This window comes from Psychrobacter sp. PL19 (assembly GCF_017875835.1).
Taxonomy (GTDB): Bacteria; Pseudomonadota; Gammaproteobacteria; order Pseudomonadales; family Moraxellaceae; genus Psychrobacter.
Genome location: NZ_JAGING010000001.1, coordinates 461,371 through 692,056, shown reverse-complemented (window position 1 = coordinate 692,056; position 230,686 = coordinate 461,371). Strand labels below are relative to the sequence as shown.

Sequence of the window (230,686 nt, the reverse complement as noted above, 5' to 3'; positions counted from 1 at the left end):
AACCGTAATAAAACGCATAAAACTCATGCCAATGTAATAGACCATAAATTTATGCAATCAGCGCCTAATCAAGTCTGAACAGGAGATCTGACGTATATCCGCAATAGAGGCGACTGGTGTTGCTTATAGCCATCGTTTTAGATTTATGTGCTAGATGTATTGTTAGCTTTACCGTATCAGGCTCGTCCGAGAGCAGCCTGGTCGGTACAGCACTTTACGTGACATATCATACAAGATTGAGCCCAAGTGACGTGTTGTTTCATTCAAATCAGGGCACGCATTACAGCGACACCGTCTTCGCTGATAATATTGATGGATGCAGCAACGTGTCACACAGTATGAGCCGTCATGACGATAACTACGGGCACAGCCTTCCACTTTGCACCTGAGATCACTCAAGATCCTCGCTCTTATGAGATAATGCACCCACTAAATGAAAGATTCTTTAGAAGACTTGAAATGGAATGGATGCCGAAGGGTGGCTATGAGGATATATTTGAAGCTAAGCAGGCTATCAATGATTACGTCTGGGGCTATTATCAAAGCATCAGATCACATACCTTCAAAGATTATTTAAACTCCAGTAGAAAGAAGTACCATTATTTCAGCAAACACCTCTTATAAATTATCTAAATATAGTTGGCCACTACAGGATTAAACTTTTCTCTCCCTGAGCTAGACCCCAACTAAAGTCTTCTCTATCCCATCGATACTAGATATTGACCTAGGGACTGATAGTTCAAGCGAAGACACCTATCTACCGACACAATCTCGCGCTGCGGTCACTGTCCTGCTAGACGGACTGCAGGCTCATAAGTAAAGAGTAGTGGGTTGTTGGTATTCCCAGACAAAGAAAAGCCCCCAACGAATTAACGTTGGGGGCTTTACTAGAATAGAGAGCTGACGATGACCTACTCTCACATGGACGAATCCACACTACCATTGGCGCGATGATGTTTCACTTCTGAGTTCGGTAAGGGATCAGGTGGTTCCATCATGCTATTGTCGTCAGCAAAGGGGGTTAGATATGAGTCTGTTGTTGTTATTGACTTAAGTATTAGCTTAAAGCCTGTCAACATAAACCTAACTGAATCAAGGTTTAAGGTGATATCGAAATGTATTTATATTCTATAGCATTTTAGCTATACAAGATAGATTAATTAGAGCTCTCATACAAACCACTTGGGTGTTGTATGGTCAAGCCAAACGAGCAATTAGTACAGGTTAGCTACACACATCGCTGTGCTTCCACACCCTGCCTATCAACGTCGTAGTCTTCAACGGCTCTTTAGGGAAATCTTATCTTGAGGTGGGCTTCCCGCTTAGATGCTTTCAGCGGTTATCCCATCCGAACGTAGCTACCGGGCAATGCCACTGGCGTGACAACCCGAACACCAGAGGTTCGTCCACTCTGGTCCTCTCGTACTAGGAGCAGATCCTCTCAAATTTCCAACGCCCACGGTAGATAGGGACCGAACTGTCTCACGACGTTCTAAACCCAGCTCGCGTACCTCTTTAAATGGCGAACAGCCATACCCTTAGGACCTGCTTCAGCCCTAGGATGAGATGAGCCGACATCGAGGTGCCAAACACCGCCGTCGATATGAACTCTTGGGCGGTATCAGCCTGTTATCCCCAGAGTACCTTTTATCCGTTGAGCGATGGCCCTTCCATACAGAACCACCGGATCACTAAGACCTACTTTCGTACCTGCTCGACTTGTGGGTCTCGCAGTTAAGCGCGCTTTTGCCTTTATACTCTATGAACGATTTCCGACCGTTCTGAGCGCACCTTCGTACTCCTCCGTTACTCTTTAGGAGGAGACCGCCCCAGTCAAACTACCCACCATACATTGTCCTCGGTATTGTTATACCTGAGTTAGAACCCCGACATGACCAGGGTGGTATTTCAAGATTGGCTCCACCAAGACTAGCGTCTCGGCTTCAAAGCCTCCCACCTATCCTGCACAAGTCAGGTCAAAGTTCAATGTAAAGCTGTAGTAAAGGTTCACGGGGTCTTTCCGTCTAGCCGCGGGTACACAGCATCTTCACTGCGATTTCGATTTCACTGAGTCTCTGCTGGAGACAGCGCTGCCGTCATTATGCCATTCGTGCAGGTCAGAACTTACCTGACAAGGAATTTCGCTACCTTAGGACCGTTATAGTTACGGCCGCCGTTTACTGGGGCTTCGATCAAGAGCTTCGCTTACGCTAACCCCATCAATTAACCTTCCAGCACCGGGCAGGCATCACACCCTATACGTCCACTTTCGTGTTTGCAGAGTGCTGTGTTTTTAATAAACAGTTGCAGCAGCCTGGTATCTGCGACTGCTAATAGCTTACGGAGCAAGTCCTTCACCATCAGCAGCGTACCTTCTCCCGAAGTTACGGTACCATTTTGCCTAGTTCCTTCAGCAGAGTTCTCTCAAGCGCCTTGGTATTCTCTACCTGATCACCTGTGTCGGTTTAGGGTACGATTCGTTTATAACTATTGCTTAGAAGCTTTTCCTGGAAGCATGGTATTTGCCACTTCGCTGTACAAGTACAGCTTGCTATCAGATCTCGGTATTAACAGTCCGGATTTGCCTAAACTGTCTACCTACATCCTTTCACCTGGACAACCGTCGCCAGGCTGGCATAACCTTCTCCGTCCCTCCATCGCATTATAAACAAGTATCAGAATATTAACTGATTTCCCATCGACTACGCCTTTCGGCCTCGCCTTAGGGGTCGACTCACCCAGCCCCGATTAACGTTGGACTGGAACCCTTGATCTTCCGGCGTGCGAGCTTTTCACTCGCATTATCGTTACTCACGTCAGCATTCGCTCTTGTGATACCTCCAGCATGCCTTACGACACACCTTCACAGGCTTACACAACGCTCCCCTACCACTTGAAAACAAATTCAAATCCGCAGCTTCGGCTCCTAGTTTGAGCCCCGTTACATCTTCCGCGCGGGCCGACTCGACTAGTGAGCTATTACGCTTTCTTTAAAGGATGGCTGCTTCTAAGCCAACCTCCTAGCTGTCTATGCCTTCCCACCTCGTTTCCCACTTAACTAGGAATTTGGGGCCTTAGCTGGCGGTCTGGGTTGTTTCCCTCTCCACAATGGACGTTAGCACCCACTGTGTGTCTCCCGGATATCACTCATCGGTATTCGGAGTTTGCATCGGTTTGGTAAGTCGGTATGACCCCCTAGCCGAAACAGTGCTCTACCCCCAATGGTGTTCGTCCGAGGCGCTACCTAAATAGCTTTCGGGGAGAACCAGCTATCACCGAGTTTGATTAGCCTTTCACCCCTATCCACAAGTCATCCCCTAGCTTTTCAACGATAGTGGGTTCGGTCCTCCGGTGCCTGTTACGGCACTTTCAACCTGCTCATGGATAGATCACTCGGTTTCGGGTCTATGCCCTGCAACTATTCGCCCTATTAAGACTCGGTTTCCCTACGGCTCCCCTAAATGGTTAACCTCGCTACAGAACATAAGTCGCTGACCCATTATACAAAAGGTACGCGGTCACCCCAATAAATTGAGGCTCCCACTGCTTGTACGCACACGGTTTCAGGTTCTATTTCACTCCCCTCACAGGGGTTCTTTTCGCCTTTCCCTCACGGTACTGGTTCACTATCGGTCAGTCAGGAGTATTTAGCCTTGGAGGATGGTCCCCCCATCTTCAAACAGGATTTCTCGTGTCCCGCCCTACTTAATATGTTAACTCTAATGTTTCGAATACAGGACTATCACCTACTACGGTCAGCTTTCCCACGCTGTTCTTCTACATTAGAATTAATCGGCTTCTCCCCGTTCGCTCGCCGCTACTTGGGGAATCTCATTTGATGTCTTTTCCTAAGGGTACTGAGATGTTTCACTTCCCCTCGTTCGCTTCTCGTACAAGTACGAGATACCTACCTTATGGTAAGTGGGTTTCCCCATTCAGAAATCTCCGGATCACAGGATATTGCCGCCTCCCCGAAGCTTATCGCAGGCTGTCACGTCTTTCATCGCCTCTGACTGCCAAGGCATCCACCATGTGCGCTTCATTACTTGACCATACAACCCCAAGTAGTCTTTCAACTATCTAAGTGTTATATGAGTCTAATTATGATAACGATATCACCTAATTTTATACGCTTGATTCAGTTCTCTTTATTATTTGATAATCAATCCTCTGGGATAACAACTGATGTCGTTAAGAGAATCGATTATCAGGTTAGAAACAACACGTGAACATGTTGTTCTAACCCAGACTCATATCTATGTTTTTAAATAGTTCCTGTATTCTCGTCGAATTACAGGTTCTGTATAAAACAGAAAGAAGTAATCTTAAGATATATTTCGCTATATCTAAATCACTTGTTTCTATGTTATTCGCACTCTAAGCTTACTCTGTGTTTATGATGGTGGAGCCAAACGGAGTCGAACCGTTGACCTCCTGCGTGCAAGGCAGGCGCTCTACCAGCTGAGCTATGGCCCCATATAAAATGGTGGGTCTAAGTGGACTTGAACCACTGACCCCCGCGTTATCAACACGGTGCTCTAACCAGCTGAGCTACAGACCCATATACGTTTATGCAATAAACGTAAGCTTAAACTAAAGAACAACTTGTTGTGAATTCTTGCTGACCGAATGCGTCTATAAGGAGGTGATCCAGCCGCAGGTTCCCCTACGGCTACCTTGTTACGACTTCACCCCAGTCGCCAACCACACCGTGGTGAACGCCATCCCTAAGGTTAGGCTATCCACTTCTGGTGCAATCAACTCCCATGGTGTGACGGGCGGTGTGTACAAGGCCCGGGAACGTATTCACCGCGGCATTCTGATCCGCGATTACTAGCGATTCCTACTTCATGGAGTCGAGTTGCAGACTCCAATCTGGACTACGATAGGCTTTTTGAGATTCGCATCACATCGCTGTGTAGCTGCCCTCTGTACCTACCATTGTAGCACGTGTGTAGCCCTGGTCGTAAGGGCCATGATGACTTGACGTCGTCCCCGCCTTCCTCCAGTTTGTCACTGGCAGTATCCTTAGAGTTCCCGGCTTAACCCGCTGGTAACTAAGGACAAGGGTTGCGCTCGTTGCGGGACTTAACCCAACATCTCACGACACGAGCTGACGACAGCCATGCAGCACCTGTATTCTAATTCCCGAAGGCACTCCCGCATCTCTGCAGGATTCTAGATATGTCAAGACCAGGTAAGGTTCTTCGCGTTGCATCGAATTAAACCACATGCTCCACCGCTTGTGCGGGCCCCCGTCAATTCATTTGAGTTTTAACCTTGCGGCCGTACTCCCCAGGCGGTCTACTTATTGCGTTAGCTGCGTCACTAAGTCCTCAAGGGACCCAACGACTAGTAGACATCGTTTACGGCGTGGACTACCAGGGTATCTAATCCTGTTTGCTACCCACGCTTTCGAGCCTCAGTGTCAGTATGATGCCAGAAGGCTGCCTTCGCCATCGGTATTCCTCCAGATCTCTACGCATTTCACCGCTACACCTGGAATTCTACCTTCCTCTCACCTACTCTAGCCTAACAGTTTCAGATGCAGTTCCCAGGTTAAGCCCGGGGATTTCACATCTGACTTATCAAGCCACCTACGCTCGCTTTACGCCCAGTAATTCCGATTAACGCTTGCACCCTCTGTATTACCGCGGCTGCTGGCACAGAGTTAGCCGGTGCTTATTCTGCAGCTAATGTCATCGTCCATGGGTATTAACCATGGAGTCTTCTTCACTGCTTAAAGTGCTTTACAACCAAAAGGCCTTCTTCACACACGCGGCATGGCTGGATCAGGCTTTCGCCCATTGTCCAATATTCCCCACTGCTGCCTCCCGTAGGAGTCCGGGCCGTGTCTCAGTCCCGGTGTGGCTGATCATCCTCTCAGACCAGCTACAGATCGTCGCCATGGTAGGCCTTTACCCCACCATCTAGCTAATCCGACTTAGGCTCATCTAATAGCGAGAGCAGTAAACTGCCCCCTTTCTCCCGTAGGTCGTATGCGGTATTAATTCGAGTTTCCCCGAGCTATCCCCCACTACTAGGTAGATTCCTAAGTATTACTCACCCGTCCGCCGCTCGACGCCTGGTAGCAAGCTACCATCGTTTCCGCTCGACTTGCATGTGTTAAGCCTGCCGCCAGCGTTCAATCTGAGCCATGATCAAACTCTTCAGTTTAATCTTGCTATGTAACCCTTTAAAGAGGTTACTAAACTTGGCTCATCTAATCTGGCAATTACGCTCTTCGTATGTTTTCATTTAAATGAATTAACTTTGAGTTTTCTTGCTGTCTTAAATGATAATTTTTATAGTTAATAGACTTCCCGAAAAGAGAAGACAGTCAACTTTATTTTTTAGCATTCTGAATCAGCAAAAATCCACACAAGTTGTTCTTTAGTTATGCTTTTAAATAGTGTTATTCACTGTCGTCCAGTAAATAATGTTTTCTCTAATTAAGGTAAGCTATTTAGCTTATCTCGTTTAGCGATCTGACTAGTATATCATGTTGAAATAACCTGTCAAGCCTTTGTTTTAATTCGTTTCAGTAGGTTAGCTTGGTAGTCATTAAGTAATGAATTACCCTTAAACTTGCTAGCTTCCTTTGCTGAGGGGCGTATTATAGACGCTTTTAATACGGTGTCAAGAAGTTATTTTAAACTATTTGTATTTAGTTGCTAATGACCTTATATAATGACCCTGCATAAGGTTACTTATAAAGCTTACACACACTTGTATATAGAGATGATAATATTAAATTATTTGCTAGCTTTAGTCAATCTAACAGCTTGCTTATGATTATACTCCACACCATAGTTTTTCATTAATTCGTCCAACTATCTATCTATCTATCTATCTATCTATCTATCTATCTATCTATCTATCTATACATAATATACAAAATCTGGCTAATATAAAAGACATAGTATTATTTTTTCGCCTATACGACTACTACTCACCACACAGGCCTCTACAGGCCTCTACAGGCCTCTATTAGGTAGCGGAATATAATGGCACGGTTAACTCAAGCGTTATTTAACTCACTTATTATATAATTAATGTCTTATCAACATTAACTCTCGCCTTCTCCTGTCCCAGTTCTCCACTTTGGATAAGGTCTCCCCTTACTATCTAGTGTTTGTAGACAGTATTTGCTATAATGTCTGCTTTTATAGCATGACTTACCGACGCTGTCATTTAACTGTATTTAAAGGGCAAACTGTCGTGTCTGATACTATGATAATGGTTCATAGTTGAGACAAGTGATTAACGATATTAGTTAAGCAACCTTAATGCATGCTATTAAGTCACAACATGCCGCAATGAGTGGTTATAACTTATGTGGTCTTACGGTCATATGATTGATGGTTGCAATCATCACTGCCAACAGACTCAAAACAGGTGAACAGATTATGGTAGCAATTACTTTACCCGATGGTAGCGTGAAAAACTTTGAAGGCAACACCTCTGTTATGGAAGTGGCGCAAAGTATTGGGACAGGTCTTGCTAAGGCGACGGTTGCTGGGCGTGTAGACGGTCAGCTAGTTGATGCTTATGATCCTATCATTGCCGATGCTAAGGTCGAAATCGTTACTGCAAAAGATGATGATGGGGTCGATATTATTCGTCACTCCTGCGCGCATTTACTCGGTCATGCAGTCAAGCAGCTGTGTCCTGATGTAAAAATGGTCATCGGGCCAGTGATTGATGATGGTTTTTACTATGATATCTTTAGTGAAACACCGTTTACACCTGAGCACATGGAAAAAATTGAAAAACGCATGATGGAACTGATTAAGCAGGACTATGATGTTATTAAGAAAATGACCCCACGCGATGAAGTGATTGAGATATTCAAATCACGCGGCGAAGATTATAAGCTCAAACTTATTAATGATATGCCAGGCGAAGATGCTTTTGGCTTATATCATCATCAAGAATACGTTGATATGTGCCGTGGCCCGCACGTTCCTAACACTCGTTTTTTGAAAGTCTTTAAATTAACTAAAATGAGCGGTGCTTATTGGCGTGGCGATGCTAAAAATGAGCAGCTGCAACGTATTTACGGCACAGCTTGGGCAGATAAAAAACAGCTAAAGGCTTATATCCAACGTATTGAAGAAGCCGAAAAGCGTGATCACCGTAAAATCGGCAAAGCGTTAAACCTATTCCATATGCAAGAGCAGGCGCCAGGAATGGTGTTCTGGCATCCAAACGGCTGGACCATTTATCAAGTACTTGAGCAGTATATGCGTAAAGTACAAAATGATAACGGCTATGAAGAAATTAAAACGCCGCAAATTGTTGATCGTAGCTTGTGGGAGCGTTCTGGTCACTGGGGTAACTATGCGACCAATATGTTCACCACTTCTAGTGAAAGCCGTGATTATGCGGTGAAACCGATGAACTGCCCTTGTCACGTACAGGTATTTAACCAAGGTTTGAAATCTTATCGGGATCTACCACTCCGCATGGCTGAATTTGGCTCATGTCACCGTAACGAACCGTCAGGCTCATTGCATGGCTTGATGCGGGTACGTGGTTTTACTCAAGATGATGCCCATATCTTTTGTACTCAAGCGCAAATTCAGCAGGAAGTGGCGGACTTTATTCAGCTGACGCTGGATGTCTATGATGATTTTGGTTTTAAAGACATCATTATGAAACTGTCTACTCGTCCAGAGAAGCGCGTTGGTAGTGAAGAAGCGTGGGACTTTGCCGAAAAAGCGTTGGCTGAGGCCCTTGATAATTCAGGTCTGGACTGGGAATATTTACCTGGCGAAGGCGCGTTTTATGGTCCTAAAATTGAATTTAGTCTTAAAGACTGTTTAGGTCGTGTCTGGCAATGCGGTACTATTCAGGTCGATCCTAATATGCCTGAGCGCCTTGATGCCGAGTTTGTTAACGAACATGGCGAGCGTGAAGTACCGATTATGTTGCACCGCGCCATCTTAGGTTCATTTGAGCGCTTTATTGGTATGCTTATCGAACATTACGCGGGTTGGATGCCAGTTTGGTTGGCACCGCAACAAGTAGTGGTGATGAATATCACTGATAAACAAGCTGAAAGCTGCGAAAATGTGGTTAAAGAGTTGAAAAATGCAGGTCTACGCGCCATTAGTGACTTGCGTAACGAAAAAATTGGATTTAAGATACGAGAGAAAACACTAGAACGTATTCCCTATATGCTAGTATTAGGGGATAAAGAAGTTGAATCAGGCACCGTCAACGTCCGAACCCGCGAAGGTGAAAACCTAGGCGTGATGAGTGCCGCTGAATTTATTACATTAGTGCAGACAGCTGTCGCCGAAAAAGGCCGACAGAATCCAAAAACAGATCAGGAGTAATACCTATTAAACAGTCAAACCGTTTGAACATCAACGAAGATATTAACGTTAAAGAAGTCCGTCTAGTTAAAGAAGACGGCGAGCAAATGGGTGTGGTCGATATCGATACCGCGATGAAAACAGCACGTGAGGACAATCTAGATTTAGTTGAGCTAGTCCCTGATGCCAAGCCACCAGTATGTAAAATCATGGATTATAAACATTTTCTCTATGATCAAAAGCAAAAGGCTAAAGAAGCTAAAAAGAACCAAAAGCAGACTCAGCTCAAAGAGATGAAACTACGTCCTAGTACTGAAGAAGCCGATTATCAGGTTAAACTGAAGAAGATCGTTAGTTTCTTAGAAGACCAAGACAAGGTTAAAATCAGCATCCGTTTCCGTGGTCGCGAGATGGCACACCAAGATATCGGTCGTAAACAACTCGATCGTATTATCGAAGATACTGCTGATATCTCAAACGTCGAACAATACCCAAAAATGGAAGGTCGACAAATGGGTATGCTGTTAGGGCCTACGAAGAAAAAATAGGAAGATGCTCAGCTTTAGATGCCGGAATAACGTGTTTATATTTTTTAGCCATCAATATGCTGCGGGATATTGATGGTTTTTTGCTATTTGGCATGTACTTAGGATTTTTGATCACTTTTTACCACTAAATAGCTTTGGTCTGGCACTACTTTACAAAACCAATCTTCATTCGCACTTAAGAACGCGGTAATCTTAACGCTTGGTTACGATGTATTAACTATAATAATTAAAATAAAACAGCTGTAGTGTACCTAAGCTATATATAACTATAGTTAAGGTCACCATATAAGGTTATCACTGGATAAGGTTAAGGCCGCTACCTAAAAACATATTTTCCCTGACCATCGTTAATTATAGGAAACTTTATGCAAGAGTTGACCCCACCAAATAACGCTAATGTCCCAGGCATTTCATTAACACCCCCTTCAGCAGTTAAAGAAGTACAAAAGAGTGAGGCGGATCAGATGGTCACGTTGGATGAAAGCCAAATTCCAGAGCTTGATGCCAAAGTCGATGCTTTCGTCGATCATGTGATTAGTAACTCTGTACACAGCCCTGAATTTAAACAGAACGTCGAATCTATTCATAACTTAGGTAATAAAGAAATTCGTGAATCTGCACAAGTTTCTAACCGGATGCTAGAGCTACCTGCAAAAAGCCTGAATGACAGCTTATTCGATAACTCACCCATTGCTAAGTCGTTAACAGAGCTGCGTGGCATTGTCGAAGATTTGGACCCCAGTAAAAAAGAGCTGACTAGCTCACGCAAACTGTTTGGTTTAATTCCTTTTGGCAATAAAGTACAAGATTATTTCCGCCAATACGAATCAGCACAATCACATATCAATGCAGTAGTAACCAGTCTATATAATGGTAAAGATGAGCTGCTCAAAGACAATGCAATGATTGAGCAAGAAAAAATAAACATGTGGGACTTGATGCAGTCTATTCGTCAATACGTTTATGTTGGCAAGAAAATAGATGAGCAATTAGAGCAAAAAATCTATGCGATTGAAGCCACTGATCCGGAAAAAGCGCGTATTATTAAAGAAGAAATGCTGTTCTATGTACGCCAAAAAAACACTGATTTCTTGACTCAGTTGGCAGTGAATGTACAGGGTTATTTAGCACTTGATACCATTCGCAAAAATAACTTAGAGCTGATCAAGGGAGTAGATCGTGCCACTACTACTACGGTCTCAGCATTACGTACTGCGGTAATCGTTGCTCAAGCAATGACCAACCAAAAGCTAGTGCTTGACCAAATTACAGCGTTAAATAAAACCACCAGTAGTTTGATTGAGTCTACCTCTGCCATGCTTAAGCGCCAGTCAGGTGAGATTCATGAGCAAGCAACCAGTAGTACTATCGAGCTTGATAAATTACAAAACGCCTTTAATAATGTCTATGACACTATGGATATGATTAGTAATTATAAAGTTGAAGCACTAGAGAACATGAAACAAACGGTTAATACCTTAACCACAGAAGTAGATAAAGCGCAAAAATATTTAGACAAATCGAATCAGACTACCGTGCTTGAAGTGTCAAAAGAATTGGACAGTAAGAAGATAACAGATAACTCTGATTCTAGTAATGTTGATATTTAGAGTACCTTAACAGCAGTGACTGATTGAACAATAGTGCCAGATGCTAGCGGATACCTATAAGTCCATTGATGCAAGATATTGCTGCGGCATTGGTGTCAAGCCACGTTGTTCGTGTTAAGATAGTCCCCATTAATAATTTTAAAAAACAGATACGGTACTTTATGAGTTGGAATGATCCAAACGCCTCGGCTGAAGCCCAAAAATATGACAATCCTATCCCTAGTCGTGCGCTGATATTGAGCACGATTACCGAGCAAGGTGAACTCACGCATCAGCAGCTAGCAAAAGCTTTTAACATCGATGACCCTGATCAATTTGATGCTTTAGGCAATCGCCTTAAAGCCATGGTCCGTGACGGTCAGATCAACCGCGATGGGCGTCCTTATCGCTATCGCACAGTGACCCAGCACGATATCGTTAACGGTACCGTGTCCGCTCACCCTAAAGGTTTTGGCTTTGTATTGTTAAGTGATATGCCTGATTTATTCTTGCATGAGAAACAAATGCGCTGGGTATTTAATGGCGATAAAGTCGATGCTATTGGCACGTCTACCGACAACCGTGGACGTACTGAAGGGCGTATTGTCGATGTCACTGAGCGCCATCAGAACCATTTTATTGGCACGCTTGCTAAAGACGAAGACGGTTATTGTGTCGAGCTTAGTAGTCCGAACAATCATCAGCCGATTACGGTTACTGAGGACAATGTACAAGCCCTTGGTGCTAAGCAAGGCTCTCCTGTTAAAGTAGATGTGATTGACTGGCCAAATCAACACGAATTTGCCACTGGTAAAATCACTGAAGTGCTCTCTGATGAAAACGATCGTGAGCTTATCATTGAGACTACTTTACTCAACTACGATATTCCTTCTGAGTTTAGCGCAGCCGCACTTAAACAAGCCAGTGACTATCGCGAGCCTAGCAAAAAAGACTTAAAAGGTCGTACCGATTTACGTGAGTTACCGCTAGTTACTATCGATGGTGCGGATGCACGTGACTTTGATGATGCGGTATTCGCCGAAAAGCGCAGTGGTGGCAACTATCGCGTATTGGTTGCTATTGCAGATGTTAGCTATTATGTCACACCGAACTCGCCACTTGATCTAGATGCTTATGAACGTGGTACGTCAGTATACTTCCCGCATCGCGTGATTCCAATGTTACCTGAAGTGCTGTCGAACGGTCTGTGTTCACTGAACCCAGAGGTTGACCGTCTATGTATGGTGGCAGATATCAAAGTATCGCGTGCAGGCAAGGTCACCGGTTATGAATTCTATCCAGGGGTTATGCATTCACAAGCGCGTCTGACCTATGATCAAGTGAATACTTATTTTGCTGATCCAGAAGATGACAGTATTCCTAAGTCGTTAACAGAAAATAAAGCGGTTAAGAAGTCTGTCGATACTTTGCATCAACTATATGACCTACTCCTCAAAAAGCGTGAAGAGCGTCATGCGATGGAGTTTGAGACCGTTGAGACTTATATCCAATTCAACGAAAAAGGTGGTATTGCGGCCATCTTACCGCGTACTCGTGGCGATGCGCATAAACTTATCGAAGAGTGTATGCTACTCGCCAATACCTGTGCGGCCAATTTTGCGCTAAAAAATGAACTGCCCGTGTTGTATCGTAACCATGATAAACCTGATGGCGAAAAGTCGATGCGTATTCATGAATATGCAAAAAACTTTGGCTTAAGCTTCCCAGAAGAAAACCCAACGCAAGCAGATTATCAGCGTATTATTGAAGCAACTAAAGACCGTCCTGATGCGATTAGCGTGCATAGTATGCTGCTACGCTCAATGATGCAGGCTAATTACGCGCCTGACAACATCGGTCACTTTGGCCTAGCCTATGACGAGTACAGTCACTTTACCTCGCCGATTCGCCGTTATCCTGACTTGATGTTACACCGTGCACTCAAAGCCAAGGTCACTAACAGCAAACAGCCAGAGATGGAGTTCTCTCTTGAAGGCGCTGGAACGCAAACGTCAGACACAGAGCGCCGCGCTGAAAAAGCCTCTCGTTTTGTAGAGTCTTGGCTCAAGTGTCATTACATGAAAGATCACGTCGGCGAAGAGTTCGATGGTGTGGTTACTTCTGTGACTAACTTTGGGCTGTTCGTGACCCTAAAAGACTTATATATTGATGGTCTAGTGCATATTTCTAACGTTGGTGATGATTTCTTTGTTTATGACGAAAAGCAGCAACAGCTTATTGGTAAAGACAAAGGCACATTGTTTGGGCTTGGTGATGCGGTACGAGTAAAAGTTGCTGGAGTCAATATGGACTTGCTACAGATCGACTTTGATTTGAAAGCTAAGCTACAAGCGAGCCAGATGAACCAAACCGAAGCGAGCCCAGCTAAGAAAAAACGGCGTCGTAGTAATAGCAACGGTAATAGCAAAAAAGACTAATACCATTTGCATAATAGATACTTATAAAAAAGGCTAACGTTATCGTTAGCCTTTTTTATGCCTTTAACTTTATAATAGTCTGCACAATCATATTGTAAACAACGCGAGACTTCATCGTTCATAGACTCTCAAAGTTACCTGTTTGCCTTCTCTTTAACAAGGGGTATTCTCTAATAGGTAACTCTCTGTAATATAGTTAAAATACCTTAAAAACGCTAGGGTACTGCTGGTATAAGCTTTTTGCAGCCTCTGTCTGCGTAGGCACAGCAAGCAAGAAAAACTTATACCAGCAGTAGGTTATGTATCGATATTACTTTTCATTGACTATAGGTAACTCTCCATAATAGTTGATTCTCTCTAATATTTGAGACTATCACTTCCAAGATTACGCTTGGATACCAAGCTCTATGCTACATTTTTCGTGCCTACTTATATAAAAAAACTATTTTCATTCCATAAGACGGCTATTCTTGTGGGCTATTTTTATCTAATAAATCAGTCTCATCAGAACTTTCAGCAATTTCTTGTTCTACTTTTTCCATCAGTTTCTTATCAGGACGAGCGCTGAGCACATCATCAGCATCATGTCCTTGCAAGATATATTTAGCACGTGCTTTAGCCTGTTTTTTATCTCTATCATCAACTGTGTTCTCATTACCAGGTATATCATCTGTCTGTGCAGACGTGACGGTAATTTCAGGGTCAGCCTTACCCCTATTGTTAGCATTTTGCATGTGCTCAAGTGCTTCTTCTAATTTATGATTAAAACGTAGCCGATAAATGGGTTCAGGTAAGCTAAAACCTTCATTCTCTAGAGCATGCTTAGTTTCGCGGATAGCAATACTACGGGCTTTTAAAAAGTCGGTTGCTGATTGGTTGACCCATACTTGAAACTCAAGAAGAATATTAGAATCACCAACCTCGGTAATAATGGCAATGGCTTTAGGCTTAACCAATACAAAGTCTAAGGTACATATAGCATCAATCCCAACCTTAATGGCGGCAAGCGGATCATCGTTAGCATCAACGCCCAGCTCAAAGGTAAAACGGCGTTCAGGGTTTTTAGTATAGTTTAGGATGGTACTTTTAAAAACTTCAGCGTTAGGAATACGTAGCTGATTACCATCTAGAGTCATCAAGATGGTCGCCCGCGAAGTAAGGCGCACCACGATTCCTTCTTTACCATTAATGACTATTTGGTCACGAGCACGAAATGGCTGACGAATACTCAACATCAATGACGCAATGTAGTTTTCAATCGTGTCTTTTACCGCAAAACCGACGGCTATACCAATCACCCCTGCACCACCGAGCAGCGTTCCTAGTATGGTCTCTGCCCCCACTAGGCTTAAGGCTAATATCAAACCAAAGATAATAAAAATAACCTTGACGGTTTGCGATAACAGCTCAGCAACGAATGGATTAGGCGTCAGGCGTTGCCACATCTTTTGCCAATTGGATAGCCAGGTACCAAACCAAGTGATGATACCAAAAATCACAATGCCCACCACTAGCAATGGCAACGCTTTAATCAAGGTTTTACTTTGATTTTTGAGGCCTTGATATACGGTCGTGACGTTGTCTTGCACGTCTAGAGTGCGGTTGATTTTATCTTCTACCGTCACCACATCAGTTAGACGGTTAGTTAAATTAATAGCCTGCTGGGCTTTTTTTTCGTTAGGGGTTTCACCCGTTAAAGTAACAACACCTTGAGTGACGCTAACATTAACAGCTTGCAGACCTTCAATTTCAGAAAAAATACCACTGATACGTTGACGAATATCATTGTCTTTTAGCAGTTTAGGTGTGGTTTCAATTCGGGCATTATTGGTGCTCTCACCACCGATACTAGGTGGCGGCGCAATTGGCGCAGGGGTTGCTGGTAACGCACTGCTGTCTGAAACACTGTTAGTAGCAGAGTTGCTATTAGAATAGTCAGCAGTGGTATTTTCAGCAGAACTGTTAGCAGTGTTAGGCGGCGTGATGGACTCAGCCATTGCTTCAAGACTGCTAATATCTGAGACCCTAGTTTCGACTGCCTCGTTGTCATCAGCAGCATAGACAGGTAAAATGCACGTGATGCTTAATAGCAACAGCTGACCCCATACTAGCAGACTTCTGCGTATAGAGTAGCAATCAAGATAAGCGGCCATAAGTGTCCTTTATGGTGATCTATTCATACTATAAACGTAGAGAATGTTACCGATAGATTGTTTAAGGCTTTTTACTGTCCAAGTAGGTCTGCGCCTCGCCCAAGTCTAGTGTGCCTTCATAGATAGCACGACCAGTGATGATACCTTCGATACAGTCGCCATAAGGCTTAAGTAATTTAATATCTTGCATATCAGTTACACCACCAGAAGCAATAACCGGTAAACCACCTTCACGTGCCAAATTGACCGTTTGCTCAACATTAACACCTTGCATCATGCCATCACGAGCGATGTCAGTATAGACAATTGAAGATACACCCACATCGGCAAAGCGCTTGGCTAACTCTGTCGCTTTAGTATCGGTAACATTCGCCCAGCCGTGAGTAGCAACCATGCCATCTTTGGCATCAATGCCAACAATAATATGCCCAGCGAATTCGCGGCAAGCTTCAGCAACAAACTCAGGATCCTCGACCGCCTTGGTGCCGATGATAATATAAGTCAGACCAGCAGTGATATACTGCTCAATAGTATGCAAGTTACGAACGCCACCGCCAAGCTGAATGGGTAATTTAGGAAAGGCTTTAGCAATATCATGAACCACGCGCTTATGTACTGGTACGCCATCAAAAGCGCCATTTAAATCGACCAAGTGTAAGCGCCTTGCCCCTTCTTTTACCCAACGCGCCGCTATGGCTACTGGGTCATCAGAAAACACCGTGTCGTCTTCCATACGACCTTGTTTTAAGCGGACACATTTACCATCTTTTAGATCAATAGCAGGAATAATTACAGGCACAGCACACATATAGCGCTCCTTATAAAACGTGACATCAAAAATAACATCAAAAATAACATCAAAAATAAAACAATAATTGAAAAACACCACTCAAAAAATGATTTAGAGAATAAAAGTAGATAAATAATAGATTTAAATATTACCTAGAATAAAATACTGACGATTGTAAAATAAGATACTCATGACTGTAAGTTTTGACATCGACAATCAGCGCTAATATTAAGCAATATTCAATTACTAACTGGCAATTTTAGGTTAATTTAGCGTATAATCCTAGGCAAATTTACATTTGTTTCTGTTTAAAAAAAGCCTGGCATCTACTCCTTGGTATCTACTCATAATATAAATGTTTTACATCGAGCAATAGATACTTTAGTGACGCGTACTACTTTGTGCGCAGCCAGAATAACGCAATAAAATGAGGCACAGTCAGTCATGATGTTACGTAATATTGGCGATATTGACAGTCACTTTAGTAAATGGCCCAATTAACGATTTCAATATGCAACGTTTAAAACGCTATCATAGGTTATTAAATGCAGGTTAGATACCTTTTCATAAGGTATCACCAAGTCGTCCACCCCTAGATAATTAACAGATTGGTTAGCAAGGTTTGCGTCAGTCACTTCACTAGGTTATCTTTTGACCAGTTTGTCATTGAATGATAAACCTTGGTCTTACAAGTTTTAAAATTTTAACAAACGTATATAAAACTGTCTATTACTTAATAGCAATCACTTTTAGCGACTAGCTTCAAGGGTTCTCTTAAGTTTGATAGATTTAATATACACCTTGGTAGCCAGTCGCCACTTTGGTCATTCGAATAAGACATTAACGTGTTGTTAAGGAGTCTAAGGTCAGCGTTAATACTCTTACTTGCAGTTATGATAAGCGTTATTTTTAAAGGTCTTTACCAGTTCCCTGTTATAAGGAATGGCTGGTTAAAGGTTCTTATAATGCCAATATCTATACTGCCGATGTGCCAAACAGGACGTCTGGTATCGTTTCAGACTATGGACTAAGTTTTCGCTTATGATTACCATCAAGAAAGGTTTGGATTTGCCCATCACTGGTGAACCCTCACGCGAGATATCTGAGCACAGACCTGCACGTGTGGCACTGGTTGCTTACGATTATGTAGGCATGAAGCCTACTATGAACGTCAAAGAAGGTGACATCGTAGCAAAGGGTCAGCCCGTTTTTGAAGATAAAAAACGAGCCGGAGTTATTTATACGGCTCCTGCTGCTGGCAAGGTCGTCGCTCTCAACCGCGGCGAACGTCGGGTGTTTGAAAGTCTTGTGATTCAGGTTGACCCCAACGGTGAAGAAATAGAATTTCAGAGCTATGACTCCCGGCAGCTTGCTGACTTAGATTCTAAAATCGTTGAAACCCAACTACTTGCCTCTGGCGAGTGGACGGCGTTTCGCACGCGTCCTTTTAGCCGCTCCCCTGATATCGGCGCCCGTCCGCACGCCATTTTTGTCACTGCTATAGATACGAATCCATTAGCATTTGACCCTATGCTGCTGATTACTGAACAGTTTCAAGCGTTCAATGATGGACTGTCTGTGTTATCGACCCTCAGCCCAAAAACCTTTGTCTGCCATCATGGCGATGCTCAGCTGACGCCAGCGCCAAAAACGGCTGCTAATAATGCTACTGAGTATCATAGCTTTTCTGGTAAGCATCCAGCCGGTCTTGCTGGCACGCATATTCACTTTTTGCATCCTATTGCTCGCGGTGTAAGCGTCTGGACAATTGGTTATCAAGACGTGATTGCTATCGGCAAGCTATTTACCACCGGTCGTTTATATACTCGTCGTCTGCTAAGCTTAGCGGGACCTGCAGTCAAAGACCCGCACCTTATCGCCACCGAACGCGGTGCTGATGTTACCGCTTTGACCAAGGGTCAGCTGGTCAATGGCGACAACCGTATTATCTCAGGCTCTGTGCTCTCTGGTCGTAAACTGTTTCCCAATATCTCATATCTTGGCCGCTTTCATGACCAAATCAGCGTATTAACTGAAGGTCATGAGCGTCCTGCATTCCATTTCTTACGCGCAGGCAAAAACCGTTTTTCTCAATTACCAATTTATATCTCACATTTCTTTCGTAAGAAAAAATATGCTTTTACCACCACAACTAATGGCTCGCCGCGCGCGATGGTGCCGATTGGGGTTTATGAAAATATTATGCCGCAAGACTATCTGCCTACGCAATTACTACGCGCACTGATCATCGAAGATATGATCACTGCAGTTGATTTAGGGGTCCTTGAATTGGATGAAGAAGATTTAGCACTATGCACTTTCGTTTCTCCTGGTAAGTATGAATACAGTGATATTTTGCGTGATAACTTAACGCGCATTGAACTGGAGGGCTAACCACGATGAAATTTTTCCACAATATGTTCGATCGTATGGAGCCGTCCTTCGCTAAGGGTGGCAAGCACGAAAAGTATTATGCCATCTTTGAGATGTTCGATACTTTTTTGCGTCAACCAAGCTCAACCACTTTTACTTCGTCACACGTACGCGATGGTATTGACCTTAAGCGTATTATGATTACCGTATGGATGTGCACCTTCCCAGCGATGTTCTGGGGCATGTACAACGTTGGCCATCAAGCACTGACAGCAGTGGAACAACTTGGGCTACAACCTGATAGCTGGCGTACTGTTATTACTAGCATGGTAGGCTATAACCCAGAAAATATCTGGGCCTGCTTTGTCTATGGCGCGATGCAATTTTTACCGATTTATATCGTCACCTTTGTGGTCGGTATCACTTGTGAGATTATATTTGCTGTGGTTCGTGGCCATGAGGTAAACGAAGGTTTCTTTGTCACTTCAGTACTCTATGCGCTGATCATGCCACCAGATATTCCATTATGGCAAGTCGCCTTAGGTATTATCTTCGGGGTAGTCGTTGCTAAAGAAGTATTCGGCGGTACAGGCAAGAACTTCCTCAACCCTGCGCTATCGGGTCGTGCATTCTTATATTTCGCCTATCCAGCTTATATGTCAGGCGATTCAGTATGGACCGCAGTCGACGGCTTTTCAGGGGCCACACCTCTTGGCCTAGCAGCGATTGGGGTCACTCCAGAAAAATTCATAAATGTGTATGGTAACGCCATCACTTGGGGCGATGCTTTTTTAGGCAATATCCAAGGAAGTATTGGTGAAGTATCAACGCTGGCCATTCTACTTGGCGCTGTCGTTCTACTGTCAATGCGTATTGCCTCATGGCGAATCATATCAGGCTGCGTGATTGGTCTTATTATCACGTCCTCTGTCTTTAATATGATTGGCTCTGAAACCAATTCAATGATGAATATGCCCTTCTACTGGCACTTAGTCATTGGTGGTTTTGCCTTCGGTGCTGTATTTATGGCAACCGACCCTGTGTCAGCCGCACATACCAATAAAGGCCGCTGGGCCTATGGTATTTTGATTGGCTTTATGACCGTATTGATTCGGGTAATCAACCCAGCATTTCCAGAAGGCATCATGCTCGCTATTCTTTTTGCCAACTTATTTGCCCCACTGTTTGACTACTTTGTGACCCAAGCAAATATCAAACGCCAAACTGCACGGAGGGTTCGTTATGTCGAAGCCCAAAAGTAATAACAAGAAAACTATCAGCGTGGCGTTAACGCTATGCTTGGTGTGTTCAGTATTGGTTTCAGCAGCAGCCGTCGGTCTAAAACCGTCGCAAGTCGAGAATGCTCGATTGGATCGCAATAAGAATATCTTGGTCGCTGCTGGTATGTTTGACTCGGCTTCTGATACCAATGAAGATGTCGCTGAGCGTTTTAAAGACTTCGATATCAAAATTGTTAACTTAAACAAAGGCAATTACTTAGATGATGAGGCCTTAAAGGCTGTTGGTATTGCCGATCGTAATACTTATGACATCAGTCAAGCAACTAAGAATCAGGCTCTGAGCGACGACTTAGGCAGTAACGATCCTGCCAGTATCGGTCGCAAGCCTAAATACGCTAAAGTCTATGTAAAAAATGACGATGCCGGTAAACCTGAAATGGTGGTGCTGCCAATCCAAGGCTACGGCCTGTGGGGTACTATCTATGGTTTCTTGACTCTTGAAGGCGATATGAATACCATCAAAGGTATTAGTTTTTATGAGCATAAAGAAACCCCAGGCTTAGGGGCTCGTATAGAAGAGCCTAAATGGCGTGCGATGTGGACGGGTATCCATTCTTATGATGAGAGTGGCGAGGTTGCCACGGGTGTATCTACTTCAGGTTCAAAAGAAAACTGGGTCGATGGGATTAGTGGTGCAACTCTGACCAGCCGCGGTGTCAGTAACATGATTCAGTTTTGGTTAGGTGAGCAAGGTTACAAGCCTTATTTAGATCAAGTGCGTGAAGAAACCGGTCAGACCATTGACAATACTAACGCACGAGCAAAGCCAGTCTCTTACAAAAAGCTAGGTCAAAATCCAACTCCACACCTAGCTCAACAACAGACGCACCCCGTAACCGAGCTGGCATCAATAGCACCAGTAGTACACGGCAAGGAGGCTTAACGTGGCTGATACAAAAAGTATTTTAGTTTCCCCTGTTTTTGATAATAACCCGATTGGCTTGCAAATATTAGGCATTTGTTCGGCACTGGCCGTGACTACTACCGTCGCTAATGCGATGGTTATGAGTGTGGCGTTGACCTTGGTAACCGCATTTTCAAGCTTCTTTATCTCGATTATCCGTAAACAAATTCCGTCAAGCATCCGTATTATCGTACAGATGACTATTATTGCCTCCTTGGTTATCTTAGTCGATCAGGTATTAAAAGCCGTCGCTTATGATGTCAGTAAGGGACTGTCGGTATTCGTAGGCTTAATTATCACTAACTGTATCGTGATGGGTCGTGCAGAAGCCTTTGCGATGAGCAATCCACCAGTTCCCAGCTTTTTAGATGGTATTGGTAACGGTTTAGGCTACTCTGCCGTATTATTATTTGTGGCCACTATTCGTGAAATATTAGGCTCAGGCAGCTGGTTTGGCTTTACATTATTACAAACAACTACTGATGGCGGCTGGTATGTACCCAATGGCTTATTATTATTGCCACCGTCAGCGTTCTTTATTATTTCCTTATTTATCGTCATTGTGCGTATTTGGAAACCTGAACAGGTCGAAGATGCGGAGTTCGTAATGAAGCCGCAATCTAAAGGCATGGCACAAGGAGGCGGTCACTAATGGGACATTATGTTAGTTTATTTATAACCTCAGTCTTTATCGAAAATATGGCGCTGGCCTATTTCTTAGGCATGTGTACTTTTTTGGCGGTATCGAAAAAAGTTTCCACCGCTATTGGCCTTGGCGTGGCGGTCATTTTTGTTATGGCGCTCACCGTACCGCTGAACAACCTATTGTTCCAGTTCATCCTCAAAGATGGCGCATTGGCATGGGCAGGTTTCCCTGATATCAATTTGAGCTTTTTAGGCTTGCTCAGTTATATCGGTCTCATTGCTGCTGTGGTGCAGATTCTAGAGATGTTCCTCGACAAGTTTGTCCCAAGTCTGTACAACGCGCTTGGGGTATTCTTGCCACTGATTACGGTCAACTGTGCCATTTTAGGTGGTGTGCTATTTATGGTTGAGCGTGACTATAACTTTAGTGAATCCGTGGTGTATGGTGTTGGTGCTGGTTTTGGTTGGGCACTTGCCATTACCGTATTAGCGGGTATTCGTGAGAAACTCAAGTACTCAGACATTCCAGCGCCGCTGCGAGGTCTTGGTATTACCTTTATTACAGTTGGTCTCATGTCCCTGGGCTTTATGTCTTTCGGTGGCATGACAATTTAAGACATTGTGCTTAAAACCATACTTAGGTATTTGACCTATTTAATTCATTTATTAGGTAGCGGTTCGGGGACAAGCATTGTTGCCTATCCCCTCATCCCTACCCCATAGATTAAGGATACATATCATGGATTATGCTACGGCGATTGGTGGCGTTGCTATGTTTACCTTGATCATCATGGGCTTGGTTGCCATTATTTTGGCGGCGCGCTCAAGACTGGTCAGTTCAGGCGATGTTACCATTCATATCAATGAGAACCCCGACAATGACGTAGTGACGCCAGCAGGCGGTAAACTACTCCAAACTCTTGCTGGTGAAGGTATATTTTTATCTTCAGCCTGTGGTGGTGGTGGTACGTGTGCGCAATGTCGCTGCCGTGTCATAGAAGGTGGTGGGTCTATTTTACCCACAGAAGAAGGCTACTTTACTCAAGGTGAGATTCGCAATCATATGCGCCTCGCTTGTCAGGTCGCTGTTAAGCAAGACATGCAGATTGAGATTGATCCTGAATTCTTTGATGTACAAAAATGGGAATGTGAGGTTGTCTCTAACGATAACGTAGCAACCTTTATTAAAGAATTGATACTTAAGATTCCAGAAGGCGAAGAAGTGAAATTTCGCGCGGGTGGCTACGTACAGTTAGAAGCGCCACCGCATGAGGTACATTACAAAGACTTTGATATTGATGAAGAGTATAAAGAGGATTGGGAAAAATTCGGCATCTTTAATTACGTCTCAAAAGTTGATGAGCCGGTCATTCGTGCCTATTCAATGGCCAATTATCCAGACGAACGCGGCTTAATTAAGTTTAATATTCGTATTGCTAGTCCGCCACCACGTGGCCCTGATGGTATTCCACCAGGTAAAATGTCTTCGTGGACGTTTAGCTTGAAACCTGGTGATAAAGTGACGGTATCTGGTCCTTATGGTGAGTTCTTCGCTAAAGAGACTGAAGCTGAGATGATCTTTGTGGGTGGTGGTGCCGGTATGGCCCCCATGCGCTCGCACATTTTCGATCAACTTAAACGCTTAAACACGGATCGTAAAATTACTTTTTGGTACGGTGCACGTTCTATTCGCGAGATGTTCTACGTGGAAGATTATGACCAGCTGCAAGAAAAATTCTCTAACTTCAAATGGCATGTGGCCTTGTCTGATCCACTACCAGAAGACAACTGGGATGGCTATACTGGCTTTATCCATAATGTCTTGTTGGAAGAGTATCTAAAAGATCATCCAAATCCAGAAGACTGTGAATATTACATGTGTGGGCCGCCAATGATGAATGCGGCAGTAATCGACATGTTGCACAGCATGGGTGTGGAAGACGAGAATATCGCGCTAGATGACTTTGGTGGTTAGACAAACACCATATGCTTATGACACCATACGCTTATGACACCATACACTTATGAATAGTTATCCAATCAAGAGTCTCAATTGAGGCTCTTTTTTTGTGTCTCTGATTTAAATCTATAGTTAAAATACCTTAAAAACGCGACGGTACTGCTGGTATAAGCTTTTTGTAGCCTCTGTCTGCGTAGGCACAGCAAGCAAGAAAAACGTATGCCAGCAGTAGGTTATATATCGATATTACTTTTCATTGACTATAGCTTTGAATTTTGATATTACAAATCTAAATAGTAAGTTGATTGCCCTCTCTTATACTATGAATGATCTATTACCTTAAGGAAGGACTCTTATGAAAGTAAAATATAAAAACTTGACCATTTGGATAACGGGTGCCTCAAGCGGTATTGGTGAAGCCCTAGCGGTGGAACTTGCCGGACGAGGTGCAAGAATTATTCTCAGCGGTCGTAACAGTGAAAAACTAGAAGCGGTCAAAAAACGCTGCAAACAGTCAAAAAAACATATCGTAGTGCCTTTTGATATCAGTGACGTCGATCAAACAAAACAAGCCTATTACTCTGCAAAAGAACAAGCAACACATATTGATTGGCTGATTAATAATGCTGGCGTCAGTCAACGCTCATTAATTATGGAAACTACCGAAGAAGTTGAACGTCAATTAATGGAAATAGATTACTTTGCGCAAACCCGTCTTACCCGATTGGTGTTGCCAGACATGATCGATCAAGGGCGCGGTAAGGTGGTGATGATATCAAGTGTGGCCGGTCTACTTGGGTCGCAATACCGCGGAGCATATGGCGCAGCCAAGGCCGCTATCCACATGTGGGCAAACAGTCTGCGAGCTGAATTGCACCATCAAGGGATAGAAGTGGCGAATATTTTCCCAGGGTTCATCCAAACCAATGTCTCTATCAATGCCTTAACTGGCGATGGTACAGCGCAAGGTACTATGGATGACGCTACCAATAAGGGCTTAACCGCCAAAGAATTTGCTAAGCAAGCCAGCAAAGCATTAATTAAAGGCGAGGAATATATTGTTATCGCGGGTCAAAAAGAAAAACTGGCAATGAGAGTCAATCGATTATCGCCACCCAAGCTTTATAAACTGATCCGTGAGTCTCAAGTTAAATAGCCAACTTAAATAACTACCTTGAACAACTGAGTTAAATAATTAAGCAAAATAATAGAAACACAAAATTTGCCTTTCGCTTATTGTATTTATTAGAGTTAAGGGGTGTAAGATAGGTGGAATGCATTTGCAATCCCACTCATTCCTTACTCTTATTTGTGATACTTATGCCAAATTTAACGCAGTTCTCCCCCTCTCCTATACTCAATAGCGCCGTTAGTAATAAAACTATCTTTGGCGCGCTTGGTGTTGCCAGTCTTTTAAGCCTCAGCGCTTGTCAGCAAACGCCTGACTACAACTATCTGAGTGGCGAAACCATGGGTACTAGCTATCATATCAGTTATCAATTACCTGAAAATACAAATGAAGCAGACATTCAAACTGCCATTGATGAACGCCTGCAACAAATTAATGACAGTATGTCTACCTATCAAGATGACTCGACCATCTCAAAATTCAATCAGTTGAGAAAAGAGATGCCGATAATCATTGATGCTGACTTCAGCCGTGTGCTTAAGGTCTCACGTCAAGTCTACGAGCAATCCGGCGGTACCTTTGACCCCACAGTAATGCCACTTGTTGATACCTGGGGTTTTGGCAGCACTATGACCGTTGAGCGTTTGCAGAGCCCACCCAGCGCTAGTGAAATAGCGCAAGCGCTTGCCCTAGTAGATTTTGAAGGTGTGGTGCAAAAAGATCAGACCATCCATAAAACCAAAGACGGTATCGGTCTTGATTTTTCGGCAGTCGCTAAAGGCTATGGCGTCGATGTGATTGCTGATGTCCTCAAAGACCGCTATCAAATTCGCAACTATATGGTTGAGATTGGTGGAGAAGTTGCAACATCAGGAGTTAGCAGTCAGCAACAGCCATGGCAAATCGCTATTGATGCCCCTATTGAAGGTAGTACTGTTAGCGCGCGCCAAACGATTGCTGCTATTCGTCAACCTATGAATAACGGCAATAAAATGCACTTGGCGACCTCTGGCAACTATCGCAACTCTATCGTGTTCGCAGGCAAGCATTATAGTCATACGATTGATCCCACTACTGGTGAGCCTATCGTTGGTGGTGTGCCCTCGGTAACGGTTGCTGCCGACTCAGTCGCACTCGCTGATGCTTGGGCCACTGCATTGACAGCCATGCCTTATGCTAAAGCCTTAGCGACCGCCAAAGAACAAGATATTGCGGCATTATTTGTAATACTGGCCGATGGGGTCCAAGCCGGGTCGGCAGCTGACACTATTGATGATTGGCAAATAATCCAAACCCCAGCTATGCAACAACTACGCGCTGACAAAAAGCCCTAAGCGTTAACAATAAACTTTTGATCACAAACAGGCAGGGCAAATTTTTGCTATACTGGTAGCAGTCATTGTTATAAATGACTGGTTCATTTTTTAAACACGAGGTTGCCCCATGCTTAGCCAATTACTTCCCATGCTAGCCATCACCTTTACCGTATTTGTACTGTTTTTTATCTTTATGGGTGTTGGTTATATGTTCAAGAAACAACCACTTAGAGGTTCTTGCGGTGGTGTTGCCAAATTAATGGGCAATGAAAAATGCTCGTATTGTGGTGATGATCCCAATAAATGTGACTCTATAAGTGATAATCAGCAGATAGATTCTGTTAAAGCAGCTCAGTTGGGCAGTTCTGCACTATAACTTGTTTTATTATTCAACGTTTATCGACCTGCTAGACACAAGTAACCAGCGCTAAGTAACACGCTATGCTATCTTTTCATAATGTTGCTTAGCTCGCCACGACGGCCAATGGTTACCATACGCTAGTAGTCGTTGTCTACTACTGACCTCATAATAGTGTTAAATCTTATTCAAACTCTATTTAGACTAGATAATCTCAGTCGCTTTCTGCGATACTCATGCTTACTATATATTTTGATGCCTTATCTTTATTAGTTAACCTTGATAAACAGCTTTATTCAACTGCCTTGTTCAATATTTTATTATCTGCTTCCTACCAGTGATATGCGTTTTTTTCTAATTCTAATTTAATGTATCAAAATCACCGTCTTGGTGAAATTTTTTGGGTGTTATTTTATGAGTGGTGGTTCACCAGCGCTCTCTAATGATATGTATTTTTTCTCATTCTGATAGTCGTGCTGCTATGTCCACCCCTTCTGATTTACCGTCCAAGCCCAGCTCGGATTCGGCGCAACCGTTTAACCTTCCTTCTTCTAGATTTACTTTTTGGCTCGTATTATGTGCCATGATTTTACTAGGCACCAACATGCGTGCGCCCATTGTCGCGCTTGGCTCTATTGCACCCGTGGTGCAAGCAGCACTCAATATATCTGAGACCCAGATCGGTTGGCTGGGCGCGGTGCCAATGCTAACCTTTGCAGTTGGTGCACTTATTGCGCCAGCGATTGGCAAGCGTTTTGGTCTGGAAAACACCCTCATTGCAATGATTGTCTTTTTGACCATTGGTATGATTATTCGTACCATCATTCCGACCTGGATTGGATTTTTGAGTGGCACACTGATTCTTACCTTAGCCATCGGGTTTGCCAATACTTTGGCAGCGCCAGTGATTAAACAGCGTACGCCCGACCATATCCCACTCGTGACGGGTTTATTCAGCCTGACCATGACCGTGACCGCAGGCATCGTTGCCGGAGTGGTACTACCATTGTCGGAGAGTATCGGCTGGCAATGGGCACTGGGCGGTTGGTCATTTTTAGGTCTCTTTGCGATTGTTATTTGGATATTTTTACGTTTGCGTTTGGGCTCATCTACCAATCAAGCCGTTGCTGTTGCGTCATCTGGATCGTCTAATATTTCTATGTGGCGAACGCCATTTGCTTGGCATATTGCGATCTTTATGGGTGTCCAGTCCTTGCTGTTTTATACAGTGGCTAGTTTTTTGCCCTCTATTTTGGTGAGCAAAGGCTTGTCAGCAGTGACAGCAGGACAGATGGGCTCGGTATTCCAGTTTATGGCGCCAGTATCCATTTTGAGTTTAACTTGGCTAATCAACCGCGGACGCCCGATTCAGGCCTTGGCAGTATTTGCAGCAGTATTGAACGTTATTGGTTTACTAGGCCTCAGTTATCTGTCTACTGACTTAGCTTGGTTATGGTCAGGAATCATGGGGGTTGGTTGTTCGGCGATTTTCACCTTGAGTATGATGCTGTTTTCTCTGCGAACTTACACTGCCAATCAGGCCAGTGAGCTATCGGGTATGGCGCAAGCAGTCGGTTATATCATTGCATTTTTTGGTCCACTCGGTACTGGCTGGCTACACCAAGCGACTGGCACTTGGGACTTACCTTTATTAATCATGTTAATTTTAATGATTGGTAACGTTGTCATTGCCTGGATGGTCAGTCGTCCAGTGATGGTTGACGGTAAACAAATATAAGGCATGTAGACTTGTGACAGATAGGCTTATATTGGTTGCAATAGACTAACTGTTTACCTGTACTATTGGGCATCAATATTCGCTAAGATTGCACTTTGATTACACATTATAGGTTACCCCAAAGTTTGTTAAATAAGGCGCGTTAAATATTCACAAATAGCCTTTGTTGAATGTTTAACGCGCCTTATTATTTGCTACACTGGACTGCTGGTATATAGGACAAGATAATCATGACAAGCTTCTCTTTTAGTTCAATTCTACGCTCGGCAACACAAGGCTCTTATCATTGTGTAGCAGCTGTGCTGCTACTGGTAACGATGGTGCTAAGTGGTTGCCAAAAAGAGCCTGAATCAACTGACACTCAAGCGACTAATACTCAAGTTGCGACCAATCAAACCACGACTGAGACCTCGACGCAGGTCGGCCAGCAACAAAATAGTGAATCACTGACGATATTGGCGCTAGGCGACTCACTTACTGAAGGTCTTGGGGTAGCAAGTGATGAAAATTATCCGGCTCAGTTGCAAGCACGCCTACAAGAACTGGGCTATAAGAATGCCAAGGTTATCAACTCCGGTTTGAGCGGTGAAACCAGTACTGGTTTAGTCAATCGCTTGGACTGGGTATTACAGACTAAACCTGACATTACTATTTTAACAGTTGGTGCCAATGATGCCATTCGCGGTATCGATGTGGCCACCGTTGACGCCAATATTCGCACAGCAGTTAAGCGCTTACAAGATAACGGCAGCCAGGTGATCCTAGGTGGTATGCAGATTTATGACAACCTAGGCTCTGATTATGTGCAAGCCTTTGCCGCCATGTATCCAAAGATAGCCGAAGATATGAACGTCACACTTATCCCGTTTATATTAGAAGGGGTAGCCGCAGATCCAAAGCTTAATCAAGCTGACGCTATCCACCCTACTAGCGAGGGCTATACCATCATTGTTAATAATAATATCTTACCGATATTAAAACCTGAGCTTGAGCAGATAAAAGCGAATCAACAAGATTTATCAGGGCCAGCAAATACGTCAGCAAATACGTCAGCAAATACAAAAATAGCCACGCCAACTGAGACTACGCAATGACCTTACTAGACTCACCCGCTTCATCAGAAGCAGCCTTAACGTCAGCATCTAGCAATGATGCATTACTTACCGCCGTACAATTAAACAAAACCGTCCATGTTGGTGAACAAACACTGTCCATCATTAAAGACGTAAACATTCATGTGAATGCTGGCGAGTTCGTAGTGATTATGGGTAAGTCAGGCTCAGGAAAATCTACCTTGCTGGGATTGTTAGCGGCTTTAGATTATCCCGATAGCGGATCAGTGACCTTAGCCGATCAAGCATTGAATACCTTAGATGAGGATGCGCTAGCGGTTATCCGTCAGCGTGATATGGGCTTTGTGTTTCAGTCGTTTCACCTGCTACCAACCTTAACAGTCGCTGAAAATATCGCTTTCCCGCTCGATATTGCTCGTCGTCCTGATAAATTAAGAGTGACTGAACTGATTGAAGCAGTTGGACTGGGTGATAGGCGTAATAGCTTGCCCAGTCAACTATCAGGTGGTGAGCAACAACGTACCGCCGTAGCGCGGGCGCTAGTATCACGTCCAAAGATTGTATTTGCTGATGAGCCGACCGGCAATTTGGATGAACAAAACGCGGCACAAGTTATGCAGCTATTGTTAGACCTAAGGGAGCAAGTTGGCTCCGCATTAGTAGTAGTAACCCATGATGCGACCTTGGCCAAGATGGCCGATCGCGTTATAACTATGCATGATGGGCAGATTTTAGCCTAATGGATAATGAGTTAATGGATAAGCAACCTTCAAAGCTATCAACCGAGCAGTCTCAAGGCATAATGAGTCAAATTTTTGGCCGCAACCTAGGTACCAAAGCGCTAAGTCGTAGCTGGTGGCGACGCTGGGTATATCCAGTGTTGTTCCTACTGACTCTAACGTTATCGCTAGCCACTTACCTAACTCTCGACTCTATTCAACAGTCAGTGAATACCTATATCAACGACAATCAACGGGCACTAGTTGGTGGCGATTTGGTATTGACCAGTAATCAGGACTGGCCAGCAGAGGTTGTGACCCAAGTAGAGACAGTGGTAGATTCGCAGTCGGTGTATGACTATCAGTTCAATGTGATGGTGGTCACCGATGAGCAGACTGTGCTGGCCCGGGTGAAGGCAATATCAGCTGCTTACCCCTTATATGGCGAGGTAGAGCTGGCGTCTGGACAACCATTAGCGCAACAATTGACGTCTGACAGCGTGATAGTTGCTCCTGAGGTGCTGACCAGCTTAAACGTCCGCGTTGGGGACCGTATTACGATTGGTGAGGCTCAATTTACCATTGCAGATGAGCTGATTAAAGAGCCCGATCGTCCGTTGACCGCGTTTGGTTTTGGTGGTCGAGTGCTCATGCAACAAGACGCGCTTGCGGCAACCAATCTATTAGGGCAACGTAGCCGAGTGAGCTATCGTATTGAGCTGGCAGGTGACCCTGAGTTGATGGCGACCCAACGCGAGCAATTGACCACAATAATTGCGAACTATCCCGATATTGAGCTGTCCGATGCCGAGTCAGCAGATACCTCGGTCTCGCGCATCTCCGACAATGTATTGATGTTTTTAAAGCTGCTGGTCATTGCAGTATTGCTGTTATCAGCCGTGGCGATGTATGGTGTTATTACCGCCTTTGTCACCAAGCAGCAGTCTAATAATGCCATTCGTTTGGCCGTGGGTGAGCCTATTGGATCACTCAAACGTAGCTATTATCAACTGCTGATGGGAACGGCTATAATCGCTTGCATCGCGGCAGTATTGCTTAGCTTTGCGCTACTGAAGATTGGTCAACCCTATCTTGTAGCTATCTTACCAGCAGATATTGGCTTGATCATTAAACCTATCAGTGCGGTTAAAACCGTTGTGATTGCGTTAGTACTAACGGCATTAATTACACAGCGCGGCCTTAGTGCGCTCAATCATACCAAGCCTGCTACTTTACTCAACCAAGGGGCCAGTCAACAATCACAGCGCCTAACCTGGTACAAGCGCCTACCGATATTGTGGTATGGACTACTGCTGGCTGGACTGTATGGATTTTTTGCTTACGAAGTACAGTCATGGAAATTGAGCGCGCAGTTGCTTATCGGCTTAATAGTATTCATTGCCATATTTTGGGCATTGGCACGCGGTTGGTTGTGGTTACTTTCGCGCATTGCCATGCTCTCAAAAATAGGCTGGATGCCGCGTATTGCCATCCATAACCTTGCCCGCAAGGGCAATCAATCTGCATTATTCTTCGTTACCTTATCGCTTTCGGTAGCCGTACTGACCCTAATCACTACGCTAAATCATAGTATCAATGCACAGTTTGTGAATGCCTATCCTGAAGACGCGCCCAATATTTTTCTATTAGATATCCAAAGCGATCAACATGATGACATTGACTCCATGATTGAGGCACCGGTCAGTTATTATCCTGTCATTCGGGCACGCGTTGTGACCGCTAACGAGGTCCTAGCACAGGACATTGAGCCTGCCGATGGTTTTGATGACCCAACGCGGGTATTTAACTTAAGCTATGCAGATACGGTCATGGATACTGAATTTGTTACTTCTGCAGTACAAGATGGTGCCCTTTATGCACCTATTACTAATCCGACCCTACAGACAGATCAACAGATAGAACAACAATCAAGTCAACAACCTGCACAGCAAGTGCATCCGCTCTCTATCTTAGATACGGCAGCAGGTATGCTTAACGTTGAGATGGGCGATCAGATACGCTTTAATATTCAAGGCATCGAGATTATTGGCCAGATTACCAGTATTCGTTCGCGCTATGAGCGCGGGCCAAGTCCCTATTTTTACTTCTTATTTGAGTCATCTGTATTGTCTTCGGCCCCGCAGATTCAGTTTGCTACAGCTCACGTTATAGCCGATGAAATCCCAGAGCTACAAAGCAAAATTGTGCGGCGCTTTCCTGCGATTACCACTATTGATGGTACGGCGATTGCTCAACAAATACAAAGTCTAGTCATGCAGATGAGCCGTTTGGTGTATATCTTTACCCTACTTGCGCTGTTGACTGGGGTTATGGTATTAATCAGCTCATTACTATCTACCTCACAAGATCGCATGCAAGAAAGCGCCTCGTTCCGTCTGTTAGGGATGCAAAAGCGCGACTTGTATATGCTCAATATTTTAGAGCTTGGATTATTAGGTATTAGTGCTGCGGCATTTGCGGTGACTATCGCTAGTCTTGGTGCTTGGGCAGTTATTACTTACTGGTTTGATTTACAGTTTAGTATGCCGTGGGCCAGTATAGGTATTGGCAGCCTAGTATTATTAGCATTATTATTTAGCATTTCGATTATCTATGTGCGCTTGGTTATTGGCCGCGGAATTATGGCGCGAGTACGGGCAATGATTTAAGGGTTTTATAGTATTGCTAAAAACTTAAAGCTAACTTGCAGCCAATTTATAGATAACGATCAAGACCTATATTGAGCGACCCAACACTAAGATTGTTAGGCTCCAAAAGTCTAACGATCATATCTTTATTTTAGGGTTGGTATAGACTTACTTAAAGTTTGCTATTTGTTATACTAACCTCTAAATGATTTATTTTATATCACTTTATAACCCTAGAGTAACCTTATGAATTTCTCAAAATTTGGTCAAAAATTTACCCAGCCAACCGGTATTTCTCAGTTAATGGATGATTTGGGCGATGCCTTAAAAAGCGATCAACCAGTCAATATGCTGGGTGGTGGTAACCCTGCTCGTATCGAGGCAGTCAATGAGTTATTTTTGCAGACCTATCAAGCGCTTGGTAGTGACGGTATCTTTGATAAGAAGGGTTCTGATAAAGAGGCCGCTGACGGAACAGCAAGCACTGCCATCACTAGTATGAGTAACTACTCCAACCCGCAAGGTGATGCTGCCTTTATCGATGCGTTAGTTGGCTTCTTCAATCGTCATTATGATTGGAACTTAAGCGCTGATAATATTGCTCTGACCAATGGCTCACAAAATGCCTTTTTTTACTTATTCAATCTGTTTGGTGGCGCGTTTACAGATGAGCAGAACCAATCGATAGATAAATCAATTCTGCTGCCATTAGCACCTGAATATATTGGCTACAGTGATGTGCATGTCGATGGTCAGCATTTTGCGGCGGTATTACCGCATATTGATGAGGTTACTCATGACGGTGAGGCAGGGTTCTTTAAATATCGAGTGGACTTTGAGGCACTTGAAAACCTGCCCGCCCTGGTTGAAGGTCGTATCGGCGCGATTTGCTGCTCACGCCCAACCAACCCAACCGGCAACGTGCTAACCGATGAAGAAATGAGCCGTTTAGCTGATATTGCCAAACGCTATGAGGTGCCGCTGATTATTGATAACGCCTATGGTATGCCGTTTCCTAATATTATTTATTCTGACGCGCACCTGAACTGGGATACCAATACCATTTTATGCTTTAGCTTGTCTAAAATCGGTTTGCCAGGCGTGCGTACTGGTATCATCGTGGCTGCTCCTGAAGTCATCTCTGCAGTAAGCTCAATGAATGCCGTAGTCAATCTGGCCCCTACCCGCTTTGGTGCCGCGCTTGCTACACCTCTAGTGAAAGATGATCGTATTAAGCAATTATCTGATGAGGCTATTAAGCCATTTTATCAGCAGCAAGCCAATACCGCGGTACGTTTATTAAAAGAAGCCTTAGGTGATTATCCCTTATCCATTCATAAGCCAGAAGGGGCGATATTCTTGTGGTTGTGGTTTAAAGACTTGCCTGTTACTACCCTTGAGCTATACGAGATTCTTAAGGAAAAAGGCACGTTGATTGTGCCGAGCCAATACTTCTTCCCCGGTATCGATGTCGATAACTATAAACATGCGCATGAATGTATTCGCATGAGTATTGCTGCTGATGAGCAGACCCTGATTGATGGTATTAAGGTGATTGGGGACGTGGTACGCGAGTTATATGATAAGTCATTGGTGAAGTGATACGTGAGTTGTATGATAAGAAGTAGGCTAGCACCAATTCGGGGCTATCCTACTTAAGCTCGTTTCAAAATAGACTAAGACTAACCCAGTCTAAGGTCGTTATTTTAACAATCTGGTTGGTTTGGTAACTGATTGAAAAACCTTTGTCCACATTGTGAGCGCATAGAGCACGTAAGAGAGCAGACAAGTATTGATAAGATCATGGATGCTGGCCTTTAGCTCTACACTTCGTATGCCAGAGATACCTAACTCTGTAATAGTATGGCGATTGTCTAAATACTCGCCTAGTATGGCAATACAGGTCACCATGATTAAAGCGATAAACGATCTAATACTATATTTTCTAAAAATTGGACGCAGCAGGATTAAACTCAATAGATAAACGCTGATGCCCACATACATATGTAGGGCATCTTTTTCTAGTCCTGTGGCATTCATAATGCCGATCTTCAAGATATAAAAATCCACTGTATTTTCCGCGTGTCAGAGAGTAGAAAATAACTAAGAATAAAAGAGTGTTTGCCTACCCTATTGCTGAAGTAAGTAGTTAATCCACGTTTGTCTAAATATCCCACTCTACAAAGTTCTTTAATAGCTGCAAGCCTGCACTATGGCTTTTTTCTGGATGAAACTGAGTGGCAAATAGGTTATCTTGCAAGATACTGGCACAAAACGGCTGACCATAATCACAAACAGCAGCGACTTGCGTACTGTCTGCTGGTTCGCAATAATAGCTGTGCACAAAGTAAAAGTGCGAATTGTCAGCAATGCCATGCCATAGTGGGTGCTCAAAATCCATACTGTTTATAGTATTCCAGCCCATATGCGGCACTTTAATCAGCGCATCTTTTTCATCGGTCCATGCTGGATCAAAGGCTTTTACTTGCCCGTCTAAAATATCCAGACAAGGCGTACCATCATTTTCGGCAGACTCAGTAAATAACGCCTGCATACCCACACAGATGGCCATGACTGGCTTATTAAACACTGCATGGCGTATTACATCATCAATACCTGCCTCGTGCATGCCAGCAATACAAGCACGCATCGCACCAACACCCGGAAAGAAAATCTTATCGGCAGCAGCGACGATTTTGGGGTCATTGGTGATAGAAACATCAGCGCCGACGGCTGACAGTGCTTTACTGGCTGAGTGTAAATTACCCATACCATAATCTAATAACGCAATCTTTGTCGCTCTGCCCATTTAGAACGCCTCTTTGGTCGATGGCAAGGTATTTAGCGCGCGCTCATCATACTCGCAAGCCATACGTAGCGAACGGGCAAAAGCTTTAAAGGTACTCTCGATTTGGTGATGGCTATTTTTACCTTTTAGGTTATCTAGATGCACAGTCATCCACGAATGATTGACAAATCCATAGAAAAATTCACTAAACAGGTCGACATCAAATCTACCCACATGCGAGCGAGTAAATGGAACATCCATATGTAGTCCTGGACGGCCCGAGAGATCAACGACCGCACGGCTTAAGGCTTCGTCTAATGGCGCATAAAAGTGTCCGTAACGACGAATACCTTTTTTGTCGCCTAGCGCTTTAGCAAAGGCTTGGCCAAGAGTAATACCCGTATCTTCAACACTATGGTGATCGTCAAGGAAAGTATCGCCAGTGCACTTAATCTCCAAATCGAAAAGACCGTGACGCTTAATTTGATCGATCATATGGTCTAAGAATGGCACACCGGTGTCTACAGTACCTTGACCCGTACCATCAAGATTGACTGTACAGGTTACTTGGGTCTCAGCAGTAATACGCTCAACGGTTGCGATACGTGCGGCACGACCATGTAGGTTGTGGCCTGATGATGAAGCGGTGCTTTGATCTTGATCTTGAGCTTGTGAAGTAGAATTGGCTGTCATGGCTATCCTCTGTTAAGTATAAAAACATTCAATAGAGATGGGGCTAAAAAATTAACCCAACGTGTCCTCAACATGAGAACACTAAAGTTTTAATAGGTATGAGTTGGCTAAAATCTATCCTAATTTATCTAGAAACACTAGAATTAAGACAGACCGAGCGTTATCTAACCTCATCATAGCAAACCCTAAGATTTACTGCCACGACCAAGCAGTAAACCACGCGTAAATTCGCGCAATTCTGCTAAAATAGTGGATTAAGTTTTATCAATCATTGCCGCACGCTTACCATTTGATGTTACGCTCTAGCAAGTTGATGATACGCCCTACTAGACACTCCTTACTAGACAATAGGAACTAACGATGCCTTTAGAAGCCATTGCTATCAATAGCTTAGATGCCCCCCTTATTCAAAAGCCAGCTCGCGAACATGAATTAGCCGAACGCTTGCAGGCCCTGTATGATACTGATGATAAACATCCCAATGGCGCAGAAGTTTTGGGGATTGTAGAACAAGGGTTTAAACGTGGGCAGTGTCTATATGTTGGCATGTTCAATGACAAACCTATCGCTGCGGTAGGCTGCTTTGATGATGGGCAGACTGATGCCAAACGCCTGCAATATTTAACAGTGCATCCAGAAAACCGTAATCGTGCGATTGATGCAAAGTTTATCAAGTTGGTCTATGATGCCGAAGTCAAAAAAGGTGTCCGCCAGTTCGTGCCCGTTGATAGCGATATCCACCACATCATGAGTGAATACGATCTGCTAAGTATCAAAAACTAAAAGCGATTATTTTGTAGAATAAGGTAAAATATTTTGAATTAGCAGGCTGTTTCTTATCTTTTATAGCAAATAAAGCAAAAACAGCTTGACAGTAACGCCTATATTTAGTTTAATGACGCCTCAACGAAGACGGCTCGATAGCTCAGTCGGTAGAGCAACGGATTGAAAATCCGTGTGTCGGCAGTTCGAACCTGCCTCGAGCCACCATTCGTTACTAGATTCTAGGAAATATTAAATAAAAGACCCCTAAACGTTCACGTTTGGGGGTTTTTTTATGCTTATAGATTATTGCTTAAAAACCTACGATACGCTTGTATAACACTATTGGGCTGTTGTTTGTATCTAGCCGCTGATGACTTTGTCGGTGCGGATATGGCACGTAAGTTCATCCAAATAGGTTACACACGGGCGCGGCGTTATGCCAATCATAGAGGTGGCAAGAAGTATAAAGGCGTTATACCTGACGATAAAGAAGGGCCAAAGTGGCGCACATGGCCGTGAAGAGCTGCCATGCCAACCAGAAGATCCCATTAAGACTGAGTCCGCACGTATCTTTGAACAAAAATGGGATTGTTGCCGAAAAAACAAAGATTATCTTGCTATGAAAGCTGAGCATCGACAACGCTATCAAGAGGTTGAATAACGACGGCAAGTCACAAAATAAACTATAATAATTTTAGACTCAATAGCCCGCTGTGCTAAGGTAAGAACCAATACGCTTAGAACAACACGTTACGCCACCCTTTCATACTACAAGCTACAATGAGATTAAATAATGACTAAAAAACTTTTGATTTTTGATTTTGATGGCACCTTAATTGATAGCGTCCCTGACTTGGCTGATGCCACTAATATTATGCTCACACAATTGGGCAAACCGACTTATCCGATTGATACCATAAAAGAATGGGTAGGTAATGGTGCACGATCACTGGTTGAACGCGCTCTATCAGGTAGTATTGAAGTTGATATAAGCTTATCTGTAGCAGAAGTGGAAGCCGCTGAACGCTTATTCTTTGCGGCATATGGTGCCCATGACTCTAGCAAAACCACTGCTTATCCTAATGTTGACCAAGGTTTGAGACAATTAAAAGAGGCGGGCTTTACCTTAGCATTAGTCACTAATAAGCCCATTCGCTTTGTCCCTAAGATTTTGGAGGGCTTAGGCTGGACGCCACTATTTGATATAGTGTTAGGTGGTGATAGCTTACCGGTTAAAAAACCTGATCCTGCCCCGCTACTGCATGTCTGCGAGACCCTTAAATTTGACCCAAACCAAGCATTTATGATTGGTGATTCTATCAATGATATCTCAGCTGGCAAGAATGCAGGCATCGATACTATCGGATTGTCTTATGGTTATAATTACGGCAAAGATATCCGTGACAGTGAGCCAAATCAGGCATTTGATAATTTCGCAGATTTGCTTGCTTATCTTATAAACAAATAAACTTGTCGCGTCCTAGTTTTTAGTGTCTAGTTTTTGGTGTCTAGCTTTTGGTGCTCTAATTAAAAATATGAACGCCAAAAGTCTCGACGACATGCCCATATCATACCGCTCCCAAAGATTAACATAGCGAGTTTGCTGAGGTTGTTTTTTTGGGCCCAATATAAAATAGTATTAAAGTGATATAACTACTAAAGAGACCTTTAACATGACCGTACCTAGCGATATTGCCATCGCCCAGAGCGCAACTTTACAATCAATCAATAGCATTGCCGAAAAAATCGGCCTATCCACCAATAATATAGAACCTTACGGCCACTACAAGGCGAAGATAAACCCCAATGATGTATTTGCCAAACCTGCTAAAGCCAAACGCAGCAAATTAATATTAGTTACTGCCATTAATCCGACGCCTGCCGGTGAAGGTAAAACTACAGTAACGATTGGTCTAGCTGATGCTTTAAACCGCGTGCATCAACAGCAAAACTCTGCTGAGCTAACGATGGTTGCCTTACGTGAGCCTTCATTAGGCCCAGTGTTTGGTATGAAAGGTGGTGCGGCTGGTGGTGGTTATGCGCAAGTGTTACCAATGGAAGATATTAATCTACATTTTACCGGTGATTTTCATGCTATTAGTGCGGCAAATAACTTACTGGCCGCAATGCTAGATAATCACATTTATCAAGGCAATGAGCTAGATATTGACCCCAAACAGGTATTTTGGCGGCGGGCAGTGGATATGAACGACCGCCAGCTGCGCAATATTATTAGTGGTCTGGGCAAAACCACCGATGGCGTCATGCGTGAAGATGGCTTTGATATCACTGTTGCCTCTGAAGTTATGGCTATTTTTTGCTTAGCGACGGATTTGGCCGATTTAAAGCAGCGCTTGGGTAATATTTTAGTTGCGTACAACAAAGACAAACAGCCCGTTTATGCCAGAGACCTCAATGCCCATGGTGCTATGACCGCCTTACTAAAAGAGGCGCTCAAGCCCAACTTGGTGCAAACCATTGAGGGCACGCCAGCCATTGTTCATGGCGGTCCTTTTGCGAATATCGCTCATGGCTGTAATTCGGTAATTGCTACCCGCGTTGCCATGCATTTGGCAGATTACACTCTCACTGAAGCTGGCTTTGGCGCTGACCTTGGTGCGCAGAAGTTTTGTGATATTAAATGCAGACTATCAGGTCTCACGCCAGATGCTGCCGTTATCGTGGCCACCATTCGAGCACTAAAGTATAATGGTGGCGTTGCTAAAAATGAGCTGACCGCTGAAAACTTGCCAGCGCTTGCACAAGGTCTACCCAACTTATTCAAACACATCGAGAATATGCAAGAGGTATACGGCTTATCAGTAGTAGTCGCCATTAACCAGTTTGTCAGCGATACCGATGCCGAAATAGAAATGGTACGACAAGCGTGCCGGGAAAAAGGTGTGGAAGTTGCTTTAACTCAAGTGTGGGAAAAAGGCGGTGCTGGCGGGGAAGCGTTAGCGAATGCACTGCTTAAGCTACTCAAAGATAAAGAGAACCAACCCAGCCAATTCCGTTTGGCTTATGACAGTGACAATAGCATTGAGCATAAAATTCGTACGGTTGCGCAACGTATTTATGGCGCCAAGGATATTGATATCAGTAGACTTGCGCAATCTAAAATCCGCCAATTAGAAACGCTCAATCTAGATAAAATGCCTATCTGTATCGCCAAGACTCAATATTCACTAAGCGATGATGCCAAGCTACTCGGACGGCCTACCGGCTTTGATATCCATGTGCGTGACATTAACATCTCATCCGGTGCAGGATTTATTGTGGTTATCTGCGGGCCTATCATGAAAATGCCAGGTCTACCCAAACGTCCTTCAGCCGAACGCATTGATGTGGACGACGCTGGCAATATTACTGGATTATTCTAGACGACACTGTCTGCAAAGAAAATCAATACTATTTACTCCGATAGCTAAGCGCTTCTGACACATGAGCGCTAGTAATATCTAAACTATCTGCCAGATCAGCAATCGTACGGGCGACTCGCAATACCCGGTGATAGCCACGGGCCGATAGATTAAGGCGCTGCTGTGCCATCTGTAATAATTGTTGCTCGCCCTCGCCTAGTGTTACGTGTTTATCAAGATCACTAGGACTTAACTCATTATTGACTTTTTGTTGCCGCGCAAGTTGACGCTTATGAGCAACTGAAACGCGAGCACGTACTTGCTCGGAAGTTTCACCAGCGCTACTATTTTGCAAATCAGCAATCGGTAATGCAGGCACAGTAATGTGTAAATCGATCCGATCAAGTAGCGGTCCTGATAGCTTATCTTGATAGCGCTTAATCTGTTCAGGACGACAGCGACAACGCTCTGACGTATCGCCATAATAGCCACAGGGACAAGGATTCATCGCTGCAATCAACTGAAAGTTTGCAGGAAAAGTTATTTGCGAATTGGCACGGCTAATAGTGATTTGCTTGGCTTCTAACGGCTGACGCAGTACCTCCAACACACTGCGGTCGAACTCAGGTAACTCGTCTAAGAACAATACACCTTTATTAGCTAGAGTAATCTCTCCAGGTTTTGGCTTTGAGCCACCGCCAACTAGTGCGACGGCCGATATCGTGTGATGGACTTGTCGAAAAGGACGCGTACCATAATCGTAATCACTGTCCGCGACCGAATAGGTGCTAGCAACTTCTAACGCATCTTCTGGGCTCAAATCCGGCAAGATAGTCGGTAGCCGTGATGCCATTAGCGTCTTACCAGAACCGGGCGGTCCAGTGAATAATAACGAATGCCCACCTGCCGCCGCAATTTCTAACGCTCGCCGCGCATGATGCTGACCCTTAACATCTACTAAATCTACCTGGTAGACGGCATTGGCTTGGATGCGGCTGAGGGGTACAACAGCCAAACGTGCATCCGTCGCCTTGGGGTCTGCTAATGACTTTAGATGATCGCAGACTGCTTTTAGACTTTTTGCTGCTAAAACAGTCACTCCTTCAACCCGACTGGCCTCAGCACCATTATCTGTTGGCACAACCAATTGCCGCTGCGCTTGTAACTCTCCTAATGTCAGCGACTCCGCTTTCATCGCCCGCGCTATGGCTAAGCTACCCGTCACTTGTCTCAACTCACCATTCAGTGCTAACTCCCCGATAAACTCAAACGCTGACAGCGCTTCTGGATCAAGCTGATCACTGGCGGCCAAAATACCAATCGCAATAGGTAGATCTAACCGCGCGCCATCTTTTGGCAAGTCCGCAGGTGCTAAATTGATGGTGAGGCGTCGATTAGGAAACTGAAAGCCGGAATTTAGAATAGCGGAGCGTACTCGATCTTTGCTCTCACGAACTGACGCTGCTGGCAAACCCACGATAGTCAGGGCCGGCAAACCTGATGATAGGTGGACCTCAATAATAACTGACGGCGCGTGCAAACCAACGACCGAACGAGTGGACACCTGAGCAAACGACATGAGAACTTCCTGATATAGGGAATTATTAATGATAGAGCATCAGCTATCTGCACGCAAATCTCATGTCTTACTATTGGCGAGTCTATTAAACAGAAAAACGAACGACATCACATGTAAAAAACCCTCCTAAAGCCCTACTAATAAAAAGGATTTGTTATAATAATCATTATTTATTTAACCATCACTATCACAATAAAAGTTATAGTAAATGCATGGCTTTAATTTACTTAGCTATCGCTAATAAAATCTATCATTAGTACCGTTTAGCCAGACTACGAACAATTTTTGAATAATGATGCACTAACAACATGAAAAACAGTAATAAATAGGATCAAAACGAGGAAAGTCGCATGTCAGAAGACTCAGAGTATCAAAACACCCAGCAGCCACCTAGCAATGCAAACACGCAGCCTCACGAGCAGGCCACTACTGTGCGCCCCGTTGTGCAGCAGACTAGCCCTTATGCCAGCCTTCGCGGTGCTCAGGCTAGCAAACAACTGCCAACGTTCGATGAAGTAATTATTAATAAATACAATCGTTCAGGGCCACGCTATACCTCCTACCCGACTGCTTTAGAGCTCTCGCCAATAGCAGACGGACTAGAAGCAAAAATTCTACAAAACCACGAGACTCATACACCGTTGTCTCTATATTTTCATATTCCATTTTGCCGTCATCTTTGCTATTACTGTGCCTGTAATAAAATTATCACCAAAAAAAATAGTGACTCAGGGGACTACCTGCAGTATCTTATCGCTGAAATTAAGCACAAGCGTAGCTTATTGCCCACATTAAAGAACAATGAAAAACCGCTGGTTAAGCAGCTACATTTAGGTGGCGGTACACCGACATTTTTGCGTGATGAAGAGTTGGTACAGCTTTGGCAATTCTTACAAACTCAATTTGAATTTTTGCCAGAAGATGAAGGTGATTACTCTATTGAGATTGACCCGCGCGAGCTTGGTGACTCAACCTTACAAACTCTACGTGACTTAGGCTTTAATCGGATTAGCTTAGGTGTGCAGGATTTAGAAGAAGCGGTACAAGTCGCCGTGAATCGGGTACATTCAGCAGAAATGATTGCCACTATTTTAAATGAAGCCCGCGATTTAGGGTTTCATTCTATCAATATCGACTTGATTTATGGTTTGCCACATCAGACTCCGGCAACCTTGGATAAGACCGTACGACGTATTATTGAAATGTCACCAGATCGTTTATCAGTGTTTAACTACGCGCATTTGCCTGAGCGCTTTAAAGCTCAGCGTCAGATAAAAGATGCAGACCTACCGGACCCAGCAGCCAAGCTCAGTATGCTCGGTAATACCATCAACACCTTGACCGAATCTGGTTATCAATATATTGGTATTGATCACTTTGCTAAGCCTGATGATGAGCTGGCGGTAGCACAGCGTGAAGGTCATCTCCATCGTAATTTTCAGGGTTATACCATCATGGGCGACTGTGATTTATTAGGTTTTGGGGTGTCAGCAATCAGCCAAATCATTAATGCTAATAGCAGTTATATTCTACAGAACCCTACTGATTTACAGGTGTATCAAGATAATATTAACGCAGCGCACAACAATCCTACTATCATGCCGGCGGTCAAGGTTATCAAAACCTCGATCAAGGATCGCTTACGTGAGTATGTAATCATGAATTTATTGTGTCATGACTATATCGACTTTAAAGACGTCAATCAAAATTTTGGTATCGATGCTGTTACTTACTTTATTGATGAAATTCAACAGCTCGGTGAGATGCAAAAAGACAAGCTTATCGATATGGATATAGCGGGCATTCGGATTTTACCCAAGGGTCGTTTGCTAGCTCGTAATGTAGCCATGGTATTTGATGAATATATTGAGAAAAATCATAGCAACCGTTTTTCTAAAGTTATTTAACTTGATGCTATGAGTAATAGAAAAGTCATCGTCATTAAAAAGTAATATAAATACCAGTTTGTTGTTAACTTATAGACAAAAAAATAGTCAGCGCATGAGATGCTAACTGACTATTTTAGAGATTAACGAGCTAGGATGTAGTTAAATTAACATTTTCTATGCTTTTAACTTATCACCTACCATACCTTTAACCGTACTTAAGATATCAGCAGGGATGACCACCATTTTCGAGTTATCAGACTCAGCCAAATCTTTAATCGCTTTGATATATTGCTCACCAAGCAAGTAAATAATCGGCATATCTTCCTCTCCCACCGCACCAGTAATGAGTCGAATAGACTCTTCAGAACCTTTAGCGAGTACGACTTGAGCTTCAGCATCACGTCTTGATGCTTCTAAGCGACCATCAGCTTCTAAGATAGCAGCTTGCTTTTGACCATCGGCACGAGTAACCGTTGCACGGCGCTGACGTTCAGCGGCTGCTTGCTCTTCCATCGCCATTTGCATGGTCGGAGAAGGGTTAATGTCTTGAATTTCTACCGTTTTTAACGTAATACCCCAGTCAGAAATATCTTCCGAGATGGCGTGTTTTAGCTTGGCTTTAATTTCATCGCGGCTAGACAGGGCATTATCCAAATCCATCTCACCAATGATTGAACGCAAAGAGGTCTGCACTAGATTACGAATACCATATTCATAGTCTTCGATACCATAAACCGCTTTATCAGGGCGCACAATATTAATGTAAGCGACCGCATTAGCGATTATTACTACGTTATCACGAGTAATCACTTCCTGAGAAGGAATATCAAGTACGATATCTTTGGTAGTTACTTTATAGGCAACGTTATCAACGAAAGGAATGATCAAGTTTAAGCCTGGTTCAAGCGTTTCGTTGTACTTCCCTAATCGCTGCACGATCCATTTATAGCCTTGTGGGACAATACGTACCCCTTTAAAGACTGTCAAGGCAATTAGGGCTACTAGTATCAGTATAACGATATTAACGCTGTTCATGATACTTAGGATGCTGTTCATGATGTTCTCCTCAATCATTGCTGTCTATGTATGCTGCGGCAATGTTGTGTTTGTTGTATATCTATCATTCTGAAGTGCTGTAAGTCTTGGTTATGCTGAACGAGAGTATATTGGCTTAATTGTCGGTAAACTTTTTCTCAAGGCGAGCTCTATCAAGACCTCCTTTATTCAAACTCAGCTTATTGTGCTTAATTTCATGATGATCAATATCATTAATTTTAAGTTTATTAATAACTGGACCATTAGCAGTAACCGGCGCTGCAATCTGTTTAATAGGTGTCGTTCGTTGAGTCGGCGCAACGATAAGCTCATTACCGATAATATCCGTTACTACCACTCGGTCGCCTACTTCAACCTCTTCGTCATGCGTGCGGCAGAACCATTCATCCGCTCCTACAATCGGTACACTAAAACGCACCCGTCCGAGCTTATCTAAATGCGGTTTGACCACGATCATTCCGGTCTCACCGATAATGATACTGCCACCCAATCCTGCCTTGGTACGGTCCACTGATAATGGTTTGATATATTTGAACCAGGCAAACATAAATATGACGGATAAAACTAGCCAAATAAGTACTTGCCACAGTATAGGAATAGGCAATAGCCATGACAATGCTGCGACAATCACAGCAGCCACGCCAAACCAAAGGGTAGCAAAGGTCAGAATAAACATCTCAACAATTAATAATAAGAATCCTAGTATCAGCCAATGCCATGGCTCAATAATCCACATAGTATCAATCATTGTCGTCTCCTTTTTCTTCACAAACCCAAGCTTTAATGTAGCATAATTTCACAGCGAATATTGACTTTTAGGTCAATATTACTCGTGTATCGCCAGTTTAGTTTGACCTACTGCGTATTAAATAATTTTGTAAAGTGTTCATACTCAAAAATACACGCAAAAAAAAACGACCACCTAAAGTGATCGTTTTTTGGTTTCTAAAATCTTATTTATTAAATAATATGATTACCTTTAAGATAATCTATGCTAATAAACTTAGAATTTTAGATGTGCACCAACAGTCATAAGATCTGCGTCGCTGCCTAACATGTCATACTCAGCTTCGACACTAAAGTCAGGGTTTACTGCATAACCTAGACCAACACCACCAGCCAGACTGGTATCACTGTCTGAGAAGTTTAGTACTCCAACTCCAGAACCTTCTACCTCAGTCTTAGCAACACCTAGTTTACCTTTAGCATATAGCCCAGTATTTGGGAATGCGTAACGATAAGTACCGTATAAGCCATAAGTCTTGGCGTCAACTTCACCGTTTATTCCATAATCAGCGTCGTTTGAACCTAGATATTCAGCTTCAACACCGAAATTAGGGTCAAAATTATAACCACCATACACACCGTAAGCTGTTGGATCATCGGTACCAGAACGGTCTAAGTCAAACTGACCTACTTTTACACCGACGTACGGTTGACCCGTATAGCCATTACCATAAGAGACGGCCGCTTGTGCGCTAACACTCAATAAAGAACCAGCTGCTAGGGCGAGTAAAGTTTTTTGTAGAGTTTTCATCGTCATCTCCTTAAAATCAATTTTGACAAACAAGTTATTTATTTATACAGGCTGTTATAGCCATATCGCCTTGTTTGCTAACGATGTATACATAGTAACAAAGTATTTCTTATACTCTGTCAGTGTTTGATGGTATGACAGTTAATTTTTGCAAGTGTTTGTCAGCACTCAAGTTACAAAGGCCTAGATATGAAATCTTTTGTTACAACCGCTAGATTTATGTAATAAATCTCTGTCTATTCAACGATATTTTAATAGTCATAATGTGTGAAAATAGAGAAAATATCGAAGGGCAACAAAAAATGGCCAATCCAATCACGACTCGTTTACAAGAAGCGCTTGATTCTCTCAAGGTCTCTCAGCAATACCGCCAATTACCTAATCTTGAGCATCAAGGCCCCTATATTATTGATAAGGGCAAGAAGCTGCTTAATGTTGCCAGTAATGATTATCTAGGCTTAGGTGGCGATAGTGAGTTGCAGGTAGAATTTCTGACACAGATACAACAGCCATCACTGCGACCAATGCCTAAAATGAGTGCCACTTCTTCGCGGCTACTGACGGGTAACGATGAGCAATTACAAGCACTTGAAGCTGAGTTACAGCAGTGGTATCAGGCAGCAGCAGACCCGTTACAGGATAAGTCTCTTTCAAAAACCCCTTCAAAATCTGCTCTGGTAATCAACAGTGGCTATCATGCCAATATTGGTATCCTGCCAGCACTGACCGCTTTGCCCGTCAAAACGCTCATCTTAGCTGACAAATTGGTACATGCCAGTATCATCGATGGAATACGCCTCAGCCAAAGCAAGTTGTGTGCCTATCGGCGTTATCGACATAATGATTATCAACAGTTAGCACTTATGATTGAACGAGCTGACGCTACCGTTGAACGGATCATTATCGTAACAGAAAGCATCTTTAGTATGGATGGCGACCGCGCCGACTTACACAAATTAATACAATTAAAAGCTGTAGATAGCCGCATTGAACTGTATGTAGATGAGGCACATGCCACTGGAGTCCTAGGCAATCAAGGCTTAGGGTTGGCAGAAGAAACGCAGACCCTAATAGATATCGATTATTTAGTGGGTACTTTTGGTAAAGCTTTTACCTCAGTGGGGGCTTATATTCTTTGTGATGACGTGGTTAGACAATGGCTGATTAACCATATGCGTCCGCTTATATTTAGTACCGCGCTACCACCCATCAACCATGCTTGGACGCGCTTTATTTTGGCAAAAATGCCGCAGTTAAATAATCAGCGCCAGCACTTGGCAAGGTTATCATTACAGCTCAGTCAGCATGTCAGACAAGCGGTCAATCAGCAACACGACGACGCCTCATTCATTCCACAAATGAGTTATGACTCACCTATCGTGCCCTATATATTAGGGGATAACGCCAGCACTATAGCCAAGGCTCAACAGCTACAAGATGCTGGGTTTTATGCCTTGCCCATTAGACCGCCTACTGTTCCTGCAAATACTGCGCGCATCCGATTGGTGATGAACGCGGCGCTGACTGACGAGGACTGCCAGCGGCTGATAAAGCATTTATAATTAGCTATTCTGTGATTAGGTATTCTACGATTGGGTGTTCTACGATTGGGTATTCTACGATTGGGTGTTCTACAATTGAAAGCCTCAGTGTTTAAACGCCTTAGCATTTACATGACTTATGTTATTGACCCAACAAATTTATTTGGATAAAACACACTCTATGTCATATAAAAGCGCACAGTGCGGTCTTAGTGTCAGAAAGCAAACTATCGCTCATCATTTTGCTCGTGCTAACGATTATGAGCGGCATGCCGATGTTCAGCAGAAGGTTTGTCAGCTTTTATTAGCCAATATTGCCCACCATAATCAAGAAAGCGTGCTAGAGATTGGCGCAGGTACAGGACAGATGACCCGCCTACTAGCGGCCCACCTAAAGAGCACGCAATGGACCATTAACGAGCTATCTGCTCAGCAAACAGCGACCCTACAGTTACTATTACCAACAGCCAAGATAGCGATTGGCGATGCTGAAACTATGAATTTAGGTGGTACGTTGAATGATATGCACAGCTTAATTATTAGTGCTAATGCCGTGCAGTGGTTCGATGACCCTTTGAGGGTTATACAGCAATCATTTAGTCGCCTACAGTCTGGTGGACAGTTGCTATTTAATACGTTTACCCCGAATAACTTTTTGCAAATAAAAGCGCTAACAGGTCAGGGATTAACATATCCCTCTAACGAGGCATGGCAACTGGCATTGGACAACGCTGGTTTTGAAAATAGCCAATTATCCATCCAACGCTTTGATTTACAATTTTCCCGCCCTTACGATGTGCTTAAACACATGAAGCTCACCGGCGTTTCGACCAATCGAACTCAAGTACAGACACTGACACCAATGCAAGTTCATTCACCAAGCAGTATTTCAGCAAACAATACCTCAGAAAATACCAAGCCGTTCAGATGGACAAGGGCACGACTACAACAGTTTGAAGTGGACTATTGGCAGCAGTTTTCGGGACAAGATGAGAGTGGTCAGCCTTGCGTCAATTTGACCTATGAAGTGCTAATAATTAATGCGATTAAGGCATAGCTGCCCCACTTTAAGAAAGAGTCAGTATGGCTGGGAGAAATTTTTGCAGGCTCGAAAAATGACGCGGTCACACAGCAAACGAGAAAAATGTCACCTGCCATACGTAACCATATAACTTACCATTTCACTTTTTAAAACAGCCATAAAAAAACGCACCTCGAGAAGTGCGTTTTTTTATTCTTAATGTATAACTGTTAAATACTGACTTTTAGAAAACAAGCTTTTTTAAAAGACTACTTCTTCTTCTCTTCTTCGTCCACTTCAGTGAACTCAGCATCAACCACGTCATCATCAGCTTGATTGTCATCAGCTGTTGCATCTGCGCCGTCTTGGAACTGGCTTGGATCCATACCTTCAGCACCCGCGCTGGCATCACCATAAATCTTTTGGCTGACCGGCAAGAAGGCATTGTCCAATGCTTCGAGCTTGGCTTTGATATCATCATGATCGTCTTCTTTGGCAGCCATTTCAAGCTCAGAGATAGCCGTCTCTACTGCTGATTTCTCGTCTTCAGATACTTTGTCTTCCGCATCTTTTAACGCTTTTTGTATCGCATGGATACGACCATCCGCTTCGTTACGAACTTGAGCTAGGTTGGCGAATTTTTCATCTTCAGCCGCATTAGCTTCAGCGTCTTGTACCATTTGTTCGACTTCTTCGTCCGACAAGCCAGAATCCGCTTTAATCTGGATGCTTTGTGCTTTACCAGTACCTTTATCGGTCGCTGAAATATTCATGATGCCATCAGCGTTGATATCAAAAGTCACTTCGATTTGTGGCAGGCCACGTGGTGCTGGTGGAATATCAGTCAAGTCAAAACGGCCAAGCTGTTTATTCTGCTGAGCAATCTTGCGCTCACCTTGGAACACCTGAATAGTCACCGCTGGCTGGTTGTCTTCAGCCGTTGAGAATACCTGTGATTTCTTAGTCGGAATCATGGTGTTCTTCTCAATGATTGGCGTTAGCACCCCACCCATGGTTTCGATACCAAGGGTCAATGGCGTCACATCAAGCAATAGAACATCCGTTTTTTCACCAGACAATACCGCACCTTGAATCGCGGCACCAGCAGCGACTGCTTCGTCAGGGTTCACGTCTTTGCGTGGCTCTTGACCGAAGAATTCTTGTACTTTTTGCTGTACTAGTGGCATACGAGTCTGGCCACCCACTAAAATAACATCATCAATTTCACTGGTTTTTAGCCCAGCGTCATCAATAGCAATCTTACAAGGGCCCATGGTACGCTCAACCAATGCTTCGGTTAGGCTCTCTAATTTTGAACGGCTGATTGTTACTACTAAATGCTTAGGACCATTGCTGTCAGCGGTAATATATGGCAGGTTAACTTCAGTGCTTTGGGCACTTGATAACTCAATTTTCGCTTTTTCTGCGGCTTCTTTGAGACGCTGCATCGCTAACGAGTCACCTTTTAGGTTCACGTCTTGATCTTTTTTGAATTCGCTTACTAAATAATCAATCAATGCTGAATCAAAGTCTTCGCCGCCAAGGAAGGTATCACCGTTAGTTGCCAGTACTTCAAACTGCTGCTCGCCATCAACGTCAGCGATTTCGATGATTGATACGTCAAAAGTACCACCACCTAAGTCATAGACAGCGATAGTGCGATCGCCTTCTTTTTTGTCCATGCCGTAAGCAAGAGCGGCGGCAGTTGGTTCGTTGATAATACGTTTTACATCAAGACCGGCAATTTTACCCGCATCTTTAGTCGCTTGACGCTGTGAGTCATTAAAGTAAGCAGGAACGGTAACGACGGCTTCGGTAACGGCTTCGCCCAGATAGTCTTCAGCGGTCTTTTTCATTTTTTTCAAGATTTCAGCAGACACCTGTGGTGGCGCTAATTTTTTATCATTAATCTCGACCCAAGCATCACCATTGTCAGCTTTGACAATTTTATAAGGAACCATGCCGATATCTTTTTGCACGACTTTGTCATCAAAACGACGACCAATCAGACGCTTAATCGCAAATAAGGTTTTGTTCGGGTTGGTTACTGCTTGGCGCTTGGCTGACTGACCGACCAAGATCTCATCGTCTTTATAAGCGACAATTGAGGGGGTAGTACGTGTGCCTTCAGCATTTTCAATGATTTTGACTTTATCGCCTTCCATCACTGCCACACATGAGTTAGTTGTACCTAAATCAATACCTATTACTTTACCCATAATTAATTACTCCAATTTGTTTTGATGGTTCAATGTTTATATGTATTGCCAGCCGTACTAAGGTATCTACGCCCCTTTAACTAAGCTTATTACCTATGCTTGTTAGAGCGTACTGCCTGCACTTGGCTTGGCATATCAGACCGTAACGGGTCACTTGCTGCTTTATATCGGTTTGCACGGTCGTTTTTTCAAGTCAATGACCCTACAAATATTTTCTTTTATGTGAAGTTTTGTCAATACCCTTACTTTTAATAGGGTTTGTTAGTTTTGTTGCTCTGAATGTGACGCTTATTGACCGACACGTACCATAGCCGGACGTAGTAGGCGGCCATTTAAGCTGTAGCCTTTTTGCAAAACCGTACCGACGGTGTCGGCTTCAGCGTCTGGATCAATACCCACCGCTTCATGAAAATCAGCGTTGAACTTCTCGCCTTGTGGATCAACCACATCAACGCCATTTTTATTGAGTACACTGAGCAGTGCTTTGTGAGTGAGTGTCACCCCTTCGGCGACGGGATCATTAGCATCCGCATTCTCAACCGCACGCTCTAGGTTATCGACTACTTCTAACAGCTCTCTGGCAAACTTCTGTAACGCGAATTTTTTACTTTTATCCGCTTCTTGTTCCATACGTTTTTGCGCATTATAAGCTTCGGCATTGGCACGCGCCGTGCCTTCTTTAGCTTGCTTCACTTCGCCTTCTAGCTCAGCGATACGAGCTGCAAAAGCCTGAAGATCAATGTCATTGTCGATAGTCACGCTCTCAGCTGAGTTGTTTTCAGGGTCAAACTCTTCTAAAGTTTCTGCTAACACACTTTCTTCGCGATCAATGTTACTTTGTACCGTTTTTGGCTCTTGGGTGTCAAATTCTTGGTTTGGGGCTTGCTCGCTCATGATAACTCCTTATGTTTTATGATGATTATTATACTTACGTCTTCTAAAGAGGACTCAATAGCTGCTTGATAAAGGTGATGAGGATGAATTTCAAGCCTAAGGGTGATGAATTTTTTACTTTAGCTGAAATAGTTATTCTATTTAAAATATAAATAGCAACTGACGCAATTAACAACTAAGTAAGCACTCCCCTAGCATCGACAATAATACAATCAGTTCACAATAAAAAAGAGTCGTTTATGGCAACGTGCTACTGGTATCATCAAATAGTACTAAAACTGATTAAATATTGATTAAACAAGGAACGTTATGCCTATTCTACCGATATCATCACTCAATACCTTAGTGACAAAAACAGTTGAGACTGCCAAAACTAAGATACCTGCACGTACCTATCAACAGCATGCCATGCACTATATATTGAAAGGATTGGGTAAGCTACCGACACCCGCGCTTGAACGTCTTAACTACCATCTAAAAGCATCAGCTGCTGAGCAATATCCTCATGCTGATGCCCATTTGCGCCTGATACTGGCTATTAGCAACAAGCTCAAGCGGCCATTAACGCTCGACAACTTGTCTAAGTTAAGAAGGAAATTTGGTGCTGACGCAGTCTCATTGCAAGCGCCTAACGTCTGGCAGCAAAAAAGTAATGGTAAAAATATTAGTAGTGTGAGCTGGCAAGACGAAACTATTGCTGATGCCGATGGCGGTGATATGACTGTTCGCTGTTATCAAGCTGGATCTGACACTATCCAAAAGCATAAACAGAACCTTGATGAAGTCGTTATGCTGTTTTTTCATGGTGGTGGATTTTGTATCGGAGATCTTGATACCCATCATGAGTTTTGCCATACCGTCTGTACCCAAACCGGCTGGGCGGTAGTCAGTGTTGATTATCGATTAGCACCTGAACACACCGCCCCAACAGCCCTCAAAGACTGTATCGCAGCTTATGCATGGCTCACTGAGCACTGCCAAACGCTTGGTGCGTCACCATCGCGTATTGTGTTATCAGGTGATAGCGCAGGTGGTTGCTTGGCCGCATTAGTCGCACAGCAAGTCATCAAGCCTATTGATGCCCTGTGGCAAAATATTGATGAAGATCAGACGGTCGATGAGGCTTTTAGAGCCTTGGTTCAGAATTTACCAACACCACTAGCACAGCTGCCACTCTATCCTGTTACTGACTATGACGCCGAATATTCAAGCTGGGCGCTTTACGGCCAAGGATTGCTACTCGATCACGAAGATGCTGAAGTATTTAATACCGCTTACATTAAGCACAGTAACTTACCCCAATCGCATCCTCTGGTGTCAGTGATTCATGGTGGCCACACACAAATGTGTCCAAGCTATATCGTTGCGGCTGAACTGGATATCTTGCGAGATGAAGCATTGGTTTATGCCCAGCAGCTACAAGATAAGGGCATTAACGTGCAAACTCATACTGTGCTTGGCGCGCCGCATGGCTTTATTCATTTAATGAGCGTTCATCAAGGTATCGGGTGCGAGACTGATTATATTATTGATGAGTTTGCTAACTTTGTGCATCAGCTTTGTACGGCAACCGACGGCGCGGTCTGAACAGTTAATAACCAAATCTCAGATCTTGATCCTAGGCGAAACGGTATGCCCCAAAAGCCGTAACCAGATGACACCACAAAGTGTCCTTGACCAATGGCTTCGTAGCCATAGCCCAAACGATTGATAGCTTTGACAATAAAGTTAGCAGGGAATACTTGCCCGTTATGAGTATGTCCTGAGACCTGTAAATCAATCGGTAGTTTACTATGCTCAGTAATATCGCTAGGTCTATGGTCTAACATTATTACTGGCTCAGTGATATTAACCTGTGCTAATAGCTCAGTGGTCGCCACCCGCTGGTGTTTGTGGTTGTCAAAGCGACCCACTAACCAAATCGCTTGGCCTTGATGCTCTATTCGCAGCACGTCATCATTTAATAACTGCACACCCGCGTCGCGTAGGGTGCTGCTAATGCTTTGTTCATGACCATATAAGTCGTGATTGCCTAGCGTGGCATAAATACCATATGGCAGACCAGCACCCAAATTGACTAAATTTTCCATCATATTATAAGCCATGAACGCCTGGGTATTGTCATCCATAATATCACCTGGCATCAAGAGCATATCAGCCTGATGACGGGTAACAAGATGCCGCAATCTATCAATAGCACCACTACCGAATAGGCGCCCTAGATGTAAGTCGCTTGCCACGGCGATACGTAGTTGCCCTTGCATGAGTTTATTGATATTGATAGTTCGATGGCGCACTACTGGGACATAAGCGCTATATAAGGCGTAAACGAACAGACCCACAAATACTATTAAAGCCAATACTCGTAGTCCAAAAGCAAGGGTCTCAGAGTAGTTAGGAATATCACTCAGAAACATTATCAATAAATAGCTGCCATACAACAACCAGGTTGCTAGAGCAGCGAGCATCATAAAGTGCAATACTAGCAGCCAGCCACTTACCCAACGATAGCTATTAGCAAGTAGCTTACTGACGCTCAGTAGCAATAAGCCATTGGTGATGACAAATACTGTAATCCATACTATGGTTTGCAGTGTTGATGACATCCAAGGCTGCAGCCACCATTGTAAGCTTAGCGCCGCACCCAGACTAAACAGCTGTAGTAAGACAATAATGACTGTGAAAAATACGTAGCGCATACTCTGTCCTATCTATAATTATTCCATATTTATTATGACAACCACTCTATAGTTAAAATACCTTAAAAACGCTATGGTACTGCTGGTATACGCTTTTTGCAGCCTCTGTCTGCGTAGGCACAGCAAGCAAGAAAAACTTATGCCAGCAGTAGGTTATGTATCGATATTACTTTTCATTGACTATATATTCATTATCATAACGTTAACTTTTTAAAGGGGGCGATATAGTTGACTGTAACGTAATTAGCCAAATTTCAGCGCGAGTACCCAGTCTAAAGGGTACAGCACCAAACCCATAACCTGAGGTTACTAAAAATTGCGTATCATCAATCGACTTGGCACCATAAACTAATGGCGTAAACATCTGAATCAGTTCCGTTAACGGAAACATTTGTCCACCATGAGTATGCCCCGACAGATGCAAGTCTATTGGTAAGGCACTTATCTCATTGATCGACCAAAGGGCATGTTCCAAAAATATCACCGGCTTATCGGTATCAATCGGTGTTAGCAGATCTGCCGCTAGTTTGCGGGGCTTGGGATCGGTAGCATCGGAACGGCCAACCAACCATACGGCATCATCTAAATACACACTCTTATTATCAATCACCTTGATTCCAGCGCGCGTAATCGCTGTAGCAATTGCGACTTGATTACCTGAATAATCATGATTGCCCAATACCGCATAGACCCCCAGTGGCGCCTGTAGCTTTGATAAGTACGCGTGCATATTAGTCTTATCATAAGCAGCAGTACTGTCATTCATAATATCGCCTGCCAGCACCACCACATCAGGATTTTGTGCATCGATGAGACTAACCAGCTGGTCCAACTGTCGATTGCCAAACCACCTACCCAAATGTGTATCAGAGACTAACGCCATAGTCATGGGTTTATCTAAAGGCTTATCCGTAGTCACAGTTAGACGATGAACCACTGGAGAGTACGCATTAAATACCGCTAAACCAACGATACCCATATAACTCAGGGCGGCAATAGCGCGTATAAGCTTGGGGCGAGAGGGTCGTTTGATAATCTGACTATAGAATAGGGCGACAGCAGCGGTTATCAAGGCGGCATACACCATAAAACCTTGCAATATACTGACCACTAAATAGACGTAGAAGCGCTCACGCCAAAACTCACTCAGTCCATAAATGAGAGCGAGGTTATTGACGATAAAAATGCTCAAGACGATAATAATTTTACTGACGGGACGTTTTGGTTGGATCAACCACCATAGAATAACGCTGGTTGTTACAGCCAGTAACTGGGTCAAGACAATAAAGAGCCACATAATAAATTCTGATTATATAAAGATAGCCTTATCTTATGATAGGTTGCCTCAAACCTCTACTACTCTGATGTTTCTGTTTAAAAATTCAGCATTTTTGCACTAAAATTATAGTCATCAACTGCTCGCATTACTGGTGCTCTTGGGGTTGCGCTTAGATGTTATTAGGCTGTTTATTTCATCAGTATTAAAGGAAGAAAACCCGCAATGTTTCACATGAAACATTGCTCATTTTAATTCCTACTATTCCTGTTGTTCTAATGCTTGTTTGAGCGTCGGTTGCTTAAATTCATAACCAGCATTATCCAGTGCTTGTGGCAATACCTTCTGTCCATCAATCAGTAAGGTCGACATCTCACCAAACATAAGCTTTAGCAAAGGACTTGGTAAGGTAAAGAAGGTGGGGCGATGCAACCACGCGCCAACGTCTTTGGTGAAGGTATGATTGGTCACTGGATTGGGCGCCGTCAAGTTATATACCACTGCTGACGTAGAATTTTCTGAGCTTATAGTATTCTCAGCAGTGGTTATGCTATCGCTCTGCTGAGTGTCAGTTTTTTCTGTCAGATGTTGTTCAATAATAAAAATGGTCGCCCCTACCCAATCGTCACGGCTAACCCAGCTCATGATTTGCTTACCATCACTCAATTGTCCACCAAGTCCTAGCTTAAATGGCAATAGCAGCTTACCAAGCATACCGCCTTTAGGGTGAATAACCACACCCGTTCGTACGATAGCGACTGGTACGCCGTACTCAGTTGCTGTTAGGGCCAATTGCTCCCATTCATCACATAAGCGATGCGAAAAGTCGGTCTCAGAGGCACTGCTCTCAGTTAGTGGCTTGTCACCTTGCGTACCATACCAGCCAATCGCTGAACCACTAACCAATAATTTAGGCTTGAGGCTGGTACGCGCTATAAATGCTATTAACGACTCGGTAGGCTTGATACGACTGGCGAGCAGTTGCTCTTTGCGGCTATCACTCCAACGTGAGTCAGCAATACCAGCACCAGCGAGATTTAAGATGACATCAAAGCTTTTGTCCGTCTGCGCCAGCTCATCATAAGTCATCATATTAATCATACTGGGGTGTGCCTGACTGCTATCACGTGTTAACCAGGTGATGCCTAAATCTCTGTCAGTATCATTATGACGTTTCATGAGCTCATCACTAAACGCGCTGCCTAAAAACCCTGATCCACCACTGATTAAAATATTCATATTCGCTTCCTTATGGTTATTTATAGACATCCAAACTAATATAGCCCTTAATAAATATCGTGGCCTTTTTTAGATGGGTTGTCAAAACTGGTTTTACATGCTTTTGGTAAGGTAAGCAGACCCTTTAACTAGGCACGAGCCGCATACGACCACATTCTGGGTCAATCTAAGCTATAGTCAATGAAAAGTAATATCGATACATAACATACTGCTGGCATAAGTTTTTCTTGCTTGCTGTGCCTACGCAGACAGAGGCTACAAAAAGCTTATACCAGTAGTACCGTCGCGTTTTTAAGGTATTTTAACTATAACTGAATGATTGGCTTTCACTATTATTCTATTGCTATTAAAAACTAAATCATAAAGTATCAAGGAAAACTTGAAATATAAAATCACTATCATAGGTTTTACTATAATTTAACTCATTTAACTTAATAGTCACTGTCTTATCTATCCCAAGAAAACAGAGTAATTTGCCTTAACGAATAATCCGCCCAGTCAGTGCATCTCCGATTTGGCTAGGTAGCTGGTAGCCTAAGGTCTCCCCTTCTAAATAACCGACGTGAGTAGAAAAATCACTACTCATAAAATAAGCTTGGGCTTGGGCTAACGATAACGCTGGTGGCTGACTTGAAAGATTACAGCTGGTCGAGACGATAAAACCGTAAGGATTGGCTGCTGAAACTACTTGGGCACACAGCTGTTGAATCAAAGGGTGACTAATAACACGTACCGCCACGCTATTATGAGCCCCGCTAATCCAAGCTGGAATAGGTACCGCAAGTGCATTAAATAATGGTCGAGACGACGATTGAGATAATGATTGAGATAATGATTGAGGTAATGATTGAGATAATGACTGAGGCAAAGGTAATAACCAGGTATGCGCTTGCTGTGATACCGTATTAGGCGCGGTATCCCAGCTATCAAGAACGGTTTGACGCTGTTCAGTGCTTAAGGCCTCTAATAAAGGCGCGATACGGTCAACGCTATCAGTCACCACAATCATTCCTTTGTCTACTGGACGCTGCTTGATAGTGAGTAATTGCTGTACTGCCCGCTGATTAAAAGCGTCACAGCCAATACCCCAAACACTTTCGGTCGGATAAACGAGCAGCTGCCCTGCACTCAGCCATTGAGCGGCTTGGGTGGTAGATTTAGTCATTAACGGCGTGGAATAAGACTTGGATGATTTCATAATCTACGCTTGAAGCCTCAAAAAGTAGTCTTTAAAATTGTCCTCAAAAAAACTAAGGTCTGCACAATATTAAGAATGAATAATAACCATAAGCAATCAATACTAAGTAAGCAATTGTCGCTATTAAAACAAACAACTATACCCGTAAATAACGCCCACCTTGTTCACTGATAACCCCTAATAACTCAAGCTCCATCAGCTGCCCGATCAATTGTGGTGGTGATAATCCTGTGGACATCAATAAGGCATCTAGATCTTGTCCATGCCAGTCAAGTTGACTAAAAACAGCATCTAGATGCTTAGGTATAGTAACGTTAAGAGGCGATGTTTTTTGCCTAGCATTTGCAAGTTGCTCGGTATTGGCTAGGGCTAGCGAATAAACATTATCTTTAGATAGGTTGTTTTCAGAAGAGCTATGCGCATAGTTGCTAGGCTGACTGTGATTCGGTAAATTATGATTCGGTAAATTATGATTCGGTAGGCTGTGATTCGTTAGACTGTGATTCGGTAGTTGCGTACTGACGTCGTCCAGCACTTGATGAGGATGATATATCAACGTTGCGCCTTCACGGATCAGATGATGGCAGCCTTCAGCATTACTGTTATCGATATGACTTGGAACGGCAAAAACTTGTTTGCCCTGATCAGAGGTGAGCCGCGCAGTAATCAGCGAGCCACTTTTAATGGTGGCCTCAGTGACAATGGTTGCCAAACTGAGTCCAGCAACCAAGCGATTACGCCGTGGAAAAGTATGCTTATGTGGCTGGGTATGTGGCAATAACTCACTGACAAGACAGCCACCCTGATCGATAATTTGATCAAACAATTTATCATGATGATTGGGGTAACAAACATTGATACCAGTACCCATCACACCAATCGTGCGACCCTGGTAGTCAGAATCAGTTTGTGCCAAAGCGCCTAAATGCGCCCGCTTGTCCACGCCAATTGCCAAACCGCTAGTGATAACATACCCCGCTTGCGCCAGATATTGTGCTATATCAAAGGTAATCTTTTGCGCATGGTTACTGGGTTTTCGGCTACCAACGATAGCGATTTGCGCTTGATGGAGCAACGCGCTATTACCACGATAAAATAAAAGTGGCGGTGGATAGTATATTTGCAGCAACTGTGCCGGATAGTCAGGCTGATCAGCAAAAAGTAACTGATAATTCCCAGCCTTTAGCGCTTGCTCAATAACTTCAATACTGGCTATGGTCTGATCTTGCTGCTCGTGGCGCTTAATATGAGTATGATGGATACCCAGTTGCCGCCAGCCCTCAGTCTTAGTGGTCCATGCTTGCTGCGCGCTACCAAAGGTACTGATAAGCTTATGATAAGCGGATAACGACGCATTGACCTCATACCATAATGCCAATACGGCGCGCTGATTGTCGGAGAAGAGAGATGAAGTTACCGGCATAATTGTCTGCTCGTATTGGCTAGCTCGTATTGAATAATTCGTATTAGTAGATTATAAACGCCTATAAGTAAGGTGGCGGTAGCAACTGATCACCGACATTAAGGGGTAACTCAGAGCTCAGCACATACGCATAACTGATATCATCAAAGGTATTAAATACCATCACCATACCAGTCGGTTCGCTTGGCAAACGTACTGGGGTGTCATTATCGATGGTATCGCGCACTAGCGGTCCTTTCTGGTAAACCGTCAATACATCACCTGGTTTGGCACCATGAATGCTACCCAAGTTAATAGCGACCACACTGCCACGCGCCGCTGAGCTAATGGAGTCCATCACGCGTACGATCATACCACCACGATTGACGGTAGCAGGCGTCGGATAAAACACCGGTGGAATAGCATTGTCTAACTCAACAAAAACGCGATCACCTTCACGTACTTCTTTGTCATAGCTGTCAGTGAGCTGCAAGCTGGTTACGCCGTTACTTGCCACGTTAGTGGCCAAGCCAGTCGCCACTTGTGTCACTTCTAAGCCGATGATTTTTTGAGTCCTAGGATCGACGTACATCTCGCCTTCGCGGTAGACCCCATAGCGCTGACCAACGATAAGCGGTACACCCTTGGCATAAATTTTATCACCACTAGCTGTAATAAGGTTGCGTGTTTTAGACGCTAGCACATAGGGTGTGGTATTAAAATCTTTGGGATTAACAATGATGGTTTTATCAAGCCAATGTTGGATTGCCGTCATTGGAATCGCTGGAATACTATTGGCAGTCGAGGTAATCGTTACGCTGCTAGCGACCATATTACCAGTCAGTTGTTTTTCTACCCCTGCACAGCCTTCACCAGTGTCAACACCAATTAAGGTCTTGCCCTGAATTACGCATAAGATAAGAATATCGTTAGGATAAATAAGATTAGGATTCTTGATTTGTTTATTAGTCGCCCAAATTTCTTTCCAACGCCATGGACTGTCTAAATAACGACCAGAGATATCCCATAAAGTATCGCCTTTTTTGACCGTATAGCGATTGGGCGCATCTGCTTTGATAGTTGGCAGTGGATTGTTAGCATAGGCAGTAGGGATCAATATTACACTACTAAATATGGTGATCAGCAGCGCTTTTGCCATACCGTTTAGGCTTATTTTCATTATCATATCCATAATGGGTAAAATATAGCGTTGAGGCTGTTGTGGTTACCACTGATTAATTATCAACCATCATTAGCTATTAACACAAAGCACGCATTTATCTGAGCTTGTTTTTATAGATCTTGTTTCTATAGCAGTGTTCAAACCAATACTTAAAAGTAGTGCTTTTTGAGTTTACAATGATATGAACCATAGCACAATACCAAACGCTGTTTTGCAAAAGCTTAAGCTTGTTAAGGTTGTTAAGCTTATTCTCTAATATTAAATTGACTTAATTTTCTGCCATTAACAACAAGGGCTTTGTTTCATGTGAAACAAAGCCCTTGTTGTTAATGGCACTTTCTAAATTTATGCTGGGTTTGGTGTGACACGCTGACGTATTCGTTCAGCGACCAATTGCGCATCATTATCTAGAATCACCACATGCTGCGGTAAATCCTCTAAGCCTTCGGTATGGGCAGGACGTGCAATATCTATCTGGCCAATAGCTTCGATAATAGTCTCAGAAAATTTAACGGGCAATGCCGTCTCAGCACAAACTATAATCTCGCCCTCTTGCTGTAATTCTTTAGCGACTTTGATGCCATCTGCAGTATGTGGATCGACCAGTTCGCCATGTTGTTCATATAGCGCTTTTATAGTTTTCAGACGGTCGCTATGATTAGATTTACCGGCTGCAAAGCCGTAACGTGAATTTACTGCTTCCAGCAAATCTGATAAATCAAAACCTTGTCCTGATTTTACCCCTTCAAATAACTCATGAACACGCGCGCTGTCTCTATCTAGCAGCATGTAAACAAAGCGCTCAAAGTTAGAGGCTTTAGAGATATCCATTGATGGACTAGAAGTGATATAGGTTTTATCCGTCGGACGCGGCTGATAAGCCCCTTTATTAAAGAAGTCGTTGAGCACGTCATTTTCGTTAGTAGCAACTATTAAGCGCCCAATCGGCAAGCCCATTTCACGGGCAATATGACCAGCACAAATATTACCAAAGTTGCCTGATGGAATACTAAAGCTAACCTGCTGATCGTTACTGCTAGTCACGGCAAAATAAGCTTTAAAATAATAAACAATCTGCGCCAGTATCCGTCCCCAATTGATAGAATTAACCGTTCCTAAATTATAGGCCGCTTTAAATTCAGCATCTTGTTGTAAGGCTTTAACGATATCTTGGCAATCATCAAACATACCATCGATAGCGATATTATGAATATTATCATCAGTCAGGCTGTACATCTGCGCACGCTGGAACTCACTCATCTTGCCATATGGCGATAACATAAAGACTTCGATATTGTCTTTACCACGGAGGGCGTATTCAGCGGCACTGCCAGTATCACCACTGGTCGCGCCAATAATAGTAATTCGGGCATCTTTTTGTTTGAGTACATATTCGAAAGTATTACCTAAAAATTGCATCGCTACATCTTTAAAGGCTAAGGTAGGCCCATTCGACAAGCCTAAAATATATAAGTTGTCTTCAAGCTTACGAACCGGAACAATCTCTGCGCTACCAAATACTTCAGCGGTATAAGTACGCTCAACGATGTCTTGCAGGTCAGCATAAGGAATATCAGTGGCAAAGCGCTGCATCACTGCTAGAGCAAGCTTGGGATAACTGAGCGTACGCCATTCATCAAGCGTGGCGTTGTCAATCAGCGGATAATGCTCAGGTAGCATTAAGCCACCATCAGGCGCGAGCCCCATTAACAGCACATCACTAAAATCTATCGGTGCTGTCTGACCACGGGTACTGATATACTTCATAGCATTTTCCTACCTGTAATGATTTTTTAATATTTTAGAAATAAGGCCGTTTATAGTCACATACGAGTGGGAGAAAACCTCTCAATTGCTATGTAGCTATGCCACTCTAGCAGCTACATAGTTTTCTCCCAGTCACACTGTGTTTTTTAAATTAAACTGATTATGTAAATATATACCTATATAAATGTGTACCTATTTATTAAGTTATTAAGCTGTCTTATGTAGCAATGCATAATAAAAACCATCACCGCCTTCCCTATCAATAGGCAAACATTGGCGACCAATGTCTTGAGCGATACCCCAGCTGCAGGCTTCAGTAAATTCAATAGCCGCTGCATCTGTATGATGGTTTAAAAAGGCTTGCATCTGTTCTACGTTTTCTTGCTTCAATATCGAACAAGTAATATATAACAAATAGCCGCCAGCTTTTACTTGTGGCCATAGATTATCTAATATTTCTGCTTGTAATGCCGCCGTTTGCTCAACATCTTCTTCAGCGCGCAATAAGCTAATGTCAGGATGACGACGAATCACTCCAGTGGCAGTACAGGGTGAATCGAGTAGAATAGCGTCAAATACGGGTTCGTTTTTATCTGCTTTGTTGCTTATTCCTTGCCATCTGGTCGCATCAGCACAAGCGATATTAAGTTCAACCTGCTCAGAATACTCTAATTGTAGGCGCTCTAAATTCTCATGAATACGCCCAATACGTGGCGCTTCATTATCGATAGCCGTTAGCTTGATTGCATGACTGCCCACCGAAGCATCTTTATCATCGCTTTCATTATTGTTATTGCCATCATGTTTCACATGAAACAGTGGCGATTGCTTGTCTGCATTTAGCAACTCTAACCAATGGGCGAGCTTACCACCAGGTGCCGCACAGGCATCTAAAACCTGAATGTCAGTAGTATTACCATCTAAGCTTACTTTATTAATAAGTGCTTGATTGATCAGTGACGCGGCGAGCTGAGCATTCATGTCTTGAATACTGACCGCTCCTTCAGCAAATGACGGCAAACCACTAACGGCCATAGTTTGTCCTAGACGCAATGCTTGAGTGGTGATGCTAGTATTTGCGATATCAGCTGACGTCGCTGAAGTTGGTAGTTTTAAATCGCTAACCAACTCAACGAGTTCAGCATCGATATCGGCGTGCTCTAAAGCTGCTTGATAGGCATCAACAGTATTAATATTAGTATTGACTCGTAAAAACATCGGTGCAGGCTGGCGTAATCCCTGAGTTAATGCTGGATACTCTTCACTCCAATCTTGCTTGAGCTGATAGGCAAGCCAATTAGGCAGACTATGATTTTTATCACATTTTTTACGGAATTTATTGGTATTTTTAACGACTTTTCGCAAAATCGCATTAACCAGACCAGAGGCATGGGCAAAGTCAATCTCTTTCACCGCCTCAACTGTTTCATGAATCGCCGCATGATCAGCAACTTGCAAATATAACAGCTGGGTTAACCCCACTTGAATGGTCGTGCGGACTTCGATCTCATCGATATTATTATCCGCCAAGCTATCAAGCAAACGTTCAAGAGCGTACCACTGACGCAATGTTGTCAATAACAGCGCATGAGCAAAGCCTTTATCTCCCTCGTGCAGACTGTTTAATAAGGGGTCAAGTACGCTGGATAGTGACTGACCATTTTGAATCGCAAGTAAAGTACGTATGACACGCACGCGCACGCTACCAGTCATTTTAAGGTTGCTTGATGGCTTGTTCTTATTGTTTCTAGGGCTATTAGATGCGGTTGCGGGTTGTCTCATATTACTTAATTTCCTATGCCTATTAGGGCATCTGCGTTAGCTGATTAATTTGAAGTATTAGTTTGATTCAGTGGTGAATCGGTCGCCATCATTCAGTTGATTGCCCTGACAAATTTGCTCGGCGTTGATGGGCTTGCTACCAGCAAACTGCAATGTGGTTATCGCTAAAGTACTGGTTTGCTGTGCTGTACTATTGGGTTGTTGACCTTCGCCTGCCTGCTCTATGTCATCTGCTTGCTGTTGGTCTTTGCCGCACGCCACCAAAATTGCTTTACGGCCAACACTGATAACCGTACCAGCAGGCTGTTTGGTTTGCTGAGTATCATTAACGGGCAAGTTGGCTAAAATTTTGACGCGCTGATCGTTTAAAAAAGTATAAGCACCTGGCCACGGCGTTAAGCCACGAATCTTTCGTTCGATGATAGTAGCAGATTGCGTCCAATCGATAGCGCCTTCTGTTTTGATAAGTTTTTCGGCATAGTTAGCCTCATTATCATTTTGCGAGATAGCCTGCGCCTGATAATTGGGTAAGTCCCGGAGCACCGTACTGATAGCCTTTGCACCCAATTCTGCCAGCTTATCATGTAGGCTAGCAGCGCTATCGTTTGGCTCAATAACGCAGCTAACTTTATGCAGCATATCGCCAGTATCTAAACCTTTATCCATTTGCATAATAGTAATGCCAGTCTCGGCGTCACCTGCTAGTAGTGCTCGATGAATAGGTGCTGCGCCGCGCCAGCGCGGTAATAATGAGCCATGAATATTTAAACAGCCATAGGTCGGAATAGTCAAAACCCCAATAGGCAAAATAAGCCCATAGGCAGCGACTACCATGACAGCAGGCTGATAGGTTCGCAAGGTTTCTCTAGCGGCAAGACCTTCAGTGCTTGATTTTTTAAAGGTAGCAGGTTGCTCAACTGGAATATCATGCGATAATGCGACTTGTTTGACGGCAGAGGCAGCCAGCTTTTGTCCACGACCTGCCTTGCGATCCGGCTGGCTGTACACTGCCACAATGTCTATATTGAGTGCCTCTTGCTGGCTAATTAAAGCTTCAAGGCTTATAGCGGCAAACTCAGGTGTACCTGCAAATACTACTCGCAATCGGCCAATAGCTGGCTGGTGTTGAGTTGTGGTAGCAATAGATATATCGGAAGAAGAAACAAATGTAGTCATAGCAGCGTATTACATATAATTGATGGGCCTATTATAGGCGAGTTTTCTGCGTTTCGCCATGATTGTGATAGCGCTTGAGCCGACTTACAGATAGCGCCGTTTAACGTCATAATAGCGCTGCCTATATTTATAATAAAACGGATATTACCAATGAGGCCTTTACTATAAGGTCTTCGACACACGATTTGTTACAATGACTGCTACGGTAATTTCGTTATCGTGAAAATGATATATCATCATAATACCTTTTATGAAAATATGCTTATCAGAATACTTTTAATCACACTATCTGTATTATTACGATATGTCCATATAACAAATCGCGCCATACTACGGCTCCGCTACTATAGTGAATCTCAAACATAAGGCTGGATACCAATTGAAAACTACGGCTAATTGATCAACGCAAGTATATTAAATAGTACCTACCACCGTAATAGGCTTATCGTTGGTTCACTTTGTTTTGTCGTGCCGGTATAGGATCATGCTTCTATGGAACAGTTTCAGTCTTTAAAACGCCTGCTTTTATTTTATACCTTCACGCTGCTGATTATGCTGATCTTATATTATGTCATGTTGCTTTTGGCACTTGAAAGCCAAAGTCAGCAGCACAGCAAAGTTGTTTTTAATGCGCTAAAACATGAATTGATTGAGCATTCCGTACCAACGAATATTGAAATTGAAACAATACTCACTAAGTCATTTTTTCAAGATATCAGTTATCAGCTGATTTTTACCCTACCTTCTGGACAGACTTACGTATATCGCTATAAACGGCCTTATAGGTATAAATTTGCTAATATCACCTTGCCCACCCTGGCATCACCATTCGCAAATATCAATGATGCCTATACTCTCACTAATAATACGTTAACAAGCACGATTAAACTTAAAAGTGGCCATCAGGTGTACATTGTACTGCGTCACCAACCAGCTAAAATAGACTGGCTATCGTATCAACTTTGGTTGCCGTTAATGGCTGCTATTATGCTATTTATACTAGCGCTAATTTATATGCTCAAACGCCATACCAATTGGGTACAGCTACTACAATATACCGAAGCGTTAACGACCACTGCGAAAGACGCTTATGCCCCACCGCCATTTATTGAGACCACAGCTACCTCTGAGTTCTCTCGTTTAGGTCACGCCCTGAGCCGTGTCAATTATCAGCTACATAACAATCATCGTCGTATTAAAAATCTCAGCCATCGCTTAGAGCGCTTAGTCGATCAAGCACCACTGCCGATGCTGATGATTATGCGTCACGGTCAGATTAGTTTTTTTAATCAACGTTTTGAGCAAATATTTTCCACCTCATTCCAGAGTGATGCCAATTATCAACTGACTGACTTTGTCAACGGTAAAGATGAATCGACTCAACTATTACTACAAAAACTAATAACCCAGCGCGTTACCCGTACTTTATTGGTCTACGGTATAGAGAACAAGCAAGCTTACCAACTACATATTACCCCATGGTTCGGTGAACACGGACAGGTCCATGGTTTTACCGTGCTTCTTAATAGTGTTAATGAGCTCGTCAGCCATACTGATCAATTACAACAACAAAATCAGCAGCTACAACAAAAGCTTACTGAGTCTAATCAGCTTAAATCCGTTATTGGTCATAAACTGCGTGCACCGCTAGATGCCATTATTGTGATACTTGAACAAATAAACCCTAATACTTTATCGGCTAAGCAGCGTGAAGTACTGTCCATGTTAACGCAGTCAAGCCACTCTATGCTCGCAATGCTTAATGATATATTGGATATGGTGAATACAGAAACAGGGAAAAAACCTATTACTAATGAGCCTGTAGATATCTTTAAGCTTGGACAAGATATTAGCGATTTAATGACAGATAGCACTCGTCGGCAAGGGCTTGAGCTACTGTATACTTTTGATCCTTACAGTCCACGCTATATCGATACCGATGGCGACCGTTTGCGCCAAATTCTACTCAACTTATTAGATAACGCCATCAAATTTACCACCTCGGGTTATGTCGCGCTGATCATCGAACCTATTACTACTGAACATTGGTCTCAAACCCAAAAATTAGAGCAAAGACTAACGGTCACTACCCCTGACATTGTGGACAGTAGCGTGCCTCACTGGATTCGGTTTAGCGTACAAGATACCGGAATAGGTATAATCCCTGCTAGACAGCAGCTGCTGTCTACTTACTTTAGTCAAGCTAGAATCCAAGCTAGCCAACCTTTTGATGATATAGGATCGGGTCTGGCTACTTCTAATAGTTTTGCTCATTTATTAGGAGGCTTTATTGAGCTTGACAGTACCTATCTTGACAGTATTTATATTAATAGTACCTATATTAATAGTACCTACATTAATAATACCTATAATGAAGTTAATATTTTTACGCTATACCTGCCTTGTCGTCGTCCAAATTATCAGCCGGTGTATCATTTTAATACTAATTTGACTCACATTCACTTGTTCGCTATCGTCAGCCATAAGCTTTACGCTACGAGTCTGCAACGGCTGTGTCAATATTTATCAATGCCTGTTAGTATTTATACCTCAGTAGACAAGGCGACCCTACAGCAGCTCACCGAACAGCTAGCGCAAAATAAAAAAACGCTGTCACCTATATTGCTATTAGATTATGAAACCAGTGTTATGGAGTTATCTAACCTATCAGAAGACAGTAATAAAACAGCGATTGACATTGATAGCCAAAAAGCATTAGACAGCCTACTCGCTGTCACATCGCTGCCTAAGATATTACTCAGCATGAAGCCTGAGCGTCGTATATCTTCTACCCTCTTGGATAAATTTAATGGGTTTTTAAGCAAGCCTTTAGATAGCGCCTTGTTACTATCTGAGCTAATGCGGTTAACCCAACCAGTAATGCGGCCAATAGCACACAAACAAAATTTTAAGAATAATAACAGTGAACTATCTATAAGGTTAAATAACCCTGTAGATGATCTTTTATTACCGTTAATTTTAGTAGTAGAAGATAGTTTGACCAACCAAAAAATCATTTGTAAATTATTAAGTAAGTTTGGCTATCGTACGGTGGTAGCAGAAGACGGTCAACAAGCTTTAGATCAGCTACAGGTTCAGCGCCAAGATATTGCACTGATCTTAATGGACTGCCGTATGCCGGTTATGGACGGTTTGCAGGCCACCCAAGCTATTCGCGCGCAAGGTGATGATATTCCTATCGTGGCGCTCACTGCCAACAATACTACAGAGGATCGCGATGCTTGTATTGCCGTAGGAATGGACGAATTTCTATCTAAACCAATAGATAAATTGAAGCTACAAGCTATCTTGCAAGACCTAATTAAAGTTTGATAAATAAGCCTTACGACAGCAAGCTACTGTTGTTGATAGGATACGTCATATAGTGACTCCAATTTAAAAACCATACAGTGCTGCTGTTATGAATTTTTCGCAGCCTCTGTCACGCATTCGAACAGTAAGCAAGAAAAGTTTATACCAGTAGTCCACTGACACAAATGTATCTGCTTTATTTTAAACTGGCTATACTGACCATACTGTTTGTTACTTCATAAAGCCGTTATCCGCTAAAAAAGCATCAGTAATAGGGTTTTGCGGACTCGTTACAGTATCCGCATTCATTGTTCCCGTTTGCGACTTGTTTAACAGGCGTTCTAGGTAGCGTGCCACAATATCTACCTCAATATTAACCTTGTCGCCTAACAACCAATGCTTAGAAATATTAGTTATCTGAGCAGTGTGTGGGATGATATTTAAACAGACAATATTGTCACGTACTAAATTGGTTGTCAGACTAATGCCGTCGAGCGTAATAGATCCTTTGGTGGCGGTATAATGTGCCAACTCTTGCGGTAATTCGATTTCTATATAAATAGAACGCGCATCTTTTTCAAGCTTACTGACAGTACCAACGCCATCAACGTGACCGGCAACGATATGACCACCAAAACGTGTGGTTGGCAGCATGGCTTTTTCTAAATTCACCACATGACCTGGTTTTAAATCTTTTAGCGCAGTGCAAGCAATAGTTTCACGTGAAACATCAACAGCATAATAGTTACTACCCAAATCTACTACCGTGAGACAGATACCATTAGAAGCAATAGAATCACCTAATGACACATCACTAAAGTCCAAGTCGTCAGATTCAATCATTAAGCGAATATCACCACCAACGGGATCCATAGCTTTAATTTTACCCACACTTTCAATAATTCCTGTAAACATATAAACCTCTTTTTATTGGTTGTTGATATAGTTAATTCAATTTAAAAGGGACACAGTCCTGCTGGTACGGATTTTTTGTAGGCTCTGTCACGCCTGCGAACAGCAAGCGAAAAAAACGTATACCAGCAGCACATTGCTATAAACGACTGTCTTTTATTTTGAACCGACTATAACAACTCATTTTTAATAGCTGATAATTTATGATAACTACTCATTAGCATAGCACTACACTCGTACATTAATAACAAGATCTACCAATTATCAATATTGGTTATTCTAACAATCTACTATAGTCAATGAAAAGTAATATCGATACATAACCTACTGCTGGCATGAGTTTTTCTTGCTTGCTGTGCCTACGCAGATAGAGGCTGCAAAAGGCTTATACCAGCAGTACCGTCGCGTTTTTAAGGTATTTTAACTATACCACTGATTGAGCAGCCATATAGTCGATCCAATTTAAAAAAGGATACAAGGTTATTGCTATGAACGACTGTCTTTTATGTTGAACAGACTATAGCTAAATATTATTGCTTATAATCATTAATACCCGTCATTAAGGACAGTTATTACTAAATCAGCGGCTATGTTTGATTCACTTGGCTCTGTCGGCTAATGCTTTCAATTTAAAACTAAGTATATTTAACACTTAACGAAGCAGCTAGCAGGAATGGACTGTGGATAAGTACTTACTGTGTGTACTGTTTTAATTTAAAACCATTATTATCATATAGTTATCCACAAGCTATCCACTTGTTAATATATAGAGTGACGGCTGTACAGGTTATTAGATAAACCATTGATTAATAGAAGGTTATTTTATGAATTAGCGGTTTATTAGTTATTTAAAAGTTTCATGTGAAACATAACTATATAAAGTTATACACAGTTTCATGTGAAACTTAACTTAAAGTAGTGGAGTTATCCACATTTATAGCACAACTTGATAATATTGTGGATAACCAAGCACTTATGCACAGCTGATTTAGATATATTAGCTATTTAGAGGGGCAGTAAGGTAAGTTTAATATCAGTACCGACTGGCTCATGGCTGTGATAATCAAAACGCAGTTGCTGCGCTAAAGATAGGGGGTTGAATTCAACCATTGCTCGAGCTTGCGCGCCTAATAAGCAAGGCGCTTGATAAACAATCAACTCATCTACTAGCTGCTGACTCAAAAAACTTCCTGCGACACTAGCACCCGCCTCTACTAATACCTCATAGCACTGGTGCTCACTGACTAACGTTTGTAGTAGCTGGTGCAGATTGTCTTCACGCCAGTATAAAGTCTTTGGTTGGCGGCATAACCGATAAGAAGATTGCGCATCGTGTATTAAACGCTTGCGTCGATCAAGTACCACAATTAGTGGTACAGGCACTTGCTCAGGAGCTACCCCTAACTGGGTAGAGCGTACATTTAACTGTGGATCATCCGCGATGACAGTCGAGCTTCCGGTAATGATAGCGCCACTTTGCGCACGCAGTTTCTGCACATCTTCTCGTGCGGCTGCTGAAGTAATCCATTTTGACTCGCCTGTCGCCATCGCGGTACGACCATCAAGACTGGTCGCAATCTTGAGTCGCACATAAGGCATTTGCGTACGCATGGCCTTTAAAAACCCTTTATTTAACGCTTCTGCCTGAGCATTTAATGTCCCAACTATAACCTCAATGCCAGCCTGTTTTAACAGGGCTACTCCACGACCGGCAACTTGTGGATTGGGATCAAGACCAGCAATCACTACCCGCTTAATACCGGCATCAATAAGGGCTCGGGCGCAAGGTGGTGTGCGTCCAGTATGGCTGCAGGGTTCCAGAGTCACATAAGCCGTCGCACCTACTGCTTGCGTTCTTGCCTGTTTAAGCGCGAACACTTCGGCATGCGGTTGCCCCGCTTGTGGATGAAACCCTTGTCCAACCACTTGTTCTGCTTTTACGATTACGCAGCCTACGGCAGGATTAGGCCTAGTAGTGTATAGGCCAAAATTCGCCTGCTCTATAGCGAGCATCATAAAATAGCGGTCCTGAGCATCTTGCGCGTGGTTTAATGTTGGCATAAAGAGATTACACTTAATAAAAAAGGAGCTGATGGTTGCTATACATAGTTAATTGTCATTTTTCTCTATAGGGCGAATATTAGCAATTTCCTGATGAAAAGCATCAATATCTTGAAAGTCGCGGTAGACACTAGCGAAGCGCACATAAGCAACGTCGTCAAGCGTTTTTAGCTCGCTCATAATGATCTCTCCTAACACTTTACTGCTAATCTCACGCTCACCCATTTGCCGTACTCGCTTCTCAATACGACTGATCATGGCTTCTTGTTCATCGATAGTAATCGGTCGTTTTTGTAGCGGTAGCAGGATAGAGCGACGTAGTTTTTCATTGTCATAGGGCTCTATTTTGCCACTTGATTTAATAATCCGTGGCATAACCACTTCTACCATCTCAAAAGTGGTAAAACGCTCTTGGCAGCTACTGCAAAGCCGACGCCGACGGACTTGCGCACCTTCAGCAGCCAAACGTGAGTCAATAACTTTAGTCTCTGACGCATTACAATAAGGACAATGCATACCATTTTCCTTGTGTTCGTACCGAAAGCTAGGTTGATATAGTTAATACAAAATAAACTAGCTACGCCGTTAATATTGAACTATGACCTGCAGCTAGTGAAAGTTTTCTTGCTTACTGGGCGGCTATGCCACACTAGAGGCTGCAAAAAATTTTCAGCCTCGCTTTATTCGTTTTAGAATGACCTAACTATAACAGGCGGAGTCATTCCTTAGAGACTTTATTTTAAACGACGCATTAATAGACTTAGTGCATCATTTGCCAATACAAAAACTGCCAAAAATTTTGCCTAATAAATCATCAGCACTAAACTCTCCAGTGATTTCGCCTAAGCTAATCTGCGCTTGACGTAAGCTTTCGGCGACCAACTCACCGGCGCTGAACACCGTCAACTGTTCGTGGGCTTCTATTAGGTGATTGGCCGTTCGTCTTAAGGCATCTAAGTGGCGAGTACGGGCAATTAGGCTGTTTTCGGGGGGATGAAACCCTACTTTGGCACATAAGACTTCAACTAACTCTTCGATACCGGCACCTGTTTCACATGAAACGTGCACCTGTTCATAACCTTGATTATTGATTTGGGCTTGAGAAATAGCAGTGACGTTATCGTTTACCTTAGTGCTTAAAGAATCACTTAATAAATCGCTTTTATTGGCAATAATGAATAGGCGCTCAGCATCTGGTAACTCGCCGAACAACTGCTCTGCTAATTGTAGCGGTGTGCCATTATCCTCGATATCACGCGTAACGTCATAAACCATTAATAATATATCTGCCTGTTTGATAGCAGTGCGTGCACGTGCAATGCCGATGCGTTCTACCGTATCTTCGGTATCACGCAAGCCTGCAGTATCAGTCAAATGTAGCGTTAAACCATTCAGTACGACCGTTTCTTGTAAGGTATCACGAGTAGTACCCGCCACTTCGGTGACGATAGCGCGCTCTTGACCTGCCAGACGATTAAGCAAGCTAGATTTACCCGCATTTGGCCTACCTGCTAATACCACGTGAATACCATCACGTAATAACTGACCTTGCTTAGCAGTTTCCAATACTTGCTGGATCTGTGCTTGGGTTTGCTCAAGCTTATTCTGAATCACCCCATCAGATAAGAAATCAACGTCTTCTTCATCAGGAAAATCAATGGCTGCTTCGACATGTAAACGCAAGTGAATAAGTTGTTCTAGTAGCTGGTTAATTTTTTGTGAAAACTCGCCACTCAATGATCGAATCGCACTACTGGCAGCAGCAGCACTGGTCGCATCGATGGCATCAGCAATAGCTTCTGCCTGTACCAAATCTAGTTTGTCATTATCAAAAGCACGATAAGAAAATTCACCAGCACCAGCTTGCTTCGCACCCAATTCAAAGGTCCGCGCTAACAGCTGGCTCTGTAATATCATACCGCCATGACCTTGCAGCTCAATCACGTCTTCACCCGTGAAGGAATGGGGTGCTTTAAAATACAGCACTAGCCCTTCATCAATAGTCGTACCATCCGCTTGGTAAAAACGGCAAAAGCTTGCTAATCTTGGGGTAAAAGCAGACTTACCGGTCAGTTGACAAGCGATAGCATACGCCTTAGCTCCTGACAAACGGATAACTCCTACTCCGCCTCGTCCAAGAGGGGTAGCAATGGCGGCAATCGTGGCCAATCCAGATACAGTAGACGGATCTGGTAGATCAGTTGGCGGTGACAAGGTTGCGTCAGTATCCACACTTACTCTCAATAGCTAAAAACCCCATTATAGACGGCTCGGCCTAGACTGACAAAGCAAACTTTATATAACGGTGTTTGGTGTTTTTTATTTAGTTTTGCTCAGCACAGAACGATGAAATATTGCATAAAAAAACCACCGCTAGAGCGATGGTTTTTTAGTTATTAACCTAACTAGTTATGGACCAACTCATTAATCAAGCACTTTAACAGTACGCAGTTTTTGCTCTTCTTGAACTTTTTTATTGACGATATATTGATGCGTCATACTAAATAAGTTGTTAACTGTCCAGTATAATACCAGACCTGCAGGGAAGAACAGCATGAAAGCGGTAAAGATAATCGGTAAAAACTTCATTACTTTCGCTTGCATGGGATCAGTTGGCTGTGGGTTAAGCTGCTGCTGTACAAACATAGAAGCACCCATCAGTAGTGGTAAAATAAACCACGGATCCATCGCTGATAAATCCTGAATCCATAAGATCCAAGGGGCATGACGTAGCTCAACACTCTCGACCAGCACCCAATACAGGGCTAAAAAGATAGGCATCTGCATTAATATAGGCAGACAACCGGCCATTGGATTGACCTTTTCTTCCTTATAAATCCCCATCATCTCTTGCGACATTTTCATCCGGTCGCTGCCGTGCTCTTCTTTAAGCGCTGCTAGACGCGGTGCAATAGCACGCATCTTCGCCATTGAGTAATAGCTCTTGTTAGAGAACCACATCAAGGCAAACTTAACTAAAACCGTCAAACCAATGATTGACCAACCCCAGTTACCAAGGATGTTATGAATACCATCAAGTATCGCAAATAATATTTTTGAGATTGGCCATAACAGACCATAATCGACCGTCTGATTCAGACCAACAGCAACATCTTTAAGCTCAGACTGTACTTTTGGCCCTGCGTATAGCGTTGCACTTAACGTTGCTTGCTTATTCATTGCGACATTAATAGGCTGGCTATTAAAACCTATAAAGTATTCATCGCCAGTTTCACGACTGAAGAATTGACCGGTGAAGTTGTTAGGCGTCCATGCTGATACAAAATAATGCTGCACGATACCAACCCAACCTTTATCACTGGTCGTAGTCAATTCACCATCACTAAAGTCATCAAACTTCAACTTGTTGTAAGGGTCATCAGGTGTACCCCAAGCGCCACCTAAATAGGTCGCCATGCTCAGCGCGCCTTTATCAGACATACCAGGATCTTTACTATCATCACGCTTTAGTTGCGCAAATAACTGTCCTTGCCATGGCTGCGTAGACGCGTTCTGGATCTGGTAGCTAACATCAATAGGGTATTCATCATGGGTAAAAGTAAAAGTCTTGGTAATCGTAACGCCATCTTTTTTGTACGTGAGCGGTACTAATAACGTTTGTTGTCCCTCTTTCATGACATAACTGTTGGTTGTATGACTGTAAGTAGCACGACCTGCCGCAGTATCAATACCATCTTTACCAATAAGACCAGACTGAGCCACATAAACACGATTGCTATCATTCTCTAGCAATACAAAAGGCTTTTCACCATCGAGCGTCGCATCATACTGCTTGAGGGCAGCATAGACGATATCGCCACCTTCTGGACTGATTTTGATATCATAGCGGTTAGTCGTTACCGTGATGAGACCCGCATCTTTAGTCGATGCAGTCGGCACAGTTGCCGCCACACTAACATCAGTAGGTAACGTCTGTACCGGGATGTCACCTGCTGCACCAGTGGTAGATGGAATATCAGCACCTACTGAGGTTGCAGTTATTGGCTCTGCATCTACAGCAGGCGCATCAGCATTATCATCTCGCCATGCCAAAATCAGCAGATAAGCGGTGATCAACATCGCAATGATGATCATCACCCGAAATATCTTTTGCATAAACCTATCCTAGAGTGAAAAATTTGGGCGTGTGCCATGACCAAGATTTAGCCGCAGCTTTTGTGTAGAGCCACGACGCCAGTTGTCATTGGCATAAAATGCTCATCATTTTACTAAAAAACCACCTTAAATGATACCAACAGTATAGATAAGCTGGTAGGTGACTCAAAGCACTTATAAAGTGTTGAAATTATTACGGTTTCAGAAGGTGATTTAAACGAGCGCCATAGCTAACGTTATCACGATAAACGTGATTATCTCTATCTGTTGCAACAGTAGCTGTATTCGCATTAGAACCAGTGACAGTGACAGGTAAATAATGATAAATATAAGACGCTAAAGGTAGCGGTACAAAATCAATGCCATGTCCACCCCAAGGCTGACAGCGACCAATACGTTTTAATAGTAACCAGCTACCTGCCCAAACACCATGCCATGCTAACGCCTGTTTACCGTAGTTTGAGCATGTTGGGTAGTACCGACAACGAGCAGGTGTTATAGGACTAATTATTTTTTGATAAATGAATATAAGGCTAGAAAATAATTTATAGAAAAAAATATTTATATTTTTTATTAAATTATTCATTTTACTTTTTTTCTATTTTTTTAAATATATTATTTATTTGATTCTCTAATTCTTTTTTATCAATATCTTTTAAAGACTTTTTAACAATGAAAACAATATCTTTGTTTTCTAAACTATAGGCTTGCCTACGAAACTGCTCTCTTATTTTTCTCTTAATTAAATTACGGATGACAGCAGTAGGTACCTTACGTTTGGTAATTGCCATACCTATACGCGGCTGAGCGTGGATATTAGAGCTCACAAAAGCCATCAGATGACTTTGATGTAGTTTACGCTCAGGTGCATCAAACACCTCACGAAAGGCAGCTGGTGTCAGCAGGCGCTGCTCTTTGGTGAAACAGGCAGTGGGTGTAGCTGGGATGATGTCGGGCATAGTACAACCTAAAATGAGAGCTAATAGCAGTATCGAAATAAGCATGACGAAATGTAGCGACAAAAAAAGCGCCGATGTGGGCGCTTTTAATATATAGCTATGTGAAGGTTGTGGTCAATATTGATAATTAAATATGGTCTATAAATAATAGACGCACAACGCGCATCATGAGCCATGAAGGTCGTATGTTACCGATTGATTGGACTATACGGTAAGACGATGACGACCTTTAGCGCGGCGACGTGCTAGGACCTGACGGCCTTTTTTAGTTGCCATACGAGCACGGAAACCGTGAGTACGCTTGCGTTTGATGACGCTTGGTTGGAATGTACGTTTCATAACTCACCTATCAAAATAATGGACTAAATCCGTAATAACGAAGGATTATATCATTCCATCATATTTGGGTCAATCAACTAATCCTCTTTGCTCGTTATTTTTTACTAATGGTTGTGAATAAGCAATGCAATTGATTCAAATATTAATGGGTTACTGATAAATTATTGTCAACTGTGAAAGTGAAAACTAGCTCAAATTTTCAGTACAGTTTACAAAGTTATCCACAGAAATGTCGCTATTCCATAATAACTATTAATTAATATATATAAGTATTGTTGTTGTTGGGAGGCATAATATCTGTGGTTAAGTCACTTTTCCTCTTTAATATCAAAAGACTAGGCTATGGGTAAACCTGTGGACAACCTGTGGGTGGAATATGGATAACTCAACATCAAGACTTATCCACAAAACTATCCACAGCTTTATCCACAAAAAATTAGATGTTATCCACAGGCTGTTTATGTTAAATTAGCATCCCGCACAAACGACCATTTTGTGCCACTAGTTTTAGTGCCGCTCGCAGAGTTTATACTCGTTACTAGGTGTTTAATAACGAACGCCTAGAGAGTCGAATTACTTTAAGTTATGAGGCTAATATTTTTCATGATAGATACTGCTACAATTTGGGATAGATGCTTAGATGATTTGCGCTATCACGTTAAAGATAACGTATTTACTATGTGGTTGAGACCCCTGTCAGCACATCAAGAAGCACAGACGCTTATCATTCGGGCTCCCAATGATTACTTTGTTTCTTACATCAAAAAGAACCACCTACATGATATTCAGAAATTGGTTACTAAGCACAGTCAGGGTAGCATTGAAGAAGTCATCGTCCGTGTTGATCACGCTAACAACAGCGAACAACCCAATTACGAGCCGGCAGATAGTGAACCTCAAACGTCAGGCTCTTTATTTGAGGAGAATAACCCATCCCCTCCCCTAGCGCTTCAGGTTACAAAAACCAGTAGCAGGCAGGCAGATAATGACGGTGCTATGCAGCACGCTGCGCTCGTTGACTCTGCTGATACCAAATCGCTAAGTTATCTCAATCCTGACTTTACCTTTGAAACTTTTGTTACAGGTAAATCTAATAATCTTGCCTATAAAGCTTGTTATGAGCTAAGTAAGCGTCAATCAAAAAATCGTCATAACCCTTTGTTCATATACGGACCTTCTGGTTTGGGAAAAACGCATTTAATGCATTCGGTTGCACATCGCTATTTAAAAAATAATAGAAGTTTTTATTACTTTACTTCTGAAAAATTTATTAACCAACTGGTTTATTCATTAAGAAATAATAAAATAGAAGACTTTAAAAAGAAAATAAAAAAAGTAGATTTATTAATTGTTGATGATATTCATGTGCTAGCTGGAAAAACCAAAAGTAGTAATGAGTTTCTAACATTATTCGCTGATTTTACTAGTGGTGACAAACAACTTATTTTAGCTTCTGACCGTCATCCTTCACAAATGACTGAATTCGATGAACGTTTTCGCTCACGATTTTCTTGGGGTTTGACAGTCGCCGTTGATCCGCCTGAGATTGATACGCGCGTGCAAATATTACAGAAAAAGGCCGCCTGGTATGGGATGACCTTACCCAAAGATTGTGCGTTATTTATTGCTCAAAATGTGGTCTCTAATGTTAGACGTTTAGAGGGCGCATTGAATCAAGTATTTGCCAATGCTAATTTAACTGGGGCGCCGATTACACTTGAAATGGTGCAGTACGCACTAAAAGATATCGTGGCTATGCGCGTACAAGCCGTTAATATGGACAATATCCGTAAAGTAGTCGCAGAGTATTACGATGTGACGATAAAAGATTTAATGGGTCGTAAGCGTACGCGTAGTATCGCCCGCCCACGCCAAATTGCTATGGCATTATCGCGCGAGCTTACAGGCGACAGCTTTCCTGAGATTGGCCAGTTCTTTGGAGGTCGTGATCACACAACGGTGATGCATGGCTGTGATAAAGTAGCGGAACTACGGGCGGCAGATCCTGCATTTGACAAGGATTACAAGTCGCTGGCGATGATGCTACAAGCTTAATAGAGGATGTCGTTACTATTGTGTTTTAGCCAGTAGATATGGTTTATAATGGTTAAAAATAAAAGGTGCTTATTTATTGAGCATTGCGTTACAAGTCAGTCAGTAATAGCTATTAACCGTTTATAAATGACTGATGAATACTATTTTTTCAATAAATACGATATCTGTACACTTTATGTTTCTATATTCATATATTTGTATTGGTGTAAGTCAGCATGGCTAACATAGTCTCAAGGCACTGAAAATCAACGCTAGTAGAATAAAAGAGTTTGAAAAAAATAACATTCAAAGAAAAACTAGCAACATAACAGCCATTCAAATAAGAGTAACCCAGCATGCAATTATCGATTAATCGAGAGTCGTTACTAAAAGCCATAAATTTGATCGCCAAGGCTGCCGATAAACGCCACAATATGGTTATCTTGGGCAATATTAAGCTGCAGTTGTCCGAATCTGAGCTGATCTTAACGGCTTCTGATTTAGAGGTAGAGCTGACTTCAACTCTCAAATTACCGGCAGGTGCCTGTACTGAACCAGGTATGACTACTTTACCAGCGATGAAGCTAAAAGATATTTGTAAGTCATTACCTGCCCAAGCACAGGTTAATCTCGCAACCCAAGGAAATGAGCGCTGTTTACTTACCAGTGGTAAGAGCCGATTTACTCTGGGAACACTACCTGCGGAAGATTATCCAAGCTTAGGTAATCCTGAAAACATCACGCCATTAACTATTAATCGTAGTCGTCTTACTGACTTAATACATAAGACTCAGTTTGCGATGGCGATTCAAGATGTACGCTATTATCTTACTGGTATGCTATTTGATGTCTCGCAGCAGCAACTAACGACTGTGGCTACTGATGGCCATAGACTGGCATTGGCTCGCAGCGTCATTGACGTTAGCGCAGATTTAAATATGCAGGCTATCTTACCGCGTAAAGCAGTCATTGAGCTTGAACGTTTGACCACTGAGTTGGGAAAAATGCTCAGTGACCAAGATAGCGTGGTGACATTAAGTTTCGGTCGTGAGTTTTTGCAAGTCAGCCTACCGTTTGGCGATGTTGATAGCACAGGACAAGTCAGTCAAAATTTAATGGTTACCTTTACCGCGCGTCTTATTGATGGTAAATTTCCTGACTATCGTCGTGTTATGCCTAGCAATACTGATAAATTAGCGCTATTTAATCAAGAGAAAATGGCTGATGTACTGCGTCGTGTCGCTATCTTGAGTAATGAGAAGTCTCGCGGTGTGGTGTTTAATTTCGCCAGCGACGGTATGGTAGAAGTACGCGCTAACAATGCTGAACAAGACGAAGCAGTTGAAATGATACAAGCTAAGTATGAAGGTGAGCCGATGGAGCTGTCCTTTAATGCCGCTTATCTACAAGATGTACTTGGTGTTATTCAAGGTGACTTGCAGATGCACATGAGTCAATCAAACGCCTCGGTACTGGTCAATCAGCTTAATGATGACTTACATCAGTATGTGATTATGCCGATGCGTATCTAGTTGGTTTTTTTATCATTTAGGCAGGCAACAATAGACAATATCTAACAGGCTTTTTTGATTATTATGATTGAACGTCTACAAGTCTCACATCTGCGCAATCTTAGTCAGGTTAATCTACAGACGGCAGCATGTAATGTCATCATTGGCGCCAACGGCAGTGGTAAAACCTCACTGCTGGAAGCTATATTTTTATTGTCACGCGGCAAAAGTTTCCGTCATCATCAGCCCAAACGTTATATCCAGCATCATCAAAATGCGGCAACTGTACACGCCAAACTGTCTGATGGTGGTACATTGGCGATTCAAAAACAAGCTGATGCCACTACAGTTTTACGGCTGAATCAAACCACAGTTTATAATCAAAGTATTTTAACGGAACAATTGCCAACCTTGTTAATAGATCCATCGACGATGGATATGCTAGAGCAGGGCAGTGCCAGTCGCCGCCAACTATTAGATTGGTTAGTGTTTCACATGAAACAGGGCTTTCATCCACAATGGGTGGCATACCAGCGTTTATTAAAACAGCGCAATAGTCTACTTAAACAAACCAAACATCTATCATATAGTCAGCATGCCGAGCTAAAAGCCTGGGATCAAGGGCTAGCGAGTCATGCCGCTTTGATTCATCATTATCGTGCGCGGATATTCGAAGCCTGGCAGCCTTATTTTGAAGACAGTATTCAGCGTCTATTGCCATCTTATGCCCAGCAACTGAGCCTCAGTTATAACCCCGGCTATGATGCTAGTATTGCTCTTGATGTGCAGCTAACAGAACGCTTAACGCAAGATTTACAGCTGGGTTATACCCGTACAGGCAGCCACCGTGCTGATCTTCATGTGCATTGGCGCTCTAACAATAGCCGTTTATCGGCAAATTCTACAGTAGTGGACGAAACGATAGATAAAGTGATAGATGAAGAGCCGGCATCTGGTATTGCCGCAAAGCTACCTATAATAAAAGAACAAGCGGCAAATATACTGTCTCGCGGTGAAAAAAAGCTGTTGATTACTGCGCTGCGTCTGTCGCAACTGCCTTTGCTTCTTAATAATACCGAGCTACTCAACAATACAGAAACAGCTGACACCTCACAACGCTCTAATCACACAAATGCTACCCCAGTGGTTTTACTTGATGATATTACCGCAGAGCTAGACGATAGGGCATTAGATATTTTGCTATCAACCTTGTCTCAGCTGCCTTGCCAGGTTTTCATAACCAGTCTGACCGCTGATATTTTGCCTCTTATTAATAAATACTGGTCAAACCCAAGTATGTTTCACATGAAACAAGGCGTGCTGTCTTCTTATTAATAACTGTCTATCTATTAGGGTTTTTATCCTAATTCCTTAAGCCATTAATTTCATTGTTTTTAGCTAAGCTTAGCCTAGTCTCTTTCCGTATCTGCTTCATTTGTTGTTATTCACTTTTATATTGGCTGCTATTTTATATAGATTCCCGCAATCATAACCTACTGTAGCAGTGGGTATAAAACTGCCAGTAAACAGTGACTTAGAGGCAAAAAAATGCTAAAATGAGGCTTTGTTTTTGTCCTATTTTCAGCAAGTTATCTCATAACTTTATAAATTTCGTATTTGGTATGTATAAAGCGCTAAGTAGTTGATAAGTTTGGGTTTTATTTAATAGCCTCGTCTTCTATAATGTTTAGAAAAAAATGAAGCCTGTGGTTAGACTAATAATTCAAGGTTTTCTATATTTTATATGCCGCCTATAGGTTTTTATTGAAATATTTTAACTAAATCCTTTTAACTAAAGGTTTTCAATTAAAGCGCTTAATATTAATACGTTAAGTCTGAGATAACGTCATGATGAGGCACCGTAGTGGTGTGATCGTGATAAATAGCTGATTATGGCTTGATTAAGGAATGTACATGAGTGAGTCATTACCTACTGATAATGAACAGATGACGTCAGATACCACTGTTCAAACCATCGCCCCCGACGCTGTTACTGAAAGCAACCCGTCCGACTATAGCTCCAAAGATATTCGCGTATTGCGTGGGCTAGAAGCGGTGCGCGTGCGTCCTGGGATGTATATTGGTGACACCGATGATGGTACTGGTTTACATCATATGGTTTTTGAGGTGGTAGATAACTCCATCGATGAGGCGCTTGCTGGTCATTGTGACCGAATCGACATCATTATCCATGAAGATGAGTCGGTGAGTGTCAGTGATAATGGTCGCGGCGTGCCTGTAGATATCCATCCAGAAGAAGGTGTATCAGCCGCGCAGGTTATTATGACCGTACTACATGCTGGTGGTAAGTTTGATGACAACAGTTATAAAGTCTCAGGCGGCTTGCATGGTGTGGGGGTCTCTGTAGTCAATGCCCTGTCTAAAAAGCTTGAAATGAACATTTGGCGTGAAGGGCATCACTATCAGCAAACCTACACTGATGGCGTACCAGATGGCGACATCCAGCAAATGGAAGCTACCGACAAGACAGGTACCCAAATCCGTTTTTATCCCAGTACAGACGTATTCACGGGTACGGTTTTTGAATATGATATTTTGGCCAAACGTTTACGTGAGTTATCGTTTTTAAACTCAGGTGTACGTATTATCTTGACTGATGAGCGTATTGATAAGCGTCATGAGTTTGAGCATAAAGGTGGTTTGTCTGAATTTGTCAGCTACATTAATGCTGGCAAAGATGGCGTCAATGATGTGTTCCATTTCATCAGTAACCAAGATGAGGGTATCAGTGTCGAAGTAGCATTACAGTGGACGGACACTTATAACGAAAAAGTACTGTGCTTCACTAACAACATTCCACAGCGCGATGGTGGCGCCCATTTATCAGGCTTTCGCTCAGCATTGACGCGTTGTCTCAATACTTATATGGACCGCGAAAACTTATTTAAAAAAGAAAAAGTCGTCGCTACCGGTGATGATGCGCGAGAAGGCCTAACAGCGATTGTTTCGGTTAAAGTCCCTGATCCAAAGTTCTCTAGTCAAACTAAAGACAAGCTAGTATCAAGTGAAGTAAAACCAGCTGTTGAATCAGCAATGCACAATAAATTTAATGACTATCTACAAGAAAATCCAAGTGCAGGCAAAGCTATCGCGGCCAAGATTATTGATGCTGCTCGTGCCCGTGATGCGGCTCGTAAAGCACGTGAAATGACTCGTCGCAAAACCACTTTAGATATCGCAGGTCTGCCAGGTAAGCTTGCAGATTGCCAAGAAAAAGACCCCGCATTATCAGAGCTTTACATCGTGGAAGGGGACTCTGCTGGCGGTTCAGCCAAGCAAGGTCGCAGTCGTAAGACTCAAGCAATTTTACCATTGAAAGGGAAGATTCTAAACGTTGAGCGCGCCCGCTTCGACAAGATGTTATCTTCTGCAGAAGTTGGCAACCTAATCACTGCATTAGGCTGCGGTATTGGTCCTGACGAATATAACCCTGATAAAGTACGCTATCATAAAATCATCATTATGACCGATGCGGACGTTGATGGGTCGCATATTAGAACCCTACTATTAACCTTCTTTTTCCGTCAAACGCCCGAACTGATTGAGCGTGGTTATATTTATATTGCTCAGCCGCCACTATATAAAGTGAAAAAAGGTCGTCAAGAGCTATATCTAAAAGACGATGAAGCACTGAAAGCTTATTTGTTATCGTCAACTATTGATAATACTAAGTTACATATCAATGATGAGGCGCCGGCGATTACGGGTCAAGCACTTGAGAATCTGCTGAACGACTATAACCAAACTCAGCTGATCAAAGCGCGTTTGCAAATTCGTTATCCAGCAGTTTTGTTAGATGCCTTAACTCATACGCCAAAGCTTACAACAGATATGACTTATGATTTGTCTGCGATGCAAGCATGGCAAGACACGCTACAGGTCCAGCTTAATCACTTTGGTAGTGAGCTGAATCCCGAGATTAAATTAGTTAATATCCACGCGCCGCAACCTAAGGTAATGGATGCCGTAACTGCAGATCTGCTCGGTATGAAGCCGCAACCAGTAGAAGCTGAACTTAATACTGATGCCGATATTAATACTGAAACCGGTACTGAAAACGAAATTAAAGTGGCAGAAAATAGCGAAATGCTATCGACTAAAGCACAGTGGTTGCCACGCATAACCGTTTATGTGCATCAGTTAGCGCATCATTATCTGCTTGATGCCAGCTTTATCAACTCGGGTGAATATTCGCGTCTATTGCGCCTATCAAGTGAGTGGAATACCTTGTTAGAAGAAGGTGCCTTTATCCGCCGTGAAGCTACGTCAGGAACTAGTAAAGACATTCCAGTACGTGATTTTGATTACCTGTGGCAACAAATGATGCTAGAGGCGCGTCGCGGTTTATCTGTTCAGCGCTATAAAGGGCTGGGTGAGATGAACGCCGATCAGCTTTGGGATACCACTATGGATCCTGAGAATCGCCGGATGTTACGCGTCACAATCGAAGATGCCATCGCCGCCGACCATATGTTTACCTGTCTAATGGGTGATCATGTTGAACCGCGTCGCATCTTTATTGAAGAAAATGCACTGACAGTGTCTAACTTAGATATCTAACTTAGATATCTAACTGGGATATCTAGGTTTAAAAGGCAGTCCTTGCTCAAAAACATAAAAATACCGCTTTGGCATCCAAGGCGGTATTTTTGTTTCACGTGAAACTCAGTTACACAATTCATTATAATAAGTGAAAAGATAAATGAATGTATGTATGTATAGTTAGCATGCCTAGGCTGTGTTGAACATTCGACCATGGCACTGACAGAGACTGTTTTTTAGAGTTAACACTCCCCATATCGTTTAATAATAATTACGACATTAGTGAGACTTGCCTATGTTGGCTATCGCATTAGACCCTGTAGCGCTGATCACTACTTTTGATCCACGCTCTTTGATATATTTGTTTGATATGATCGGCATTGTGGCTTGCAGTATTTCGGGCACAATACTGGCCAAACATAAAAACTTTGATGTATTTGGCTGCTTGCTGGTATCTATAGTCACTGCTATTGGTGGCGGCACGGTACGCGATGTGATTTTAGATCGTCATCCGTTATTCTGGATGGAGGATATGAGCTACCTTACGGTTATCACAATATCTTCATTGTTGATGCAAATATTTTTTCACCCTAATTCAAGACGAGTCGATAAGTTCCTCAAACTTTCCGATACTATCGGTCTGTCAGCATTTACTTTAATCGGGGTCAAGGTTGCCGATAACATGGGCGAAAATATGCCAGTGGCATTACTGTTAGGTGTGATTACTATTGTGGTTGGCGGCATCATTCGCGATATGATCTGTAACGAGATTCCGCTAGTGCTTCAGCAAGAGATTTATATCTCCGCCGCTTTAACGGGCGGTGTTCTCTACTTTGCACTGCAGAATTTGGGCGTGACCGATTGGGTTGCTGACATCTCAGCTATGGGTACGATTTTTACCTTACGCATGCTGGCTATTCGCTACGATTGGCAATTTCCAACCATCGAATGGAAGTATTAAAGACAGCGAACTCTAAATGAAGGGAAGAGGTGTTCTTTAGTCAACTAAGCACAAGTTTTATCACCATAATTAAAAACACCGCTTTGGTAACCAAAGCGGTGTTTTTGTTTCACGTGAAACTTTTATTATTAATAACTACATTTACTATTCTTCGTCAGTATCAAAACGCCATGCCAATATACGGGTATTTTTTTGTCCCTGACTCATCTCAATGATGCGCATTTGTGCGACATCAAGTTGTTTTAATAATAGCTGTAACGGTTTAATGTTTTCAGATTTTGATACCAAAGTGGTAAACCAACCGACATGCTCTGCGAAGTTTTGACTCTCTTTAGCGAACTTAGTCAAAAAGGTGATTTCGCCACCTTCACTCCACAATTCCTTATGCTGACCACCAAAATTTAAATTTTGCACGGCGTCGCCAGATTTAGACGAGCTTTGATTCACCTTGTCATTTTTAGCACGGTGCTTTTGTAGATTGTTTTGCTTACGGCTATTAGATTCCATAGCTTCTTCAAGAGAGGCGTGAAATGGCGGGTTGCAAATAACTACATCAAAGTAATCCTGGCGACCGATAATATTAGCAAAAATGCTCTTAGGCTCAGGCTGTAGTTTTACTTTAACCGCGCCTTTTAGTTTGGGGTTGGCCTCACAAATAAGCGCTGCTGTATTAACAGATACTGGGTCAATATCAGTGGCAGTAAAGCGCCAGCCATAACTTTGGCTACCAACAATAGGGTATATGGCACTGGCACCAGTACCAATATCGAGAGCATGAATTTGCTTACCTGTAGGCGGGGTATTGTCTTCATTAATATGGGTCGTTTGCGCAAGTAGATCAGCAATATAATGAATATAGTCTGCACGTCCTGGAATTGGCGGACACAGATAGCCTGCCGGAATGTCCCAAAACTTAACACCATAATAATGAGCCAACAGTGCCTGATTGAGCACACGTACAGCCTGATGGTCAGAGAAGTTAATGGTCGGTTCGCCATTCGGATTGGTAATGGTATGGTCGGCAAGCTCAGGCAATGCGCGAGTCAATACAGCAAAGTCATAACGACCTTGGTGTGGATTGCGCGGATGCAGCTTGCCTAGTTTTTGAATTGAAGCTGGGGATCTATTTTTATGATTACTGTTGATGGGTCTGCTGGTCATGGGCTTACTTGTCATAGTATCGGGCTTACGATGTGTGGATATAATCAGTCAGTTTAGCAGATTTTGTGGTTAACTAATGTCTTATCGGCTACGTAAAATTAGGTTTAATCCCAATACTATCATCGCTGTGCCCAATACGCGGTCTATCCAATGCTCAAAGCGCTGAAAGCGGCGATGAATCGCAGGGATAGATAGTAACATCACTACCGTGCTAAACCAGGCCATCTGCAAGACCATCATCCATACGCCATAGATTGCCAGCTGCCAAAGGGGTATATCTGGTGATAATACGAGAGTAAATATCGCCACAAAATATACCGGCGCTTTCGGATTAAACACATTACAGAAAAAGCCACGGCGCAGAATGGCGACTGTAGATTCAGTATTGCTAGACGATTTTTTAAGAGACACTTCTGTGTTAGAAGCTCTTTTTGTAGAGATGTTTTTATTAGAAAGCGGCTGATCTTGCTCAGTAGGCGTGGCTTGTGAAACGCTAACGACTGAATCTGTTGGGTCTGCTGAATTTGCTGAGTCTAATGGCTTTTTAGGTTTGGCTTGAATGCCTTGCCAACCCAAATAAATAAGATAACTACCGCCTAACCATTTGATAGCGGTCAATAATGGCTGCGAATGGGCGATTACCGTCGCCAGTCCTAATACCGAATAGATAATGTGAACAGCTAGACCCAAGGTAATACCCAAGCTACAGATCAAACCCGTACGTCGACCTTTTGCTAAAGTCTGCTGCGAGACTAGTACAAAATCAGGACCAGGTGAGGCGGCAGCGAGTAGATGGACGCTGGTGATAAGTAAAAAACCGTGCCAAAATTCCATAAAGTGCTCTGAGTAATACTTTAGTTTGCATAATAGTTTCACTTATCACAAACGAGGTCAACTGTTATTAATACCCGTTTTTACTAATGGTGGCTTCTATCAATCAGCGCTTTGCGGCTTGCGTTATAGTAGATGGATGTCTATATTAAAAGTAAGCTTATAACGACTGACTATACAACAGCTATAATTTCAATAAGGACGAAATCATGACTACGGAAAGTACTAACAGCACAGACAAGCGCATCACTTATGACACCCAAGATTATATTTGCTTGATTGGGTTTAATCGTGCGGACAAACGCAATGCCTTTGACAGCCATATGATAGCGCAGTTGTCAGAGGCGCTGACTCGTTATGACAATGACGACAATCTACGCTGTGCATTAATATTTGCGCATGGTGAGCATTTTACCGCTGGGTTGGACTTGATGGAGCTACAGGATAAATGGGACAAAGGCGCGTTTGAATTTGATAATAGTCAAATCGATCCGTGGGGTATTAGTGGCAAATTACGCACCAAACCTATCGTGGTCGCGGTACAAGGCACCTGTTTTACCGCTGGAATTGAGCTGATGTTAAATAGCGATGTGGTCATCGCTAGTGACAACTGCAACTTTGCACAAATGGAAGTCCAGCGCGGTATTATGCCATTTGGCGGGGCGACCGTACGCTTCGTACAAGCGGCTGGCTGGCAAAAAGCCATGCCATATCTATTAACGGGCAAACCATTCGATGCACAAACTGCGAATAAGCTCAATCTAGTTAGTGAAGTGGTCACTAATGGGACGGAGTACGAGCGAGCACTTACTCTCGCAAAAGAAATTTGCCAGTCGGCACCGCTTGGTGTACAAGCGTTACTGTCATCAGCACAAGATGCCAGCCGTAATGGTGCAAAAGCGGCACTCGCCAATATACATGGCTATCTGCCACATTTGTTTCATTCAGAAGATGCTAAAGAGGGTGTAGTGGCGATGATTGAGAGAAGAGAAGCTGAGTTTAAGGGGTGCTAGTAACATATTGATTGGATATTAGTCACGGCTAATATCCATAACGTATGTTTCGATGTCACCCTTATACTTGTCTTCAATACGATCATCTAGAAGTGATTTTAATTCTTTTGCACTATTCGGCTTTTCGCTGATACCTGTCTTACTAAAGGCAGTAGAGTGTAAACTTCTTTTAGCAACGACGTTCTGACCAAACCAAAATATCAGGTAAATACCTTGTCCTTGAGATTGGTATTCCTTTAAATACAAGTCACCAAGCTGGTTATTCATAGCAGTCCAAATGTCTTTATGCCATTGACCTTTTACTTCAATAGGAAGTTGTAAACTAGCATTTCTACAAACTATATCTGCTCTTTTATCATCAGGCATATCTTTTTCAGTCTCTAGGCTAAAAATATATGCGTGTAGCTTGGGCTTCAATAAATCTACTAGCCTATCTCTACAATCATTTTCACCATGCGGGATACTTTTTGCATCCTTTACAATGGATTGATAAAAAGCTTTATGCGGGTCTGTCTCACTTCCGTAAATCTCTGCTTGTAACTCATCTAATAATGTAACAATGAGTACCTTCAAATCTCTACAATCTTGAGGTGACTCATTTTCATAGATATTTAGCAAACAATCTAAAGAGGGCGGTATATAATCGTGCTCACGTATTTTGTTTTGTTGTTGTGCTAGGAGATTAGTAAGATGAAACTGATAGCTATCATCAATTGAGAATTGAAAGCTCTTTAAAGCTTGATAAGTTTTATTAGAGGGTATGTTACTTAAATCTATGAGTAAGCCGTAAACAAAATCGCTGGCTTGCCACGGATTACGGTCACCCCAACTTGTTCCTACCGGTCTAGCGACATTTGGAAAAATAGAGTGATAACGACAAATAATCCACTCTTTCATAAAGTCTGTACATACGACTTTTTTGCTACAGCTAGTTTGCTGATATAGCTCACTTAGTTGCCAATAGAGTTCATGAGTGTAGCTAAAACACTTTGCTTTAAGTACGAAGTTTTTTTCGTCAGCATAGCTGTACAAAGCAAGCCAAAGACTAGCATCTTCCAAATCATCATTTTCACTTAATTGTTCTATACTGCTGACCTTACGAAAAATTAGTGGCTCCAATTTATCAAGGCTTTCATGATTGATCATAGCTTCAATCAAACGCCTTTGGTTCTGCTTATTTAAAGTATGGTTTTCAAGAATATTGATAATCTTGTCTATATCAATATCTGTTACTTCTGTTTTTATCAACCAGTGTATACCTTTGATATGTCGCCATTTATGCTCAAACTGAGGCATTAATAGAATATCTACCAGTTTGTTCTTTAGTCTTCGGTCAATGATTTGCTTTTTGACTGTTTCAAATACTTTGGTTTGAGTGTCACCATTAAAGCTGAGGTAACTCTCAATAGCTATGATAATGGCACATACTAAAATAACATTATCACTTAAGTCGTCTAAGGACTTATTATCTAAATAACGGCAGTAAATACCAGCATATAGTACAGACTCTTTTTCTTTATATCGATTGAGTACAAAGTCTAACGGCTCTGGAATATTATTAAACAAGCCATTTTCGAAACCTATCCTTGCTGAATATGTTAAGTCTTCTTTTAGCAGATGTTCTAGAGTATTGTAAGGGTAAGGGTCTTTTGGCAAGTCAGGATAACGTTTCAATAAGATATTGGCAGGATAAAAGCAAGTATGAAAATTACCTGCTTCAAGTCTTTTTATGTTTTTTCTTAACTGAGTTCTTCTTCTCTGTTGGTTTAGCTTTTTTTCTAGACGTCTATTTCTATTTTCTCTTTCATACTTTAGTTCTCTTGAACTTTTTTGCCTAGGTTGATTATATTTTTCAAAAAAACTCACTAAGTCTGGCTTATCTAAAATAAAATCTTCTATAGTCAATTCAAAATAAAAGTGTTATGACAAGGATTAATATCATAAAACAATTTAGATAAGTCGTTTTCCATCCATCCTTGGCGTAGAAACTTTGCTTGTGCCCATTTTTTCTCAATAGGGTTTAAGTCAGGGCTATAAGGGGGTAAGAATAGAAGCCTGTGACCATGCCTGTTAAGCAGTCTTTTCACACGTTTATGAAAGCTTGCGTTATCCATCACAATCACGCACTTACGTTTAAGGCTTGGAATTAAGGTATATTTGCACCAGTTGTAGAATATGTCGCCATTGATATTCTTATTAAAGTAATCAAGCGCAAACAGTATCTTTTCATATAAAGCACCAATAACGTTGGTTCTTTTTTTACTTTGCCAGTTATAGCTATCAATGCATGGGGTTCCAATGGGTGCATAGCCAAAGGGACGCAGGGTTTCAGACTCAAAGCCGCTTTCATCCATGTATACAATAGCAAAGCCTTGAGTGATATAGTCGTTGAGTTTGCTTAGATACTTAGCTCTCTTTAGGGGGCAAGCTTTTGGATGCTCTAAGGTCTTTTTTTTTGCTAATACCTAAGCGCTTTAAGGCGTGATAAATGCCTGATGGGCTACAGTTTAATCGACGAGCTCGCTCATACTGGTAATCGTCAGGATGCTCTTTAACATCATTGAGCAGAACGTCATCGCTTATCTTATGAGGTTTAGTTTGCCTTGTTGTTTTGCTGTGGACACGCCGCTTCCAGTTTTGTATGGTGGTTGGACTAAGATCATAGAAATCAACCGCTTGAGCAAAGGTCATACCCCCGTCCAAGCTTTTAAGGACTTGTTTGCGAAAATCTAGTGAATAAGTCATGAGTATTTATAATAGTAATAGGTTAGTTGGTTTAGTTTATAACATTTTTAAAGGAAATTGACTATATGTACTTTAGAGTTTTATTATCAAATCCAGTGTAGCTACGATTGAGCAATAGTAAATCTTTCCAAAGGTCTTTATTACATTGGTTATCTTCTAAGTTTTGCACATAAGTTAGAAGCGATAGAGTTTCGTTAATGGAAGGGTATAACGCTGAAAGTACAGAATCTCTTACTTGAAAAAATCTACCGTGAACATCATTTGATTCCAGCAAAAGCTTTTGTACAGCAAGTCTCAAAGTTGTATTTTCAGCGAAGTAAGACGTAAAAAAATTACTATAATCTTGAAAATCCTGTTCCATCAAATCAGATTCGTTATGATAGAAAAAAATTAATGGCTTTGCTATGATTTGAGGATCTACAGAAAGATTGCTTTCTAAATACTTTTTTAAGAATAAAAACACTAAACCATTAATATTTTTAGAGTTACTGTGATTTACTTCATAAGGTGATATTTTCAAGTCTTCTATCGCAACTGTCAGTAATTTTAAAATATTGTTTGCTCTGATAGAAGGTAGGGTTTCGAAGTAGTAATAGCTTCCCATATCAGGAGTAAGTATAGAATCAAGTCCTATCCCTTTCTTCAATGGATGAGAGTTGATGATAAGACGAATGAGTTGCTCATCTGCAATCAGATGATAATTATCTCTCCTCATTATACATTCACATACTAATCGTAAATTGCTTTCTAAACTACTGTTTGTAAGCTCATCCAAAATGTTCGACCAATCAACGTCAATTTTCTTCTCTAATAATAGTAAACATGCATCAAAACGTTCAGAATAATAGCGGTCATCTTCTAGTATAATTGTTATTAATTCATCGCTTAACTTTTTAACGAAATCAGCATCTTGCAGTATCTGAATAATACTTGAGCGTAAATTATAATCACTTTCTTTGTCCGACAGTAGTTTTCGATATTCTTTCAGTAGAGATTTATTAGCTAGCCCCTTTGCTTTTAGCCAGTCCCAGTTTTCTCGGCGAAATGAAGGGTTCATCTTCACTAGCTTTTGAAGAGCGTCATACATCATCCTGCTGTGACTATCGGTAAAAAAGCTGGTATCGGCATACGCTATCAATCCATAAGGGTCAGTCTCAATAATAGTTTTGGCTAAATCATGATTAAAATAAGCTAACCATGAGAATAGTCCACGTAAAGAAGAAACAACACCATCGTTCTGAATGATTTGAGCTAAAATTCTTTTCTTAGTTACTGGGTCTGTCATGATTTCGGCTAACCACCGAGCACCTAAAAATTCTGCGATGGTTCTGTGCATCGGTTTGAAGGATTGGCTTTCGTCTGTTGCTTTAAAGATTCGACATTTTAGAGTGTCTAATAGTAATTCCTCAGAATACACGACTTTGAGTTCATACATGTTTAACGCTTGGTCTAGTGTCTTAGCAGTTATACCTGTAAAGACAACCTGTTTTTGAGCCAAGAGAAGCGTGGCGCAGATAAAGCCTGCACACTTTAGAATTGTCTGTTTTCCCGTCTTTTTTAAATGATTGGGAGCTTGGTCATTAACTTCCTGCCATAAATTCTGAGTAGCTAAGTTTAAAATATCTGCTTTATTATCGGGAAGGGTTTCAGTATCAATATGCGTCAATAACTCTAAGGTTAGTGGACTTTCATAAAAATCAGATAAGTTGACTTCGTCCAGACGCTGAATTATATCCTCGGCATCACCTGTAAATTTGTCATTTTTATTTAAAAAGGTAATGGCATCAGTACGATTAAAGGGCTGAACGCTAGTAATAATAGGCTCTTTATCGTAATAGTCTTTAATAGAAATAATTGAGGATTCACTCCATTCGATTTGACGACAAGACAAAATAAACTGTGGGCTACCTAACTCAAAAAGTTTGGCTAAAATATCATCAATTGGATTAGAACTAACTTTTGATTGATACTCGTCTAAAGCATCTATTAAGACAATACAATTATCTATGTCTTTCAAACGCCCTAATGGTCTTCTCACGAAGCTTGAGGCTGTAAATTTTGCAGTTTTTTCAGAGTTATTTAAATGTTCAAGTAAGCTGGTCTTACCCATACCCGGTTCAGCAAGGATAACGACGGATTGATTAACGCTTAGCAGCTCATCATCAGTGATATATTTTAGGTTATCATTCTTGTCTTTATAGGTAAGCGTTCTAGATATATAGTTCATAATCGATTCTTTATAGTTATTTTTTGAATGTATAATTTTATTGTACAGAATCTAATTTTTTATACCTAATTTGATTAAGAAGGCGCGTTTTAGCCCTGATAATAGCGGATGGCAGGATTGGCCACTCACACACTCAACTCTAATCAAACCGTTAAACCACCTTTCTAGTATCTCCTAGCGTCAATCTCATCGCGTATCTATGCAAACGCCATAAAGCCATTGGCGATGACACCATTCATGTTGTACTCTAAAGCATTGTTTTTTTTAATTAAGGGAAATGCCGGTGTTGTACAACTTTGATGAGATAATCGACAGACGTCATACTGGGTCGCTTAAATGGCATTATACCGATGATACTATTGCACTTTGGGTGGCGGATATGGATTTTAGAGCGGCACAGCCCATCCTAAAAACCATTGAACGAGTAGTGCAGCATGGCGTATTGGGCTACACCAAACCCACTGCGGCTTTGTATCAAGCGATTATTAACTGGCATAGCAGTCGTTATGGTTTAGCACTGGATAAACAACACATCCTATTTTCTCCTGGCGTAGTGCCAAGTTTGGCGCTGATGATGAGAATATTTACTGAGGTAGGCGAGGCAGTACTGGTCAACGATCCCATCTATACGCCTTTTATGACTAAGGTTCGGGATAATGGTCGACGGCTTATCCTCTCGCCATTAACAGAAGTTCAAGGACGCTATTATCTGGATTTGGCTGATATCGAAGCCAAAATAGTTGAACATGATGTGACGCTTTTTTTGCTGTGTAATCCTCATAATCCGGGTGGACGGGTATGGACAACCGATGAGCTTGAAGCCTTGCTTGTGATCTGTAAAAAGCATGATGTAGCGATTGTAAGTGATGAGATTCATCAAGATTTAACTTTGAGTGGCTATGAGTTTATTCCCTTTTTACGCGTAGCAAAAAGTTATGAGCACAAGGTGGTGAGTATCACTTCAATGACCAAAACCTTCAATGTAGCGGGCGTTAAAAGCTCAATGATCTTTGCTAAAGATGAGGCATTGATTAAAAAAATTAGCCAGCAGCAGCGCTTAAGTGACGAGCATGATCTTAACTTATTTGCTTATGAAGTGATGGCTAGTGCTTATGAGCAAGGCGGTGAGTGGTTGGCGCAGGTGTTAACTTACATTGAAGCCAATATTGAATTGGTCTGTCGCTTTTTAGAGCAGCATCTTCCCAATGTTAAAGTAATGCGCCCAGAGGCGTCGTATTTAATATGGCTGGATTGCTCAGCGTATGGTCAAGACGATCAAACCCTTTATGACCAGTTTAGAGACGCTAAAGTTGAGCTAAGTGCGGGTATTCAATACGGTGATGAGGGGCATCTTAGAATGCGCCTAAACGTAGCCTGTCCTAAAGCAGTACTGATGGAAGGGTTAAATCGTATATACCTAGCCTTTAGTGATATCAAATCCTTATCAGGTAGATAAGCCGCTCGTGCTTGTTATCTGTTGATTAACAATGATTATTCAACATATTTGAACTATAATCAAAATACCTCAAAAACGCGACGGTACTGCTGGTATAAGCTTTTTGCAGCCTCTGTCTGCGTAGGCACAGCAAGCAAGAAAAACTTATGCCAGCAGTAGGTTGTGTGTCGATATTACTTTTCATTGACTATACTCATTTAAAACTCACATAAAAGAAGGCTGAGTTAGCAAACGCAACCCAGCCTATTAACTCTCTAAAAAATCTTAATTACTTCTCATTTTCAGCATTGTCATTCTCTGCATTCTCAGTATCTTCTCGCATTTGCTCCCATTCCTCGTTTTGTTGTAATACGGACCCTTCTAGTGATTCAGAAGTCCTACCTTCTTCCCACGGTGCAGTATTAGGTAACTCTTCGATGTGAATGGTTTTTAGACCATAATCAGGTTGATAATACAGATCATAGCGAGCCGCTTTAATTACGGATACCATCATCATAGATAAGATGATAATCAAAGGCGCACCGGCGATAATTGAGGCGGTCTGTAAGGTTTGTAGATCCCCTAAGAACATCAAAATGGCAGGCAATAAACACAAAGTGAATGCCCAAAATAGCCGATTCCAACGATGGGGCTCATCATCTACTTCTACTTGCACAACGGAGGCTAAGATGTAAGAGATAGAGTCAAATGTGGTTGCGGTAAAGATGAGCGCTAAAAAGGTAAATACAGCAACGACTAAATAAGACATCGGTAGGCTATTTAAGATCGCAAAGATTGCTGCAGTGGGTGATTCATTGTTTAATATAGCAACCACATCCACAGTGCCAGTCAATTGTAGGTATAAACCATAATTGCCTAAGATGATCATAAACATTGCACAGCCAAGCGAGCCATAGAACATGGAGCCTACAACCATATTACGAATAGTACGTCCTCTAGATATTTTGGCAATAAACAGTCCGATAGTTGGCGCAAATACCAACCACCAAGCCCAATAAAAAACCGTCCAATCTTGAGGAAATGTCGTATGTGCAAAGCCGAAGCTCTCGAAGTCTTTAAAGGGTTCAATATAAGTCATCATACGCGGCATTTCTGTAATAGAACGCCCAAGAGCCTCTAAACCAGTATTTAAAATAAATACAGTGGGGCCGACAATTAAAATAAATAATAGGAATACGATGGCCAAGTAAAAGTTGATATTTGAGAGTTTTTGAATACCTCCTTTTAGCCCCTGATACGCACTATAAGCAAAAATCATCGTGGTAATCAGTAAGACCACAATCTGCATGGTGATATTACGAGGTAAACCAAAGAGGTTATATAATCCCTCATTGATAAGCGGGGAAGCGAGCCCTAACGTCGTGGCGCCGCCGCCGACCATACCAAAGATAAATAGCACATCTAGCATTTTGGCCCAGTTACTGCCAGCAAGCTTTTCTCCCAATAATGGCATTAAGGTTTGGCTAACTTTGAGTACCGGCGTCTGACGCACATAATAAAAGTAAGCCATAGGGACAGCGGGTACTAAATAGATGGCCCAAGCCACAGGCCCCCAGTGAAACATACCGTAGGTCGTAGCCCAGCGGATGGCATCGGGTGATCCGCCTGATAGGTTAAAAGGTGGGCTTTGATAATAATACGCCCACTCAAACGCTCTATCTGAATGCGAGTCTTAAGCCGACCCCTGTATCTCCAAGAATTAAGTTAGCCGGTAGCGACCTAAGCGCAATGCTTATGGTGGTCGCAGAAGGTCTAGGTCAGACGCTTTGTTTATTTATAGCTCAGGGTAACCCGTAATGTCTTGAATGCTGTGATACAAGGGTTGCAAGCGGTCATACATTTTGAGATAAACTTCATGGTACAAGCGCTTGTACAGCTGAACATTGGCGTCAATGGGCAAGAACTCATCGCCCAAATGGGTCATCGCTTCAGTAGCTGTTAAGTGGTCAGGATAGATGCCAAGACCAACCGCGCAGTTAATGGCGGCGCCTAGCCCGGTTGCCTCAAAGGTGTGTGGGCGGTAAGCGGGCATGCCAAAGATATCTGCCGTGAGCTGCATGGCCGAGTCACTTTGTGAGCCGCCACCAGAGACCCGCAAGTGTTTAATGGGTTTGCGAGTGCGCTTCTCAATGGTATCAAAGCCAAGCTTGAGCTCGTAGGCGAGCCCCTCTAAGATAGCGCGGTAGACGTGCGCCCGAGTGTGTACATCACCAAAGCCAATGAACGCACCCTTGCCCTCAAGACCAGGATGACGCACGCCTGGCGACCAATACGGCTGCATCATCAGCCCCATGCATCCTGCCGGAATGTCTTTGATCGCTTGATCGAGTAGCTTTTCGGTATCGATACCTTGAGTCTTGGCAAGTTGTTCTTCGTAATGGGCGAACTGCTCTTTGAACCAACTGACCATCCAAAATCCTCGATATATCATATATTCATGATTGTAGTAGTTCGGCGCGGCTGCCGTATAGGAGGGCATATGTTTGAGAATCTCGACGTAACCCGTTGAGGTCGTGTTGATGGTGGCAGTGGTACCAAAGCTTAAACAAGCGGTGTCGGCCGCGAGACCGGCTGATCCCAAGGCTTCACAAGCCTTATCGCTGGCGGCCGCTATCATTAGTGTGCCTTCCAGAATACCAGTAGCTGCTGCGGCCTTAGCGGTAATGCTACCGAGCTGCTGCCCCGGTGAAATGAGCGTGGGCATCTGTTCTAGTCGGCAACTGAACAATCGCCATTTGAGATTACTGGGCTTAAACCAGGCTTGCGCCTTGTAGTCATAGGGTAGATAGCCTAGGGCATGACCGGTAGAATCGGCCAATTGAGCTGTGAGCTGATAGGTCAGGTATGCTGACAAATTAACATAATGTGCTGTTTTTGCCCAAATCTCTGGCTCATGATGGGCAAGCCAATTGCAGCGCGCTTTTTGTTGGGCTTCTTCTACCAGTTCGCCCATGCCGATCAATTTAGTAAGCGGGCTGAGAAAGCCTAAATCATTGGGCTCACCTTGGCGAAAATCCATCCAAACAATGGCTGGGCGTAGTGGCTGTTTATCCTTATCCAAACATATCATAGTGTAGCGCTGGGTCGCGAGACTGACCCCTACAATTTGCGTTGGGGTAATGTCGCAGGTTTGCCACAACTGCTGGCAGGCCTCGCTTAACTTTTGCCAATAATAGTCGGCATGCTGCTCAGCAAAGCTGGCTTGAGTTGAAAAATAGGGCTCAATAGGGACGCGGGCTTTGGCAATCTCTGTGCCAAATTGGTCAAAAATAAGCGCTCTGACGCTTTGAGTACCATTGTCGATGGCTAAGAAATAAATAGGGGCATCAAGGTTGTTGGTCATAGTAGTCCTTTACTATGTGGAAATAGATATATAGCTCACTAAAAATACTATGATTATAGCGTGCTACTGGTATAAGTGTTCCTTGCTTGCTGTGCCTACGCAGACAGAGGCTGCGGAAAACTTATACCAGTAGCACTTGTCTATTAATATCATATAAAAAAGTGCTAGGCCGCAGGCAGATGATAGTAGCGCTGCCATATGTCTTTATAGCGCAGAACTTCTTGCTGCCACTTTTGCTCATCCCAGCTCAGCTCCTGCTGACATATTTGCTTAAATCTGTCACTAACTGACGGAATCATCGCCCCATTGGTTAAGATAAGACCTAAGCGAGTGCGCCGCAGTAATAAATCATCTAAATGAATGACCTGCTCATGACGGGCAGCAAATCGGACTTCTGCCCAGATGGTATTGCTGTCGGCAACATAAGCCAAATCATCTTCATGCGCCAGCTCAAGTAAGGTGTCGAGCTGTCGACCATAAAACCCTGGCAAGCGCTCTTGCAGCGGTTGGGGCAACGTCGCAAACTTGGCACTGGTCGGGGCTTGCTTGCTAAAGACTTTGTCGTTAACAACTTTGTCATTATTAACTTTGTCATTATTAACTTTGCCATCTTCAACAGCAGCTTGATCAAGAGCTATAACTTTTTGGCAAACCTTCAACACATCAAGTGCAATAAGGCGAAAGGTCGTAAGCTTGCCGCCACTCACGGTTACTAAGTTATTATCTAGCCACACGCTATGGTCGCGCTTTTCTTTACTGGGGCTGACTCGCTTGCCATCGCCGCCTTCTGAAATAAGTGGACGTACCCCTGCCCAAGTGCTGATCACATCCTCTTTAGTCAGGTGGGCACTATCAAAAAGGTCGTTTGCCCCAGTCAATAAATAATCCAGCTCTACGCTAGTGATACCCACCTCTTCATCGTCTAATGGTGGATGGTCCAAGTCAGTAGTACCAATGACTGATCGGGTCTCCCATGGAAAGACAAAAAATGCTCTTTTATCGACTGGGTGCAATAAGGTATAGGCTTGCTCAATAGGAAGGCGCTCTTGACTGACCACCAAATGACTGCCCCGAGAGGGACGAATTTGTTTGCGAAAGGTTTGTTCAGTCTGGCTGCTTGCTTGCATTCTTAAGTCGTCTGCCCAAGCGCCAGTAGCGCTGACCACCACTTTGGCATGGACTTCGTAAGTATGACTACTAGTCGTATGAGCTGCTTCGCTGTTTTCTGAGCTTTCTGTTGTTTTTTCTACAGTATTTTCAGACATGCCCTTAATAATTGGATCAGAGGTAGTGTCTACCAGAGTAGCACCTACGATTAAGCCTTGCTCATCCGTAATTAACGATTCAGCTTTGAGGTAGTTAATAGCGTAAGCGCCTTCATGGATAGCTTCTTCTAGCACGCGCATTACTAGGCGCGAATCATCAGTCACCGCGTCACTAAACTGACTGGCACCCAAAAAGTTATCTTGCTTGATACCAGGATCAAAATTTGAAAAAGCGTCTTTTTTAAAATACTTGAAATAGCGCTGGCCAGCCAGCTTATCGTATACCCTAAGTAGGCTATTGAATATCCACGGTGGTGGAAACTTGCCTTTATAATGTGGCATAACGTAGTGCATCTCGTTGACCAAGCCACCGGCCTCGTTGAGCATTCGTTCACGCTCACGTACGCTGAGCAAGGTAGTCTTGAAATCACCTGAGGCAATGTAGCGTAGCCCGCCATGTACCATCTTGCTAGAGCGGCTAGAGGTGCCCCAAGCAAAGTCTTTTTGCTCAATTAATAAAACGGCTAAGCCTCGGCGTACCGCTTCTCGAGCAATTCCAGCGCCAGTAATACCACCACCGATGATTAACATATCCCACGGTTCAGAGCGTGATAGGGGAGCCAGTGCCTGCTGCCGCTGTTGGTATTGTTTGGTTTGGTTCATAAATGACTCATCTTAAGACACCTAATGGTAATGCGCTAACGATCAAATGGTAGTACGCTAACAATCAAAGGGTGATATAGCTTTGGCTTAGCTTAACTTGGATTAGCTTGGTCAATTTTGTCAACCCAGCCAATTTAGCAGAGCAGCTTTAACCAAATAGCCGTGCTAGTCTTCGAGCAACGCGCCCGGATTCATACGTTTTTCGGGATCTAAGCTTTTGAGCATATCTTTAGTCACCTGGATACCCAGCTCGCCTTTTTCGACAGCAAGGTAAGGGGCGTGATCACGGCCAACACCATGCTGATGCGATATCGTGGCGGTGCCATTGGCCAGACTTAAACTGGCGGCATGTTTGATTTTTTGCCAGCGGGCGAGCGTACTGGTGTGGTCTTTACCAGCTCTAAAAAAGTAGGTGGTATAAAGACTAGCACCTTGTTTATAGACATGCGAAATATGCGTGAATGCCATCACCTCTTCGCCTTCATCTGACAAAGAGGTTCGCACCGCTTCTTGCATCTGTTGCATCTGCTCGTCGATATTGTTCCAGTTGGTCGCGGTCTCAAAGGTATCGACCATGATGCCTTTTTCCCACAAGGTACCGCGTAGATAAGGGAATTTAAAACGTCCATGCGCCCATATTTTGCCCATCAGATCTGCTAACTTGCCACTCACGCCACCATATTGTTTTAATAGCTGTTTGAACTGATTGAGTGCCAGTTTATTCTGCGCTTTATCGCCTGTTACGCCATAAGTAAGCATGACTTTTTGCGAGTCTAGCCCACGCGCTTTTAGATAAGTACTAATGGCCAAAAACTGACTGGGACTGGTACCCAAATGCAGATGAGCATTGGTCTCGACCGCATTACTTAAACGTAGCATAGAGAGGCGGATGTTCTTTTGTACCGCTTGTCTGAGCACTGCTTTACCCGCTTCCCAGTTAGGTAAAAATACAACTTTGAATAGCTCTTCTTCAGGCTGAGGCTGAACGCGCATTTTGACTTCAGTAAAAATACCAGCGCGACCTTCAGTACCCATCATCATTTCACGCAGATCAGGGCCTGCTGATGACGCTGGAATATCAGCGATATTGAGCACCCCTTGCGGCGTTACTAAGGTCCCACCAGCAAACATTTGCTCGATACGTCCATAGCCTAATGATTGCTGACCACTAGAGCGGGCAGCAATCCAGCCGCCAAGTGTCGATAGCTCCCAAGACTGCGGATAATGCCCTAGCCGGTAGCCGTGCTCGCCCAGTTGCGCCTCAACGGTTGGCCCCTGCGAGCCTGCGCCAAAGGTGGCAATTTGGCTTTCAGTATCCAAGTCGATGAGCTGATCCATCTTACTCATTGCCACGGTTAATACAGGACGCGCGTCCTTTGGTGGGTTGATGTGCCCGACCACTGACGTGCCGCCACCATAAGGGATAACGATAAGGTCATGTTCGCGCGCCAATTGTAGCAATATCTCGATATCGCTGGTGCTTTGCGGCATCGCTACCCCATCAGGGAATACCTCAAAGTCGCCGCCGTGCATGGCTATCCAATCAGGAAAGCTTTGTCCACGGGCATGTCTGAGTCTGTCTTCATTATCGATAGAAACCATGTCGAGGTTAATGATGGCAGCAGGCAAGCGTGATTTCGGTACTTTCTTGAGTACCTCTTGTAGGCTAACCGACGATAGTTTTTTGGTTTTGCCGATGTGTGATTTAATTAATTTCGCACCGTGTGACGATACTTTTTTATTGATATTCACATTGCCCCAGCCATTCCAGCGGGTCTGCTCTATGGGTGTGTTGATGGGTGTATTGATGGGTGTGTTGATGGGTGTGTTGATGGGTGAATTGACGGGCATATTACTTTTTGAGGCGGTATCTAACCTGGTATGGTCAGTATTTTTAGTAGTCGATGTCACTGCAGTAGAGGCAGGCTTGGTGGCTTTACGAATAAGAGATTTAATGTTGCTCATAGGGGCTATAACCTATTGATTTATTATAACTATTTACCATAGTTATTCATTATAATTGGGATTTGAACAATGTAGGGGATAATTTTCTTGCTGGCAAACCTGCTGACAGCTGGATGGTGAATGCAATTCGTAAATAATCTCTATTAGAGCCATATAGTCAGTTCTACATAAGAGAAAGTTGTCTATATCAAGGTGCTACTGATATAAATTTTGCTTACTATTCGCACGCATGACAGAGGCTGTAAAAAATTCATGCCAATAACACGGCATCGTTTTTAAATTAGACCAATTATACTAATATAGTGCAGCTCTAGTTCTAAACAGGCTTTGATAGTCTAATCTTGGTATTCTAATGAGTGCTTTTAACCCTTTATAGGTGTGAATTGCTATGAAAAAGATACAGGCCTAACTATAAAAACAGGCAGTTCTAAAATATAATATTGATTTTTTAGCATATCACAATATAAGCCACTATTTTATATAGACTAGACATTAGTAAGATAAAATAAAAATAGTCCTAAATAATCGACATTCTAACCGCCATTATCCCGCTTAAACTTGTTAAAATAGCTCACCAATTTTATCTATTGATGGACACCTATTCATGACAACCGCCACTACGCCCAATGCTGCCACCCCTACTATCAAAGAAGACCGCATCTTAATTCTTGATTTTGGCTCGCAGTACAGCCAACTTATCGCCCGCCGTGTACGTGATTCTGGCGTATTTTGCGAGATGTTTCCCTACGATATCGACACCCAGCGCATCATTGATTTTGGCGCAAAAGGCATCATTCTATCGGGTGGCCCTGAAAGCGTACATGCCGAAAACAGCCCGCGCATTAATGATGCCGTATTTGACTTAGGCGTACCAGTATTAGGTATTTGCTACGGTATGCAAGCGATGGCAGAGCGCTTCGGTGGCAAAGTTCACGCCAGTGACATCCATGAGTTTGGCGCATCGACTATTAATATTGATAGCAAATCTGAGCTGTTAGACGGCATTGAAGACGCCGCTGGTAAGCTGAATGTTTGGATGAGTCATGGCGATAAAGTCATTGATTTGCCACAAGGCTTCGATATCGTCGCCAGTACCCCAAGTTGTCCAGTTGCAATTATGGCTGATGAGTCGCGCCATTATTATGGTCTACAGTTCCACCCTGAAGTGACTCATACCGAGCAAGGTCAGGCGTTACTGGGTCGTTTCGTCCATGATATTGCTGGCTGCGCTGGTAGCTGGACGTCCGACAATATTATTGATATGCGTATTGAACAATTACAGAAGCAAATCGGTGACAAGCAAGTACTGCTAGGTTTGTCAGGCGGTGTAGACAGTTCAGTCGTGGCGGCATTATTGCATAAAGCCATCGGCGATCAGCTGACTTGTGTGTTTGTCGATACTGGCCTGCTGCGTCTGCATGAAGGCGACCAAGTGATGCAAATATTCGCGGAGAATATGGGCGTAAAAGTCATTCGTGTTGATGCCGAAGAGTTGTTCTTAACCGCCTTGGCTGGCGAGTCTGACCCTGAAGCCAAGCGTAAAATCATCGGTAAGACCTTTATTGATGTCTTCGCTGAAAGTGCTCGTCAAGTGAGCGAGCAAGGCGATGGTAAAGTCGTTGAATTCTTAGCGCAAGGGACGATTTATCCCGACGTGATTGAATCAGCTAAGTCGCATCAAGGTAAAGCGCACGTCATTAAGAGCCATCATAATGTGGGCGGTTTGCCAGATGATTTGGCCTTTGAATTGGTTGAGCCATTACGTGATTTGTTTAAAGATGAAGTCCGTAAACTCGGTCTTACCCTTGGTTTACCGGCGAAGATGATTAATCGTCATCCGTTCCCAGGACCCGGTCTAGGTGTGCGTATCTTAGGCGAAGTCACCAAAGAATTTGCTGATATCTTACGTGCCGCTGATGCGATATTTATGGAAGAGTTAGAAAAATCAGGCTGGTATGAGAAGACTGCGCAAGCGTTTGCGGTATTCCAACCGATTAAATCTGTCGGCGTGGTTGGCGATGGTCGCCGCTATGCGTGGGTGATTGCGCTACGTGCCGTTGAGACTGTGGACTTTATGACCGCGCGCTTTGCCCATCTGCCGTATGATTTGATTGAGACTGTGTCTAATCGCATTATGAATGAGATTGCTGAGGTATCACGCGTGACTTATGATGTGTCGAGTAAGCCACCGGCTACTATTGAGTGGGAGTAAAACCTTACTTAATACTTAGCTTCAAAATGATATATGTTAGAACAATATATTTTAGAGTGGTATAAACAAGGAGCAATAAGCTATGAAATTAATTCATGTCGGTCAAGATGAATGGATGTTTGAAGATTCGGTTATTGATTTTCCTAACAAAAAATCAGCGAGTAATAAGTCAGGTGCTGACAGTGCTGGTAGTGCTCTTAATATAAGAGTCAAAGCCTTTGTTGAGACAGAGGTAAAAAAGGGTCGTGATATTAATGACATCATGAATGAGGTCATGACCAAGTTTCAAAATGAAATCATGCAAGAGGTCGGTGAACAGCCGCCTACCTCGTTTCAAGTAATTCGGATGACTTTGGAGAAAAATGGTTATGAAGCCGCTCGTGATGTGGCAGAGTTTTTGGTATTAGAAAATATAGATGACCCTGATGCTTATTTTAACTTAGCGTTTTTATGCGAGGAGCATGGCGATAGCTTTTTGGCCTTGCTGAGTAGCCGCGAATGTATGCGTCTGTATTTACGATATTTTCCGCAAAAGTTTAATTGGCAAAAAAGCAAACTGCCTTGGGGCATCATGGAAAACCGTGCCTTTTTGCGCGCTTTGTTTCAATTAACCAATGTATATGCAGACAACGGTAATTTTGAGCTGGCAAGCACGGAAGGTGAAAAGCTATTGCAAGTATGTCCTAACGACAATCTAGGCATACGCGAACGCTTGGTAGAGCTATATATGCTGACCGAGCAATACCAAAAAATCATTCAACTCTGTGACAGCTATCCTGAGGATATGCTCGCCAATATTGCTTTTGGCAAAGTACTGGCTTATTGCTATCAAGATAAGCTAGACAAAGCAGAAAAAGCCTGGGATATAGCACAGAAAAACTTGCCTAATATCGCTCATGAAATCCTTAAAAAACGTCATACTAGACCTCGCGGTCTGCATAGTTCTAATCAAGGTATAGAAATCGGTGGTAAGGAGCAGGCTTATCTTTACTGGGAGGACATGGGTGAATGGTGGGAGGATAACGCTACCGCGCAAGCCTTAATTGAGAAAAAACGTGCAGAGAAAAAGAAGAAAAAGTGAGTTAACAGTGGAGTGCTATGAATTATTAGAGCGCGCTATGTGCCGTTGAGACTGTGGACTTTATGACTGCGCGCTTTGCGCATCTGCCGTATGATTTGATTGAGACCGTGTCTAATCGCATTATGAATGAGATTGCCGAGGTGTCGCGCGTGACTTATGATGTATCGAGCAAGCCACTGGCTACTATTGAGTGGGAATAATTGGCTAGTTAATTCTTAGCTTAAAATGATAAAAAGCACTCAACTTGTTGGGTGTTTTTTTATTTACTAGGATATCTAAAATTCAATTTTAGTTGATTAAATAGTTAGAAGCCCTTAGATACTTAATTAATAAACATTTAAAATTAGACGAAAAGGGAATAATCGCGAATGGATAAGAAGAAACTTGAAGAAATACGTGAACTATCAGCTATGGAAATAATTAATGAAAATCAGGCACGATTAGACTCACTTTCTTTAGCCGCTGGATCTACAGACAAGCTTTTAAAAATTACACAGGATTTGGATTATTTTAAAAGGTTGACTGGGCATATAGCGACTCAAGATTTATTATCCAAATTATCTCAAAATTTCCCCCAAAATAATTTGGCTATAAATAGTTCCCTAGCAGGAACAATAGATAGTCTAGCCGAATCAAACTCTCTAAACTCATCGGTATTTGAATCAATCAAATTTAATAAAGCCATTATAGATGCTTTTGAAGCAACTCATTTAGGTTTAAAACCTCGAACGCAGTTCATCTTGCCAAAAGGCTTCACTTCTGAAGATCAAATAGGTGACTTAAGCAGTGCTATATCTAAAGCGACAGAGATTTTTAAACAGCATAAGCAATTTAAGCAATATTCGTCATTTAGGGTACTGTCAAATCTCAATAAAGATTTTTTTAGAGAGATTTTAAAAACTAATCTAACTCCAGCTGATATAGAAGAGTTTTCTGAAATCTCAATAGCCGAAATTGACGCTGAGTTAAGTGATGAAATAAAGTTAGAAAAAGATTTTAGTTCGTATTCAGAGAAAGCTAAAAAGATTTTATATTTCTTCTGCACCTTCATTCTATTACCGTATCTTATTGGTATAGCTAGTAGTATAAGCGTCAATTATATTAGACCTCTTGCAAAAGTCATGAATTAAGTTCGAAATTGACTACACCTGCAAACAGCTTCATTCTTAAATCATAACGCTGACGACGATTGCGATAGCGCTGAGCCACGATTTTAAACAGCTTGATCAGACCTATTTTGTGCTCAACCAGAATACGTAATTTAGCTAAATACTGATTCACTTGTTTGCTACAGTCTAGTAATTCACAGCCTTTTGGTTTTTTAAAGGGTGTAAAGGTTTGGTCATGCAACTTCGCTATACCTTGGTAGCCACTGTCTGCTAAGTAGCTTGCATTTTCAGGTAACCAGTCAGGACAAGTCTGTTTGTAAAGGCTAAAATCATGTACCGATCCTTTGCAAGTTTGAACATCTAGTATTAAACCTGTTTGCCAATGCACGATAACTTGCGCTTTTAAGGTATGTTGCTTTCTTTTTCCGCTGTAGTAGTCACTTTGGTTTTTTTTGGACGCTCAATCGGGGTTTCGGTCGCATCTACAATGACCGCTGACCAGTTAATATCATCAACATCGCCCCGTGGTAGCTTTCTAGGTAAGCCAAATCTACCTGACTTAAGAAGAATATCTTCTACTTTACGAACCATGCGACTGGCAGAAGACTCATGAATACCAAAGTCCATACCGATGTGATAAAGCGTTCGGTATTCACGCCAATAAGTCAATGCAAGCAGGAGCTGCGCTTCCAATCTAAGCTCGCTTGGACGACCTGATTTGGTCTTTGCTGCTTCATGTTGTTGCATGGCTTCTAACATGGCTTTAAAGGTAGTTTTATGAATACCAGTGTAGCGTTTGAAGCCGGAGTCGCTTTGCTCAAGTAGTTTATTTATATCGGGCATGGTAGTTATTTGATTGTGAGTGATACGGTTATTCTAATTCATGAGGCCACTTTTGCAAGAGGTCTATTCAGCAGTTTCAAGAAGTATCAAAAACTTTAGAGACTTCTAGAGAGGTAAAATCTTTTATTAGATCACCTGCTCCCTTAATTGATCGACAAGCATTAAAAGGATATCGAGTAACGACAGTAAATACTTTAAACTTTCGTGATAATGCTGGTATGAGTTCAATGATAGTAGATACTATACCTATTGGCACTATAGTAAGAGTTATAGATAAGTCTAATAAGTCTTGGTTATTAGTAGAAGTTGAAATTAATGGAAAGCTAGAGCAGGGTTGGGTTTTGAGACGCTACACAACTTATTTTAAGTAAACTCAATATATTCACAGTTGAGTGGCATTTTGTTTTAATTATTGATAATGAACGCAAATGAACGCAAATGAACGCAAATGAACGCAAATGAACGCAAATGAACGCAAATGAACGCAAATGAACGCAAATTGTAGCTATCTTCCCAAAACAAAAAAAGCAATGGCAGCTCCCATGTATAAAGAACGCTGCCATTGCCAACAAAGGATTAAGTAGGTAAATAACTACCTACTAAACAAAAAAACCTAACCCCGCACATTCACCACATAACGACCCACCACTTTACTGGAAATAAAGCGTTCTAAATAGTCAGGCGTTTGTTCTAAGGTAATCTCTTCACAATACTGCTCAAGATTAGGAAGTTTCATATCAGTGGCGACCCGTGTCCAAATCTCTTGCTTGTCAGCAAGTGGAATAAATACTGAATCGATGCCTAATAAAGAGATACCTCTAGTAATAAAAGGCAGCACAGTCATTGCAAATTCAACTGATGATGCTAGGCCGCAAGCAGATACTGCACCGCCAGCCTTGGTTTGTTTGAGTAAGTTTGCTAGATAGTCACCGCCCAAAGTATCGATGGCATTTGCCCATAATTCGCGGCCAACAGGTCTTTTGCCTACCTCATTAATAGTGTCGCGATGACGTACCTCGCTGGCTCCTAAGGTTTTTAGATGTTCGCTTTGTTCAGGTTTACCTGAGAAGGCAATAACTTCATAGCCCAACTGCTTCAAAATTGCGATACTGATGCTGCCTACGCCGCCAGTTGCCCCTGTTACCGCTACTGGCCCGTCGGCGGGTTTTGCACCCATTTTTTCTAATTTTTGAATACATAAAGCCGCGGTCAAACCGCCAGTGCCGTAAGTCATTGCTTCTTTTAAGGTCAAAGAAGTTGGGCAAGCCAATGCCCAATCTGCTGGGATAGAGATCATTTGACCCAGACCACCCGGCGTATCCATGCCTAAATCATAGCCGAATACTAGTACTTCTTGGCCAGCCGTAAAAGTACCCGACTTGTCGCTAATCACTATGCCGGCGGCATCAATACCTGGGGTGTGCGGGTAATGCTTAGTAATCATCTTATTACCAGTGGCCGACATCGCGTCTTTATAGTTCAACGATGAATAATGAACCTCAATCAAGAGCTCATTTTGGGGAAGGTCTTCTACGCTGCGTTCGCGAATACTGTTGCTAAAGGTGCCATCAGCATGTTCTTCAACTACCAGTGCCTTAAAAGTTGTATGGTTAGACATAATTATATTCCTCGTTAGGTTTGTTTTTTTATCTGCGGTCAGTAACAGCTTACTCGTGTTATCAAAATAAAAAAAGCCCATGAAACCATGAACGTTTTTATTCGCTTGCAAAAACTTAAGGCTTCAACAACACCTTACCATTTTTTTCTCCCTGCAATTTTCCAGAGACCGCCGCTACGATATCAGCGAGATCAAAAGTCGCTTCTGTAGGTAGTTTTAATTGTCCGCTCACCGCTCTATCAATCAGCTCTTCAACCAAGCGCTGTTTATTTTTGACACTCATTTCTTGGCTGAGTTTACTGCCCCAGAATCCTTTTAGAACGGCTTGCTTAAAGATCATATCAGTAGGATTGAGCATCATTGGCTTACCTGACATCGCACCAAATACGGCAAAGGTGCCGCCATGGCCGAGTAGCGATAGTAAATCGCCACTGGCTTCGCCGCCAACAGAGTCAACGGCAGCACTGATTTTGTCATCGCCAATGATACGGTGTACTTGATCTTTCCAGTCGTCTTGTGAGGTATCAATATTATTTTTAATATTCAGCGTTTCTAAATCGTCTAGCGCATCGCTACTGCGTACTAGATTAATGGTTTTCACGCCACGCGCAGCCGCTAACATAGCCAGCGACTTACCGACCGCACCATTGGCCGCGTTATGAATAACCCATTGGCCACTTTGTATCTCTAGAAATTCAAGCAGCATTAAAGCACTTAGCGGCATCGCAATCAATTGTGCGGCCATTTCATCGTCTAAGCTGTCTGGCATGGGAAATACCATATCAGCTGAGGCAGTGAAGAACGCTGCCCAAGTCGCTTGCACACTAGCTGCCGCAACGCGTTGACCGACCTTTAAGTCTTTGACTTTATCGCCCACCGCATCGATGATACCTACGGCTTCGCTACCACCGATAGCGGGCAGCTCGGGTTTAAAACCATATTTACCGCGAATGGTTAATAAATCGTGGTTATGAATAGAGGCTAAGATGGTTTTGACCCGCACTTCATTGGCTTTGGGCTCTGGAGTAAGGCTGTCACCGAGGCTTAAGACTTCAGTAGGTTTGCCAAAATGGTCATAAGTGGCGCTACGCATGAGAAATTCCTTTATTTGTTTTTTAAGTTGTGAGCAACAATAACAAGTCGCACGCCGGTAGCGCAATATCAATTTAGTTAAGGAAGGTTGTTGGCTATCAATATTAACTATTGATAATGATAAACATAATATGTGTAGTCGTGACCTGCTAATTTGACGTTTCATCATCTTGATTGCTCTTGCCTATGATCATTTCAAACAGCCCATTAACCATTTCCCTCAGGTTGAGCCAATTATAGGCAATGAAAAAAACCAGTGATAAGGCAATGCCACCACGCCAATAATGAGTGACGCCTTGTCAAAAAAGGCCAGCCACGAAGGTTTAGACGGGCATACTTCTAGATGAGTCGCTGCCGCATTGGCATGCTCTAAGGGCAAAACACCTTGATCGAGTAATTTTTCGATAGTACGCCGTGGTAGGCTCATAGCGCTCTCTAAATAAAAAGATTATGTAGCTTAGCTTGTTTTTTTTGAGATGATTGCACACTAAAACGTATACAGCGCTGACTAATATTGAATGAATATTTGAAGAGAGTAACTAGAGTTTATGGTTTAAATCTAGCGTCGATAATTAAACTACAGGCCAGTCATAGATATCAGTAAATTTGACCTCCTCATACCAAGGTCTGTCTTAATAAAACTCGATTCTAGTCAACACATGCTCTTGTATCATATAGGCACAGATATAAGCGCTCGGCCAGGCAAAAACAAATGCCAAGCCCCATGAATGCAAAAGTTCCATAAAAAAACCATCAATAAATCCTATTTTTACCAATATGAGTGCGGTTGAGATTATAAGTGACATCATCATCGCCATTAAACCAGTAAAAATAAGCCGATAGTATTTTCTACGGGTGCGTATTCTAAGAGTAGGTGTCTCTGCCATGGTTTGACTTAGTCCTGCATAATTATGGTTACACTTATCGTCAATCATAATATAGAGTGATAACGAATTGGTAAAATGGTTATTATTAATTATAAGGCTCGTAATATTATAATCAATAAATAAGAAGATAGTATGTCAGTTTATCGGTAGAAAGCGTTAGGCATCATTGGTGGTATGAGTTGGGAGAGTACCCAAAGCTATTATCGGCTGATTAACGAAGGCGTAAAACAACAGTTAGGCGGCTTACATTCAGTGGACTTACTAATTCATAGTGTAGATTTTGCACCGATTGGTGCGCTACAAGCAGACAGCCCGATTCCAGTATTTGATACCACCGCGATTCATGCAGCCGCAGCGGTGGAGTTTTTATTAGGTAATACAAAGTTTGAAGGTTCTGCCAGTATAATCTCAGCCTAGCAAGTGACTTTATATAGCAGCATGTAGCGGTTTTTTGACACGCCAAAGTCTTGTTTACTCTAAAACTGGGTTTAGTATGTGCGGTAGTAGGCAAGTATTATGAACCATTTACTCGCCAAACTGATAAGCGAAAGTTGCCCGACTAGACGCGTATATATGAACAATGTTTATGAATAAGGTTATCGAGGCTATTATCGTTTATTCTTTTTTATCATATGACGTCTATGTAGTCTTTTATGAAGTCGTCGGTGCAATCTTGTGATGCGGCGCAAAGGCAGTCGCTTCCATACCGTCGTTGGTATAATATCACGAAGCGACGCACTGGTGCCTGTATGCGCGCGATAGCCCTCGGTTCTTTGCGCAGCTTCCTCCGCGGGCAAGATTTTTCCCTTACGCCATCCGCCATGCAGATACAGTCCTGCCCCCATCACAGCGGTTGCCACCATGCCTGCCGGAAACGACAGCCAAAGCGCATCTTCTCCAAGTAGTGGATAAAGCCCAAAAGCAAACCCAAGACGCACTGGGTACATCGAAACCGCCATGACGACCAGTGGCCAAATCACATAGCCGTTCGCACGCATGGTGCCGAACAGCACTTGTGCTATGCCAAAAAATATAAAGCCCCATGTCGCCATTAACTGAATATGGCGCCCGATCGGCACCGCTTGGCTGTCACTGCCAAGAAAAAAGCCTAAAATAGTTTGATCAAAAATTGTCAGCACTCCAATGAGTGTACCTGTTAATATCAGGTTAAAAGCGAGTCCCCATCTTGTGATCCCTGCAATCCTGTGCCATTGATTGGCACCGATGTTCTGTGCAACCATTGCACTGGCCGCGGCACTTAGTGCCATTGCAGGCATCTGCACGTATGTCCAAAGCTGCTGGGTCGCGCTGTAAGCTGCTGTCGTCTGTACACCCTCGCGGTTTATCAGCGACAGCATCGTCAATGCCGCCGAAGAGATGACGATCATCTGCAGGCCCATCGGCAAGCCCTTTGAGAACATCGACTTCAGGATTTCTCGATCTGCGCGCAGAAAGCGAAGCTCTAGCATGCTGAGTGTTAGCACAGAACCACGCAGGTACATGGTGACGACCATGCCAATAAGCGCTAGCGTGTTGGCGACGGCTGTTGCGAAGGCCGAGCCAAATATACCCCATTCGGGAAAGGGTCCTAGACCCAAAATGAGCGTCGGCGTCAAAATCAGGTCAATAATGACTGATATCAGTATAAACCAAAGCGGCGTTGTAGAATCCCCCGTTCCGCGTAGTGCCATCATTATCAGCGTAAACGTTAGAGTGACGGGCATCGCAATAAAAATCATACGCAGATAGGTCAGGGCAAGGCTTGCAGCACTTGGCGGAGTACCCAGCAGATCAAGTAGGGTCGGCGCAAATATCCACCCTACAGCCGACACCAATATACTTATCGGAATAATGCTACCCAGCGCCGTTCCCACAGTTTTCTTGACCATGGCGTCGTCGCGGCGGCCCATTGCCTGACCAATCAAAATAGTAGACGCCATACCGAAACCAAAAACGAAGGAGATCAGTATAAACATCAAGATGTTGCCGTTCGCCGTCGCTGCCAACGCCTCTTCACCTAGGGACCGACCCACCCAAACGGCATTGATCGATCCGTTTAATGACTGTAGTGCCGATGATCCAAGTGTTGGCAATGCAAACAGAAGCATCGTTTTGGCAATCGATCCTTCGGTGAGGTCACGCCGTTTATCAGTGGAAATAGCTGTGTTACTCAATGTCTTTCCTTTTGCACCATCCAAGTTGGCTTTGGTTGGTTGGCTTTGGTTGATGGTAAAAAAACGTCCTACAAAAGATGCCAAATAGTTAATTTAAGATTGATTAAATAATTGATGAAATAAAGACACTTATTATAAATGAGAATGCTTGTGCCATCTTTATTAGAACGGTAATCAGATCAGCGGTAACGAACCCTTCGCAATCGTTAGTAATTCAACCACATCAAATGCAACGCCTTATCCCACCCATAGTGGCAGATGCCCTACATCGCCATTTTTCCCAGTATTCGCGCATATCGCGGTGGTCATGGCTTAAGCTTAAAATGAGTCTGTGCTAGGATTATGCTTTTTAATTTACTCTGCTAGATTTTAACAAGGATATTTCAATGCTATTAAAACGCCTAAGCCTTGCCACTGTGCTAAGTCTGTCAGTCGTTGGCTGTACCACCGCGCCCAATACCTTAGCCGTCAATACTACCCAAAAGATTATTCAGTATGAACGCTCAAAATCTGACTTAGCCGTAAAAGCGCTGATGCTGAGCTCTGGTGACAAAATGGTCTATGCCGAAAACGGCAATGTAGCAGGCGAGCCTTTACTACTGATTCATGGCTTTGGCGGTAATAAAGACAACTTTACCCGTATTGCTCAGCAATTAGAGAACTACAATCTGATCATTCCTGATTTACTTGGCTTTGGTGAGTCTAGCAAACCTATGGCAGCAGACTATCGCGCAGACGCGCAAGCAACGCGCTTACACGAGCTTATGCAAGCCAAAGGTGTGGCATCTAACATTCATGTCGGTGGCAATTCGATGGGCGGCGCTATCAGTGTGGCTTATGCAGCAAAGTATCCTAAAGAGGTCAAAAGCCTGTGGCTGATAGATAGTGCCGGCTTTTGGTCAGCGGGCGTGCCGAAGTCTTTGGAGGATGCAACCCTTGAGAATAATCCATTATTGATCAATAAGACGGAAGACTTTTACAATATGTATGACTTTGTCATGTCTAAGCCGCCTTATATCCCCAAGTCCATAAAAGCTGTATTCGCGCAAGAACGTATCGCTAATAAAACGCTAGAATCCAAAATACTAGCGCAAATAATTGAAGATAATGTCGAGGAGCGCGCTAAGATTATCGCTGAATATAATATTCCAACGCTAGTGGTTTGGGGTGAGAAGGATAAGGTAATCAAGCCTGAAACAGTTACGCTAATAAAAGAAATTATCCCACAATCGCAAATTATTACGATGCCAGAGATTGGTCATGTACCTATGATAGAGGCGGTAAAACAGACAGCGAATGATTACAAAGCGTTTCGTGAAGGGTTTCGTGAAGGGTTGAAGGCAGTTGAGCTAAAGGCAGAGTAATATCTGTTAGCCAAAAATATTAGCTTTCAAAATATGGGTTTTTAGAATATTAAATGCCAAAAAAAGAAACATCAGGATATCTGGTGTTTCTTTTTTATTTTGTATACTTTGACTCTGAAGTTGTAGTTAAAATAGTTGACTACGGTTTTGTAGTTAATTTGGGTAAAGTAGGTTGGTTTTTTAAGCCTGACTAAAGCGCAGATAAAATATAACTTACCTACGTCTATTTACTTCTTAATTCAATTGCAAAGAACCTTTGGCACTCATAAGCAGCTCAACCACATCATCGCCACTGATAACAGTGAAGCGCTTATCGATAGCTGATTCTTCTACGCCATTATGTACCATGCATGCTTTGCAGACCAATACTTGCCCACCTTTTTCAATAAAGGCTTCTAGCAATCTTCCAGCGGGTTCGAACGGCGCGCCAACATCGACGTTATCCAAAGCGTTTGGCAACGCCAAATGTATCGCATCTACCATCAATATAACTGATGCAGAGTGCCCTTTTTTAAGTGCCACACCTGCCATCGTAAAGGCTAGGGTGATTTTTCTTGAATTTGATTCGCTGTTATCAAATAACGTACCGACATAATCTGTAGTGGTAAGCATATTGTTATCCTTATAGGTTTGTATTTAATTAAATCATACCTTGAGGGATATCCTAGCACTTAATATATTTATTGGTATAATGTATTGTTATAAAATAGTAGCTTTAAGGTTAGTTGATTGTGACAATATCTTTAAGGCGTGATTGAAGTAAACGCAACGCAACCCGCTGCTGTCAAATACCAGTATGTATATTCTAACCAGATTCAGCAAAAAATAGCAGCCGATAGAATAGCCAGTAAAATAGCTCAGTTTAGGGCTATAACGCCTTTACCAATCGCTCTAATAACTCAACCGCACGCTCTTGTCTTACTAGCGTTACACCTTGTCCCGCCCACAATGACAGATGTTCTGGATCAGCATTTTTACCTGCATTGGCACGCATAAATGCGGTCATGGCGTTTAATTGTGGGTACGGTGGTAATTCATCTTCCTTATCAAAATTAGCAAAGTCGTGCAGATAATTATTAACCAAGCCACGAGCCTGCTTGCCTGAGAATAATCGAGTTAAGCGGGTTTCAGAACTGCGCGTACCATCACTGGCATCTAGTAGCGCTTGCTTATAAGTCGCACTAATACCAGATTCATCTGTGGTTAAAAATGCCGTGCCCAGCTGCGCTAATTGTGCGCCTGCGGCTTGTACTGCCTTGATATCTTGTCCAGTCATAAGGCCACCAGCGGCTATCAGAGGAATATCCGTACTAGCCCGCGTCTGGCTAATCAGAGTCAGTAGACCTAGCGGATCTGCTGAACTCTGTGGTAACCAACCTCCACGATGTCCACCGGCCTCCATTCCCTGTACACATACCGCATCTGCGCCAACTGCTGCCCACTGTTGCGCTTCTAGCGGATGGTTGACTGTGCCAATGACGCGAGTGCCTAACTGTTGCAAGCGCGCAACTTGCTCGGCGCTAATAATCCCAAAAGTAAAACTAGCAACGGGGACTGGATTATCATAAAGCACTTGCAGCTGCTCAGTGAAGCTATGTGCTGGGCGTTCAGGCAACGTCGCTGCGATCTTTTGTTTTTGATAATACTGGAGCAGCCAATCCGGCATTGAGGTGTCAAAAGTATAGGCATCGTGCTCGGATAGCACCATTAAATTGACCATAAACGGTCGATCAGTGAGTGCTTTGATACGGTCAATTTGGCTGTTTAGAGCGTGCGGTGCGGTTGCGCCTCCTCCTAATGAGCCCAGGCCACCAAAGTTACTAACAGCAGCGATTAACTCAGGCGTGGTCGCACCGCCGGCCATTGGGGCTTGTATGATGGGGTAGGCCATACCGAGTTTGGTTAGAAGTTGGCTTGATAGGGTCATAGTGTTATTTCCTTTTTATTTGAATTTGTGTATCTGTGACTTATTCTACCTAAGATATTTTATACAAGCACCTTGTTAGTCACTGTATTTGAGCATTGGCGGCAGAGCAATTGCTATTATTACTCATGCTTAATAATATTTTAGCTAGACAGCTTAACCTTATAAACTAAGGCACACTATAGTAGTGTTTATGCTTAATGGTGACTTATGTAGGAGCACTGGGTCAGGAGGTTATTATGAAGCCTAACCAGTACAAAGTATGGCTATGATCAAGCGTTTTGTAGCAAATCAGTCTGTGCTAAGATTATGGTATTAGCCAACTTTTTTTCAGTATTAACAAGGATGTTTAATGAAATTAATGCGTACGAGTCTGGCAGCCTTGCTGACTCTTTTTATAGTTGGCTGTACGACACCCAACACTTTCACAGTCGCCACGACCCAAAAGCTCGTACAGTTTGAACGGGTTAGATCAGACCTTGAGACCAAAGATTTTACCCTGATGTCTGGTGATAAAATGGTTTATCTAGAAGGCGGTAATTTAGTGGGTGAGCTCTTACTATTAGTCCATGGCTTTGGGGGCAATAAGGATAACTTTACGCGTATCGCTAATAAGTTAGCAGGTTATCATCTGATTATTCCAGACTTATTAGGCTTTGGTAACTCTAGTAAACCGCCACAGGAAGACTATCGCGCAGACGCCCAGGCGCAGCGCTTGCATGAGCTGTTGCAAGCCAAGGGTGTGGCCTCAGCGATTCATGTTGGCGGTAACTCTATGGGTGGCAGTATCAGTGTCGCCTACGCAGCAATGTATCCTGATAGCGTCAAAAGCCTGTGGCTACTGGACAGTGGTGGCTTTTGGTCAGCAGGCTTGCGAGAAGAGTTTCTAGATTTAGACCCTGATGATAACCCCCTGTTGGTTAACAATACTGAGGATTATTTTGAACTGTATCAGTTGGTAATGTACAAGCCGCCTTATATTCCTAAAACAGTACAGGCGGTCTTTGCACAGGAAAATATAGCTAATCGTGATTTGCAAGTCAAAATCATTGATCAGGTGCTTGAAGATAACGTGGAAGCGCGTGCCAAAGTTGTCGCAAAATACAATATTCCCACGCTGATCGTTTGGGGTAAAGAAGACAAGGTGTTAAAGCCTGAGACTGCCACATTAATGGCTGAGTTGATGCCGCAAGCACAAGTTATTATGATGGATGACGTCGGTCATGTACCGATGGTAGAAGCAGTGAAAGATACCGCGAATGATTATAGAGCCTTCCGTGCTGGGTTGAAGGCAGTTGAGTTGCCGTCAGAGTAATATCTGTTAGTTAAAAATATTAGCTCTTTAAACTTGTGTTCTCAAATAAGAAAGAGAAACATTATAATATCTGGTGTTTCTTTTTTTGTTTGAGCCGGTTTTATTGACTACGACACTGTCGTTAAGTTAGGCGTCACAAGGTAACTATCATAAAGACGTTTATTTTTTGGGTTTCACTTACACCATAACCTATTGATCTAAATCTTTACCCGACCGGCGGCCAAGGACGGTGAGTATCACTCTCAATCCATTCTTTTACATATCCGGTCGGTGGCATATCCCACTCTGATTTACCCATCGCTTTGAGTACGCGTTGAGTATCAATCACACAACCTTTTTCAGTGACACCAGTCCGTAGTAATGTCGAAGAGCAAGGCTTGCCCTTAACCCACATGGAATGCTCAAGATACAGCCAGCGCTCATCTATGGCGACGATATGGGTCTTGATAGTGACTTTGTCAAAAAATCGAATACGTTTACGGTACTGGATAGTGCTGCCCGCGACCACCATTGCCCAACGTTTTTTGAGTAACATACGTCCAAGGCCCGTACGGATGAGATAATCAGTGCGTCCTATATCGTATATGGTCAATACCCGACCATTATTCATCTCTAACATAGGATCAAGATCGATTAGGCTACAGCGAATACTTACTTCACTGGTCTGGGTAATATCTAGAGACCGGCCTTTTTTGTTAGCGATAACAGCATCAACGATAGACTTAGTATAGCGGATGTAGGGGTACATAAAGCGGTCTCAAAAGTGTAGTCAAAAGTCTAAAAAGTAGGGCTATGGTCTGCCAGATTACACACCAATGGAATGAAAAAAAGCACTGACAGTTTCGGGTATCCAATTAATATCAAATTTTGATGTTTTTGCTTTTTTACCGTTCGCTAGAGACGGCTTGGCATCTGACTGAGTAGCGTTGGTTTTTTTATTAGAGTGCTTTTTGTCTGAACGATAACGGAGATAGCCGATATGACCACCGTGATCCGTCTCCAGAATAGTGACGCTATCAGAAACATCGTTGATGGTAGCGGTAAAGCCAATAAAAGGATCGTCTTTGGCGCTAATGAGCAGTAGCGGATGAGTCACACCCAATAAATGAGGTAGGGCAGAAGAGGAATGATAATAGTCGTTCTTAGAGCGATAGCCATGACGCGGGGCCGTAAAAATATTATCGAAGTCGCTAATGCGATTGACGGCCTTAATAGAGGCAATTTCCTCTTTGGTTATATCATTGGCCAGTGCTTTTTTGATAATGGGATTGAGCAAATACGGCGTATAGATACGATGACTCAAAAAACTATGCATAGTAATGGCCGCCGATGACATATCAACGGGTGCGGAGATGACCACTGCGCCATCACACAAAGCTTTATCACCATACTCACCCATATATTTTGCCAGCGCATTACCGCCCAATGAGACCCCAACGGCATAAATATGCGCATATTTTTGGCGTAAGTTTTCTAGCGCGTGATGTACTTCACCCGTGTCACCCGCATTATAAAACACGCGTCCGCTAGCAGGAATACCACCGCAACTGCGAAAATGCGCTACGACAAAGTGCCAACCTTGAGCATGCATCTCATAAGCCAACACGCGCGCATAATGGCTGTCGCTACTGCCTTCCATACCATGAAATAGCACAATTAACGGTGTCTTTTCTAGCGCATCAGCGTTATCTGTGTCTGCGTTCAGCTCATGAGCATCATAAAAGTCATAAGCAATATCGCTTTCATCCAAAGAGTCTTTTTCGACCACCCTTCTGTAAGTGGGTGCTTTTGGGGCAAAAAACTTAGGCAAGATACTTTGTAGGTGCGGATTGGTGAGCCAAAATGGTGGCTTAAATTTGTTATAGATAAAATTAGTCATAGAGTCGTATCAGGTTTGATTAAGAAAAAAGGGTAATAGTACATTTTTTATTTAATAGAATTGCTGTATTTTCAAACATTAAGTTTCACGTGAAACAAGTAATATATTTTAACTAAAGTATTAAAAGTAACTATCATACTCAGCTATGAGCAGGGTTCCAATATTTTTAAGTGAACCGTTCAGTGAACAGACATATACTCAGAAGATGAGTTATTATTAACAATTTGATTAGCCGTCGTCATGTAAAACCTTACCTGCCATCGCCAGCTCTATCTTTAGCGCTTCAATATCGCCCTCAGCAATGGTAACGGTTAATAGCACACCCTCACTATAAGCGACGTCATCAATACTGCCGTTTAAGCTGTCGACCACATAGCGGCATTGTGCTTCAGTGGCAAACTCAGCTTGTATCTGTACTTGAGCGATTGCCACATAAGGGCTTAATATCATTTCATCGACTGTGGCTTGCGCAGAGCCGGCATAGGCGCGCGTCAGACCACCTGCTCCCAGTTTAATTCCGCCAAAATAACGCACGACTATAATGATAATATTACCAATAGCTTTGTGCTGTAGGACATTTAATATCGGTCGTCCTGCTGTACCACTCGGCTCACCATCATCATCAAAGCCAGCGCTAGTAGTATTATTGGGGTCACCAATAATATAAGCCCAGCAATAGTGGCGGGCATCAGTGTATTGCTCGCGCAGCTGTTCCACGTGAAACATAGCTTGCTCACGTGAATTTACTGGATAGGCATAAGCGATGAATTCAGACTTTTTAATTTCAAGACGGGCGTTCACCGTACGTTGTAACGTTTGATAGCTCATATTTAATTTAGGGTCTAGGTTGGATATGCTAAACTTGCACTATTATCACTGCTGTCCATATTTGGTGCAGTGTTCATTTCATTTCCCACTATAGACTAAACCAAATAGTTTCGATACCAGCAAGCCAAGTGTAGATAGTAGCTGGCTTATTAAAGCAGCTACATCAAGCAAGGATCATGCCGTAGCGGATTTATGTGGGTTTAACTATATAGCAACTGATGGTAGCAAATAGCATGCGTTTAGATAAATTTATTAGTAAAGCCACCGAGCTGTCACGTAAAGAATCCAAAAAAATTCTGCACGCCGGTGAAGTCACGGTCAATGATAAGATGACTAAAGATGTTGGCTTGCACGTTGATATCGTCAATGATGACATTCTTTGGGCAGGCGAGCCATTATCGGTTGCTGCCGGTAATCGTTATATCTTATTGCATAAACCTGAAGGTTTTGAATGCACGCTTAAAGTTAAAGAGCATCCTATCGTGACTGAGCTCATTGCAGTACCAGAGATTGGCAGCTTACGTATTGCCGGACGGCTCGATGTCGATACCACGGGCGCACTGCTTATTAGTGATGACGGTAAATGGTTGCACCGCGTTACCAGTCCTAAGCGTGAGCATGCCAAAGTTTATGAGCTGACACTAGCCGAACCCATGGACAGCGCTGCCCAAGAAAATGCAGTAGAAGAAGTTGCTTACGGTATTTTATTAGATGGTGATTATGAAGATACCAAACCCGCCACTCTTGAATTCATTGATGAGACTCATGCTCGCTTGACCTTAGAGCAAGGCAAATACCATCAAGTCAAACGCATGATGGGCTATTTTGGCAATAGAGTGACTGAGCTACATCGTGCCAGTGTCGGCCATATTAATTTAGAAGGTCTGGAAAAAGGCGACAGTCGCTTTTTGACTGAAGAAGAAGTCGCCCAGTTTTAAGATTGGGTGGTTGTTAAGCGTCATCACAACACCTTTTATCATAAAACCTTTTATCACAAAATCTATCACTACAAAAAAGCCATCGGTAGCAGCGACTTAATAAAGTCAGCTGTTTATTGATGTTGCCTGTTTCTGTTGCCCGTCTCTTAAAGCTAGGTAGCAATTTTGCAAAATTAGCCGCCAAGTCCTTATCATGCTCTTATAAAAACCTGCCAATGTGCTACAGTCAGTCGATCTTTTTTAATCTACTTCTTTATATAATATAATTTAAGTTTATTAAATACTACTATGAAGTTATATGTTAGTTTTAAATTAGATTAATGGTATCAGCCTAGTGTTTTTAAAATTAGATTAGTCGACAACCTTGTATAGACTTGATAGGACAATCTCTGTGAAATTAACTATATCGAAACCTGCCAGTCTTATCGTTGCTATGCTATTGGCAACTACTGCTTGCGCCCAGCCGTCAGCTACCACGCCCACTAGCAGTAACGATGCTAGTAAAACTAACATTAGGCCAAGTGCTCAACCAGCTGGCAAGGTAAGCGCGGCTATTGACAGCCGGCTACGCCAAGTATTAAAGCAAGCAGGGATTAAAACTCAGATAAGGTCTATCGTGCTATCGAACTTGCCTAATTTGTATCAAATCAACATCGCCGAACAGCCACCATTACATATGACGGCTGATGGTAAATATGTCATTCAAGGCGAACTGCAACAAAATCCGAGTAAGCGTCCAGTGACCGAGATTCCAGTGCGTAGCAGCAGTGCGCAAGTAGGGACTCTCGTTAATCCCACAACTAAAGCTAGTATGCTGGCCAATATGGGTGCACTCAAAAATATGAGTACCAAGACGCCATTCTTTTATACCGCAGTGCCAGGGGTAATCTGGGGCGCAACGCTTGAAGGAGTACCGTTCTTAGTGTCTGATGATGCCCAGTACATAACTGACGGTGAAATCTCGGTAATTGAAAACGGTCAGTTTACGGGACTGGACGAGAACTTTGAAAAGCGCAAAAACCAATCGGTATTTAGTACACTTGATCAGGCACAGTTGATTACCTACCCAGCGACTACAGCTGAAAAAGCAGTGATATACGTAGCAACCGATGTCAATTGCCCTTATTGTCGTATGTTGCATAAAAAACTAGAGCTATTGAATAAGAAAGGGGTAACCATCAAGACCATTGGTTATCCTATTTATGAACAGTCGCCTGAGCAAATGCGTGGTATCTGGTGTCAAGCTGATGATGCCAGTCGCCGGAGCGCTTTGGATAAAGCGATGTTGACCGGTGAAATGACTCCGGCACCGGCAAGTTGTCGCGTGGATCATGTTGCGCCCAACCGCGAAAAAGCGGCTGGACTTGCTATATTTGCTACCCCTGCGATTTATCGTGAGGATGGGGTTTTGTTCCAAGCAAGCTTTGAGAGTGCAGAATTCTTAGAATTTTTGGGAGTAGAATAAACCACTACCTAAATAAAGTGCTAAAGTCACAAACTCAAAAAGACCTCATTGCTTATCAGCCATGTGCTGCGAGAGTCGTTCAATATGCTCGACACCAATACCACAGCAACCACCAATGATATTTGCACCAGAGGCTTGCCAGAGTGTTGCCCAGGTCAAGTAATGCTCAGGAGTAGTGTCTTTACGTATGTGGCGCAGTTGTGCATTGGCTTGTTTGTGGATTTGTTTTGGGACAAAAGCATTGGCATAGACGCCCAGCTGCATGGGATATGACGCTTGGTTGATAATCGCCTTCGCAACTTGCAATGCTGAATTCATGACCTCAGGTTGACTACAGTTAAATAATACGGCATCGACATTCAATGCCATCATAGCCTGTACTGCCTCGGCTACTGATTCACCAGAGCGTAGCATAGGTGGGCTCGTGGCTTGATCGGTTCTGTCAATGCCATCAATGCCATCAGTGGTGCTATCTAGTTGACTGTCGTCTAGCGTAAACGCGATCCAAATGGGTTTCTGTGGGGTTTGTTTTTGAGTAGCTGTGAACTCAGTAATTAATTTATGCCAGGTTAACGCCTCAACGATGCTGCTCTGAGTCTCCACCAGCCATATATCCACATAGTCTACCTGTGCTGATAATAACGGACGCGCGATAGCAGGGGCTTGCTTGGCATCGAACAAGTCGGGTCGGTAAGAGCCAAACAGTGGGGGCAAACAGCCGGCGATTTGTACGGCTACTGGATTATTAGGCTTTTTGCTTGCTTGCTTCTTGCTTACTTGTACGGCTTCGAATGCGAGCTTCGCTGCCGTTTCTATGAGCTGCTCACCTTCAGCAAAAAATCGATCTCCTAGATGATAAGGGGTTACCGCATAGCTATTGACGGTGATAACCGTGGCACCAGATTTTATGTAGTCTAGGTGGATATCACGAACACTAGCTGGTGCTAGACTCAATGACAGTGCTGACCATTCAGGTTGGCGAAAGGGGGCACCGCGTCGCTCAAGCTCACGTCCCATCCCACCATCTAATATAGTCGTTGGCGCTGGCGCATCAGACTGAGCGCTCATCACCTTAGGCGTTGTTTGAGTGTGCATCATAAGCTCACTTATAAAATAGACCAAAAGATACGCCCTACATTAAGGCAGAATAATATCAATGATTTTCCAATCAATTAATCCATCACGTGCCATCATCACAGTGAGCGGATAACCTTTGACCTGACCACTAATGGTAAAGCAATTAATACCGCAGTAACTTAATGTTGGCCGGTCACTATCTGTCCCTCGGGCGACTTGCTGCGCCAACTCGGTAGACTGCTTTTTCATGATTTGTTGCATTTGGTTGTTAACCACTGCATTGACATCACCGCGCTGGACAATTAGATCTTGAATAAGGTTCTTGAGATCGACCTGATTGCTGGCAATAGCCCAGGCTGCGGCCAGCTCTTTGGTAGCGCTATTGGCTTGACCCTGAGTCGTGATTAATTTTTCTATATTTTGCGGCGTGATAGTACCATTTACTGCCTGTGTAATAAAGTTATTTGCTGCTTGCTTAAGTGGCTGACCGCCAAGCTCAGCAACCAGTGGGTATAACGTCAGGGTATTGGCGAACTTACTGGTCAGTTGGGTTTGTACGCTAGGTCGCACTTGTTCATAGTCAATTGCAGCAGCGATGGTAGCACCGTCTTTGGCATCGTAGGCATTTTTAAGCTGGTAAGCACTATAATAAGGTGAGCCGGCATATATTGTTATTGCGATAATCACCAACAATATGAGCAATGCTTTTAGATTTTTCATAGCTATCGATACCTTTACTGTGTTTGTCCAGCGTGATTATTGCGATCATTGAATTAGATTTAGGGCGACAAATATTAGCATGAGTCAGCAGTATAAAGGTATGAAAATATATAGGTTTGTGATGGTTGTTCAAGCTTACTGACGCTATAACTAGTCTGGTATTTATTATGAATAGTTGATAATTATATTAAGCGACTTTATGTATTTTTAATCATAAATTTTAGCAGTGATGTTAGCGTAAGTAGAGGCGTTATTAATTTCCCTTCTTGATGGCTTGATAAATCAGCCTATCATCTCCATTAATAGCGCAAACTTTTAATAATTGATTTGGTTAAACAGCATTCCGCCGTATTCGCTAGTAACGTCCAGTCACTTTGTATCTCTTTACGCTATTATCGCTGTGTTTCATGTGAAACAGTCGTAAGCGATTATTTATAAAAAGATCAATAGGATAGTTGACGACAGGATCAATAGACCTAGCAGCCGGTGGCACTGTGATGACGAGAGGAGAGCCCATGAGTAAGCGTGATTTTTATGAGATATTAGGGGTCAGCAAAGCAGCAGATAGTAAAGAGATCAAGCGATCTTATCGTAAGCTGGCGATGAAATACCATCCAGATCGTAATTCTGATGATCCTGATGCCGAAGATAAATTTAAAGAAGCTTCCATGGCTTATGAAGTGCTCAGTGATACTGATAAGCGCTCAGCCTATGATCGTATGGGCCATGCTGCCTTTGAAAATAATATGGGTGGTGGCGGCGGCGGTGCTGGCGGCGGTAACTTCCAAGATATATTTGGTGATATTTTTGGCAACTTCGGCGATGTCTTTGGTCAATCACGTGGTGGTGGCGGACGTTCACGTCGTGGCTCTGACTTACGCTATGTCATTGAGCTCACTCTTGAAGAAGCCGTTCGTGGCTGTAAAAAAGAAATCAGCTTCACCGCGCCAGCACCTTGTGGCACCTGTGATGGTAAAGGGGCAAAAAATGCCTCGGATGTGGTCACTTGCCAGATGTGTCGTGGTCAAGGCCAAGTCCGTATACAACAAGGTTTTTTCCAAGTACAGCAAGCATGTCCTCAGTGCGGCGGTTCTGGTAAGCAAATCAAAAATCCTTGCCCAGACTGTCACGGTAATGGCGTCAAAGATAAGTCTCGTAACTTAGAAGTCGCTATTCCATCTGGCGTCGACGATGGCGATCGTGTGCGCTTATCAGGCGAAGGCGAGGCCGGTGGGGCAGGAATCCAAAACGGCGACTTATATGTCGAAGTACGAGTCAAGCCGCATAATGTCTTTACTCGTCAAGGTGCCGATCTTTATATGGACGTGCCCGTAAGTATCACTGATGCGGCACTCGGTAAAGAAGTCGAAATCCCGACCTTGGATGGCAAAGTAAAAATAAAAGTTGCAGAAGGCACTCAAAGTGGCAAGTTGCTACGTGTCCGCAGTAAAGGTGTGACTCCGGTACGCACCACTATGAAAGGCGATATGATCTGCCGAGTGGTGATCGAGACTCCAGTGAACCTTAACCGTGAGCAAAAAGACTTATTGCGTCAGTTCCAAGATACCCTAGATGATGACAGCCATCATCAGCAGTCGCCCCATAAAAAGTCATTCTTTAAAAAGTTTGGTGAACTGTTCGATTAATAGCGTTGGTTAATAGCATTGATTATTAGCAGTAAGCTTTATTAAGTAAATCATTATTTTAAGCCCATAAGTTTCACGTGAAACTTATGGGCTTTTTTATGGCTGTCCACAAGGCACCAAAATCAATTCATGCTATGATATTCAGAGCATTTATCAACCGCTGTAGTTAATACCAAATAAAATATATATGCTAATAATCATATGTGGCTGACATTTTTTTCTTACTTACAGTAAGGCTTTGCCACTCCAGAGGCTGTAATAATTTTTCTCAACCTCACTATATCTGTTTCAAAGTAAGCCGGCCGTACCTCCTGACAAAATCAGATTACTAATAATAAAGGTTTTAGGATAACAACATGACTCAACAAGTAGATAATAAAATTGCTAAGCAAAATATAAATATTGGTATTATCGGTGCCGGCGGACGTATGGGGCGCATGCTCATTGAAGCAGTACAGGACAATCCGCAGACCACATTAAGCGCCGCTATTGAGCGTCAAGGTTCAAGCCTTGTTGGAGCCGACGCTGGTGAAGTTGCTGCCATAGGGCTTTTAAACGTAAAAATAGTCGATGATTTAGCCGCAGTGATTAATGACATTGATGTGCTGGTTGATTTTAGCTTACCTGCTGCCACTGAGCAAAACATGAAAATCTGTGCTGACCATAAGGTGGCCATGGTCATCGGTACTACTGGCTTTAATGAGCAGCAAGAACGAGTCTTAGCCGCAGTAAGCAAGCAAATTGCCATCGTTTATGCGGGCAACTACTCTACTGGCGTCAACTTATCTTTAAAGCTGTTAGAGATGGCTGCCAAAGCTTTTGGTACTGATGCTGATGTTGAAATTATTGAAGCCCATCATAAGCATAAAATTGACGCGCCATCTGGTACTGCCTATATGATGGCCGAAGCTGTGGCACAGGCGCGTGGTCAGAATCTAAAAGATGTGGTGGTATATGGCCGCGAAGGGCAGACGGGCGAACGCGAAACAGGTACCATTGGCATTCACGCGATTCGTGGCGGCGAGATTATCGGTGATCATACGGTAATGTTCATCGCTGATGGAGAGGTAGTAGAAATTACCCATCGAGCACGGGCGCGTATGACCTTTGCCGCTGGTGCCATACGTGCCACTACATGGGTAGTCCAGCAAGCAGTTGGACAGTATAATATGCAAGATGTACTAGGGTTGAATGAATAATGCTCAAGCGAGAATAGGTTTGGGGTATGAATAACAAGGAGCTGCGCATGGATACAAGTAGGAATAAAGTGATGTTTCTTGTTAGTGACGTTGCTTACTACGTGCGGCAGATGATACTTGCTCTAAGCCTAGTAGGGTTACCTTTGACAGTTCAAGCAGTTAGTTCTAATTACCAAACTTACGTCATCCATACTTATGGTGGTGACGCGCTACTACCCGCCGTCCGCCAACAGCTTGGCTCCAGTCGTGATGGCGGCACGGTTACAACCTATCAAGATAAATTGGTGCTAAACACTACCGCCACTAATTATCGAGCGGTACAACAATTACTCACTCAAATTGACGGTCAACCGCAAGCGCTAATTGTGTCCATAAAAGTAGGTAATAGCAGCAGCTCCCAAGATAATATTCAGCAAGGTCGCGTGATTATCAGTAACCAAGGTATTCAAGGCACCGGGATTATTAATCAAAGTAATAGCCAACAGCAAAATAATAGCTTATATCAAGTGCAGACCTTGTCCGGAAGTGCTGCAAGTATCAGTACTGGGACGCTATGGTCATTGTCTAAAAATTATAGTACTAACTATTATTCATCATCTAATCGCCCGTCAGGACAAATTGTTATTCAGCAGCAAGTATTATTGCCAACCACGCAAGGCATTCAAGTCAAACCACGATTACTACTTAATGGACAAGTTGAAGTCAGCTTATCGCAAGTCGAAGAAGCGCTAGTAACATCTAATTCGTCTTATAATCGAAACCACTACAATAATAATAGTTATCCTAATAATGGTTATTCTAATAGTGCCATTAAAGGCCAATACTTAAATAGCACTATTATCGTACCACGCGGACAGTGGGTTAGTATTGGGCAGGTATCGCAGAGTACACAAAATAAAAGCTCAAATTATAGTGGTAATAATACTAGAGTCAGTAATAATAGCTCGCCGATTTGGCTTTTGGTACAGTAGCTCATTTTAATCAAAATATTTAAGACATAAAAAACGCGGTACTGTTGATAGCAGTACCGCGTTTTTTGTTCATTGAGATTTATTAAAGGTTAATCAACATAAACCACTTCTAACGGCGGAAAGCCATTAAACTCAACGGAAGAGTAAGAGTTGGTATAGGCGCCAGTAGTGAGCCAATATATTTTATCACCAATCTCTAGCTCTTCGGGCAGTTGATAACCCGCTTCTTCATACATAATATCAGCCGAGTCACAGGTCGGGCCTGCCAGCACTACCGTTCCTTTATTGGTTGAGGTTTCCATCTTTGGTGTATAGATTGGGTATTTGATCGCCTCACCTAAGGTTTCAATCAACCCTTGGAATAGCCCTACATCGGTGTAGACCCAGCGGATCAAATCCGTATTCGACTTACGTGAGATCAACACCACATCACTGACTAATACGCCTGAACCGCCAACCAATGAACGCCCGGGCTCAAGAATAATCTCTGGCATATTATCGTCGTCATAGTCTTCAGTTAAGTAACGTTTTATTTCTTCTGCATAGACCTGCACTGGATTGACTTCACTGATATAGTTGGCTGGAAAACCACCACCTAGGTTAATCATTTTTAGCTTGATGTCTTCTTCATGAATCATCCAATCAAACATATATTTGACCTTAGCCAACGCATCATCCCATGCAGCCACATCTCTTTGCTGACTGCCAACATGGAAGGAGATGCCATAAGGCACTAAGCCCAAATCGCGTGCTTGAACCAGCAAGTCAATTGCCATATTAGGGTGACAACCAAACTTGCGCGACAGTGGCCACTCTGCAGTATCTGAACCCTCTACTAAAATACGGACAAATATGTTGGAGCCTGGCGCATATTTAGCGATATTTTTTAAATCAGCTTCTGAGTCAGTGGCATACAGACGCACACCTTTTTCGTAAGAATATTCAACATCTCTGGCTTTTTTAATAGTATTGCCATAAGAAATACGTGAGGCATCAACGCCGCAATCGAGTACTCGATCTAGCTCGTAAACGGACGCACAGTCAAAGCTTGACCCTAGCTCAGCGAGTACGTTAATCACCTCAACCGCAGGACTGGCTTTCATCGCATAATGAATCTTAGCATCAGGAAAAAACCCTACCATTTCATGATATTTGGTCGCGATACGGCTGAGGTCAACGACCAAAAAAGGCGTGTTACGACCTTCGGAAGCTTGAGTAAATTTCTGCCAGCCGGCAGGGTCAAAATATTGGTCAATTTTGATCATGGTCATGGTAAAAAACCTTTAATAAAGACAATAAAGTATTTGAACAATAAAAAATATCCAAGCAGTGAGCCGAGATAATAAAGTGAATAACAGCAACTACAGGTAGCTCTGATGGCAGGTAACGCTTATTGGCTAGTCTTAAAATTCAACCATAACGCTAGAAATAACAAGGTTAAACGCTAGTAGTTTGTGACTCTTGAGCCGCTTGTTTTTCGTCCTGCTCCTGCTTTTCACGTATTTTAAGTACTTTACGAACTTTATCCCGGGCTCGAGTTTGTTTGAGATGCGATAGGTAATCTACAAAAATAACCCCATTCAAGTGATCCATCTCATGTTGAATACATACGGCTAGTAGCCCTTCTACTTCTTTATCAATACTTTGACCCTCTTGGTCTAAAGCTTCGATACGCACTTTAGTGGGGCGTTGAACTTTATCGTAGACATCAGGCACGGACAAACATCCCTCTTCATAAGGCTGTTTCTCTTCTACCAATGGCGTAATTTTTGGGTTGATAAATACCATCGGCTCATCTTTGTCTTCAGATAAATCCATAACAATAAGCTGAATATGTCGATCAACTTGGCTGGCAGCAAGCCCAATACCTTGCGCATCGTACATAGTCTCAATCATATTAGTGATTAAGGTTTTAATTTCCGCAGTAATCTCTTTTACGGGCGTGGCAATCGTACGCAGGCGCGGATCAGGGTAGTTCAAAATAGGGAGTAATGCCATACGGCTCACCTTAATAATACGGATCAAATAGGTCTGTTATTATAGGATAAATGGGGGCAAAAGTAACATTTATCAATACACATCAAGAATATTCACGGCGAAATCAGACCTAGCAAGATAATTAGTCGTAAATTAAATAACAATAGATCACATTAACCCTAAATAATTTAAGCAAAAAATTACTCATACATAGTCAATGAAAAGTAATATCAATACATAACCTACTGCTGGCATAAGTTTTTCTTGCTTGCTATGGCTACGCAGACAGAGGCTGCAAAAAGCCTATACCAGCAGTACCGTCGCGTTTCTAAGGTATTTTAACTGTATCTGTCGATAAATTAAAAAGACAATAAAAAAAGACCTTACTTAAGGTCTTTTCGCTACTAGATCTGTGATTGGTGTTTTATAAAGCTCAGTTATGCGCGGCGCTTGCTCATTATCATTTCGTATAGGAACAGTAAAATGATTGCGCCAATGACTGAGAAGATCAGACTGGTAAAGCCACCATCGGCATTGATACCAATAAGCCCAGCAATAAAGCCACCTAGCATTGCGCCTACAATACCCAGTACAATAGTCATAATCCAGCCCATTGGGTCAGACCCGGGTTTGATAGCTCGTGCTAATAGGCCGGCAACCAAACCTACGATAATCATCCAAATAAAGCCCATTATTTCTCTCCTAATTTATAGTAATTAATTTTATTGTAGTTAATAGGGTCTTGCTAATGTTGATGACTTAATGTTGATGACTACAGTGTAATCACTTGTTGCACTTAAAAGTAAGCGCAAAATGTTACCAGTGTAGGGGCTATGTGAGAAAATCTGCTTATTTGCTATTGTTAAGTCAGGTTAGGTAAATGGAAGGTTAAAAGATTACCCTAGGCGCCGTCGCATGTTGCACCTATAACAGTAGATGACCAAGCACTGGACATAAAAATAGCGTAGCTTGTACACGGCGTATGATTAGACTACTGGTATTGTTAATATCATTGGGTAATTAGAGCTGGCGCAAGGCTGTTAATAAGCGCTCATGGATTCCCTCAAAGTCACCATTGGACATAATGATGATCGCATCGCCCGCTTGAGCATGCGTGATGACGTGCTCAATAATCGCGTCGACGCTACGAATCACTTGCTGAGTGCCATGGTGCTCATCGTCCATTTGGGCACGATCAATGATGTCTTTTAGACCCCATTTTAGGTCAGCAGGTTCATACCATAGTGTATGGTCTGCTAATGTTGCCGATTGCGCCAAACTGTCCTGATGAATACCCATCTTCATCGTGTTGCTACGGGGCTCAATAATGGCCCAAATTCTTCTGCCAGACAGTTTCTTTTTAGCACCATCTAAAGTGGTAGTAATAGCCGTGGGGTGATGAGCAAAGTCATCAAAAACTAAAATGTCATTAATATTACCGATCAATTCCATCCGGCGCTTGATGCCAGCAAATGCTGACAAGGCTGCGCAGGCAGTAGTGACATTTACGCCAATATCATAAGCAGCAGCGACCGCCACTAAGGCATTATTGACGTTATGAATACCACTCATCGACCAGTTTACAATAGCGGTCGTTTCGGTATCGGCTGTCATACTTTCCGCAAAGCTTACTTTAAATTGGCTGCCATCTTGGTTAATAAGTTCGGCCTGCCAGCTGCTGTTGATTGCGGCACTATCTTCTTGCTGGTCATGCAGCTGATTATCAAGTGACTGACCATTAATATCTTGTTCACTATCGGACTGCTTATCAATGATGGCAGTACGCCAAATCGGCGTCCAAACGCCCTTAGCCAGCGTCTCTTCTAGACTAATAGTCGCTGCAGGCATGATGATTTTGCCCGTACTTGGAATCATGCGCACCATATGGTGAAACTGAGTTTGAATGGCATTTAGGTCCGCAAAGATATCAGCATGATCAAATTCAAGGTTGTTTAGAATCGCAGTACGTGGCCGATAATGAACGAACTTTGAACGCTTATCAAAAAAAGCAGAGTCGTACTCATCGGCTTCGATGACAAAATAGCCAGGTTTCGGCTGTGCTGTGGTCTCGTTCTCGCTATTGTTTGTCCCACTGGTACTATCGTCTGCGCCCAAATAACTGCTATGAGCAAATACCTGTTGCAAGTGTTCATCAGGGGTGTTCACTAACGGCACGCCGCCAATCAAAAACCCAGCATCGATACCTGCATAATGAAGTATCCAGGCGAGCATAGTGGTGGTGGTGGTTTTACCATGAGTACCCGCAACCGCTAACACATGACGGGACTGCAAGACTTGTTCAGATAAAAATTGTGGTCCTGAGGTGTAGCGAAGACCCGTGTCTAGCATGTATTCAACCACTTCCATGCCACGTTTCATAGCATTACCGACCACTACCAAATCCGGCGCTGGCTGCAGATGCTGTACCAGGTAGCCTTCTGCAATAGTAATTCCAGCATGCTCAAGTTGGGTGGACATCGGCGGATAGATGTTGGTGTCTGAGCCGGTCACCGTATGGCCAAGTGTTCTCGCTAGCAAGGCTAATGAGCCCATAAAAGTACCACAAATACCAAGAATATGAATATGCATAGACGTTCCGTGCCAGCTTAAATAAAAAAATGTAGAGTCATACCATCAAAAGGGTGCGGTATCAAAGCCCCACTCAGCCTTTGCATACCGTCCTAAAAACAGCAGTTAGTAGACGGTACATCATTGACGATAAACGAATGCTTATTGTAAAGTAAACCCCATTAGATGACCAATAAAAAACGCCTAACAAGTAGGCGTCATTCAGCTCGTAAAATCTAATTATCCAATCACGTTATTACAACAGACTATGATTTTTACGAGTATTAGGTGTCATCTTTCATAGAGATCGTCTATCTGAAGGATACTGATAACAGGTGATTGATAACAAGCGACTTATAACAAGCGACTTATAACAGGAAAAATTCATTGACGCAAAAGGCTATTTACGCGACAGAGTATAGTCCGCATTGGGTTGTTGGTCTTGATCCAGCATTACTAAATGATTCTCTTGAATACGATAAGTCTCGATAACCTTGGTTTCATAGATAATGGTAATCGTATCGTCATCTTGGCGATAAATACCGGACTCAATTAAGGGCACTTTAGGGGGTGTTGGATTGTTGTAGATAGTGGTCTTTAACACTGAGCTATCAGCAAATAAATTTAGGGTGATATCAATATTATCACAAAAGGAGCAAGGCAATATACCGCCATAATCTCCCATCAAGGTTGCCTGTAGAGCGCTGTTATTACGCGTTCCTGAGAACATTGGTGGCCCACTATCATCTGACCTAGTAGCTGCAATGAGCGATTGACTGTCATCTATGTCGTTTATTGCATTGTTTGAATTAGCCTTGCTACTATCAGTATCTTGCGAGGTTTCTGCTGAATTCTGACGGTCAGTATTCTGCGCACTCTTGATAGGTGAAGCTTGCGAGTTACTGCTGTTAGCAGCAGGCCTAGTAGATGATGGACTGTCACAGCCAATCAGCAGCATGGAAATAGGCAGCACTAAAAATAGCCGTCTAAAGCGTTTTATGACAACAGTAGTAGTAGAGAACCTAAGCGAAGAACATATCATGATCATACCAATAACAAACCAACATTCTTTAAGTAATAGCTATAAAAGTTATAGCAGTCATTTATTATTCACAACTCAACCTATTAATAGCGTTTAGAGTATTAAATGCATGAGATAAGTCTAAACATGGATAAGTCCTATAAACTGTTCTAAGATAACAAAGGTTGTAGATGCTTATGTGGACTTTTTGTTGTGGATGTAATTAGGAGTAATTCAAAATAAGGCCTGTGGTAATTATGAAATAGATATAAATATGATAATGGTAAGACTCATCAGTCTGAATGGTTAGGGAGGCTTAGCAATAGGGTTTAACAAGAGGCGTGTGATGGCAAGACAGTGTGATAGATAGTGTGATAAATAGTGTGATAAATAGTGTGATAAATAGTGTGATAAATAGTGTGACGGGACCCTTACACACTATTTTTAATGACTGGTTTTAATGACTGGCCCTTACTCAATGACTTCCATTAAGTGATCTGGGACTAAGAAAGGGCAGGATAGGTATTAAAGGACAATAGTGACATATAGGACTAGCCATCAACTAAGCGTGATGCCTAGGTAGGGCGAGTCGATATGGCAGGTCGAAAGATACGCCATAATACCAGGATCTGAATAACTAATAAAAAACTAAAAAAGATTAATGACTGTTCAGGGATACTCAATCCCAAAAATCGCCAATCAACTGACGCACACTCGCCAGAGCCAGCTAATACCTCGTTCAGTACTTGCTGCATCGGTAGGGTATCTAGCCAATAATCTAGACCGGGTCCACACGACGGCACTTGATCAGCCGGTAAATGTTGTAGCCAGACATGGCGTGCCGCCACCGCAGTAGCCCAAGCAATACCTGCTAGACTTCCTAGCCATAACAACAGCTTAATAATCATCGATTTTGGGTTAAGTAGAGCCGCGAATAAGGCAAAGCCACCCATTATCATCAGCCCGATCCGCTGAAAAATACACAGTGGGCAAGGTGAAAAGCCCATATAACGTTGCAAAAGAAATACAGCAAAGCTCATGCCTATCACGGTCATCAATACCAAAAACACTTGTAAATTACGATAAGTGGTCAGTTGTAGCATGGAGTAAGCACTCTTATTAGGTGTCAATTCGGACATCGTATTTGGTTGGTTTGGCGACAAACTAAGGTGTTAAAAGCTCAGAACCTGTGCGTTCTGAACGTTTATATTCTCTATACAAGGGCTTACTTTTAATATTTTCCATTAATATTGACTAACGATATTGCTGTATGTACTCCATAAAGTCTTCAGTTTCGGCTTCTTCAATTTCAGCTTGCTGTAATATCGATTTTTCGGCTAGGACTTCGTATTTAGCTTGGGTGTTTGGACTTAGGGTCTGCTGCAGTAAAGACTCACGATGCTGATGCGCTAGGGTAAAGCCCAGTTTCCACAAGCTACCCAAACGCTCACTATCAGCATTCACTTGTGCTGATATGGTTGACTCAGAATGGCCGGCTTTGCCTTGCATTAGCGTTACAGCGGCACGGTAGTCGTTGCCACCATAGTGCGCATCAAGTAGTGCGGCTAATGGACGCATGTTACTTAAGTGCTTTAGCATCCAACTCTCTAGTGATTGCTCGGTGCCATTATTAACGATGTGTAAACCATTGCGGCGACCTTCATTGACCACACGCTCAAGGTTAATCGCTAGCTCTTCCTCTTCCTCAGGCATGAGCTCAGGTGAGTCATTTAGTAGACAATACAAAGCCATTACCTCTAAGAAACAGGCGCTAGAGAGACGAATACCAATATCACTATAAGGATCTAAGTCAATAGCTCGGAATTCAACATAGGCGATACCACGGCGTTCGAGCGCCTCGGTTGGAGTCTCGCCACGTGCGGCAATTTGTTTGGGGCGAATGGGACTATAGTATTCGTTTTCTATTTGTAGAACATGATTATTAATTTGAATAGGATTGCCATCTGCATCATTTAAGCCAAGTTTTTCAAAGCCTTCATGGGGCGTTTGGATAGCGCGGCGCAGACCATCGACATACTCTGGCAGGTTGTTATAGCGGATATCGAGATGCTCTTGTACACTATTGGTGTAGCCAAGTTTGCCCATACGTAGGCTAGTCGCGGTAGGCTTATAATAGGTGGATTCATTGAGCCGTTCTAAGTCATGCTCGCGTCCTGCCAAAAAGCAAGGACAAACGCTTGGGCTGGCACCCAGTAAATACAGTATCAAGCTGGTCAGACGTTTAAAGTTACGAATTAAACCTAAGTATTTATCGTTTTTAAATTCTGTTAGCGACTGCAACTTGGTATTAGGATCAATAACCCCTGCTTGGGCTTGCCACTCAGTAAATAGAGTGTCCCCAAATGATAAGTTATAATGCAGACCGGCGATCGTCTGCATGCGGCGACCATAACGTATGCCAAGACCGCTACGATAAAGGGTTTTTAGTTTGCCAGTATTCGAGCTGCCATAATCTGCTAGCGGAATATCGGCATCATCAGCTGAGAGCATGCATGGCATTGACAGTGGCCACATCAGCTCGTCTTCAGGTAATGCCCGATAAACCAAAACATGGAGTTGACGTAGCATAACTAGGGTTTCTTTAGGCGTGCTTCTAGGATCAGTAATCAACTCAAGCAAGCTTTCTGAATAGTCAGTGGTAATAAACGGATGGGTCAATTTTGACCCAAGCTTTGCAGGATGAGGGGTCTGGGTCAAATAACCATCAGATTTGACACGCAGACCTTCTTTTTCGATGCCGCGTAGCATTCCTTCTAGATGTTGACTGTCAAACCAGCTGGGGATTTCAAAATTGGCAAAGGTAGGGGCAAAATTACTCATAATACTCATCTATTGTTATTCATTATGGCAGAGCGAGAACCGGCTGGTATTTGCTCAAAATTTGAGAGGTCTAATCACGTCAGTTTAGACCAAAGTTGGTTTAAAAACTACGTGTAATTACAAAACCAGTAAGCTTTGCTTGTAGCGACTTTGTGGTATTTGCCTCATTAGCTGGCGCTATATTATCACGAAGACTATATAGTCAATGAAAAGTAATATCGATACATAACCTACTGCTGGCATACGTTTTTCTTGCTTGCTGTGCCTACGCAGACAGAGGCTGCAAAAAGCGTATACCAGCAGTACCGTCGCGTTTTTAAGGTATTTTAACTATAGCGGTAATTTTATGGTCACAGTATTGTTATTTGTGGCAATTTTCTAGTATTGATACCGATATAGTGCTTATACCGAGCTACTAATATTAACAAAAGTTATCAAGCTACAAAACAAGAAAAGCATCAACCCATGAGGGCGATGCTTTAGAGGTTTGCAATCAAGCTATACTGACACCATTATTGATATCACGATATGTATGACGACTGGTATTAATAGATCATGCATCTATAAGTCGCCTCTGACAAGCCTGCTTATGAGAAATCAAGTTCAGTCTCAAAGCCTTTCAATTGATAACGGGCCATTGCTAGTGATAACGGACCATTGCTAGATTGGATTTTTGGCGATCAAGCACTAGATATAAAAACAAGTTAGCATTACGCGCTAATGGCCGTAGCAGGTGATATTGACTGCTTAGAGTGATTAAAATGTCTTCGATGTTTTCATCAACACCCAATACATTAGCCACTTTACGCTTGGCGTGGATAACGTCAGTGTTACTGGAAGCCGCGAGCTCAAGGTCAACATCGGTACCTAATATTGCAAGGGTTAAACCGGTTTCACTATCAACTAATGCCGCTGCAATAAAGCCGTCTATATCGTTTAATGCCTCTAATGGCAATTTAGCCATATTACCTTAACTATGAATAGATCAAGAAACATAAATATTAAAGATAAAATCCAGCTTAGATAGAGAACGACGAACCACAACCACAGGTAGTGGTGGCATTGGGGTTGGTCACCACAAATCGTGCCCCTTCTAACCCTTCGGTGTAATCAACGGTAGAGCCTTGTAGATATTGATAGCTTAAAGAGTCAATCACTAAGGTGACGTCACCATTATCAAAATTGGCATCGTCTTCATTCAGATCATTGGCAAAGTTAAAACCATAAGAGAAGCCTGAACAGCCGCCACCGGTGACATAAACGCGCAGCATAAGGTTACTATCACCTTCTTCTTCACGCAACCGACGTACTTTTTGAGCGGCACTATCGGTGAGGCTTAAGATGGTGGGATCCACAGGCTGGTTGGTAGTTGGACTATACTGGTTGGTTGCTGCGTTCATATTTACCTCAGTTGCTAAAATCAAATAATGTCGTTGTCCTTATTTATTAATAGGTATAGGCGTTGCTTAGCAATACTTGCTTATTAATAATAGGACGTAGCACCGTTGTTTTGATTGGGTTGATCATGGTGGCAAAGTAATTAGGCCAAAGCGAAGGCTGCTGGCGCTTAACTGCCTGATGTCAATAGTGTTATAACAGTATACCATAATTGGGGTCGCGATAAGTTTGTCAAGAGTGATAGCAGCGGTTGTCAAAAGAAAAGCTTAGTTTATTAAAAAAGCGCTGTTTGCTGCTCATAAAAGCTTAGTTTATCGATATTAAACGCTTAAAGATGAAATACTTATTTAATTGTTTGCCTATCTAGTAGGCGTTTGAAATAATAGCCGCCAGTTGGTACACCATTAGTGTGCTGTGCCTATGAACTTGTTGTTGTTAAATATACATTTTACAAAATATTTTACTTTCTACAAAACTTTTGAGATGAAAAAACCCTATGATCGAATTTAAAGACGTTGGTGTTCGCCGTGATGGTCGTGAATTATTTTCCGGTGCTGGCTTTCAGCTGCATCCGGGCCACAAAGTGGGCTTAACGGGCAATAACGGCACTGGCAAATCTACCCTATTTGCGCTATTACTAACCCGCATGGGCACTGGTGATACTGAGGTGACGCTCGATCGCGGTGAAGTGTCTATCCCGGATGGTTGGCAGGTGGCGCACATGGCGCAGGAAGTGGGCGCGAGTAACCAAACGGCGATTAATTATGTACTTAGTGGTGATGAGCAGTGGTATAAAATTAATGAGGCTTTGAGTGATTTGAGTACGGTCAGTGATGATCAAATTGGGGTGTTACATCAGCAGTTTGATGAAATTGACGGCTATCGCACTCCCACTAAAGCGGCCCAAATCATGGCGGGCTTGGGTTTTAGCACCACGCAACACGAGCTGCCCGTAGACAGTTTTTCGGGTGGTTGGCGTATGCGTTTAAATCTAGCTAAGACCTTGATGAGTCGTGCCGATTTAATGTTACTTGATGAGCCTACTAACCATTTGGACTTGGATGCCATTTTGTGGTTAGAGACTTGGATTAATGCCTTTACCGGTCTGGTTATTGTCATCTCCCATGACCAAACGTTCTTGGACAATACCGTTGGTCATATTTTGCACGTTGAGCAAAAGAAAGTCACCTTATATACCGGTAACTACCAGCAGTTTATCCGTACTCGTCATGAGCGTATGGCGCAGCAGCAGCAAGCGTTTGAGAAGCAAGAAGCGACTAAGGCACATTTAGACGACTTTATTCGTCGTTTCCGCGCCCAAGCCAGTAAGGCCAAGCAAGCGCAAAGCCGTATCAAACAGCTGGAGCGTATGAGTGAGCTGTCACCAATGATGGCGGATAATCCGTTCACTTTCCGTTTCTATAAACCGGCCAATATGAGCTCGCCCTTGATTGAGCTGACCAATGCTGATATTGGTTATACCGACACCCCGCTACTCCATAACGCCAATGTGCAAGTGACCCCTGATACGCGTATTGGTCTACTTGGGATGAATGGTGCGGGTAAATCGACCTTGATTAAAGCACTGGTCGGTGAGCTTGGCGTATTATCTGGTACTTATAGTGTGTCAGATACGCTCAAATTAGGCTACTTTAACCAGCATCAAATGGATGCTTTAGACGCTGTCGCCACCCCGCTAGAGATGATGCGCCGCTTGGCTGGTAAGACATCTGATGCTGAATTGCGTTCATTTTTGGGTGGTTTCGACTTCCGAGGCGACCGTATTGATACTCCAAGTGAGTTATTCTCAGGGGGTGAGCGTGCGCGTTTGACCTTGGCTTTGATTGTTTGGCAACGTCCAAACGTTTTAGTGCTTGATGAGCCTACCAACCATTTAGACTTACAAATGCGCCAAGCATTGACTATGGCATTACAAGGTTTTGAAGGCGCAGTGGTGCTGGTTTCGCATGATCGTGAATTGATTGCCAACGTCTGTGATGAGCTGTACCTGGTACATGACGGTATCATCGAAGAGTTTGATGGCGACATCAACGACTATGGTAAATGGTTGTCGGATAAACGTAAGGAAGCCAATAGTCCAGACAAAGGCGCTGACAAAAAAGGCAAGAGCAAAAAGGCCAAGAAAAAATTCGTTAATAAAGACGACGTTTCACATGGAACAAATGCCAATACTAGCGGTGCTCAGCTTGATAACTCAAAGCAGGCTAAAAAAAAACTAGCAAATCCTAGTTCAAGTGTAAGCACGACTGCATCGTCATCGCTCACCAAAGAAGAGCAGCGCAAACTGGCCGCTGAGCAGCGCAAGCTTACTGCGCCTGTTCGCCGCGAGATTGAAGATACAGAAAAAGCGTTGGCGAAAATTGACGATAAGCTGGCAAGTCTAGAGGTTAAGCTTGGCGATACCGATCTTTATGAAGACAGCCGTAAGTCGGATCTACTAAAATTACTCAATGAGCAAGCAGCGTTACAGCAGCAGCACAGTGACAATGAAGAGAGCTTACTGCTGGCGATGACGACTTTAGAAGAAATGGAAGCTGAATTTAGCTAAGCAAAAATAGCCATAAATGAGTAAATGAGACATAAAAAGGGGAGAGCGCTAGCTCTCCCCTTTTTATTACATTATGACTCTACTGAGTTATTGTCTACGGTATTTACCATCACCGTAAGATAATATCTTCATACTAGTCGTACAAAGTTGGCAGTTTATTTTACCAGCAGCGGCTTTAGATAAATCAAGAATTCGGCCCCTGATAAAAGGTCCTCTATCCGTAATTTTCACTATCACGCTCTGCTTTGTCTTTTTGTTAGTTACTCGTACCTTCGTACCAAACGGCAGCGTTTTATGCGCGGCGGTCAGAGAATGCATATTGAAGATACTACCACTGGCTGTACGTTTACCATGAAATTTATTGCCATAGTAACTGGTGTTACCAGCAAAAACGGAGGTGCTTAACAGTATTGATAACGTAATAACTAAAGACTTGATTAAATAAGACATTTAATACCTTTTCGTGATTTATAAGATAGACAGATACGCTTGCCTATGTTATCCATACTCCCTATGAGTTTGAATAATATAGTTATTTTACAATAAAAAGCTTGTTATATTCTTACAGTCTTGTAAAAAATACTCAAGGTCAAAGGCTTCTCTAGTGTACACATGCTTGTTTGTATGGGTAGTCTATGAATAATTCTATTCATAATATTTACGTTATTGGTAATTTGCGTTGTCGGTAATACGTATAGTTCTTGTGGCCAAGCTGCTGAGTTGTCTTATACTACTAGTAAGCGTGAAGGTCGCCCAACACTCTCTCAAACTGAACTGACATTGCGACAACAGCTGTCAAAAAATAATGATGCTAGAATTATTGTCAGTCATTATAATAATAGGGCAGTGAATAATGCAGATAGTGTTACAGCTACTGCTGTTGCTTGGTATTATTATTAGTAAGGCACTGCTATAGTCAATGAAAAGTAATATCGATACATAGCCTACTGCTGGCATAAGTTTTTCTTGCTTGCTGTGCCTACGCAGACAGAGGCTGCAAAAAGTTTATACCAGCAGTACCGCCGCGTTTTTAAGGTATTTTAACTATAGCTATCGTTTCAAGCCTCAAATTGAGAACTGTGGTTTAACAGTCAGATAGAACTTAAAAATAGAATTAAAAAAACCTTGTCCACTACTCTGTATTTTAAAATTTGTACGCCACTATAATTAAAAAGCTTCTATTTTGAGGAACCATAACATGGCTGAGAAAAACTATTACGAAATCTTAGGGGTCAAAAAAGACGCCTCAGATGCGGATATCAAAAAAAAATACCGTAAGCTCGTTCGCCAATACCACCCTGATGTCAGCGACGATCCGGACGCCGACAATAAGATTGCCGAGATTAACAATGCTTATGAGACTATCAGAGACCAAGACAAGCGCGCTGAATATGATGCCATGCTCAACAATCCATTTGCTGGTCAGGGTGGCAGCTTCGGTGGCAGCTCTAATGGGCAGGCGGGCAGTGGTGGTCAACGCTGGGAAGATATGAAAGGTCAGTTTGGTGAGGGCGAAGCCTTTGGTGATGGTAGTTTTCGCTTCGACGATATTTTTTCAGCATTTGGTCGCGGGGCACGCGGGCAAAGTGGTGGACAATCGCAGCATGGTGGCTTTGATCAATTCGGTGGTGGGTTCGGCAGTCAAGATAGTAAAGGTCAGGATCAACATGCGGAGATTAATGTCGATCTGGCGTCAGTCTATAATGGCGACGATTATAGTATTAAGTTAAATGTTCCTGTTCGCCAAGCTAATGGCAAGGTCAGCTACGATAATAAAACCCTCAAAATAAAAATTCCCAAAGGCATTACTGAGGGCAAACAAATCCGTTTAACCGGGCAAGGCGCGGCTGGCAGTGGTAGTGGCAAAAATGGTGATTTATTCTTAAAGGTCAAGATTACCTATGCTGACAATATCCGTCTAGAAGGGGCCAATGTTTATCAAACGGTCAATATCACCCCATGGGAAGCGGCGCTTGGTGAGAAAATTAATGTCAGTACCCCAGCGGGTACCCTAGGCGTTAGCATTCCTAAGAACAGCAAATCAGGGAGTAATTTACGCTTAAAAGGCAAAGGTATTCCTGCTAAAGAAGCGGGTGATTTATATTTAACCTTAAATATTGTCAATCCTGAGGTCAATACCGATGCAGCAACCGAGGCTTATGAGCAGTTAAAACAAGCCTTTACTGATAGCAGTATTAGCCGCTAATCAATAGTGTGAGTCAATAGTAGCTGTACTACATAATAGTATTATGAATAGCATTTATTAAGGACGCTGAAACGATTTTAACCGCTTATGAACTATGATAGCTTGCGACTAATGAAATCAGTCTTTTAAAAATAGCGATAAGTTTTTAGAACTGGCTATAAAGCACAGAAGCGCAAAGGTTACTTATGCTGGTATTCCACTATCGCAGTGTTAACGATAACAGCCGTAAAAATGATGACTATATGGTACCGATGACATACAGAGCAAACGAGGATAATAATTATGAAACACTCGCCTGAATTAACCGACATTATCATGAACTTAGACGAACTGGTGTCTGCTTGTGGGCAGGATCGTCAATGGGTCATTGCTTTGATTGAAGAGAGCGTCATTGAATATGACGTGCCTGACAGCGAACAGTTTAGCGGCTATCAACTGACCACCGTTCGCCGCGCTTCTCGTTTGAGTCGCGACTTTGAAGCCAGCGTGCCAGCGATTGGTTTGATTATTGAGCTATTAGATGAGCTTGAGCAACTGCGTCAGTTCAAACGCCAATGGGACGCTGAGTCATCAATGATTGAAGTGGAAATTAGCAATTTAAAGTGATATATCAGCTTAAATCAGTTTAGTCGCTTAAAGTATTCTAATGACATGGCCAAACTCGTTTCCGATGATATTGAATAAAAACGAGATATAACTTCACGCGACCGCTAAAAAAGTTGCTTGCTGTGAACTTGATATATGCTAGAGGCTTCATAGATTTTTTCTAGCCATACTGTATTCTCTGCAAAATAGACCAGCTAAAGTGGGCAAATAATCGGGCAGTTATTAAAAGTTAAATATAAATTGCAGACAACAAAAAAGGGCTGTTATAGCCCTTTTTTATGGTTATAGATAACCGCCTTGTCTGTCATAGATAAACACTTAAGCTAGTATTTCTCCCGTTAGATTATAGTGTCTAGATTGTTATTTAGCGCGGAAACCATTTATTCTAGCAGTCCATACGATCGACAAACCTATTAGTGCTAGCGCGAGTACTGCCCATGGGAATGACACTGCCCCAAGGTGCTGTAATAGTAGTGCACCCGCTACCCCGCCGCTAGCGACTGCCAAATTAAATACGGTCACAAACATTGATTGTGCCACATCGGCATTCTTACCCGCTGCACCCGCTAGCGCAGTTTGTAGCATTATTGGTGCGCCACCAAAGGTGATACCCCATAGGGCTATGCCCACTAGCACGAGTGCCGTTGAGCCACCAGAGAAGCCCAATATTAATGCAGCTACCGCAAATCCACTCAGACCTATCAAAGCCATAGCCCGTAGCCAGTGATCGACTAACAGCCCAGTCAGCCAGATTCCAACCATGGCAGCCATGCCGAATAGCAATAGGACAGCGTCGACCCGCTCTGCTAACCCAACCGAGGCTAAGAACGGTTCGATATAGGTATAAAGTAGATTGTGCGCGGTTATCCAGACGAACACTGTGAGCAGTACGGGACGGATACCTGGCATCAAGAAAATGCGTTTAATAGGCAAGCGCTGTTTAACCGACTGTCCCGCAAAGTCTGGTATCGCTAGTCGTACCCAGATTAACAATAATAAGGTTAGCGCTGACATGATCCAGAACACTCCACGCCAGTCAAACAGCATTCCTAACCAAGTTCCTAATGGAATTCCAAGGGCGAGAGCAATGGGTTGACCCACACCCGTTATGGCCAATGCACGACCTCGCATATTGTCGGCCACCATTCGTAACACATAGCCGGGTAACAATCCCCATATTACCCCAGCTGCCATCCCTGCGGCAAAGCGTGCCACTATAATGATGGCATAGCTGCTGGACAAGGTTGTGACAATATTAAACACTAACAAGGCACCGACTGCCAACATGAACAGTCGCCTGCGGTTCCAACTGCGGGTAGCGGCGATAACTGGGATAGCGGCTAGCACTGAGCCTAGCGCATAGAAGGTTATCAGTTGACCGGCCAGCGCTTTGGATACGCCTAACGACTCACTTATTTGCGGCAGTAGACCTGCTGGCATGGTTTCAGTCATGATAGCGAGGAAACCTGCCAAGGTGAATGCTAGCAGCTTCCAAATAGGTAAACTGGGAGCAACAGGGGCAGATACTTGATGATCGTCGATACTCATATAGTGATTGCTCCTGTTGCTATAGAGGCTATATTAGTCATAGCCATACGGGTTATATAGGCCATGTAGGTTGTACGAGTAATGCAGAATATATTGAAAGTGAAGCTGGCAATGTTCATTTTTTCATTAATGTTCATGTTAACTTCTTTTAATAATAGATAAAAAACCCTTTCCATGAATGGTTAGGGTGGCAAGACATGATGGTCTTTTATAAATAGAGGTTATTAAGCGCCAAAGTTGCTGGTGACGAGGCTATAAAGTTAACTACTAGATAGACTGGGTGTTGTAACTAGAGTCTGAACGGGGCGTGCAGTATAGCTGCGTTTCCACAGTATGCGTATGCCGGTATGTACCGTTTTGTTAAGCACGAAACCCTTACTACGTATGATGATTTTATTGTTTGGAATCATAGTTTTGGACTATATAAAGGTTAATATGAACCTTTCACTATTAAGACTAGATTATAAAGTGAGGGCTTTATCATATGCTTATAAAAGTGTATAAGCTAGCAGTCATTGCATGCCAAAGGTAGGGAGAGTTCGACAAATTTTAGCCAAAAAAAAAGGACATTAATAGGCCCTTTTTTTTATGAAATAATCGTATCGCAAAGTACTATTTTTTAAAAAATAGTACTTTAAAAAATAGTATTTTAAACCGTCGCATTATAGATGACTCATATATCCGCAATTAACGGGCATATTTAGGGTCAGCGGCTGCTGTAAATAGCACATCAGTTGATGAGTTCAGCGCAGTTTCTGCTGAATCTTGCACCACCCCAATAATAAAGCCGATGGCCACCACTTGCATGGCCACGTCGTTAGGGATGCTAAATAAGCTACTTGCTAGTGGAATAAGTAGTAAGGAGCCACCCGCCACACCGGACGCACCGCAAGCACTAATGGTAGCGACTAAGCTTAATAGTAGGGCGGAGGCAAAGCTCACTTCGATTCCCAAAGTATGAGCAGCGGCCAGCGTTAAGACGTTAATAGTAATCGCCGCGCCAGCCATATTGATAGTGGCGCCCAGTGGAATAGTCACTGAATAAGTATCTTCATGCAGACCCAGTTTACGCGCAAGATTCATGTTGACTGGAATGTTTGCTGCAGAACTACGAGTGAAAAATGCTGTAATCCCTGACTCACGTAGGCAGGTAAAGACTAGTGGATAAGGATTCTTTCCAGTTTTTACCAGCACGATTAGGGGGTTGGCAATCAAAGCAATAAATAGCATACAACCGACTAGTACTAATAAAATACGTGCATAGCCTGCCAGCGCGGCAAAGCCGGTTTCAGCGACCGTATTGGCAACCAAGCCTAAGATACCAATAGGGGCCAGCGCAATAACCCATTTTACCACTTGCGAGATAGCATCAGCAAAGTCCACTACCACGGTGCGCGCGGTTTCACTGACTTGACGAAGGGCAAAGCCAATAATGATTGCCCAAGCTAAGATGCCAATATAATTGGCTTCAGCGATCGCATTGACCGGGTTTGCGACCAGGTTGAGTAGCAGATTGGTAAGAACTTCTTTTAGGTCAGCTGGTGGTACTTGCTCAATAGTGGCATTAACTAAAACCAACTCGGTTGGAAACAAAAAGCTGGCCCCGACCGCGATAAGTGCTGCAAAAAAAGTGCCGAAGATATACATAATCAGCACGGGTTTGACATAAACCTCACTACCACTACGGTGTTGGCAAATGGCCGACATCACCAAAATAAACACCAGTACTGGAGCAACTGCCTTTAGCGCGCCGACAAACAGTGTGCCCAGTAGTCCTAATGCAATACCGATACTGGGAGCCAGCCAGCCGACTAATACCCCTAATATTAAGCCAATAATAATCAGCGGTACCAGACCTATACGTTGGTACATCATAAATAATGAACGCATCACACCACCTTTATCCGAGTTAATAAAAATTTAATAATGAAAAATTAATCATATCAATAATATAATAATCAGGCGATGGTAGCATTTTTTTACATATTCGCCTACTGCAATACAGCGACGGTATGGATTTACGGCTTAGAGTCAGAGTAAGTAGACTATATAAAAGCAGATAGGTTTAATGGTAGCTGGTTCACTATAAATCAGTATTTAAGCCATTTTAAAAAATTAAAATTAAAGATAAAGAAGAGTGTATATATGACACTAATAGGTCTAGGAAGCCTGACGATGTGAGCTTATTTTTTGGGATTGGGATTGGGATTGGGATTGGGATTGGGATTGGGATTGGGATTATGAATAGGGCTGAGAGTAGTACTACACTTTAAAATGAGTCAGCTTATAATCTAATTGTTGATAACGCTTATATTTAATACGTCCCTCTTGCACACTGGCGGCGTCCGGTTTGATGATTTCAAGGATACGGGTTGGCTGCGCATTACTGGTTGCAGTCATAAAGTCGTTGATGGGATGGGAGGTGGTATTGATAATAATACCATTGAACTCTGCTGGTAAATAAGTACCCAGTAAGACGGGTGCTAACATTTTATTTGTCGCTAAGGAACTATTTGCAGAGACAATAGTCGTATCAGACGCCAAACGTTGGTGCGGAATAAAGCTACTGGCATCATGGGCCCATAGCGCTTGATCAAAATCGTCAAGTAACGCGTCATCCTCAGTAAGGATTAATAGCGACTGATTGCTTTTGTTTAACGCTGTTTGGGTCAATTGACAAACAAAGCCCAAGAAATCTTGGGCCTTATTCTCACTTAACACATAAAAACTAATTTGCATGGTGCAAACCCTCTACATTAATAGTAGTCATCAATTAATAATGGCCATGAAGGTCTGTACCAGTCATAAAAGCTTATGCCATGCCTGCACAGTTCTTTAGATACTGCATGAATAATGGCACAGGACGACCGGTTGCTGCTTTTTCACTACCTGAGTTCCATGCGGTACCGGCAATATCTAAATGCGCCCATGCTTGACCGTCTTCAACGAAGCGCGATAAGAAGCATGCTGCAGTTACTGCCCCTGCACCTTTACCACCAATGTTTTGCATATCAGCGATAGGCGAGTTGATGAGTGATTGGTATTCGTCGTCCATTGGCATATGCCAAATTAAATCACCTGATTGGGTGCTGGCGTTTTCGAGTGCAAACAGTACATCTTCATCATTACTAAATACTGCTGAACGCACATGGCCTAAGGCAACCACACAAGCACCAGTTAAGGTAGCAACATCGATGATAGCTTTTGGCTGATAGTAGCGCTGTACGTAGCATAAGGTATCTGCCAACACTAAACGGCCTTCAGCATCGGTGTTTAATATTTCGACCGACTTACCGTTCATAGCTTTTACGATATCACCAGGACGAGTAGCATCACCTGATGGCATATTTTCTGCGCAGGCTAGAGCACCAACAACGTTGATTGGTAGACGGGCCTCGCATAGGGCTTTCATCGTGCCCAATACAGCGGCTGAACCACCCATGTCGAATTTCATCTCATCCATAGCAGCGGCAGGCTTAATTGAAATACCACCTGAATCAAAGGTGACACCTTTACCGACTAGTACGATAGGCGCATCATCGTTTGAGATTTGAGCATTATCAGCATTGTTTTTGTCGGCTTTTTTACTGGCTTTTTTCATTGGTAGTTTATCGGTAAGAATTTTTAGACCGCCACTAACCTTTGCGCTGTTGTTGGCAGTGTTAGCACTGAATTTTGATTTGCCTTGATATTCTAAAAGTACCAATTGGCCTTCTTTAGTTGACCCTTGAGATACCGCTAAGAAACAGCCCATGCCCAATGCTGACATGTCGTCTTCGCCCAGTACGGTCACTTTTAACAAGTCAGGATAGGCGTTGGCTAATTCTTGTGCTTGCTCTGCCATGAAGACTGGGAAGCAGATATTACCTGGCTCATTGGCCACATCGCGAGTCAGGCTTTGACCGATAAATACAGACTGTGCAAAGTCTAATGCGGGCTGTAGAGCGTCATCAGCGAGCAAGTAGATATCAGTTAATATCGGTGTTGTTTGTTCAGACTTATACTTATCAAAACGATAGCTTGCAGCCAACAGATTGAGAGCAAATTGTCCAAACTGCTCTTCTTCTAAGGCATCACCTAAGGCGACGGTAATAGACGCAACACGTTTCTGTGTGCTCTTGTAGATGGTATTAGCAATTTTTTGCAGCACGGTGTTATTGAGCTTATCGCAGCAACCAACACCAACTAATAATAGCTGGACAGGGTTTTGCTTGGTGGTCTTTTTATCACCTGCCAATGCGTAATCAGCAACAGTTTCACAAGCTTTGCCATTAAAGTGTGAGACTTCAATCAGTTGCTCAATACGGGTTTGGTAATCGCTTAAAGCGGACTCAGCTAATATATTTTTTTTATCATCGACTAAGATCACCAGACAGGAGGCGTCTTTGTCTATCGCTTCTTTTTTGAGAATTTTTTGGTTATGAGTTTTTGGTAACTGCTCAGTTAGTTTAATATTCATATATTTTTATCCTTGTGTAGTGCAAAGAAAGTTTTAGTGCAAAAAAGTATCAATGTCAGTTAGAGTGCGAGGCGCATTAGGTTGTGAGTTATATTTGTTGGCCTAACAAGCTAGTTTTACAGTGTACCATATCAAGAGCTAAGTGCGTGTTTAGCAAGGGTTAGGTAATATCTTCGAACACATTTGCCGTACTATCTGGTCGCCTGCAAACGCAGCGACCCGCCATAATATTGATAGTACGATTAACCAATAATACTGTGATTAACTATTAAATAATACTGTGATCAACTATTAATAGTATGATTAATTAACAGCCTGGCGGGTTTTACTGGTCGAGGTACCGGCCAATAATCAATGACTGCTATTAACCGTTGACCAGCTGATCGGTCGATACTAGGGCTGCAAATCTATCCTGTAGAGCCGCCATCGCCGTATCATGTACAACTTCAGCGCTGATAGCTTGTCCTGCAGCACTTGGTAAGGCACGAGTGGCACAGGCATCATGGCAAACATAACTCTGAAAGCCAAGGTCAAAGGCTGCTCTCACGCTCGAACTGACACACATGTGACTCATAAAGCCAGCAAAAATAATCTGCTGCTTATTGGCGGCGGCTATAAGCTCCTGCAGCGGCGTGTCATAAAATGAGTTGGGGTGCTTTTTAGTGATGGTTTTTTCATTGTCGCTGGGCTTTAACACCTCAACGATGTCTACTTTAGAAGTCAATGGATCAAAAACCTTGTCATTGTCTTCGCCATGATGCGCCATATGAAAAACAGGAATGTTTTCCTTTCTGGCTTTATCGAGTAGTAGGCGTGCGTTTGCAGTTGCTTTGACACCTAGTTCACCTAAAGGCATGGCACCGTCAACATATTCATTCTGATAATCAATGAAGACGATAGCGCAATTTGACCAATCAATCGGCTCAAATTGTCCGCCAGCTAGATTAAGTAGTGTAGAGGGAACAGACATTTTATTCTCCGTTGTATAATTAAACCTATATAAATCCAATACCGTAGCCAACTAGCCTGCCGTACCTACCTTGATAAGTAGCGACAGTCAGTGCTTGGTTGTTATCGATTGATGTGCTTTTATCACAACTATCAAAAGAAAGTATTAAAATTATTCGGTTTCGACTTTAAGGTATGAGTTAAAAAGGTATGACAGCAAATTCTAACAACTAATCTCGACAATAATTAGAGCTAGATACCAACAACACACAAACCCGTTTAAATAAAGTGAAGAAAAGGGCTGGTTTTTATGCTGTTAAGCCAGAAACTAACAGCAGGATATCTAAAAACATAAGTGGGTAGTCAGTAAGGGTTAGGTAATATTTTCGAACACATTTCACCGCTATTTTTTACAAAAATATGCTAGCATTAGCAGCTATATCGGTCTGTGTCATGATTTCTCTTGCGCTAACAAATACAGGTGTGACCTTAAGCGTGGCTTAACTATAGCATTATACAGTTAGCCCTGGCTTATTCTTAACACGACAACCGCCAAATATTATTTATAAACCTACTAATAAATACGCGAGAAATCGCGAGAACGCCATCTGCTAAGAGTACCTATTGTGATATTAAGCCGCTACATGACCCGTCAGGTTGCCTCGACCACTGCTTTGGTATTGGGTTTTTTGATGGTGTTCATGCTTGGTGGTCGCCTAATACGCTACTTCGGTATTGCTGCTGAAGGTCGCTTAGATATCAGCTTGTTATTTAGTATTATTGGCTATAACTTGCCGTATTTTTTAGAGCTGATTTTACCGTTAGCTTTTTTTATTGCATTAATGTTGGTATTTGGGCGCTTGTATGTCGACCAAGAAATGGCGGTGATTAACGGTAGTGGTATTTCTCGCGGTAAGCTTGCACGAATGATGACCCCATTAATTTTGATATTATTCGTAGGCGAGGCGGCGTTATCTGTGATTGCTAAACCCTGGGGCGTGCGCTCTTCAGAGACCATTTGGCAGCAGCAGGCACTGACCAGCGCTTTTGATTTAATACGGCCCAATGAGTTTATCAGTACTGGCAATTATCATCTGTATGTGGGCAGTCTGAGCGACGATAAAAAACAACTGCAAGACGTAGTATTGATTCAATCTGAACCCACAGAAAAAGGCTCGAGCGCTAAAAGTACAACCGCTGAGCTGACTGAACAGCGTAGCATTCCAGAGCTACCTAGTGATTTGCCTAGTGATTTGCCTAGTGATTTGCCTAAAGCGCTGGTTGACCAAGCTGACAGTAGCGATCTGGCCATTAGCAAAGACACCATTACTTTAGCTAAGCGGGCACAGCAAGTGGATACTGGCGGTGACGGCGTGACCCAATTGGATTTATTCCAAGGGCGGCGTTATGAAGTGGGAGCCGGAAGCCTGAGGTATAATCAGGTCAGTTTTGACAGATATCGCATCACCTTGTCTGAACCGTCCAAGGAAGTAATGACCGAAGACAACATCGAAACCCAAGCTATTATGCCATTATGGCAAGCCGCGACTGGTACTGCACAAGTGGGCAGCGTCAATGCTATGCGTGCTGCCCAAGCTGAACTGGGCTATCGGTTGGCGCTACCATGGCTGATGATCATTGCCCCTATGCTAGCGGTACCGCTGGCGCAAGTGCGTCCTCGCCAAGGGCGCTGGCTGCGACTATTTCCATCGATTTTATTATTTGTCAGCTGTGCGTTAGGTATTATCTCGCTCAAGAATGCCGTGAGTAAAGGTGGTATTAGCGTATGGTCGTATGCGTGGCTGATTTTAGGATTTATGGCATTAGCGCTTTATCTGAACTGGGGTACCCGAATTCAACACCGTCTGCGCTTCCGTGTGAAAGGTAATACGCTGGTCTCTGCTGAGACTCAAAGCAATGGCTCACATGGAGGGCCATCATAATGCGCGCCTCACTACTTACCAAGCTCTCTAAAAAACCATCTCAAAATCAGACTGCTAATGCTCAACATGCCAGCCTAAAAGTACTTGGACGCTATGTCAAAACCAATGCCTTACTGGCAATTATTGCCGCAGTATTAGGCTTGTGGGCTTTACAACTTTTGTTTTCTTATTTGTCTGAACTTGATGCACTCACCGACAGCTATACGATGTCTGATGTGCTTAAATACATTCTTTATCGCTCACCCTATTTTTTAGAACAATTTATGCCGACAGGTGCCTTATTGGGTGCGGTAATTGGTTTGGGACTGCTGGCGAATAAAAGTGAGCTGGTGGTCATGCGTGCCTCAGGGGTCAGCCTTTATCGTATCGTCGGTTGGGTGTTGCAGCCAGCCCTAGTTTTTGCACTATTGGCATTGGCCATTAATCAGTTTGTACTTCCGCACACTAATCAGTTAGCGAATGATATTAATAGCGAAGATAGCGGCGCATCAATCACTTCAGTGCGTGGTTATTGGACCATGCAGCCGCGCTTTAAAGCCGCTGCCGACAGTAGTGATTCTAGTAAGAACTCAGGTACGGCAGAAGTACAGCCAGATGGCAGCGATATTCTCTATATTGATTACGCTGATGTACAAGGCAATATCGGTACGGTCAAGCGTTGGCACTTAGATAACAATGGCAACTTACAAACTGCTATTCATGCTAAAGGGGGGCAGTATACGGGTCGTATAGTTATTGACACCCCAAATGCTAAGCCTCGCGAGCAATATCGCTACGAGTGGCAGTTAAATAATATGACTAAGCTGACGATCAATAAAGGTTTTGATAGCACGCAAGCAAAGTCAGAAACAGATACTTTAAGCCTGCCTTTTGCGCCGGAGTCTGTCTACCTACTCACACGTCAAGCTGAAGACTTATCGCTCACTCAGCTTTATCAACATCGACAATTCATGCGTCAGCAAGATAAACGCTCGTTAAGTCACGAACTGGCATTTTGGCAAAAACTCCTGTCACCCTTATCTATTTTATCGCTGGTTATAGTCGCCTGCTCCTTCGTCTTTGGTTCCTTGCGTACGCATAGCTTGGGTCTGCGTATCGTAGTAGCATTATTATTCGGTTTACTGTTTAGTTATATTCAGGATTTGGTCGGCTTTATCTCGCTGGCAACTGGATTTTCGCCCCTATTGATGGTGTTATTACCTATTATTGCTAGTGCTTTATTGGGTGGCTATCTACTAAAACGGCAGATGTAGACTGATACGCTTTGATATAGATAGACCTAAAAAAGCACGCTAAATCATGACAGATTCAGCGTGCTTTTTTTGACTGAAATTTCACGGCTTCATAAATAGTTTGATTAGTCTTTAGTTGCCATAGTAATCGTATAGGTTTTGCCTTGTTTTACTTTCTCACTATTACCAAACACTTCGGTAAATGAGCGCTTCATAAATTGACGTAAGCCATTAATCGTTACCACATAAAAGCGGCCACCTTTACGCATACGCGCATGCGCATCGAGGAAATAGAGATAATGCTGCTCTTTACCTACCTTGGCTGGCAAGTTTGACATCACCAGGCTAAAGTCCTTGGCTTTATCCACATGATTAAAGCCGTTAGATAAATGCACATCGACATTATTCAAACCGTTCTTCTCGCAGTTACGGCGCGCATATTCTACTGCCATAAAGTCCTTATCAATCAAGGTATGCTGACCATCTGGACATTCACGCGCTGCTGCCATGCCCAATACGCCATAGCCACAGCCCAAATCTATTGAGTCATCATCCGCTTCAAAATCAATATAATCGAGGAGCATCAAGCTACCGTCATCGAGCTTTTGCGGAGAAAAAATGCCCCAAGTGGTCGCAAAGTCAAAAGGCTTGCCCAGTACATCTTGACGAAAATTAATATCATCGCGCCAGTGTTTGGCTTTTTCTAATAGGTCAGTGGGAGGTCTATGGCTCATGAGATTCTCGAATAATGGATAAGTAAAAGGTGAGTGCGTGCGATTTATGACAATTAATAAGTCAAAATAAGCGAACGCCTTATAGTGCACATTGTAACGAGAAAAGGGCAGGTTTGCAGCTATGGATTGATAGAATTGAGAGTTGGGGTTGAAGTAGGTACAAGGGTAGGTTAGTTTAATATTTACAGCTCGACCTATCAGGAGTATCTGCTTGAAATCTAGTACACACCTTAAAGAATATAAAGATAACTTACCTCTCGCAGTATTGGTAATTATCATAGCGGTATTAGCGCTTTCACTAGGTGATGCACTAATCAAGTTCACTAGCGCAGAGTTTGTTATTTGGCAAATATTTGTTCTGCGCTCGCTCCTAGTGATGCCTATTCTTCTGCTTTACCTTTGGATTAAAGTGCCAAGTGCCTTATCTGTTCCACCAGCGCTAGGCTGGACAATGCTTCGCAGCGTTATGCTAGTTGGCATGTGGCTCGCTTACTACCTGGCTTTACCAAATCTAGACTTGTCGATTGCTGCCGCGACCTACTATACACTCCCTATTTTTATCACTCTTTTTTCAGCCGTATTCATTGGTGACAAAATCAGTCGTCTCGGATGGATGGCAGTAACCGTCGGATTTTTAGGGGTCCTATTAATACTTCGTCCAAAAGCTGGAGATTTTAACCTTTTTGCTATTTTGCCGTTAATCTCCGCTGTGCTCTATGCCTTGTCAATGATCCTAACTCGTACCAAGTGCCGAGACGTTAATCCAGTCATGCTATCGCTCGTACTGAACTTGACTTTCGTTGTCGTAGGGACATTGGCTGCGGTTTTGATTTCGTCAATTGTTTCTGAACCACGTAAAGGTTTCTTATTGGCTTCATGGACAAACATGGGGTTCGTAGAATGGGCGTTAATGGCACTGTTGGCAGTTGCAATTCTGATAGGTAGTGTAGGAGCAGCAATCGCTTATCAAAAGGCACCGCCCGCAGTCATTGGTACATTTGACTTTGCGTATGTTGGATTTGCTATATTATGGGGGCTAGTATTTTTTGCCGAAGTTCCAGACATGTTATCTCTAGTTGGAATCTTCTTGATTGTCGTAGCAGGATTCATGTCCTTACGGCAATAATTGCTTCGTTTGTCCATAAACAGTTTTGTAGGATTCTTCCAGCGCACCGAACAGCTCGCAAAAATTAATTTTCTACACGAAGTAGTATTGTGTGAAACGCTTGGTTCAACTAGAAATAAGCTCGTCCTAAATCAGGATCATAAGCTATATCATGGATGAAATACTATGAACAATCTAAAAAATTAATCAGGTATTCTATGACATCATTTAGCGTTGCACTTGGTGTGTTAATTTAAGCTTATAAAAAGGTTGTAAGCTTCTGTGTAAAGCTGACTAGAGCCAAAATATACACTAAATGATCACTTTTAGTTTATGAATCATCCCCTAGGATGATGCTCAGCATGCAATTTCTGCAATCGAGCCGTCGCCACATGAGTATATATCTGGGTAGTCGATAAATCACTATGGCCTAAGAGTAATTGCACACTACGCAAATCCGCACCATGATTCAGTAGATGAGTAGCAAATGCATGGCGTAGGGTATGCGGTGATAAGTCTTTATCAATACTAGCCACTTTGGCGTATTTTTTTAGCAGATACCAAAAGTTTTGCCGGGTCATATAACCGCCTTGCGCGGTCAAGAATACTGCTTGGCAATTCCCTGCCTTTAGATGCGCAACCAAATCACCGCGTCCATGGGCTAAATAATCTTCAAGCGCGTCTGCCGCATATTCTCCTAACGGTACTAAACGGGTTTTATTGCCTTTACCAGTGATTTGTAGCCAGCCAGCATTTAGATTGACTTGTTCTATTGATAGATTAACCAGTTCACTGACCCGCAGACCACAGGCATATAGTACCTCTAGCATGGCTTTATCACGTAGACCAAGCGCGGTACTGCTATCGGGCGCTGCCAGTAGGTTGTCGACATCAGCTTCGGCTAAGTCTTTTGGTAGTGGACGGCCAATCTTGGGGGTTTTAATACGCTCGCAAGGATTGTCTTCGCGTAGATTGCTAGCAATCATCCATAGATAAAACTGGCGTAGGCTAGATAGCATACGTGCTTGAGTGCGTGGAGTTTTACTGTCTTGGGCGAGGATTGATAGACAATGTAGCACTTCATCGGGCTGCCAAAGTGTCAGTGCGGTATGACTGGTCAGCTCACAAGAGCGCAGATCGCGTACATAAGCGTTACGAGTGCGGGTCGCCAAACCACGAGCGAGCATAGCCTGACGAAACTCGGTCATATAAATCGGCTCGTCATCTACTGCTAGCGCTTTTGGTTGGCGCTGTTGCACGGCACGGTCGCGGCTCATAAGACAATTCTCGGTGGTTGTACAGAACAGGTTGATTGGTGTAGACGTTTACCACCTAACCTAATACAGAATAGAGTCAATCCAACTTAGGAACGGTACTGCTGGTATAAGCTTTTTGCAGCCTCTGTCTGCGTAGGCATAGCAAGCAAGAAAAATTTATACCAGTAGCACGTTGATAGGAATGACTCCCTCTTATTTTGAACTGGCCATAATGTTAATAAAATTTTTGTTAGGCAATTTTTATGCATTAGCTACTATTCAGCTATTACTTTAATTATCAACAGGCACTAAACACCATAACGAGGTGATTTCCGCACTGCGCGCAGCGAACAGTGGGTCAGTAGTGTCTTGACTACGACTGTGTTTAGGCTGGGTATCGAGACGGTATTTAACCTCTAAACCAGCATCGGCAAACCAGCCCAATAACTCATCACGGCTGCGCAACTGCAAATGTTCAGCCAAATCTGACAGAATTAACCAGACTTCTCCCTGCTCGGCCAAATGCTGTTTTGCGCCCTGCAAAAACCCACGCAACATCGCGCTATTGGCATCATAGACAGCGTATTCTAATGGCGAGGTTGGCTTAGCTGGTAACCAAGGTGGATTACAAACAATCAGATTGGCTAACGGCGCGTCAGTCGGAAACAAATCTGCTTGCTGTAACTGCACGGCTGACTCTAAACGCGCAAAGTTCTCGCTGGCGCAGGCCAAAGCACGTGGATTTAAGTCGGTCGCAATCACCTGTTGCATACCGCGCTGCGCTAAGATAATGGCTAGCAAACCGGTGCCAGTACCAATATCAAAGGCCACATCACAAGCATTCGGCAGTCGTGCATCAAGCAATAGCTGCACATACTCATGACGGGTTGGCGCAAACACACCATAATGCGGGAAAATCGATAGACCTAAACTTTCAATCGGTACCCCTTTTGCACGCCATCCCGCCGCGCCTAAGGCACCTTGCAGGTCACGAAACGAGAGTAAGCACGACTCATCCATTCCCTCATCTAACTGGCCAAAAGCCGCAGTACAAGCCGCACTGATATCGGGGGCGCGATGTAACTGACTGACATAACTGGCATCAAGCTTTAATAGCAAACGGCTTAATACGCGTGAACGCTGGGCTTGAGCTTGGCGCTGTTGATGAAACAAGTTCGGTATCTGTTTAGAAACTACTAAGGGCTCAGCCGTGGTTTTAGTCGACTTATTTTTATTGGCTGCCTTGCTAATTTTGCGCTGCTCAGAGCGCTCAATACGTCGATTGATGGCTTGTAGTAGTTGCCGTGCATTCTGAAAGTCGCCGTGCCACAGCATTGAAGTGCCCGCGCAAGCCAAACGATAGGCCTCATCTGCTGTCGTTTTATCGTCGATCAAAACAATACGTACAGGTGGCACTTGGTTGCTTTGGGACAACCAGCGGGCATTATGTAAGGTTTCGTTTTCGTGCCACTGCACATACTGCTTTTCTGTTGGTAACACGCTGCCTACCTTTAACCTGTGAATGATATATTTTCTACAATGCAAAGATATAATCGATTTAATTTAAAAACGATACAGTGCTAAGTAGCTGTGAGTAAACCTGAATGCATACAAGTTGGCAACCGATGATTAGTAACTACTAAGCACTCTTTTTCTTTACTAAATAGCGATACGTTGGCGCCTCATTTAGCGTTTCTTGATGGACAAGCGTGTGCCCCAGATGGCGACAAAAATTAGGAATATCGCGCGTAGTAGCGGGATCAGTGGCTAATATCTCGATAACATCACCGCCATCCGCTTTACGAATGGTCTTATGGAGCATCATTACTGGCTCAGGACAAATCAGCCCTTGGGTGTCCAAATGATGATTAATAGTAGTGTCTGGCGTCGAAGTTGTCATAGTCGCAGCTTTAAAAGGTAAGTTAATGAATTGAAATAGTGGTGGCGATTCGGTTGTTTTATAGCTCTTTTATAGTGAAGAGTCTTCCGACTCAATAACATTACCTACTTTCGAGTCTTCAATGATTTCAGGTTCTTCTTCTACTTCTAAAAAGTCAAAAAAGCGTTTAAAACTAACTTTAAATAAAAATGCCACACCAAGCCATGAAGCCAATCCCAGCCAAGCGGTATCAGCAAACAGCAACCCGCCGACAAGAATAATGCTCGAGACCCCGACAGTCATAATAACCATCGATGCTTGATTGAGCCGATAGCGATAAATAATAAAGGCATCATAAAGGGTAATAGGAATGGTCAGGGCAATCAATACATAGGGTAGATTAAAAAACAATCGATACAGCAGTTGGTTGTCATGAAACATCTTTATGCTGGCTATTGTGCCAAAAACCATAAAGGCAAAGATGGCAGCATAAATCAGGTATACCGCAATTTGGTTCGCTCGCTGTGCCCCTTTAATGCGAGTAACCGCAAGCGGAGTAAAGCCGTACTGTGTGGATTGGTCTGGGGCATGAGTCATAACAATCAGCCATCCTTTAGGTAAATATTATTAACAGAGGTATAAATATACTGATAATTGTTGGTCTAACAACTGATCGCCCAACAATAGTTTTAATCAGCTTGTACAGCATCAATGGCGATACTGCTACTAGGCTCAGCGAAGTAAGTAGACATTAAGATACAAGCAGAGACATCATCAATTGGGTCACGTTCATTCTTGATCCAGCCGTGTTCCCACGCCAGCTCACGGGCTTCTACTGAGGTCAAGCGCTCATCACAAAGTATCACGGTCGCCGGTGAGTGCTGCTCTAATAAGCGATGCGCTAGCCTGCGGGCGAACTTATGAGCACGCTTCGATAGCATAGAGCTGCTGCCATCCATATTTAGCGGTAGCCCGACCACTACTTGGGCGATCCCCCAAACCTCGATGATCCCGAGTAAATTATCCCAGTCAGGTTGCCCATTATTCATCGCTAAAATATCGAACGCGCGCGCAGTCTCAGTAATGGTATTACCTAGCGCCATACCCATTTTTTTGACCCCATAATCTAGTGCTAATATGAGATGAGGTTTGGTGGCGGGCTCAGCAATACTAGGATCATCGACTTCAACGGTGGTATGACTATCTACCATAATAAGGGGTACTTCCTTTTCCATTAAGATTTTTTATTAAAGCTTCTTTATAAATTTTATTTTTTATCAAGATGATTTTTATCAAGATAATTTTATGTAGCTTTGCTTATTTTATATTGTGTATTTCTTATTCAACACATACAAGCTAAAATTTTGAGAAAATAAATGGAAGATCTCGACAATCTTACAGCTGATAGTGCGAAAGTTTTTGATTGTATTATGAGGAAATAAACTTGGGGGAAAATAGTTTTGAGCGCATTAGTCCTGACGAAATTGGCGATATCATGTTTATAGGTATGGCGATCAGCCTAATTATTAAGCATGACCGATGTCGCTACTTAGATAATCAAAATTTATCCCAATCTTTTCTGCCGCGAGCTGCCAACGTTCTTCAAACGGTGTGTCAAATAATAACGTTAAATCAGCAGGACACACTAACCAATCACCGCTATCAAGTTCGCGTTCAAGTTGTTTTTTGCCCCAACTGGCATGACCTAAGCACAATTGATAATGGCCAATCCCTTCACCAGCAGCAATCCGCTGAAGAATATCTTGACTGGTCGTGATGCAAACGTTCTCCGAGATGGCAAATGATGACGCCCATTCTGGTTGACCGGTATGCAGCACAAAACCCACTTCAGGATACATAGGTCCCCCTTCTAAAGCCAAGTCTTCCATCACTTGCGGCTCAGTAACCTCAATATTTAAATCTTCTAATAGCTTACCTACACGCGATCGTTCTAGTGGACGGTTGACCATCAGACCCAGTGCGCCCTGTTTATCATGGCGACAGATATAGATTAGCGCCTGTTCAAACCGAGGGTCCGACAGTTCTGGCGCTGCAATTAAGAAATGATGGGTCAAGTTAGCTCTAGGCATAGGGGCATGTACAATATAAATGAGTTGGGATATTACTATATGGTGTTATTGAGTAAGAAATCAACTGAAGCTAAAAATCAACAGACTGTAGGTATGAAGATACCTGACGGATACTAACTAAAGGACGATGGTCATTCAAAAGTAATCTGAACCACCACACATCAATAGTGAATGAACTGCAGCGATTGTCATTTAACATCAGTCAATAAACTGCGAGCATGCTCACGGGTAACTTCAGTGATCGTCACGCCACCGGACATTCGTGCCAGCTCGTCTACTTTTTCACTGTCAGTCAAGATTAACAGTTCGCTTTGGGTTTGTTCATGATGATGCTTTTGTACCAAGATATGCTGATGTGCTTGCGCAGCGACTTGTGCCTGATGGGTGATAGCTAATAGCTGTTGAGTCTGGCCAAGGGCGCGCAGTAGCTCGCCGACTACTTGTGCGGTACCGCCACTGATACCAACGTCGACCTCATCGAATACCAACATTGGCTTGGCAGCATTATTATCGGCATTGGTCGCTTGCAGTACCTGCATGACTAATGCCATGCGTGAGAGTTCGCCACCTGAAGCAATCTTATGCAGCGGCTGCATCGGCATACCAACGTTAGCGCTAAACAATAAGTCAATATCAAAGCAGCCTTGCGCATTATAACGAGCGGGGTCGGCTTTTTCAGTGAAGACGAACTCACAGCGCGCATTAGGTAGCGCCAATGGTTGCAACTGGGCAACCAGCTGGGTACAGACAATCGGTGCTGCTTGTGACCGTTGATCATTCAGCTGGGTCGCTAACTGTAGATAATCTTGCCATGCTTGCTCGATTTGCGCAGCAAGGGCATCACTGCTAGGTTCATTTTCTAGCTGCTCTAATTGCTCTTGCCACGCTCGTGCTTCGGCAATCAAATCACTCGCTGGCAAGCCATGCTTGCGTGATAATCGATGCCCCAAGCTTATTAAGCTATCTAATGCTTGTAGACGTTCAGGGTCAGGTAATTGTTGCTCAGCATAATCTGAAAGTAGGGCCGTCACTTCGGTGATTTGTTGTTGGGCTAAATGTAGTTGTTCAGAGGCTTGCACAAAGGTTTGACTGACACCCACTTGATTGTCACATAATTTGATAGCCCGTCCGAGCAAGGTCATGACATCTGGCTCATCAGTATCATTATCCAGTAGATGCAAGCCATGACTGGCTTCTTGCATTAATGCTTCAATATTCGATAATTCTTCATGCTCAGCTTCAACCTCTTGATAATCAACGCTCAGGAGCGGTGCGATATCGGTCAGCTGACTTTGCAATAGTTGAATTTTATCTTGCCGCTGAGCCTCGCGGCTAGCAATGTCATCAGCACGGCGTTGTAGTTGTTGGTACTGCTGATAATGGCTCGCCGTTTGCGCCGCTAATGCTGATATTTGCGCCATCTCGTCAAGCCACTGCACGACAAACTGTGGTTTCAGCAATGCTTGTTGGGCGTGCTGGCTATGAATATTAACCAATAAGCTACCCAGGTTTTTCAGCTCAGCCAAACTTACAGGCGTGCCGTTCAGCCAAGCTTTTGAGCGTCCATTACTACTCAATTGCCGGCGAATCAATATTTCCGGCTCATCCAATAGTCGGTCATGCTCAACGAACCAATCAGCGATGACACCATTACCTTGCACATCAAATTGGGCATAAATATCAGCATGAGCCGCGCCATGTCTGACCATTGCACTATCTGCTCGTTCACCAACACATAATGATAGCGCATCAAGTAACAGCGATTTACCAGCTCCTGTTTCACCAGTGATGACATTAAAGCCCTCAGCGACGTTCAGCTCATGCTTGGCTATTAATGCAAACTGATATAAAGATAATGATAATAGCATCAACGCCTCTCATGGCAGACAATTAACATCAAGTAAAATCTCAGGTAAGTTATAGCGACAATAGGTTGGTAAGGTCAATTGACGGTTATTAATAAATAGGAATTACCGGTAAATAGTATGGTGTCAAAACGCTTTAAATACAAATGTTAGGAACGACGAATCACATAAACCCATATAGCATGACCTGCATTAAGTACTGTAAAAAAGTCGTTAACAAACATCATTAGAGTAGTTAGCCTAACCATAAGTTTTCTTAAAAGCAATAGCATGGCATGCAACCACGTTTAGCATTTTGTCTTAATATTCTTTTATAATGACGGTGGCGCTGTAACAAATTTGGTAGACATAATGTGGTAGCATTATCTCACATAATGATAAACTCTTGCTACAATGCATCACATACATCAAGTTACATTATAGGAGGTCAACGCGTTGTAGAACAAAATACGGTGAGTAGAGTGGTTCAGTAACTCAGCACCTTAAGGCGTTTATTTTAAAGTCTCTACACACATTTAGACTCTATATCTATATCTATATCTATGTTTAGAAATAACCATTTCCACCGTGATTCAATCAGTCGCTTATTTTTTAGTTTAGCAATAATTATTTGATAAGGAAGCCACTATGACAGCGGCACAATTTACTAATGTGACAGTCAATGCTCAGGCCACAATATCTTATGATGGGCGTTGCTCAAGCCACACCATCATGTTCGAAGACGGCCGCCATAAAACATTAGGCGTCATTCTACCGTGCGATAATATGGTCGAACAATATCACTTTAGCACCAATACTTCCGAACGTATTGAGATCATCAGCGGCGAGTGTGAAGTTAAAATTAATGGTGATGAAGGATTTAGCTACTACCGTGCTGGCCAGTCATTCGTGGTCGAAGGTAATAGCGGTTTTAACTTACGTACTGAAGAAATCGTCCAGTATGTCTGTCATTTAGAAGGTTAGTGTTATAATGATTCAACTATCAGTCTGTCACGCGTGTCAGACTTGATTAATACCGCTAATTTGATAGGCTCCCTATAGTTTTTACTCGGTAAGCAGCTAAGTATTTTATGTTCGTTTCACTATAAATGCTCGACAGATCAAAAGTTACCGCTCAAAACTATCGCTCAAGATTATCGCTTAAAATGATAGCCAAAAACTGTAGATCGTCAAATTAGAGGCCGTAGCATTACCAATTGAAAATAAACGAATAAGATCATTCTGATTTTGTTTGTTTCTTTTCATTGACATAATTTATAGCCGTAACTCACTTTCTATCGCATCTAGCGATACCCATCTTTTAATCAGCAGGTCTATTATGGCAAAACCCAGCTATTTTTATGGTATTCATGCCATTGATGCCTTACTCGAATATCGTCCCATTGATGCACTCAGTCTATTTGTGCAGCAAGGCCGCGAAAATGATAGCCATGTACAAGCTATTATCGTGCAAGCAGAAGCCAATGGTGTGAGTATCCAGCCTACCCAAAAAGATAACCTGACCCAGCTGTGTGGCAGTCCGCAGCATCAAGGAGTGGTGCTGCACGCCCGTCCGTTAAGTTTTGCGGATGAGGGTTTATTGGACAAGGTCATCGGCCGCGATCAGTGTTTGATATTAGTACTGGATCAGATCACGGATGCGCATAACTTCGGTGCCTGCTTGCGAACCGCTGTGGCGATGGGTGTCGATGTGGTTGTTTGTCCAAAACATCATGCTGCCAGTCTAACGCCAACAGTTGCCAAAGTATCAGTCGGTGCAGCGGAGATGATGCCTATCATTAGTGTGACTAATCTAGCGCGTACACTGTCGCAGATTAAAAGTGCCGGTGTATTCGTATTTGGTACGGCACTTAACGCCGATGCCAAACCCATACATGCCGCAGATTTGACTGGCAAAACTGCGCTTATTATGGGTTCTGAAGGTGACGGTATGCGTCGTCTGACTACTGAGAGCTGTGATGAATTAGTTTATATTCCCATGTCAGGTAATGAGCATGGCAATTTACAAAGCCTCAACGTCAGTGTCGCTACAGGTATGGCGCTTTATGAGATCAATCGACAGCGTACTTTAGCTGCTGAGCAAGAGTGAGGTAGGTTTGATGTAGCGGCTGCAATTGCAAGCGTAATGCAGCCAAGTCGTCTTCATTAGTAATCACATCATCGGCATGGCGATTGCGTTCTTCGCGGCTAAGTTGATTGACCATAATGGCTCTAATCTTTGCCGTGCTCTGCTCATCACGCAGACCTGCGCGCATAAGCTGTGTATCTTCATGCACATCAATCACTAGGATACGCTGGCATAAATTGGCCAGACCGGCCTCTGACGCTTCAATAAGCAAAGGAGCAGATAGCACCACATAAGCTGATGTGCTGGCTGCTAGCTGTACTTTTGCCGCTTCACGTATTGCTGGATGAGTAATCGCTTCCAGCTCAATGAGCGCTTCAGGATGGGTAAATACATGTGCACGTACCGCGGCACGATCCATTTCTCCTCCAGCATTAATCACCCAATCACCAAATTTTTTCTGGATTTTACGTAGGGTAATACTGCCTTTATCGACCACTTTATGAGCAATCACATCAGCATCAATAATATCAATTCCTTGCTCAGCGAACCAGTCGCTGGCAGCAGTTTTGCCACTACCGATACCCCCAGTCAGACCTACGACCAAGGTTTTGTTTTTAGTTTGCTGGCGCATTAAGTTATTATTAGCACTAGTATGATTAGACGGTAAATTAAAGTTTGTTGACATAGGAATGACTTATTTGGCTGATAGAATAAAGAATAAAAACAATCAATAAATAAATATAATAACCAATAAACATAATAACACAGGCCGAGTCGGGCGATATAGCGACCTTAAGCATCGTACTTAAGAGTAGTACTTAAGAGTAGTACTTAAGAGTAGTACTTAAGAGTAGTACTTAAGAATAGCCTTTAGACATACATGCCTAAGTACCAGTTGATGATATCTGAGCCATAAAGTAAAGCGATGATTCCAGCGATAGCGATATAAGGACCAAAGGCAAAAGGTTTACTTTCGCCTTGTTTCTTCATGAGAATAATCCCAACGATCGAACCAAGTAGGGACGACAGTAGAATAATCAATGGCAACATCAGTGGCCCAAGCCAGGCGCCCATTACTGCGAGTAGCTTAAAATCACCTTGGCCCATACCCTGTTTTTTAGTGATCAGATAAAATACCTTGACCACTATCCACAGTGATAAAAACCCTAATAATAAGCCCCAAATTGATTGGGTTGGTGATACAAACCAGCCTTGCGAGTTGACTGCCAAGCCCAATCCTGCTAAAGGAAAAGTGAGACGATCGGGTAGCAGTTGGGTATCAAAATCAATACCTGTCAAGGCAATCAGGGTCCATACCAATATCAATGCTGATAGACCCGTCGCACTAACGCCGAACTGATAAATGATCAACACTGATAACAGCGCAGTGATCAACTCAACGATAGGATAACGCAGACCAATAGCCACCTTACAATCTGAGCAGCGTCCGCGCAAAACCATCCAACTTATCAAAGGAATGTTTTCATACCACTTAATTTTGTGGGCACAGTGGGGACAGCGCGAGGCAGGTGTGCTTAAAGTAAGCGGCAGATCGTTGGCAACCATGTGCGTTAAACCCGCGGCGTGCTCAGGGTTTATATCTACTTGCTGAGATAAGAACTGGCTACACTCTTGCCGCCAGCCATAAACCATCATCAATGGAATACGGTGAATGACTACGTTTAAAAAACTGCCCACGCAAAGACCCAATACCGCAAATACGATTAAAGCCAAGGTAAGGTTTTCTTGTAATAACTGTACGAATTGCATTAAGTCGCTGTCCTTTAATTGGCCTTTAGCCTACCACTGAGCCCATTTGGAAGATTGGTAAATACATGGCAATCACTAAGCCACCGACTAACACCCCCAGTACTGCCATAATCAGTGGTTCCATTAGACTGGTCAAACCATCGACGGCATTATCGACTTCGTTCTCATAATATACAGCCACTTTATCAAGCATTTCTTCCAAGCTACCGGACTCTTCACCGATACCTACCATTTGAATGGCCAAGCTTGGAAATAAATTGGTAGTGCGCATCGAAAACTGTAACTGTTGTCCTGTAGAGACGTCATTTTTTATTTGCTGAGTGGCATTATAAAACACTACATTGTTGGTCGCACCGGCGGTAGATTCTAGAGCATCCAGTAACGGCACGCCAGCGGCAAAGGTGGTGGATAGTGTACGAGAAAAACGCGCAATAACCGCCTGATAAGCAATTTTACCAAATATCGGCGTCTTTAATGTGGCGCGGTCTAAAAAGTCACGAAACTTCTTAGACCGTTTTTTGCCTTCAGAAAAGCCAATAATCGCGGCACCAATCATGATAATCAAAATAAACCAATAAGACTGCATCCATTCTGACATGTGTACAACCATTTTGGTAAAAGCGGGTAATTCTGCACCAAAAGATTCAAACAGTCCGGAGAATACCGGGACGACCTTGACCAGCAAGATAATAGTCACGATAACCGCGACCACCACGACCGCTATTGGGTATTTCAAGGCTTTTTTAATCTTGGCTTTTAGCAGCTCACTCTTTTCTTTATAAGTGGCTACCCGTTCTAGCATAATTTCTAGCGCCCCTGACTGCTCACCAGAATCGACCAGTGAGCAAAACAAATCGTCAAAGTAGCGCGGATGCTTACGTAGTGCAGAAGTAAAAGTGCCTCCCGCTTCAATATCAGCTTTTATTTGCAATACCAGGTCTTTCATACTGGGATTATCAAGCGAGTCAGCGACGATCTCAAAAGACTGGGTTAATGGGACGCCCGCTTTCATCATCGTTGCCAGTTGCCGCGAAAAAATGGCAATATCAATAGGCTTAATGGCTTTTTTGAAGGTAAATATGGGCTTGGGCTTTTTCTTAATGCCTTTGACGGTGATGCCTTGTTTGCGTAAGGTCGCTTTGGCCAGCTCTAAACTACGACTGGTAGTCTCACCTTTGACTTTTTGTCCGCGGCGATTAACCCCTTCATAGACAAAGTCTAGTAGCATATCAGTCTTAGCTTTTGCCATGTTTTTACCCTCGAGTATTATCTAATGTGGACGATTTAAAAACATAAAAAGATGCCCGAATTTCTTAACCACAGTATTAAACTTATGTGTCTTATATTGGCGTAAAAAATGAGTAACTATCAGTGATTAGACCTTTTTAGGGTTTTGATATCCGGTGCTATTAAGTACTGAAGGTTGCTTATGGAAATTTAATTCCAGCTATATTTTGGCAGTTGCTCAGTTGCTCAGTTGCTTATCGCTATTATTCAGAGGTGACCCGCATCATCTCCTGAACACTAGTAACCCCTTGCAATACCTTTAGCACACCAGAGCGGCGCAAATCTCGAAAACCATTTCTGAGCGCTGCGTCCTTAATGTCTATCGCATTACCATTTTCCATAATAATTCGCGAAATATCTGGGCTAACTTTCATCACTTCATAAATACCCACGCGACCTTTATAACCATCGCGGCATTCACCACAGCCTACAGGCTCATAAATCGTGTTTTCTGAATTATGGAAATCAGCATCCGCAAAGCCAATTTCAAGTAAGCTTTGGCGTGGAATAATGACGGGTTTTTTACAGTTTTTACATAAGCGCCTTGCTAGCCTTTGCGCGATAACTAGGTTTACTGAAGTGGCGATGTTAAATGAGGCTACTCCCATATTACGTAAACGCGTTAAAGTTTCTGGAGCAGAGTTAGTATGAAGGGTCGAAAGTACCATGTGACCAGTTTGCGCGGCTTTAATAGCAATCTCAGCAGTCTCAAGGTCACGAATCTCACCCACCATAATAATATCAGGGTCTTGGCGTAAGAATGATTTGAGGGCATTAGAAAAAGTCAAACCTACCTTAGGGTTGACGTTGACCTGATTGATCCCTTCCAAGTTAATCTCAACTGGGTCTTCAGCGGTCGAAATGTTGGTCTCGCCCGTATTGAGGATATTAATACCAGTGTAGAGTGAGACTGTTTTACCGGAGCCGGTAGGGCCGGTAATCAGTAGCATGCCTTGAGGCCTATGTAGCGCTTCTAAAAACATTTTCTTTTGATCGGGTTCATAGCCTAAAGCCTCGATACCGAGCATTGCTGAAGAGGGGTCTAGGATACGCAGAACGATTTTTTCACCGAATAGGGTCGGTAAGGAGTTTACCCGAAAGTCGATGGCTTTATCTTTAGATAGTTTCAGCTTGATACGGCCATCTTGCGGTACACGCCGCTCTGAGATGTCCATTTGTGACATAACTTTTAAGCGTGAAGCAATTTTGCTGGCAAGCTGTACTGGTGGGCTGGCCATCTTTTGCATCACTCCATCCACGCGAAAGCGTACCCGAAATGTCTTTTCATAGGGCTCAAAATGTAGATCTGAGGCGCCCATACGAATAGCATCCACCAACATTTTATTTATAAACTTTACTACCGGTGCTTCATCGACCCCATCGGAAAGTTTGGTTTCTCCATCCTCTTTTTTGATATCTTCAAAATCGACTTTCAGGTCGTTATCCGCAAAGCCTCCAAAACTGTGCATGGTATCTGCATAGAGGCTATCAATACGTTTTTTAAGCTTGTTTTCTTCGACCACCACCGTCTCGACGGACAACCGCGAGTTAAAGGCAATCGCATCAATCGCGTCTACACGGGTCGGATCACTCAATGCCACAAACAGTCGTTGCCCGCGCTTGAAGATGGGCAGCGCGTTAAACTTGCGGACAATTTTTTCATCAACCAAGTCTTTTGGAATGACCTCGTCACTAAGTGCATTAAGGTCAAATAAAGGGTCGCCTAACGCTTGTGATAGCATTTGCGCTAGCTGATAGGCATTGGCTATTTTATTATCTACCAGATAAGAGACCAGTCCAATTTGCTGCTGCAGCGATTCAGTCTGCGCCGCTTTCATGTGCGCTTCACTGACAATGCCTTCACTAATCAGCTGTTGCGCTAGACCACCAAACTTGCTGGTTGTGGTGGACATCATTAACTCTCCTTGGTAACGAATGTGCCATAAACTTGCTCAAAACCAAAACACTATTCAGGGTTCTATTGTTTAGGGTTCTATTATTCAGGGTTCTATGGCAATCGTGACTATCATAAGGGTCCTAATAAACCAACCTCAGTCTCATCAGCACTATACTATAACTATAGCACTTGTGAAATATTTGTTATACTGGCGCGCATGTTAGCCGCACTGGCAATGATAAACGATACAAGGTAGATGTGTGATGCAAGCTTGGGTAATTGGAAATTGGAAGCAGAATCCAGCAACGAGCCATAGTGTTAATACACTTATAAATGATCTATTAACTGCCATTAGTGCTCAAGAATCGACTGCAACAGACTCAGCGACTAACTGTCAGTTGATGGTAGCGCCAAGTTGCATTCATATGGCAGCTGTCAGCTCGCGTCTGCAAGGATCTTCAGTCATGTGTGCTGCTCAAGATATTAGCGCTCATAGCAATAGTACCGGCGCCTATACGGGTGATTGCTCAGCACAGCAAGTGGCAGATGCGGGTGCAACGTGGACGATACTTGGTCACTCTGAGCGTCGACAATACCACCAGGAGTGTCATGATATCCTGGTACAAAAGCTCACTCATGCGTTGGCGCAAAACTTAGGTATTGTACTGTGTGTGGGCGAAACTCAAGCGCAATATGATGCTAAGCAAACCCTAGAGGTGCTTAATACACAACTAACAGTCATAAAAGATGTGCTCGATCAGCAAGCAGGTGAGCAACCTGGCTTTGTGGAAGTTCTAGCTGAACGTCTAATTATTGCCTACGAACCAGTTTGGGCGATTGGCACTGGTAAAGTACCAACCGTGTCTGAAGTGAGCGCCACTCATCACTATATTAAACAAACGATAAGCAGTTTTTCGCCAGAGTTAGCTGCTGTTAGTGTGTTGTATGGTGGTAGCGTCAACGCGGATAATGCCGATAGTTTTGCAGCAGACTCTATGATAGATGGCGCATTGGTTGGTGGCGCGTCCCTAAAGGCAGCAGACTTTTTAGCCATTGCTAACGCCTTCACTTGTGCCAAAGGGTAACCTCTATCACCAAAGTTAGCGTACTTAGCGTCGACTCAGCACCTAAAGTGCCTTGGTAAGTTGATAAAAGTTGGTTTAACAGTACCCTTGCAATCGTGTACAATGCGCCTTATTTAACGTCATTGTACTTTTATAATCAGTGTACTTCTATCTATAGATAGTATTAGATCCTAAGATTTTACTCCCGTTATCAGTCGTCATTAAGCGGCAAAAGAGGCCACCATGTTTACGTTTATATTAGCCCTGCACATTATCGTGGCCATTGCCATGATCGGCTTGATTTTGATCCAACATGGTAAAGGGGCAGACGCTGGAGCTTCTTTTGGGGCTGGCTCGTCTGGTACCGTGTTTGGTGCGGCGGGGACAGCGAACTTCTTGACTCGTGCCACGGCAGCATTAACAGTCGTATTTTTTATAACCAGCATGACCCTTGCGGTAAATGCACGTAAGCAAGCTGAAGATCAGTTTCGCCTAGACGCGCCAGTGTCAGCACCGCAAACGCCGCGTCCTTTGACACAAAATCCTCAGTAGCTATATTTGATCCAGCAGGCTCTAGCTATTATAGTGTCTGCGTTATTTTAATAGCAGCCCTTGCTATTCTAGTGTGTTAGTTTTACAATGCTTTCCTGTTTTAGCAGTCTGTACTTATCGTAAGTATCATCCTCATGGTACGCAGTAATAGAATAAGAGCAGCGAGCTAAAACAGGTTAGTAAAAAAAGTTAAAGTAACAAATAGACATAAGCGATTGTGGTGGAATGGTAGACACGCCATCTTGAGGGGGTGGTGGCGAAAGCTGTGGGGGTTCAAGTCCCCCCAATCGCACCAACTTTTTTTATATAGAACAATATTAGGTTAGTAGTTATAGCAACGATATTTTTAGTTTAAAGTTTATTTGAAATAAAGATTGACAGTTATATAAAACCTCCCTATAATATGCGTTCTAGATTGATGCGGGGTGGAGCAGTCTGGTAGCTCGTCGGGCTCATAACCCGAAGGTCGTTGGTTCAAATCCAGCCCCCGCTACCATTTTCTATACTGATATTTTGTATACTAAATCTGTCAGTGACAATCAACCCACCATTATGTTTGTGGGTTTTTTTGTATCTGATGGTCAGGGTTATCGCGGTATCAATCCTACCTATGCTAAGCTCTATATCCATAGAGTACGATAATACTACGCCATTTGAGCGATTACTCGTAAGCGACATTGTCTTTTGTTTTATACTCTTTTACTGATACCTCCGCTTGATTAATAATAAGAGCATTGATAAGCCGAGTTTGAAGTTCAAGTGTTTCATCTTTACAGAGATGTATAATAAATGCGACGTCGAGCTAGAGATGTCATAACGGCAGTAGAATAGACAACCGTTACTACAACCCTTACCAACAAAACGATTACCGTGATCTGTACAAACAATAATAAGTAGTATGGTTCATTGAGTACGATAGACCAGCAAATAGGATACTATAAATAGACTATGAAACTTTCGACCAAGGTTGCAGAACTAACTAATATCATTGCTCCTGCAGTAGCAGCTTGTGATGTAGCGTTGTGGGGTGTAGAGTTTGGCCCACAAGGCAATCGTTCTTTGCTACGTATTTATATTGAGTCATTACCTGAAGAACAAGCTCAAGATAAGCAGGTGACGATCGAGAATTGCGCTGCGGTTAACCATCAAGTGAGTGGGATTCTAGAAGTACATGACCCCATTGCTGGTGAGTTTATATTAGAAGTTTCTTCACCTGGCTTTGATCGTGCGTTCTTCTCAGATGAGCAAATGTATGATTATGTGGGCCAAACAGTTAGCTTGCGCTTAATACAGGCTATTGGAGAAGGCGACAAAAAACGCCGCAAAGTAACAGGCAGATTGGACAGTATAGATACAACCTTCCTAAAGCTGACTGCCACTGATAATGAGCAGTTTGAGATTGCTTTGAGTAACATCGATAAAGCCAATTTAATTTATGAAGACGCTTAATTATTGTGCCAGACATGCAATATAAGTGACAGTAGATAGGTGCCAGTAAAATAAGTAAGTGACCAAAAATAACTAACTATTAGATAAATGAAAAATGACTGACTATGAAATAGTGGTTAAAAGTATTTTATAAGGTCGTTAGGTGCACAAGCAACTAAATGTACTGGTTAGCCATAATACGTAAATTACTTAATTCTTAAATAGCGTATGGCCTACAGCGATAACGTAATGTTAACGCACAAATCACAAAATTAAAGCCAATTATAAAATGATAGGACAGGTATAGCATGAGTCGTGAAATTTTAACGGTAGTAGAAACTGTCAGTAATGAAAAAGGCTTGAACCCTGAAGATATCTTTGAAGCAATTGAAGAAGCTTTGGTGGTTTCGACCAAGAAAAAAGTATATACCGAACAGCCAGAAGTGGCAGTGCGGGTAGCCATCGATCGTACGACTGGTGATTATGATACTTATCGTTACTGGACAGTGGTTGCAGACGAAGACCATGAGATGCCTGCCTGTCAGCTTGCCATCACCGACCTTGATCAAGAACAATGGTCAATTGGCGATGTTAAAGAAGAGCAGATTGAATCTATTGAGTTTGGTCGCATTGCAGCCACTCAAGCTAAGCAGGTCATCATCCAAAAGATTCGCGAAGCTGAGCGTGCCCTGGTGGCAGACGCTTTTGAGCCACGAGTTGGCGAAATGATGTATGGCGAAGTAAAAAAACAAACTCGCGATGGCTATATTATTGACCTTGGTGATAGTGCTGAAGGTTATCTGTCACGCGATCAGATGTTGCCACGTGAGCAGCTGCGGGCAAAGTCGCGCATCAATGCTATTTTATATCATGTCAACCGCGACAATCGTGGCGCGCAGCTACTGTTATCGCGTACCCATCCTGAAATGCTCTCAGCTTTGATGCAAAAAGAAGTACCTGAGATTGCCGAGCAAATTATTGAGATTCGTAACGTTGCTCGTTTGCCTGGTACTCGTGCTAAAATATCCGTGAAAACCAACGATCATCGTATTGATCCAGTTGGTGCTTGTATTGGCATGCGTGGCACGCGAATTCAAGCCGTTCAGCAAGAGCTTGACGGCGAACGTATTGATGTCGTGGTATGGTCAGATGACCCCGCCCAGTTCATCATCAGTGCACTTGAGCCGGCGGATGTTAGCAGCATTATCTTAGATGAAGATGCGCAAACGGCTGATATTATCTTTAGTACTAACGACCAACTTGCACGTGCTATTGGCTCACAAGGCCAAAACGTACGTCTGGCTTCTGAATTGACGGGTTATAAGCTTAATATGATGCTTGAAGAAGAGTATCAGCAACGTCAAGCAGACGAGTCAAAAGCCTTTATCGACTTATTCTATGAACGTCTAGAAGTTGATAAAGATTTAGCACACGCGCTCGTTGATATTGGTTTTACCAGCATCGAAGAAGTGGCTTACGTGCCAGCTGAGACTTTTTATGATATCGAAGGCTTAGATGACGAAGCGATTGATATGATTCAAGAGCGTGCTAAAGAAGTGGTAATCGCTGATGAGCTAGTAAAACAACAGAACATGAAAGAGCCAAGTCAAGAGCTACAAGATCTTGAAGGTATGACCGTCAGTTGGGCTTATAGAATGGCTGAAAAAGACATCATTACCGTTGATGATCTAGCTGAACAAGCTGTATTTGATTTAGAAGATATTGAAGACTTAGACACTGAAACCGCAGGAAAACTCATCATGAAAGCTCGGGAATCTTGGTTCAATGAATAGGCTCTAACTGCATATCGCTGTCTTTTGGTGATATGCTATTTATAATAGAGCGCTGGTATTAATATAAAACTAGTATCAGCCTTAACGCAATCATTTGTAGCCAACAACTGAATTGAACATATAGCAAATAATAGACAGTAGGTGATAATCAATGGCAGATAAGACCGTCAAAGAACTGGCAGATATGGTAGGCAAAGTCGCTAGCGCTGTAAAGCAGCAACTAGTGGATGCTGGGCTACCTGCTCGTGGGGAGGATGACCTAGTCACCGAACTTGAGCAAGAGAAGTTGGTGACGTATTTAAAGCAAAGTCATGGTCAGCAAGACAAGCGCCGTATTAGTCTTAAATCTAAGACAACGAGTACTGCGCGCGTGACCGGCTCTTCAGGTAAATCTAAGAGCGTCAATGTTGAAGTACGTAAAAAGAAAGTATTCGAGAAGCCTGATCCAGAAAAAATGGCTGAAGAGTTGGCTGCACGCGAACAGGCACTGATTGAATCACAAGCCCGCGCTGCTAAAGAAGCTGAAGAGCGTTCTGCGACTAAGAAAAAATCTGAAGAGCGCCAAGCGGCTACCTTAGCGGCTATGCGTGCAAGTTTAGGGTCTAACAAAAGCTCAGCAGGCAAAAGTGATGAAGCTTCTACTTCTTCAGTTGTGGTCAAAAAGGGCAGCAAAACTGCTATTGAGATCAAAACTAAAGAAAAGAAAAAAGTCGCTGCTACTAAGCCAAAAGTTGAAACCGCAGCTGAACGAAAAACTCGTGAGGCACGTGAAGTAGAAGAAGAACGTCTACGTCAAATCGAATCAAAAACCCGCCGAGCCCAAGCTGAAGAGACGCAAAAACGTACTCTTGAGCAGATGCGAAAAATGGCAGGTCAGTATACAGATCGCGAACCTGTTGCTGAAGTTCGTAAAGATGAACCTCTAGCCGAAGGCTTGGTTGGCGACGCTTTAGAAGAATCGTTTGAAAAAGAACGTCGCGAAATTAAGCGCGGTGCAAGTAGTACTGGTACCCGTGGTCGTCGCCGTAAGAACCAGGATGAGCGTGAGATAAAAAACCGTAAAAATGGTTTACGTTCAACCCAAGCCGGTCAGCATAAGTTTGAAAAACCTGTTGAAAAAATTGTTTATGATGTCGAAATTAGCGAGCACATTGCAGTAGCTGATCTGGCGCAACGCATGGCGGTCAAAGCACGCGAAGTCACTAAGTTACTTATGAAAATGGGTGAATTGGCTAGTGAGACAGATACCATTGATCAAGCGACAGCAAGTCTGATCGTTGAAGAAATGGGTCATAATCCAGTACCAGTGAGCGATACTAAGGTTGAAGATGACCTTCATAGCGCTGTCGATGAGCGTAGCAGTAACGTACAAGCGCGCCCACCAGTGGTTACTATTATGGGTCACGTTGACCATGGTAAAACGTCATTGCTTGATAAAATTCGCGAAACCAAAGTCGCCACTGGCGAGGCCGGTGGTATCACTCAGCATATCGGTGCCTATCACGTTAAAACCGCACGCGGGGTTATTACTTTCCTTGATACCCCAGGTCACGCAGCCTTTAGTGCCATGCGTTCACGCGGCGCACAAGCGACTGATATTGTAGTACTAGTAGTTGCTGCTGATGACGGTATGATGCCGCAAACTGAAGAAGCGATTGATCATGCTCGTGCTGCAGGCACACCAATTATTGTCGCCATTAACAAAATGGATAAGCCAAGTGCTGATCCTGATCGTGTTTTAAATGAGTTAACCGCTAAGCAAGTGGTATCAGAAGCATGGGGTGGCGATACCCCAATGGCACGTATCTCAGCCAAAACTGGCGAAGGTATTGATGAGCTTTTAGAATACATTAGCATACAAGCTGAGCTGATGGAGTTAGAAGCGCCGCTAGATGGGGCTGCTCAAGGTATCGTTATTGAGTCAAGACTTGAAAAAGGTCGTGGCCCTGTCGCTAGTGTATTGGTCAAAAAAGGTACATTGAAGCAAGGTGATTTAGTCCTAGCAGGTGAGTACTATGGTCGAGTTCGTGCCATTGTGGACGAGCATGGTCAGCGTATCCAGTCAGCTGGTCCTTCTATCCCAGTTGAGATTTTAGGTTTGCCTGAAACGCCAGCTGCGGGTAGCGAGTTCTTAGTGGTTACTGACGAGAAGAAAGCGCGCGAAGTTGCTGACTTCAGAGTTAACCGTGAGCGCGAGCGTCAACTTGAACGCCAGAATAAAATGCGCCTAGAAAGTATGTTTGAGCAGATGGAACAAGGCGATGTGTCGTTCTTGAATATCGTGCTAAAAACTGATGTTCGTGGTTCGCTTGAGGCTTTACTTGCCGCATTAGATGAATTATCAACTGATGAAGTAAAAGTAAGAGTTATCAGCTCAGGTGTCGGTCCGATTTCAGAGTCTGATGTGACACTGGCAGAGTCTAGCGAAGCCGTACTATTAGGTTTCAACGTCCGAGCAGATGCTACCGCGCGTCGCAAAGCGAATGCCGCTAATATGGATATCCGTTATTACAGTGTCATCTATGGTCTAATCGATGATGTGAAAGCAGCAATGAGTGGTATGCTTGCGCCAGAACATCGTGAGAAAATCCTAGGTGTTGCTGACGTACGTGAAGTGTTCCGCTCTAGTAAATTTGGTGCAGCGGCTGGTTGTATGGTCGTTGAAGGCACTATTTATCGCAACAAGCCAATTCGTGTACTGCGTAATGACCAGGTTATCTTTACCGGTCAACTGCAGTCATTACGTCGCTATAAAGAAGACGTTAATGAAGTGCGCACTGGTATTGAATGTGGTCTAGCGGTTCGTGGTTATGATGTCGAAGCGGGCGATAAAATCGAAGTCTTTGAAATTCAAGAGTTCGAACGCACTATCTAAATCTGTTATTTAAGCATGCTATAAGCTTAATCAGCTGGATATACATCGCATTGCTTACTGATATTACGATGTATTTAGGCCTAACAGGTTCATCCTGCTAGGCCTTTTTTATCGTATATTATATATTTTTAACATTGCCAAATTAATAGTATTAAAAACAGGATAATAATATGAACCAACGCCTACAACGCTTATCCGATCAAATTCAGCGCGAGCTTGCTGTTCTTATTCGTGATGAAGTCAACGATCCACGTCTGACAGGTTTCGTAACTATATCGAGTGTCAAAGTTAGCCCTGACCTTGGCTATGCAGATATCTACGTGACTATCATGGAATCGGAACTCAACGGTGGCATGAACAAGACTGATCATGAACCGAGTGTGCAAGTGCTTAATAAAGCTGCTGGATTTTTGCGTACTGAGCTGAGCCATAGCTTAAAAACACGTACCACACCACGCCTGCGCTTTCATTACGATGAAGTCACTGCTCGCGGTAACTATATGATGGACTTGATCAGTCAGGCAGTCACCAAAACTGAGCAAAATGAAGCTGATGAGCAAGCAGTAGATCAGAAACAAACTGACCAATAAGTAAATATTATGTCCATAGCGAAGCAAGCAGCCAATCAAGCCAGTAAGCAGAAAGTATCTGGGGTCATTCTAGTGGATAAGCCGATTGGTATGACCTCACAACAGGTGGTATCGAAAGTTAAGTATCTGTTTAAGTCGCCTATACATGACAGTAAAAAAGCGGGTCATACTGGAACGCTTGATCCAATGGCCACAGGCCTACTGCCCATTTGCCTAGGTGAGGCGACTAAGTTTAGTCATTACCAACTTGATGCTGATAAATCTTATCAGGCGACGATATTACTGGGTATTCAGACTGATACCGGCGACGCTGATGGTAAAGTGATTGCACAGGCTGCTATACCTAAGTTTGATCAGGCACAGCTAAGAGATATCGCTCAGCAGTTTTTGGGTGCTCAGCAGCAAATACCACCGATGTATTCCGCCTTAAAGAAAGATGGCAAAAAGCTATATGAATATGCGCGCGCTGGCATAGAAGTTGAACGTGCGCCAAGAGATCTGTTTATTAAAGCCATTAGTCTAGTGGAGATCAACCAAGAGCAGATCCAGCTGACGGTCACCTGTTCTAAGGGCACGTATGTACGCGTTTTAGCTGAGGATATCGCCAAAGTATTGGGTACACTAGGTCATCTGATAGCCTTGCGTCGCCTGCAGGTTGGCGACTTCAAGGTTGATCAGGCCATTACCTTAGTGCAATTAGAGCAACAAACTTTAGACAGTCGATTCGCTCAATTGTTATCGGTAGATGCCTGTGTCAATATTGCGCCTAAACTCACACTGACACCGGTGCAAGTTGAACGTGTACATATGGGTCAGCGTTTAAACGTACTCGATCAGCTTACTGAAGATTTGCAAGATTATATTTTAAATACTGTTAGTCAGCATGCATCTAGTAGTAAAGATGATGCAAATTATCAAAATGATAGTGATAAGACCGGCAGTCATAACAGTAGTAATCTTGATGGTCAGCAGAGCGAAGCTCAACCATTACTCTATGAAATACCCGTAGATATTCGTTTAATAGACCAGCAAGGGCAGTTCATTGGTTTGGGCGCAGTGAGTTTGAATGGTCGGTTGCAACCTAAAAAACTAGTCAACTTGTAGCTTATTAACATATAGTTAAAATACCTTAAAAACGCTACGATACTGCTGGTATAAGCTTTTTGCCGCCTCTGTCTGCGTAGGCACAGCAAGCAAGAAAAATTTATGCCAGCAGTATGTTATGTATCGACATCACTTTTCATTGACTATAGTTAGTACATTTAGGGTGGATCAGAATAAACGATCCTCAATTCTATAAAACTTACTAACACCTTACACTAATCACATACTGTCACATTTTATTGCAGGTTCCACCTATAGTGGAACCTGCTTTTTTTATATACTCATTAAATAGTCCAAACATATCTATAACGCACAGTTGTATTAATGATAAAAATCTAGATTAAATTAAGACTAAAAATTAGAAAGTCTGAATGAGAGAGTCTAATAAAAAACGTAATCATAAAAATAATAATACAAAAAATATGAATGTACCAAGCTCTAATTGCATATTTAACAGAAATTTTGACTTAACTATATCCATTCATAACACAAAAAAGGAAATCACTATGTCACAGCCTAACCCCAACAATACTAAGCTTGAGCAAGAACGTTCTGAAGCAGCTACTGCCTCATTAAAGAACCAAACTGAAAGCAACTATACAAAAGATACGGAAGAAGCGGCAGATCGTATCGCTGATAATGCAGAAAAAGCTAAGAAAGAAAAATAAGCTTTTTGTTTTAGCTTAGGTTTTGAGTATCTAATTGAAAATGCTAACTGTTCAAATGGTTGGCATTTTTAACATTAGATTATTTTAAAATTATATTATTGATAATAAAATAAACTAGGAGAGTTATTATGGATAAGCCAAAAGAAAATATGGATAAGCAAGAAAAAAGCATACAACGGTTAGCAGATGATATCAATCCAAGTGAAGATATTGTTCCAGATAGCTTGGCTGAGGTAACCACCATGCCATTAGCAGATGAGGAACTGGGTAGCAATGCTACCGAAGATGATCTCAAAAATAAAAAAGATAAGTAAGCTGTAGAACCATATTTATCATCATGATTATTTTCTAAAACTGCTGAAACTACTGCCGAAAGTTGCTGTTAGTTCAGCAGTTTTTTGTTATAATCGCCCCCAAGTCAATATATCGTGCTTGCTGACCACTAGGTCAACTCTAGTAATGCAGGGTTGTCCCGAATGGCAGGTAAGCTATTTTATTTATACTATTCTATCGTTTCATAGGCGTTCAAATTTATTGAATGTCACTTGTAACCTTTAGCATTGCCGGAGAAATCTATGTTAACTAATACTGATCGCGAACAAATCATTGCTCAATACCAACGTGGCGAAAACGACACGGGCTCACCTGAAGTTCAAGTCGCTTTACTAAGCGCCCGCATTAACGATTTGCAGAACCATTTTAAAGCACACAAAGCTGATCATCATAGCCGTCGTGGTCTTATCCGTATGGTTAATACTCGTCGTAAACTGCTTGATTATTTAAAAGGCAAAGATCTTGGTCGTTATACGACGGTTATCAGCCAGCTTGGTCTACGTCGTTAATCTAGCAACAGTCTTATAGTAGGTACCGTTAAGTTAGAACGTGCAACATGTTTTGGCATAATTCTATACTTTGTGATCGCTCTATGAGTATTTGTTTGTTGTTATTGACATAATAGTTGAGTAGTAAAAAACGGTGTGGAATAGTTTCACGCCGTTTTTTTATGGCTACTGTGTTTAGAGGTTTTACGTCAAATTTAGAAGGTAAAGCTAGGTAATAATAGCCTGCTTTATAGCTGTAGAATAGTAAGTAAAGGCACAAGTTTAAGCACAGACAATTTGCAAGACAAAGTAGTGAGAAATACTAACATTCGCTCAGTTTTGTAATTAATTGGTCAATGGCTAGAAATCCCTGTAAAATAGTGCACTGTGAGTTTTTATAGCCATGCTTACCTATAGATGTAGGTGTAAAAAAATTAATAGCCCGTATGTAATGTGGCCTTTATAACGTCAAAGCTTCATTGGTACTGATAGAAAAGATATTTATGGACAATCGAATTTGAACGACTAAAAGATGTAGCAGTATAGATAAATCCGTAAGATAAATGCATAACAGTGACCGTACTTACGAGCAGAACTCGCAAGTACAATGCTCTTCAGTTAGCGGTTATAGCCAGAAAAATTTTAACGACTGATATCAGGCTCCTTATAGCGCTGATATTATTTTCGTCATCCAACATTAGGAAAATTATATGACAAATCCGACAATGTTCAACACCATTAAACGTGAATTCCAATATGGCAACCAGCAAGTTATCATTGAGACTGGTCGTATTGCTCGCCAAGCCAACTCTATTTTAGTTCACATGGGCGGCGTTACTGTATTAGTAGCAGCAGTCGTTAAGTCTGAAGCAAAAGCTGGGCAAAACTTTTTTCCATTGACGGTTAACTATCAAGAAAAAATGTATGCTGCTGGTAAGATTCCAGGGGCTTACGGCAAACGCGAAGGCCGCGCTAGCGAGTTTGAAACCCTAACCTCGCGTCTCATTGACCGTCCAATTCGTCCGTTATTTCCTGAAGGCTATTTGAACGAGGTTCAGATCACAGCTACAGTAGTGTCATCAGATAAAACTCAATCTGCAGATATCGCCGCATTGATTGGCGCTTCAGCAGCGTTATCTATCTCTGACGCGCCTTTTAACGGCCCTGTTGCCGGTGCACGTGTTGGCTTTATTAACGGTGAATACGTTCTAAACCCAACGCTTGAGCAACTTAAAGAGAGTGATCTGGACTTAATCGTCGCTGGTACAAAATCGGCAGTATTGATGGTAGAGTCTGAAGCCAAAGAGCTATCAGAAGACCAAATGCTAGGCGCTGTACTATATGGCCATGAGCAACAGCAAATTGTTATTGATAATATTGCCTCATTAGCAGCAGAAGTAGGTACTGCTAAGCAACAGTTTACTGCTCCTAAGCACGACCAAGCGCTTGAAAGTGCTATGAAAGAGCAGTTCGGTGTACAAGTTGCTGACGCTTATACCATTACTGACAAGCAAGAACGTTACACTAAGTTGGATGATATTAAGCAAGCGGCTATCGGAACACTAGCAGGTGATTCAGAGTCAGAAGCTTATAGCAACAATGTATCTGAGCTAAAAGAAATCTATAACGAGCTAAAATATCGTACGGTTCGTGACAGCATCTTGTCTGGCAAACCACGTATTGATGGTCGTGACCTTGATACGGTACGTGCCCTTGATGTACAAGTAGGCGTGTTACCATTTACCCATGGTTCAGCGTTATTTACTCGTGGTGAAACCCAAGCATTAGTGACCACTACCCTTGGCAACAGCCGTGATGTCAATATGATTGACTCGCTAGGTGGTACTATTCGTGACCATTTCATGTTGCATTACAACTTCCCGCATTTCTCAGTCGGCGAAACCGGCCGTGAAGGTATTCCTAAACGTCGCGAAATCGGTCATGGTCGCTTAGCGCGCCGCGGTGTACAAGCGATGCTTCCTGATAGCGAACGCTTCCCGTATGTTATCCGTGTGGTATCAGAGATCACTGAGTCAAATGGTTCATCTTCTATGGCCTCTGTTTGTGGTGCCAGCTTGGCATTGATGGACGCTGGTGTACCAATGAAAGCACCCGTTGCTGGTATCGCGATGGGTCTGGTTAAAGAAGGCGAGCGCTTTGCCGTATTGTCTGACATTTTAGGTGATGAAGATCATCTTGGCGACATGGACTTTAAAGTTGCTGGCTCTAAAGACGGTATCACTGCGCTACAGATGGACATTAAAATTGAAGGCATTACCCCAGACATCATGGAGCAAGCGCTCAAACAAGCCCATGCTGGTCGTATCCATATCTTAGATGCGATGAATAAAGTACTGCCCGCAAGCCGTACTGAAATCAACGCACATGCGCCTAACTATGCAGTGATTGAAATCAACCCAGATAAAATTCGTGAAGTTATTGGTAAAGGCGGCGCAACCATTCGTCAGCTAACCGAAGAAACAGGCGCGGTTATCGATATTGATGACGGCGGCACGATTCGTATCTTTGGTGAAAATAAAGCCGCGACCAAAGCCGCTATTAGTAAAATCGAAGCCTTAACTGCAGAAGTCGAAGTAGGTAAAATCTATGAAGGTACGGTTGCTCGTATCGTTGACTTCGGTGCTTTCGTTAACGTCCTACCAAATACTGATGGCCTAGTCCATATCTCTCAAATCGCAGAAGAGCGCGTAGAGAATGTGTCTGATTATCTCAAAGAAGGTCAAGTCGTTAAAGTATTTGTCCAAGACGTTGATAACCGTGGTCGCATTAAATTGACTATGAAAGGCATTGAACAGAGCTAAGTGACTATTCTACTAATGTAGCACTAGAATGTCGCCTCAATAAAAAGAACCGCTTTGAATCACTTATTATTAGTGCTCAAGGCGGTTTTTTTATGGGCTTAAAATTTGAGTATGATCCGTCATTTAAAAACAACTGAGACATGTTAATAATTTACAAGCTGATATCTAAAGTGGGATACTTTATGGGGGCATGAGTGAACTGTAGAGCTGCCATAATATAGTTAAAATACCTCAAAAACACTACGGTACTGCTGGTATAAGCTTTTTACAGCCTCCGTCTGCGTAGGCACAGCAAGTAAGAAAAGCTTATACCAGCAGTAGGTTATGTATCGATATTACTTTTCATTGACTATAGATATCTCGTGACAGTAAGTGGTATAAAAAACAGTCTAAGACCTTAAAATCCAAAATAAAAAACCTATCTATAACAAAAAGCCTATCTATTGATAGGCTAATGTCTTAAATATTATTTAAGGGTCAACATAAGAACTCAGGTTTTGATCTTAAGTATTCTGTCTGGAAACTTTAGATTTTAAATTTCACAGTACCGCTTGTGCCGGTCGCCATGACATCACGCGCAAGCTGGTCTTCTGCATGGTTTTTGGCACTAATTTCATCAGGGTCAGGACGATGTTCTGTATGCCCACATTGGGTACATTCAATATATTCATCAGGCTCAGGTGTCACGATATTGACTTGCACTACCGCATCTGCCGCTTCACATTTAGGGCAGCGAACCCCTGCTAAAAACTGCCGTTTTGGGCGCGGAGACTTATAACGCATTAGCTGACCTCGCGTTTGATCTGCGTATTAGCCGCCTCATTTTGAGTCGCGTTACTAAAGCCACTATGGCGTAATAAGGCATCAATACTAGCACTACGACCACGAAAGTTCTCAAAGTTAGTCTTAGCGGGTAAGCTGCCACCCACGGATAAAATAGTGTCACGGAAAGCTTTACCCGTTATAGGATTAAAGATGCCTTCTTCTTCAAACTTACTAAAGGCATCTGCAGATAGTAGCTCCGCCCATTTGTAAGAATAGTATCCCGCTGCATAACCACCGGCAAAGATATGACTGAAGCCATTAGTAAAACGGTTGTAGTCAGGGGTTTCCATAATAGCAATATCACTGCGCACATTATCTAAAGTCGCGAGAATACCGTCATAATCTAAAGCTGGCGTGTGCGCGTGAATCAGTAAGTCAAAAAGTGAAAATTCTATCTGACGCAGAGTCTGCATACCACTTTGGAAGTTTTTGGCCGCTAATAAGGCGTCAAGCTTGTCTTTGGGTAATGGCTCACCGGTCTCTACATGACTACTGATGAGTGCAATGCCTTCAGCATCCCACGCCCAGTTTTCCATAAACTGACTGGGTAGCTCGACTGCATCCCACTCTACGCCATTGACACCGGCGACATCACCAACAGTAACCTGGGTTAATAAATGATGCAGACCATGACCAAACTCATGAAATAAGGTCAACACTTCATCATGGGTGAGCAAGCTTGGTTTACTGTCAAGCGCTGGGGTAAAGTTGCCGACCATGAAACAGACCGGTAGCTGATGATGGTTCAGCTCCTCATGACTATAACGGGACTGAAAACCACTCATCCATGCGCCGCCACGCTTACCACTGCGAGCAAATAAATCAAAGTAAAAACCACCAATCAAGGTGTCTTTTTCATCAAACAACTGGTAAAAACGCACATCGTCATGCCAGCGTGATACGACAGTTTCACTAGTGTTAGAAGCACTTTGTTCACGCACTGTAATACCGTATAGGCGCTTAACAATGGCAAATAAACCATCAATGACTTTTGGTAATGGAAAGTAGGGACGAATCTCTTCTTGCGATAAGCTGAACTTATTTTGTTTGACCTTTTCGGCAATATAGGCGCTATCCCACGGTTGCAAGTCTGTGATGTCATAATCGCGTGCGCATTCTTGTAGTTGTGTTAAGTCTTGTTTGGCAGTTGGTGTTGCTTGCGCCGCTAGACTGCGTAAAAAGGTTTCAACTTCCGGTACATTGTCTGCCATCTTAGTGGATAAAGACACCTCAGCGTAATTAGTAAAGCCTAGTAATTGGGCTTTTTGCTCGCGCAGTTGCATGATTTGACTCATGATGTCAGCATTATTTAGTGATTCACCTTTGCTATTAGTATGATTATCAAATTCCGAGGCACGAGTGACATAAGCACGGTATAACGTTTCGCGTAAACTGCGATCATTTGCATGAGTCATGACTGCTAGATAAACAGGGATATTTAAGGTAGCCACATAATAAGGGGTAGGCAGGGCATCACTCTCAGCTTGCGAAAGTGAGCCATTGGCCAACTCGCGTACTTTATATTGGGCACCAGCATCGGCTAATAGCGCTAAACCACCGTCAGTCAAGCCTGCCAACTGTGGTTGTTCAATAGGTAGCACATAAGCTTGGGTGGCATCCAAAATATGGTCTGAGAATGTCGCAGACAAGGTCGATAGCTGGCTTTGAATAGCGGCAAACGTATCTTGCTCAGATTTTGGTAACGCCACCCCTGATAACTCAAAGCTTTGTAGAGCCAGTTCAAACGCCCGCGCCCGAGCAGGTTCCAGCTGCGCTAAAAATGCCTTATCATTAATAATGGCTTGATAACGAGTAAATAGGGGTTGATGTTGCCCGACCCGAGTGCCATAAGCAGATAGCTTCGGCAGCAGCTCATGATGCACATGACGAATATCATCATTGCTCATTACGCCATTAAGATGCGACAAAATACCCCAACTGCGATCCAATGCCAGATTGATATGATCAAAGGCCATGACATCCGCTAGTGCCTGCTTGGCGCTGATGCCAACAGCACCTTCATCATTATTCGTTATCGATGCCAGCTCATCTAAAAAGGTATTAGCCTGATCAATAGCCGTGGTTACTTGCGTCTGTAGATCGCTTGGATTAGTAGCGGCAAAGTCAACAAGGTGCAAATCCGAATTAAGAGTAGTCATAAAGAGATCCAATATTAATAAATGGTGTTATTTATAATTAAAATTTTGTAGGTCGTGGCTGCAGATTGCTAAGAATGGTCTAAATATTAATGGCTACTTAAAAGATGGGTATAGAGGGGTAAGAATGCAAGCCTAGGCCTACTGCACATACATATTATCTATACTCTCAAGTACTCAACGCCTAACTACTGAGATTCTCTAGTACTTATACTTTCAAATCCTAGTTTTTAAGTTGTACAAGTCATAACCTGCCTAAGTATTCTGCCTGAATAGCAGAAGCCTAAGCAAATGAATTTATAAATACCCAATATTGACTAACTTGCTTACAAAGTGTCATCATTTGCTTGCAAACTAACCCTACAGCCAGCAGGGTGAAATTGGTAGGATGAACGCAGTGGAATATAAATATTATATTACTGAGAATATTACGCTGATGAGTGTTACATTAATAACAGGCCGTTATTAATTTAGGAGGTTAATTCTATTATCATCTTAATCCCTAGCAAAAAAAGTAAATAATAAATATTTAATAAAGCTAACTTATCATGTTAGTAATCAAATATGATTAAGTCTCAAAAACAATAAAATATGGAGAACTATTTATGAAAGCAACTCTAAAAAGTTTACGTGAAACCAAAGCCAATCCAGCGGTAAGTATCTTTGTGAAGACTCACCGTGAACATCCTGAAAATGAAAAAGATCCTATTGCGCTAAAAAATCAGCTAAAAGTAGCCGAAGAACGCTTAATTAAAGAATATGATAAACGTACTGCGACCACCATCTTAGATAAAATTCATGCTGAAATTAAAGAGTTAAATCATAATTATAACCTCGATACTTTAGCTGTTTTTGCAAGTACTGACGATGTGCAAATTGTTCGTATGCCTATCGATACTGTAGAGCGTGTGGTAATTTCAGATCGTTTCGCTACTCGTGACCTAGTACGTGATATGGCCAGTGCCGTGCATTATTATACTGTGGTGCTTACTCGTGATAAGGCCCGCTTAATTGAAGCGTCGAACGACCGTGTCGTGGTTGAAATGGACAAAGATTCTAATAGCCAAAACCATATGGAAAGTATCCCATTCCCTATCGAAAATAATAGCTTATACACGACTGGTGATGGCGGTTCAGATCGTTCAGCAGACAACGAGAACAGTTATCTAAAAGAGTTCTTTAACCGTGTTGACAAAAGTGTACAAGAACTGTGGGGCGAACACAAAATGCCGTTAGTGATCGTCGGTGATGCGCGTAATATTAGCTATTATCAAGATGTATGCGACCGTCCAGATAATATCATCGCTACTGTTTCGAACCTGACTGAACTTGAAGAAGGCAACGCCCAACATATTATTGATGGCGTGCAAGAAGCGGTAGAAAAATATCGTACGTCACTACATGAAGCGGCATTGAGCGAAATTGACAAAGCCCGTGGTGCTCAGATGTTACGCACTGACCTGCAAGAAGTTTACCGTGCTGCTTATCAAGGTGCTGGCGAGACTTTATACGTTCGTCGCGGTTATATGCAACCTGCCAAGATTGACGAAACAGCGCAGACCTTGATCATGGCGGATGACACTGCCACAGAGGGCGTAACCGATGATGCCATTGGCGAAATTATCGAACATGTGATTCATAATGGTGGCAAAGCGGTATTCATGCCTAAAGACATTATGGGCGAAGACCAACCTATTGCGTTAGTTACTCGTTATTAATGATTGGTAACGAATAAGCAGTAAGCATTAAGCACGTCATGAGGGCATTGGTTCGTTGAGAGTCAATGCCCTTTTATATTGGTCAGTCTAAAAATAGTCCAAAAATAATTTTTAGCAGATACCACTGAGAATAAATAGGCGGTACTAAAATCAATAGCAATCAGCGCTACTAAACATACATCACTTGAATGCTAATAATATAAAAAATGCAAATAATAGCCTTGAGTCGCAATTACAAACAACAGTTATGACAATAAGGACACTGATGATGGGTTTTTCAAATAATATGATCGGACATAAACTAAAAAGTCTACAAGCTACTACTTCGACGTTACTACGAGGTGGACGAGGCAATATGGGTACAGCAACACCGATGCAGCCGGAGCAATCGTTAATCTTGTACGAGCATGAAGCCTGCCCTCATTCTCGCCGAGTACGTGAAGTGATGACTCACTTAAACCTTGATTATGAAAGCCGTCCCAGCCCGCATAAAGGTCATGTCTATCGTGACGAACTTAAAGAATTGGCGGGTAAAGCGCAAGTACCATTTTTAATCGATGAAAATACTGGTGATAAAATACCAGACTCACAAGTCATCATTGATCATCTATTTACCCATTACTCTAAAAAAGGCACTACCCCTGAGAACTATCGAGCCTCTAATGGAGACAGTGCCACTTTGAGCAATAAAGCGACTAGTATTGCCTCGATGATGCGTGGTGTTAAAGCGGACCATCCGAAAAAGAACTTAGCGCGTGGTAAACCTAAAGAACCGCTACAGTTATATGGTTTCGAAGCCAGTCCATTTTGCCGTTTGGTACGCGAAAAATTAAGCGAGCTTGAAATAGGTTATATCAACCACAATGTTGCGCGCGAACAAATACAGGATATCGGCGGCTTTGGGATGCGTTTAAATCTTGGCGAATACCATCCTATTAAAGGGGGTAAACGCGAGCGCATCATGAATCAAGTAATGGATGGTAAGCTACAGTTTCCTTACCTGATTGACCCTAATACTGACGCTAAGATGTATGAATCAGCAGATATTATTGATTATTTAGATACAACTTACGGCTAGTATGGATAGGTGCAAACGCTGGTTTTACCTAGCAATTGACGGTATATAGCAATATTAAATCGCTGAGAATGCAGTCATAGGGCAATCAGTAATCAGGGGCGAATAGTGAGACTTAGTTTTAATGTCTGATTTCTCACTCTTTTGATAGACATAATAATCTAATAGGATTAGTAGACGGGGTCGTTTGATCAAGCGGCTTGTTATTAAAATTCTAGTAGTGACGGTTTGTTACTTTTTATTGGTTAGCCTGATTGTTTTGCCAATGATGGTCTATGATAGTCATAAGCCCAACGTTAGGTAATGTCGTTATGGCTCTTTTATGAGTACTTTTATGAGTACTTTTATGAGTACTTTTATGAGTACTCTATTAAAATTATGATGATAACTATCTCCAATCCTTATTCCATGAATACTGAGTATATGAATACTACAACCTCTTTGGTCCTGACCAGCTATAACATCCACAAAGGTATGTCGCCACTGAACCGCCAAGTAAAAATACAAGGCATCGCCCAAGCGTTGGAAGCAGTGGGGGCAGATATATTGTGTCTACAAGAAGTGCAAGGGCAAAATCTTAGGCGTAACATACAATACAACGAATATCCTGACCAGTCGCAGCACGAATGGTTCGGTGAGTTCTTACAGCTACAAAACAGCTACGGTAAAAACTCGGAATACGAAAACGGTCATCATGGTAATGCCGTACTTAGCCGCTTTCCATTAGACCCCAAACATAACGTCAATATCACGGTTAATAAGTTGGAGCAACGTGGGGTCTTGCATTGTGAGGTGCAACCAATAGGCTGGGATATGCCAGTAGTGGTATTGTGTGCGCATTTAAATCTGTTTGAGCGTGACCGGATCAAGCAATATCAGGCAATTAGTGACTATGTGCGTAATGCGATTGCCCCTGACCAACCGCTGATTCTGGCCGGTGATTTCAATGACTGGAAGAAGATGTCTTGTGATAAGCTAGCAACTAGCCTTGGCTTAACAGAAGCATTTAAATCCTGTCATGGTAAACTACTACCGACCTTTCCAGCAAAGTTACCAGTACTGAGCTTAGACCGTATTTATGTGCGCAATTTGATCGTGAAGGATGCCTGGGTGCATACTGGCAAGCCGTGGTCTACGCTATCAGATCATCTGCCTATTAGTGCAGAGTTGGCTTTGCCATAAATACATTACTGGTACCCATTTATTCAAGTCTATTTAAGAAAAAAGCCCGTTTAAATAATTGAAACTATTTAAAAGGCCTGCAAAGCAAACAATAACGCTTAATAAATAACCCCGATATATAAAATATAAGGATGTATTACTATGTCTAACGCTTTTAATCAGCAGCTACCAAGCAGTCAACATGCGGTCGTTATTCTTGAATTTGGCGAGCCTGAAGTTATGAAATACCATGACGGTGTTGCTATGCCAGAGCTTGCTGAAGGACAAGTACTAATAAAGGTAGCTTATGCAGGTATCAATCCGGTCGACTACAAAACACGCCAAGGCAAAGGCTGGGGCGCGGATAATATTCGTAAAAATAAATTTGATCATAATGAGCCTGCCATTTTAGGCTTTGATGTTGCCGGTGAAGTAGCCATCAGTAATAGCGATCAGTTCGCTGTTGGTGATAAAGTTGCTGCCCTTACCTTCGATGGCGGTTGTTATGCTGAATATGTGGCGGTAGACGCCAAGCTACTGGCTAAAGTACCAGAGGGAGTGACTCTAAAACAAGCTGCTGCGCTACCTTGTGCTGGCCAAACCGCGCTACAGTTTATAGTGTTTGCCGATATTAAAAAAGGCGAGCACGTGGTGATGAATGCGCCAGCGGGTGGGGTCGGTCATTTATTAATTCAGCTATTAATGGAAAAAGTGGCGCAAGATGATATTAAAGTAACCGTTATTTGCTCACCAGAAAAATATCATAAACTGGCTGATCTAATAGACAAAAATCAGCTTGCCGGTTGGATTGACTACACTAAAGACGAGGCATTCCCTGACTTGCAAGCCGACGTATTACTTGATTTAGTCGGTGATGAAGCAGGTGTACGTGCGCTTGGTGTCCTCAAATCAGGTGGACGGGTTAATGTGTTACCCACCATTTGGGTGGATAAGCTTAAAGGTGCAGGCAATGAGAAAAACCTAATTGTGGCTGGTTATGCTGCTCAGCGCAGTGGTGAAGATATGGCGCGTGTGCTACAGCAAGTCGCTGATGGCAAGTTAACCTTACATATTCAGCAAAGCTATCCATTGTCAGAAGTCGTTGCGGCTCACCTTGAGCTACAAAAAGGTGGTACCTTTGGCAAAATCGTCTTAGAAGCCTCTGTATAAAAACAGCAAAAAGGGTATGCTGACCAATTTCAGTATATTACTACAGCTGCATACTTTTACCTTTTGTGCGTGGGTGCTGTACATGCCCTATTATTACCTTGTTAGCCTTATTGACCCTCGTTGTTTTAGTGTAGCGGTTAATACGGCAGTATAAACGACGGTAAAACTAGGGCTGGTCATCCATTAGATGGATCTCAATTATAGTGATCTCAATTATAGTGATCTCAATTATAGTGATTTCAATTATAGTCATCCAAACCTGTGCTATCTAAACTTGTACTATCTAAACTTGTACTATCTAAAATGGCGAGTTTTGTTAAGCTGTAATCATACGCCGAAAAGTGAGGCTGATACGGCCTTCATTGACCTTTTTAGTTTTAGTGATACTGTGCTTCCAATGCTGCTGAGTAACGCCTGCCATCAAGATAATCTGTCCGGAGGTAAGATACAGCTCCACTTTATCTTGCCTCTCTTCACCTGTAACTGGTTTATGCTTAAACAGCATCTTACGAGTTGCCCCCAAAGATAAAGAGGCAATTAAAGGCTGGGTGCCGAGCTCTTTTTCATCATCGGCATGATAGCCCATACCCTCATCACCTGAAGGATAGTAATTAAGCAAACAAGCATTAAAATAGGGGCGATGGTCTTGAGTGATATGATCTTGGCCATTAGTGCTAACCATATCAGCCGCATCAACCACATCAAGGTTTAGAGCGCGTATTTTGTCTTCGATAATTTGTTTCACATGAAATACTATAGGATGCCAACCTGTGGCCTGTCGGGTATGCCCAGCGTAGCGATAGCTCAAACCCTCATCACCCATCCAAACAATTTGCCGCTTAGTAATATGCGTCTTACCAAATAAAGTGACGATATCAGACTGCCAGGGTAGGGTCGTTAATAGCCTTTGGTATAGGTGGTCATCGCTATAATTACAATCAGAGTTACAGCTACAGCTACAGCTATCGACTAACTGTTGCAAATCTATCCGCCCTAAATCGTAAAGCTGGCCATCATAAGGCAATAAATTCTCAGTAGGATGGGGCGCAAATAAATCGTCCATTAGTTCGACTTTATCTCATTGTGCGCCGCTGTTTTACTCTTTTGAGCTTGAGCGCCTTTACTATTATCATACTGGTCACAGCCATTTAAGATAAGACGAGCACATTCTATAGGCGCTTCCATGGGTAGCAAGTGGCCGTAATCGGGCAAAGAGATAATGCGCTCAGCAGGGACAAATTTTTGCCACTGTTTTCTGACTTTATCATTAATAAATAGCGTGGGCTTGCCAGTAATAAGCGTATAAGGGCAACGTAGCTTTTTGAGGGCCGCATCAATATAAGGGGTGCCAAAATAGTTGGCCAGCTCTTGCTCAGGAGTAAACATCAAGGCATAACTGTCATCTGTCTGTGCGACTAAGCTTTGTTCAGCGAATACTTGTAAATGCTCATTGCTAATACGACGATAGGCACGCAGCGCACGCAGGTACTCATAAAAGGCTTGCACACTTGGCCAGGTGGTTTGTTTGGTTAATGTGCTTTTGAAAGGTTCACGAGTCATTTTGAGGGCGCGTGGCATTAGGTCATACAGTAGCGTTTGCGCCTTGGTGAAAGTCACTGGTTCTATGAGATATAACTGTGAAAACAAGTCAGGACGCTTGGCCGCAGCAATAGCGGTGGCAGTTGCCCCTTGCGAATGACCAATACCAACGATAGGAGCCTCTTGGGTTTTTTCTAAAAACTCGATCAGCATATCGGCATCTTGGGCGCGAGTGAGTCGTTTACTGGTCGGCTTATCGTACCAGTAACCACGCATCGCCAATGATGAGATGTCAAAACCTGAACCCAGCGCCTTCAATAACGGTGTATAGGCACCGACTGTGAAACCATTGCCAGCATAAAAGTGCGCCGGCACCCGTAAGTTGGCATCTGAATCAGCCGTCTCATCAAGTTCACTCAAATCGTAATAGCGCGCTTGTTGCCCGTTAATAGCAATACTTTTTGCAAGTTCTTCCATAATGATGCCACATCCCCGTGTTGTTTAATTCAGCGAAGTTCTGGCCGTTTAGCTGTCTTCCCCTAAGAAGCCACCACTTTGACGATGCCATAATCGGGCATAAACGCCATTTAATGCCAGTAGTTCATTGTGGCTGCCTTGCTCAATGATACGTCCTTTATCCATCACTACCAATCTATCAAGTGCTGCAATAGTCGATAAACGGTGGGCGATAGCAATCACAGTTTTGCCGGTCATGATATCGTTTAAGCTTTCGGTAATGGCAAATTCAATTTCAGAATCAAGGGCACTAGTGGCCTCATCTAGTAATAGAATAGGCGCGTTTTTGAGCATGACCCGTGAGATAGCAATGCGTTGACGTTGACCGCCAGAGAGCTTGACCCCGCGTTCACCGACTTGAGTATCAAGGGCAGTGTTGCCTTTATCGTCATATAATTCTTTGATAAAGTCCCATGCCTGTGCTTGCTTGGATGCAAATATGATTTCATCATCGGTAGCATCAGGGCGACCGTAGGCAATGTTTTCACGGACAGTGCGATGCAGTAGCGAGGTATCTTGGGTCACCATACCGATTTGTCGACGTAATGACTCTTGGGTAACCTCATTAATCGCTTGCCCATCGATATAAATTTTGCCGCTATCCACATCAAAAAAGCGCAGTAGTAGATTAACTAAGGTTGATTTACCGGCACCTGAGCGTCCAACTAAGCCTATCTTTTCGCCTGCTTTGATATTTAAATGAAAGTCATCCAGCAGTCTTACGTGTGAGGTTTCTAGCGTTGTTTCTGCTGTCTTAACCACATCAACTTTTGCACCTGTTTGGATCGCAGCCACACCATTCTCACCCTCGTAGCTGAAGTCCACATGATTAAAAACTATATTACCATTAGTGACTTTTAGGGCTGGGGCGTTGGGTTTATCCACGATGGTTTGCGGTGCAGACAAGGTACGCATGCCGTCTTGAACGGTACCGATACTCTCAAACAAACTTGCCGTCTGCCACATGATCCAGCGGGTTAGGCCATTTAATCGCAAGGCCATCGCTGTTGCAGCTGCAATAGCACCAACACCAACCGCACCTTGCTGCCATAAATATAAGGCAATGCCAGCCGTGCTGCTAACCAAGATCACACTGATAAGGTGGGTGGAGACTTCCAAATAGCTGACCCAGCGCATTTGTGCGTGGACGGTCCCCAGGAACTGGCCCATAGCATTTTTAGCATAACCCAGCTCACGGCGTGAATGACTGAACAGCTTGACGGTCATGATGTTGGCGTAAGCATCGGTGATACGTCCCGTCATCAAAGCGCGCGCGTCAGCTTGGACAACAGCGGTCTGCTTGAGCTTGGGGATGAAGTACCACATGGTCAGCCCAACCAGCACAAACCAAACCACAAACGGTATCAATAACAAGCTGTCTAAATTAAATAGAATGACGCTTGTCGTTATAAAGTAGACGGTGACATACATAAACATATCAGCGACCGTCATCACAGTCTCGCGTACTGCTAGAGCCGTTTGCATCACTTTGGCAGAGACCCGACCCGAAAATTCATCTTGATAAAACTGCATGGATTGACTAAGCATGCGCTGATGAAAACGCCAGCGCATTTGCATTGGAAATACGCCTTGTAGGGTTTGAAAATGAATAAAGGAAGATAAGGCAATCCAAAAGGGACTAATAATTAGTACGGCGAGCATCAGCAGCATCGTATCGCCTTTTTCGGCCCATAGATTCTGCGGCGTATAAGTACCGAGCCAATCGACTATATTGCCAATCCATGCAAACAGCATGGCTTCATAAATCCCGATACCCGCGGACAAAATCATAAATAGCAATAGCCAGCCACGTAAACCTTTAGTACACGCCCAAAGAAATTTTACCAGGCCCTCACGAGGCAGGGGCATTGGCGTGTCAGGGAAGGCCGAGAGACGCGATTCAAAAAATCGAAATAGAGAATTCATAGGCAGTAGCAATACGCCAAGATAAACGTTATCTGGCGCTGTGACTTTTATTAGTGGGATAGCCGTGTATTTTACCAAAAATTCGCAATCGCGCCTGCATGGTAATTGTAATTTGAACGGAGCAGGCACTTATTGCTAATTGATTGAATAGTGCGCAACTTATTAGACGAGAATAAATAGATTGCTGAAAATGAAATACTTTGTTACATTCCATATTTTGTCTTAATTAAGCAGTGCTGGTTTACGAGTGCTGAATTAAATAACAATGGATGAAGAGCATAGCAATTCAATAAGGTAGAAGTTCATGATGTATTTAACGATTGCGGTGCTATGCAGTGTTGCCGTCTCTGTACTGCTTAAGGTATTAAGACAACAAAATATAGATATCCGCCAAACCATTGTTGCCGGCTATCCGGTGGCCTTTTTGCTGACTTGGCTACTGCTCAAACCTGAGCTTAGTGGTGTCGCTGAGCTTGGCGGTGCCTGGGCTATTATCATTGCACTTGGGGTACTATTACCAGCGGTATTCGTGATTCTTGGTCGAGCCATTGCAGCGGTCGGTATGGTCGCCACTGATGCGGCCCAACGCTTGTCATTGATTATCCCTATTATCGCTGCGTTTATCTTATTTGGTGAAGTATTAACGGGCACGCGTATTTTTGGCTTGGCTTTAGGGTTTTTAGCGCTTGGGGCACTGGTTTATCGCCCGCAGCAGCCAGCTACTGTTAATGATACTGCTAGTGTAAATATGAATGGTGCAAACTTGAGTAGTGCCGGTACAAACAATACCAGTATCAATAACCCGTCTAATAATGGGATCAATAAAAATGTACTTCGCACGCCTCTGTGGCTGTTTGGCGTGTGGGTAGGCTACGGTATTATCGACATTTTATTCAAACAGGTTGCTAAACAAGGTGCTGCATTTCCACTGACGTTATTTGTCAGTTTTGGCTTGGCAGGCTTGTTGCTATTGGTTTATTTACTTATTACCCGTGTGCGCTGGCAAGCTCGAGCTTTGATAGCAGGATTATTACTAGGTGCGTTAAACATGGGTAATATTTATGCTTATATTCGTGCGCACCAAGTATTGTCTGAGTCGCCCAGTATTGTCTTTACCGGTATGAACGTTGGCGTTATCGCTGTGGCGACCTTAATCGGAGTGGGCGTATTCAAAGAGTCGCTCAACCGTATTAATGTGCTAGGACTATTATTAGCAATGAGCTGTGTCGTAGTGCTATTTTTAGCTTGATGGTTTTAATATAAAGGTAAGTTTTTATCATTTCTTAAATTTAGCTTCTTTAACTTATCATATCTTTAACTTATCATATCTTTAACTTATCATATATAGGCACTGCGCGTGTCCTATGGTAAGGTTATCTACAAACGGCCAAGCTCGTAAAAACTGACAAACAACCGTTTAACTTTGTAACATTTGATCTTTATTAATAAAAATAGGACGCTCGTTCAATGGAATATCAACAGCAATTACAACGTATAAAAAATGGCTCAGGATTCATCGCAGCGCTCGACCAAAGTGGTGGCAGTACCCCAAAAGCGTTAGAGACTTATGGCGTAACCGGTGATGCCTACGACAATGATGAAGTCATGTTTGGTTTGGTTCATGAAATGCGCGCCCGGATTATGACGTGCGAGTGCTTTGATAACGAGCGAGTCCTTGGTGCGATCTTATTTGAAGACACTATGGAGCGTGAAGTCGATGGTAAGCCGACTGCTAATTATCTATGGGAAGACAAGAATATTGTACCGTTCTTAAAGGTAGATAAAGGTCTAGCAGAACACATGAGCGGCGTACAAGTGATGCGTCCGATGCCTAATTTAGATTTATTACTAGATAAAGCTAAGAACTATCCAGTATTTGGTACTAAGATGCGCTCGGTCATTTATGAACCAAATATTGATGGGATTGAGTTAGTCGTACAGCAGCAATTTGATGTCGCTAAGCAAATTATCTCAAAGGGTCTGATGCCCATCGTCGAACCAGAAGTTGATATCAACAGTACCAAAAAGCATGACTGCGAGCTGATACTTAAAACCAATATCTTACATAATCTTGAGCGTTTGGCTGATGACAAACAGGTGATGCTTAAGCTGACCTTGCCTGAAGAAGCTGGGTTTTACCAAGAGCTGATTGACCACCCAAAAGTGCTTAAAGTAGTGGCTTTATCTGGTGGTTATAGCCGTAATGACGCTTGCGCTAAGCTCAAGAAAAATCCAGGTATGATTGCCAGTTTCTCACGTGCCTTTACTGAAGGCTTGAGCAAACAGCAAAGTGATAAAGACTTCGCTGATACTATCAATACCTCGATTGATGAGATTTATCAGGCGTCGAAGGTTTAAGTTTAAAAAGTTAAAAATACTTTAGAAGTATAAAAAAGCCCCGCTACTTAAATAGCGGGGCTTTTTTATACTGAAATAACGTTTACTGACTAGATGAAGTGCCTTCTATAAAGCTCTAAGCTTCTTTACTTTTTAGCCCCGCTGCATATTCACGGACGTTTTGGGTGATTTTCATAGAGCAAAATTTAGGGCCACACATGGAGCAAAAGTGAGCGGATTTATGCGCGTCTTTTGGCAAAGTCTCATCATGAAATTCACGCGCCGTATCCGGATCGAGCGCCAGATTAAACTGGTCATCCCAGCGAAACTCAAAGCGTGCTTTTGATAGGGCATTATCACGCGCTTGTGCTCCGGGATGGCCTTTGGCAAGGTCGGCCGCATGAGCCGCAATCTTATAAGTGATGATACCGTCTTTGACATCCTTTTTATTGGGCAAGCCTAAATGCTCTTTAGGTGTGACATAACACAGCATCGCCGTACCAAACCAGCCAATCATTGCCGCGCCAATGGCACTAGTAATATGGTCGTAACCGGGTGCAATGTCGGTGGTTAACGGCCCTAGGGTATAAAATGGGGCGTCTGCACACAGCTCAAGTTGCAAGTCCATATTCTCTTTAATGCGGTTCATAGCAACGTGACCTGGGCCTTCAACCATTATCTGTACATCGTGTTTCCATGCAACTTTAGTCAATTCACCCAATGTCCTAAGCTCGCTAAATTGCGCTTCGTCGTTAGCATCTTGCAAGCAGCCAGGGCGCAAACCATCACCTAAGCTAAAGGCCACATCATAAGCTTTCATAATCTCGCAGATGTCTTCAAAATGAGTATATAAGAAGTTTTCCTGTTGATGTACCAAACACCACTGCGCCATGATTGAGCCACCACGCGAGACAATACCCGTCAGGCGTCCGGCTGTCAGTGGCACATAATCTAATAACACGCCAGCATGAATAGTGAAGTAGTCAACGCCTTGCTCAGCCTGTTCAATCAGCGTATCGCGGTATATTTCCCAGGTTAAATCTTCAGCGACACCATCGACTTTTTCTAACGCTTGATAAATAGGCACGGTACCAATCGGCACTGGTGAGTTACGAATCAGCCATTCACGGGTTTCGTGAATATGGTTGCCGGTGGATAAATCCATGATGTTATCTGCACCCCAACGCGTCGCCCAGGTCATTTTGGAGACCTCTTCATCAATAGAAGATCCTAATGCTGAGTTACCGATATTGGCGTTGATCTTCACTAAGAAATTACGGCCGATAATCATTGGTTCGGATTCAGGATGGTTAATATTATTGGGGATAATGGCGCGACCTGCCGCGACTTCACTACGCACAAATTCAGGCGTAATAACAGTAGGGGTACTTGCGCCAAAAGTCTCGCCATCATGTTGGCGCATATCCGTTGATTCATGCTGCTTTTGGGTTTCGCGAATGGCGATATATTCCATTTCAGGGGTAATAATACCTTGGCGTGCATAGTATATTTGCGTGACATTGCCAGTTTTACCAGCGACATCTTTGGCACGGCGCGGTTTATCAATATGGGCGAATCTTAGATTGGCAGTGCTGATGTCGCGGGCACGCGTCTGTCCGTAGCTGCTTGATAGGCCAGCCAGCTGTTCAGTATCACCGCGTTCGTTTATCCAGCCTTCGCGCAGTTTTGGTAGGCCTTTAGTAAGATCAATAGTGGCGTTGGGGTCAGTATAGACGCCTGAGGTATCATAGACATAAAATGGCGGATTGTGCTCGCCTTCTTTGTCACCCGTACCGCCCACCGACGTGTCGGCTAAGCTGATTTCACGCATCGGCACTTGAATATCGGGCCTTGAGCCTTCGATATATACTTTACGGGAAGCGGGGAGAATACGGTGTAAGTCGCGGGCATCTTCTTCAAAACGGGCATCAGTAGCAGCACGATGAGCCGGGGTTTTTAGGGCATCTGCTTTTTTATCCGCTTTATCTTTAGTCGCGTTAGCGGCATTTGAGAGGTTAGCTGGGATATAGGTATCGACGGCGTGTGCGTCTATCTGTGCATTAGCGTTTGGCGTGTTTTTTAAGGTATCTATTGCAGTAGTCATATGCTGTCCTAGCGTGTTGTGTTGTCCATTGTTAAAGGCAACACCGCCAGAATCTGCGGGGGTAAGCGATAGCTACGTAGGCAAATTCAATCATAGATTTAAAGTCACTGCGCTAACAAACATAATGATAGGGCATAAATCTAACTTGATTGTTGGGCGCTACTTATTATTAACCGCCATACTCTTTGTCAGTCGGTTTATCAGCCAGTTTATCAGCTGGTGAGTTATTTACTGGCTTATTAGCCGGCAAACGTTAGCGACTGAACTTGGGCTAAAGAGTGATTCTAATAATAAGGCATTTCTGCGCGCCCTTTGCAAGACGATAACATCAGCTTAGACTTCCCTGCGTCGGTACTAACCGCATCAGGTTCGGCGGGTGATCTCTCAGCGATGTATTAATGACTGCTTATAAATCAGTCATTGATACATCGCACCCCGAGTCTGTCAGTGTTGTAAATCAACTTTATACTAACAAACTTCTGCTATGACTGCTAATGATATTTAGTCTTATAAAAAATCCTCTCAGGCTGTGTTACTTCCTTAAAATATTCTATTCCTACTGTTTAGCCCTACTGTTTAGTCATACCATTCAGTTTAGTCATACCATTCAGTGCTATGCAATTTTAGACTGGTTATTAAAAACGGGTTTAGTCACAGCAAAAATCTTCTAACTTGATGGTTATTGTTTTTTTACAGTTGCTATTACGGTTGTCATCAAACTGTCATCAAAGCTTGGCACACTGCAACGCATGTCAGGGATCATACTATCTAGTGCAGTTATTAAACCTTTGCAGTTGTCATACTTCAGGAGTCTTATATGCGTTATTCATTATTAGCAGTGGCCGTCAGTTGTACCTTAGTGCTTACGGCATGTGATAAATCAACCGACACCGCTGTAGCACCCGCGACTGACAGTAGCGCAGCCGCGAATAATAGTGCTGATAGTAGCGGATCAAATAACGCTAGCTCTGCTAGTAGCGATCAAGTATCCATGAATATCACTGGCGCCGGTGCGTCGTTTCCACAGCCTATATACGCCAAATGGTCAGCCGATTACAACGGTGCTACCGGTGGGCAAGTCAATTATCAATCTATTGGCTCGTCAGGTGGTATTAAGCAGATAGTCGCAGGTACTGTTGATTTTGGTGCTTCAGATGCGCCAATGACGCCAGAAGAATTAACGAAAGAAGGTCTAATTCAATTCCCAATGGTCATTGGCGGCGTGGTGCCAGTGGTTAATATTAAAGGCATAGAGCCTGGTGCATTAAAGCTCGATGGCAAAATGCTAGCCGATATCTATTTGGGTAACATCAGCAAGTGGAACGATCCTGCTATCGTGCAGTTGAATCCAGATTTAAGCCTGCCGGACAGTCCCATTACTACCGTATTTCGCTCAGATGGCTCAGGGACGACTTTCAACTTTACTGATTATTTAGCCAAAGTATCTCCCGATTGGAAAAATAATGTGGGGGTCGACAAGACTGTTAAATGGCCAACTTCTGATCGTGGTGCGGCAGGTAAGGGTAACGAAGGCGTAGCAAGCTATGTCAACCGAATGGACAATGCAATTGGCTATGTTGAATACGCTTATGCCAAACAAAACAATATGTCACATGTGGCACTCAAGAATGCCGCTGGTAATTTCGTACAACCTTCTATAGAAAGCTTTGCCGCCGCTGGCGATATTGATTGGGCACAGCAAGCAGGCTTTTATAAGGTTATTACCAACTCTGAAACTGCCGAGGCATGGCCGATTGCCGCTGCAACCTTTATTTTAGTACATAAGCAGCCGCAAGATCCCAAGCAAGTTGCTGGCGTACTGAACTTCTTTAGCTGGGCTTATGATCAAGGTGATGATGCAGCAACTGCGCTTGATTATGTCCCGTTTTCTGATACCGCTGTTGCTTTATTCAAAGACAGCTGGCAGCAAGTAGTGGGCAAAGACGGTAAGCCGGTATATACCCCGCAGTAATAGTAACAACGTACCTTCGCACACGCCTATGGTTTGCTGATAAGCAGATCATAGGCGTCGCTCATATCTAAATTGTTTATATCCAAATCACACCTATTAAAGCAACTATTGAGGTGGTCATGGCAGGATTTAATTTGCAGACACAACTGAACAAACAGAAACGTTGGGATGCAATATTTGTCAACACTACCAAAGTGGCGGCACTCTTTGTGTTGTTAAGCTTAGGGGCAATTTTATTGTCGCTGGTTATTGGTGCTTGGCCAAGTATGCAGGCGTTTGGGCTGGATTTTTATACCAGCAACAATTGGGACCCGGTCGCGAACGAATACGGGGCTTTAGCGCCAATTTACGGCACCTTGGTCACCTCAGCCATGGCACTGGTTATAGCGGTTCCTATCAGCTTTGGTATTGCGATATTTTTGACTGAACTGTGTCCACCATTTCTCAAAAAGCCGCTAGGCATTGCCATCGAGCTATTAGCAGGTATTCCTTCTATTATTTACGGTATGTGGGGATTGTTTGTATTTGCCCCTTTCTTTGGTAATCATATCCAGCCATGGCTGACAGAGAATCTAGGTGGTCTACCAATCATCGGCAAGCTGTTCGTCGGTGTCCCGATGGGTATTGGCTTATTTACCGCTTCCTTAGTACTCGCCATTATGATCATTCCTTTTATTGCCGCCACTATGCGCGACGTATTTGCGGTCGTACCGGCGCTGCTGAAAGAATCTGCATACGGCATGGGCGCTACCACGTGGGAGGTAATGTTCAAGATTGTCTTACCGTACACCAAGGCGGGTGTGGTCGGCGGCATCATCTTAGGGTTAGGGCGTGCACTGGGTGAAACCATGGCCGTGACGTTTTTGATTGGCAATACTTTTAATATTAGTCCCAGTATGTTTGCTTCAGGGGTCTCTATCACCTCAGCGTTGGCTAACGAATTCGCTGAAGCATCTGATCCGCTGCATCTATCGGCGTTGCTACATTTAGGACTAATATTATTTATGATTACCTTTATCGTTCTAAGCATTTCGCGATTATTACTACGCGGCATGGATAAGCGCGCTGGACAGTAAGTTTTGGATATTTTAAAAGTAGCTTTGCCATCTTAGCGTAGGCATCCACATTCAAACGTACCATAGAAAATCGTCATATAAAAAGCCTAGAAGGTTAAAAATAACAAGGAATCTGCTGCATGACCGCATTGTCTGCCATTACTTCAGCCTCGACTAAGCCCATTATGGCCAGTGACCAAGGTCTATATCGCCGCCGTAGGCTATGGAATAAGGTAGGGCTGGGTTTTGCGGCTTCAGCCATGATATTTGGCTTGTTTTGGCTGTCATGGATTTTGATTACTTTGGGTATTGAAGGGTTTAGCGGTCTGGTGCAGATGCCAGTATTTACGGCTGATACGCCGCCGCCGATGACTGATGGTGGTTTGCGTAACGTCATCGTCGGCTCGCTAATGATTGCCAGTACTGGACTGTTCATCGGGGCGCCGATTGGCATGCTAGCAGGGATTTATTTAGCAGAATTCTCTCATGGTAATTGGCTGGGACAAGTCATACGTTTTTTAAATGATATTTTATTATCTGCACCATCGATTGTAATTGGTCTGTTCATCTACGCATTATTGGTCAAAAATTATAGCTTTTCTGGCTGGGCAGGTGCCTGTGCGTTGGCCTTAATTGTCATTCCGGTGGTGGTAAGAACCACCGAAAGTATGCTGCTACTGGTGCCCAATACTTTACGTGAAGCGGCTTATGCACTAGGAACACCAAAATGGAAGTTGGTGCTGGGCGTCACCGTTAAAGCCGCAAGGGCCGGCCTAACCACTGGCATATTATTAGCATTTGCGCGTATCACGGGCGAGACGGCACCTTTGTTATTTACTGCTTTGAACAATCAATATTTCAGCTTAGATATGGGCAACGCGATGGGTAATATGCCCAATACTATTTATCAATTTGCCATGAGCCCTTATGACAACTGGCATACCTTAGCATGGGCAGCCGCACTATTAATTACTTTGACTGTGCTCACTTTGAACGTAGCCGCACGCTACATTGGTGCAAAGGAATATAACTAATACTTACCTAATTTCTTAACTTATATATTTAATTTAGAAACGGCACAGGGTCACTGGAATGAATTTTTTGCAGCCTCTGTCACGCTTGCGAACAGCACGCCAGAAAAATTTATACCAGTGGCACGTTGCTATAAGTGACTCTCTTTTATTTTGAACTGACTGTATTTCACATTAAAGAATTTCATATTAAAGATAATAAGGAACATGACCATGACAGATACTGCTACCCGACCAGCAAAAAACAAAATTAAGACTCCCAAGCCTGTCCCCACTTTGAGCGACCCGCGTGTGCATGTTCTCGCGCCAGTAACCACTGCCCGTACAGCAGGTGAACAGGCATCTGCTACATTTAATGAATTTGCAGCCACTGTGCCTGCTGCAAAACTCCAAGTCCGTGACTTAAATTTTTATTACGGGGACTTTCGCGCTTTAAAAGACATTTCCCTTGATATTCCCGAAAAGCAAGTAACGGCATTTATCGGACCTTCTGGCTGTGGTAAGTCAACGCTACTGCGCACTTTTAATCGCATGTATGACCTATATCCTAATATGCGTGCTGAAGGTCAGATTTATTTGGATGGCAATGACGTATTGGCTAAATCAATGGATGTCAACTTACTGCGCGCTAAGGTAGGCATGGTTTTCCAGAAGCCCACGCCGTTTCCGATGTCCATTTTTGATAATGTGGCATTTGGCGTGCGTTTGTACGAAAAGATGTCAAAGGCGGAGCTTGCCGAGCGGGTAGAATGGGCTCTTAAAAAAGCGGCACTGTGGAATGAGGTCAAAGACAAGCTGTCTGCTTCAGGCCTATCTCTATCCGGTGGTCAGCAGCAACGGTTGTGCATTGCACGCGGCGTGGCAACCAAGCCCGAAGTTTTATTATTAGATGAGCCAACCTCAGCGCTCGACCCTATCTCAACGGGGGCCATCGAGGCTTTGATTGAGGATTTAAAGCAGGACTATACCATTGCCATCGTGACCCATAACATGCAGCAAGCGGCGCGAATTTCTGATTACACCGCTTATATGTATTTGGGCGACATGGTAGAAATGGGCAACACCGACCAGATTTTTACCAACCCTACCCAGCAAGCGACTGAAGACTATATTACTGGGCGTTATGGCTAATAGTCTTATTTATTATGGTTTTTCTACTTATATAGTTAATCCAGTTTAAAAATGACCCAATGCTACTGGGCTACTGGGCTACTGGAATAAATTTTTTGCAGCCTCTGTCACGCTTGCGAACAGCACGCAAGAAAAAATTATAGCAGTAGCAGGGTGTCATAAATATGCCTTTTTCATTGAGTTTTTATCGTGTTTTTACTGAGACTTTTATTATGTCCAATCAAATGTCACATACCTCCAAAAGCTTTAACCAAGACCTAACGGAAACCACTGACTTATTTTTAGAAATGGGTGAACTTGCGGGCAAGCAGGTGGCGCAGGCGATGCACGCCTTGATAGAAGGCGACGTACATTTAGCGCATCAAGTGGTAGAGCAGGACAGTGCGGTCAATCAGCTTGAAGTGCAGATTGATGAGCATATTTTACTGTTGGTTGCCAAGCGCCAACCGGCTGCCCGTGATTTACGCTATGTGATGGCGGTTAGTAAAGGCGTGGTGGATATCGAGCGTATTGGCGATGAGGCTGCCAAAATTGCCCATATGGCACAGCAAGTGGCGGCTGATAATAGCAGCAATACCTATTGTTATCACGAAGTGCAACATTTAAGTAACCAGGTACGTATGATGCTACATAATGCGTTAACCGCCTTTGAAAATTTGCAAGCTGAGCGTGCTTTTGAAGTCATGCGCAGTGACGGCAATGTAGATTTTGAATACCAATCTGCTATACGGGCATTGATGACTTATGTCATGGAAGATCCGCGGCAGGTGAGCCAGGTGATTAATATGATGTGGGTACTGCGAGCGCTTGAGCGCATTGGTGATCACGCTCGTAATATTGCTGAGTTAGTGATTTATATCAGTAGCGGCACTGATGTGCGCCATAGCGATTTTGAAACAGTACAACAAGCCATTGACGCTACCAAAGTAGGCTAGCGCCTCGCTTTTTACATTTCATTTTCTGTTCTAAGCGTTGGTCTAGCCTTTGGTTTCTGGGGTCCAGCCCTGAGCACGTTCGTAGTTTTCATTATCCAAAAATTTATCACGTTGCTCTGTCAAAAACTTCTTGGCTGCAGGATCCATCATGCTCAAATGGTTTTCGTTAATCAGCATGGTTTGATGCTCAAGCCATTCTTTCCATGCTTGGTCTGACACGGTTTCTTGTAGCTCTTGGCCTTTTTTGTTCGGAAAGGGCGGGTGCACCATTTTAGGTAAATCTTGTTGATATTTACGGCAAAATACGGTGTTGGCCTGGGGATTGAAATTCTCGGTCATGAGTTGTTCCTTATTATTAATATTGAATATATTATAGTCAATGAAACGTAATATCGATACATAACATACTGCTGGCATACGTTTTTCTTGCTTGCTGTGCCTACGCAGACAGAGGCTGCAAAAAGCTTATAGCAGCAGTACCCTAGCGTTTTTAAGGTATTTTAACTATAGCAGTTTGCTATTAACCTAGGATAAAGGTCTTAGTGCACTTAGCAAATACTAATAGGTTTGAGAGTGTTAACCGGTTTAAGGGTATTAGGTTTAAGGGTATTAGGTTTAAGGGTATCAAGCTTAAGGGTATCAAGCTTAAGGGTATCAAGCTTAAGGGTATCAAGCTTAAGGGTATCAGGTTTATAAAGGGTAACTACAAATCTATCTAAATATGGTAACAAAAACACCCGCAACAATGGCGGGTGTTTTGATATTAATCCTGTAGTCAGCGAAGGCTATCAAGTTAATAAAAAATACTAGATTAAGCAAACACCTCTAAACGGGTACGTCCACGGCTCACCGCTTGCTTAACTTGATTGGGCGCAGTGCCACCTAAATGGTCACGCGCTGCCAATGACCCTTCTAATGTTAAGTAGTCGAACACGTCATCACCGATGGCATCGCTAAATGACTGCAACTGCGCAAGGGTCAGATCACTCAAATCCAAACCTTCTTTAATGCCCAAAGCAACGGCATTACCCACCACTTCATGGGCATCACGGAAAGCCACGCCATTGCGTACCAAGTAATCAGCCAAGTCGGTGGCGGTGGCATAGCCTTTCATGGTTGCGGCGCGCATGTTTTCTTTATTAGGCGTAATATTTGGCAGCATATCAGCAAAGGCTAGTAACGAACCCGTTAAAGTATCGACGCAGTCAAATAGCGGCTCTTTGTCTTCCTGGTTGTCTTTATTGTAGGCTAGCGGCTGACTTTTCATCAAGCTCAATAAGGTCATTAGTTGTCCGAATACCCGTGCTGCTTTACCACGTACCAGTTCAGGCACGTCAGGATTTTTCTTTTGCGGCATGATGGATGAGCCGGTACAAAAGCGATCTGGTATCTGTACGAAGTTAAATTGTGCGGACATCCATAGAATAATCTCTTCACTCATGCGCGACATATGCATCATTAAGATAGAAGCCGCTGCAGTGAACTCAATGGCGAAATCGCGATCGGATACCGCATCAAGCGAGTTTTGGCAAATGCCTTCGAAGCCAAGCAATTCGGCAGTAATCGTACGGTCGATTGGAAAGGTGGTGCCCGCAAGAGCGGCGCTACCAAGCGGCATCTGATTAATACGGCGACGTGCGTCGACCAAGCGTTCAGTATCACGGAATAACATCTCAAACCAGGCCATCACGTGATGACCAAAGCTGACTGGCTGGGCAGTTTGCAGATGGGTAAAGCCCGGCATAATGGTATCGGTATGCTGCTCGGCCAAGTCTAATAAGCCGCTCTGCAAACGTACCAACAGCGCGATGATATTATCGGTTTCTTCCCGTAGCCACAGGCGAATATCGGTTGCGACCTGATCGTTACGACTACGTCCGGTATGTAGTTTTTTACCTACTGGACCTATGATATCAGTCAAGCGCGACTCAACATTCATGTGCACATCTTCTAGTGCAATCGACCATTGGAACTCGCCTGCTTCAATTTCAGCCAGTACTTGCTTTAGACCGTCAATAATAATGGCGACATCATCAGCGCTCAAAATATCGCACTCTCTGAGCATGGTTGCATGAGCGATTGAACCTTCGATATCGTGACGGGCAAAGCGTTGATCAAAACCTACGGAGGCGGTAAAAGCGGCAACAAAGCTATCGGTCGCTTCACTAAAGCGCCCACCCCACATTTGTTGGCCTGGACTACTTGAAGGGCTATTTGATGAAAGGCTGTTTTGCACAGTGTTGTTGTCCGTGTTAGAAGTATCTGTGCTAGAATCAGACACACGTGAATTTTTACTTTGCTCGGGATTACTAGGATTTGAAGAGTTGGCGTTCATATCGGTCTAAGGCAAGTCAAGAGAATAAGAACTTAAGTATAGCAAATGATGAGGTTGCCTTACTAGATGAGCGCTTAGAGTTTTTTATACCCAAACTCATGCAGGTCATGAAGCCTTGGCAATGGCTGCTGTATATCTTTTTTTGGTCGCTGTTTGTGACGGTGGTTGACCGCCATAATCTAGCTACCTTGCCAGAATTTTTGATTAAGTTCATGAGTAGGGTCATTCAAAATAGCTTAACCATCATGCCGTCACTATACTTGATTGATTATTTACGTCCTATTTTTAAACGTACCAGCATACTCAACGTTAGCATGCATGTTTTTTTGCTGCTGACGATTGGCTCTGTGGTAGCCATAACCTTAGTTAAGCTAGTGATGATTAATATAGGCTGGCTTGAATATGACCCTCAAGCGTTTGTCCTAGATATATTATTCAATGCGGTGACTACTGGCAGCTTCACTTTAGTGTTTTTACTATACTTTGTACGCCACCATCGCGAGCTTAATGCCCTTAAGCTATCCTTTGAGCATAAGCTAACGGCTCAAAATGACTTGATCAAAGCCCGTATCGCCCCGCATTTTTTCTTCAATACCATCAATACTTTAATTTCTCTCATCGAGTCCAATCCACCGCGTGCCTCTGATCTATTGCAGCATGTTTCAGCGCTATTTCGTGCTAGCTTTAATGGCGCACGTGAGATTAGCTTTGAAGAAGAAGTAGCGCTCTGCGAGCATTATCTAGTGATTGAGTCGAGCCGTTTGGGCGATAAACTCGCTGTAAATTGGCAGCTGCCTGATGAAGATGTCATGTATGACATGGTTATTACTGCTTTGACATTACAAAGCGTGCTTGAAAAAATACTGCTCAGTGTTGTCGAAATGACTATTGAAACTATATATATTGATATTATAGTGACTTGGCAACACCACCACGTTGCTATTGTTGTCACGGCTCAACTCCCCAAAAAAACCCTAATGATCAGCCATGATTTACGCCGTCATATGGACTTTCATATCCAAACTGAACGCTTAAGAACCTACTTTGGTCAAAGCGCAGATATCCAAAGTACCGTCACCAGCAAGCAAATAGTAACCACCATTGATTATCCTCTACAGGATGTAGGCTTGTAATCGTCTATTTGTGTTTAAGTGCTGGTAGAACATTAATCGTGGCATATTTATTGCAGTATTCATTGTATCAGTACAGTCATCAGGTTATATGATTAGATATTAATACTGTTCAACAACTTGTTGAATACGCTATGACAAAGGAATTTACATGCGCATTATAGTTTGTGACGATGAGCCATTAGCACGCGAGCGCTTGGTTAGAATTGTGCAGGAGTCGGGCCATCAGGTGGTCGCACAAGCAACGACTGGCTTAGAAGCCATTATCGCAGTAAAAACTCATCAGCCAGATATTATCTTATTAGATATCCGCATGCCCGAGATAGATGGTGTGCGCTGCGCGCAAGAGCTTAATAAACTTAAGCATCCGCCGGCCATTATCTTCGTTACCGCCTATGATCATTATGCGATTGCTGCGCTTAAAGCCAATGCTATTGGCTACTTATTAAAACCAGCAAATAAAGACGAATTGTTAGAGGCTTTGGGCAAAGCCAAAAATTTAAACGCGGCGCAATTAAATGAACTCCGTAAGCTCGAAGATCCAACTGCCCGGCCGTTACGGGAGCATATCGCTGCTCGTACTCATCGCGGGGTTGAGCTGATTGAGCTAAAAGATATTTATTATTTCAGTGCTGACCAAAAGTACGTCAAAGTACGCCATAAAGAGGGCATTGTCTTAATTGACGAAACCTTAAAAGAGCTGGAGCAAGAGTTTGGCGATCGACTGTTTCGTGTGCACCGCAATGCTATTATTAATCTGAGTTTTTTAGATTTTTTAGAGACCATAGACGCCGGGCAGTATCAAGTACGCTTTAAAGGCATCAATGAGACCTTAGCGGTTAGCCGCCGTCACTTACCCGCGTTACGTGATAAAATTCAAAGTATGTAGCCTAATTAATGCCTGTAGGGGAGTGGCGCTTGTGCTTCTTCAATAATCATTCCATATCATCAAACCCTTATTTATGCTTAAATAGGGGTATTTTTTGCGCCATTATATATAGCGAATCAAATATACCACTGGGACAAAAAAGACGAGTGACAAAGGTAGCTGGCTTATTAAAGCAGATACTTAAACTGAGTCTGACGCCGTAACAGGTTGGTAGTTGGTTTTACTATAGTACTAATCCTATTGAGGCCTCTTATGAGCAACTTGCAACAACCTGCTTTGACTACCTTAAACATCGCTACCCGTCAGAGTCCATTAGCATTATGGCAAGCCGAGCATATTCGTGATCGCTTGCTAGCGCTGTATCCTAATTTAACCATCAATTTACTAAAAATTGTCACTAAAGGTGACAAAATTTTGGACACACCGTTGGCCAAAATTGGCGGCAAGGGACTGTTTGTCAAAGAGCTCGAGCAGGCAATATATGATAAACAGGCTGATATTGCAGTGCATTCGTTAAAAGACGTGCCGATGCAGTTGCCTGAGGGATTGATGCTGGGAGTGTATTGCAAGCGCGCTTCCCCAACCGATGCCTTCGTGTCTAACACTTATAATAATCTTGATGAGTTGCCAGAAGGTGCGGTAGTAGGCACCTCAAGTTTGCGCCGTCAATGTCAACTCAAAGCCTATCGTCCAGATCTGCAAATCAAAACCCTTCGCGGTAATGTTGGAACCCGCCTAGGCAAGCTAGATGCTGGCGAGTACGATGCGATTATTCTCGCTACCAGTGGGCTACAGCGTATTGAGCTTGACGCACGCATTCGCAGTGAATTGGATATTGATGTTTGCTTGCCTGCTGTTGGACAAGGGGCATTGGCTATTGAATGTCGTAAAGGCGATGCTGAGATTCTTGCTCTATTAGCCCCGCTTAATGATGACCAAGCTCGCATTCGTTTAATTGCTGAGCGCGCTCTAAACCGTCATCTAGAAGGCGGTTGCCAAGTTCCGATTGCTGCTTATGCGGTGCTACATGCGGCTGATGACAGCATCGACATTACAAACAAATATATCGAAAACGACGATGCTGGCAATATGTTGTGGTTACGCGGTCGGGTTGGACAAGAAGACGGCAGTGAACTGCTAAAATCTGAAAAACGTATTATCTTAAGTGGTAGCCAAGCCGAACGAGAAGGGCAGGCCAGTCAGCTCGGTATTGAAGTGGCTGATATGCTGCTTGCTAATGGCGCTGGTGCTATTTTGTCGGCGATTTACCATCCTGAATAGTTCGCAAGTGTTTAATAGGTTTCATTGGACCCTAACCATAGAAATCAGTAGTAGAGACCAATAATTGATTAGAATACTTTGTGGTTGATCTAATCTTATAAGCCTTATGTCGGGGTATTTTTATGTCATTGCTCCAGTCCACTCAGTCAAATCAGCCATTAAATACCTCGTCTCCGCCGCAACAAGTGGTGATTAATACTCGCCCAATAGAGCGCGCAGCACCACTTACGCGTCATCTTCAAGCAGCGGGTCTGACGGTGATCGATATGCCAATGTTGGCCCTACAAGCGCTCGCGATGACAGAGGCAGATATGCAGCTGATGCGCCAGTGGTTTGCAGGTCATTATCAAGTACTGGTCATAGTAAGCCCAACCGCCGCCGCCGCTGGCTTAGCGGTTTGGCAAGCGCTTGAACATGAGGCCAATGCTCAAGACAGTAATTCTCAAGACAGTAATTCTCAAGATAGCAATTCTCAAGATAGCAATTCTCAAGATAGCAATTCTCAAGATAGCAATGCTCAAGACAGTAATGCTAAAGATAGTAAAGAGCAGAACGAAGCCGCTATACAGCAAGATACAAGTGTCGAGATATCAAGTGCTCCCAGTCATTTAATTGCTGTTGGTGAAGCGACCGCTGCCGTATTGCATAAAGCTAGGCTGCAAGCCGCAAACTATCAAGTACTACAGCCTACCATTGCCAACAATGAAGGTATGCTGGTCATGCCTGAGATTGAGAGTCTGCAAACAGGTGACAAGCTGTTAGTCTGGCGTGGACTCGGTGGACGGCGCTTATTAGCCGATACTTTACAAGCGCGCGGTGTGCATATTGATAGTATTGCATGGTATGAGCGGGTTATGCCAGCCGATGCAAAAGCTCACTATGAGTACTGGCTACAATCGTTCAGTAGGCAACAGGCAGCACAAGGTATAGTGCTATCATCGCAGACAAAACCTATTGTTATTATCAGTAGTGGCACGGCTTTTGAGTATTGGGTAACTATAGTCGGTCAAGTACCAGCAGTTGCTGCAGAATCAAAGTCAGATACCAATTTAAATGAGCGCCTGGCTGTAAGCTTGAATAATACCGTGCCACTCAAACTAGCAGACTTTGCTTATTTGGTACTAGGCACACGCTTAGCTCATATGGTTGCTGAACAGCAGCTGAACTATTACCGAGTAGAAGACTTGGCTCCTGAGACTATTCTTGCGGCTATTGAACACATGACTAGATAGTCGTTTAACTCTAAAACAGTTGCACGGGTCTATCAGTGCGTTTATTTGCTGTTAATTATAGCTATTAGCGGTAACTTTCACTCAAGGCACAGCGATCAATTGGTCTTATCCGCTTATGTTAAGTCCGTTTAAACCTAACAACAATGGTGCTGCTTTATGTCAACTAAGTCTGAGTCGTCAGCTAACGATCCCTCTGCCGGCCAGCAGCGCCGACAAGCAAATATCTTGTTATTGCGTTTGCAATGGCTACTTATTTTACTGCTTATCGCAGCACTGTTATGGTTATATATTAGCCAACAGCGTTTTCAGATTTATGTTAATGAGCGTTTGCAAAGTAATGAGCAAGTGGTCAGCCGACTAAACGAAATGGACGATCGCTTATTTGCTATCAGTCAACAAAGCCTGCCGCCACCAAGTGCTACTGTCGGTAGCCAGGCACAAAATCAGTTGGAACTATTGCGTATTCAGATACATGCAGCGGATAGGTTGCTGGCAGATAATAACGATACAGCAGCGGTCGACTTACTGCGCAGCCTACAATGGCAGCTATCACAAAATAACAATGAAATTGCGCCAGCCCTGACGATTGTCATTAAAAAAAGTTTAACCAAGGATATCGAACGCTTGCAAGCGCAAAGCTCTCAGCCTAGCCCGTGGCAATTACAAAATTTAGCGATTCAAAATATCCAAGAATTTTTGTACAGTTATGAGCGCGTAAACCGTTTTGAGCCTATAAACAACCGCAAAAATCAAACCCCTATTAACAGTAGTGCTGCACAGAAAAGCCCTAAACAATTAAGTGTATTCGTCAACCCAGCTGCCAGCGCTAATGTCGCCTTGATCCGCAAGCAACTAACGATTCACGAAGTTATCATGACCCTGAATTTAGCCAGTCAAGCCAGTAATATGCGTGAGAAAGATCAGCTGGTTGCCTATTTAAGTCAGGCTCGAAACCAATTGCAAACGTTAGTTGCCGAAGTATCTAGTACGTCAAAGAACAAAATAACCGACCACGCGACATCGCAGTCAGCTACCAAAAATAATACAAAAAATTATGAAAAACCAAGCAATCTAGAGACCACTACTGCGCCAAAAGATATCTCAGAAGTGATTTTATGGTTGGATAAGCTGGTTGCTAATTCTCCGACTCCAACGACCTTATTGACCAATCAGATTTTGGATAGACCCAAGCGTTGATTGGGAGTCACCTATTTTAAGTGCTATGGTCGAATGTTCAACACGCCCTAATACATTTTAAAAATAAAAAAGCGACAGTAAGTTATGAATAACGCCAATCAACCCTCACATTTAAAAGCTGATCCTCAAACTAAAAGCGGCGCTGATGCCCCTATCGAATTGATACACTATCCCATTACTCACCATCAGCCAATCCACTGGGGTGAAATGGATGCTTTTAATCACTTAAATAATGTGGTGTATTACCGTTATGCTGAGACCGCGCGTATTGTCTATTTGCAGGCGCTAGGAATGTTCGATGGTAGTATGGTGACCATGCTAGCGCAGTCGAGCTGTCAGTATCTACGTCCGGTAACTTTTCCCGATACGTTATTGTTAGGCGTGCGTTGCCGGCGCCTTGGTAACACCAGTATCGTCATAGAGTACAGTTATTATAGCTGCACGCAGCAAGCAATCGTTGCTACTTCTGAATCAGTAATAGTACGTCTGGACAGCCTTGGCGAACAAAAGCTACCGTGGACAGCAGAGGAGCGCACGCGTCTATTGGCGTTAGAAACAAAGGTAGGTCATACGCCTGAGCTATAGTCGATTCAAGGTCAAAGGAATACTCTAACTGCACTTTTTATGTCCTATTACTCACTCTCGAAAGTTCCTTAAAGTGATTTTAATTTTTGAGTCAGCAATAAAAAGCAAAAAAGGCACGCTAACCAATGCTAGCGTGCCTTTTTTTATTATTCACTTTAAGTACTTCTCAAAATAGCTCGTTCAGCGTCACAGTCAATATTAATAATTAATCTTAACAGCTCTAGTCTTATTTAGTAGGAGCATGTACAAAGTCTACTACATTCAGATCAAAACCTGACAGTGCATAAAACTTCATTGGTGATGATAATAAACGCATGTCGCGCACCCCTAAATGCCGTAAGATTTGGGCACCAACCCCAATACTGCGATATGGTTGTTGAGTAATGGTAGATATTGACTGATTGTCTGACGCTTTATCTAAAGCCTCTCCCAAGTCAATCGGTTGGTGGTTACCAACCCACACTAGTACGCCGCGCTCTGAGGCATTAATTTCTTTTAGAGCGGATTGCACACTCCAGCCACCGCGTCCTGTTGCATCATTTTTGGCTGCGAACAGGTCACGCAAGGGGTGAAAACCATGGACACGCACGGTGCTGACACCTTCGCTAACATCGCCTTTCACTAACGCTAAATGGGTCTCGTCAGCACCAAACTCGCGGAAACGGTGCAAAGTAAACGTACCATATTCGGTCTCAAAAGGATGCGACTCGATCTCTTCTACTGTTTGCTCGTTAGCAATACGATAGTTAATGAGATCAGCGATAGTTCCGATTTTGAGATCATGCTCTTGTGCGAATATCTCAAGGTCATCACGACGTGCCATCGTACCATCGTCATTGATAATCTCTACGATGACGGCTGCTGGTTCAAGTCCTGCCAGCCGTGCTAAGTCACAGCCCGCTTCAGTATGGCCAGCGCGGTGTAGTACGCCACCATTTTGGGCCATTATCGGGAAGATGTGCCCAGGTTGAACGATATCCTCAGGCTTAGCGGCTGACGCAACGGCTGCTTGTACCGTACGCGCACGGTCTGCAGCAGAAATACCAGTAGTGACGCCTTCAGAAGCTTCGATAGATACCGTAAAGTTAGTGCTAAACTTGGCTTCATTACGATCAGACATCAACGGTAGTGCCAGCTGTTGACAACGTGTTTGTGATAGCGTCAAGCACACCAAACCGCGGGCATGGGTAATCATAAAGTTAATATCTTCAGGGCGCACATGGGTTGCCGCCATGATGAGATCGCCTTCATTTTCGCGATCCTCATCATCCATTAGGATGACCATTTTACCTGCGCGAATATCTTCGATAATCTCAGGAATCGTATTTAAACTCATAGTAAGTCTCAATGTATTATTATTGGTGAGTATGTCAGTGGCTAAGTATAAAAATTTATTTGGCCATTGTAACAGCAGATGAGAGCAAGCGCTGTAGCTGTTAGGAAAAGCAGGTAGTAACTGAGTATATGGGGTTATTAACTCATCGTTTGTACCAGAAAATTATAACCATCTTATCATTTTAACGGTTTTTACCATCACATGCTGCTTCATTGCTAGACAATAGCGTCTAGTATCCCAAAAAATAGTTATGAGTATTATAAATGGTAAGCTTAAATAATACGCAAATTACTCATTGCTGGCCGCTTGGGTTTTTAGCCATTCTATAAATTGCTTGCTGTGCTGCTCACGCTGATTGTCTGCATATTCATAAAAGTGTGTGCCTACTAAGTTATCTGGTAAATAGGGCTGCGCATAATAATGATTGGGATAATTGTGTGGATAAGCGTAACCGACCCCATAACCTTCATGACGCATCAATTTGGTCACGCCGTTACGCAGATGTAGTGGCACTGGTGAGGCGTCTTTTTCTGCTAAAGTCATAGCAGCGTTAATGGCTTTATAAGTACTATTACTTTTGGCACTGGTGGCCAAATAAACCACCACTTGCCCTAAAATAATACGCGCCTCGGGCATACCGATAGAGTGCACACTACGTAAGGCAGCATCAGCAAGTAGTAGCGCATTGGGATTGGCATTACCAATATCTTCACTCGCCAAAATTATCAATCGCCGTGCGATAAAATCTGCCGGCTCACCGCCAACCAGCATCCGCGCCATCCAGTATAGAGCTGCATCAGGGTCTGAGCCACGTACTGACTTTATCATCGCTGAGACAATATCGTAATGCCGCTCACCATCTTTGTCATAGCGCACTAGCGCAGTCTGTGCCACCCGGGCTATTAACTCATCATCGATTACTATAGGCGACTGTTTCGGATCTGCGCTCTGAACGGCAAGCTCCAGTAAGTTAAGCGCCTTACGGGCATCGCCATGTGCTAATTGATTAATAGCATTCTGCGCTTGCAAGTCGATGGTGAGCTTGTTTAGAACGCTGTCGTCTAAGAGTGCGCACTGCAATACCGCCGTAATTTGTTCGCTACTGAGTGGCTCTAAGCGATATACCTGGCAGCGTGATAACAGCGCATTATTGACACTGAAAGATGGATTTTCGGTGGTCGCGCCAATCAACGTAATATCACCTGATTCTACCGCTCCTAATAAGGCATCTTGTTGCGCCTTATTAAAACGGTGAATCTCATCAATAAAAACCACCGGCGATTCAAAGCTTAACGAGTCTTTATTGTCTAACACCTCGCGCAACTGCTTGACCCCAGTATTTATTGCTGACAGCGCATGAAAAGGTCGCCCAACGGCATCCGCTAATAACATCGCAATAGTGGTTTTGCCAATACCCGCCTCACCATGTAAGATAATTGAGGGAAGATGACCTTGCTCGACCACACGTCGTAGCGGTGCGTCTTCTGCCAGTAAGTGTTGCTGACCAATAATGGCATCAAGAGTAGCAGGGCGCATACGCTGAGCAAGTGGGGTGTCGGCGTGAAAGGCAGGGGGCATAAGAACAAAACTCTCTGTTTTAAAAAATAAACTAAAGTTGGAAAATTTACTGATATTTCAATAAACATTGTATAAGATAGGCTAATGCAGTTGTACGTTAAGAAAAGTCCTGTAAGTGTACAGCTTATGTCTTATACACTTTGCTTTTAATGTATTTGACTCGATTAACAGCTTAATATTAGTGCAACACGCTCTAGCCGTTCAATAAAAAATATCATGCTCAAGGTAAAATAGTGATGACACACCTTCAGAATCTTAAGCCGTTCTTCAAGAAAAACTTGCGTCTACACTGTGCAAATAGAAAGTCACGACCCTTAAGTGCTGGCGAGATTGTGCTGGCACGGTCAGTTTTTGGTGACAGTATCAAACTTGAAGAAGTGACTGTTAAGACCGCGTGGTGGGTACTCAAAAATTATGCCGTCAGTCCTAATGGACATATATATTTTCATCCAGCTGATTGGATAGCGGACTTTAGCGATACTTCAATTAGCAAACAAAGCTGGTTGATCCATGAGCTTACTCACGTTTGGCAATTACAGCAGGGGCTAAAAGTTGTGCGCGGTGCCCTTATTAATCGGCGCTATGACTATGTCTTAGAGGCCGGCAAGTCATTCTTCAATTATGGTATCGAGCAACAAGCTCGCATGGTACAAGACTACTTTATACGACGGGCATGCAGACAGGACTGTCAAGCGTTAGAGGCTTGCATCCCCTTTCTAGGCAATCACTATACTCAGCACCATGACCGCTCGTTTACGGTTTAGTTATCAATGCTCACTCAATAACGCTAATGGCAAAACAGGCTATACTTAACAATAATTGTTCTATGGTTAATAGTTTTATAGGTAACATAGACTATCTGAATCGCCATCAAAAGCAGGTGGGTTTATTCTAAATTTAAAACGCTTCCATTTTCACTTTTAGTTTTTAAAACAGGAACTGTGCCGTGATGTTTAAATTTCTAACACCGAAGCTCGATGCTGATCTCTACAACATAACGATAAGCCATAACAGCCCTGCTGCGCGTCTACGTCAGACGTCCAACTTACTAGCGGCAACTTTAATAGGGACAGTATTGTTAACGGGTTGCCAGCAGAAATCTGAATCTGTGCCAGATAGCAAGGACAGTCAGACTATCGAACAAACGACCGCTGAAGACAATAAACCTAGCGTGCAAAGTGACTCGGCCGCTGCGCGCGTAGAGCAATTTCAGCCGATATATGTGGCTCAAGCACAAAGTTTACAGCGACGCTTGCAAGCAGAATATGAGTCGCTACAAGCTGCTGATGCGCCAGACAGTGACAACTCTTTATTATTGAACAGTGCTACTGACACTTCTGATGATGCTTCTAGTAGTGACAATAAAAGGGCTATTAATAACAACCCTGCAGCCAGTCCTACTGTCAATACTGATAATGCGACCGCCGATGCGGCAGAAATTGATCCTGAGATTAATACCAGCACTGAAGTTGGCGAACGCGATTTAACAGTACTAAAGCGCATTAGCCTTGAGCCCCGTAAACCTATCATACTGAACGAAGAACAAATTATCGAACGCTATCAGCTGGCAATGGAAGCGCTTTATCAGCCTGTGGCGACGCCATTTACTGACCAAGACGTCGATACTCTTCTTAATATAGCCACTTTAGTACCGCAGCTGTTCGAGCATGCGGAAATTGCTGGCAGAGTCAGTGCCAAAAGCCCAGCACTAGCTCGGTTGATTATTCAGCATCAAGTTTGGGAGCAAATAGAAGCGCAGCAGGTTGAGGATATGCAACAAATGAAGGTGGACCAACAACAAGAGTTTGAAAGCCTCATGACTAAGTTCAACGACACCATCAAAGACTATGATGAGCAAATCGCTAAATATGAGCAAACTCTAAAAGAGTTTCAGTAGTCTATTATAAAAGATAGCGATCATCATTCAATAGGAGCTAAGCTTGCAGTATGACCCAAACCTGCATAAAAAATCCCGCACAGTGGCGGGATTTTTTATTGAATCAATGGTCAAGTTTTAGCATAGCGGACCTATTTGCGGTCTTCGATTCTGACAAATTCGCGATGGGTTTCGCCGGTGTACAACTGACGAGGACGACCAATTTTGAACGGTGCACTGTGCATTTCTAACCAATGGCTGATCCAACCTGAGGTACGAGCCAATGAGAAAATTACCGTAAACATTGAGGTTGGGATACCAATGGCTTTTAAGATAATGCCAGAGTAAAAGTCAACGTTTGGATACAGGTTACGCTCGATGAAGAAGGGGTCTTCTAAAGCGATTCTTTCCAGTTCCATAGCAAGTTCAAGCTTAGGATCGTTGATACCTAATGCTTTTAGAACTTCATCACAAGTTTCTTTCAAAACTTGTGCGCGTGGATCAAAGTTTTTATAGACCCGATGGCCAAAGCCCATCAGCTTCACTTCACGGCTTTTTACTTTTTCCATAAATGCAGGAACGTTTTCAACGGTACCAATTTCATCAAGCATTTCAAGCACTGCTTCGTTGGCGCCGCCATGTGAGGGACCCCAAAGGGCTGCGATACCAGCAGCGATACAAGCATAAGGGTTCGCACCAGTAGAACCTGCCAAACGTACAGTAGACGTTGAGGCATTTTGTTCATGATCGGCATGCAAGGTAAAGATTTTGTCGAGTGCTTTGGCAATTATTGGGTTTACTTTATAATTAACATCAGCAGGCGTGGCAAACATCATATAGACGAAGTTTTCAGCATAGTTGAAGTCATTACGTGGATACATGAACGGTTCGCCCTGTGAGTATTTATAACTCATCGCAGCAAGCGTTGGCATTTTAGCAATCAGGCGAATGGCGGTGATTTCGCGATGCAGCTCTTCACTAACATCTAAGCCTTCGTGATAGAACGCAGACAAAGCACCGACCACACCGACCATAATAGCCATTGGATGTGCATCACGGCGGAAGCCTTCAAAGAATTTACGCAGTTGGTCATGAACCCCTGAGTGTTTGCGGACTTTTTCATAAAAGTCTTTCTTTTGCTCAGCGTTAGGCAGTTCGCCATGAACGAGCGCATAGGCCACTTCTAAATATTCAGCGCTATTTGCTAATTGATCGATAGGGTAGCCGCGATATAATAACTCGCCTTTACCACCATCAATGTAGGTAATCTTCGACTCAACAGGCGCAGTGACTTTAAAACCAGGGTCATAAGACCAGTAGCCGGCTTCTTGTAAAGCGGCTACGTCGATAACTGGGCGTCCTAAAGTACCTTTAGTTATAGGAAGTTGATATTCTTCACCATCTACGGTTAGTGTGGCTTTATTGTCAGCCATAAGTTCCTCTCCATTGGTTTTAGCTTGTTAGAATAAAAATGCTATCGACGCATACCCTCGCGTCATTACTAGTCAAACTGTCAAACATGAGCTCAACTAATTCAATATTCCGGCTATACTAGCAGTAATTAGAGAGGTTTTGAAAAGACTTTTAGTAGCAATGTCCCTGATTCACGTGGTTTCAGGGCATTTATCTATTGTAATTTTTGTATCAAAATATGTCTGCTTGGTTATTCAGGGTAAAAATAGCCTTTTTGCAAGAATAGAAGAAAGCCGCTTATCCTGATAAGATTTAAATCTTTTTATTAATGCAGCACCGTTTTTATTTTTATTTATTCGATTAGCAACTGACAGTACATGAGTAGTAGATGAATCAAATTAGATTTAGGAGTGAGTCACATTGAGAATATAATATTGCTGATTCTTAATGTTTTGTTAAAGCTTTTCCTATATCCACTATTTAGGGGATAAATTTGTAATTGTCGGCCAGTCATTTTATAATGATAGGAATTTAACTGGCACTGGCTTGTGTGAAACGATAAGTGGTCATAATATTTCAGCAATTAGAGTATGATATGTTCATATTTTGTTACGATTGAAGCGCTATTTTATAGACTGGACCTAAGCTTATGGCTTGAATATTTTTATTATCTGTTCTATGTTTAGACAGTTGATAGTGAAGCTTACCTTAATAGAGATGACTCAGTAGCGTTATCTTTTTTTCGTTAAGGGACTTTATCAACGATACAGTGCTTAATCTAACAATAGAGTCGCCAATCGATCTCATTGGTTTAAGCAAGGACAGTTCTCAATACTGTTAATTGTTAATACTGTCAAACAGCTATCGAATTAGTAACTTGTTATATGGATAAGTCTATTTGGTTAATTTTACATATTAAATAGTCTATCAATACCTTGTATGACCGACATGACCCGTTATTCAGATTTGGCGCAAACTGGAAGAAGTCAGCTAGCTCTTCCTTACTTTATTAGTCTCATGTGTTGCTCGATGCTGAGCGTAAATTAGTATTACTAGGCATTTCAGCAGTCACAGGAGTATAACCGCAAAAGGATGCCCGCTGTGAAAAGCAACCGACCTATAAATCTGCCTCTGAGCCAAGTGATTAGCGTTAACAGCTCACCGATCGCGATCGCCTCAATTTTGCATCGCATATCTGGCATTATGCTATTTTTACTTATTCCTGTCATGCTTTGGATACTACAAACCTCTTTGGCGTCGCCTGAGAGCTTTGAGACCGTGTTCGATAACATCTTTATCCGCTTTGTAGCGTGGGTATTCGTCGCCTTCATTGCTTATCACTTTGTGATGGGTGTCAAGCATTTAGTTGCTGATTATGGCAGTAATGAAGAGCTGAAATCTGCACGTACGGTGACCATAGTCAGCTTCGTGATTGCAGCGATCCTAATTGTCGCGTCATTTATATGGGTGATGTTCTAATGAGTAGAAATAATTCAGGAATAAAAAGCGCTACCGGTCTCACAGGGTCAGGCTCACGTGACTGGATTGTCCAGCGTATTAGTGCTGTGGTCTTAGCGGTCTATAGTGTGGTACTACTGGCTTTTTTCTTAATCCACGGTAATGTGACCTTTATCGAATGGTCAAGCTTTATGACCAGTTTGCCAATGCGCTTGCTCAGCTTGGTGACTATTATTGCGCTCGCTGGACATGCCTGGGTCGGTATGTGGACGGTATTTACCGATTACATTACGACTAGCAAAATAGGTCCCAAAGCCGCCGGCCTACGTTTGGTGTTACAAGCATTTATGATTATCGCTATTTTAGTTTTTCTAATTTGGGGCATTATGATTTTTTGGGGTAACGGCTTTGGTGCCGTCGCTGTTTAACGTCTAAACCTTATGAGTCATTAGCCACAGCTAATAATTTATTATCTATAACTGATAGCTCATAAATAATAACGAACTGCTCAGTCAGATTTATTGACTGTTGATGTGTTTAAAAGCAGTTTGTTGATAGCCATATAAGGTTCATGAGTTTATGTTGTGCTGGCTTTTTCACACAGTAACAAGCTACGCCCTATATAACGATGAATATGCAAATTTTAGTAAGTGGTTGAGGGTTGTTTGAGTCACTCATACAATAACTGGACATGCAAAATAGCTAGTAATTTGGCCTGAGCAAAATAAACCCGGCAATGTAGGGTCGTTAATTTAGACCCAGTGGCTCATTAGACAATTTTTGTATTTACTTCGCAAGCATCAACAGGCATTAGGAAAATCGTAATGGCAACAAGACAAGATAATACCATCAGTAACATCAAGACCCTCAACTACGACGCGATTATCGTTGGCGGTGGTGGGTCAGGTATGCGTGCCTCACTACATCTAGCCGAAGCGGGTATGAATGTTGCGGTACTTACCAAAGTATTCCCAACTCGTTCACACACTGTTGCCGCTCAGGGTGGCATTGGTGCCAGCCTTGGCAACATGAGTAATGACAACTGGCATTTTCACTTTTATGACACCGTCAAAGGGTCAGACTGGCTAGGCGATCAAGACGCTATTGAATACATGTGCCGCGAAGCACCAAAAGTGGTGTACGAGCTTGAGCACATGGGCATGCCATTTGACCGTAATGAAGATGGTACGATTTATCAGCGTCCGTTTGGTGGTCACACTTCAAACTACGGTGAAAAAGCCGTTCAACGCGCTTGTGCTGCTGCTGACCGTACGGGTCATGCAATGCTACATACGCTATATCAAAAAAATCTTGAACGAGGTACGCAGTTTTTCATCGAGTGGATTGCGCTTGACTTAATCAAAGACGAAGCCGGCAACATTAATGGCGTTATCGCTTTTGAGCAAGAAACTGGTACGGTCGCGGTATTCCAAGCACCGATTACTGTCTTAGCAACCGGTGGTGCAGGCCGTATCTTTGCCGCATCCACTAATGCTTATATTAATACTGGTGACGGTATTGGTATGGCGGTGCGTGCTGGTGTACCGCTACAGGATATGGAGTTCTGGCAGTTCCACCCAACGGGTGTGGCAGGCGCTGGTGTACTATTGACTGAAGGTTGCCGCGGTGAAGGGGCTATCTTACGTAATAAAGATGGCGAAGCCTTTATGGAGCGTTATGCGCCTACCGTAAAAGACTTGGCACCACGCGATTTAGTGTCACGTTCCATGGACCAAGAAATCAAAGAAGGCCGTGGTTGTGGCCCTAACGCTGATTATATCGTTATGGATATGACTCACTTAGGGGTTGAAACGATTATGAAGCGCTTGCCATCGGTATTTGAGATTGGTAAAAACTTTGCAAACGTTGACATCACTAAAGAGCCTATTCCAGTTATCCCAACCATTCACTATATGATGGGCGGTATTCCTACCACCATTCATGGTCAAGTGATCACGCCTGATCTAGAAGCAGGTACTGATGAAGACGGTATATATAACGAAGGTACTGTGGTCAAAGGTCTGTATGCGATCGGTGAATGTGCCTGTGTTAGTGTCCATGGTGCTAATCGTTTAGGGACTAATTCATTGCTTGATCTATTGGTCTTTGGTCGCGCTGCTGGCAAACATATCGTTGATGAATATCATCATGCTGATCATACTTACAAACCGCTTGATCCTCAGGTGCTCGACTTTACGGTCAATCGTTTAGACAAGTTGCAACAGTCTACTGAAGGCTACAATGCGCAAGATGTGGCTGATGAGATTCGCGAAATCATGCAAAAGCATGCGAGCGTATTCCGCACCCAAGCTATGATGGATGAAGGGGTTGCAAGAATTATAGCGCTAGGCGACAAGATTGATCAAATTCATCTTACTGATAAGTCACAAGTATTTAATACTGCACGTATTGAGGCTTTTGAAGTGGCCAACCTTTACGAGGTGGCGAAAGCGACTATGGTATCGGCAGCCCATCGTCATGAAAGTCGTGGCGCGCACAGTGTAGCGGACTATGATCGTCCAGAAGATGATGATTATGCACCAAACGGTCGTAACGATCACGACTGGATGAAGCACACCTTGTGGTATTCTGAAGGTAACAAAATTGTCTATAAGCCGGTACGCAAAATTCCATTAACCGTAGATTATATTGAGCCCAAAGTCCGCGTCTACTAATCAGTTTTATGGTTAGTAAACAATCGCGTATTTTAGGTGTACGAATAGCTTAAACGTTTTATCCCTTATTAATTTATTAAAAAGGTGACTGCCAGCGACAAACCCATGCCAGCGCTAGTATAAACCAGAGTGATTTTAGCGCTGTTATGATGCCTCTTTTGTCAGCCCGCCATCACCTATGTGTGGAGTTTAGCATTATGAGCCGAGGTACTCGCACCATCGAAATCTATCGCTACGATCCTGATCAGGACGCAGCGCCGCGTATGCAAACTTATACGGTTGAGCTGCTTGAGTCAGACCGTATGTTACTTGACGTTTTATTGCGCCTAAAAAAGCAAGACGAAACCATCACTTTCCGTCGCTCATGCCGCGAAGGCATTTGCGGGTCTGATGGGATGAATATTAATGGTAAAAATGGCTTGGCATGTCTAATCAACATGAACACCTTGCCTGAAAAAGTGACCATTCGTCCGTTACCAGGCTTGCCAGTCGTTCGTGATTTGGTTGTCGACATGAACCAGTTCTATGAGCAATATGAAAAAGTGCATCCTTACTTAATCAATGATCAACCAGCACCACCAACTGAGCGCTTGCAGTCTCCTGAGGAGCGCGACAAGTTAAATGGTCTGTACGAGTGTATTTTATGTGCGTGCTGTTCGACCAGCTGCCCATCATTCTGGTGGAACCCTGATAAGTTCTTAGGGCCAGCTGCACTGCTCGCCGCAAATCGCTTTGTGGTCGACAGTCGTGACAACGATGTCCAAGCTCGTTTGTCACGTTTGGATGATCCGTTTAGTCTATTCCGTTGCCGCGGTATTATGAACTGTGTGTCTGTTTGTCCAAAAGGTCTAAATCCGACCAAGGCAATTGGTAATCTACGTAGTATGTTGCTTGATGAAGCAGGTTAAGCCAGCTAATCATTGACAGAATGTAATAAAAAACACCGCCCAATCATTGGGCGGTGTTTTTTATTTATTATCGTTAAAACAGAAATAGGGTGGAGACAAGCATTGGTTACTTTTTTACTATTATTTAACAAAGCTATAACGACTCATTATCTCAAGGTAAAACTATAGTAGAGATACGTTAGTAGTGAGCAACAAGGGCCATATTAAGGAGCAGCTAGCTATATAGTTAAAATACCTTAAAAACGCTACGGTACTGCTGGTATAAAATTTTTGCAGCCTCTGTCTGTGTAGGCACAGCAAGAAAAACTTATGCCAGCAGTAGGTTATGTATCGATATTACTTTCCATTGACTTTAGTTGAGCTTAAACGAAAATAATTGAGCGTAAACGAAATAAAAAGAGGCGAAAGCTAAAGTAACGTCTATAAATGGCAATGGGCTCAACTGATATCATAATGTGATAACACAACATATTGAGACTATAGCTGAGTCCCTGCATTGCTCTTACTGTATAGCAACTTATAGTTTCACAAAACAATACCAATATCTATGACTTGAGATAAAAATAGGCCTGTAAAAATGCTATCATAGCAGCGGTAACTTTATCACCGTTCAATTATTATTTAACATTATCTTTATTATGACTTATTTACCATTCACTACTACTAGTCAGTAGATAAAAAATGAAGCTTGCTATAGATATTTATTACATAAATACCTAGTATTGAACAAACAAACTATGGCAGCTAATTTATGCATGCTACCCTAGACAGCAATTTATATTCAGCACAAAAAATAACGGATATTGGCCACAGAAAAATATCTTTGACTGGCCTGTAACACTACCGCTTATTAAAAATTTTTTACTAGACGGTGTCGTTATCAATATATTAGTTATGGTCGAATTGAGTATATATAAGTTAATGTTGTGAAACGAGGCTGTTAATAAGACTGGACGTTCACAAATAATTATCAGTGCGACATTGCTATTGTAATAACTGCTTAACGTCACTACCTATTGTTTAACTCGACGATAATCATAACGAAGTAAGTTATGAGAAAAAGTGAGCTTCATATTATGACTTATAGTAACTGTCTAATAGCAACTATCTACAACATCAACGATCAGCAATAGCATTCCTAGAAAATAGTATCTAATAGTATAATCCAACCAACCTGTCCAAGCGCCTAGCATAGGACGGATTACACAAAAATAAGCTCGATTCCATTCATTTATCTATCAAATAGACGATCATTATGAATAGTATAACTAAAGAAGCAGCTGGCGTAGCCCATACTGAGCTTGCCGCTGATAACGCCCATTATATTGAATCTCTCTATGAACAATTCTTAAGCGACCCCAATAGCGTCGATACGGATTGGCAAGATTACTTTAAACAGTATCAAGCCCCTAATGACGTTAAACATAACGCGATTAAAGAACAGTTTTTACTGCTTGCCCGTAATCAAACGGCTAACAAAGGTAGCGCTGAGGCCAACACTACAGCAACTACCAGTTCAACCAATGCTTTCAATCCTAAGCAAATGGGTGTACAGCAGCTTATTTCTGCTTACCGTCGTCGTGGCCATCGTCGCGCTAAGCTTGATCCTCTAGAGCTGCACCCACGGCCCGAGGTTGAAGATTTAAGCCTTGCTTATCACGGTCTGTCAGACACCGACCTTGACACTATATATCCCACTAGTGATTTAAATATTGGTAAGACTGAAGCACCGCTGCGTGAGATTATCGAAATCATGGAGCGTGTCTACTGCCGTTATATTGGCATAGAATATATGCACGTCACCTCCAGCACTGAAAAACGCTGGATGGAAAAATATCTTGAAACTAATTTAGGTTATATTAAGTTTGATCAAGAAAAGCGCTTATCCATTCTTGAGCGCTTAACGGCTGCCGAAGGTCTAGAGAAATATTTAGCCCGTAAATATACCGGTGTAAAGCGCTTTGGTTTAGAAGGTGGTGAAAGCTTTATCCCTGCGCTTAATGAAATCATCCAACGTGCGGGTAGCTATGGCACTAAAGAGATGGTCATTGGTATGGCTCACCGTGGACGCTTAAACTTATTGGTTAACGTGTTGGGCAAAAATCCAGCCGATTTGTTTGACGAATTCGATGGTAAAGTCCAGCCAGAAAAAGGCTCAGGCGATGTAAAGTATCATAACGGTTACTCATCTAACGTCATGACCCCAGGTGGTGAGGCCCATTTAGCATTAGCCTTTAACCCCTCGCATCTTGAGATCGTATCACCTGTACTAGAAGGTTCGGTACGCGCCCGCCAAGTTCGTCGTAATGACACCGATGGTAATTTAGTATTGCCAATCGTGGTTCATGGTGATGCTGCATTTTCTGCCCAAGGGGTGGTACAAGAAACTTTCCAGATGTCGCAAACCCGTGCTTATACCACAGGCGGTACGCTACATATTGTGATTAACAACCAAGTAGGCTTTACCACCAGCCGCTTAGAAGACGCACGCTCAACTGAGTACTGCACTGACATCGCAAAAATGGTACATGCGCCTATTTTGCATGTCAACGGTGATGATCCTGAGTCAGTAGTATTCGCGGCGCAATTAGCATTAGATTATCGCCATGAGTTTGGCAAAGACATTATCATTGATTTATTTTGTTATCGCCGTAACGGTCATAACGAGGCGGATGAACCATCAGCGACTCAGCCTCTAATGTATGCAGTGATTAAAAAGCTACCTACTACTCGTGCCATATATGCCAAAAAGCTTATTGAAGAGGGCGTTATTAGTAGTGAAGAAGAAACCAAGTATGAGGACAATTACCGCGAGTCACTTGATCGTGGCGAGTATGTGGTTAACTCCTTAGTGCTTGAGCCCAATACTGAATTATTCATTGATTGGGCGCCTTATTTGGGCCACGATTTAGTGGATGATTGGGATACCAGTGTCGACATTGAAATCCTGAAAGGCTATGGTCGTCGCATGGCAGAAATGCCAGAGGGCTACACGCTACAGCGTCAAGTACAAAAAGTCGTTGATCAGCGCTTGGCTATGCAAACTGGCGAAGAGCCTTTAAATTGGGGTGCCGCTGAGACTCTAGCCTATGCAACACTGGTAGATCATGATGACGTATTGGTCCGTATCACTGGTGAAGATGTGGGCCGCGGTACTTTCGCTCATCGCCATAGCGAGCTATACAATATCAATGACGGTAGCATGTACGTACCGCTCGCTCATATGAGCAATACTCAGGCGCGTTTTGCCATTTATAACTCATTGCTATCAGAAGAAGCTGTTCTGGCCTTTGAATATGGTTATGCGA

174 protein-coding genes, 5 tRNA genes, 3 rRNA genes, 7 pseudogenes and 1 riboswitch (1 of these 190 cut by a window edge) are annotated in these 230,686 nt (G+C 43.0%); of the genes and pseudogenes, 94 read left to right on the top strand and 95 right to left on the bottom strand.

Features of this window, described 5'->3' with window-relative positions:
* Nucleotides 1-348 precede the first annotated feature (348 nt).
* The gene (locus tag H4W00_RS02780; RefSeq protein ID WP_209956135.1) at nt 349-624 is read left to right on the top strand and encodes a hypothetical protein; all 276 of its coding nucleotides are present in this window, start codon (nt 349-351) and stop codon (nt 622-624) included.
* A gap of 274 nt (nt 625-898) precedes the next feature.
* Here H4W00_RS02780 and rrf read toward each other — a convergent pair.
* The 5 genes from rrf to H4W00_RS02755 form a co-directional block, all read right to left on the bottom strand.
* Nucleotides 899-1,013, bottom strand: a 5S ribosomal RNA gene (gene rrf / locus H4W00_RS02775).
* A gap of 180 nt (nt 1,014-1,193) precedes the next feature.
* A 23S ribosomal RNA gene (locus H4W00_RS02770) occupies nt 1,194-4,052 on the bottom strand.
* 348 nt (nt 4,053-4,400) lie between these two features.
* Nucleotides 4,401-4,476, bottom strand: a tRNA-Ala gene (locus H4W00_RS02765).
* A gap of 8 nt (nt 4,477-4,484) precedes the next feature.
* Nucleotides 4,485-4,561 (bottom strand) — tRNA-Ile (locus H4W00_RS02760).
* Between the two features lie 77 nt (nt 4,562-4,638).
* Nucleotides 4,639-6,177: ribosomal RNA gene (locus tag H4W00_RS02755) — 16S ribosomal RNA — on the bottom strand.
* Together the 16S, 23S and 5S rRNA genes with 2 tRNA genes alongside form the textbook arrangement of a ribosomal RNA operon.
* Before the next feature lie 1,232 nt (nt 6,178-7,409).
* Here H4W00_RS02755 and thrS point away from each other — a divergent pair.
* The 4 genes from thrS to rnr all read left to right on the top strand — a co-directional run bounded on the left by thrS (nt 7,410) and on the right by rnr (nt 13,898).
* The gene (gene thrS / locus H4W00_RS02750) at nt 7,410-9,344 is read left to right on the top strand and encodes a threonine--tRNA ligase (protein ID WP_209956134.1); all 1,935 of its coding nucleotides are present in this window, start codon (nt 7,410-7,412) and stop codon (nt 9,342-9,344) included.
* A gap of 23 nt (nt 9,345-9,367) precedes the next feature.
* Nucleotides 9,368-9,871, top strand: coding sequence for a translation initiation factor IF-3 (gene infC, locus H4W00_RS02745; protein WP_209956133.1), 504 nt, complete (start codon nt 9,368-9,370; stop codon nt 9,869-9,871).
* 365 nt (nt 9,872-10,236) lie between these two features.
* Nucleotides 10,237-11,481, top strand: a complete 1,245-nt coding sequence (locus H4W00_RS02740) for a toxic anion resistance protein (protein WP_209956132.1) — start codon at nt 10,237-10,239, stop codon at nt 11,479-11,481.
* A gap of 161 nt (nt 11,482-11,642) precedes the next feature.
* Nucleotides 11,643-13,898: a ribonuclease R gene (gene rnr / locus H4W00_RS02735; RefSeq protein WP_209956131.1), complete on the top strand. Its 2,256-nt coding sequence runs from the start codon at nt 11,643-11,645 to the stop codon at nt 13,896-13,898.
* Nucleotides 13,899-14,362: 464 nt separating this feature from the next.
* Here rnr and H4W00_RS02730 read toward each other — a convergent pair whose 3' ends face one another.
* Together H4W00_RS02730 and hisA are read right to left on the bottom strand one after the other, a co-directional pair.
* Nucleotides 14,363-16,051: a mechanosensitive ion channel domain-containing protein gene (locus H4W00_RS02730; RefSeq protein ID WP_209956130.1), complete on the bottom strand. Its 1,689-nt coding sequence runs from the start codon at nt 16,049-16,051 to the stop codon at nt 14,363-14,365.
* Nucleotides 16,052-16,112: 61 nt separating this feature from the next.
* The gene (hisA, locus tag H4W00_RS02725; protein ID WP_209956129.1) at nt 16,113-16,859 is read right to left on the bottom strand and encodes a 1-(5-phosphoribosyl)-5-[(5-phosphoribosylamino)methylideneamino]imidazole-4-carboxamide isomerase; all 747 of its coding nucleotides are present in this window, start codon (nt 16,857-16,859) and stop codon (nt 16,113-16,115) included.
* Between the two features lie 1,023 nt (nt 16,860-17,882).
* On the opposite strand from hisA, the gene H4W00_RS02720 reads away from it, so the two are divergent.
* The 14 genes from H4W00_RS02720 (at nt 17,883) to H4W00_RS02655 (ending at nt 34,607) form a co-directional block, all read left to right on the top strand.
* Nucleotides 17,883-19,235, top strand: a complete 1,353-nt coding sequence (locus tag H4W00_RS02720; protein WP_209956128.1) for a Na(+)-translocating NADH-quinone reductase subunit A — start codon at nt 17,883-17,885, stop codon at nt 19,233-19,235.
* A 5-nt stretch (nt 19,236-19,240) separates the two neighbouring features.
* The gene (locus H4W00_RS02715; RefSeq protein ID WP_209956127.1) at nt 19,241-20,476 is read left to right on the top strand and encodes an NADH:ubiquinone reductase (Na(+)-transporting) subunit B; all 1,236 of its coding nucleotides are present in this window, start codon (nt 19,241-19,243) and stop codon (nt 20,474-20,476) included.
* Nucleotides 20,457-21,398: a Na(+)-translocating NADH-quinone reductase subunit C gene (locus H4W00_RS02710; protein WP_209956126.1), complete on the top strand. Its 942-nt coding sequence runs from the start codon at nt 20,457-20,459 to the stop codon at nt 21,396-21,398. Before H4W00_RS02715 ends, H4W00_RS02710 begins: the two co-directional genes overlap by 20 nt.
* A 1-nt stretch (nt 21,399) precedes the next feature.
* Nucleotides 21,400-22,071: an NADH:ubiquinone reductase (Na(+)-transporting) subunit D gene (locus tag H4W00_RS02705; RefSeq protein WP_209956125.1), complete on the top strand. Its 672-nt coding sequence runs from the start codon at nt 21,400-21,402 to the stop codon at nt 22,069-22,071.
* A complete protein-coding gene (gene nqrE, locus H4W00_RS02700; RefSeq protein WP_209956124.1) occupies nt 22,071-22,679 on the top strand; it encodes an NADH:ubiquinone reductase (Na(+)-transporting) subunit E in 609 nt (202 codons plus the stop codon). Before H4W00_RS02705 ends, nqrE begins: the two co-directional genes overlap by 1 nt.
* Before the next feature lie 124 nt (nt 22,680-22,803).
* A complete protein-coding gene (nqrF, locus tag H4W00_RS02695; RefSeq protein WP_209956123.1) occupies nt 22,804-24,039 on the top strand; it encodes an NADH:ubiquinone reductase (Na(+)-transporting) subunit F in 1,236 nt (411 codons plus the stop codon).
* Between the two features lie 340 nt (nt 24,040-24,379).
* Nucleotides 24,380-25,180, top strand: a complete 801-nt coding sequence (locus H4W00_RS02690) for an SDR family NAD(P)-dependent oxidoreductase (RefSeq protein WP_209956122.1) — start codon at nt 24,380-24,382, stop codon at nt 25,178-25,180.
* Between the two features lie 164 nt (nt 25,181-25,344).
* On the top strand, nt 25,345-26,487 hold the full coding sequence (locus H4W00_RS02685; RefSeq protein WP_209956121.1) for an FAD:protein FMN transferase: 1,143 nt from the start codon (nt 25,345-25,347) through the stop codon (nt 26,485-26,487).
* 109 nt (nt 26,488-26,596) lie between these two features.
* The gene (gene nqrM, locus H4W00_RS02680; RefSeq protein WP_209956120.1) at nt 26,597-26,845 is read left to right on the top strand and encodes a (Na+)-NQR maturation NqrM; all 249 of its coding nucleotides are present in this window, start codon (nt 26,597-26,599) and stop codon (nt 26,843-26,845) included.
* A gap of 424 nt (nt 26,846-27,269) precedes the next feature.
* Entirely contained in the window at nt 27,270-28,565 is a 1,296-nt protein-coding gene (locus tag H4W00_RS02675) for an MFS transporter (protein WP_209956119.1), read from the top strand.
* Nucleotides 28,566-28,795: 230 nt separating this feature from the next.
* A complete protein-coding gene (locus H4W00_RS02670; RefSeq protein WP_209956118.1) occupies nt 28,796-29,659 on the top strand; it encodes an arylesterase in 864 nt (287 codons plus the stop codon).
* Nucleotides 29,656-30,378 (top strand): ABC transporter ATP-binding protein, encoded by a 723-nt coding sequence (locus tag H4W00_RS02665; RefSeq protein ID WP_209956117.1) that lies wholly within the window; start codon nt 29,656-29,658, stop codon nt 30,376-30,378. The genes H4W00_RS02670 and H4W00_RS02665 overlap by 4 nt, the downstream gene beginning before the upstream one ends.
* A 14-nt stretch (nt 30,379-30,392) precedes the next feature.
* Nucleotides 30,393-33,026 carry an ABC transporter permease gene (locus tag H4W00_RS02660; protein WP_442966424.1) on the top strand — a complete coding sequence of 878 codons (2,634 nt, stop codon included), beginning with the start codon at nt 30,393-30,395 and terminating at the stop codon, nt 33,024-33,026.
* 225 nt (nt 33,027-33,251) lie between these two features.
* Nucleotides 33,252-34,607 (top strand): valine--pyruvate transaminase, encoded by a 1,356-nt coding sequence (locus tag H4W00_RS02655; RefSeq protein ID WP_209956116.1) that lies wholly within the window; start codon nt 33,252-33,254, stop codon nt 34,605-34,607.
* 99 nt (nt 34,608-34,706) lie between these two features.
* On the opposite strand, the gene H4W00_RS02650 is transcribed toward H4W00_RS02655, so the two are convergent.
* From H4W00_RS02650 to hisB, 3 genes are all read right to left on the bottom strand, one after another.
* On the bottom strand, nt 34,707-35,045 hold the full coding sequence (locus tag H4W00_RS02650) for a hypothetical protein (RefSeq protein WP_327192737.1): 339 nt from the start codon (nt 35,043-35,045) through the stop codon (nt 34,707-34,709).
* A 124-nt stretch (nt 35,046-35,169) separates the two neighbouring features.
* Nucleotides 35,170-35,814 carry an imidazole glycerol phosphate synthase subunit HisH gene (gene hisH / locus H4W00_RS02645; RefSeq protein WP_209956114.1) on the bottom strand — a complete coding sequence of 215 codons (645 nt, stop codon included), beginning with the start codon at nt 35,812-35,814 and terminating at the stop codon, nt 35,170-35,172.
* A complete protein-coding gene (hisB, locus tag H4W00_RS02640) occupies nt 35,815-36,486 on the bottom strand; it encodes an imidazoleglycerol-phosphate dehydratase HisB (RefSeq protein WP_334684852.1) in 672 nt (223 codons plus the stop codon).
* A 360-nt stretch (nt 36,487-36,846) separates the two neighbouring features.
* On the opposite strand from hisB, the gene H4W00_RS02635 reads away from it, so the two are divergent.
* The 5 genes and pseudogenes from H4W00_RS02635 (at nt 36,847) to H4W00_RS02615 (ending at nt 40,634) form a co-directional block, all read left to right on the top strand.
* The gene (locus H4W00_RS02635; protein ID WP_209956113.1) at nt 36,847-37,269 is read left to right on the top strand and encodes a hypothetical protein; all 423 of its coding nucleotides are present in this window, start codon (nt 36,847-36,849) and stop codon (nt 37,267-37,269) included.
* A gap of 131 nt (nt 37,270-37,400) precedes the next feature.
* Nucleotides 37,401-37,476 (top strand) — tRNA-Phe (locus tag H4W00_RS02630).
* A gap of 132 nt (nt 37,477-37,608) precedes the next feature.
* Nucleotides 37,609-37,912 (top strand): annotated as a pseudogene (locus H4W00_RS02625) (DUF4385 family protein); the annotation flags it as partial.
* 132 nt (nt 37,913-38,044) lie between these two features.
* On the top strand, nt 38,045-38,719 hold the full coding sequence (locus tag H4W00_RS02620; RefSeq protein ID WP_209956112.1) for a phosphoglycolate phosphatase: 675 nt from the start codon (nt 38,045-38,047) through the stop codon (nt 38,717-38,719).
* 205 nt (nt 38,720-38,924) lie between these two features.
* Complete coding sequence (locus tag H4W00_RS02615) at nt 38,925-40,634, top strand: formate--tetrahydrofolate ligase (RefSeq protein WP_209956111.1); 1,710 nt, start codon at nt 38,925-38,927, stop codon at nt 40,632-40,634.
* 28 nt (nt 40,635-40,662) lie between these two features.
* On the opposite strand, the gene H4W00_RS02610 is transcribed toward H4W00_RS02615, so the two are convergent.
* Nucleotides 40,663-42,192 (bottom strand): YifB family Mg chelatase-like AAA ATPase, encoded by a 1,530-nt coding sequence (locus H4W00_RS02610; RefSeq protein WP_209956110.1) that lies wholly within the window; start codon nt 42,190-42,192, stop codon nt 40,663-40,665.
* A 443-nt stretch (nt 42,193-42,635) separates the two neighbouring features.
* Between H4W00_RS02610 and hemN the strand changes: the two genes are divergently transcribed.
* Nucleotides 42,636-44,099 (top strand): oxygen-independent coproporphyrinogen III oxidase, encoded by a 1,464-nt coding sequence (hemN, locus tag H4W00_RS02605; protein WP_442793098.1) that lies wholly within the window; start codon nt 42,636-42,638, stop codon nt 44,097-44,099.
* A gap of 156 nt (nt 44,100-44,255) precedes the next feature.
* On the opposite strand, the gene H4W00_RS02600 is transcribed toward hemN, so the two are convergent.
* The 3 genes and pseudogenes from H4W00_RS02600 to H4W00_RS02590 form a co-directional block, all read right to left on the bottom strand.
* A complete protein-coding gene (locus H4W00_RS02600) occupies nt 44,256-45,116 on the bottom strand; it encodes an SPFH domain-containing protein (protein ID WP_209958846.1) in 861 nt (286 codons plus the stop codon).
* Between the two features lie 313 nt (nt 45,117-45,429).
* Nucleotides 45,430-45,885, bottom strand: a pseudogene (locus H4W00_RS02595) (NfeD family protein); the annotation flags it as partial.
* A gap of 255 nt (nt 45,886-46,140) precedes the next feature.
* Nucleotides 46,141-46,674: a porin family protein gene (locus H4W00_RS02590; RefSeq protein WP_209956107.1), complete on the bottom strand. Its 534-nt coding sequence runs from the start codon at nt 46,672-46,674 to the stop codon at nt 46,141-46,143.
* 302 nt (nt 46,675-46,976) lie between these two features.
* On the opposite strand from H4W00_RS02590, the gene H4W00_RS02585 reads away from it, so the two are divergent.
* Nucleotides 46,977-48,236 carry an 8-amino-7-oxononanoate synthase gene (locus H4W00_RS02585; protein ID WP_209958845.1) on the top strand — a complete coding sequence of 420 codons (1,260 nt, stop codon included), beginning with the start codon at nt 46,977-46,979 and terminating at the stop codon, nt 48,234-48,236.
* A gap of 160 nt (nt 48,237-48,396) precedes the next feature.
* Complete coding sequence (locus H4W00_RS02580) at nt 48,397-49,272, top strand: methyltransferase domain-containing protein (protein WP_209956106.1); 876 nt, start codon at nt 48,397-48,399, stop codon at nt 49,270-49,272.
* 233 nt (nt 49,273-49,505) lie between these two features.
* Here the strand turns inward: H4W00_RS02580 and dnaK are convergent, their stop codons facing one another.
* Together dnaK and grpE are read right to left on the bottom strand one after the other, a co-directional pair.
* On the bottom strand, nt 49,506-51,455 hold the full coding sequence (dnaK, locus tag H4W00_RS02575) for a molecular chaperone DnaK (protein ID WP_209956105.1): 1,950 nt from the start codon (nt 51,453-51,455) through the stop codon (nt 49,506-49,508).
* A gap of 288 nt (nt 51,456-51,743) precedes the next feature.
* Nucleotides 51,744-52,349 (bottom strand): nucleotide exchange factor GrpE, encoded by a 606-nt coding sequence (gene grpE, locus H4W00_RS02570; protein WP_209956104.1) that lies wholly within the window; start codon nt 52,347-52,349, stop codon nt 51,744-51,746.
* Nucleotides 52,350-52,658: 309 nt separating this feature from the next.
* Between grpE and H4W00_RS02565 the strand changes: the two genes are divergently transcribed.
* On the top strand, nt 52,659-53,936 hold the full coding sequence (locus H4W00_RS02565) for an alpha/beta hydrolase (RefSeq protein WP_209956103.1): 1,278 nt from the start codon (nt 52,659-52,661) through the stop codon (nt 53,934-53,936).
* Here H4W00_RS02565 and H4W00_RS02560 read toward each other — a convergent pair.
* From H4W00_RS02560 to fmt, 9 genes are all read right to left on the bottom strand, one after another.
* A complete protein-coding gene (locus tag H4W00_RS02560) occupies nt 53,903-55,048 on the bottom strand; it encodes a metallophosphoesterase (protein WP_209956102.1) in 1,146 nt (381 codons plus the stop codon). The genes H4W00_RS02565 and H4W00_RS02560 overlap by 34 nt on opposite strands.
* A 202-nt stretch (nt 55,049-55,250) precedes the next feature.
* Nucleotides 55,251-56,345: a metallophosphoesterase gene (locus H4W00_RS02555; protein ID WP_209956101.1), complete on the bottom strand. Its 1,095-nt coding sequence runs from the start codon at nt 56,343-56,345 to the stop codon at nt 55,251-55,253.
* A gap of 240 nt (nt 56,346-56,585) precedes the next feature.
* Complete coding sequence (locus tag H4W00_RS02550) at nt 56,586-57,563, bottom strand: epimerase (protein ID WP_209956100.1); 978 nt, start codon at nt 57,561-57,563, stop codon at nt 56,586-56,588.
* 478 nt (nt 57,564-58,041) lie between these two features.
* Nucleotides 58,042-58,761 carry an L-threonylcarbamoyladenylate synthase gene (locus H4W00_RS02545; protein WP_209956099.1) on the bottom strand — a complete coding sequence of 240 codons (720 nt, stop codon included), beginning with the start codon at nt 58,759-58,761 and terminating at the stop codon, nt 58,042-58,044.
* A 136-nt stretch (nt 58,762-58,897) separates the two neighbouring features.
* Nucleotides 58,898-60,184, bottom strand: a complete 1,287-nt coding sequence (gene dprA / locus H4W00_RS02540) for a DNA-processing protein DprA (protein ID WP_209956098.1) — start codon at nt 60,182-60,184, stop codon at nt 58,898-58,900.
* 61 nt (nt 60,185-60,245) lie between these two features.
* On the bottom strand, nt 60,246-61,343 hold the full coding sequence (locus H4W00_RS02535; protein ID WP_209956097.1) for a LysM peptidoglycan-binding domain-containing protein: 1,098 nt from the start codon (nt 61,341-61,343) through the stop codon (nt 60,246-60,248).
* Nucleotides 61,344-61,691: 348 nt separating this feature from the next.
* A complete protein-coding gene (thrC, locus tag H4W00_RS02530) occupies nt 61,692-63,113 on the bottom strand; it encodes a threonine synthase (RefSeq protein WP_209956096.1) in 1,422 nt (473 codons plus the stop codon).
* Nucleotides 63,114-63,320: 207 nt separating this feature from the next.
* Nucleotides 63,321-64,895, bottom strand: coding sequence for a transcription antitermination factor NusB (locus H4W00_RS02525; protein ID WP_209956095.1), 1,575 nt, complete (start codon nt 64,893-64,895; stop codon nt 63,321-63,323).
* A gap of 57 nt (nt 64,896-64,952) precedes the next feature.
* Nucleotides 64,953-66,071 carry a methionyl-tRNA formyltransferase gene (fmt, locus tag H4W00_RS02520; protein ID WP_209956094.1) on the bottom strand — a complete coding sequence of 373 codons (1,119 nt, stop codon included), beginning with the start codon at nt 66,069-66,071 and terminating at the stop codon, nt 64,953-64,955.
* 492 nt (nt 66,072-66,563) lie between these two features.
* Between fmt and H4W00_RS02515 the strand changes: the two genes are divergently transcribed.
* Nucleotides 66,564-69,404, top strand: coding sequence for a response regulator (locus H4W00_RS02515; protein ID WP_209956093.1), 2,841 nt, complete (start codon nt 66,564-66,566; stop codon nt 69,402-69,404).
* Nucleotides 69,405-69,614: 210 nt separating this feature from the next.
* Here H4W00_RS02515 and H4W00_RS02510 read toward each other — a convergent pair whose 3' ends face one another.
* From H4W00_RS02510 to rpmH, 8 genes are all read right to left on the bottom strand, one after another.
* Entirely contained in the window at nt 69,615-70,298 is a 684-nt protein-coding gene (locus H4W00_RS02510) for a riboflavin synthase (protein ID WP_209956092.1), read from the bottom strand.
* 1,002 nt (nt 70,299-71,300) lie between these two features.
* A complete protein-coding gene (gene ribD, locus H4W00_RS02505; protein WP_209956091.1) occupies nt 71,301-72,356 on the bottom strand; it encodes a bifunctional diaminohydroxyphosphoribosylaminopyrimidine deaminase/5-amino-6-(5-phosphoribosylamino)uracil reductase RibD in 1,056 nt (351 codons plus the stop codon).
* Between the two features lie 48 nt (nt 72,357-72,404).
* Complete coding sequence (gene nrdR, locus H4W00_RS02500) at nt 72,405-72,872, bottom strand: transcriptional regulator NrdR (RefSeq protein ID WP_209956089.1); 468 nt, start codon at nt 72,870-72,872, stop codon at nt 72,405-72,407.
* A gap of 252 nt (nt 72,873-73,124) precedes the next feature.
* Entirely contained in the window at nt 73,125-74,570 is a 1,446-nt protein-coding gene (gene mnmE / locus H4W00_RS02495) for a tRNA uridine-5-carboxymethylaminomethyl(34) synthesis GTPase MnmE (RefSeq protein WP_209958843.1), read from the bottom strand.
* A gap of 210 nt (nt 74,571-74,780) precedes the next feature.
* Nucleotides 74,781-76,472 (bottom strand): membrane protein insertase YidC, encoded by a 1,692-nt coding sequence (yidC, locus tag H4W00_RS02490; RefSeq protein ID WP_209956087.1) that lies wholly within the window; start codon nt 76,470-76,472, stop codon nt 74,781-74,783.
* A 193-nt stretch (nt 76,473-76,665) separates the two neighbouring features.
* A complete protein-coding gene (gene yidD / locus H4W00_RS02485) occupies nt 76,666-77,058 on the bottom strand; it encodes a membrane protein insertion efficiency factor YidD (RefSeq protein ID WP_209956085.1) in 393 nt (130 codons plus the stop codon).
* A 1-nt stretch (nt 77,059) separates the two neighbouring features.
* Nucleotides 77,060-77,431, bottom strand: a complete 372-nt coding sequence (gene rnpA / locus H4W00_RS02480; RefSeq protein WP_209956082.1) for a ribonuclease P protein component — start codon at nt 77,429-77,431, stop codon at nt 77,060-77,062.
* Nucleotides 77,432-77,635: 204 nt separating this feature from the next.
* Nucleotides 77,636-77,770 (bottom strand): 50S ribosomal protein L34, encoded by a 135-nt coding sequence (gene rpmH / locus H4W00_RS02475; protein WP_007394757.1) that lies wholly within the window; start codon nt 77,768-77,770, stop codon nt 77,636-77,638.
* A gap of 603 nt (nt 77,771-78,373) precedes the next feature.
* Between rpmH and dnaA the strand changes: the two genes are divergently transcribed.
* From dnaA to H4W00_RS02450, 5 genes are all read left to right on the top strand, one after another.
* Nucleotides 78,374-79,825, top strand: coding sequence for a chromosomal replication initiator protein DnaA (gene dnaA, locus H4W00_RS02470; protein ID WP_209956081.1), 1,452 nt, complete (start codon nt 78,374-78,376; stop codon nt 79,823-79,825).
* 335 nt (nt 79,826-80,160) lie between these two features.
* Entirely contained in the window at nt 80,161-81,336 is a 1,176-nt protein-coding gene (gene dnaN / locus H4W00_RS02465) for a DNA polymerase III subunit beta (RefSeq protein ID WP_209956079.1), read from the top strand.
* 63 nt (nt 81,337-81,399) lie between these two features.
* Nucleotides 81,400-82,650 (top strand): DNA replication/repair protein RecF, encoded by a 1,251-nt coding sequence (gene recF / locus H4W00_RS02460; protein ID WP_209956077.1) that lies wholly within the window; start codon nt 81,400-81,402, stop codon nt 82,648-82,650.
* 579 nt (nt 82,651-83,229) lie between these two features.
* Entirely contained in the window at nt 83,230-85,896 is a 2,667-nt protein-coding gene (gene gyrB / locus H4W00_RS02455; RefSeq protein ID WP_327192700.1) for a DNA topoisomerase (ATP-hydrolyzing) subunit B, read from the top strand.
* A gap of 277 nt (nt 85,897-86,173) precedes the next feature.
* Nucleotides 86,174-86,839, top strand: a complete 666-nt coding sequence (locus H4W00_RS02450; protein WP_209956075.1) for a trimeric intracellular cation channel family protein — start codon at nt 86,174-86,176, stop codon at nt 86,837-86,839.
* Between the two features lie 144 nt (nt 86,840-86,983).
* Here H4W00_RS02450 and rlmF read toward each other — a convergent pair whose 3' ends face one another.
* Nucleotides 86,984-88,015, bottom strand: a complete 1,032-nt coding sequence (rlmF, locus tag H4W00_RS02445; protein WP_209956073.1) for a 23S rRNA (adenine(1618)-N(6))-methyltransferase RlmF — start codon at nt 88,013-88,015, stop codon at nt 86,984-86,986.
* A 66-nt stretch (nt 88,016-88,081) separates the two neighbouring features.
* Nucleotides 88,082-88,834: a LysE family translocator gene (locus H4W00_RS02440; protein ID WP_209956071.1), complete on the bottom strand. Its 753-nt coding sequence runs from the start codon at nt 88,832-88,834 to the stop codon at nt 88,082-88,084.
* A 206-nt stretch (nt 88,835-89,040) separates the two neighbouring features.
* Here H4W00_RS02440 and H4W00_RS02435 point away from each other — a divergent pair, with 206 nt between their 5' ends.
* Nucleotides 89,041-89,844: a crotonase/enoyl-CoA hydratase family protein gene (locus tag H4W00_RS02435; protein WP_209956069.1), complete on the top strand. Its 804-nt coding sequence runs from the start codon at nt 89,041-89,043 to the stop codon at nt 89,842-89,844.
* Between the two features lie 18 nt (nt 89,845-89,862).
* Here the strand turns inward: H4W00_RS02435 and H4W00_RS02430 are convergent, their stop codons facing one another.
* The 4 genes and pseudogenes from H4W00_RS02430 to H4W00_RS02420 all read right to left on the bottom strand — a co-directional run bounded on the left by H4W00_RS02430 (nt 89,863) and on the right by H4W00_RS02420 (nt 94,816).
* A complete protein-coding gene (locus H4W00_RS02430) occupies nt 89,863-91,749 on the bottom strand; it encodes a hypothetical protein (protein WP_209956066.1) in 1,887 nt (628 codons plus the stop codon).
* Nucleotides 91,746-92,237 (bottom strand): annotated as a pseudogene (locus tag H4W00_RS12545) (IS630 family transposase); the annotation flags it as partial. The gene H4W00_RS02430 and the pseudogene H4W00_RS12545, both read right to left, overlap by 4 nt.
* 13 nt (nt 92,238-92,250) lie before the next feature.
* Nucleotides 92,251-92,589, bottom strand: coding sequence for an IS630 transposase-related protein (locus H4W00_RS12540; protein ID WP_334684838.1), 339 nt, complete (start codon nt 92,587-92,589; stop codon nt 92,251-92,253).
* Between the two features lie 61 nt (nt 92,590-92,650).
* A complete protein-coding gene (locus H4W00_RS02420; protein ID WP_209956064.1) occupies nt 92,651-94,816 on the bottom strand; it encodes an NACHT domain-containing protein in 2,166 nt (721 codons plus the stop codon).
* Between the two features lie 277 nt (nt 94,817-95,093).
* Here H4W00_RS02420 and H4W00_RS02415 point away from each other — a divergent pair, with 277 nt between their 5' ends.
* Nucleotides 95,094-96,272, top strand: coding sequence for a MalY/PatB family protein (locus H4W00_RS02415; protein WP_209956062.1), 1,179 nt, complete (start codon nt 95,094-95,096; stop codon nt 96,270-96,272).
* Between the two features lie 268 nt (nt 96,273-96,540).
* Here H4W00_RS02415 and H4W00_RS02410 read toward each other — a convergent pair.
* The 4 genes and pseudogenes from H4W00_RS02410 to H4W00_RS02395 all read right to left on the bottom strand — a co-directional run.
* Nucleotides 96,541-97,911, bottom strand: a pseudogene (locus H4W00_RS02410) (BCCT family transporter); the annotation flags it as partial.
* A gap of 135 nt (nt 97,912-98,046) precedes the next feature.
* Complete coding sequence (locus H4W00_RS02405) at nt 98,047-99,615, bottom strand: FGGY-family carbohydrate kinase (RefSeq protein WP_209956060.1); 1,569 nt, start codon at nt 99,613-99,615, stop codon at nt 98,047-98,049.
* 164 nt (nt 99,616-99,779) lie between these two features.
* Nucleotides 99,780-101,543: a glycerol-3-phosphate dehydrogenase/oxidase gene (locus H4W00_RS02400; protein ID WP_209956058.1), complete on the bottom strand. Its 1,764-nt coding sequence runs from the start codon at nt 101,541-101,543 to the stop codon at nt 99,780-99,782.
* 165 nt (nt 101,544-101,708) lie between these two features.
* Nucleotides 101,709-103,508: an FAD-binding oxidoreductase gene (locus tag H4W00_RS02395; RefSeq protein WP_209956056.1), complete on the bottom strand. Its 1,800-nt coding sequence runs from the start codon at nt 103,506-103,508 to the stop codon at nt 101,709-101,711.
* Nucleotides 103,509-104,112: 604 nt separating this feature from the next.
* On the opposite strand from H4W00_RS02395, the gene guaA reads away from it, so the two are divergent.
* From guaA to H4W00_RS02375, 4 genes and pseudogenes are all read left to right on the top strand, one after another.
* Nucleotides 104,113-105,720, top strand: coding sequence for a glutamine-hydrolyzing GMP synthase (guaA, locus tag H4W00_RS02390; RefSeq protein ID WP_209956054.1), 1,608 nt, complete (start codon nt 104,113-104,115; stop codon nt 105,718-105,720).
* An 82-nt stretch (nt 105,721-105,802) separates the two neighbouring features.
* Nucleotides 105,803-106,801: a tetratricopeptide repeat protein gene (locus H4W00_RS02385; protein WP_209956053.1), complete on the top strand. Its 999-nt coding sequence runs from the start codon at nt 105,803-105,805 to the stop codon at nt 106,799-106,801.
* 32 nt (nt 106,802-106,833) lie between these two features.
* Nucleotides 106,834-107,001: pseudogene (locus H4W00_RS02380) on the top strand (GMP synthase (glutamine-hydrolyzing)); the annotation flags it as partial.
* A gap of 168 nt (nt 107,002-107,169) precedes the next feature.
* Nucleotides 107,170-107,931 (top strand): hypothetical protein, encoded by a 762-nt coding sequence (locus H4W00_RS02375; RefSeq protein WP_209956050.1) that lies wholly within the window; start codon nt 107,170-107,172, stop codon nt 107,929-107,931.
* Here the strand turns inward: H4W00_RS02375 and H4W00_RS02370 are convergent.
* Together H4W00_RS02370 and H4W00_RS02365 are read right to left on the bottom strand one after the other, a co-directional pair.
* Nucleotides 107,921-108,304, bottom strand: a pseudogene (locus H4W00_RS02370) (transposase family protein); the annotation flags it as partial. The gene H4W00_RS02375 and the pseudogene H4W00_RS02370 overlap by 11 nt on opposite strands.
* Before the next feature lie 8 nt (nt 108,305-108,312).
* On the bottom strand, nt 108,313-108,753 hold the full coding sequence (locus H4W00_RS02365; protein WP_209956048.1) for a transposase family protein: 441 nt from the start codon (nt 108,751-108,753) through the stop codon (nt 108,313-108,315).
* 65 nt (nt 108,754-108,818) lie between these two features.
* On the opposite strand from H4W00_RS02365, the gene H4W00_RS12695 reads away from it, so the two are divergent.
* Complete coding sequence (locus H4W00_RS12695) at nt 108,819-109,124, top strand: SH3 domain-containing protein (RefSeq protein ID WP_442966455.1); 306 nt, start codon at nt 108,819-108,821, stop codon at nt 109,122-109,124.
* Nucleotides 109,125-109,366: 242 nt separating this feature from the next.
* On the opposite strand, the gene H4W00_RS02355 is transcribed toward H4W00_RS12695, so the two are convergent.
* The 4 genes from H4W00_RS02355 to H4W00_RS02340 all read right to left on the bottom strand — a co-directional run bounded on the left by H4W00_RS02355 (nt 109,367) and on the right by H4W00_RS02340 (nt 112,350).
* Entirely contained in the window at nt 109,367-110,371 is a 1,005-nt protein-coding gene (locus tag H4W00_RS02355; protein WP_209956043.1) for an oxidoreductase, read from the bottom strand.
* 115 nt (nt 110,372-110,486) lie between these two features.
* Nucleotides 110,487-111,464, bottom strand: a complete 978-nt coding sequence (locus tag H4W00_RS02350) for a zinc-binding dehydrogenase (RefSeq protein ID WP_209956039.1) — start codon at nt 111,462-111,464, stop codon at nt 110,487-110,489.
* Between the two features lie 219 nt (nt 111,465-111,683).
* Nucleotides 111,684-111,890: a hypothetical protein gene (locus tag H4W00_RS02345; RefSeq protein WP_209956038.1), complete on the bottom strand. Its 207-nt coding sequence runs from the start codon at nt 111,888-111,890 to the stop codon at nt 111,684-111,686.
* Nucleotides 111,891-112,095: 205 nt separating this feature from the next.
* Nucleotides 112,096-112,350: a DUF2798 domain-containing protein gene (locus tag H4W00_RS02340; protein ID WP_209956036.1), complete on the bottom strand. Its 255-nt coding sequence runs from the start codon at nt 112,348-112,350 to the stop codon at nt 112,096-112,098.
* Between the two features lie 174 nt (nt 112,351-112,524).
* Between H4W00_RS02340 and H4W00_RS12535 the strand changes: the two genes are divergently transcribed.
* Nucleotides 112,525-112,767: a hypothetical protein gene (locus H4W00_RS12535; protein WP_334684850.1), complete on the top strand. Its 243-nt coding sequence runs from the start codon at nt 112,525-112,527 to the stop codon at nt 112,765-112,767.
* A gap of 191 nt (nt 112,768-112,958) precedes the next feature.
* Here H4W00_RS12535 and H4W00_RS02330 read toward each other — a convergent pair whose 3' ends face one another.
* Nucleotides 112,959-114,524: an MATE family efflux transporter gene (locus H4W00_RS02330; RefSeq protein ID WP_209956034.1), complete on the bottom strand. Its 1,566-nt coding sequence runs from the start codon at nt 114,522-114,524 to the stop codon at nt 112,959-112,961.
* A gap of 386 nt (nt 114,525-114,910) precedes the next feature.
* Between H4W00_RS02330 and H4W00_RS02325 the strand changes: the two genes are divergently transcribed.
* Complete coding sequence (locus H4W00_RS02325; RefSeq protein WP_209956032.1) at nt 114,911-115,888, top strand: alpha/beta fold hydrolase; 978 nt, start codon at nt 114,911-114,913, stop codon at nt 115,886-115,888.
* A 234-nt stretch (nt 115,889-116,122) separates the two neighbouring features.
* Here the strand turns inward: H4W00_RS02325 and H4W00_RS02320 are convergent, their stop codons facing one another.
* Both H4W00_RS02320 and H4W00_RS02315 read right to left on the bottom strand, forming a co-directional pair.
* Nucleotides 116,123-116,500 carry a DsrE family protein gene (locus H4W00_RS02320; protein ID WP_209956030.1) on the bottom strand — a complete coding sequence of 126 codons (378 nt, stop codon included), beginning with the start codon at nt 116,498-116,500 and terminating at the stop codon, nt 116,123-116,125.
* Between the two features lie 256 nt (nt 116,501-116,756).
* Complete coding sequence (locus H4W00_RS02315) at nt 116,757-117,815, bottom strand: NAD(P)H-dependent flavin oxidoreductase (protein ID WP_209956028.1); 1,059 nt, start codon at nt 117,813-117,815, stop codon at nt 116,757-116,759.
* Between the two features lie 349 nt (nt 117,816-118,164).
* Here H4W00_RS02315 and H4W00_RS02310 point away from each other — a divergent pair, with 349 nt between their 5' ends.
* Nucleotides 118,165-119,127: an alpha/beta fold hydrolase gene (locus H4W00_RS02310; RefSeq protein ID WP_209956026.1), complete on the top strand. Its 963-nt coding sequence runs from the start codon at nt 118,165-118,167 to the stop codon at nt 119,125-119,127.
* A 205-nt stretch (nt 119,128-119,332) separates the two neighbouring features.
* Here H4W00_RS02310 and H4W00_RS02305 read toward each other — a convergent pair whose 3' ends face one another.
* The 3 genes from H4W00_RS02305 to H4W00_RS02295 all read right to left on the bottom strand — a co-directional run bounded on the left by H4W00_RS02305 (nt 119,333) and on the right by H4W00_RS02295 (nt 121,834).
* A complete protein-coding gene (locus H4W00_RS02305) occupies nt 119,333-119,875 on the bottom strand; it encodes an acyl-CoA thioesterase (RefSeq protein ID WP_209956024.1) in 543 nt (180 codons plus the stop codon).
* A gap of 57 nt (nt 119,876-119,932) precedes the next feature.
* Nucleotides 119,933-121,006 (bottom strand): YheT family hydrolase, encoded by a 1,074-nt coding sequence (locus H4W00_RS02300; protein ID WP_209956022.1) that lies wholly within the window; start codon nt 121,004-121,006, stop codon nt 119,933-119,935.
* Nucleotides 121,007-121,234: 228 nt separating this feature from the next.
* Nucleotides 121,235-121,834 carry a YigZ family protein gene (locus tag H4W00_RS02295; RefSeq protein ID WP_209956020.1) on the bottom strand — a complete coding sequence of 200 codons (600 nt, stop codon included), beginning with the start codon at nt 121,832-121,834 and terminating at the stop codon, nt 121,235-121,237.
* A gap of 233 nt (nt 121,835-122,067) precedes the next feature.
* On the opposite strand from H4W00_RS02295, the gene H4W00_RS02290 reads away from it, so the two are divergent.
* Nucleotides 122,068-122,772 carry a pseudouridine synthase gene (locus tag H4W00_RS02290; RefSeq protein ID WP_209956017.1) on the top strand — a complete coding sequence of 235 codons (705 nt, stop codon included), beginning with the start codon at nt 122,068-122,070 and terminating at the stop codon, nt 122,770-122,772.
* Between the two features lie 391 nt (nt 122,773-123,163).
* A complete protein-coding gene (locus H4W00_RS02285) occupies nt 123,164-124,237 on the top strand; it encodes a thioredoxin fold domain-containing protein (RefSeq protein WP_209956015.1) in 1,074 nt (357 codons plus the stop codon).
* A gap of 45 nt (nt 124,238-124,282) precedes the next feature.
* Here H4W00_RS02285 and H4W00_RS02280 read toward each other — a convergent pair whose 3' ends face one another.
* Both H4W00_RS02280 and H4W00_RS02275 read right to left on the bottom strand, forming a co-directional pair.
* Entirely contained in the window at nt 124,283-125,335 is a 1,053-nt protein-coding gene (locus H4W00_RS02280) for a homocysteine S-methyltransferase family protein (RefSeq protein WP_442966423.1), read from the bottom strand.
* A gap of 39 nt (nt 125,336-125,374) precedes the next feature.
* A complete protein-coding gene (locus tag H4W00_RS02275) occupies nt 125,375-126,034 on the bottom strand; it encodes a DUF2939 domain-containing protein (RefSeq protein ID WP_209956014.1) in 660 nt (219 codons plus the stop codon).
* Between the two features lie 515 nt (nt 126,035-126,549).
* Here H4W00_RS02275 and dnaJ point away from each other — a divergent pair.
* The 3 genes from dnaJ to H4W00_RS02260 all read left to right on the top strand — a co-directional run bounded on the left by dnaJ (nt 126,550) and on the right by H4W00_RS02260 (nt 129,850).
* Nucleotides 126,550-127,680 (top strand): molecular chaperone DnaJ, encoded by a 1,131-nt coding sequence (dnaJ, locus tag H4W00_RS02270; RefSeq protein ID WP_209956011.1) that lies wholly within the window; start codon nt 126,550-126,552, stop codon nt 127,678-127,680.
* Nucleotides 127,681-128,036: 356 nt separating this feature from the next.
* A complete protein-coding gene (gene dapB / locus H4W00_RS02265; protein WP_209956009.1) occupies nt 128,037-128,879 on the top strand; it encodes a 4-hydroxy-tetrahydrodipicolinate reductase in 843 nt (280 codons plus the stop codon).
* Nucleotides 128,880-128,926: 47 nt separating this feature from the next.
* Nucleotides 128,927-129,850 (top strand): hypothetical protein, encoded by a 924-nt coding sequence (locus H4W00_RS02260; RefSeq protein ID WP_334684849.1) that lies wholly within the window; start codon nt 128,927-128,929, stop codon nt 129,848-129,850.
* An 89-nt stretch (nt 129,851-129,939) separates the two neighbouring features.
* Here the strand turns inward: H4W00_RS02260 and H4W00_RS02255 are convergent, their stop codons facing one another.
* From H4W00_RS02255 to erpA, 9 genes and pseudogenes are all read right to left on the bottom strand, one after another.
* Entirely contained in the window at nt 129,940-131,115 is a 1,176-nt protein-coding gene (locus tag H4W00_RS02255) for a type III PLP-dependent enzyme (RefSeq protein ID WP_209958836.1), read from the bottom strand.
* Between the two features lie 172 nt (nt 131,116-131,287).
* The gene (def, locus tag H4W00_RS02250; RefSeq protein ID WP_209956007.1) at nt 131,288-131,848 is read right to left on the bottom strand and encodes a peptide deformylase; all 561 of its coding nucleotides are present in this window, start codon (nt 131,846-131,848) and stop codon (nt 131,288-131,290) included.
* Nucleotides 131,849-132,264: 416 nt separating this feature from the next.
* Nucleotides 132,265-132,519 (bottom strand): GlsB/YeaQ/YmgE family stress response membrane protein, encoded by a 255-nt coding sequence (locus H4W00_RS02245; RefSeq protein WP_209956004.1) that lies wholly within the window; start codon nt 132,517-132,519, stop codon nt 132,265-132,267.
* 328 nt (nt 132,520-132,847) lie between these two features.
* Nucleotides 132,848-134,416: a Mur ligase domain-containing protein gene (locus H4W00_RS02240; RefSeq protein WP_209956002.1), complete on the bottom strand. Its 1,569-nt coding sequence runs from the start codon at nt 134,414-134,416 to the stop codon at nt 132,848-132,850.
* A 379-nt stretch (nt 134,417-134,795) separates the two neighbouring features.
* Entirely contained in the window at nt 134,796-135,437 is a 642-nt protein-coding gene (locus tag H4W00_RS02235; RefSeq protein ID WP_209955999.1) for a copper resistance protein NlpE N-terminal domain-containing protein, read from the bottom strand.
* A gap of 554 nt (nt 135,438-135,991) precedes the next feature.
* The gene (locus H4W00_RS02230; RefSeq protein ID WP_209958834.1) at nt 135,992-136,519 is read right to left on the bottom strand and encodes a disulfide bond formation protein B; all 528 of its coding nucleotides are present in this window, start codon (nt 136,517-136,519) and stop codon (nt 135,992-135,994) included.
* Between the two features lie 151 nt (nt 136,520-136,670).
* A complete protein-coding gene (gene gshA, locus H4W00_RS02225; RefSeq protein ID WP_334684848.1) occupies nt 136,671-138,257 on the bottom strand; it encodes a glutamate--cysteine ligase in 1,587 nt (528 codons plus the stop codon).
* A 587-nt stretch (nt 138,258-138,844) separates the two neighbouring features.
* Nucleotides 138,845-139,221, bottom strand: a pseudogene (locus tag H4W00_RS02220) (roadblock/LC7 domain-containing protein).
* 55 nt (nt 139,222-139,276) lie between these two features.
* Nucleotides 139,277-139,657, bottom strand: coding sequence for an iron-sulfur cluster insertion protein ErpA (erpA, locus tag H4W00_RS02215; RefSeq protein ID WP_327192664.1), 381 nt, complete (start codon nt 139,655-139,657; stop codon nt 139,277-139,279).
* A 494-nt stretch (nt 139,658-140,151) separates the two neighbouring features.
* Between erpA and H4W00_RS02210 the strand changes: the two genes are divergently transcribed.
* On the top strand, nt 140,152-142,224 hold the full coding sequence (locus tag H4W00_RS02210) for an ABC-F family ATP-binding cassette domain-containing protein (RefSeq protein ID WP_209955996.1): 2,073 nt from the start codon (nt 140,152-140,154) through the stop codon (nt 142,222-142,224).
* Nucleotides 142,225-142,311: 87 nt separating this feature from the next.
* Here H4W00_RS02210 and H4W00_RS02205 read toward each other — a convergent pair whose 3' ends face one another.
* A complete protein-coding gene (locus tag H4W00_RS02205; protein WP_209955994.1) occupies nt 142,312-142,674 on the bottom strand; it encodes a septal ring lytic transglycosylase RlpA family protein in 363 nt (120 codons plus the stop codon).
* Between the two features lie 748 nt (nt 142,675-143,422).
* Here H4W00_RS02205 and H4W00_RS02200 point away from each other — a divergent pair.
* Both H4W00_RS02200 and H4W00_RS02195 read left to right on the top strand, forming a co-directional pair.
* Nucleotides 143,423-144,430: a DnaJ C-terminal domain-containing protein gene (locus tag H4W00_RS02200; protein ID WP_209955991.1), complete on the top strand. Its 1,008-nt coding sequence runs from the start codon at nt 143,423-143,425 to the stop codon at nt 144,428-144,430.
* Between the two features lie 282 nt (nt 144,431-144,712).
* The gene (locus tag H4W00_RS02195) at nt 144,713-145,036 is read left to right on the top strand and encodes a chaperone modulator CbpM (RefSeq protein ID WP_209955989.1); all 324 of its coding nucleotides are present in this window, start codon (nt 144,713-144,715) and stop codon (nt 145,034-145,036) included.
* 360 nt (nt 145,037-145,396) lie between these two features.
* Here H4W00_RS02195 and H4W00_RS02190 read toward each other — a convergent pair whose 3' ends face one another.
* From H4W00_RS02190 to H4W00_RS02170, 5 genes are all read right to left on the bottom strand, one after another.
* Entirely contained in the window at nt 145,397-146,584 is a 1,188-nt protein-coding gene (locus H4W00_RS02190; protein WP_209955987.1) for an MFS transporter, read from the bottom strand.
* 687 nt (nt 146,585-147,271) lie between these two features.
* Nucleotides 147,272-148,474 (bottom strand): serine/threonine transporter SstT, encoded by a 1,203-nt coding sequence (sstT, locus tag H4W00_RS02185; protein ID WP_209955985.1) that lies wholly within the window; start codon nt 148,472-148,474, stop codon nt 147,272-147,274.
* 372 nt (nt 148,475-148,846) lie between these two features.
* Nucleotides 148,847-149,323 carry a DNA polymerase III subunit chi gene (locus H4W00_RS02180; protein ID WP_209955983.1) on the bottom strand — a complete coding sequence of 159 codons (477 nt, stop codon included), beginning with the start codon at nt 149,321-149,323 and terminating at the stop codon, nt 148,847-148,849.
* Between the two features lie 73 nt (nt 149,324-149,396).
* Complete coding sequence (locus H4W00_RS02175; protein ID WP_209955981.1) at nt 149,397-151,043, bottom strand: leucyl aminopeptidase; 1,647 nt, start codon at nt 151,041-151,043, stop codon at nt 149,397-149,399.
* Between the two features lie 364 nt (nt 151,044-151,407).
* The gene (locus H4W00_RS02170; RefSeq protein WP_209955978.1) at nt 151,408-152,013 is read right to left on the bottom strand and encodes a cysteine hydrolase family protein; all 606 of its coding nucleotides are present in this window, start codon (nt 152,011-152,013) and stop codon (nt 151,408-151,410) included.
* Between the two features lie 604 nt (nt 152,014-152,617).
* On the opposite strand from H4W00_RS02170, the gene H4W00_RS02165 reads away from it, so the two are divergent.
* Nucleotides 152,618-153,934 carry an LPS export ABC transporter permease LptF gene (locus H4W00_RS02165; RefSeq protein WP_334684847.1) on the top strand — a complete coding sequence of 439 codons (1,317 nt, stop codon included), beginning with the start codon at nt 152,618-152,620 and terminating at the stop codon, nt 153,932-153,934.
* Nucleotides 153,934-155,187 carry an LPS export ABC transporter permease LptG gene (lptG, locus tag H4W00_RS02160; RefSeq protein WP_209955976.1) on the top strand — a complete coding sequence of 418 codons (1,254 nt, stop codon included), beginning with the start codon at nt 153,934-153,936 and terminating at the stop codon, nt 155,185-155,187. Before H4W00_RS02165 ends, lptG begins: the two co-directional genes overlap by 1 nt.
* Nucleotides 155,188-155,291: 104 nt before the next feature.
* On the opposite strand, the gene H4W00_RS02155 is transcribed toward lptG, so the two are convergent.
* On the bottom strand, nt 155,292-155,900 hold the full coding sequence (locus H4W00_RS02155; RefSeq protein WP_209955974.1) for a class I SAM-dependent methyltransferase: 609 nt from the start codon (nt 155,898-155,900) through the stop codon (nt 155,292-155,294).
* A gap of 211 nt (nt 155,901-156,111) precedes the next feature.
* Between H4W00_RS02155 and H4W00_RS02150 the strand changes: the two genes are divergently transcribed.
* Nucleotides 156,112-157,026, top strand: a complete 915-nt coding sequence (locus H4W00_RS02150) for a DMT family transporter (RefSeq protein ID WP_209955972.1) — start codon at nt 156,112-156,114, stop codon at nt 157,024-157,026.
* Nucleotides 157,027-157,343: 317 nt separating this feature from the next.
* Here H4W00_RS02150 and xerD read toward each other — a convergent pair whose 3' ends face one another.
* From xerD to recN, 7 genes are all read right to left on the bottom strand, one after another.
* Nucleotides 157,344-158,282 (bottom strand): site-specific tyrosine recombinase XerD, encoded by a 939-nt coding sequence (gene xerD / locus H4W00_RS02145; RefSeq protein ID WP_209955971.1) that lies wholly within the window; start codon nt 158,280-158,282, stop codon nt 157,344-157,346.
* A gap of 270 nt (nt 158,283-158,552) precedes the next feature.
* On the bottom strand, nt 158,553-159,761 hold the full coding sequence (locus tag H4W00_RS02140; RefSeq protein WP_209955969.1) for a methyltransferase: 1,209 nt from the start codon (nt 159,759-159,761) through the stop codon (nt 158,553-158,555).
* 139 nt (nt 159,762-159,900) lie between these two features.
* Entirely contained in the window at nt 159,901-160,161 is a 261-nt protein-coding gene (tusA, locus tag H4W00_RS02135; protein WP_209955967.1) for a sulfurtransferase TusA, read from the bottom strand.
* A gap of 69 nt (nt 160,162-160,230) precedes the next feature.
* Nucleotides 160,231-160,737 (bottom strand): hypothetical protein, encoded by a 507-nt coding sequence (locus tag H4W00_RS02130; RefSeq protein ID WP_209955965.1) that lies wholly within the window; start codon nt 160,735-160,737, stop codon nt 160,231-160,233.
* A gap of 92 nt (nt 160,738-160,829) precedes the next feature.
* A complete protein-coding gene (ruvX, locus tag H4W00_RS02125; protein WP_209955963.1) occupies nt 160,830-161,351 on the bottom strand; it encodes a Holliday junction resolvase RuvX in 522 nt (173 codons plus the stop codon).
* A gap of 315 nt (nt 161,352-161,666) precedes the next feature.
* Nucleotides 161,667-162,230, bottom strand: a complete 564-nt coding sequence (locus H4W00_RS02120; protein ID WP_209955962.1) for a YqgE/AlgH family protein — start codon at nt 162,228-162,230, stop codon at nt 161,667-161,669.
* A gap of 188 nt (nt 162,231-162,418) precedes the next feature.
* On the bottom strand, nt 162,419-164,098 hold the full coding sequence (recN, locus tag H4W00_RS02115; protein WP_209955960.1) for a DNA repair protein RecN: 1,680 nt from the start codon (nt 164,096-164,098) through the stop codon (nt 162,419-162,421).
* A 624-nt stretch (nt 164,099-164,722) separates the two neighbouring features.
* Between recN and ppnP the strand changes: the two genes are divergently transcribed.
* A complete protein-coding gene (gene ppnP / locus H4W00_RS02110) occupies nt 164,723-165,058 on the top strand; it encodes a pyrimidine/purine nucleoside phosphorylase (protein WP_209955958.1) in 336 nt (111 codons plus the stop codon).
* A 355-nt stretch (nt 165,059-165,413) separates the two neighbouring features.
* The gene (gene rlmB / locus H4W00_RS02105; protein ID WP_209955956.1) at nt 165,414-166,184 is read left to right on the top strand and encodes a 23S rRNA (guanosine(2251)-2'-O)-methyltransferase RlmB; all 771 of its coding nucleotides are present in this window, start codon (nt 165,414-165,416) and stop codon (nt 166,182-166,184) included.
* On the opposite strand, the gene coaE is transcribed toward rlmB, so the two are convergent.
* The 4 genes from coaE to pilB form a co-directional block, all read right to left on the bottom strand.
* Nucleotides 166,147-166,794 carry a dephospho-CoA kinase gene (coaE, locus tag H4W00_RS02100; protein ID WP_209958828.1) on the bottom strand — a complete coding sequence of 216 codons (648 nt, stop codon included), beginning with the start codon at nt 166,792-166,794 and terminating at the stop codon, nt 166,147-166,149. The genes rlmB and coaE overlap by 38 nt on opposite strands.
* Before the next feature lie 239 nt (nt 166,795-167,033).
* The gene (locus tag H4W00_RS02095; protein WP_209955953.1) at nt 167,034-167,933 is read right to left on the bottom strand and encodes a prepilin peptidase; all 900 of its coding nucleotides are present in this window, start codon (nt 167,931-167,933) and stop codon (nt 167,034-167,036) included.
* Between the two features lie 25 nt (nt 167,934-167,958).
* The gene (locus H4W00_RS02090) at nt 167,959-169,182 is read right to left on the bottom strand and encodes a type II secretion system F family protein (RefSeq protein ID WP_209955952.1); all 1,224 of its coding nucleotides are present in this window, start codon (nt 169,180-169,182) and stop codon (nt 167,959-167,961) included.
* A 241-nt stretch (nt 169,183-169,423) separates the two neighbouring features.
* Complete coding sequence (pilB, locus tag H4W00_RS02085; RefSeq protein WP_334684986.1) at nt 169,424-171,133, bottom strand: type IV-A pilus assembly ATPase PilB; 1,710 nt, start codon at nt 171,131-171,133, stop codon at nt 169,424-169,426.
* A 247-nt stretch (nt 171,134-171,380) separates the two neighbouring features.
* Between pilB and tpiA the strand changes: the two genes are divergently transcribed.
* From tpiA to pnp, 13 genes are all read left to right on the top strand, one after another.
* The gene (tpiA, locus tag H4W00_RS02080) at nt 171,381-172,202 is read left to right on the top strand and encodes a triose-phosphate isomerase (RefSeq protein WP_209955947.1); all 822 of its coding nucleotides are present in this window, start codon (nt 171,381-171,383) and stop codon (nt 172,200-172,202) included.
* A 222-nt stretch (nt 172,203-172,424) separates the two neighbouring features.
* Nucleotides 172,425-172,733 carry a preprotein translocase subunit SecG gene (gene secG, locus H4W00_RS02075; protein WP_209955944.1) on the top strand — a complete coding sequence of 103 codons (309 nt, stop codon included), beginning with the start codon at nt 172,425-172,427 and terminating at the stop codon, nt 172,731-172,733.
* Between the two features lie 211 nt (nt 172,734-172,944).
* Nucleotides 172,945-173,028: transfer RNA gene (locus H4W00_RS02070), tRNA-Leu, on the top strand.
* 124 nt (nt 173,029-173,152) lie between these two features.
* A tRNA-Met gene (locus H4W00_RS02065) sits at nt 173,153-173,229 on the top strand.
* A gap of 452 nt (nt 173,230-173,681) precedes the next feature.
* Nucleotides 173,682-174,182 carry a ribosome maturation factor RimP gene (rimP, locus tag H4W00_RS02060; protein WP_209955943.1) on the top strand — a complete coding sequence of 167 codons (501 nt, stop codon included), beginning with the start codon at nt 173,682-173,684 and terminating at the stop codon, nt 174,180-174,182.
* A gap of 287 nt (nt 174,183-174,469) precedes the next feature.
* Nucleotides 174,470-175,954: a transcription termination factor NusA gene (gene nusA, locus H4W00_RS02055; RefSeq protein ID WP_209955941.1), complete on the top strand. Its 1,485-nt coding sequence runs from the start codon at nt 174,470-174,472 to the stop codon at nt 175,952-175,954.
* Nucleotides 175,955-176,105: 151 nt separating this feature from the next.
* On the top strand, nt 176,106-178,829 hold the full coding sequence (gene infB, locus H4W00_RS02050) for a translation initiation factor IF-2 (RefSeq protein WP_209955939.1): 2,724 nt from the start codon (nt 176,106-176,108) through the stop codon (nt 178,827-178,829).
* 170 nt (nt 178,830-178,999) lie between these two features.
* On the top strand, nt 179,000-179,419 hold the full coding sequence (locus H4W00_RS02045) for a ribosome-binding factor A (protein WP_209955937.1): 420 nt from the start codon (nt 179,000-179,002) through the stop codon (nt 179,417-179,419).
* A gap of 9 nt (nt 179,420-179,428) precedes the next feature.
* Nucleotides 179,429-180,523, top strand: coding sequence for a tRNA pseudouridine(55) synthase TruB (gene truB / locus H4W00_RS02040; RefSeq protein WP_209955935.1), 1,095 nt, complete (start codon nt 179,429-179,431; stop codon nt 180,521-180,523).
* A 506-nt stretch (nt 180,524-181,029) separates the two neighbouring features.
* Nucleotides 181,030-181,191 carry a hypothetical protein gene (locus H4W00_RS02035; protein ID WP_209955934.1) on the top strand — a complete coding sequence of 54 codons (162 nt, stop codon included), beginning with the start codon at nt 181,030-181,032 and terminating at the stop codon, nt 181,189-181,191.
* A 128-nt stretch (nt 181,192-181,319) separates the two neighbouring features.
* A complete protein-coding gene (locus H4W00_RS02030) occupies nt 181,320-181,505 on the top strand; it encodes a hypothetical protein (protein ID WP_209955932.1) in 186 nt (61 codons plus the stop codon).
* 261 nt (nt 181,506-181,766) lie between these two features.
* Nucleotides 181,767-182,033: a 30S ribosomal protein S15 gene (rpsO, locus tag H4W00_RS02025; RefSeq protein ID WP_209955930.1), complete on the top strand. Its 267-nt coding sequence runs from the start codon at nt 181,767-181,769 to the stop codon at nt 182,031-182,033.
* Between the two features lie 704 nt (nt 182,034-182,737).
* On the top strand, nt 182,738-184,834 hold the full coding sequence (gene pnp, locus H4W00_RS02020) for a polyribonucleotide nucleotidyltransferase (RefSeq protein WP_209958826.1): 2,097 nt from the start codon (nt 182,738-182,740) through the stop codon (nt 184,832-184,834).
* A 525-nt stretch (nt 184,835-185,359) separates the two neighbouring features.
* Here pnp and H4W00_RS02015 read toward each other — a convergent pair.
* A complete protein-coding gene (locus tag H4W00_RS02015; RefSeq protein ID WP_209955928.1) occupies nt 185,360-185,617 on the bottom strand; it encodes a YheV family putative metal-binding protein in 258 nt (85 codons plus the stop codon).
* Complete coding sequence (locus H4W00_RS02010) at nt 185,617-187,818, bottom strand: M3 family metallopeptidase (RefSeq protein ID WP_209955926.1); 2,202 nt, start codon at nt 187,816-187,818, stop codon at nt 185,617-185,619. Before H4W00_RS02010 ends, H4W00_RS02015 begins: the two co-directional genes overlap by 1 nt.
* A 602-nt stretch (nt 187,819-188,420) precedes the next feature.
* On the opposite strand from H4W00_RS02010, the gene H4W00_RS02005 reads away from it, so the two are divergent.
* From H4W00_RS02005 to H4W00_RS01990, 4 genes are all read left to right on the top strand, one after another.
* Nucleotides 188,421-189,533: an AOC03_06830 family ribosome hibernation factor gene (locus tag H4W00_RS02005; protein WP_209955924.1), complete on the top strand. Its 1,113-nt coding sequence runs from the start codon at nt 188,421-188,423 to the stop codon at nt 189,531-189,533.
* A 286-nt stretch (nt 189,534-189,819) separates the two neighbouring features.
* Nucleotides 189,820-190,611, top strand: a complete 792-nt coding sequence (locus H4W00_RS02000; protein ID WP_209958824.1) for a glutathione S-transferase N-terminal domain-containing protein — start codon at nt 189,820-189,822, stop codon at nt 190,609-190,611.
* 420 nt (nt 190,612-191,031) lie between these two features.
* On the top strand, nt 191,032-191,790 hold the full coding sequence (locus tag H4W00_RS01995) for an endonuclease/exonuclease/phosphatase family protein (protein ID WP_209955922.1): 759 nt from the start codon (nt 191,032-191,034) through the stop codon (nt 191,788-191,790).
* 141 nt (nt 191,791-191,931) lie between these two features.
* The gene (locus tag H4W00_RS01990) at nt 191,932-192,939 is read left to right on the top strand and encodes an NADP-dependent oxidoreductase (protein WP_209955920.1); all 1,008 of its coding nucleotides are present in this window, start codon (nt 191,932-191,934) and stop codon (nt 192,937-192,939) included.
* 316 nt (nt 192,940-193,255) lie between these two features.
* Here H4W00_RS01990 and H4W00_RS01985 read toward each other — a convergent pair whose 3' ends face one another.
* From H4W00_RS01985 to H4W00_RS01975, 3 genes are read right to left on the bottom strand one after another with little or no spacing between them, the layout of a single operon-like run.
* Nucleotides 193,256-194,002 carry an alpha-ketoglutarate-dependent dioxygenase AlkB family protein gene (locus H4W00_RS01985; protein ID WP_209955918.1) on the bottom strand — a complete coding sequence of 249 codons (747 nt, stop codon included), beginning with the start codon at nt 194,000-194,002 and terminating at the stop codon, nt 193,256-193,258.
* Nucleotides 194,002-194,955, bottom strand: coding sequence for an alpha/beta fold hydrolase (locus H4W00_RS01980; RefSeq protein ID WP_209955916.1), 954 nt, complete (start codon nt 194,953-194,955; stop codon nt 194,002-194,004). Before H4W00_RS01980 ends, H4W00_RS01985 begins: the two co-directional genes overlap by 1 nt.
* Before the next feature lie 48 nt (nt 194,956-195,003).
* Nucleotides 195,004-196,920 carry an ABC transporter ATP-binding protein gene (locus tag H4W00_RS01975; protein WP_209955914.1) on the bottom strand — a complete coding sequence of 639 codons (1,917 nt, stop codon included), beginning with the start codon at nt 196,918-196,920 and terminating at the stop codon, nt 195,004-195,006.
* 304 nt (nt 196,921-197,224) lie between these two features.
* Between H4W00_RS01975 and H4W00_RS01970 the strand changes: the two genes are divergently transcribed.
* Together H4W00_RS01970 and H4W00_RS01965 are read left to right on the top strand one after the other, a co-directional pair.
* Nucleotides 197,225-198,169: an EamA/RhaT family transporter gene (locus H4W00_RS01970; RefSeq protein ID WP_209955912.1), complete on the top strand. Its 945-nt coding sequence runs from the start codon at nt 197,225-197,227 to the stop codon at nt 198,167-198,169.
* A 218-nt stretch (nt 198,170-198,387) separates the two neighbouring features.
* Complete coding sequence (locus H4W00_RS01965) at nt 198,388-199,278, top strand: fructose bisphosphate aldolase (RefSeq protein ID WP_209955911.1); 891 nt, start codon at nt 198,388-198,390, stop codon at nt 199,276-199,278.
* Between the two features lie 115 nt (nt 199,279-199,393).
* On the opposite strand, the gene thiC is transcribed toward H4W00_RS01965, so the two are convergent.
* On the bottom strand, nt 199,394-201,361 hold the full coding sequence (gene thiC / locus H4W00_RS01960) for a phosphomethylpyrimidine synthase ThiC (RefSeq protein WP_334684846.1): 1,968 nt from the start codon (nt 201,359-201,361) through the stop codon (nt 199,394-199,396).
* 323 nt (nt 201,362-201,684) lie between these two features.
* Nucleotides 201,685-201,809: riboswitch (TPP riboswitch) on the bottom strand.
* A 369-nt stretch (nt 201,810-202,178) separates the two neighbouring features.
* Between thiC and pstS the strand changes: the two genes are divergently transcribed.
* The 5 genes from pstS (at nt 202,179) to phoU (ending at nt 207,485) form a co-directional block, all read left to right on the top strand.
* On the top strand, nt 202,179-203,333 hold the full coding sequence (gene pstS / locus H4W00_RS01955; RefSeq protein WP_209955909.1) for a phosphate ABC transporter substrate-binding protein PstS: 1,155 nt from the start codon (nt 202,179-202,181) through the stop codon (nt 203,331-203,333).
* A gap of 119 nt (nt 203,334-203,452) precedes the next feature.
* The gene (gene pstC / locus H4W00_RS01950; RefSeq protein WP_209955907.1) at nt 203,453-204,409 is read left to right on the top strand and encodes a phosphate ABC transporter permease subunit PstC; all 957 of its coding nucleotides are present in this window, start codon (nt 203,453-203,455) and stop codon (nt 204,407-204,409) included.
* Nucleotides 204,410-204,573: 164 nt separating this feature from the next.
* The gene (gene pstA, locus H4W00_RS01945) at nt 204,574-205,422 is read left to right on the top strand and encodes a phosphate ABC transporter permease PstA (RefSeq protein ID WP_334684985.1); all 849 of its coding nucleotides are present in this window, start codon (nt 204,574-204,576) and stop codon (nt 205,420-205,422) included.
* Nucleotides 205,423-205,626: 204 nt separating this feature from the next.
* A complete protein-coding gene (pstB, locus tag H4W00_RS01940) occupies nt 205,627-206,550 on the top strand; it encodes a phosphate ABC transporter ATP-binding protein PstB (protein WP_442966422.1) in 924 nt (307 codons plus the stop codon).
* A 212-nt stretch (nt 206,551-206,762) separates the two neighbouring features.
* Nucleotides 206,763-207,485, top strand: coding sequence for a phosphate signaling complex protein PhoU (gene phoU / locus H4W00_RS01935; protein WP_209958819.1), 723 nt, complete (start codon nt 206,763-206,765; stop codon nt 207,483-207,485).
* Between the two features lie 42 nt (nt 207,486-207,527).
* Here the strand turns inward: phoU and H4W00_RS01930 are convergent, their stop codons facing one another.
* Together H4W00_RS01930 and argH are read right to left on the bottom strand one after the other, a co-directional pair.
* Nucleotides 207,528-207,824 carry an oxidative damage protection protein gene (locus tag H4W00_RS01930; protein WP_209955901.1) on the bottom strand — a complete coding sequence of 99 codons (297 nt, stop codon included), beginning with the start codon at nt 207,822-207,824 and terminating at the stop codon, nt 207,528-207,530.
* Between the two features lie 472 nt (nt 207,825-208,296).
* Nucleotides 208,297-209,670: an argininosuccinate lyase gene (argH, locus tag H4W00_RS01925; RefSeq protein WP_209958817.1), complete on the bottom strand. Its 1,374-nt coding sequence runs from the start codon at nt 209,668-209,670 to the stop codon at nt 208,297-208,299.
* Nucleotides 209,671-209,801: 131 nt separating this feature from the next.
* On the opposite strand from argH, the gene H4W00_RS01920 reads away from it, so the two are divergent.
* From H4W00_RS01920 to H4W00_RS01895, 6 genes are all read left to right on the top strand, one after another.
* Nucleotides 209,802-210,953 (top strand): histidine kinase, encoded by a 1,152-nt coding sequence (locus tag H4W00_RS01920; RefSeq protein ID WP_209955899.1) that lies wholly within the window; start codon nt 209,802-209,804, stop codon nt 210,951-210,953.
* Between the two features lie 148 nt (nt 210,954-211,101).
* The gene (locus H4W00_RS01915) at nt 211,102-211,839 is read left to right on the top strand and encodes a LytR/AlgR family response regulator transcription factor (protein WP_209955896.1); all 738 of its coding nucleotides are present in this window, start codon (nt 211,102-211,104) and stop codon (nt 211,837-211,839) included.
* A gap of 252 nt (nt 211,840-212,091) precedes the next feature.
* On the top strand, nt 212,092-213,120 hold the full coding sequence (hemC, locus tag H4W00_RS01910; RefSeq protein ID WP_209955894.1) for a hydroxymethylbilane synthase: 1,029 nt from the start codon (nt 212,092-212,094) through the stop codon (nt 213,118-213,120).
* 116 nt (nt 213,121-213,236) lie between these two features.
* A complete protein-coding gene (locus H4W00_RS01905; protein ID WP_442966454.1) occupies nt 213,237-214,352 on the top strand; it encodes a uroporphyrinogen-III synthase in 1,116 nt (371 codons plus the stop codon).
* Nucleotides 214,353-214,508: 156 nt separating this feature from the next.
* The gene (locus H4W00_RS01900; RefSeq protein ID WP_209955890.1) at nt 214,509-215,549 is read left to right on the top strand and encodes a hypothetical protein; all 1,041 of its coding nucleotides are present in this window, start codon (nt 214,509-214,511) and stop codon (nt 215,547-215,549) included.
* Between the two features lie 84 nt (nt 215,550-215,633).
* A complete protein-coding gene (locus H4W00_RS01895; RefSeq protein ID WP_209955888.1) occupies nt 215,634-216,134 on the top strand; it encodes an acyl-CoA thioesterase in 501 nt (166 codons plus the stop codon).
* Between the two features lie 226 nt (nt 216,135-216,360).
* Here H4W00_RS01895 and ribBA read toward each other — a convergent pair whose 3' ends face one another.
* Together ribBA and H4W00_RS01885 are read right to left on the bottom strand one after the other, a co-directional pair.
* Nucleotides 216,361-217,470, bottom strand: coding sequence for a bifunctional 3,4-dihydroxy-2-butanone-4-phosphate synthase/GTP cyclohydrolase II (gene ribBA, locus H4W00_RS01890; protein WP_209955886.1), 1,110 nt, complete (start codon nt 217,468-217,470; stop codon nt 216,361-216,363).
* Between the two features lie 288 nt (nt 217,471-217,758).
* Nucleotides 217,759-219,048, bottom strand: a complete 1,290-nt coding sequence (locus tag H4W00_RS01885; protein WP_209955884.1) for a replication-associated recombination protein A — start codon at nt 219,046-219,048, stop codon at nt 217,759-217,761.
* A gap of 236 nt (nt 219,049-219,284) precedes the next feature.
* On the opposite strand from H4W00_RS01885, the gene H4W00_RS01880 reads away from it, so the two are divergent.
* On the top strand, nt 219,285-219,812 hold the full coding sequence (locus tag H4W00_RS01880) for a type IV secretion protein Rhs (RefSeq protein WP_334684845.1): 528 nt from the start codon (nt 219,285-219,287) through the stop codon (nt 219,810-219,812).
* A 185-nt stretch (nt 219,813-219,997) separates the two neighbouring features.
* Entirely contained in the window at nt 219,998-220,945 is a 948-nt protein-coding gene (locus H4W00_RS01875) for a hypothetical protein (protein ID WP_209958812.1), read from the top strand.
* A gap of 131 nt (nt 220,946-221,076) precedes the next feature.
* Here H4W00_RS01875 and gltA read toward each other — a convergent pair whose 3' ends face one another.
* Nucleotides 221,077-222,357, bottom strand: coding sequence for a citrate synthase (gene gltA / locus H4W00_RS01870; RefSeq protein ID WP_209955882.1), 1,281 nt, complete (start codon nt 222,355-222,357; stop codon nt 221,077-221,079).
* A gap of 1,072 nt (nt 222,358-223,429) precedes the next feature.
* Between gltA and sdhC the strand changes: the two genes are divergently transcribed.
* From sdhC to H4W00_RS01845, 5 genes are all read left to right on the top strand, one after another.
* Nucleotides 223,430-223,816: a succinate dehydrogenase, cytochrome b556 subunit gene (gene sdhC, locus H4W00_RS01865; RefSeq protein WP_209955879.1), complete on the top strand. Its 387-nt coding sequence runs from the start codon at nt 223,430-223,432 to the stop codon at nt 223,814-223,816.
* Between the two features lie 20 nt (nt 223,817-223,836).
* Nucleotides 223,837-224,223: a succinate dehydrogenase, hydrophobic membrane anchor protein gene (gene sdhD, locus H4W00_RS01860; protein ID WP_327192753.1), complete on the top strand. Its 387-nt coding sequence runs from the start codon at nt 223,837-223,839 to the stop codon at nt 224,221-224,223.
* Between the two features lie 396 nt (nt 224,224-224,619).
* Nucleotides 224,620-226,470, top strand: coding sequence for a succinate dehydrogenase flavoprotein subunit (gene sdhA, locus H4W00_RS01855; protein ID WP_209955874.1), 1,851 nt, complete (start codon nt 224,620-224,622; stop codon nt 226,468-226,470).
* Nucleotides 226,471-226,667: 197 nt separating this feature from the next.
* Complete coding sequence (locus H4W00_RS01850) at nt 226,668-227,378, top strand: succinate dehydrogenase iron-sulfur subunit (RefSeq protein ID WP_209955872.1); 711 nt, start codon at nt 226,668-226,670, stop codon at nt 227,376-227,378.
* Between the two features lie 1,255 nt (nt 227,379-228,633).
* Nucleotides 228,634-230,686: the 5' portion of a 2-oxoglutarate dehydrogenase E1 component gene (locus tag H4W00_RS01845; protein WP_209955870.1), read on the top strand. Its footprint extends 815 nt past the window's final position; the window shows 2,053 of its 2,868 coding nt (coding positions 1-2,053); the start codon lies at nt 228,634-228,636; its stop codon lies beyond the right edge, outside the window.

What these genes read in the sequence shown, in the direction of transcription:
- H4W00_RS02780 (WP_209956135.1), top strand. Translation starts at nt 349, where the DNA reads ATGACGATAACTACGGGCACAGCCTTCCACTTTGCACCTGAGATCACT.
- thrS (WP_209956134.1), top strand. Translation starts at nt 7,410, where the DNA reads ATGGTAGCAATTACTTTACCCGATGGTAGCGTGAAAAACTTTGAAGGC.
- H4W00_RS02740 (WP_209956132.1), top strand. Translation starts at nt 10,237, where the DNA reads ATGCAAGAGTTGACCCCACCAAATAACGCTAATGTCCCAGGCATTTCA.
- rnr (WP_209956131.1), top strand. Translation starts at nt 11,643, where the DNA reads ATGAGTTGGAATGATCCAAACGCCTCGGCTGAAGCCCAAAAATATGAC.
- H4W00_RS02730 (WP_209956130.1), bottom strand. Translation starts at nt 16,051, where the DNA reads ATGGCCGCTTATCTTGATTGCTACTCTATACGCAGAAGTCTGCTAGTA.
- hisA (WP_209956129.1), bottom strand. Translation starts at nt 16,859, where the DNA reads ATGTGTGCTGTGCCTGTAATTATTCCTGCTATTGATCTAAAAGATGGT.
- H4W00_RS02720 (WP_209956128.1), top strand. Translation starts at nt 17,883, where the DNA reads ATGATTACCATCAAGAAAGGTTTGGATTTGCCCATCACTGGTGAACCC.
- H4W00_RS02715 (WP_209956127.1), top strand. Translation starts at nt 19,241, where the DNA reads ATGAAATTTTTCCACAATATGTTCGATCGTATGGAGCCGTCCTTCGCT.
- H4W00_RS02710 (WP_209956126.1), top strand. Translation starts at nt 20,457, where the DNA reads ATGTCGAAGCCCAAAAGTAATAACAAGAAAACTATCAGCGTGGCGTTA.
- nqrE (WP_209956124.1), top strand. Translation starts at nt 22,071, where the DNA reads ATGGGACATTATGTTAGTTTATTTATAACCTCAGTCTTTATCGAAAAT.
- nqrF (WP_209956123.1), top strand. Translation starts at nt 22,804, where the DNA reads ATGGATTATGCTACGGCGATTGGTGGCGTTGCTATGTTTACCTTGATC.
- H4W00_RS02690 (WP_209956122.1), top strand. Translation starts at nt 24,380, where the DNA reads ATGAAAGTAAAATATAAAAACTTGACCATTTGGATAACGGGTGCCTCA.
- H4W00_RS02685 (WP_209956121.1), top strand. Translation starts at nt 25,345, where the DNA reads ATGCCAAATTTAACGCAGTTCTCCCCCTCTCCTATACTCAATAGCGCC.
- nqrM (WP_209956120.1), top strand. Translation starts at nt 26,597, where the DNA reads ATGCTTAGCCAATTACTTCCCATGCTAGCCATCACCTTTACCGTATTT.
- H4W00_RS02675 (WP_209956119.1), top strand. Translation starts at nt 27,270, where the DNA reads ATGATATGTATTTTTTCTCATTCTGATAGTCGTGCTGCTATGTCCACC.
- H4W00_RS02670 (WP_209956118.1), top strand. Translation starts at nt 28,796, where the DNA reads ATGACAAGCTTCTCTTTTAGTTCAATTCTACGCTCGGCAACACAAGGC.
- H4W00_RS02665 (WP_209956117.1), top strand. Translation starts at nt 29,656, where the DNA reads ATGACCTTACTAGACTCACCCGCTTCATCAGAAGCAGCCTTAACGTCA.
- H4W00_RS02660 (WP_442966424.1), top strand. Translation starts at nt 30,393, where the DNA reads ATGGATAAGCAACCTTCAAAGCTATCAACCGAGCAGTCTCAAGGCATA.
- H4W00_RS02655 (WP_209956116.1), top strand. Translation starts at nt 33,252, where the DNA reads ATGAATTTCTCAAAATTTGGTCAAAAATTTACCCAGCCAACCGGTATT.
- H4W00_RS02650 (WP_327192737.1), bottom strand. Translation starts at nt 35,045, where the DNA reads ATGAATGCCACAGGACTAGAAAAAGATGCCCTACATATGTATGTGGGC.
- hisH (WP_209956114.1), bottom strand. Translation starts at nt 35,814, where the DNA reads ATGGGCAGAGCGACAAAGATTGCGTTATTAGATTATGGTATGGGTAAT.
- hisB (WP_334684852.1), bottom strand. Translation starts at nt 36,486, where the DNA reads ATGACAGCCAATTCTACTTCACAAGCTCAAGATCAAGATCAAAGCACC.
- H4W00_RS02635 (WP_209956113.1), top strand. Translation starts at nt 36,847, where the DNA reads ATGCCTTTAGAAGCCATTGCTATCAATAGCTTAGATGCCCCCCTTATT.
- H4W00_RS02620 (WP_209956112.1), top strand. Translation starts at nt 38,045, where the DNA reads ATGACTAAAAAACTTTTGATTTTTGATTTTGATGGCACCTTAATTGAT.
- H4W00_RS02615 (WP_209956111.1), top strand. Translation starts at nt 38,925, where the DNA reads ATGACCGTACCTAGCGATATTGCCATCGCCCAGAGCGCAACTTTACAA.
- H4W00_RS02610 (WP_209956110.1), bottom strand. Translation starts at nt 42,192, where the DNA reads ATGTCGTTTGCTCAGGTGTCCACTCGTTCGGTCGTTGGTTTGCACGCG.
- H4W00_RS02600 (WP_209958846.1), bottom strand. Translation starts at nt 45,116, where the DNA reads ATGAACAGCGTTAATATCGTTATACTGATACTAGTAGCCCTAATTGCC.
- H4W00_RS02590 (WP_209956107.1), bottom strand. Translation starts at nt 46,674, where the DNA reads ATGAAAACTCTACAAAAAACTTTACTCGCCCTAGCAGCTGGTTCTTTA.
- H4W00_RS02585 (WP_209958845.1), top strand. Translation starts at nt 46,977, where the DNA reads ATGGCCAATCCAATCACGACTCGTTTACAAGAAGCGCTTGATTCTCTC.
- H4W00_RS02580 (WP_209956106.1), top strand. Translation starts at nt 48,397, where the DNA reads ATGTCATATAAAAGCGCACAGTGCGGTCTTAGTGTCAGAAAGCAAACT.
- dnaK (WP_209956105.1), bottom strand. Translation starts at nt 51,455, where the DNA reads ATGGGTAAAGTAATAGGTATTGATTTAGGTACAACTAACTCATGTGTG.
- grpE (WP_209956104.1), bottom strand. Translation starts at nt 52,349, where the DNA reads ATGAGCGAGCAAGCCCCAAACCAAGAATTTGACACCCAAGAGCCAAAA.
- H4W00_RS02565 (WP_209956103.1), top strand. Translation starts at nt 52,659, where the DNA reads ATGCCTATTCTACCGATATCATCACTCAATACCTTAGTGACAAAAACA.
- H4W00_RS02560 (WP_209956102.1), bottom strand. Translation starts at nt 55,048, where the DNA reads ATGCGCTACGTATTTTTCACAGTCATTATTGTCTTACTACAGCTGTTT.
- H4W00_RS02555 (WP_209956101.1), bottom strand. Translation starts at nt 56,345, where the DNA reads ATGTGGCTCTTTATTGTCTTGACCCAGTTACTGGCTGTAACAACCAGC.
- H4W00_RS02550 (WP_209956100.1), bottom strand. Translation starts at nt 57,563, where the DNA reads ATGAATATTTTAATCAGTGGTGGATCAGGGTTTTTAGGCAGCGCGTTT.
- H4W00_RS02545 (WP_209956099.1), bottom strand. Translation starts at nt 58,761, where the DNA reads ATGAAATCATCCAAGTCTTATTCCACGCCGTTAATGACTAAATCTACC.
- dprA (WP_209956098.1), bottom strand. Translation starts at nt 60,184, where the DNA reads ATGCCGGTAACTTCATCTCTCTTCTCCGACAATCAGCGCGCCGTATTG.
- H4W00_RS02535 (WP_209956097.1), bottom strand. Translation starts at nt 61,343, where the DNA reads ATGAAAATAAGCCTAAACGGTATGGCAAAAGCGCTGCTGATCACCATA.
- thrC (WP_209956096.1), bottom strand. Translation starts at nt 63,113, where the DNA reads ATGAAGTATATCAGTACCCGTGGTCAGACAGCACCGATAGATTTTAGT.
- H4W00_RS02525 (WP_209956095.1), bottom strand. Translation starts at nt 64,895, where the DNA reads ATGAGACAACCCGCAACCGCATCTAATAGCCCTAGAAACAATAAGAAC.
- fmt (WP_209956094.1), bottom strand. Translation starts at nt 66,071, where the DNA reads ATGACTACATTTGTTTCTTCTTCCGATATATCTATTGCTACCACAACT.
- H4W00_RS02515 (WP_209956093.1), top strand. Translation starts at nt 66,564, where the DNA reads ATGGAACAGTTTCAGTCTTTAAAACGCCTGCTTTTATTTTATACCTTC.
- H4W00_RS02510 (WP_209956092.1), bottom strand. Translation starts at nt 70,298, where the DNA reads ATGTTTACAGGAATTATTGAAAGTGTGGGTAAAATTAAAGCTATGGAT.
- ribD (WP_209956091.1), bottom strand. Translation starts at nt 72,356, where the DNA reads ATGCCAACATTAAACCACGCGCAAGATGCTCAGGACCGCTATTTTATG.
- nrdR (WP_209956089.1), bottom strand. Translation starts at nt 72,872, where the DNA reads ATGCATTGTCCTTATTGTAATGCGTCAGAGACTAAAGTTATTGACTCA.
- yidC (WP_209956087.1), bottom strand. Translation starts at nt 76,472, where the DNA reads ATGCAAAAGATATTTCGGGTGATGATCATCATTGCGATGTTGATCACC.
- yidD (WP_209956085.1), bottom strand. Translation starts at nt 77,058, where the DNA reads ATGAATAATTTAATAAAAAATATAAATATTTTTTTCTATAAATTATTT.
- rnpA (WP_209956082.1), bottom strand. Translation starts at nt 77,431, where the DNA reads ATGCCCGACATCATCCCAGCTACACCCACTGCCTGTTTCACCAAAGAG.
- rpmH (WP_007394757.1), bottom strand. Translation starts at nt 77,770, where the DNA reads ATGAAACGTACATTCCAACCAAGCGTCATCAAACGCAAGCGTACTCAC.
- dnaA (WP_209956081.1), top strand. Translation starts at nt 78,374, where the DNA reads ATGATAGATACTGCTACAATTTGGGATAGATGCTTAGATGATTTGCGC.
- dnaN (WP_209956079.1), top strand. Translation starts at nt 80,161, where the DNA reads ATGCAATTATCGATTAATCGAGAGTCGTTACTAAAAGCCATAAATTTG.
- recF (WP_209956077.1), top strand. Translation starts at nt 81,400, where the DNA reads ATGATTGAACGTCTACAAGTCTCACATCTGCGCAATCTTAGTCAGGTT.
- gyrB (WP_327192700.1), top strand. Translation starts at nt 83,230, where the DNA reads ATGAGTGAGTCATTACCTACTGATAATGAACAGATGACGTCAGATACC.
- H4W00_RS02450 (WP_209956075.1), top strand. Translation starts at nt 86,174, where the DNA reads ATGTTGGCTATCGCATTAGACCCTGTAGCGCTGATCACTACTTTTGAT.
- rlmF (WP_209956073.1), bottom strand. Translation starts at nt 88,015, where the DNA reads ATGACAAGTAAGCCCATGACCAGCAGACCCATCAACAGTAATCATAAA.
- H4W00_RS02440 (WP_209956071.1), bottom strand. Translation starts at nt 88,834, where the DNA reads ATGGAATTTTGGCACGGTTTTTTACTTATCACCAGCGTCCATCTACTC.
- H4W00_RS02435 (WP_209956069.1), top strand. Translation starts at nt 89,041, where the DNA reads ATGACTACGGAAAGTACTAACAGCACAGACAAGCGCATCACTTATGAC.
- H4W00_RS12540 (WP_334684838.1), bottom strand. Translation starts at nt 92,589, where the DNA reads ATGACTTATTCACTAGATTTTCGCAAACAAGTCCTTAAAAGCTTGGAC.
- H4W00_RS02420 (WP_209956064.1), bottom strand. Translation starts at nt 94,816, where the DNA reads ATGAACTATATATCTAGAACGCTTACCTATAAAGACAAGAATGATAAC.
- H4W00_RS02415 (WP_209956062.1), top strand. Translation starts at nt 95,094, where the DNA reads ATGCCGGTGTTGTACAACTTTGATGAGATAATCGACAGACGTCATACT.
- H4W00_RS02405 (WP_209956060.1), bottom strand. Translation starts at nt 99,615, where the DNA reads ATGACCAACAACCTTGATGCCCCTATTTATTTCTTAGCCATCGACAAT.
- H4W00_RS02400 (WP_209956058.1), bottom strand. Translation starts at nt 101,543, where the DNA reads ATGAACCAAACCAAACAATACCAACAGCGGCAGCAGGCACTGGCTCCC.
- H4W00_RS02395 (WP_209956056.1), bottom strand. Translation starts at nt 103,508, where the DNA reads ATGAGCAACATTAAATCTCTTATTCGTAAAGCCACCAAGCCTGCCTCT.
- guaA (WP_209956054.1), top strand. Translation starts at nt 104,113, where the DNA reads ATGACAACCGCCACTACGCCCAATGCTGCCACCCCTACTATCAAAGAA.
- H4W00_RS02385 (WP_209956053.1), top strand. Translation starts at nt 105,803, where the DNA reads ATGAAATTAATTCATGTCGGTCAAGATGAATGGATGTTTGAAGATTCG.
- H4W00_RS02375 (WP_209956050.1), top strand. Translation starts at nt 107,170, where the DNA reads ATGGATAAGAAGAAACTTGAAGAAATACGTGAACTATCAGCTATGGAA.
- H4W00_RS02365 (WP_209956048.1), bottom strand. Translation starts at nt 108,753, where the DNA reads ATGCCCGATATAAATAAACTACTTGAGCAAAGCGACTCCGGCTTCAAA.
- H4W00_RS02355 (WP_209956043.1), bottom strand. Translation starts at nt 110,371, where the DNA reads ATGTCTAACCATACAACTTTTAAGGCACTGGTAGTTGAAGAACATGCT.
- H4W00_RS02350 (WP_209956039.1), bottom strand. Translation starts at nt 111,464, where the DNA reads ATGCGTAGCGCCACTTATGACCATTTTGGCAAACCTACTGAAGTCTTA.
- H4W00_RS02345 (WP_209956038.1), bottom strand. Translation starts at nt 111,890, where the DNA reads ATGAGCCTACCACGGCGTACTATCGAAAAATTACTCGATCAAGGTGTT.
- H4W00_RS02340 (WP_209956036.1), bottom strand. Translation starts at nt 112,350, where the DNA reads ATGGCAGAGACACCTACTCTTAGAATACGCACCCGTAGAAAATACTAT.
- H4W00_RS12535 (WP_334684850.1), top strand. Translation starts at nt 112,525, where the DNA reads ATGAGTTGGGAGAGTACCCAAAGCTATTATCGGCTGATTAACGAAGGC.
- H4W00_RS02325 (WP_209956032.1), top strand. Translation starts at nt 114,911, where the DNA reads ATGCTATTAAAACGCCTAAGCCTTGCCACTGTGCTAAGTCTGTCAGTC.
- H4W00_RS02320 (WP_209956030.1), bottom strand. Translation starts at nt 116,500, where the DNA reads ATGCTTACCACTACAGATTATGTCGGTACGTTATTTGATAACAGCGAA.
- H4W00_RS02315 (WP_209956028.1), bottom strand. Translation starts at nt 117,815, where the DNA reads ATGACCCTATCAAGCCAACTTCTAACCAAACTCGGTATGGCCTACCCC.
- H4W00_RS02310 (WP_209956026.1), top strand. Translation starts at nt 118,165, where the DNA reads ATGAAATTAATGCGTACGAGTCTGGCAGCCTTGCTGACTCTTTTTATA.
- H4W00_RS02305 (WP_209956024.1), bottom strand. Translation starts at nt 119,875, where the DNA reads ATGTACCCCTACATCCGCTATACTAAGTCTATCGTTGATGCTGTTATC.
- H4W00_RS02300 (WP_209956022.1), bottom strand. Translation starts at nt 121,006, where the DNA reads ATGACTAATTTTATCTATAACAAATTTAAGCCACCATTTTGGCTCACC.
- H4W00_RS02295 (WP_209956020.1), bottom strand. Translation starts at nt 121,834, where the DNA reads ATGAGCTATCAAACGTTACAACGTACGGTGAACGCCCGTCTTGAAATT.
- H4W00_RS02290 (WP_209956017.1), top strand. Translation starts at nt 122,068, where the DNA reads ATGCGTTTAGATAAATTTATTAGTAAAGCCACCGAGCTGTCACGTAAA.
- H4W00_RS02280 (WP_442966423.1), bottom strand. Translation starts at nt 125,335, where the DNA reads ATGATGCACACTCAAACAACGCCTAAGGTGATGAGCGCTCAGTCTGAT.
- H4W00_RS02275 (WP_209956014.1), bottom strand. Translation starts at nt 126,034, where the DNA reads ATGAAAAATCTAAAAGCATTGCTCATATTGTTGGTGATTATCGCAATA.
- dnaJ (WP_209956011.1), top strand. Translation starts at nt 126,550, where the DNA reads ATGAGTAAGCGTGATTTTTATGAGATATTAGGGGTCAGCAAAGCAGCA.
- dapB (WP_209956009.1), top strand. Translation starts at nt 128,037, where the DNA reads ATGACTCAACAAGTAGATAATAAAATTGCTAAGCAAAATATAAATATT.
- H4W00_RS02260 (WP_334684849.1), top strand. Translation starts at nt 128,927, where the DNA reads ATGGATACAAGTAGGAATAAAGTGATGTTTCTTGTTAGTGACGTTGCT.
- H4W00_RS02255 (WP_209958836.1), bottom strand. Translation starts at nt 131,115, where the DNA reads ATGATCAAAATTGACCAATATTTTGACCCTGCCGGCTGGCAGAAATTT.
- def (WP_209956007.1), bottom strand. Translation starts at nt 131,848, where the DNA reads ATGGCATTACTCCCTATTTTGAACTACCCTGATCCGCGCCTGCGTACG.
- H4W00_RS02245 (WP_209956004.1), bottom strand. Translation starts at nt 132,519, where the DNA reads ATGGGCTTTATTTGGATGATTATCGTAGGTTTGGTTGCCGGCCTATTA.
- H4W00_RS02240 (WP_209956002.1), bottom strand. Translation starts at nt 134,416, where the DNA reads ATGCATATTCATATTCTTGGTATTTGTGGTACTTTTATGGGCTCATTA.
- H4W00_RS02235 (WP_209955999.1), bottom strand. Translation starts at nt 135,437, where the DNA reads ATGATATGTTCTTCGCTTAGGTTCTCTACTACTACTGTTGTCATAAAA.
- H4W00_RS02230 (WP_209958834.1), bottom strand. Translation starts at nt 136,519, where the DNA reads ATGCTACAACTGACCACTTATCGTAATTTACAAGTGTTTTTGGTATTG.
- gshA (WP_334684848.1), bottom strand. Translation starts at nt 138,257, where the DNA reads ATGAGTAATTTTGCCCCTACCTTTGCCAATTTTGAAATCCCCAGCTGG.
- erpA (WP_327192664.1), bottom strand. Translation starts at nt 139,657, where the DNA reads ATGAACGCAGCAACCAACCAGTATAGTCCAACTACCAACCAGCCTGTG.
- H4W00_RS02210 (WP_209955996.1), top strand. Translation starts at nt 140,152, where the DNA reads ATGATCGAATTTAAAGACGTTGGTGTTCGCCGTGATGGTCGTGAATTA.
- H4W00_RS02205 (WP_209955994.1), bottom strand. Translation starts at nt 142,674, where the DNA reads ATGTCTTATTTAATCAAGTCTTTAGTTATTACGTTATCAATACTGTTA.
- H4W00_RS02200 (WP_209955991.1), top strand. Translation starts at nt 143,423, where the DNA reads ATGGCTGAGAAAAACTATTACGAAATCTTAGGGGTCAAAAAAGACGCC.
- H4W00_RS02195 (WP_209955989.1), top strand. Translation starts at nt 144,713, where the DNA reads ATGAAACACTCGCCTGAATTAACCGACATTATCATGAACTTAGACGAA.
- H4W00_RS02190 (WP_209955987.1), bottom strand. Translation starts at nt 146,584, where the DNA reads ATGAGTATCGACGATCATCAAGTATCTGCCCCTGTTGCTCCCAGTTTA.
- sstT (WP_209955985.1), bottom strand. Translation starts at nt 148,474, where the DNA reads ATGCGTTCATTATTTATGATGTACCAACGTATAGGTCTGGTACCGCTG.
- H4W00_RS02180 (WP_209955983.1), bottom strand. Translation starts at nt 149,323, where the DNA reads ATGCAAATTAGTTTTTATGTGTTAAGTGAGAATAAGGCCCAAGATTTC.
- H4W00_RS02175 (WP_209955981.1), bottom strand. Translation starts at nt 151,043, where the DNA reads ATGAATATTAAACTAACTGAGCAGTTACCAAAAACTCATAACCAAAAA.
- H4W00_RS02170 (WP_209955978.1), bottom strand. Translation starts at nt 152,013, where the DNA reads ATGTCTGTTCCCTCTACACTACTTAATCTAGCTGGCGGACAATTTGAG.
- lptG (WP_209955976.1), top strand. Translation starts at nt 153,934, where the DNA reads ATGCGCGCCTCACTACTTACCAAGCTCTCTAAAAAACCATCTCAAAAT.
- H4W00_RS02155 (WP_209955974.1), bottom strand. Translation starts at nt 155,900, where the DNA reads ATGAGCCATAGACCTCCCACTGACCTATTAGAAAAAGCCAAACACTGG.
- xerD (WP_209955971.1), bottom strand. Translation starts at nt 158,282, where the DNA reads ATGAGCCGCGACCGTGCCGTGCAACAGCGCCAACCAAAAGCGCTAGCA.
- tusA (WP_209955967.1), bottom strand. Translation starts at nt 160,161, where the DNA reads ATGACAACTTCGACGCCAGACACTACTATTAATCATCATTTGGACACC.
- H4W00_RS02130 (WP_209955965.1), bottom strand. Translation starts at nt 160,737, where the DNA reads ATGACTCATGCCCCAGACCAATCCACACAGTACGGCTTTACTCCGCTT.
- ruvX (WP_209955963.1), bottom strand. Translation starts at nt 161,351, where the DNA reads ATGGTAGATAGTCATACCACCGTTGAAGTCGATGATCCTAGTATTGCT.
- H4W00_RS02120 (WP_209955962.1), bottom strand. Translation starts at nt 162,230, where the DNA reads ATGCCTAGAGCTAACTTGACCCATCATTTCTTAATTGCAGCGCCAGAA.
- recN (WP_209955960.1), bottom strand. Translation starts at nt 164,098, where the DNA reads ATGCTATTATCATTATCTTTATATCAGTTTGCATTAATAGCCAAGCAT.
- ppnP (WP_209955958.1), top strand. Translation starts at nt 164,723, where the DNA reads ATGACAGCGGCACAATTTACTAATGTGACAGTCAATGCTCAGGCCACA.
- rlmB (WP_209955956.1), top strand. Translation starts at nt 165,414, where the DNA reads ATGGCAAAACCCAGCTATTTTTATGGTATTCATGCCATTGATGCCTTA.
- coaE (WP_209958828.1), bottom strand. Translation starts at nt 166,794, where the DNA reads ATGCGCCAGCAAACTAAAAACAAAACCTTGGTCGTAGGTCTGACTGGG.
- H4W00_RS02095 (WP_209955953.1), bottom strand. Translation starts at nt 167,933, where the DNA reads ATGCAATTCGTACAGTTATTACAAGAAAACCTTACCTTGGCTTTAATC.
- H4W00_RS02090 (WP_209955952.1), bottom strand. Translation starts at nt 169,182, where the DNA reads ATGGCAAAAGCTAAGACTGATATGCTACTAGACTTTGTCTATGAAGGG.
- pilB (WP_334684986.1), bottom strand. Translation starts at nt 171,133, where the DNA reads ATGTCCACCACAACCAGCAAGTTTGGTGGTCTAGCGCAACAGCTGATT.
- tpiA (WP_209955947.1), top strand. Translation starts at nt 171,381, where the DNA reads ATGCAAGCTTGGGTAATTGGAAATTGGAAGCAGAATCCAGCAACGAGC.
- secG (WP_209955944.1), top strand. Translation starts at nt 172,425, where the DNA reads ATGTTTACGTTTATATTAGCCCTGCACATTATCGTGGCCATTGCCATG.
- rimP (WP_209955943.1), top strand. Translation starts at nt 173,682, where the DNA reads ATGAAACTTTCGACCAAGGTTGCAGAACTAACTAATATCATTGCTCCT.
- nusA (WP_209955941.1), top strand. Translation starts at nt 174,470, where the DNA reads ATGAGTCGTGAAATTTTAACGGTAGTAGAAACTGTCAGTAATGAAAAA.
- infB (WP_209955939.1), top strand. Translation starts at nt 176,106, where the DNA reads ATGGCAGATAAGACCGTCAAAGAACTGGCAGATATGGTAGGCAAAGTC.
- H4W00_RS02045 (WP_209955937.1), top strand. Translation starts at nt 179,000, where the DNA reads ATGAACCAACGCCTACAACGCTTATCCGATCAAATTCAGCGCGAGCTT.
- truB (WP_209955935.1), top strand. Translation starts at nt 179,429, where the DNA reads ATGTCCATAGCGAAGCAAGCAGCCAATCAAGCCAGTAAGCAGAAAGTA.
- H4W00_RS02035 (WP_209955934.1), top strand. Translation starts at nt 181,030, where the DNA reads ATGTCACAGCCTAACCCCAACAATACTAAGCTTGAGCAAGAACGTTCT.
- H4W00_RS02030 (WP_209955932.1), top strand. Translation starts at nt 181,320, where the DNA reads ATGGATAAGCCAAAAGAAAATATGGATAAGCAAGAAAAAAGCATACAA.
- rpsO (WP_209955930.1), top strand. Translation starts at nt 181,767, where the DNA reads ATGTTAACTAATACTGATCGCGAACAAATCATTGCTCAATACCAACGT.
- pnp (WP_209958826.1), top strand. Translation starts at nt 182,738, where the DNA reads ATGTTCAACACCATTAAACGTGAATTCCAATATGGCAACCAGCAAGTT.
- H4W00_RS02015 (WP_209955928.1), bottom strand. Translation starts at nt 185,617, where the DNA reads ATGCGTTATAAGTCTCCGCGCCCAAAACGGCAGTTTTTAGCAGGGGTT.
- H4W00_RS02010 (WP_209955926.1), bottom strand. Translation starts at nt 187,818, where the DNA reads ATGACTACTCTTAATTCGGATTTGCACCTTGTTGACTTTGCCGCTACT.
- H4W00_RS02005 (WP_209955924.1), top strand. Translation starts at nt 188,421, where the DNA reads ATGAAAGCAACTCTAAAAAGTTTACGTGAAACCAAAGCCAATCCAGCG.
- H4W00_RS02000 (WP_209958824.1), top strand. Translation starts at nt 189,820, where the DNA reads ATGATCGGACATAAACTAAAAAGTCTACAAGCTACTACTTCGACGTTA.
- H4W00_RS01995 (WP_209955922.1), top strand. Translation starts at nt 191,032, where the DNA reads ATGAATACTACAACCTCTTTGGTCCTGACCAGCTATAACATCCACAAA.
- H4W00_RS01990 (WP_209955920.1), top strand. Translation starts at nt 191,932, where the DNA reads ATGTCTAACGCTTTTAATCAGCAGCTACCAAGCAGTCAACATGCGGTC.
- H4W00_RS01985 (WP_209955918.1), bottom strand. Translation starts at nt 194,002, where the DNA reads ATGGACGATTTATTTGCGCCCCATCCTACTGAGAATTTATTGCCTTAT.
- H4W00_RS01980 (WP_209955916.1), bottom strand. Translation starts at nt 194,955, where the DNA reads ATGGAAGAACTTGCAAAAAGTATTGCTATTAACGGGCAACAAGCGCGC.
- H4W00_RS01975 (WP_209955914.1), bottom strand. Translation starts at nt 196,920, where the DNA reads ATGAATTCTCTATTTCGATTTTTTGAATCGCGTCTCTCGGCCTTCCCT.
- H4W00_RS01970 (WP_209955912.1), top strand. Translation starts at nt 197,225, where the DNA reads ATGATGTATTTAACGATTGCGGTGCTATGCAGTGTTGCCGTCTCTGTA.
- H4W00_RS01965 (WP_209955911.1), top strand. Translation starts at nt 198,388, where the DNA reads ATGGAATATCAACAGCAATTACAACGTATAAAAAATGGCTCAGGATTC.
- thiC (WP_334684846.1), bottom strand. Translation starts at nt 201,361, where the DNA reads ATGACTACTGCAATAGATACCTTAAAAAACACGCCAAACGCTAATGCA.
- pstS (WP_209955909.1), top strand. Translation starts at nt 202,179, where the DNA reads ATGCGTTATTCATTATTAGCAGTGGCCGTCAGTTGTACCTTAGTGCTT.
- pstC (WP_209955907.1), top strand. Translation starts at nt 203,453, where the DNA reads ATGGCAGGATTTAATTTGCAGACACAACTGAACAAACAGAAACGTTGG.
- pstA (WP_334684985.1), top strand. Translation starts at nt 204,574, where the DNA reads ATGGCCAGTGACCAAGGTCTATATCGCCGCCGTAGGCTATGGAATAAG.
- pstB (WP_442966422.1), top strand. Translation starts at nt 205,627, where the DNA reads ATGACCATGACAGATACTGCTACCCGACCAGCAAAAAACAAAATTAAG.
- phoU (WP_209958819.1), top strand. Translation starts at nt 206,763, where the DNA reads ATGTCCAATCAAATGTCACATACCTCCAAAAGCTTTAACCAAGACCTA.
- H4W00_RS01930 (WP_209955901.1), bottom strand. Translation starts at nt 207,824, where the DNA reads ATGACCGAGAATTTCAATCCCCAGGCCAACACCGTATTTTGCCGTAAA.
- argH (WP_209958817.1), bottom strand. Translation starts at nt 209,670, where the DNA reads ATGTGGGGTGGGCGCTTTAGTGAAGCGACCGATAGCTTTGTTGCCGCT.
- H4W00_RS01915 (WP_209955896.1), top strand. Translation starts at nt 211,102, where the DNA reads ATGCGCATTATAGTTTGTGACGATGAGCCATTAGCACGCGAGCGCTTG.
- hemC (WP_209955894.1), top strand. Translation starts at nt 212,092, where the DNA reads ATGAGCAACTTGCAACAACCTGCTTTGACTACCTTAAACATCGCTACC.
- H4W00_RS01900 (WP_209955890.1), top strand. Translation starts at nt 214,509, where the DNA reads ATGTCAACTAAGTCTGAGTCGTCAGCTAACGATCCCTCTGCCGGCCAG.
- H4W00_RS01895 (WP_209955888.1), top strand. Translation starts at nt 215,634, where the DNA reads ATGAATAACGCCAATCAACCCTCACATTTAAAAGCTGATCCTCAAACT.
- ribBA (WP_209955886.1), bottom strand. Translation starts at nt 217,470, where the DNA reads ATGAGTTTAAATACGATTCCTGAGATTATCGAAGATATTCGCGCAGGT.
- H4W00_RS01885 (WP_209955884.1), bottom strand. Translation starts at nt 219,048, where the DNA reads ATGCCCCCTGCCTTTCACGCCGACACCCCACTTGCTCAGCGTATGCGC.
- H4W00_RS01880 (WP_334684845.1), top strand. Translation starts at nt 219,285, where the DNA reads ATGACACACCTTCAGAATCTTAAGCCGTTCTTCAAGAAAAACTTGCGT.
- H4W00_RS01875 (WP_209958812.1), top strand. Translation starts at nt 219,998, where the DNA reads ATGTTTAAATTTCTAACACCGAAGCTCGATGCTGATCTCTACAACATA.
- gltA (WP_209955882.1), bottom strand. Translation starts at nt 222,357, where the DNA reads ATGGCTGACAATAAAGCCACACTAACCGTAGATGGTGAAGAATATCAA.
- sdhC (WP_209955879.1), top strand. Translation starts at nt 223,430, where the DNA reads ATGCCCGCTGTGAAAAGCAACCGACCTATAAATCTGCCTCTGAGCCAA.
- sdhA (WP_209955874.1), top strand. Translation starts at nt 224,620, where the DNA reads ATGGCAACAAGACAAGATAATACCATCAGTAACATCAAGACCCTCAAC.
- H4W00_RS01850 (WP_209955872.1), top strand. Translation starts at nt 226,668, where the DNA reads ATGAGCCGAGGTACTCGCACCATCGAAATCTATCGCTACGATCCTGAT.